The sequence below is a fragment of the Streptomyces sp. HNM0645 genome (assembly GCF_030056615.1).
Lineage (GTDB): Bacteria > Actinomycetota > Actinomycetes > Streptomycetales > Streptomycetaceae > Streptomyces > Streptomyces marianii.
In genome coordinates this window covers 55064-269266 of sequence record NZ_JASHLT010000014.1, presented here as the reverse complement: position 1 = coordinate 269266, position 214203 = coordinate 55064, and the positions used below count along the sequence as shown (strand labels likewise).

191 protein-coding genes, 4 pseudogenes and 2 riboswitches (1 of these 197 running past the window's edge) are annotated in these 214203 nt (G+C 72.3%); of the genes and pseudogenes, 93 read left to right on the top strand and 102 right to left on the bottom strand.

Features of this window, described 5'->3' with window-relative positions:
- The 3 genes and pseudogenes from QMZ92_RS12155 to QMZ92_RS12145 form a co-directional block, all read left to right on the top strand.
- Positions 1-234: pseudogene (locus QMZ92_RS12155) on the top strand (NF041680 family putative transposase); the annotation flags it as partial.
- On the top strand, positions 158-571 hold the full coding sequence (locus QMZ92_RS12150) for an allene oxide cyclase barrel-like domain-containing protein (protein WP_502962041.1): 414 nt from the start codon (positions 158-160) through the stop codon (positions 569-571). The pseudogene QMZ92_RS12155 and the gene QMZ92_RS12150, both read left to right, overlap by 77 nt.
- Before the next feature lie 566 nt (positions 572-1137).
- Complete coding sequence (locus QMZ92_RS12145) at positions 1138-2631, top strand: bifunctional aminoglycoside phosphotransferase/ATP-binding protein (protein ID WP_283297308.1); 1494 nt, start codon at positions 1138-1140, stop codon at positions 2629-2631.
- Between the two features lie 200 nt (positions 2632-2831).
- Here the strand turns inward: QMZ92_RS12145 and QMZ92_RS12140 are convergent, their stop codons facing one another.
- The 5 genes from QMZ92_RS12140 to QMZ92_RS12115 all read right to left on the bottom strand — a co-directional run bounded on the left by QMZ92_RS12140 (position 2832) and on the right by QMZ92_RS12115 (position 8246).
- Positions 2832-3485, bottom strand: a complete 654-nt coding sequence (locus QMZ92_RS12140; protein WP_283297307.1) for a CBS domain-containing protein — start codon at positions 3483-3485, stop codon at positions 2832-2834.
- 195 nt (positions 3486-3680) lie between these two features.
- On the bottom strand, positions 3681-5207 hold the full coding sequence (locus tag QMZ92_RS36010; RefSeq protein ID WP_349307720.1) for a CBS domain-containing protein: 1527 nt from the start codon (positions 5205-5207) through the stop codon (positions 3681-3683).
- Between the two features lie 170 nt (positions 5208-5377).
- Positions 5378-6844: an AAA family ATPase gene (locus QMZ92_RS12125; protein ID WP_283297306.1), complete on the bottom strand. Its 1467-nt coding sequence runs from the start codon at positions 6842-6844 to the stop codon at positions 5378-5380.
- 130 nt (positions 6845-6974) lie between these two features.
- Positions 6975-7640 carry a CBS domain-containing protein gene (locus QMZ92_RS12120; protein ID WP_283297305.1) on the bottom strand — a complete coding sequence of 222 codons (666 nt, stop codon included), beginning with the start codon at positions 7638-7640 and terminating at the stop codon, positions 6975-6977.
- Between the two features lie 183 nt (positions 7641-7823).
- Entirely contained in the window at positions 7824-8246 is a 423-nt protein-coding gene (locus tag QMZ92_RS12115) for an Hsp20/alpha crystallin family protein (RefSeq protein WP_283297304.1), read from the bottom strand.
- Positions 8247-8487: 241 nt separating this feature from the next.
- On the opposite strand from QMZ92_RS12115, the gene QMZ92_RS12110 reads away from it, so the two are divergent.
- Positions 8488-9360, top strand: coding sequence for a universal stress protein (locus tag QMZ92_RS12110; RefSeq protein ID WP_283297302.1), 873 nt, complete (start codon positions 8488-8490; stop codon positions 9358-9360).
- Between the two features lie 455 nt (positions 9361-9815).
- On the opposite strand, the gene QMZ92_RS12105 is transcribed toward QMZ92_RS12110, so the two are convergent.
- From QMZ92_RS12105 to QMZ92_RS12080, 6 genes are all read right to left on the bottom strand, one after another.
- Positions 9816-11198, bottom strand: coding sequence for a Ni/Fe hydrogenase subunit alpha (locus tag QMZ92_RS12105; RefSeq protein ID WP_283297301.1), 1383 nt, complete (start codon positions 11196-11198; stop codon positions 9816-9818).
- The gene (locus tag QMZ92_RS12100; protein WP_283297300.1) at positions 11195-11986 is read right to left on the bottom strand and encodes an NADH-quinone oxidoreductase subunit B family protein; all 792 of its coding nucleotides are present in this window, start codon (positions 11984-11986) and stop codon (positions 11195-11197) included. The genes QMZ92_RS12105 and QMZ92_RS12100 overlap by 4 nt, the downstream gene beginning before the upstream one ends.
- Before the next feature lies 1 nt (position 11987).
- Positions 11988-12794: an FAD/NAD(P)-binding protein gene (locus QMZ92_RS12095; protein WP_283297299.1), complete on the bottom strand. Its 807-nt coding sequence runs from the start codon at positions 12792-12794 to the stop codon at positions 11988-11990.
- Complete coding sequence (locus tag QMZ92_RS12090) at positions 12791-13207, bottom strand: cyclic nucleotide-binding domain-containing protein (protein WP_283297316.1); 417 nt, start codon at positions 13205-13207, stop codon at positions 12791-12793. The genes QMZ92_RS12095 and QMZ92_RS12090 overlap by 4 nt, the downstream gene beginning before the upstream one ends.
- A 71-nt stretch (positions 13208-13278) precedes the next feature.
- Entirely contained in the window at positions 13279-14448 is a 1170-nt protein-coding gene (locus QMZ92_RS12085; RefSeq protein ID WP_283297297.1) for a 4Fe-4S dicluster domain-containing protein, read from the bottom strand.
- Between the two features lie 190 nt (positions 14449-14638).
- A complete protein-coding gene (locus tag QMZ92_RS12080; RefSeq protein WP_283297295.1) occupies positions 14639-15160 on the bottom strand; it encodes a hydrogenase maturation protease in 522 nt (173 codons plus the stop codon).
- A gap of 469 nt (positions 15161-15629) precedes the next feature.
- On the opposite strand from QMZ92_RS12080, the gene QMZ92_RS12075 reads away from it, so the two are divergent.
- Positions 15630-16295, top strand: coding sequence for a CBS domain-containing protein (locus tag QMZ92_RS12075; protein WP_283297294.1), 666 nt, complete (start codon positions 15630-15632; stop codon positions 16293-16295).
- Positions 16296-16453: 158 nt separating this feature from the next.
- Here the strand turns inward: QMZ92_RS12075 and QMZ92_RS12070 are convergent, their stop codons facing one another.
- On the bottom strand, positions 16454-19102 hold the full coding sequence (locus tag QMZ92_RS12070) for a cation-translocating P-type ATPase (protein WP_283297293.1): 2649 nt from the start codon (positions 19100-19102) through the stop codon (positions 16454-16456).
- Positions 19103-19455: 353 nt separating this feature from the next.
- Here QMZ92_RS12070 and QMZ92_RS12065 point away from each other — a divergent pair, with 353 nt between their 5' ends.
- On the top strand, positions 19456-20805 hold the full coding sequence (locus QMZ92_RS12065; protein ID WP_283297292.1) for a nicotinate phosphoribosyltransferase: 1350 nt from the start codon (positions 19456-19458) through the stop codon (positions 20803-20805).
- Between the two features lie 362 nt (positions 20806-21167).
- Here QMZ92_RS12065 and QMZ92_RS12060 read toward each other — a convergent pair whose 3' ends face one another.
- Positions 21168-21857 carry a helix-turn-helix domain-containing protein gene (locus QMZ92_RS12060; RefSeq protein ID WP_283297291.1) on the bottom strand — a complete coding sequence of 230 codons (690 nt, stop codon included), beginning with the start codon at positions 21855-21857 and terminating at the stop codon, positions 21168-21170.
- Between the two features lie 269 nt (positions 21858-22126).
- Here QMZ92_RS12060 and QMZ92_RS12055 point away from each other — a divergent pair, with 269 nt between their 5' ends.
- Positions 22127-22789 (top strand): CBS domain-containing protein, encoded by a 663-nt coding sequence (locus tag QMZ92_RS12055; protein WP_283297289.1) that lies wholly within the window; start codon positions 22127-22129, stop codon positions 22787-22789.
- A gap of 140 nt (positions 22790-22929) precedes the next feature.
- On the opposite strand, the gene QMZ92_RS36005 is transcribed toward QMZ92_RS12055, so the two are convergent.
- The 4 genes from QMZ92_RS36005 to QMZ92_RS12035 all read right to left on the bottom strand — a co-directional run bounded on the left by QMZ92_RS36005 (position 22930) and on the right by QMZ92_RS12035 (position 27543).
- The gene (locus QMZ92_RS36005; protein ID WP_349307721.1) at positions 22930-23136 is read right to left on the bottom strand and encodes a universal stress protein; all 207 of its coding nucleotides are present in this window, start codon (positions 23134-23136) and stop codon (positions 22930-22932) included.
- A gap of 38 nt (positions 23137-23174) precedes the next feature.
- Entirely contained in the window at positions 23175-23522 is a 348-nt protein-coding gene (locus QMZ92_RS12045) for a DUF5335 family protein (RefSeq protein ID WP_283297288.1), read from the bottom strand.
- A gap of 268 nt (positions 23523-23790) precedes the next feature.
- On the bottom strand, positions 23791-26481 hold the full coding sequence (gene ppdK / locus QMZ92_RS12040; protein ID WP_283297287.1) for a pyruvate, phosphate dikinase: 2691 nt from the start codon (positions 26479-26481) through the stop codon (positions 23791-23793).
- Between the two features lie 210 nt (positions 26482-26691).
- Positions 26692-27543 (bottom strand): DMT family transporter, encoded by an 852-nt coding sequence (locus QMZ92_RS12035; RefSeq protein WP_283297286.1) that lies wholly within the window; start codon positions 27541-27543, stop codon positions 26692-26694.
- A 181-nt stretch (positions 27544-27724) separates the two neighbouring features.
- On the opposite strand from QMZ92_RS12035, the gene QMZ92_RS12030 reads away from it, so the two are divergent.
- Positions 27725-28594: a CBS domain-containing protein gene (locus tag QMZ92_RS12030; RefSeq protein ID WP_283297285.1), complete on the top strand. Its 870-nt coding sequence runs from the start codon at positions 27725-27727 to the stop codon at positions 28592-28594.
- A gap of 174 nt (positions 28595-28768) precedes the next feature.
- Positions 28769-29401: an Rv1733c family protein gene (locus QMZ92_RS12025; protein ID WP_283297284.1), complete on the top strand. Its 633-nt coding sequence runs from the start codon at positions 28769-28771 to the stop codon at positions 29399-29401.
- Positions 29402-29848: 447 nt separating this feature from the next.
- Here the strand turns inward: QMZ92_RS12025 and QMZ92_RS12020 are convergent, their stop codons facing one another.
- On the bottom strand, positions 29849-30589 hold the full coding sequence (locus QMZ92_RS12020) for a DUF4142 domain-containing protein (protein ID WP_283297282.1): 741 nt from the start codon (positions 30587-30589) through the stop codon (positions 29849-29851).
- 537 nt (positions 30590-31126) lie between these two features.
- On the opposite strand from QMZ92_RS12020, the gene QMZ92_RS12015 reads away from it, so the two are divergent.
- Entirely contained in the window at positions 31127-31906 is a 780-nt protein-coding gene (locus QMZ92_RS12015; protein WP_283297281.1) for a YhjD/YihY/BrkB family envelope integrity protein, read from the top strand.
- A gap of 233 nt (positions 31907-32139) precedes the next feature.
- Positions 32140-33987, top strand: coding sequence for a glycoside hydrolase family 15 protein (locus QMZ92_RS12010; protein ID WP_283297280.1), 1848 nt, complete (start codon positions 32140-32142; stop codon positions 33985-33987).
- A 244-nt stretch (positions 33988-34231) separates the two neighbouring features.
- On the opposite strand, the gene QMZ92_RS12005 is transcribed toward QMZ92_RS12010, so the two are convergent.
- The 4 genes from QMZ92_RS12005 to QMZ92_RS11990 all read right to left on the bottom strand — a co-directional run bounded on the left by QMZ92_RS12005 (position 34232) and on the right by QMZ92_RS11990 (position 35775).
- Positions 34232-34675 (bottom strand): PRC-barrel domain-containing protein, encoded by a 444-nt coding sequence (locus QMZ92_RS12005; RefSeq protein WP_283297279.1) that lies wholly within the window; start codon positions 34673-34675, stop codon positions 34232-34234.
- The gene (locus QMZ92_RS12000) at positions 34672-35238 is read right to left on the bottom strand and encodes a PRC-barrel domain-containing protein (protein ID WP_283297278.1); all 567 of its coding nucleotides are present in this window, start codon (positions 35236-35238) and stop codon (positions 34672-34674) included. The genes QMZ92_RS12005 and QMZ92_RS12000 overlap by 4 nt, the downstream gene beginning before the upstream one ends.
- Positions 35235-35384 (bottom strand): hypothetical protein, encoded by a 150-nt coding sequence (locus tag QMZ92_RS11995; protein WP_283297277.1) that lies wholly within the window; start codon positions 35382-35384, stop codon positions 35235-35237. The genes QMZ92_RS12000 and QMZ92_RS11995 overlap by 4 nt, the downstream gene beginning before the upstream one ends.
- A gap of 148 nt (positions 35385-35532) precedes the next feature.
- Entirely contained in the window at positions 35533-35775 is a 243-nt protein-coding gene (locus tag QMZ92_RS11990; protein ID WP_283297276.1) for a DUF2180 family protein, read from the bottom strand.
- Positions 35776-36010: 235 nt separating this feature from the next.
- On the opposite strand from QMZ92_RS11990, the gene QMZ92_RS11985 reads away from it, so the two are divergent.
- Positions 36011-37183, top strand: coding sequence for a PucR family transcriptional regulator (locus QMZ92_RS11985; protein ID WP_283297275.1), 1173 nt, complete (start codon positions 36011-36013; stop codon positions 37181-37183).
- Positions 37184-37570: 387 nt separating this feature from the next.
- Here the strand turns inward: QMZ92_RS11985 and QMZ92_RS11980 are convergent, their stop codons facing one another.
- Entirely contained in the window at positions 37571-38122 is a 552-nt protein-coding gene (locus tag QMZ92_RS11980) for a nitroreductase family deazaflavin-dependent oxidoreductase (RefSeq protein WP_283297274.1), read from the bottom strand.
- 182 nt (positions 38123-38304) lie between these two features.
- On the opposite strand from QMZ92_RS11980, the gene QMZ92_RS11975 reads away from it, so the two are divergent.
- Both QMZ92_RS11975 and QMZ92_RS11970 read left to right on the top strand, forming a co-directional pair.
- Entirely contained in the window at positions 38305-39396 is a 1092-nt protein-coding gene (locus QMZ92_RS11975; RefSeq protein ID WP_283297273.1) for a PP2C family protein-serine/threonine phosphatase, read from the top strand.
- Positions 39397-39534: 138 nt separating this feature from the next.
- A complete protein-coding gene (locus QMZ92_RS11970; protein WP_283297271.1) occupies positions 39535-40044 on the top strand; it encodes a MarR family winged helix-turn-helix transcriptional regulator in 510 nt (169 codons plus the stop codon).
- A gap of 89 nt (positions 40045-40133) precedes the next feature.
- Here QMZ92_RS11970 and QMZ92_RS11965 read toward each other — a convergent pair whose 3' ends face one another.
- Positions 40134-41096 (bottom strand): helix-turn-helix transcriptional regulator, encoded by a 963-nt coding sequence (locus QMZ92_RS11965; RefSeq protein ID WP_283297270.1) that lies wholly within the window; start codon positions 41094-41096, stop codon positions 40134-40136.
- 63 nt (positions 41097-41159) lie between these two features.
- Here QMZ92_RS11965 and QMZ92_RS11960 point away from each other — a divergent pair, with 63 nt between their 5' ends.
- The gene (locus QMZ92_RS11960) at positions 41160-42302 is read left to right on the top strand and encodes an epoxide hydrolase family protein (protein ID WP_283297268.1); all 1143 of its coding nucleotides are present in this window, start codon (positions 41160-41162) and stop codon (positions 42300-42302) included.
- Between the two features lie 247 nt (positions 42303-42549).
- Here the strand turns inward: QMZ92_RS11960 and QMZ92_RS11955 are convergent, their stop codons facing one another.
- A complete protein-coding gene (locus QMZ92_RS11955; RefSeq protein WP_283297267.1) occupies positions 42550-43221 on the bottom strand; it encodes a hypothetical protein in 672 nt (223 codons plus the stop codon).
- Positions 43222-43272: 51 nt separating this feature from the next.
- Positions 43273-44166, bottom strand: a complete 894-nt coding sequence (locus tag QMZ92_RS11950) for a universal stress protein (RefSeq protein WP_283297266.1) — start codon at positions 44164-44166, stop codon at positions 43273-43275.
- A gap of 572 nt (positions 44167-44738) precedes the next feature.
- Between QMZ92_RS11950 and QMZ92_RS11945 the strand changes: the two genes are divergently transcribed.
- The 5 genes from QMZ92_RS11945 to QMZ92_RS11925 all read left to right on the top strand — a co-directional run bounded on the left by QMZ92_RS11945 (position 44739) and on the right by QMZ92_RS11925 (position 55074).
- Positions 44739-46442 (top strand): multicopper oxidase family protein, encoded by a 1704-nt coding sequence (locus QMZ92_RS11945; protein ID WP_283297265.1) that lies wholly within the window; start codon positions 44739-44741, stop codon positions 46440-46442.
- A gap of 219 nt (positions 46443-46661) precedes the next feature.
- Entirely contained in the window at positions 46662-47060 is a 399-nt protein-coding gene (locus QMZ92_RS11940) for a hypothetical protein (protein ID WP_283297264.1), read from the top strand.
- 316 nt (positions 47061-47376) lie between these two features.
- Positions 47377-47982: a hypothetical protein gene (locus QMZ92_RS11935; RefSeq protein ID WP_283297262.1), complete on the top strand. Its 606-nt coding sequence runs from the start codon at positions 47377-47379 to the stop codon at positions 47980-47982.
- 48 nt (positions 47983-48030) lie between these two features.
- Positions 48031-50076: an SPFH domain-containing protein gene (locus QMZ92_RS11930; protein WP_283297261.1), complete on the top strand. Its 2046-nt coding sequence runs from the start codon at positions 48031-48033 to the stop codon at positions 50074-50076.
- A gap of 93 nt (positions 50077-50169) precedes the next feature.
- Entirely contained in the window at positions 50170-55074 is a 4905-nt protein-coding gene (locus QMZ92_RS11925; protein ID WP_283297260.1) for a DNA repair ATPase, read from the top strand.
- A gap of 36 nt (positions 55075-55110) precedes the next feature.
- Here QMZ92_RS11925 and QMZ92_RS11920 read toward each other — a convergent pair whose 3' ends face one another.
- The 4 genes from QMZ92_RS11920 to QMZ92_RS11905 all read right to left on the bottom strand — a co-directional run bounded on the left by QMZ92_RS11920 (position 55111) and on the right by QMZ92_RS11905 (position 59102).
- On the bottom strand, positions 55111-55698 hold the full coding sequence (locus QMZ92_RS11920) for a TetR/AcrR family transcriptional regulator (RefSeq protein WP_283297259.1): 588 nt from the start codon (positions 55696-55698) through the stop codon (positions 55111-55113).
- Positions 55695-57230: an FAD-dependent monooxygenase gene (locus QMZ92_RS11915; protein ID WP_283297258.1), complete on the bottom strand. Its 1536-nt coding sequence runs from the start codon at positions 57228-57230 to the stop codon at positions 55695-55697. Before QMZ92_RS11915 ends, QMZ92_RS11920 begins: the two co-directional genes overlap by 4 nt.
- 134 nt (positions 57231-57364) lie before the next feature.
- On the bottom strand, positions 57365-58258 hold the full coding sequence (locus tag QMZ92_RS11910) for a potassium channel family protein (protein WP_283297257.1): 894 nt from the start codon (positions 58256-58258) through the stop codon (positions 57365-57367).
- Positions 58259-58526: 268 nt separating this feature from the next.
- Entirely contained in the window at positions 58527-59102 is a 576-nt protein-coding gene (locus QMZ92_RS11905) for a rhodanese-like domain-containing protein (protein ID WP_283297256.1), read from the bottom strand.
- Between the two features lie 78 nt (positions 59103-59180).
- On the opposite strand from QMZ92_RS11905, the gene QMZ92_RS11900 reads away from it, so the two are divergent.
- Positions 59181-59468 carry a metal-sensitive transcriptional regulator gene (locus QMZ92_RS11900; protein ID WP_283297255.1) on the top strand — a complete coding sequence of 96 codons (288 nt, stop codon included), beginning with the start codon at positions 59181-59183 and terminating at the stop codon, positions 59466-59468.
- 71 nt (positions 59469-59539) lie between these two features.
- Here the strand turns inward: QMZ92_RS11900 and QMZ92_RS11895 are convergent, their stop codons facing one another.
- Positions 59540-60001: a Crp/Fnr family transcriptional regulator gene (locus QMZ92_RS11895; protein WP_283297253.1), complete on the bottom strand. Its 462-nt coding sequence runs from the start codon at positions 59999-60001 to the stop codon at positions 59540-59542.
- 317 nt (positions 60002-60318) lie between these two features.
- On the opposite strand from QMZ92_RS11895, the gene QMZ92_RS11890 reads away from it, so the two are divergent.
- Together QMZ92_RS11890 and QMZ92_RS11885 are read left to right on the top strand one after the other, a co-directional pair.
- On the top strand, positions 60319-63030 hold the full coding sequence (locus QMZ92_RS11890) for a cation-translocating P-type ATPase (protein WP_283297252.1): 2712 nt from the start codon (positions 60319-60321) through the stop codon (positions 63028-63030).
- Positions 63031-63144: 114 nt separating this feature from the next.
- Entirely contained in the window at positions 63145-63390 is a 246-nt protein-coding gene (locus QMZ92_RS11885; protein WP_283297251.1) for a DUF6296 family protein, read from the top strand.
- Positions 63391-63580: 190 nt separating this feature from the next.
- Here the strand turns inward: QMZ92_RS11885 and QMZ92_RS11880 are convergent, their stop codons facing one another.
- The gene (locus QMZ92_RS11880; RefSeq protein WP_283297315.1) at positions 63581-66313 is read right to left on the bottom strand and encodes a SpoIIE family protein phosphatase; all 2733 of its coding nucleotides are present in this window, start codon (positions 66311-66313) and stop codon (positions 63581-63583) included.
- A 205-nt stretch (positions 66314-66518) separates the two neighbouring features.
- On the opposite strand from QMZ92_RS11880, the gene QMZ92_RS11875 reads away from it, so the two are divergent.
- Positions 66519-67385 carry a YhjD/YihY/BrkB family envelope integrity protein gene (locus QMZ92_RS11875; RefSeq protein WP_283297250.1) on the top strand — a complete coding sequence of 289 codons (867 nt, stop codon included), beginning with the start codon at positions 66519-66521 and terminating at the stop codon, positions 67383-67385.
- A gap of 68 nt (positions 67386-67453) precedes the next feature.
- Here the strand turns inward: QMZ92_RS11875 and QMZ92_RS11870 are convergent, their stop codons facing one another.
- A complete protein-coding gene (locus QMZ92_RS11870) occupies positions 67454-67879 on the bottom strand; it encodes a nuclear transport factor 2 family protein (protein ID WP_283297249.1) in 426 nt (141 codons plus the stop codon).
- Positions 67880-68019: 140 nt separating this feature from the next.
- Here QMZ92_RS11870 and QMZ92_RS11865 point away from each other — a divergent pair, with 140 nt between their 5' ends.
- Positions 68020-68877 carry a PP2C family protein-serine/threonine phosphatase gene (locus QMZ92_RS11865; protein WP_283297248.1) on the top strand — a complete coding sequence of 286 codons (858 nt, stop codon included), beginning with the start codon at positions 68020-68022 and terminating at the stop codon, positions 68875-68877.
- Positions 68878-69049: 172 nt separating this feature from the next.
- Positions 69050-70042, top strand: a complete 993-nt coding sequence (locus QMZ92_RS11860) for an MASE1 domain-containing protein (RefSeq protein WP_283297247.1) — start codon at positions 69050-69052, stop codon at positions 70040-70042.
- 169 nt (positions 70043-70211) lie between these two features.
- Here the strand turns inward: QMZ92_RS11860 and QMZ92_RS11855 are convergent, their stop codons facing one another.
- Positions 70212-70574, bottom strand: a complete 363-nt coding sequence (locus tag QMZ92_RS11855) for a DUF952 domain-containing protein (RefSeq protein ID WP_283297246.1) — start codon at positions 70572-70574, stop codon at positions 70212-70214.
- 97 nt (positions 70575-70671) lie between these two features.
- On the bottom strand, positions 70672-71451 hold the full coding sequence (locus QMZ92_RS11850; RefSeq protein ID WP_283297245.1) for a DeoR/GlpR family DNA-binding transcription regulator: 780 nt from the start codon (positions 71449-71451) through the stop codon (positions 70672-70674).
- Positions 71452-71581: 130 nt separating this feature from the next.
- Here QMZ92_RS11850 and QMZ92_RS11845 point away from each other — a divergent pair, with 130 nt between their 5' ends.
- From QMZ92_RS11845 to QMZ92_RS11835, 3 genes are all read left to right on the top strand, one after another.
- Positions 71582-72466 (top strand): SIS domain-containing protein, encoded by an 885-nt coding sequence (locus QMZ92_RS11845; protein WP_283297244.1) that lies wholly within the window; start codon positions 71582-71584, stop codon positions 72464-72466.
- A gap of 3 nt (positions 72467-72469) precedes the next feature.
- Positions 72470-73345 carry a class II fructose-bisphosphate aldolase gene (locus QMZ92_RS11840; RefSeq protein WP_283297243.1) on the top strand — a complete coding sequence of 292 codons (876 nt, stop codon included), beginning with the start codon at positions 72470-72472 and terminating at the stop codon, positions 73343-73345.
- Positions 73346-73971: 626 nt separating this feature from the next.
- Positions 73972-74736: a hypothetical protein gene (locus QMZ92_RS11835; protein WP_283297242.1), complete on the top strand. Its 765-nt coding sequence runs from the start codon at positions 73972-73974 to the stop codon at positions 74734-74736.
- On the opposite strand, the gene QMZ92_RS36330 is transcribed toward QMZ92_RS11835, so the two are convergent.
- Positions 74688-75170 (bottom strand): SecDF P1 head subdomain-containing protein, encoded by a 483-nt coding sequence (locus tag QMZ92_RS36330; protein ID WP_502962040.1) that lies wholly within the window; start codon positions 75168-75170, stop codon positions 74688-74690. The genes QMZ92_RS11835 and QMZ92_RS36330 overlap by 49 nt on opposite strands.
- 355 nt (positions 75171-75525) lie before the next feature.
- Between QMZ92_RS36330 and QMZ92_RS11825 the strand changes: the two genes are divergently transcribed.
- From QMZ92_RS11825 to QMZ92_RS11795, 7 genes are all read left to right on the top strand, one after another.
- A complete protein-coding gene (locus QMZ92_RS11825; RefSeq protein ID WP_283297241.1) occupies positions 75526-77115 on the top strand; it encodes an ATP-binding protein in 1590 nt (529 codons plus the stop codon).
- The gene (locus tag QMZ92_RS11820) at positions 77112-77558 is read left to right on the top strand and encodes a roadblock/LC7 domain-containing protein (RefSeq protein WP_283297239.1); all 447 of its coding nucleotides are present in this window, start codon (positions 77112-77114) and stop codon (positions 77556-77558) included. The genes QMZ92_RS11825 and QMZ92_RS11820 overlap by 4 nt, the downstream gene beginning before the upstream one ends.
- A complete protein-coding gene (locus tag QMZ92_RS11815; RefSeq protein WP_283297238.1) occupies positions 77555-77917 on the top strand; it encodes a DUF742 domain-containing protein in 363 nt (120 codons plus the stop codon). Before QMZ92_RS11820 ends, QMZ92_RS11815 begins: the two co-directional genes overlap by 4 nt.
- Positions 77895-78581 carry a GTP-binding protein gene (locus QMZ92_RS11810; RefSeq protein ID WP_283297237.1) on the top strand — a complete coding sequence of 229 codons (687 nt, stop codon included), beginning with the start codon at positions 77895-77897 and terminating at the stop codon, positions 78579-78581. Before QMZ92_RS11815 ends, QMZ92_RS11810 begins: the two co-directional genes overlap by 23 nt.
- 14 nt (positions 78582-78595) lie before the next feature.
- The gene (locus QMZ92_RS11805; protein ID WP_283297236.1) at positions 78596-79927 is read left to right on the top strand and encodes a cytochrome P450; all 1332 of its coding nucleotides are present in this window, start codon (positions 78596-78598) and stop codon (positions 79925-79927) included.
- A 26-nt stretch (positions 79928-79953) separates the two neighbouring features.
- Complete coding sequence (locus QMZ92_RS11800; protein WP_283297314.1) at positions 79954-81159, top strand: cytochrome P450 family protein; 1206 nt, start codon at positions 79954-79956, stop codon at positions 81157-81159.
- A gap of 142 nt (positions 81160-81301) precedes the next feature.
- Positions 81302-81748, top strand: coding sequence for an SRPBCC family protein (locus tag QMZ92_RS11795; RefSeq protein WP_283297235.1), 447 nt, complete (start codon positions 81302-81304; stop codon positions 81746-81748).
- A gap of 473 nt (positions 81749-82221) precedes the next feature.
- Here the strand turns inward: QMZ92_RS11795 and QMZ92_RS11790 are convergent, their stop codons facing one another.
- The 5 genes from QMZ92_RS11790 to QMZ92_RS11770 all read right to left on the bottom strand — a co-directional run bounded on the left by QMZ92_RS11790 (position 82222) and on the right by QMZ92_RS11770 (position 86245).
- Positions 82222-82608, bottom strand: a complete 387-nt coding sequence (locus QMZ92_RS11790) for a hypothetical protein (protein ID WP_283297234.1) — start codon at positions 82606-82608, stop codon at positions 82222-82224.
- Positions 82609-82968: 360 nt separating this feature from the next.
- Positions 82969-84015 (bottom strand): PHP domain-containing protein, encoded by a 1047-nt coding sequence (locus tag QMZ92_RS11785; protein ID WP_283297232.1) that lies wholly within the window; start codon positions 84013-84015, stop codon positions 82969-82971.
- Positions 84016-84175: 160 nt separating this feature from the next.
- A complete protein-coding gene (locus tag QMZ92_RS11780; protein ID WP_283297230.1) occupies positions 84176-84856 on the bottom strand; it encodes a glycoside hydrolase family 75 protein in 681 nt (226 codons plus the stop codon).
- Positions 84857-84892: 36 nt separating this feature from the next.
- Complete coding sequence (locus QMZ92_RS11775; RefSeq protein ID WP_283297229.1) at positions 84893-85366, bottom strand: NUDIX hydrolase; 474 nt, start codon at positions 85364-85366, stop codon at positions 84893-84895.
- Between the two features lie 123 nt (positions 85367-85489).
- Positions 85490-86245 carry a LolA-like protein gene (locus tag QMZ92_RS11770; protein WP_283297228.1) on the bottom strand — a complete coding sequence of 252 codons (756 nt, stop codon included), beginning with the start codon at positions 86243-86245 and terminating at the stop codon, positions 85490-85492.
- Positions 86246-86479: 234 nt separating this feature from the next.
- On the opposite strand from QMZ92_RS11770, the gene QMZ92_RS11765 reads away from it, so the two are divergent.
- The 3 genes from QMZ92_RS11765 to QMZ92_RS11755 all read left to right on the top strand — a co-directional run bounded on the left by QMZ92_RS11765 (position 86480) and on the right by QMZ92_RS11755 (position 91428).
- Positions 86480-87871: an NADP-dependent succinic semialdehyde dehydrogenase gene (locus tag QMZ92_RS11765; RefSeq protein ID WP_283297227.1), complete on the top strand. Its 1392-nt coding sequence runs from the start codon at positions 86480-86482 to the stop codon at positions 87869-87871.
- Between the two features lie 394 nt (positions 87872-88265).
- A complete protein-coding gene (locus QMZ92_RS11760; RefSeq protein WP_283297226.1) occupies positions 88266-90323 on the top strand; it encodes a SpoIIE family protein phosphatase in 2058 nt (685 codons plus the stop codon).
- 214 nt (positions 90324-90537) lie between these two features.
- Positions 90538-91428, top strand: coding sequence for an ABC transporter substrate-binding protein (locus QMZ92_RS11755; protein ID WP_283297225.1), 891 nt, complete (start codon positions 90538-90540; stop codon positions 91426-91428).
- Between the two features lie 90 nt (positions 91429-91518).
- Here the strand turns inward: QMZ92_RS11755 and pip are convergent, their stop codons facing one another.
- Entirely contained in the window at positions 91519-92481 is a 963-nt protein-coding gene (gene pip, locus QMZ92_RS11750; RefSeq protein ID WP_283297224.1) for a prolyl aminopeptidase, read from the bottom strand.
- A gap of 178 nt (positions 92482-92659) precedes the next feature.
- Between pip and QMZ92_RS11745 the strand changes: the two genes are divergently transcribed.
- Positions 92660-93142, top strand: a complete 483-nt coding sequence (locus tag QMZ92_RS11745) for a hypothetical protein (RefSeq protein ID WP_283297223.1) — start codon at positions 92660-92662, stop codon at positions 93140-93142.
- A 520-nt stretch (positions 93143-93662) separates the two neighbouring features.
- Here the strand turns inward: QMZ92_RS11745 and QMZ92_RS11740 are convergent.
- The 13 genes from QMZ92_RS11740 to QMZ92_RS11680 all read right to left on the bottom strand — a co-directional run bounded on the left by QMZ92_RS11740 (position 93663) and on the right by QMZ92_RS11680 (position 107627).
- Positions 93663-94916: a cation:proton antiporter gene (locus QMZ92_RS11740; protein WP_283297222.1), complete on the bottom strand. Its 1254-nt coding sequence runs from the start codon at positions 94914-94916 to the stop codon at positions 93663-93665.
- Between the two features lie 350 nt (positions 94917-95266).
- Positions 95267-96694: an FAD-dependent oxidoreductase gene (locus QMZ92_RS11735; RefSeq protein WP_283297221.1), complete on the bottom strand. Its 1428-nt coding sequence runs from the start codon at positions 96692-96694 to the stop codon at positions 95267-95269.
- Between the two features lie 863 nt (positions 96695-97557).
- Positions 97558-98112 (bottom strand): PadR family transcriptional regulator, encoded by a 555-nt coding sequence (locus tag QMZ92_RS11730; protein ID WP_283297220.1) that lies wholly within the window; start codon positions 98110-98112, stop codon positions 97558-97560.
- A 24-nt stretch (positions 98113-98136) separates the two neighbouring features.
- Positions 98137-100158, bottom strand: a complete 2022-nt coding sequence (locus tag QMZ92_RS11725; RefSeq protein ID WP_283297219.1) for an NADPH-dependent 2,4-dienoyl-CoA reductase — start codon at positions 100156-100158, stop codon at positions 98137-98139.
- Positions 100159-100255: 97 nt separating this feature from the next.
- Positions 100256-101122 (bottom strand): energy-coupling factor ABC transporter ATP-binding protein, encoded by an 867-nt coding sequence (locus QMZ92_RS11720; RefSeq protein WP_283297218.1) that lies wholly within the window; start codon positions 101120-101122, stop codon positions 100256-100258.
- Positions 101119-101868 (bottom strand): cobalt ECF transporter T component CbiQ, encoded by a 750-nt coding sequence (gene cbiQ, locus QMZ92_RS11715; protein ID WP_283297217.1) that lies wholly within the window; start codon positions 101866-101868, stop codon positions 101119-101121. Before cbiQ ends, QMZ92_RS11720 begins: the two co-directional genes overlap by 4 nt.
- Positions 101869-101874: 6 nt before the next feature.
- Entirely contained in the window at positions 101875-102243 is a 369-nt protein-coding gene (locus QMZ92_RS11710; protein ID WP_283297216.1) for an energy-coupling factor ABC transporter substrate-binding protein, read from the bottom strand.
- The gene (locus tag QMZ92_RS11705; RefSeq protein ID WP_283297215.1) at positions 102240-102932 is read right to left on the bottom strand and encodes an energy-coupling factor ABC transporter permease; all 693 of its coding nucleotides are present in this window, start codon (positions 102930-102932) and stop codon (positions 102240-102242) included. The genes QMZ92_RS11710 and QMZ92_RS11705 overlap by 4 nt, the downstream gene beginning before the upstream one ends.
- A 29-nt stretch (positions 102933-102961) precedes the next feature.
- Positions 102962-103154, bottom strand: a riboswitch (cobalamin riboswitch).
- Between the two features lie 44 nt (positions 103155-103198).
- Positions 103199-103603 carry a PTS-dependent dihydroxyacetone kinase phosphotransferase subunit DhaM gene (locus QMZ92_RS11700; protein ID WP_283297213.1) on the bottom strand — a complete coding sequence of 135 codons (405 nt, stop codon included), beginning with the start codon at positions 103601-103603 and terminating at the stop codon, positions 103199-103201.
- A complete protein-coding gene (dhaL, locus tag QMZ92_RS11695; RefSeq protein WP_283297212.1) occupies positions 103600-104196 on the bottom strand; it encodes a dihydroxyacetone kinase subunit DhaL in 597 nt (198 codons plus the stop codon). Before dhaL ends, QMZ92_RS11700 begins: the two co-directional genes overlap by 4 nt.
- A 90-nt stretch (positions 104197-104286) precedes the next feature.
- Complete coding sequence (gene dhaK / locus QMZ92_RS11690; protein ID WP_283297210.1) at positions 104287-105279, bottom strand: dihydroxyacetone kinase subunit DhaK; 993 nt, start codon at positions 105277-105279, stop codon at positions 104287-104289.
- A gap of 197 nt (positions 105280-105476) precedes the next feature.
- On the bottom strand, positions 105477-106574 hold the full coding sequence (locus tag QMZ92_RS11685) for a baeRF3 domain-containing protein (RefSeq protein WP_283297208.1): 1098 nt from the start codon (positions 106572-106574) through the stop codon (positions 105477-105479).
- 177 nt (positions 106575-106751) lie between these two features.
- Positions 106752-107627 carry an alpha/beta hydrolase gene (locus QMZ92_RS11680; RefSeq protein WP_283297207.1) on the bottom strand — a complete coding sequence of 292 codons (876 nt, stop codon included), beginning with the start codon at positions 107625-107627 and terminating at the stop codon, positions 106752-106754.
- 330 nt (positions 107628-107957) lie between these two features.
- On the opposite strand from QMZ92_RS11680, the gene QMZ92_RS11675 reads away from it, so the two are divergent.
- The 6 genes from QMZ92_RS11675 to QMZ92_RS11650 all read left to right on the top strand — a co-directional run bounded on the left by QMZ92_RS11675 (position 107958) and on the right by QMZ92_RS11650 (position 116622).
- A complete protein-coding gene (locus tag QMZ92_RS11675) occupies positions 107958-108644 on the top strand; it encodes a FadR/GntR family transcriptional regulator (protein ID WP_283297206.1) in 687 nt (228 codons plus the stop codon).
- On the top strand, positions 108641-110308 hold the full coding sequence (locus QMZ92_RS11670) for a tocopherol cyclase family protein (protein WP_283297205.1): 1668 nt from the start codon (positions 108641-108643) through the stop codon (positions 110306-110308). The genes QMZ92_RS11675 and QMZ92_RS11670 overlap by 4 nt, the downstream gene beginning before the upstream one ends.
- Positions 110305-112140, top strand: coding sequence for a GMC family oxidoreductase (locus QMZ92_RS11665; RefSeq protein ID WP_283297204.1), 1836 nt, complete (start codon positions 110305-110307; stop codon positions 112138-112140). Before QMZ92_RS11670 ends, QMZ92_RS11665 begins: the two co-directional genes overlap by 4 nt.
- A gap of 43 nt (positions 112141-112183) precedes the next feature.
- Complete coding sequence (locus QMZ92_RS11660) at positions 112184-113470, top strand: ATP-binding protein (RefSeq protein WP_283297203.1); 1287 nt, start codon at positions 112184-112186, stop codon at positions 113468-113470.
- A 203-nt stretch (positions 113471-113673) separates the two neighbouring features.
- On the top strand, positions 113674-116055 hold the full coding sequence (locus tag QMZ92_RS11655; RefSeq protein ID WP_283297202.1) for a phosphoketolase family protein: 2382 nt from the start codon (positions 113674-113676) through the stop codon (positions 116053-116055).
- A 96-nt stretch (positions 116056-116151) separates the two neighbouring features.
- Positions 116152-116622, top strand: coding sequence for a universal stress protein (locus QMZ92_RS11650; RefSeq protein ID WP_283297201.1), 471 nt, complete (start codon positions 116152-116154; stop codon positions 116620-116622).
- A gap of 238 nt (positions 116623-116860) precedes the next feature.
- Here QMZ92_RS11650 and QMZ92_RS11645 read toward each other — a convergent pair whose 3' ends face one another.
- Positions 116861-118477 (bottom strand): MFS transporter, encoded by a 1617-nt coding sequence (locus QMZ92_RS11645; RefSeq protein WP_283297200.1) that lies wholly within the window; start codon positions 118475-118477, stop codon positions 116861-116863.
- Positions 118478-118686: 209 nt separating this feature from the next.
- Between QMZ92_RS11645 and QMZ92_RS11640 the strand changes: the two genes are divergently transcribed.
- Positions 118687-118977 carry a DUF1876 domain-containing protein gene (locus tag QMZ92_RS11640; protein WP_283297199.1) on the top strand — a complete coding sequence of 97 codons (291 nt, stop codon included), beginning with the start codon at positions 118687-118689 and terminating at the stop codon, positions 118975-118977.
- 375 nt (positions 118978-119352) lie between these two features.
- On the top strand, positions 119353-121089 hold the full coding sequence (locus QMZ92_RS11635) for a sensor histidine kinase (protein ID WP_283297198.1): 1737 nt from the start codon (positions 119353-119355) through the stop codon (positions 121087-121089).
- Positions 121090-121214: 125 nt separating this feature from the next.
- Here QMZ92_RS11635 and QMZ92_RS11630 read toward each other — a convergent pair whose 3' ends face one another.
- The 3 genes from QMZ92_RS11630 to QMZ92_RS11620 all read right to left on the bottom strand — a co-directional run bounded on the left by QMZ92_RS11630 (position 121215) and on the right by QMZ92_RS11620 (position 125088).
- Positions 121215-121907, bottom strand: coding sequence for a response regulator (locus QMZ92_RS11630; RefSeq protein ID WP_283297197.1), 693 nt, complete (start codon positions 121905-121907; stop codon positions 121215-121217).
- Positions 121908-122189: 282 nt separating this feature from the next.
- Positions 122190-122705: a hydrogenase maturation protease gene (locus tag QMZ92_RS11625; RefSeq protein ID WP_283297195.1), complete on the bottom strand. Its 516-nt coding sequence runs from the start codon at positions 122703-122705 to the stop codon at positions 122190-122192.
- A gap of 295 nt (positions 122706-123000) precedes the next feature.
- The gene (locus QMZ92_RS11620) at positions 123001-125088 is read right to left on the bottom strand and encodes a PQQ-binding-like beta-propeller repeat protein (RefSeq protein WP_283297193.1); all 2088 of its coding nucleotides are present in this window, start codon (positions 125086-125088) and stop codon (positions 123001-123003) included.
- Between the two features lie 658 nt (positions 125089-125746).
- Here QMZ92_RS11620 and QMZ92_RS11615 point away from each other — a divergent pair.
- Positions 125747-126925 (top strand): acyl-CoA dehydrogenase family protein, encoded by a 1179-nt coding sequence (locus QMZ92_RS11615; RefSeq protein ID WP_283297192.1) that lies wholly within the window; start codon positions 125747-125749, stop codon positions 126923-126925.
- 323 nt (positions 126926-127248) lie between these two features.
- Here QMZ92_RS11615 and QMZ92_RS11610 read toward each other — a convergent pair whose 3' ends face one another.
- The 3 genes from QMZ92_RS11610 to QMZ92_RS11600 all read right to left on the bottom strand — a co-directional run bounded on the left by QMZ92_RS11610 (position 127249) and on the right by QMZ92_RS11600 (position 130942).
- Positions 127249-128973: a SulP family inorganic anion transporter gene (locus tag QMZ92_RS11610; RefSeq protein ID WP_283297190.1), complete on the bottom strand. Its 1725-nt coding sequence runs from the start codon at positions 128971-128973 to the stop codon at positions 127249-127251.
- Between the two features lie 267 nt (positions 128974-129240).
- Positions 129241-130161, bottom strand: coding sequence for a universal stress protein (locus tag QMZ92_RS11605; RefSeq protein ID WP_283297188.1), 921 nt, complete (start codon positions 130159-130161; stop codon positions 129241-129243).
- Positions 130162-130303: 142 nt separating this feature from the next.
- Entirely contained in the window at positions 130304-130942 is a 639-nt protein-coding gene (locus tag QMZ92_RS11600; protein WP_283297187.1) for an Rv1733c family protein, read from the bottom strand.
- A gap of 257 nt (positions 130943-131199) precedes the next feature.
- Here QMZ92_RS11600 and QMZ92_RS11595 point away from each other — a divergent pair, with 257 nt between their 5' ends.
- Positions 131200-132144 (top strand): universal stress protein, encoded by a 945-nt coding sequence (locus QMZ92_RS11595; RefSeq protein ID WP_283297186.1) that lies wholly within the window; start codon positions 131200-131202, stop codon positions 132142-132144.
- Between the two features lie 42 nt (positions 132145-132186).
- Here QMZ92_RS11595 and QMZ92_RS11590 read toward each other — a convergent pair whose 3' ends face one another.
- The 3 genes from QMZ92_RS11590 to QMZ92_RS11580 all read right to left on the bottom strand — a co-directional run bounded on the left by QMZ92_RS11590 (position 132187) and on the right by QMZ92_RS11580 (position 134733).
- Positions 132187-133170 (bottom strand): Acg family FMN-binding oxidoreductase, encoded by a 984-nt coding sequence (locus QMZ92_RS11590; protein WP_283297184.1) that lies wholly within the window; start codon positions 133168-133170, stop codon positions 132187-132189.
- 21 nt (positions 133171-133191) lie between these two features.
- Positions 133192-134085 (bottom strand): universal stress protein, encoded by an 894-nt coding sequence (locus QMZ92_RS11585; RefSeq protein WP_283297183.1) that lies wholly within the window; start codon positions 134083-134085, stop codon positions 133192-133194.
- 354 nt (positions 134086-134439) lie between these two features.
- Complete coding sequence (locus QMZ92_RS11580; protein ID WP_283297182.1) at positions 134440-134733, bottom strand: SHOCT domain-containing protein; 294 nt, start codon at positions 134731-134733, stop codon at positions 134440-134442.
- A gap of 388 nt (positions 134734-135121) precedes the next feature.
- Here QMZ92_RS11580 and QMZ92_RS11575 point away from each other — a divergent pair, with 388 nt between their 5' ends.
- Entirely contained in the window at positions 135122-136327 is a 1206-nt protein-coding gene (locus tag QMZ92_RS11575) for an IS110 family RNA-guided transposase (RefSeq protein ID WP_283297181.1), read from the top strand.
- Between the two features lie 48 nt (positions 136328-136375).
- Here QMZ92_RS11575 and QMZ92_RS11570 read toward each other — a convergent pair whose 3' ends face one another.
- Both QMZ92_RS11570 and QMZ92_RS11565 read right to left on the bottom strand, forming a co-directional pair.
- On the bottom strand, positions 136376-136528 hold the full coding sequence (locus tag QMZ92_RS11570; protein ID WP_283297180.1) for a hypothetical protein: 153 nt from the start codon (positions 136526-136528) through the stop codon (positions 136376-136378).
- Positions 136525-136980, bottom strand: coding sequence for a hypothetical protein (locus QMZ92_RS11565; protein WP_283297179.1), 456 nt, complete (start codon positions 136978-136980; stop codon positions 136525-136527). The genes QMZ92_RS11570 and QMZ92_RS11565 overlap by 4 nt, the downstream gene beginning before the upstream one ends.
- A 521-nt stretch (positions 136981-137501) precedes the next feature.
- Between QMZ92_RS11565 and QMZ92_RS11560 the strand changes: the two genes are divergently transcribed.
- Positions 137502-137891: a hypothetical protein gene (locus QMZ92_RS11560; RefSeq protein WP_283297177.1), complete on the top strand. Its 390-nt coding sequence runs from the start codon at positions 137502-137504 to the stop codon at positions 137889-137891.
- 108 nt (positions 137892-137999) lie between these two features.
- Here QMZ92_RS11560 and QMZ92_RS11555 read toward each other — a convergent pair whose 3' ends face one another.
- From QMZ92_RS11555 to QMZ92_RS11530, 5 genes are all read right to left on the bottom strand, one after another.
- Positions 138000-139202 (bottom strand): L,D-transpeptidase, encoded by a 1203-nt coding sequence (locus QMZ92_RS11555; RefSeq protein ID WP_283297176.1) that lies wholly within the window; start codon positions 139200-139202, stop codon positions 138000-138002.
- A 91-nt stretch (positions 139203-139293) separates the two neighbouring features.
- On the bottom strand, positions 139294-140019 hold the full coding sequence (locus tag QMZ92_RS11550) for a hypothetical protein (protein ID WP_283297175.1): 726 nt from the start codon (positions 140017-140019) through the stop codon (positions 139294-139296).
- Between the two features lie 197 nt (positions 140020-140216).
- Positions 140217-140633, bottom strand: a complete 417-nt coding sequence (locus QMZ92_RS11545) for a hypothetical protein (protein WP_283297323.1) — start codon at positions 140631-140633, stop codon at positions 140217-140219.
- 526 nt (positions 140634-141159) lie between these two features.
- Positions 141160-142071 carry a M56 family metallopeptidase gene (locus QMZ92_RS11535; RefSeq protein ID WP_283297174.1) on the bottom strand — a complete coding sequence of 304 codons (912 nt, stop codon included), beginning with the start codon at positions 142069-142071 and terminating at the stop codon, positions 141160-141162.
- Positions 142068-142436: a BlaI/MecI/CopY family transcriptional regulator gene (locus QMZ92_RS11530; protein WP_283297173.1), complete on the bottom strand. Its 369-nt coding sequence runs from the start codon at positions 142434-142436 to the stop codon at positions 142068-142070. Before QMZ92_RS11530 ends, QMZ92_RS11535 begins: the two co-directional genes overlap by 4 nt.
- Positions 142437-142849: 413 nt before the next feature.
- Between QMZ92_RS11530 and QMZ92_RS11525 the strand changes: the two genes are divergently transcribed.
- The 3 genes from QMZ92_RS11525 (at position 142850) to QMZ92_RS11515 (ending at position 145617) form a co-directional block, all read left to right on the top strand.
- Positions 142850-144004 carry an aminotransferase class V-fold PLP-dependent enzyme gene (locus QMZ92_RS11525; protein ID WP_283297172.1) on the top strand — a complete coding sequence of 385 codons (1155 nt, stop codon included), beginning with the start codon at positions 142850-142852 and terminating at the stop codon, positions 144002-144004.
- A gap of 485 nt (positions 144005-144489) precedes the next feature.
- On the top strand, positions 144490-144885 hold the full coding sequence (locus QMZ92_RS11520; protein WP_283297170.1) for a DUF6153 family protein: 396 nt from the start codon (positions 144490-144492) through the stop codon (positions 144883-144885).
- 93 nt (positions 144886-144978) lie between these two features.
- On the top strand, positions 144979-145617 hold the full coding sequence (locus QMZ92_RS11515; protein WP_283297169.1) for a DUF305 domain-containing protein: 639 nt from the start codon (positions 144979-144981) through the stop codon (positions 145615-145617).
- Between the two features lie 355 nt (positions 145618-145972).
- Here QMZ92_RS11515 and QMZ92_RS11510 read toward each other — a convergent pair whose 3' ends face one another.
- The 3 genes from QMZ92_RS11510 to QMZ92_RS11500 all read right to left on the bottom strand — a co-directional run bounded on the left by QMZ92_RS11510 (position 145973) and on the right by QMZ92_RS11500 (position 149724).
- Complete coding sequence (locus QMZ92_RS11510) at positions 145973-147163, bottom strand: DUF1015 domain-containing protein (protein WP_283297168.1); 1191 nt, start codon at positions 147161-147163, stop codon at positions 145973-145975.
- 114 nt (positions 147164-147277) lie between these two features.
- Positions 147278-148582, bottom strand: a complete 1305-nt coding sequence (locus QMZ92_RS11505) for an MFS transporter (protein WP_283297166.1) — start codon at positions 148580-148582, stop codon at positions 147278-147280.
- Positions 148582-149724, bottom strand: a complete 1143-nt coding sequence (locus QMZ92_RS11500; RefSeq protein ID WP_283297165.1) for a PLP-dependent cysteine synthase family protein — start codon at positions 149722-149724, stop codon at positions 148582-148584. The genes QMZ92_RS11505 and QMZ92_RS11500 overlap by 1 nt, the downstream gene beginning before the upstream one ends.
- Before the next feature lie 225 nt (positions 149725-149949).
- Here QMZ92_RS11500 and QMZ92_RS11495 point away from each other — a divergent pair, with 225 nt between their 5' ends.
- Positions 149950-150177 (top strand): hypothetical protein, encoded by a 228-nt coding sequence (locus QMZ92_RS11495; RefSeq protein ID WP_283297164.1) that lies wholly within the window; start codon positions 149950-149952, stop codon positions 150175-150177.
- Positions 150178-150888: 711 nt separating this feature from the next.
- Here the strand turns inward: QMZ92_RS11495 and QMZ92_RS11490 are convergent.
- Genes QMZ92_RS11490 through murJ form a run of 3 tightly spaced genes read right to left on the bottom strand, consistent with a single transcriptional unit; the run spans position 150889 to position 153984 of the window.
- Complete coding sequence (locus tag QMZ92_RS11490; protein WP_283297162.1) at positions 150889-151719, bottom strand: hypothetical protein; 831 nt, start codon at positions 151717-151719, stop codon at positions 150889-150891.
- Positions 151712-152287, bottom strand: coding sequence for a SigE family RNA polymerase sigma factor (locus QMZ92_RS11485; protein WP_283297161.1), 576 nt, complete (start codon positions 152285-152287; stop codon positions 151712-151714). Before QMZ92_RS11485 ends, QMZ92_RS11490 begins: the two co-directional genes overlap by 8 nt.
- The gene (murJ, locus tag QMZ92_RS11480; RefSeq protein WP_502962039.1) at positions 152284-153984 is read right to left on the bottom strand and encodes a murein biosynthesis integral membrane protein MurJ; all 1701 of its coding nucleotides are present in this window, start codon (positions 153982-153984) and stop codon (positions 152284-152286) included. The genes QMZ92_RS11485 and murJ overlap by 4 nt, the downstream gene beginning before the upstream one ends.
- Before the next feature lie 146 nt (positions 153985-154130).
- Between murJ and QMZ92_RS11475 the strand changes: the two genes are divergently transcribed.
- The 3 genes from QMZ92_RS11475 to QMZ92_RS11465 all read left to right on the top strand — a co-directional run bounded on the left by QMZ92_RS11475 (position 154131) and on the right by QMZ92_RS11465 (position 156593).
- On the top strand, positions 154131-155309 hold the full coding sequence (locus QMZ92_RS11475; RefSeq protein ID WP_283297159.1) for a lipid II:glycine glycyltransferase FemX: 1179 nt from the start codon (positions 154131-154133) through the stop codon (positions 155307-155309).
- A 59-nt stretch (positions 155310-155368) separates the two neighbouring features.
- A riboswitch (cobalamin riboswitch) is annotated at positions 155369-155550 on the top strand.
- 38 nt (positions 155551-155588) lie between these two features.
- Positions 155589-155804 carry a CbtB domain-containing protein gene (locus QMZ92_RS11470; protein WP_283297157.1) on the top strand — a complete coding sequence of 72 codons (216 nt, stop codon included), beginning with the start codon at positions 155589-155591 and terminating at the stop codon, positions 155802-155804.
- An 18-nt stretch (positions 155805-155822) separates the two neighbouring features.
- The gene (locus QMZ92_RS11465; RefSeq protein ID WP_283297155.1) at positions 155823-156593 is read left to right on the top strand and encodes a CbtA family protein; all 771 of its coding nucleotides are present in this window, start codon (positions 155823-155825) and stop codon (positions 156591-156593) included.
- A gap of 58 nt (positions 156594-156651) precedes the next feature.
- Here the strand turns inward: QMZ92_RS11465 and QMZ92_RS11460 are convergent, their stop codons facing one another.
- Entirely contained in the window at positions 156652-157692 is a 1041-nt protein-coding gene (locus QMZ92_RS11460; RefSeq protein ID WP_283297154.1) for a C40 family peptidase, read from the bottom strand.
- A gap of 256 nt (positions 157693-157948) precedes the next feature.
- On the opposite strand from QMZ92_RS11460, the gene QMZ92_RS11455 reads away from it, so the two are divergent.
- A complete protein-coding gene (locus QMZ92_RS11455; RefSeq protein WP_283297153.1) occupies positions 157949-158533 on the top strand; it encodes a histidine phosphatase family protein in 585 nt (194 codons plus the stop codon).
- A gap of 290 nt (positions 158534-158823) precedes the next feature.
- Here QMZ92_RS11455 and QMZ92_RS11450 read toward each other — a convergent pair whose 3' ends face one another.
- A complete protein-coding gene (locus QMZ92_RS11450) occupies positions 158824-159405 on the bottom strand; it encodes a TetR/AcrR family transcriptional regulator (protein WP_283297151.1) in 582 nt (193 codons plus the stop codon).
- A gap of 142 nt (positions 159406-159547) precedes the next feature.
- Here QMZ92_RS11450 and QMZ92_RS11445 point away from each other — a divergent pair, with 142 nt between their 5' ends.
- Together QMZ92_RS11445 and QMZ92_RS11440 are read left to right on the top strand one after the other, a co-directional pair.
- The gene (locus QMZ92_RS11445; protein ID WP_283297150.1) at positions 159548-160402 is read left to right on the top strand and encodes a class I SAM-dependent methyltransferase; all 855 of its coding nucleotides are present in this window, start codon (positions 159548-159550) and stop codon (positions 160400-160402) included.
- 70 nt (positions 160403-160472) lie between these two features.
- A complete protein-coding gene (locus tag QMZ92_RS11440; RefSeq protein WP_283297148.1) occupies positions 160473-160874 on the top strand; it encodes a hypothetical protein in 402 nt (133 codons plus the stop codon).
- Here QMZ92_RS11440 and QMZ92_RS11435 read toward each other — a convergent pair.
- A protein-coding gene (locus QMZ92_RS11435) for an IS5 family transposase (protein ID WP_502962038.1) occupies positions 160842-161674 on the bottom strand; the annotation gives its coding sequence in 2 pieces (ribosomal slippage) (positions 160842-161332 and positions 161332-161674; 834 coding nt in all). The two genes, QMZ92_RS11440 and QMZ92_RS11435, sit on opposite strands and share 33 nt — an antisense overlap.
- Before the next feature lie 265 nt (positions 161675-161939).
- Between QMZ92_RS11435 and QMZ92_RS36325 the strand changes: the two genes are divergently transcribed.
- Positions 161940-163003, top strand: a protein-coding gene (locus tag QMZ92_RS36325; protein ID WP_502962037.1) for an IS630 family transposase whose coding sequence is annotated in 2 segments (ribosomal slippage) — positions 161940-162387 and positions 162387-163003 — 1065 coding nt in all. Because the reading frame shifts where the segments join, the coding sequence is not laid out codon by codon here.
- Between the two features lie 17 nt (positions 163004-163020).
- Here the strand turns inward: QMZ92_RS36325 and QMZ92_RS11420 are convergent.
- Positions 163021-163434, bottom strand: a complete 414-nt coding sequence (locus tag QMZ92_RS11420; RefSeq protein ID WP_283297143.1) for a hypothetical protein — start codon at positions 163432-163434, stop codon at positions 163021-163023.
- Positions 163435-163651: 217 nt separating this feature from the next.
- Between QMZ92_RS11420 and QMZ92_RS11415 the strand changes: the two are divergent.
- The 8 genes and pseudogenes from QMZ92_RS11415 to QMZ92_RS11380 all read left to right on the top strand — a co-directional run.
- Positions 163652-163986 (top strand): annotated as a pseudogene (locus QMZ92_RS11415) (IS982 family transposase); the annotation flags it as partial.
- 655 nt (positions 163987-164641) lie between these two features.
- The gene (locus tag QMZ92_RS11410; protein WP_283297141.1) at positions 164642-165496 is read left to right on the top strand and encodes a HipA family kinase; all 855 of its coding nucleotides are present in this window, start codon (positions 164642-164644) and stop codon (positions 165494-165496) included.
- A complete protein-coding gene (locus tag QMZ92_RS11405; protein ID WP_138056445.1) occupies positions 165493-165888 on the top strand; it encodes a DUF3037 domain-containing protein in 396 nt (131 codons plus the stop codon). The genes QMZ92_RS11410 and QMZ92_RS11405 overlap by 4 nt, the downstream gene beginning before the upstream one ends.
- A 182-nt stretch (positions 165889-166070) precedes the next feature.
- Positions 166071-166832 carry a 3-oxoacyl-ACP reductase FabG gene (gene fabG / locus QMZ92_RS11400; RefSeq protein ID WP_283297140.1) on the top strand — a complete coding sequence of 254 codons (762 nt, stop codon included), beginning with the start codon at positions 166071-166073 and terminating at the stop codon, positions 166830-166832.
- Positions 166833-166848: 16 nt separating this feature from the next.
- The gene (locus QMZ92_RS11395; RefSeq protein ID WP_138056447.1) at positions 166849-167622 is read left to right on the top strand and encodes an SDR family oxidoreductase; all 774 of its coding nucleotides are present in this window, start codon (positions 166849-166851) and stop codon (positions 167620-167622) included.
- A gap of 118 nt (positions 167623-167740) precedes the next feature.
- On the top strand, positions 167741-169321 hold the full coding sequence (locus QMZ92_RS11390) for an ABC transporter substrate-binding protein (RefSeq protein ID WP_283297138.1): 1581 nt from the start codon (positions 167741-167743) through the stop codon (positions 169319-169321).
- A gap of 100 nt (positions 169322-169421) precedes the next feature.
- Positions 169422-170105: a uracil-DNA glycosylase gene (gene ung / locus QMZ92_RS11385; protein WP_283297137.1), complete on the top strand. Its 684-nt coding sequence runs from the start codon at positions 169422-169424 to the stop codon at positions 170103-170105.
- Between the two features lie 109 nt (positions 170106-170214).
- Complete coding sequence (locus tag QMZ92_RS11380) at positions 170215-170691, top strand: hypothetical protein (protein WP_283297136.1); 477 nt, start codon at positions 170215-170217, stop codon at positions 170689-170691.
- 51 nt (positions 170692-170742) lie between these two features.
- Here the strand turns inward: QMZ92_RS11380 and QMZ92_RS11375 are convergent, their stop codons facing one another.
- Positions 170743-171252, bottom strand: a complete 510-nt coding sequence (locus QMZ92_RS11375; RefSeq protein ID WP_283297135.1) for a DinB family protein — start codon at positions 171250-171252, stop codon at positions 170743-170745.
- Positions 171253-171969: 717 nt separating this feature from the next.
- Here QMZ92_RS11375 and QMZ92_RS11370 point away from each other — a divergent pair.
- Entirely contained in the window at positions 171970-172875 is a 906-nt protein-coding gene (locus QMZ92_RS11370; RefSeq protein WP_283297312.1) for a Gfo/Idh/MocA family protein, read from the top strand.
- Here QMZ92_RS11370 and lnt read toward each other — a convergent pair.
- From lnt to QMZ92_RS11345, 5 genes are all read right to left on the bottom strand, one after another.
- Positions 172799-174406 (bottom strand): apolipoprotein N-acyltransferase, encoded by a 1608-nt coding sequence (gene lnt / locus QMZ92_RS11365; RefSeq protein WP_283297134.1) that lies wholly within the window; start codon positions 174404-174406, stop codon positions 172799-172801. The two genes, QMZ92_RS11370 and lnt, sit on opposite strands and share 77 nt — an antisense overlap.
- 73 nt (positions 174407-174479) lie before the next feature.
- Positions 174480-174938, bottom strand: coding sequence for a nuclear transport factor 2 family protein (locus tag QMZ92_RS11360; RefSeq protein WP_283297133.1), 459 nt, complete (start codon positions 174936-174938; stop codon positions 174480-174482).
- A 49-nt stretch (positions 174939-174987) separates the two neighbouring features.
- Complete coding sequence (locus QMZ92_RS11355; protein WP_283297311.1) at positions 174988-176970, bottom strand: APC family permease; 1983 nt, start codon at positions 176968-176970, stop codon at positions 174988-174990.
- A 279-nt stretch (positions 176971-177249) separates the two neighbouring features.
- A complete protein-coding gene (locus QMZ92_RS11350) occupies positions 177250-178122 on the bottom strand; it encodes an undecaprenyl-diphosphate phosphatase (protein WP_283297132.1) in 873 nt (290 codons plus the stop codon).
- 605 nt (positions 178123-178727) lie between these two features.
- A complete protein-coding gene (locus QMZ92_RS11345; RefSeq protein ID WP_283297131.1) occupies positions 178728-179435 on the bottom strand; it encodes a TVP38/TMEM64 family protein in 708 nt (235 codons plus the stop codon).
- A 49-nt stretch (positions 179436-179484) separates the two neighbouring features.
- On the opposite strand from QMZ92_RS11345, the gene QMZ92_RS11340 reads away from it, so the two are divergent.
- The 5 genes from QMZ92_RS11340 to QMZ92_RS11320 all read left to right on the top strand — a co-directional run bounded on the left by QMZ92_RS11340 (position 179485) and on the right by QMZ92_RS11320 (position 183648).
- Entirely contained in the window at positions 179485-180183 is a 699-nt protein-coding gene (locus QMZ92_RS11340) for a DNA alkylation repair protein (RefSeq protein WP_283297130.1), read from the top strand.
- Positions 180184-180269: 86 nt separating this feature from the next.
- Complete coding sequence (locus QMZ92_RS11335) at positions 180270-180458, top strand: hypothetical protein (RefSeq protein WP_283297128.1); 189 nt, start codon at positions 180270-180272, stop codon at positions 180456-180458.
- A 112-nt stretch (positions 180459-180570) separates the two neighbouring features.
- Positions 180571-181740: an elongation factor Tu gene (gene tuf / locus QMZ92_RS11330; protein ID WP_283297127.1), complete on the top strand. Its 1170-nt coding sequence runs from the start codon at positions 180571-180573 to the stop codon at positions 181738-181740.
- Positions 181741-181807: 67 nt separating this feature from the next.
- Positions 181808-182713 carry a patatin-like phospholipase family protein gene (locus QMZ92_RS11325; RefSeq protein ID WP_283297126.1) on the top strand — a complete coding sequence of 302 codons (906 nt, stop codon included), beginning with the start codon at positions 181808-181810 and terminating at the stop codon, positions 182711-182713.
- An 89-nt stretch (positions 182714-182802) separates the two neighbouring features.
- Positions 182803-183648, top strand: a complete 846-nt coding sequence (locus QMZ92_RS11320; protein ID WP_283297124.1) for a spermidine synthase — start codon at positions 182803-182805, stop codon at positions 183646-183648.
- A 61-nt stretch (positions 183649-183709) separates the two neighbouring features.
- Here QMZ92_RS11320 and QMZ92_RS11315 read toward each other — a convergent pair whose 3' ends face one another.
- Both QMZ92_RS11315 and QMZ92_RS11310 read right to left on the bottom strand, forming a co-directional pair.
- Positions 183710-185053: an MFS transporter gene (locus tag QMZ92_RS11315; protein WP_283297123.1), complete on the bottom strand. Its 1344-nt coding sequence runs from the start codon at positions 185051-185053 to the stop codon at positions 183710-183712.
- Positions 185054-185096: 43 nt separating this feature from the next.
- Positions 185097-186122, bottom strand: coding sequence for a DUF8017 domain-containing protein (locus QMZ92_RS11310; RefSeq protein WP_283297122.1), 1026 nt, complete (start codon positions 186120-186122; stop codon positions 185097-185099).
- A 91-nt stretch (positions 186123-186213) separates the two neighbouring features.
- Here QMZ92_RS11310 and QMZ92_RS11305 point away from each other — a divergent pair, with 91 nt between their 5' ends.
- Positions 186214-186381 (top strand): hypothetical protein, encoded by a 168-nt coding sequence (locus QMZ92_RS11305; protein ID WP_502962036.1) that lies wholly within the window; start codon positions 186214-186216, stop codon positions 186379-186381.
- Positions 186382-186525: 144 nt separating this feature from the next.
- On the top strand, positions 186526-186978 hold the full coding sequence (locus QMZ92_RS11300; RefSeq protein ID WP_283297121.1) for a DUF4442 domain-containing protein: 453 nt from the start codon (positions 186526-186528) through the stop codon (positions 186976-186978).
- 245 nt (positions 186979-187223) lie between these two features.
- Here the strand turns inward: QMZ92_RS11300 and QMZ92_RS11295 are convergent, their stop codons facing one another.
- The 4 genes from QMZ92_RS11295 to QMZ92_RS11280 form a co-directional block, all read right to left on the bottom strand.
- Complete coding sequence (locus tag QMZ92_RS11295; protein WP_283297120.1) at positions 187224-187577, bottom strand: hypothetical protein; 354 nt, start codon at positions 187575-187577, stop codon at positions 187224-187226.
- 34 nt (positions 187578-187611) lie between these two features.
- Positions 187612-188331, bottom strand: a complete 720-nt coding sequence (locus tag QMZ92_RS11290; RefSeq protein ID WP_283297119.1) for an immunity 49 family protein — start codon at positions 188329-188331, stop codon at positions 187612-187614.
- 70 nt (positions 188332-188401) lie between these two features.
- Complete coding sequence (locus QMZ92_RS11285) at positions 188402-188596, bottom strand: hypothetical protein (RefSeq protein ID WP_283297118.1); 195 nt, start codon at positions 188594-188596, stop codon at positions 188402-188404.
- Complete coding sequence (locus QMZ92_RS11280; protein WP_283297321.1) at positions 188562-189035, bottom strand: hypothetical protein; 474 nt, start codon at positions 189033-189035, stop codon at positions 188562-188564. Before QMZ92_RS11280 ends, QMZ92_RS11285 begins: the two co-directional genes overlap by 35 nt.
- A 107-nt stretch (positions 189036-189142) precedes the next feature.
- On the opposite strand from QMZ92_RS11280, the pseudogene QMZ92_RS11275 reads away from it, so the two are divergent.
- The 4 genes and pseudogenes from QMZ92_RS11275 to QMZ92_RS11260 form a co-directional block, all read left to right on the top strand.
- Positions 189143-189378 (top strand): annotated as a pseudogene (locus QMZ92_RS11275) (DUF4442 domain-containing protein); the annotation flags it as partial.
- 254 nt (positions 189379-189632) lie between these two features.
- Positions 189633-190334: a DedA family protein gene (locus QMZ92_RS11270; RefSeq protein WP_283297117.1), complete on the top strand. Its 702-nt coding sequence runs from the start codon at positions 189633-189635 to the stop codon at positions 190332-190334.
- Between the two features lie 19 nt (positions 190335-190353).
- A complete protein-coding gene (locus QMZ92_RS11265; protein WP_283297116.1) occupies positions 190354-190890 on the top strand; it encodes a gamma carbonic anhydrase family protein in 537 nt (178 codons plus the stop codon).
- 546 nt (positions 190891-191436) lie between these two features.
- A complete protein-coding gene (locus QMZ92_RS11260; RefSeq protein WP_283297114.1) occupies positions 191437-191610 on the top strand; it encodes a CsbD family protein in 174 nt (57 codons plus the stop codon).
- A 109-nt stretch (positions 191611-191719) separates the two neighbouring features.
- On the opposite strand, the gene QMZ92_RS11255 is transcribed toward QMZ92_RS11260, so the two are convergent.
- Positions 191720-192937, bottom strand: coding sequence for an FUSC family protein (locus QMZ92_RS11255; protein ID WP_283297113.1), 1218 nt, complete (start codon positions 192935-192937; stop codon positions 191720-191722).
- A 162-nt stretch (positions 192938-193099) separates the two neighbouring features.
- Here QMZ92_RS11255 and QMZ92_RS11250 point away from each other — a divergent pair, with 162 nt between their 5' ends.
- Complete coding sequence (locus QMZ92_RS11250; protein ID WP_283297112.1) at positions 193100-193837, top strand: acyltransferase; 738 nt, start codon at positions 193100-193102, stop codon at positions 193835-193837.
- A gap of 40 nt (positions 193838-193877) precedes the next feature.
- Here QMZ92_RS11250 and QMZ92_RS11245 read toward each other — a convergent pair whose 3' ends face one another.
- Positions 193878-194744, bottom strand: coding sequence for a DMT family transporter (locus tag QMZ92_RS11245; RefSeq protein WP_283297111.1), 867 nt, complete (start codon positions 194742-194744; stop codon positions 193878-193880).
- Between the two features lie 92 nt (positions 194745-194836).
- Between QMZ92_RS11245 and QMZ92_RS11240 the strand changes: the two genes are divergently transcribed.
- Complete coding sequence (locus QMZ92_RS11240) at positions 194837-195409, top strand: helix-turn-helix domain-containing protein (RefSeq protein WP_283297110.1); 573 nt, start codon at positions 194837-194839, stop codon at positions 195407-195409.
- Positions 195410-196112: 703 nt separating this feature from the next.
- Here QMZ92_RS11240 and QMZ92_RS11235 read toward each other — a convergent pair.
- Positions 196113-196520, bottom strand: a complete 408-nt coding sequence (locus QMZ92_RS11235) for a CoA-binding protein (RefSeq protein ID WP_283297109.1) — start codon at positions 196518-196520, stop codon at positions 196113-196115.
- A gap of 79 nt (positions 196521-196599) precedes the next feature.
- Here QMZ92_RS11235 and QMZ92_RS11230 point away from each other — a divergent pair, with 79 nt between their 5' ends.
- From QMZ92_RS11230 to QMZ92_RS11220, 3 genes are all read left to right on the top strand, one after another.
- Positions 196600-197226: a YigZ family protein gene (locus QMZ92_RS11230; protein ID WP_283297108.1), complete on the top strand. Its 627-nt coding sequence runs from the start codon at positions 196600-196602 to the stop codon at positions 197224-197226.
- 196 nt (positions 197227-197422) lie between these two features.
- Positions 197423-198589, top strand: a complete 1167-nt coding sequence (locus QMZ92_RS11225) for an exonuclease SbcCD subunit D (RefSeq protein ID WP_283297107.1) — start codon at positions 197423-197425, stop codon at positions 198587-198589.
- Positions 198586-201903, top strand: coding sequence for an AAA family ATPase (locus QMZ92_RS11220; RefSeq protein ID WP_283297106.1), 3318 nt, complete (start codon positions 198586-198588; stop codon positions 201901-201903). The genes QMZ92_RS11225 and QMZ92_RS11220 overlap by 4 nt, the downstream gene beginning before the upstream one ends.
- 664 nt (positions 201904-202567) lie before the next feature.
- On the opposite strand, the gene QMZ92_RS11215 is transcribed toward QMZ92_RS11220, so the two are convergent.
- Positions 202568-204256 (bottom strand): DUF885 domain-containing protein, encoded by a 1689-nt coding sequence (locus QMZ92_RS11215; protein ID WP_283297105.1) that lies wholly within the window; start codon positions 204254-204256, stop codon positions 202568-202570.
- Between the two features lie 58 nt (positions 204257-204314).
- Positions 204315-204824, bottom strand: a complete 510-nt coding sequence (locus QMZ92_RS11210) for an Lrp/AsnC family transcriptional regulator (protein WP_283297104.1) — start codon at positions 204822-204824, stop codon at positions 204315-204317.
- Positions 204825-204884: 60 nt separating this feature from the next.
- On the opposite strand from QMZ92_RS11210, the gene QMZ92_RS11205 reads away from it, so the two are divergent.
- On the top strand, positions 204885-206144 hold the full coding sequence (locus tag QMZ92_RS11205; protein ID WP_349307719.1) for a trans-sulfuration enzyme family protein: 1260 nt from the start codon (positions 204885-204887) through the stop codon (positions 206142-206144).
- 97 nt (positions 206145-206241) lie between these two features.
- On the opposite strand, the pseudogene QMZ92_RS36320 reads toward QMZ92_RS11205, so the two are convergent.
- Together QMZ92_RS36320 and QMZ92_RS11190 are read right to left on the bottom strand one after the other, a co-directional pair.
- Positions 206242-206523: pseudogene (locus QMZ92_RS36320) on the bottom strand (GNAT family N-acetyltransferase); the annotation flags it as partial.
- A gap of 1764 nt (positions 206524-208287) precedes the next feature.
- Positions 208288-209388: an aromatic ring-hydroxylating oxygenase subunit alpha gene (locus QMZ92_RS11190; RefSeq protein ID WP_283297103.1), complete on the bottom strand. Its 1101-nt coding sequence runs from the start codon at positions 209386-209388 to the stop codon at positions 208288-208290.
- A gap of 357 nt (positions 209389-209745) precedes the next feature.
- Here QMZ92_RS11190 and QMZ92_RS11185 point away from each other — a divergent pair, with 357 nt between their 5' ends.
- Positions 209746-210543 carry an SDR family oxidoreductase gene (locus tag QMZ92_RS11185; protein ID WP_283297102.1) on the top strand — a complete coding sequence of 266 codons (798 nt, stop codon included), beginning with the start codon at positions 209746-209748 and terminating at the stop codon, positions 210541-210543.
- A gap of 79 nt (positions 210544-210622) precedes the next feature.
- Positions 210623-211399, top strand: a complete 777-nt coding sequence (locus tag QMZ92_RS11180; protein ID WP_283297101.1) for an enoyl-CoA hydratase/isomerase family protein — start codon at positions 210623-210625, stop codon at positions 211397-211399.
- 260 nt (positions 211400-211659) lie between these two features.
- Here QMZ92_RS11180 and QMZ92_RS11175 read toward each other — a convergent pair whose 3' ends face one another.
- On the bottom strand, positions 211660-212490 hold the full coding sequence (locus QMZ92_RS11175; protein WP_283297100.1) for an alpha/beta fold hydrolase: 831 nt from the start codon (positions 212488-212490) through the stop codon (positions 211660-211662).
- Positions 212491-212750: 260 nt separating this feature from the next.
- Here QMZ92_RS11175 and QMZ92_RS11170 point away from each other — a divergent pair, with 260 nt between their 5' ends.
- On the top strand, positions 212751-213632 hold the full coding sequence (locus QMZ92_RS11170) for an RNA polymerase sigma-70 factor (protein ID WP_283297099.1): 882 nt from the start codon (positions 212751-212753) through the stop codon (positions 213630-213632).
- 288 nt (positions 213633-213920) lie between these two features.
- Positions 213921-214203, top strand: partial view of a GntR family transcriptional regulator gene (locus QMZ92_RS11165; protein ID WP_283297098.1) — the start only. The gene runs 479 nt beyond the window's last position; the window shows 283 of its 762 coding nt (coding positions 1-283); it begins with the start codon at positions 213921-213923; its stop codon lies off the right edge, out of view.

Sequence of the window (214203 nt, the reverse complement as noted above, 5' to 3'; positions counted from 1 at the left end):
CCCTGGGAACGACCAGCGACCGAACCCCGCCGCCTCACCCCCGCCCGGGTCCGTCGCGGGTTTCGCAACATCCGCGCAACAGCAGCCCGCCCAGCGACCGCACCGAAACCAACCCGGCCCGGGCCTGGACGGCCTCCCGGCTCGAAGAACAAGCAACGTGCCAAGCGCCACGACGTCGGCAAAACCATCAAACGCGCCGAATCGATCAAGGAACACCAAACACAACGCGGTTAAACGCCAAGCTCAGGGGCAGTTCCCCAACGTCACCGCCGACCTGGTGGACAAGAACGGCAAGACCGTCGGCTTCGTCACGACCAACTGCGTCATCGTCGACTCCACCCCCGCCGAGACCACCACCTGCTACGGGTCCTACGTCCTCGAAGGCGGCCAGATCACCTGGCAGAACGCCACGCGCGACCCGCAAACCCCCTATCTCATCGCCATCACCGGAGGCACCGGCAAGTACTGCGAGGCCAGCGGCCAGATCCGCGTGGTCAGGACCGAGTCGCAAGCCGGAGGCGGCCTCTACGAACTCAAAGTCATCACCGGCCGCAAGTGCGCCACATCCTGAAGGCCGTGTCGTTCGGAACTGCCCCACCCATCGGACGTGCCGGACCGAACTCCGCGCCATCGCCCGGGTAATGGCCCGGATGCCAATTGTCGATTCCCGGTAAACGCGGCGGACTTCCTCGGCCTGGCCCACGTTCCAAGCGTGGGTCCGCGGCGGTCATTCGTAGGGTCGTCGGACCCGGGATTTCCGGGTATTGCTGCGCACTACCGCGCATACGGCGACGATTCCGCGGCAGCCGTAATTAGCACTCCTCTTCGTCGGGGCCCCCTCCGGCTTCCGCGGAGCGGCCGGAGCCTGCCGTCCCGGCAGGGGTGCCTGCCCGCTGTGCGGGGCTCAGGCGGCGGTACCTCACGGTTCCGGCCCGCCCCGCCGATCGCGGGTGACGGCCGGCCGGAAGGGCCACTCGGTCCCGGGGCGGGCCCGGGAAGCCCATGGGCCGGCCGGCCGTGCGGCGAGGATGCTGGAAGTGCCCACCACTCGGGGCGAAGGACGGGGAGACGGACGTGACTCCTCCGCACACGGGCACTGTCGCGGCAAGAGGCCCCGCGACACCGCCCGGGAACGGCATGGGCCTCCAGCCGGCCGTCGCCGAGACCCACACGGCGGTCGTGGTCCTCGTCGGGGACCGGGCGTACAAGGCCAAGAAGCCCGTGGACATGGGGTTCCTCGACTTCAGCAGCGTCTCCGCCCGTCAGCGGGCGTGCGCGCGGGAGGTCGAGCTGAACCGGCGCTTCTCCCCGGATGTGTACGAGGGAGTGGGTGAGTTCCGTGGGCCGGAGGGCCTCCCGCCGGAGCCGGTCGTCGTGATGCGCCGGATGCCCGACTCCCGCAGGCTGTCACACCTCGTGGCCGTCGGGGCCCCCGTCACGCAGCACCTGCGCCAGGTGGCGCGGCTGCTGGCCACCTGCCACGCCCGTTCGTCCCGCAGCACGGACATCTCGCGGGCCGGCACCAGGGACGCCCTCCTCGCCCGGTGGGAGTCCAGCTTCGCGCAGGTGCGCGAACAGGGGGAGGGCATCGCCCCGTTGCACAGCCTGGAGGAGACCGAGGGACGGGTGCGGCGCTACCTCGCGGGGCGTGAGAGCCTGTTCGACCGCCGCATCCGACAGAGCCGGGTGGTGGACGGGCACGGGGATCTGCTGGCCGAGGACGTCTTCTGCCTGGACGACGGGCCGCGGCTGCTGGACTGCCTCGAGTTCGACGACACCCTTCGCCACGTCGACGGTCTCGACGACGCCGCATTCCTCGCCATGGACCTGGAACGCCTCGCCGCCCCGGACGCGGCGGCGTACTTTCTCTCCTGCTACAGCGAGTACGCAGGCGACCCGGCCCCCACCTCCCTGTGGCACCACTACGTCGCCTACCGGGCCTTCGTCCGGGAGAAGGTCGCCGTCCTCCGCGCCGGCCAGGGAGCGCCCGAGGCCCGTTCGGAGGCGGTACGACTGGCCGGGATCGCCGTCGGACACCTGCGCACCTCTGCGGTGCGCATGATCATGGTCGGGGGGCTCCCCGGCACCGGCAAGTCCACCCTGTCCGCCGCGCTCGCGGACAGGCTGGGTCTCACTCTGCTCAGCAGCGACCGGGTCCGCAAAGAGCTCTCCGGGATGCCGCCGGAGGCGTCGGCGGGAGCGGAGTACGGCAGAGGCATCTACTCCCCGGTGTGGACCCGGCGAACCTACGGCGAACTGCTCGCACGAGCCACGGCCCTGCTGTCCGCCGGTGAGTCGGTGGTCGTCGACGCCACCTGGACGTCCCGCGAGTTGCGCGACGGTGCCGCCGAAACGGCACGCCTGTGCAGCGCCGATCTGGTCCCGCTGGTCTGCTCCGTGCCGAAGGAGGTCGCCGACCGCAGGCTGACCGTGCGGGGCCCGGGCCCGTCCGACGCGGACGCCGCCGTCGCGGAGGCGATGGCGAGGGCGGCCGATCCGTGGCCCGAGGCGGTGCAGGTGGACACGGGTGGAGCTCTCGCCACGGCGGTCGAGCAGGCGCTGGCGGCGATCCACCCAGAGGGAGCCGGACCGAGGCCGCCGTTCCGGCGCCCGTACATGACGCCCGGCTGAGGCAGGTCGTGCCGTCGGTGCTCCGCAAGGGGATCCCGCCCGGCCCCGGCGCTCCATCAGCGCGCCGAGACGGCGTACACGACGTGCCCCCCGAGGGCGTCCGGCCTTTCAGGGACGACCCGGCCGGGACGGCGGGCGGCAGCGTCGGACGAACCGACCGGGGCGGCACGAACTCACGCAGGTCGCCGCCGATCGGTCGGTCACCTTGCTCCGCGGGGCGCCTCACCTGCCGCGGCGGTCGGCTCGCGCGAGCTGCCCACGGTGTCGTCCCAGGTGAAGGTCAACCGGTCGGTGACGTCCACGACACCGTCGACGCTCTCGCAGAGTCGCACGGTCACGGGAACCAGGCTCCGGCGCGGAACCGTGCCGCTGAGAGTCACCCGGCCGTCCGCGACCTCGACGGAGAGCGCGGACGGCGACAGACGGAGCGTACGGGTGAGGACGTCCTCGAGGATCTCCTCCTGGATCGCCCTGTCCCGTCGCAGGAACAGCTGGATCAGATCACTGCGGCTGAGCACCCCGATCACGCGGCCGGTGTCGTCCGTCACCGGCAGTCGCTTGATCCGGTTCTTCTCCATCACCCTGGCGGCCTTGACCACGCTCCATTCCGGACGCGCGACGACGGCGGGACTCGTCATGAGCCCCTCTGCCGTGGGAGCCCCGCCTCCGGATGCCTGACGGCGCACGAGATCCGCCTCGGACACCACGCCCAGCGGTCGTCCGTCGGCATCGACGACGGGTACGGCGCTGATCCCGAACTCGTCGAGCAAGCGGGCGATCTCCTTGAAGGTGGTGCCGGGGACGACCGCGACGGCATCAGGAGTCATCAGGTCGGCAACGCTCCGGTGCCTCATCTCTCGTCAGCCCTTTCCGAGCGCCTCCGGCCGTACTGGCCGACCCGGATCCGGCGCCCCTCGTCGCGTTGTTCCCCTCTGACAATCTCGTGCGTGCGACCTCCCCGCCACAGGGTCCGACCGGTCCCACCGACGGTCCGAACGGACCCGGTTCCGCACGTGACGCCGATTGCGTGCCATCGCCGTACCCGTGCGTCACCGGCGGGGCCGCTCTGCGTCGGCCGCGGAACTGTCCACCGGCCGCGGAGCCCGGCCGTCGTCGCGGAGCCGGACCGTGATCGCGGGAGGGTGCTCGAGCGTGTTCTTGACGGTGCAGTGCGAGGCCACCGCCTCCAGGGCCCCGGCCATGGCCGGTGGCAGTTCGGGCACATCGACGTCGACGGTCAGCGTGGCCACGCGCGCCGGGCGGTCGGCGGCCATCGTGTGGTCGGCGGTGACGCGCAGGGCCCCGCGATCGAGGCCGTGCCGGTCGAGGAAACGCCCGGCGTAGTGGGCGACGCACGCGGCCACGGACGCCACGAACAGCTCGACCGGTGTGGGACCCGTGTCCTGGCCTCCGTCGGCGACCGGCTGATCGACCGTCAACGCGTGTCCTCGCACCGTCACTTCACAGGCGTCACCGTGCAGGGGTACGACGGCGAGGTGCGGATCGGAGCCGGGCGTGCGGCTCTCGACCGCCTCCGCCTCCGAGAGGAGGAGCCCGGCGAGCTGCCTGGCCTCCCCCGGAGTGAGCGACGCCCATACCTCCTGGTCGTCGTACGGTGCACGGAGGGTGTCCAGAACCACCCGTCCCATCCCCGCGGGTAGTTCGTGCGGCGCGAATCTGGCTACGCGGATCGCGCGGCCGCACCGGGTGTGCAGGTGACGCGAATGCGTTGTGCGGTGGTGTTCCTCCACGACGACACCGTCCTTCAGCGTGCGTGCGGAGAGCGGGTTCGCTCCCCGGGGAAGGGGCGGGCACGGAGCCGTTCCCTCACGGCCCACTCCGCGCAGATGCGCCCTCTCCCTCACGCCTGCCTCGCGTGCGGCGGCCGTCGCCGGGTGCCCACTCGGGGGCTCGGCGTCCGGCGCCAGGTCGTCGTACTCGTACTCCATCGTGTGGTGCACGGCGACCACCCCGTCCACCGAGCGGCAGAGGCGTTCGACGACCGGGATGTCTGCGCGTGCCGCAACCCGACCGCTGAGGGTGACCACCCCTTCGTGAACCGACACCCGAACACTGCCGGGCGCGACGCCGAGGGTTCGGCCGAGTACGTCCGTCCTGATCTCCTCGCCGATGGCCTCGTCACGGCGCAGGAAGGGGCGCAGCAGGTCACGACGGCTCACCAGGCCCACGAGCCTGCCGGTCTCGTCTACGACCGGCAGCCGCTTCACCTTGTGGCGGTCCATGGTCCGTGCCGTCTCCACGATGTTCCAGTCCGGCCCGGCGGTGACGGCGGGGGAGGTCATCATGGCCCCGGCGGTCTCGGCCTCCGCCCGCGCCTCGTCCAGGGGCAGCAGCCGCAGCCGGGTCCAGCGGCCGTCCGGGTCCGGCAGGCTCGCCGCCTTGCGCAGCAGGTCTCCTTCGGAGACGACGCCCAGGGGCCGGCCGCCGTCGTCCACCACCGGTGCGGCCGTGATGTCGTTGTCCTCGAAGAGCCTCACGATCTCCTTGAAGGACGAGTCGCGGTGCACCGTGACGACACGCCGCGTCATCACCTCCGAGATCCTGCGGTGCTGCATGTCCTCACTCCTTCCGCCCCGGAACCCTTCCGCCCGGAGCCGTTCACGCCGCCTCGGTGCACTGCCCTCCCACTCTCCGCCCGGAACCCGTCGCGTCATCAGAGCCGAACGGCCCCAGGAAAGGGCTGATGGCCCCGGGAGACCGCCTCCGGCGGACGGGATCCCGGTGGTCACTCACCGTGGTAGAGCCGATCGAGGTCGACGAGGAGCACTTCTCCCCGGTCCTGCGCCGCGTGCAGCCGGGGGCTGAAGCCCGCGCCGCCGTAGCAGGCGGGTTTCGTCCGGCTGGTGTCCTCGCCCCGCGCGGCGAGGACTGCGAGGACATGGCGAAGGCGGTCCAGATGGTGGATGTCCATGATCTCGTTCCACCGGGCCTGGCCCACGGACAGCAGGGGCCCGCGGCTCCCCCCGCCGCGAACGACCACCTCGGCCTCGTGCTCCGGCCCGTTCTCCGTTCGCGGCAGGGTGCCGTGGGCGGCCGCGGCGACAGGCGCCCCGAACGTGTCGGGGGACGCGAAGCGAAGCGCCCAGTCGCGGCAGATCTGTGCGAAGGCGGCAGGCACAGCGGTGCCGTTGAAGTCGGACGCGAGCCCCTCCCAGGCACCGCCGGCGTCCTCCTGCTCCGGAGCCGAACGACGAGGGGCGACCACCGCGTGGTCGAAAGCCAGCAGCGGCTCGGCGATGCGGTACCGGAGTGCCGCGGGGTGGAACGCGTCGGGTTCGCCCCGGAGGAGTCCGCAGTGCTCGAGGAGCCGCAGGGCATGCGACACATCCGTCCGGGGCCGGCTCACGTGCTGCGTGACGGCCCACGGGGTGACGTGCCCCAGGGCCACCGCCCTCAGAATCGAATGGCACAGGGGGCGGTCGTGCTGGTCCGCCTCCTCGTTCAGGAGCCGTGCGGCCTCCCAGTGGAGGGGGGTCCTCGGGTTGAGGACGGTCCTGCACATCCAGGCGTCGAAGTCCTCGATGCCGGTGGGGCCCTCACCGGACGCGAAGCCGCGGTGGGCGGGGGTTCCGCCGACCACCGAGTGCAGGAGGGCGGCCAGACGCGGATCGTCGATGTCCCAGAAGGCCGCCGCCTGCCGGAAGTCGAAGGGCTCGACGGTGATCGACATCCCGGCCAGTTCGCGCAGTGCCGAGTGGTCGGTGAACAGCCTGTTCGTCACCAGAGACGAGTCGCCGCCGAGCAGGAGCCGGGTGCGCGGGGTGTGCCCGGCCCGTTTGAACGCCCGGTGGACGACGGAGGGCAGAGTGGGGCTCTGCCCGACGAGATCCGGAAACTGGTCGACGACGACCGAAGCCGGTCGCTCGCCACCGGACCCGAGCAGCGCGTCGACGGCATCGTCCCAGTTGCGCCACGCCGGCACGCGCGGCGATCCGGTGTGGTCGGCGAACGCCTCGGCGAGATGCTGGAGGCTCTCCCTCTCCGTGCCTTCGCGTGCCCCGAAGAAGAACGCCCCGGTGGCCCTGGTCAGTGCCTGAAGCAGATACGTCTTCCCCTGCCGCCGCCGCCCCGTGACCAGACCGAGGGCCGGTCCGGGCCGCCGGTCGGTCACGAAGGCCGCCAGCGCCTCCCACTCGGCTTCCCGGTCGAACACGGCCTCCGGCCGCTCGATACCGGCTGCGTCCCGTGCCACCGGAGACCTCCAGTGCTGGCCCGTTTCTCTGTGCTGGGCGACCGCGTGCCGCCCACGCCCGGCGGACCCGGCAGCCGGACCCGTGTGCCTTCGGGGCACGGCGCCCCGGACCCTTCGCCGACGCCCCCGCTCAGGGGGAGTCACCGCCCCGGGCGGTGAGGCGGTCGGACACGGAGACCACCCCGTCCGTCTGCTCCGTGAGCTTCTTCACGATGAGGATCTGGGCCGGCGTCTCCAACGTGCCCTCCAGGGTGACCCGTCCGTCGACGACATGGACGTCGACCGCATCCGGTGCCAGCCCCATCGTGTCCACCAGCACCTCCTCGACCACTCGCCGGCGGATCTCCGGATCCGGGCGGAGGAACACGACAAGGAGATCACGCCGGGTGACGATGCCGACGAGCCGGTCCTCGTCGTCGACCACCGGCAGTCGGTCGACACAGCGCCGCAGCATGGTGCGGGCGGCGGCCGCGACGGTCTCGTCCGCGTGGACGGTGACCGCCGGTGCCGACATCAGCCGGCCCGCCGTGATCGCGTCGCCCTCGTCGCGGCCCGGTGTGCCGGCTCCCGGTCCGGGCCGCCGCGTTCCGCACACCGCGTCCGCGGCCAGGGCCTGGCGCACCAGAAGGTCGGTCTCGGACACCACACCCACCACCCGGTCGTCCTCGTCGAGGACCGGCAGACCGCTGATGTCGTGCTCCGCGAGCCGCTTGGCGACCTCCTTGAACGGCGTTGACGGTACGACGGAGACGACCTCCCCCGTCATCAGGCCCCCGACCTTGCTGTGCTTCGTCATCACCCCTCCCGGTGGGCCTGTTTAGGGGCTGTGGTCCACGGGATGAGCAGAGGCGGTGAGAGGACACTCTCCCCGGGCCCGGAGCCAGAGCGGTGGAACACCGGTGACCCGGGCCTTGGTGCGGGTCACCGGACGGTGCGGGATGCTGCGGCCCGTCCGGACGACACCGCCGGTGCTCACGGTTCACATGGCGTGCTTGATCTCGATGTGCTTGGGTTCCGGCTTCTCCTCGCCCAGCCCCACGCTCACCGTGAGCATGCCGTCCGTGTACTCGGCGCGGACGTCGCCCTCGTCGGCGCTCTTCGGGAGAGCGAGAGCGCGGGTGATCGATCCGTACCTGATCTCACTGCGGTGTTTGTCCACCTCGCGCTCGGTACGTTCCGCCTTGATGGTGAGGATGCCGTCCTCCACGGTCACGTCCAGATCCTTCACCTCGATGCCCGGGAGCTCCGCGCGGATGACGTACCTGCCGCCCTCCGTGTACTCCTCGATCCTCATGGTGTGCAGATCCGCCATGGCCGGCATGCTGAACCGGGTGGGGAAGTCCTCGAACCAGTCCGGCAGATCGGGGAACGGGAACCTCTGCTTGCGTGCGAGTACAGCCATGATCCGGCCTCCTCGGTCTTGCGGTTACGACACGACCAGTCAACCGCCGAACGCGCCCGGCCCGCAGGGGCCGAACAGCCCGTAGCGGGGCCCGATGGTCCCAGCGGACCGTTCCGCCGGGACGAACAGCTCGCCGGACCGGGCCGGACGGTCCTCGTCCCGCGCCCTCACTTTGCGTAACGTGCAGGTGCCGGCCTCGTCCGGCGGGGCCGGTACTCGTTCGCAAGCGGCTGGAGGAGCCATGACGTCCGACGGCGGAGCACTTCCGATCATGTACGGCGTGGACGCGGCACAGCCCGCCGAGGCCGCTCTGGACTGGGCCGCCGACGAAGCCGCGCGCCGCGGAGCGCGTCTCCATCTCGTGCACGCCGTGCTGCCGGTGACCCACCGCGTCCGGGGCGTCGAGGAGACGGCACATCACAAGGCCGTGCACACGCTCGGTGAGGAAGCGCTCGACAAGGCGGCCGGGCGAGCCCGGGAGCGCCATCCGCAGCTCGATGTCACGGTGTCCGTGGAGCCGGGCAACCCGGCAGCGGTCCTGGTACGGAAGTCCGGGCACGCGCAGTCGGTCGTTCTGGGGTCACGGCATCTGGGCCGCCTGGCCCAGGTGCTCAGCGCGGCCTCGACGGTCGTTCCGGTGAGCGCCCACGCCGCCTGCCCGGTGGTGGTGGTGCCGGACGGCGAGCGCACGGTGGAGGAGCCGCCCCGTGTCGTCGTGGGGGTGGACGACAGCGAGTCGGCCGACGCGGCGGTGGACTACGCCTGCGGGGCCGCGGCGCGGTCCGGTGCCTCGGTGCACGCGGTGTGGGCCTGGCAGCGGCCGCGGTTCGGCTTCTGGGACGAGGAGGCCGCGATGGAGGCGTGTGAACGCCACCTGTACGCGGCGACCGAGAGGCGGTCCGCTGCGTGGGCCGACGTCACCCTGAGCCGTGAGGTACTGCCCGGGCACCCGGTCGAGGTACTGGCCGGCGTCGCCGAGCACGCGCTGGCCCTCGTCGTCGGACGCCGGGGAAGTGAGGGCTTCGCCGGCATGCGGCTCGGCTCCGTTCCGCACGGCCTGCTGCACCGGGCCTCCTGCCCGGTGGTGGTCGTGCCTCCCGCCCGGCCGGTGTGACGGGGCCGGGACACGAGGGCGGTGTGACCGGCGGGCCGGATGGGGCCGTTCGGCCCGGCGCGTCGGCCCGGTCGGTCCTGTTGCCACGCCGGGACGGCTGCTTTCCTGAAGATGACGGGAGGGGCCCGCGAGGGACGCGGGGGAGCGGTGGAAAGTGGCCGACACACCATCGTGCACCGCGCAATCAGGATCCGCGAGAAGCGGATGGGCCCCTCCCGCCCTTGCGCGCCGCGGCCACCGGACCGGTCCTGGAACGTCGGGGCGGGGCGGCGACGAACTCGGGGCAGGGTGGCGACGATCGTCCACTCGAGCCCGACGGACTTCTCGGTGTGGGGCGCTCCCGGGCATTCGGGGCCGACGACCGCACATCGGCGTAGACCGCGAGGCGCGGTCGCGCCGAGGGCTGACGGGGCCGAACGGCCCCTGCCGGCTCGGCCGTCGCACGGTCGAGCGGATCAGACGGGTCGCGGCGTCCGTACGATGTCCAGTTCCAGGAAGTGCGCCGAGCACGAGATGCACGGATCGTGGTTGCGGACGGCACGTTCGCACAGCCGGGTGAGTTCGTCCTCGGAGTCCTCACCGCGGTCCAGCCCGGCCTGGACGAGCCTGCGCAGGTCCTCCTCGATGGCGCCCTGGTTCTGGGCGGTCGGCGGCACGATGCGGGCGTCGGTGACGCGTCCCTCGCCGTCGAGGGCGTAGCGGTGGTAGAGCAGCCCGCGCGGAGCCTCCGTCGCACCGTGCCCGACGCCCGCCCGGGCAGGCACCTCCACATACGGCCGGGCGGGCCGCTCGTACACCGCGATGATCCGGAGGGCCTCCTCCACGGCGTAGAGGACCTCCACGGCGCGGACGAGGATGCTCCGGTACGGGTTCCTGCAGACCTCGCCCGGCCGGCCGTCCTCCGTCTCCGACGTCAGCGGGGGAGCGCCCAGCCCGGCTTCGCGTGCTGCTTCGAGGGCCGTCGGGGAGAGCAGGTGGCCGTTGAGCGCGTAGCGGGCGAGGGAGCCGGTGAGATGTCTGCGGCCGTCCAGCCGGGAGTGGAGGGCCGTGGAGTGGGGGACCTGTTCCTCGGTGACGTGCTCGGAGAAGTCGCCCAGCGGGAAGCCGCGTGGCGGGAGCGTGCGGTCGTAGGGGAGGACGGCCGGGGTCCCGGACTCGATCGCGTAGGTGCCCGGCTCGGTGAGGGCGAGCAGGTCGGCGTCGCACTCCGCGTCGGGGAACTCGAAGCCGGCGACCCAGCGCAAGGTGTCGCGGGCGTCGTCGAGGGCGGTACGCAGCCGTTCGGCGAGGGGACGGAGTTCGGCGCGGGTCGGGGTGCGGTGGAAGCCTCCGAGACGGACGTTGACGGGGTGGATCGCGCGTCCCCCGAGCAGTTCGACGACGGCGTTGCCGGTCTGCTTGAGCCGCAGTCCGCGCTCGACATGGGCCAGGTGGGAGCGGGACATGCCGATCACGTCGTCGTGGCCGAGGAAGTCCGGGGCGTGCAGGAGGTGGATGTGCAGCGTCTGGCTCTCGATCCACTCGCCGCAGTACAGCAGGCGGCGAAGTGCGGCGAGTTGTCCGTCGACCGCGACCCCGCAGACGTCCTCGATCGCCCGGCAGGCGCTCAGCTGGTAGGCGACGGGGCAGATCCCGCAGATGCGCGAGGTGAGGTCGGGGGGCTCGGTGTGGGACCTGCCGCGCAGGAAGGCTTCGAAGAACCGCGGAGCCTCGTAGATGCTCAGCCGGGCCTCCTCGACGGTGCCCTCGTGGACGCGCAGGTGCAGTGCGGTCTCCCCCTCGACCCGGCTGAGGGCGGGGACGCGCAGCACCTGGGACCGGTTCGCCGGCTCGTTCATCCGGGTCCTTCCTCCTCCACGGCGGTGAAGGCGGTGACGTTGAACGTGTGCAGGAACCTGTCGATGTCCTCGTCGCCCATCCCGTCGCGGTGCATGAGGGGGACCAGCGCGGGGAGGTTGGTCGTGCCGGCCGGGCCGAAGCAGCCGTAGCAGCCCCGTCCGTACGTCGGGCACAGGGCGCCGCACCCGGCGTGGGTGACCGGGCCGAGGCAGGGCGTGCCGTGGGCGACGGTGACGCAGACGTTGCCGCGCCGCTTGCAGGCGAAGCAGACGGCGTGGTTCGGGATGCCGGGCTTCCGTCCGGTGAGGAAGGCGGTGATGACCTCCACCAGTTGCCCGCGGTCGATGGGGCAGCCGCGCAGCTCGAAGTCGACCGGTACGTGAGCGGAGATCGGTGTGGAGGTGGCGAGGGTCTCGATGTAGTCGGGCCGGGCGTAGACCGCCGCCAGGTACTCCCCGACGTCCGCGTAGTTGCGCAGCGCCTGTACCCCTCCGGCCGTGGCACAGGCGCCGATGGTGACGAGGTGGCGGGACTCGGCGCGGATGCGCCGCAGGCGTTCTACGTGTTCGGGGGTGCTGACGGACCCTTCGACGAGCGACAGGTCGTACGGGCCCGGCGCCACGTCACCGGACGCCTCCAGGAAATGGGCGATCTCCAGCGCGTCGGCGATGCCGAGAAGTTCGTCCTCGCAGTCGAGGAGGGTGAGCTGGCAGCCGTCGCACGAGGCGAACTTGAACACCCCCAGTCGGGGGCGGGACGGCGGCCGGGACGTGGTGGAAAGGCTCATGTCACAGTTCCCGTACGGTGAGCAGTGGTTCGGCCCGGTCGAAGCCGACGACCGGGCCGTCGCGGCAGAGCAGTAGGGGACCGAGCTGGCAGTGCCCGCAGTGGCCGGTGGCGCAGCGCATGTTCCGTTCGAGGGAGACCTGGACGCGGTCGGGGCGGACCCCCCGGTGGATCAGATCGCGGGCGGTCACACGCATCATGACCTCGGGGCCGCAGACGAAGGCGGTCGTGTCCGCCGGCGTGAAGCGCGCCTCCCCGAGCAGCGTGGTGACGACTCCGACCCGGCCGGTCCAGTCGTCCTCGGGCCGGTCGACCGTCGCGGCGCCGAACGGCCTCCCCCATGCGGGGAACTCGTCCTGGTACAGGAGCTCGCGCGGGCTCCGGGCACCCGCGAGGACGTTCAGCCGTCCGTACTCGTGGGCGTCGGCGAGAACGGCGTCGACCAGGGGCCGCAACGGCGCGAGCCCGATGCCGCCGGCGATGACGAGAAGATCGTGGCCACGGGCGGCCGCCAGGTCCCAGTGCGTTCCGAACGGGCCGCGCACCCCGACCCACGCACCGGTCCGCAGGCCGCACAGCGCACGGGTGACGGCCCCGACGGCGCGCACCGTGTGCGTCAACCGCCGCGCGTCGGGTGTCCGGGAGACGGAGACGGGGACCTCGCCGACCCCGAACGCGTAGAGCATCGCGAACTGGCCCGGGGCGAAAGGGCTCAGAGCCTCTGCGGCCGGCTCCAGGACGAGCGTGACGGTGTCGTGCGTCTCGTCCCGGCGGTCCACGACGCGGTAGGGGAGGGGAGCGAGGGTCATGGCTCGGTCCCGTTCCCGTTCCCCGGCGATCCCGGCGGCCCGTACAGGTCGAGCAGTCGGGTGCGGGTCGCCCTGAGCCGGTCGCCGATGGTCTCGGCGACGGCGGTGACCAACGCCAGCCCCAGCTCGGGGCGTTCGGCACACAGGCCGCGCACGGCGACGGCGTCGAACTCCCATGCCCGTACGGGGCCCCGGGTCTCTGCGCCGAGGTGCCAGCGCCGGGGCGGGTACAGCCACGACCAGCCGAGCAGGGCGCCCCTGCCGATGGTCTCGACGACGGCCTGACCGCGCCCGGGAACATGGACGTCGAGCGCGACGGTGCCCGAACGGATGATCCAGAAGCGGTCCGCCTCCCCGCCCTCCTCGAAGATCCGCGTGGCGCCCGGGAAGGCGGCTTCGCGGGCGAGGGCCATCAACCGAGCACGGTGCTCGGCGGGCAGGGCCGTGAGCGTCCGTTCGCCGGCGGGTTCGTCCGTCTGCGGGGTCACGGTGCGCCCTCCGTCCGCGTGGCCTCCCGGTGGAGGGCATGTGCCTCTTCGGTGAGGTCGATGCCGGTGGGGCACCAGACGATGCACCGGCCGCAGCCGACGCAGCCGGAGCTGTCGAACTGGTCGTGCCACGTGCCCAGTTTGTGGGTGAGCCACTGGCGGTAGCGGCTGCGGGGGGTGGCCCGGACCGGGCCGCCGTGGAGGAGCGAGAAGTCCAGGTCGTAGCAGGAGTCCCAGCGGCGCCACCGCTCCGCGTGGTCGCCGGTCAGGTCGGTCACGTCCTCGGTGGTCGTGCAGAAGCAGGTGGGGCAGACCATGGTGCAGTTGCCGCAGCTCAGACATCTGGCCGTGACGTCGTCCCAGCGGTCCGCCTCCAGGGTGTCCCGCATCAGTGTGCGCAGGTCCACCGGCGGCATGGACCGGCCCATGCGTTCGGCCGCCTCGCTCACCGCGGAGGCGGCTGCCGCGCGGGTGGGCTCGTCGGCGTCGCGGTGCGGGAGCTCCGCGAGCACCGCCGCACCCTCCGGGCTTCCGCTGCGGCACAGGAAGCGGTGGCCGGCGGCGTCCACGACCTCGGTGAGCGCGAGGTCGTACCCGGCGTCCGCGGCCGGGCCCGTGCCCATCGAGACGCAGAAGCAGGTGGCACCCGGCTCGGTGCACTCGACCGCGATCAGGAAGGCACCCGTTCGCCGGGAGAGGTAGGCGGGGTCACGGTAGCGGCCGCCGGCCATCACCCGGTCGAGGATCCGAATGGCCCGCAGATCACAGGGCCTCACGCCGAGGAAGGCGTACGAGATGCTCCTGGGTGCCTCCGGGCGGACGGTCAGACCGCCGTCGGAACGGCGGTCGGCGCTCCACTGACGAACACGCTCCGGATGGAGGAACGACTTCCACGACTGCGGCCCCGCACTGTGCGCGAAGGCGGCCCCGTCGGCACGTCGGCGGACCCGGTACCGCCCCGCCTCGAGTTCGACCCCCCAGCCGTACGGCAGCGCTTCGGCCGACTCGAGCTCGTCCAGGACGATGGCGCCGTCACGGACGGTGGGACCGATCACCGTGCGGCCGCGGCGCACCAGGACGCGGACGAGTTCGTCCAGTCCCTCGCGGTCGAGTACCGCCCCGGCCGGAGCGCCGGGTACCGCACCGGTGTTCTGGGGGTCCGTCATGGTTCGCCCCTCGTCCGGGGGCCGTTCGGCCCGGGAGGCACAGACTCCTCCGCCACGGTCCGCTGGACACGGCCGTACGGTGTGCTGTCGGTCGTGGACAGGGTGTCAGGTGCGTGCCTCTCCGGCTCCGATATGGGTCCGGCGTGTCCTTGGCGCGGGCCCGTCCCCCCGGGGCGGTGGCTGCCGGTGCTCACCCGTCCCGCGGACCGTGGGCCCGAGCCTCGCCGTCGCGGCGGATGTCCGCCTCGATCCGCCGGACCAGAACCGGCACGGCGCGTGCCACCGCCGGGGTGAGCCCCGTGCCCAGCGCACGGTCCGCTCCCTCCACCGCGTACACGACGAGACGGCCGGGACCGCGCCCGAGAACGTCGCCGAGCCGGACCGCCTCGGCGAGGCCGAGTCCGTGCGTGCTGTGCCGTGCCGGACCGGCCGGGTGGAAGGAGCCGTCGGGGTTTCCGGACCACCGGTGCGTACGCCCCGGCTGCGCCGACGGGGGGAAGCACGCATCGACGACCACTGCCAGGGCGGTGTCCTCCCAGAGGCCGATCAGCCGGCCGGGATCCCCGTCGGACCGCGCCAGCACGGTGGCCCGGGACAGCGGCTGCCGCGCGGCCCGGTCCTCCAGCGCGGTGACGACGGCCCACCCGACCCCGTCGTCCCGGCGGAACTCGTTACCGATCCCGATGACCGCCGTGCGGGCTACCAGTTCCATATGGAGTCTCCCTGAATCAGACTCGACGTGACGAACATGAGGAAACCACGCGTTTGCCGACGGGCCGTCTCTCGCCTCGTCGACGACGCGCGCCTCCCCGCACACGTCGCCGTCCGGGTCCGTCCGCGCCGCAGCCCGGGCCGGAGTACAGGGCCGCCTGCTCGCTCCGGGCTCCCTGAGGCCGCCGGCGTCCGACTCGGCCGCTCGCCGCCCGGCCCCGCCACGACCCGTCACCACACAGCGTGGGGGCGGCCCGCCGGGCAGGGCGGGGCAGCCCTGCCCGGCGGGCCGTTCGGCCCATGTGCCCGGCCCCCGGGCAGGGCCAGCGTGGTGGAAGGGACTGGGGGCGGGTGCGACGGCACCTCGCGTCACCTGTGCGGACGCCGTGGAGCGCGTCCGCCACGAGGCGGCCCGCTGCCGAGGAGGGGCCGCCCCGGGGGAGTCCCGCCACACAGGAAGGGGCACTGCCATGACCGATTCCCCGAGCACGGTGAGCGACGTCATGACCCACACCGCGGTCGCGGTGGGGCGTCATGCCGCGTACAAGGAGATCGTGGAGCTGATGGACCAGTGGAAGGTCAGTGCCCTGCCGGTCGTCGAGGGCGACGGGAGGGTCATCGGCGTGGTGTCCGAAGCCGACCTCCTGCCGAAGGAGGAGTTCCGTACCGACGCCCCCACGCTCGGCGAAGGGGCCCGGCCGGACCTGTGGAAGGCGGGTGCGGTGACCGCCGGTGAACTCATGTCGAGCCCCGCGGTCACCGTCCACCCGGGGGCGACCGTCGCGGAGGCCGCTCGGATCATGGCACGGCGCCGGGTGAAGCGGCTCCCGGTGGTCGACCGGGTCGGCATGCTGGAGGGCGTGGTCAGCCGCAGCGACCTGCTGAAAGTGTTCCTGCGCACGGACGAGGACCTCGCCGAGGACGTCCGTCGCCACGTCCTCGCGGACCTACCGGCTGCTGTCGGAGTGGAGGTGTCCGTCACGGACGGAGTGGTCACCCTCAGCGGGGAACTCCGGGACCGCCGACTGGTCCCGCTGCTGGCCAAGGCCGTCCGCGCGGTCGAAGGCGTGGTGGACATCCGCGTGGATCTGACCGGGAGCGCCGCTCGTCCCGCGCAACGAGGCAGGGAGGACTGAGCCGCAGGCGGGGCACGCACCTCGCCGCGTCGAAGTCCTCGCCCACGCGTTCTCCCGCCACGTCGCACAGGGGAAGTACGCGTCCCACCCACGTCACCGCTCCCCCCTCAAGCGGCCCCTGTGCGCCGGTCCTTGAGGGTACGGGCCACGCGGGTCACTCACGGCCGGGGCGCGCGGTGCGGATCCCCGGCCGCGTGCCCGGTGAGCCGCGCCACCCACGCCTGCCGGCTCAAGCGCGCCGCGGCGAAGCCGAGCAGGCCCGCAGCGCACGCGAGTCCCACCTCCGCCGCGTCCAGAGGGCGCGTCTCCAGAACCGACCGCAGGAACGGCACGTACACCGCGGCCACGCCCAGGGCCGCCGACGCCAGTACCGACAGCGGGAGGAAGAGGTTCTCGCGCGTGAACAGGCGGCCGCGCAAGGCCAGTACGACCCCCAGCTGGGCCGCCAGCAGGGAGAGGAAGAGCACGGTCTGCCAGGGGGAGCCGGCGGCACGCGCGACGAGTCCGGCGGCCAGACAGACCGCGGTCACCACGGTGCCCAGGAAGAGCACGCGTTGCCACAGACCGTGACCCATCACATGCTGGTGCGGCGGGCGGGGCGGCCGGTGCATCGCCTGTGGGGACACGGGCTCCGCTCCGACCGCGACGCCGGTCAGGCCGTGGGTCAGGAGATTGATCCACAGGATCTGGCCGGCCCGAAGCGGCAGGGCCAGCCCCAGCAGGGGCCCGACGAGCATCACCAGGATCTCCGCCGTGCCGCCGGCGAGGGCGTAGACGAGGAACCTGCGGATGTTGTCGTACACCCGACGCCCCTCCTCGACAGCGGCCACCACGGTGGTGAGTTCGTCATCGGTGAGTACCAGGTCGGCCGACTGACGCGCGACCTCGGTGCCCCGGCGGCCCATGGCCACGCCGATGTCCGCGGCGTGCAGAGCGGGGCCGTCGTTGACGCCGTCGCCGGTCATGGCCGTCACATGGCCACGGGCGTGCCACGCCTCGACGATGTCCAGCTTCTGCTGCGGGTCCGTACGGGCGAAGACCGTCACCGCGGTCGGATCGGCGATGCGGCCGGCCGCCAGGTCCGCTCCCGTGGCGACCGCCCCCTCGGTGTTCCCCGGGTCCACGAGCCCGACCCGTGCGGCCAGCGCGCGGGCGGTCGCCGGATGGTCCCCGGTGACCAGGACGGGGACGATCCCGGCGGCGCGGCAGGCCGCGAGGGTCGCGGTCGCGGCCGGTTTCGGGGGGTCGCTGATGGCGGCCAGGCCGAGGAGCCGCAGGCCGTGCTCCGCTTCCGAGGCCCTCGGCGGCCGCCCGGAGCACGTCCTTGAGGCCACCGCGAGGACGCGGAAGCCACGGGACGCCAGGCGCGCCGCCTCTCGCCGTGCTTCGGCGACCGGCTCGGGGCCCTCGTCCAGCACGGTGGGATCGAGCACCGCCTCCGGCGCGCCCTTGAGGCAGACGAGCGACCGCCCGGAAGGCGCCCTGTGCACGGTGGTCATCCGTTTCCTGAGACTGTCGAACGGCGCCTCGTCGGTCCTGGGGAATCTCTCCCGCAGGAGGCGCCGCTCCTCGCACCCCGCCTTCACAGCCGCGGTCAGCAGCGCGGCTTCGGTCGGGTCCCCGACCGCGGTCCAGCGGTCCCCGGAGCCTTCCGCGCCGCCGGGCGGCCGGAGGGCGGCGTCGTTGCACAGCGCCGCGACCGTCAGCAGCTCACGAACGGGTTCGAGTTCCGCGGCAGTCGCCGTTCTTCCGCTGACGCGCACCTCGCCCCTCGGCTCGTACCCGACCCCGGTGAACGCCACCAGCCCACGGGGAGTCCAGATCTGCTCCACCACCATCCGGCCCTCGGTGAGCGTCCCGGTCTTGTCGGTGGCCAGCACGGTCACGGAACCGAGCGTCTCGACGGCGGGCAGCCGGCGCACCACCGCATGCCGTGCCGCCATCCGCCGCGCGCCCAGCGCGAGCGCGAGCGTCACGACGGCCGGCAGCGACTCCGGTACGGCGGCGACGGCGAGACTGATCGCCGTCACCGCCATCGTGGCCGGCGGGAGACCCCGGAGCAGCCCGAGGGCGAAGACCAGCACGCACAGGGCCACCGTGACGAGAGCCAGCACCCGGCCCAGTGCCGCGAGCCGGCGCTGCAGAGGAGTGGGCCCGGTCCGGCCCTCCAGGAGGGACGCGATCCGGCCCAGTGCGCTGCTCTCGCCCGTGGCGACGACCTCGGCCACGGCCCTGCCCCTGACGGCGACGGTCCCGGCACCGAGGGCGGAGGCGCCCGGTTTCCGCGAGCGGACGTCCTTGTCGACCGGGACGGACTCCCCGGTCAGCATGGACTCGTCCACCAGCAGTGACGACGACCGGAGCAGACGTGCGTCGGCAGCCACGATGTCGCCCTCACCGAGCAGCAGCACGTCCCCCGGCACGACGTCCGTCGCCGGCACCTCCCGGTCGGTTCCCTCGCGCACCACACGTGCGGCCGGTGCGGACAGCGCCGAGAGCGCCGCGACGGCGTTGTCGGCCCTGATCTCCTGGACGACCCCCACAGTGGTGTTGACGACGACGACCAGGGCGATCACCACGGAGTCGGCATGGTCCCCGATCGCGACGGTCAGCACGATCGCGCCGAGCAGAACCATGATCAGCGGATCGCGGAGCTGGCCCAGCACGCGAACGTACAGGGGCAGTCTCGGACGTGTGGCCACCTCGTTCCGCCCGTACTCGCGCAGTCGGCGCGCCGCCTCCTCGTCCGTCAGACCGGTCGGCCGTGTGTCGTCGGACGGCATGATCCGCGTGGGATGAGAGGTCACGCTCGCCCTCCCGTCGGTTGGGCCGGGTGGTCTCGGGCCCGTACCGCGGAGGCGACGGTCCCGCCGGCCCCGTCCCGGACGGGGCCGCGGCTCGAGAGCCGGCTCGGAGCCTGGGACGAACGCGGCTCCGAGCCCATCCCCATCGTGCCCGTTCCGGCCGCGTCGGGCGGGGGCCGGTCGGTTCCGGCCGGGGGCCGTTCAGCCCTGCCCGGTGGGGGTGGCACCGGCGCACGCTGGAACCGCGTTCCCCATGGCCGCAACCGCTCGGGGCGGGATCCGAAGGGACGCCGCACGATCGCTCGGAGTCCCGGACCGCTCGTCCCGTGACGCGCACTTCGAGGAGGGTGCTCGCCGTGACCGACGCGACCACCACCGACCTGTACGAGGTCACCATGGCCATGTCCTACCTTCGTGAAGGCATGGACCGGCCCGCGACGTTCAGTCTGTTCGTCCGGGACCTGCCACCTGAGCGGGGCTTTCTCGTCGCCGCCGGCCTCGAACCCTCCCTGGACTATCTCGCCCGCCTCCGGGTGGGGCCGCAGGACGTACGGGACTTCGCCGCGACGCTGCACCGTCCGGCCGAGGACCTGGAAGGGCTGCTCGCCATGGAGTTCCTCGGCGACGTGCGTGCGGTGCCCGAGGGCCGGCTGGTGTTCGCCGGCGAGCCGCTGATGGAGGTCACCGCGCCGTTGCCGCAGGCCCAGTTCGTGGAAACCTACCTGCTGGCACAGATCTGCCATCAGACCGTCGTCGCCTCGAAGGCCGCGCGCTGTGTCATCGCCGCCGCCGGACGGCCGGTCGTGGACTTCTCCCTGCGGCGGACGCACGGTCCGCAGGCGGGGTTCCAGGCCGCACGCGTCGCCGCGATGGTCGGTTTCGCAGGCACCAGCAACGTGGCCGCCGCGGCGGAACTCGGGATACCGGCATCCGGGACCATGGCCCACTCCTACGTCGAGGCCTTCCCCAGTGAGGAGGAGGCATTCAGAGCCTTCGCCCGCGCGCACCCCGGGCCGGTGACATTCCTGGTCGACACCTACGACACCGACCTCGGTGTCAGGACGGCAGCCCGGGTGCTGGCCGACATCCGGAGGGGACCAGGGTGCGCCGTCCGCCTGGACAGCGGGGACCTGGGGGCCCTGGCCCACCGGGCACGGGGGATTCTCGACCGGGCCGGGCTGCCCGACGTCCGCATCATCGCCAGTGGCGGCCTCGACGAGTACGCGGTCGGCGCACTGGTGCGCAGCGGTGCGCCGATCGACGTGTACGCGGTGGGCACCAAGGTGGGGACCGCCGCGGACGCACCGTATCTGGACGCGGCCTACAAACTCGTCGAGTACGCCGGGCGACCGGTCATGAAACTGTCCTCGGCGAAGGCCACCGCGCCCGCCCCCAAGCAGGTGTTCCGCGGGCCGGGCTGCCGGGACGTCGTGGGGCTGGCGGGCGAGGAGCCACCGGACGGCGGGGAGCCCCTGCTGCACACCGTCATGCGGGGCGGCCGGAGAACCGGGCCACCGGACACGCTGGCGGCGGCCCGGGCGCGCTTCGCGGCCGACCTGTCGTCCCTGCCCGAGAGGGCACGCCGTATCCGCGGCGCGCAGCCCCCACCACGTCCCGTCGTCTCGCCACGCCTGGCCGCCCTGACGGCCAGGACGCGGAACGGGATCGAGGAGGCCGTCAGGCGGATGCTCGCTCGGAAGGGTTGACTCCCGTCCGGGGACCGGGCCTGCCGACCCCGCACGGGGCCGTTCGGCTCTCGCGGCAGCCCGCGTGCGGTCGCGTCGTGGTGTCGGGAGGACACCCCGCGGTGAGGAGAGGCCGGTCGAGCGGGCGGGTCCCGGCGCCGCGGGCGACGCCGCGGTGCGGCGGTCCTCCGGATCCTGCCGTCGTCCCGGGCGGCACTCGTCGCTGTTCCGCCCCGCACCGCGTCACCGCCAGTGTCGGGAACCGCCGACGGGCCCACCGCACCACTGCCGAACGAGCGGAGCGGTCGCCGTCCGGCCTCTCGTCCGACGCGTCCCGACTGCTCGCCGGTGATGCCGGATCCGCCGGACCGAGGCCCTCCGAGTCAGCCGTCCGCTGCGACGATCCTGCGCCCGGTGACGCGGGACGGCGTGAGTTCCACCCACAGGTCGCGCTGCCCGCCGGCCCAGGGTGAGGACGGGGCCAGTTCCGTCAGCCGGCGGACCGCGGCCTCCTCGGTGACGGCGCGCGCCGTTCCCACGGCCAGGACGCTCCACCCCCGGCTGAAGGCGTCGTCGATACGGTCCACCTCGAAGGCGACCTCGCTTCCCGCGGCGAAGGCGGGCACCTTGCCCAGCGCTGTACGGAAGGCGATGTCGGTCCCGTCGACCACGTAGTTCACCGGTACCACCGCCGGCCCTTCCGGCGTGAGCACTCCGATCCGCCCGACACCATGGCCGGACAGCAGGGACCGGCACTCCGACTCGTCGAGCTCGGCCAGTCCCGCGTCCCGCAGGGCCGCGCCCAGCCCGGGCGGCTGGTCCACCGTCCCCCCGGCCAGTTCGGCCACCGTCGTCTCCAGGGCGGCGGCGATCTGCTGCAACGTGGCCGTGTCGGGCGCCGCGGGCTGCTCCTCCAGGTACTGGACATAGGTGGCGGCCGCCCCACTGCGCGCCGCCACCTCCTCCCGGGTCAGTCCCAGTTGTTCGCGCCGGGCGGCGAGCCGGCGGCCCATGTCGGTGCGCGGGTGCGGCGACTGTCCGGCGGTGGAACCGTGTGCGGATGTACTGGGCATCGCGGGTCCGCCTCCCCTCGTCGGGCATCAGGGTCGTGGCCCGCAGCGGGCTTCCCCGGCACGCATCCGGTGCGACGCGGTGCGGAGTCACGTCGTCGCCCGCTCCGGGTCCTGCACCGTCAGGGTGTCCTGCACCGAGCACGGGACGCTTGGGCCGGACGGTCCCGAGGCGGCCCCTGTCGGCCCATCCCGGAGGCCACCGGCCCGTGGAAGGGTGGCACAAGGCGCTACCGTCCCTGTCGTCAGCCAGCTCCTCAGTGAGGCGCACCATGAGGTCCTCCGCCCCGCGCTCCGTCGAAGACGTGATGACGAAGAACGTCGTTGCGGTGGCCCCTCACGCGCGGTTCAAGGACATCGTGGCCGCCATGGGGCGGTGGAGCGTGACCGCCGTCCCGGTCGTCGACGACGAAAGGCGCGTGGTCGGTGTCGTGTCCGAAGCCGACCTGCTCCGGAAGGAGGAGGTCCGCGGCACCGATCCGGCCCGCGTGGACCAACTGCCCCGCCCGGACGCCGAAAGGGCCGGAGCCGTCAGGGCCGAGGACCTCATGAGCGCTCCGCCGGTCACGGTTCGGGCCGGCGCCACCCTGCCCCACGCGGCTCGCCTCATGGCCCGGCAGCATGTGAAGCGCCTGCCCGTCGTGGACGCGCACGGCGTTCTGAGGGGCATCGTCAGCCGGGCGGACCTCCTCAAGGTGTTCCTCCGCCCCGACGACGACATCGCGGTGGAAGTCCGGGATCTCGTCGACCGCCTCTTCGCGGACCGCCGTCCCGGGGTACGGGTCGACGTGGAGGACGGGGTCGTCACGCTCGGCGGAACGCTCGACGACAGCGGCCTCGTCGCCGTCGTCGGCCGACTGGCCGGGTCCGTCGAGGGGGTCGTCGACGTCCGCTGCGAGTTCGACCGCCCCGCGCCCGCGGCAGACGACCGCTGACGTTCGAGCGCGCGCCAGTGCGGCGCGGGGGATGTGCCACACCGCCCCAGGCGTCGTGCGGAGTGCGCCGCACCGGGCCGACACCGACGGTGCTCGCTGCTCTCGACACGGCCTCCTCTTCGCGCCTCGCGGTGGCGCGTTCAGGGATGACGGTCGCGGTGACAGGACCGTGGACCGAGGCCGGAGAGCGGTGCAACTCGCCCACCGATCAGTGCCCCGTCCTCACCCTCCGGGGCTTCGGTCTCCGGGCGCACGATCAGGACCGGGCATGTGGCGTGGACGGCGCACCGATGGCTCGCCGAGCCAAGCAGCGCCCGGCGGAAGCCGTCCCGGCCGCGGCTTCCCACCTCCGGGTGCACGGCCGTTGTGCTGTGGGGCCCGCCCGCTATTCCGCCGGGAAGAAGGTGATCAAAGTGGCTGTGTCGTCCGGCGCGACGATCCGTACGGCGGTTTCCGGAATGTCCTTCGTGGCGATGTCGATCTCCTTGGGGTGGGCCACCATATGGCGCAGCACCACCGGATAGCGCGGCGTCTTCCCGCCGACGGCGACGATCACCACATCGTCCTTGGGGTCGTAGGAGAGGTCGGCGAACGGCATGCGCTCCGCCTCGTACTGGTGCCCGACCGAGGCGTCCAGCAGTTCGACGGTGACGAGTCTTCCGTCGTGGTCGGCCGTGACGCCGTCGAGAGCGCCCTGCCACTGGCTGCGCTCGAGGGTCGAGGTTCGGGTCATGGTCAGCCTCCTCTGCGCTGCGGGACACCGGTTGGGCTCAGGCGGTTGCCGGACTGTGGGCACGGGACCGGCAGGCGACGGCCCCGCGATCGCCGCGGCCGGGCCGGTGGCCGGACCTGCGGTGGTTGCCACCTACGTGCTCGGGCCTCCCCTCTCATCATGCGCCCGTGGCACTCTCCACGCCCGGTCGAGCCGCCCCTGCACCCGTCGGGACGCCTCAACCCGGGCCGCCGTACTTTTGCGGCCCCCGGCGCAGTGCGGCAGGTGCTCAGCCGGCCGTGACGCCCTCCGATACGGCAGCCCTGCCCGCTTCCAGACGTGCGATCGGTACGCGGAACGGCGAGCAGGAAACGTAGTCGAGCCCCACCTCGTGGAAGAAGTGCACCGACGCCGGATCGCCTCCGTGTTCTCCACACACACCGAGCTCCAACTCGGGGCGTACCGCGCGGCCCTCGGTGACCGCGATCCGTACCAGCCGGCCCACGCCCTCGCGGTCGACGGTCTCGAACGGCGACGCCGGGAACACGCCCTTCTGCAGGTAGGCGGAGAAGAAGGCGGCCTCCACGTCGTCGCGTGAGAAGCCCCAGGTCGTCTGGGTGAGATCGTTCGTGCCGAACGAGAAGAACGCGGCCTCCCGGGCGATCCGGCCCGCGGTGAGAGCCGCCCTCGGCAGCTCGATCATCGTGCCGACCGGGCATGTGACGTCCATGCCCGTCTCCGCGGAGACGGCCGCCAGGACCCGTTCGGCCTCCTCCCTGACGAGGCGCAGCTCCTCCACCGCGTCCACCAGCGGAACCATGATCTCGGCGCGTGGAGTCCCGCCTGCCCGCATCCGCTCCACGACCGCCTCGGCGATCGCGCGCACCTGCATGGCGAACAGCCCGGGAACGACCAGTCCCAGCCTGACGCCCCGCAGCCCGAGCATCGGATTCCTCTCGTGCATACGGGAGACGGCCGCGAGCAACGCCGAGTCGCGCTCATCGGGCGGATCCCCGACCGCGTCCCTCCGGGCGACGCGGACGGCCAGATCCGTGCGGTCGGGCAGGAACTCGTGCAGCGGCGGGTCCAGCAGACGGATGGTCACAGGCAGTCCGTCCATCGCCTCCAGAATGCCGGTGAAGTCCGCACGCTGCAGGGGCAGGAGCGCGGCGAGAGCGGCATCCCGTTCCGCGTCGCCCTCCGCGAGGATCATGTCCTCGACGAGCCGGCGCCGGTCCCCCAGGAACATGTGCTCGGTGCGGCAGAGCCCGATTCCCTCGGCCCCGAAACGGCGTGCGCGGGCCGCGTCCTGCGGGGTGTCCGCGTTCGCCCTCACCTCCAGGCGCCGTGCCGCGTCGGCCTGCAGCATGAGCCGGTGCACATGGCGTACGAAGTCCTGCGCGGCAGCGTCCGGGGGCGCACCGCCGTCGAAGTACCGCACGACCTGGGACTCGACCAGAGGTACGGCTCCGAGGCGGACGGTCCCCTCGGAGCCGTCCACGGAGACGACCGAACCCTCGCCGACGGTCAGGCCGTCGACGACGAGGCAGCGTGCACGGACGTCCACGATCATGTCCTCCGCCCCGCAGACGCACACCTTCCCCATGCCCCGTGCGACCACCGCCGCGTGGCTCGTCTTCCCTCCGCGAGTGGTGAGAACGGCTTCTGCGGCGATCATGCCGGGCAGGTCGTCGGCGGTGGTCTCGTTCCGGACGAGCACCACCTTCTCCCCGGCGTCCGCCCTGCGCACGGCCTCGGCCGAGTCGAAGACGACCGCTCCCACCGCCGCTCCCGGGGAGGCGGGCACGCCCCGGGCGACCACGTCGGCCGTGCCGGCGGCGTCGAAGCGCGGGAACATGAGTCGGGTGAGCTGCTCACCGTCGACGCGAGCCAAAGCCTGACGGTGCGTGATCAGGCCCTCGTCGGCCATGTCCGAGGCGATGGTGAAGGCCGCCCGGGCGGTGCGCTTGCCGACGCGTGTCTGAAGCATCCAGAGCTTGCCACGTTCGATCGTGAACTCGACGTCGCACAGGTCGTGGTAGTGGCTCTCCAGCCGGGCCAGGTACTCCTGAAGCCGCCCGAACGACGCCGGGTCCAGAGCGGCCAGCTCCTGGAGGGGCACCGCGTTGCGCACTCCGGAGACGACGTCCTCGCCCTGGGCGCTCGGAAGGTAGTCGCCGTACACCCCCTTGCGACCCGTGGCCGGGTCCCGGGTGAAGGCCACACCGCTCCCCGAGTCCCGGCCCAGGTTGCCGAAGACCATGGTCTGAACGGTCACCGCGGTCCCCAGATCGTCCGGGATGCGCTCGCGGCGCCGGTACAGCCTCGCGCGCTCCCCGTTCCAGGAGGCGAACACGGCCAGGACGGCCTGCCGCAGCTGTTCGGCGGGCGACTGGGGGAACTCGAGGCCCGACCGCTCGGCGATCAGGTCCTTGAACGACTCGACGGTCCTGATGAGGTCGCAGACGTCCAGGCGGCTGTCGTCGGGGACGTGGTGCTGTTCCTCGATGCGCGTGAGCGTCTCCTCGAAGAGCGAGTTGTCCACGCCCATCACCGTGCCGCCGAACATCTGCACCAGCCGCCGGTAGGAGTCCCAGGCGAATCGCTCTCTCTCGGACGACTTGGCCAGCCCGAGCACCGAGTAGTCGTTGAGTCCGATGTCGAGGATGGTCTCCATCATTCCGGGCATCGAGACTCGGGCTCCGGACCTGACCGAGAGGAGCAGTGGGTCGTCCGCCTGACCGAGCCGCTTTCCGGCGGCCCGCTCCAGGGCGGACACGTGCTCGGCGATCTGGTGCTCCAGTTCGGGCGGCGGTTCGCCGCTCGACAGGAAGACCCGGCAGGCCTCGGTGGTGATGGTGAACCCTCTCGGCACGGGCAGGCCCAGGCGGGTCATCTCCGCGAGGTTCGCGCCCTTGTTCCCAAGGAGCTCGGCCATGTCGCGGCCGCCCTGGGCGAAGTCGTACACGTAGTCGGTCATGGCTGCTTCCGCGGCGACGTGCCGGCCCCCTCTGCGGGCCGGCGCCTACTCGTCCCACTGTCACCGACAGTGTTCGCAAGGGAGAAGGGCCATACGTCCCTGCATGGGGACGTTCGGACCGTCGGACCCGCAGGGACCGGTCGTTCTGCCGACCCGGGGCGTACGACGGTCGTCCCGTCTCCGGGAACGGCACGGGCCGGGTGCCGCTCTTCAGGCACGAGCCAGGGGCGAGCGGTCGAGGAGGAGGATGCCCGTCACCGCCACGGCCGCTCCCAGCATCTGCACGGCCAGTGCCGGAGGAGACTGCGCGAGCCGTTCGCCGAAGACGGCGATGCCGATCAGTACGGCGCAGATCGGTTCGAGGGTGTCGATGATCGGCAGGCTGATGGCCAGGGAGCCCGCCTGGTACGCGCTCTGCGACATGGTCAGGCCCAGAACTCCGATGACGATCAGCGAGTAGGGCTCCCACGCGAGGAACGCGCCGGCGCCCTGGGTCTGGAACCTGTCGGCCGTGCTCTTGGTCAGGCTGTCGAGGAGAGCGAACAGGAGCGCCGCGCAGACCGCGAACAGCGCGGTCCTCGTACTGCCGCGCCGCCGCAGGCCGGCGGGGGCCAGCAGCACCACGGCGCCGCCGACGGCGGCGAGCACGGGCACCCAGTCGGCGATGTCCGGAACCGCCCCGTGGGCGGGCGGCGGAAGGACCGTCAGGAACATGGCCACACCGCCCGCCGTGCACACGATTCCCGCTGCCTCCGGACGCGTCAGGGAGATGCCGCGTCGCCAGGCGAGGAACGGCAGGGCGAAGACGAGGTCCGTCGCGGCGAGCGGCTGGACCAGGACCAGACGGCCGGCGGCCAGGGCCAGGCCGAGCAGTGCGTACGAGGCGACGACGAGTCCCATCCCGGTCAGCCATTTCGGGCGACGGGCCAGCTCGAGCAGCAGTCGGAGCCGGAGGGAGTCCGACGCGGGGGCCTCACGCGCCGCCTGCTGCTGAAGTACCGATCCGACACCGAAGCTCAGGGCGGACAGCAGAGCGGCCGCCACCGCGACGGCGGTGTTCATGACGCCAGCATTCCGGTGCGGAGATACGAGGAAGGGCCCGACACGCACGGCATGCCCGTCGGAAGCGGCGGCGGCAGCCTCCGAAACGCTCAGCGGAAGGGCTGAACGGCCCGGGCGCCCGGCTCCCGCGCAAGGCGACAATGGGAGAGCGGGGGAGACCCTCCGGACGAGGGAGTCGGCCATGACCGATCGCGAGAGCCCCGCCGCCGGTGTCGAAGCGCGCCGTGCGGTACCCGGAAGAGCGAGCCGAATCGACGAACCCCTGCGGGAGGACATGCTGCTCCGGTACATCGGTGCGATGGCGGCGGCGTCCGCCCGGCACCAGGAGCCCCGCAGTTCGGCGGGCGGCGGGGCACCGGCCCGGCCCGCGCGCACGGGCCACCGGGCACGGTCGGCGTCCGATGTGGAAGCCGACCCGCTGCTGGTCCGAGATGTCATGGAGGCCGCTGTCGCATCGGTGCCGGGAGACTCCGCATTCATGGCCATCGCCCGAGCACTCACCGACGCCGGAGTGGGATCGCTGCCCGTGACAGACCCGGAGGGCCGGGTGATGGGTGTGGTGTCGGAATCGGACCTGCTGGCCAAGGCGGCGGTCGAGGCGACCGGTCACCGGCCCGGCGTGGCGGGTACCCTCGCTCGCCGGCGCCTGAACGAGAGTGCCCGCGCGGAAACGGCGGAGGACCTGATGACCGCTCCTGCCATCACGGTCTTCCCCGAGTCCACCGTCGCCGAGGCGGCGTGGCTGGCGGCGCTCTCCCGGCTGAAGAGGATGCCTGTCACCGACGAGGGCGGGCACCTCGTCGGTGTCGTGCGCAGGAACGCCCTTCTGGCGTCTCTCGTGAGGGACGACGAGGGCATCCGTGAAGAGATCGTGTCCAGGATTCTCGTGGAGGAGTTCCCCGGTGCCGGGAGCGCGGTCGAGATCACCGTCCGCAACGGGACGGTGGACGTGTGGGGGCGGATGGAACGGGCCGACGCGCGGCGGTTCCTCGAACGGATAGAAGGTCTTGCCGACGTCGCCGAAGTCGTCGATCACCTGGTGGCGGCCTGAGAACCCCGCGACGGGTCGTGGCGGCTGCCCTGGACGGTCCGTCCTGGGCCGACCGGCCCCAGGGTGGGGACGGTTGTCCCTACGAGCGACGGCGGGACATCGCCAAGGTGGAGGGAGCGACACAACACCCGCAGGTATCGCCTTCTCCCGGACGATCCACGAGGGAGGCCCGTCATGACGGACGAACGCTCCGTGCCCGGTTCACACGGGGTGGCCGGGGACACCCTGTGGAGGCACCTGGTGTGCGCTGCCGGCAGGGACACGAGGCCGCTGGTCCGCCCTGCGGACCGGGCCCGCAGCCGCCTGGTGGTGGAAGGAGCCTTCGCCGCGCTGGTGGCGCTGGTCCTGGCTGTGGTGGCCACTTGGGCCACGTGGACGGGCGAGCACCGTCGGGTGCTCGACGAGGAGCGGCGACAGGTGAGTGCGACCACGGTGGCCGACGCGGTGGCGAGCGCCAGTGACACCCGGTCCGGTGTGTCGGGCGCCGCGTCGGCCGAGGCGACCTGGAGCCGCCCGGGGAGTGGAGCGCACCACGGTGTCGTCGAGGTGCCGCGCGGTACGGAGGCCGGGAGCGTGATCCGGATCTGGGTCGACGAACGCGGGCGGCCGACCCCGAGACCCCCCACGGACGCGGACATGGCGTTCGCCTCGGCGCTGGCGGGAATCTCGGTGTTCGCCGTGGTCGCGGGCGCTGCCGTGGGGGTGACCGGTCTTCGGGGCCGTCGGCTCGAGCGCCGGACCCTGGACGCGTGGGAGGCCGAGTGGGGGGATGTCGAACCACGCTGGTCCGGTCGCCGGGGAGGGTGAGCGAAGACGACGGAGCGGGCTGCCGGACCCGGCCTGTGCCGCAGCGGGTGGGGCGCGGGCGCACGGAGGGGAGCGACGTCGGCACGGTGTACGGCGTGCACCGGCGCCTCACGTTCACTCGCCTGCGGAGTCAACCGCCCGCGGTCGATGGCGAGGAGGGCTGCCAGCCGCGGCCGGACGCCGGAATCGACTGCGTCACCGTGCCAGTGCCCAGCTTCCGTGCATGGGCCCGTCGCCGCTGGGCCCTCCTCGGCTCCCATCATTGCACAGTGCAAGGGAGAGCTCCAGGTGCGGGGCGGCCGGGAGTACGTGCTGTCCAGGCCGGCTTGGCCGGAGCGGCCGTTGCCTGACGCGGCGCCGGCATCCGCTGGGCTGTCGGAGAAGCACAGCCGGAACCCGCCGCGCTTGATCCGGCGATCTCGCGCGGCGGGTGGGGCGGCTTCCGGTCTACTGAGGGGTGACGGACTTCTCCACGTCGGCGAAGGTCGCACTGTCGACCAGGCCGGTGTCCTCCAGGACCTCGAGGTGGTCCAGCACGGTCTGGTTGGCCTGCCGAGCGTGTCGGCGGATGAGGTCGTTCTGGGTGGCGGCCCGGACCTCGCCGATGGTGGCGAAGATCTTTCCGTGCGAGGCGCGCAGCAGGTTCGCGAACAGGCGGTCGAACTCGGCTCCCTTGGCGTTCTCCATCTGCTTGACCCAGCCCTGCTGTTCGGCCGTGGCCTCGTCGGGAATCGCAACGCCCAGGATCTTGGCGTCCTCACGTACCAACTGGTCGAGCTTGCTGTGGCCGTCCATGAGGTGCAGGCCGGCGCGCTTGACCGCTTCGCTGGAGGCGTTCGTCTGGGCCAGCCGGCCGGCCGGGATCTCCCACAGGCCGGCCTGCCGCACCTTGACCAGGAAGGTCTTGTCCACCTCGGTCACCGGCTGGGGCCCGGTCTGTCCGGACGGGGCGTCCTCCGCCGCCTCGTTCTGCGCGTCCGCGGCGCCGGACGAGTGCCCGTATCCCGCGGTGCCGGACTGTCCGTAGCCGTTCTGTGCCGCGGCCCCCGCGGGGGTCGGCGCGGCCGAGGCCTCCTCATCACCTCCCCGTGTGATGAACAGCACGGTGGCGATGACCGCGCAGACGGCCACGATCACCGCGATGGTCCTGGGGACGGTGGATTCGGCGGCGCGTCGGTTGGAACGCATGATGCCTCCCGGTCGGCATGGGTACTTGCTCGTTCATGTCGCCCGGAAGCTGTTGTACGGCGGCTGGCACGGCACGCAGACAGCAGTACGGGCCCGACCGCCGCAGCGTTCACCCGTAGGCGGGAATCCTTTCGAACGGCCGGGTCCCGGCCCTCACCGGGCTGCCCGGTCAGCAGTCGGATTCGTGTCGTCACCGCGTGATCGTGGTCGTCACCGCATGGGAACCGCGGGCGCTGACGCATTCCGGACGGAGGGGCGGACGGGCGGGTGCACCGGGTGTACGCAGGGGGCTGACCGCGGTGGGCGGTCCGGCTCGCAACAGCACCACGGATTGCATGAGTTGACGAGGCAATCCGCCGCACCGCGCGGACACCCGACCCCGGGATCCCGAGAACGCCTCTCCTGCCGACTGGAGGCCTCGCGTCGATCCGGCGATCGGCGATCCGACCGTGGTAGTCGAGTCGCATGGATTCCACCGAAGGCCGAGCTGACGCATCCCTGCCCCGACGCCTCGGCCGACGGTTTCGTGAGTCCGTCATGGGCGGGCCGGGGGAGCGGGGCGGCGGCGACCTGGAGTTGATGAACCGCTCCCTGGGATTCGCTGCGATGGGCTTCCTCACCCTGGTGCCGCTGATGATCGTACTCGCGGCGGCGGACCCGGCTCAGGCATCCGGTTTCGCGCACTGGCTCAGCAGGGCCCTGAGCGCATCGACGGCGGCTCAGCCCGAGATCCAGCAGATGTTCGCCCCTCCACGACACGTCCTGCGAGCGACGACGAGCTTCAGCCTGGCCGCTCTCGCGCTCTTCGGCGTCACGTTCGGGGCGGCGGTGCAGACCGGCTACGAGAAGGCATGGGGGCTGGAACCGGCCCGAGGCGGCAGCTTGTACGCCGGCGCGCTGGCACGGCACGTGGTGTGGCTGTGTCTGGTCGTGGGGTACGTGCTGGTGTTCACCAACACGCCGCTGCGGAGGCAGAACGTCATCACGACGCCGCAGGGGACGGCCGGCGCCGTTCTCGTCACGGTGATGCTCCTGTGGGCTTCGCAGAAGGTCCTCCTCGGCCGCCGGGTCGGGTGGAGAGCCCTCCTGCCGGGCGCCCTCGCAACCACCGTCGGCCTGCTCGGCCTTCGTCTCTTCTCCCGCCTCGTCTTCTCCCCCCTGATCGTGACGAGCGCCGTCGCGTACGGCCCCGTCGGGACGATGCTGGTCGTCCAGTCCTGGTTCGTCGGCGTGGGTTTCGTGATCTACGGAGGAGCGCTCGTGGGCAGGATTCTCCACGAAGAGGTACGGCCGGGCCCGCGGCGCCGGCACGGCTGACCGGCGGCCGCAGCGGCCGCCGGTCAGCCACCGGGCCTGGCGCCCCTGGCACTCGGCCGGGCCGCACGGCACGCTCGGCGGTCCCTCGTCCGTGACCGTCCCGGTTTCCGTGGCGCACCGTCCCGCGGGGAACGGAGGACCTTCCGGACGAGCACCGTCCGCCCGCGATCCGCGCGCGCCCTCGCACCGTCGACCCGCACGCTTGGCCGTCGCATTCTGGGTAGGAGCCGTACATGGGCGAGTGGCGCCCCTTGAGGCGTGTCCAGGGCTACCTGCCGATCGCCGATCACGGACTCGTCGGTGACGGCCGGACCTGCGCCCTGGTCGGCCGGGACGGCGCGGTGAGTTTCATGTGCGTCCCGCGCTTCGACTCGGTGCCCCTCTTCGCCTCCCTGCTCGACCACCGCAGAGGGGGAGAACTGCTGATCGCGCCCGCGCGGGTGACCGAGAGCCGCCAGCGGTACGTGTCCGGCACCGGTGTGCTCATCACGGAGATGCGCGGGCCGGAGGGGGCGGTCGAGATCACCGATGCGTTCCCACTCGCGCCGGACGCGCGTCTGGAGGAGGACGCGAGGGCCGGCCGCGAGGAACTTCTGCGACATGTGCGCGTGACGCACGGCAGCGTCGAGCTCTGTTTCCGCCTCAGCCCTCGCCGGGGCGACGAGGTCGGCCCGGACGGGCGGGTATGGGTCCTCCGCGGTCCGGGCCGGCCCGCCGTGTACGTCCGGCTCTCCCGGCCCGTGCCCGGTACGGACAGCACGATCGCCCTCGGGCCGGGGGAGGATCTGACCGTCTCCCTGACCTGGGGCGCCGGGGCCCGCCACGGCGCCGGGAGTCTCGACCGGCCTTCCGCGTGCCTGGACGCCACCGCACGGGTCTGGAGGCGATGGGCCGCTCACGTGGTGCGGGACGTACCCCACCCCGATCTGGTACTCCGCTCCGCGATCACCCTCAAGCTGTTGGACCATGTGGAGAACGGGGCGCTCATCGCCGCCCCCACGTCCTCCCTTCCGGAACGCATTCACGGCACACGGAACTGGGACTACCGGTACGCCTGGATCCGGGACACCGCCTACGCGGTCTTCGCCCTCCGGCGCATCGGACTGCCCATGGAGGCCGAAGGCTTCCTGAGCTGGGCCCTGACCGCCTCCCACGAGAGCGGGCGTCCTCTCGTCCTCTACGACCTGGACGGACATGCCCCGCCCCATGAGGTCGAGGACGCGGCACTGGAGGGCTATCGCGGATCCGCTCCGGTGCGCTGGGGAAACGCCGCTGCGCGCCAGGTGCAGCACGACGTGTACGGCGAGATCCTCGACTGTGCGTTCCAGCGGGCCGCGACGGGGGGTGTGCTCGACCCCGGTCTGTGGCGGCGGCTCGAACGCCTCGCCGAGGAGGCCCGCACCGCGTGGAACCGTCCGGATCACGGTATCTGGGAGGTACGCACGCACGGTCGGCCGTTCACGTACTCGGCCGCCATGTGCCAGGTGGCCCTGGACCGGGCGGCACGCCTGTCCCGCATGCTGCGCCTGCCCGGTGACGCGGAGGGCTGGAGCCGGGATGCCGGGCGTCTCGCAGCCCGGATCCTGGACGAGGCCTGGGACGAGGAGGCAGGAGCCCTCACCGAGCACCTGGGCGGTGGCGGCCTGGACGCTTCCCTGCTCGCCCTTCCGCTCAGACGGGTCGTTCCCGCCGACCACCCCCGCATGGTCGCCACCACCCGGGCGGTGGCGGACCGCCTCGGCGCGGGTGGCGGTCTGCTCCACCGCTACCTGCCCACGGCCTCACCGGACGGCATCGACGAACCCGAAGGAGCCTTCCTCCTGTGCAGCTTCTGGATGGCGGACAATCTGGCCGGACAGGGGCGCATCGACGAGGCGACGGAACTCTTCGACCGGCTCTGCTCCTACGCCGGTCCCCTGGGGCTCCTGCCCGAGCAGGTCGACCCGTCCGACGGTTCGTTCCTCGGCAACTTCCCGCAAGCGATCAGCCATGTCGGCCTGCTGGCCACGGCCGTCGTGCTCGCCCGTGCCCAGCGCGGGGTACGTCCCGACCTGTCCACGCGGACGTGGTCGCGCAAGTGACGGCGCCTCACCGGGGCAGTGGCCGTCCCGGGCGGTCACCCGTGCGCCGGCCTCACGCGCCGTCAGGGGCCTGACCGACGGCGGCGGCCCTGCAGGGACCGGGCAGCCTGCGGGCTACGGAGGCGAGTCGCCCCCGGACCCGGGAAGCGGTACTCGGAACGGGACCGGTGAAGCGGTGCTCGGCGACGGCCGGAGCGGGGGCGCCGGTGCCCGACGGATCCGGGATCCCGTTCCCGGGTCATGGTCATTCGGGCCGCCGGACGACGACGGCGTAGCCGCCGACGCCCATGAGCCGCTCGCCCGCGATTTCCCCCTCCGTGGTCACGAGCGAGCGGAGCCGACCGTCCGTCTCGTCGAAGTCGAGGTCCTCGATGGTTCCCAGGCACTCCCCGGTCTCGACGAGGACGGGCTTGCCGAGGGGATCGTGACTCCTGTGGGCCTCCTCCTCGGAGCCGAGTGCGTTCTCGGGTTTCAGCGCCTCCGCCGACCTGACGGTCAGCGCGTCCTTGCCGAAGGAGTGCACGTTGCTCCAGGCCATGACATGGCCGTGGCGGCCGCGGGTCTTGAGACGGACGGCCGAGATGTGCGGCGGTGAGGGCGCGAGCGTGAAAGCGGTGACGGTCCCGAGCCGCTCGGCGGTCGCGACGGCGACCACCGTACGTCCCTGAGCGGTACTGAGCAGCATCATGTCTCCTGTTCGAGCCGCCGCCGAAGGCCCTCGGCGGCGGCCGGCAGGCCGACGACGTCTCCGGCCGTGAAGTCGGCCGTGCTCGGCGGTACGACCATCATTTCCTCCGACAAGGAGCTGGGCTTGATCACCGGCAGGAAGACCGTCCGTCCCGTCTGCGCAGCCGAGTCGACTTCGTACCCGATCACTCGGGGGGCCTTGCCGGTCTCGATGATGACGTCGGTGATCGTGCCGAGGACGGTGCCGTCCTCGGTCATCATTCGGGCGCCTATGACGCGGCCGCCGCCCGGGGCGTCGATCTGCTCCCGCGCGGCCTGGTCGTCGTCCTCCAAGGCGTTCCCGTCCCGGACCATCACCGCGTCCGGGCCGAGCGCGTGAACCTTCTTCCACAGCAGCGCGCGTTTGAGCGGACCTGCGAGGAGTCCGCGACCACTGAGAGTGAAGCAGGTGAGGGTGCCTCGCATCGGGTCGAAGACGACGTCCTTGACCTGGGCGATGTCCTCGCCTGCGAGTGTGACCACCGGCTCCTCACGGATCTCTCGTGCGCGCAGGTACGTGCTCATGCTCGCCCGCCCTTCCTTCCACCGCGCGCCCTGGTGCCGCCGGCGATGACATCGCCGCTACGGCGACGCGCCTGCAACCCGACCACCGAGGACGCCACCGCGGCCAGAACGACGAGCCCGATGACCACCCAGATCCACCAGTCCATGAGGAGCACCTCCTGTCGCGAGGACCCGGCGCGCGGGCCACTTCCGAAGCGCCGCGGTCCGCTTCCGTACCGACCCGGCCGACGAGGTGCGCGGCCCGCCCGGCAGGCGTGGCCGTGGCCGCGGTTCGCGCCGCGCATCACCGGCATCTCAGGTCGCACTCTGTTGTGCCGGAGCCGACGTGGGCCAGACGCTCCGCTCGGCATGCCGGCACACGGAACACAGCACGGAGCGTGCCGGGACGTCGCCCGTTGTCTTCCCGAGCCCCGCCTCCCCGCGCACTTCCTGCGTGTCGAGGTACATGTGCCGCCCGCACAGGGCGACACCGCACTCGTGGCACACGGCGACAGCCGGCCTGGTGTGCCCTCCGGAGCGGCACTCGTAGCAGTTCATTCCCACTGCCTCACTTCCTCTCGCGGCTCCCGGACGCGCCGAGGCGCGGAGGTCCCGGCCGTGGCCGGTCGTTCGCAACGCGAGTACCGGCTCGGCCCAGTTTCGTCGTCCGGGCGACCACCCGGAGCCTCGTCATCGAGCGCCTACCCTCCTGCTCTGCAGGTCATCTGCGGGTGCGCGACAAGGACGGCATCTTGCGCCTGTACATGTTGCCGCCTTTCGGCAAAATGTCTGTATGTCGACGGATGAGAGGCCCCGCGGCTCCCACGCCGCGGAGCGAGCCGCCGCCTCGGCACCGGCGCATGTTCGGGGCGGCGCCCGCGGCGACGCGTCGGGAGAACCCCAGGGGCTGCTCGCCGAGATATGCGGCACCCGAAGACTGACCGACGCGAACACGCGGGACCTGCGAGAGCTGGGGGCGGCCGCGGCCGGCCGTGCCACTCCGCTGCATGTCGTGCTCGCCGACTTCTTCGCCTGCGCCCACCGCGTTCGGGCCGGTCTCGGGAGCTCGGGCCGGGAAGACGATCCGTCCGGGACCCGCGACGGAGCGGCCGTGCTTCTCGGCGTGCTCGGCGACTCGGCCGTGGCGCTGAGCGAGGGCTATGAGACCGCACACCGGGCGGCCATTCGCCGGGAGGAGGCAGGCCGGCGCGAGTTCGTCGACGACCTGCTCGAGGGCCGCACGCCGTTGGGGCAACTGGCGGAGCGGGCCGAGCGGTTCGGTCTCCGTCTGGTCGGGCCGCACAGAGTGGCCGTCGCGCGTGCGCGGACCGCGTTCGAAGCGGGCGCGGCATCGACACGTTACGTCGAGGACGGGCTGACCACCCGGTTCGGCGTGGAACACGTACTGATCACCACCAAGGACGGGTTGCTCGTCTGCGTGGCCTCGGGAGCGGTGGCGCAGGTGCCCGAGTTGTTCGCCGCTCAGGCCGGGGAATCGGTCTCGGAGCCGTGCCGAGTCGCCGTGAGTCGACCGCGGACGGGACCCAGTGGCATCGTCCGCTCGTACCAGGAGGCGCGCCGGGCCCTGGACACAGCCACTCAGTTGGGCCTCGGTGCCCCCGTCGTGAACGCTTCGGACCTACTGGTCTTCCAGGTGCTGGGCCGGGATCGCGCCGCGATCTCCGATCTCGTGGTCACCGTGCTCGGGGGCCTCGCGCAGGCCCGCGGCGGTCCCAAGGCGCTGCTGGAGACCCTCACCGCGTACTTCGCCGCAGGCTGTAGGAACACCACCACGGCGCGACGCATGGGGGTGGGAGTTCGCACCGTCGGCTACCGGATCGCCCGCATCCGTGAGCTCACCGGGTACGACCCGACCGATCCTGACCAGAGGTACGTCCTGCAGACCGCAGTGCTGGGAGCGCGCCTACTGGGGTGGCCGGAGTCACCGCTGCCGGCCGCCGACTGAGCCGTTGTGCCGGAGCGCCCGGGAGGGCCTGGCGCAGCGGTCGAGGGCGTCCGTGTCGCGGGACCTTCCCCGGCGGGGGAGCCCGGCTCCGGGCCTCCTCCTGCTCGCTCGGGAGGAGTCGGAGAGCACGTCCGGAGCCGGGCGCGGCGTGCTCTTCCCGAGCGTCACAGCTGGATGTCCCGCCGCGCCTCACGGGCGGGTCTCCGCGCCTCGGGGAGAGTCGCCGACCAAAGAATTGCATGATGCAAAGGAGCGATCCACCCGCCGCGCGCTCGTGGGTGGGTCGATTTGCGGGCTGCTGCCGGGGCACGACCTCCCCGGCTCCTCGGGAGGGGTGTGCCGGGCCCGCCGGGTGACGGCGGGTGGGCGCATGTCCGCACCGCGCCGTCATCGGGCAGCCGGATCGTCCGCCGGCCTTCGGCTCGTCGCGTCTCGTGGGCCATGGCAGGCGGGGGCGCACTCCAGCCGGACGAACGGGATCAGTTCCCCTGCGCGGCGGTACCCGGCCGCCGTCCCGTCGGCGGGAAGGCCCAGATGGGCGCACAGCCGAGCGGCCGTACGGGGATGGTCCTCGGCATAGCGGGCCATGACCGCGGCACCGTCGTCCGCGGACAGGAACCGGGCGTTCACCGCGTGGTAGCGCCTGCCGACCTGGACGGTGGCCTGCGGGGTGTGCCGGAGGTTCCGGTACCACTGGGCCGAAGGGCCGTAGCCGGACGCCACGGTCCAGGAGCGGGGTGCCCGTGTGTGGTCCACGACCTCGAGGACCACGGTGCGCGAGGCGCCGCTCAGCCTTCCCCTGTGGATGAGGAGAAGGAGCCTCCCGCCGAACAGGGGACCGAGCCCGATCCTGAACAGGTGTACGGGGAGCCGGGCGGCCAGCCGCTTCCAGCCGGTCGGCGGCGCAGGTCGCTGTGGTGGGGGGTTCGAATGGTCCACGAGGCACCCTCCGGTTCCGGCTGCCGCCCTTGCAGCCGTCAGCTGTCGGTTGTGTAACGAGACTCTCCCAAAATGCTTCGGGAGGGTAAGTTTTGCATAGGCTAAATCAAGCGGCGGTCCGTGGTGGTGCCGGACGCCCGCTCGTAGCCGATCGCACCGCCTCACACACCGCGGGGTCAGCCATGCCCGAAGTGACACCGCAGCGCTCATGGGTGCTGTCCGTCCTCCCGTACGGCGTGATGGCCGTCGTCACCGTCGTCGATGTGACGGCGGGCCCTGCGGTCGGCTTCCTTCCCCTCGTCTCCCTGGGCCCTGCCTTCGCCGGACTGGCGGGCGGCTGGCGACGCACGGCCCTCATCGGCGGTCTGGCGATGCTCCTGTGCCTCGGGCTCGGGCTCTACGACGGTTTGTTCACCGGCCGCCGGGGCTGGACGGCCCTGGCATCGGTGGCGGGCGTGACCGTGGCGGGTCTGGTCGCGGCGGTGATGCGGCAACGGCGGGAAGCCGAACTGGCCAGCGTTCGCTCGATCGCGGAAGTCGCGCAGCGCGTGCTGTTGAGGCCGGTGCCGCGCAGCGCCGGGCATCTGCGTGTGGCGGTCTCCTACACGTCGGCCGTCGCCGAGGCGCGCATCGGCGGCGATCTGTACGAGGTGGTGGCGTCACCCGCCGGCGTGCGTGTGATCGTGGGGGATGTCCAGGGCAAAGGGCTGGAGGCGGTCGAGACGGCGGCCCTGGTCCTGGGCGCCTTCCGGGAAGCCGCCCACGACGAGGCGGACCTGGCCGGCGTCGGCGCCCGGCTGGAGCGGGTGGCGGACAGAGAACTCCAAGGTGAGAAGTTCGTGACGGCCGTGCTGGCGGAAGTCGGGAACGACGGAACGGTGACCCTGTTGAACTACGGGCACCCCGCACCCATGATCGTGAGACCGGACGGGCGGGTACGCTTCGCCGAGCCGCCACTCCCCGCTCTGCCGCTCGGCCTCGGGATACACGCGGGCCACCGGCCCGAGTCCCACTCGGAGCGCTTCACGCCGGGGGACCAGATCCTGCTGTACACGGACGGCGTCTCGGAGGCGCGCGACGGAGCGGGGCGCTTCTATCCCCTGGAGGACCGGGGCGGACTCCTGAAGGACCCCGACTCCGAGTCCGCTCTCCAGGCACTGCGCGCCGATCTGGTCCTGCACGCCGCAGGGCCGCTCCACGACGACGCCGCCATGCTGCTGATCCGCCACCACGACGCCGATGTGAGCGGCCGGAGACCGTCGATCACCGGGTGAGCCCCGGCACGAGAGCCGCAGGGGGTAGAAAGGGGCCATGACCGACAGAGGGCAAGTGCCGCACGTCGACGACGTCGATGCGGTGACGCGGGCGGTACTGACGGCGTCCAGGCTGCTCGTGGCCGTATCGGCCCATNCATGACCGACAGAGGGCAAGTGCCGCACGTCGACGACGTCGATGCGGTGACGCGGGCGGTACTGACGGCGTCCAGGCTGCTCGTGGCCGTATCGGCCCATTCCCTGGCGGCGGTCGAGGAGCGGGTGACGCTGCCCCAGTTCCGACTGCTGGTGGTGTTGTCCGTGCACGGGCCGGCGAAGCTCGTGGCGCTCGCCGAGCGTCTCGGAGTCAATCCCTCGACGGCGATGCGCATGATCGACCGGCTGATCGCGGCCGGCCTCGCGGACCGCCGGACGAACCCGGCCAACCGCCGGGAAACGGTGCTGCGGCTCACGGCGGAGGGCGGTGCACTCGTCGAGGACGTCACGAGCAGACGCCGTAGGGAGATCGAGAGGATCGTGCTGCGGATGGCCCCCGCGCAGCGAGCCGCGCTGATCGACGCGCTCACCGACTTCAACGAGGCGGGCGGTGAGCCGACGGTGCCGTCCGCGGACAGTGCGCTGTACCCGCTGGGCTGGGCGGACCACTAGTTCCTGTTCAAGCGGGGCGCGGACGGCCGAGTCCCGCGCCGAGCCGACGGCAAATCGGTTCAGGGACCCCGGACAGCGGCGGCCGGGATTCACGTCGTGGATGCGCCACCCGCCGCGCGGCGGAACCTCGTCGCGAGGCGATCGAACTCCACCGCGAGCTCGTCTCCGTCGATCACCTCGAAGTCGACGTCGAGCTGTGTCATCCACAGCGCGAGCCGGTCTGGGGCGTCGGAACCCAGCTCGACATGGCACGTGGACTCGTCGACCACCTCGATATCGACCGGGATGGGGATCTTCGCGGCGACCTTGGCGGCGGGGGCATGCACGAGTACCCGGGCGCGGTACTTCCAGGCCGCCTTGCTGACGCGTCCGACGACGTACTCGACGACATCGTCCTCCGGGATCACGCGCGGCTGGAACCGCGCACCGGTCGGTGGGTGCGGAACCATGCGGTCGACGCGGAAGACCCGCCAGTCGTCACGGTCGAGATCCCACGCGAGCAAGTACCAGAGCGGCCCCCAGCCCACCAGCCGTTGCGGTTCGGTGTGGCGGGCCTCTTCGCTGCCCCCGGGCTTCGTGTATCCGAACCGGAGCCGTTCCTGGCCGCGGATCGCGGCAGCGACCGCGCCGAGAACCGAGAGATCGAGCGGCGGTTCAGCCCCTGGAACGACGCTCGTCGCCTCGCGTACCGCCTCGACGCGCCGACGCAGGCGCGAGGGCAGCACTTGCTCCAGCTTCGCGAGCGCGGTGAGCGACGTCTCTTCGACGCCGAGCCTTTGGGTCGCGACCGCACCCAGTCCGACCGCGACGGCGACGGCCTCGTCGTCGTCGAGGAGTAGTGGGGGCATCGCCGTCCCGGCGGCCAGCCGGTACCCGCCAGCGACGCCGGGGCGCGCGTCCACGGGGTAGCCGAGCGACCGCAGCCTGCCGATGTCGGCGCGCACAGTCCTCGTGCTCACATCGAGCCGGCCGGCGAGCTCGGAGCTCGTCCAGTCGCGCTTGAGCTGGAGCAATGACAGCAGTTCGAGCAGGCGGGCCGAGGTCTCCAACATGTTCGCCATCATTTCAGCAATTGCGGAAGCTAACCTGCCGCATTGCCTGGAAACGTCGGTGCCATGAACGAGGACAACGCACTCACACCGTTCCGCATCGACATCCCGCAGGCCGACATCGACGACCTGCGCAACCGGCTGGCACACACACGCTGGCCGATCGCCGTGCCGGGCCGGGACGATCGAACCGACTTCAGCCGCGGCATCCCGCTGGTCTACCTGAAGGAGCTCGCCGAGTACTGGCGCGACGGGTTCGACTGGCGTGCGCAGGAGGAGAAACTCAACGAGTACGAACAGTTCACGACGGTCGTCAACGGCCAGACGTTCCACGTCGTCCACGCGCGATCGACGAACCCGGAGGCCGCCCCACTGATCCTGAACCACGGCTGGCCGGGCTCGTTCGTCGAGTACCAGCGACTCATCCCGCTGCTGACCGATGAGTTCCACGTGGTCATCCCGTCGCTGCCCGGCTTCGGGTTCTCCACCCCGCTGTCAGGGACCGGCTGGGAGCTGGCGCGGACGACGGACGCCTACGCCGAGATCATGACGCGTCTCGGCTACGAGAGGTTCGCGGCCCACGGTACCGACATCGGTGCGGGCACCACCGGCCGCCTCGCGGCGCTCTACCCGGAGCGCGTCATCGGCACGCACATCGGCAGCGACCCCCGGTGGCTCGGGTTGATCGGCGACAAGTTCCCCTACCCCGACGGTCTGTCCGATGGCGAGATCGCCCAGATCGAGGCAGTGCGCGCCGAGGATGCGGCCGAGCGCGGGTATCTCGAGATGCAGGACCACCGTCCCGACACGATCGGCGCGGCGCTCACCGACTCGCCGGTCGGTCAGCTCGCGTGGATCGCCGAGAAGTTCAAGACCAAGGCCGACGGCGCCTACCGGACGCCGGACGAGACGGTCGACCGCGACCAGCTCCTCACGAACATCAGCCTGTACTGGTTCACCCGCAGCGGCGCGTCGAGCGCGCAGTTCTACTACGAGTCCGAACATTCCGGAGTCGACTTGGTCATGGCCTCCGGCGTGCCGTCCGGATGGGCCGTGTTCGACACCCATCCGCTCATGCGCCGCGTGATCGACCCGTGCAAGGCGATCGGCCACTGGAGCGAGTTCACCGAGGGCGGTCACTTCCCCGCAATGGAGGAGACGGAGCTGCTCGCGGACGACATCCGCACCTTCTTCCGCGGCATTTCCTGACTCTGCGTCAGGGCCTGCGGGGCACGAAGACCCGGTCAAGACCCGGTCGGTCCGGCACTTCCAGGACCAGGGCGTGTTGTTGAGGTCGCTCCGTCCGCCGCAGGGCGGGAGGGAGTTTCGCAACACGCCCTGGATCCACGAAACGGGGGCTCGGGTGGGACGCCGGCGGAAGAACCTCCCGGGCGGAGTGGGCCGCGTGCCGCGGCGTACGGCGGTGGGGAGCCTGCCGTGCGGCGCGGTCCCCTCGTCAGCAGGGCATGTGAGCCTTCGGGCCCAGATGGTACGAGCGGACCACCGCGACAGTGCTGAGCGTCGCCAGCGCCAGGCCGATGCCCAGCGATTCCACCAGGGCCCCCTCGTCACGACCGGAAGTGGTGATTCCGCGCGGCGGCACCCGGCCGTGCGGGTCGTGGACGAGCCCGATCCGGTCGCCCGGCAGCGTCGTCGCCGTGCAGCCCCGCCAGATCCGCCCGGGGACCGGAGTGCCGTCGAGGTGCCGCACCGCGCAGTAGTGCCGCTCCGTGGCCCCGGGCGCCACGGACGTCACGACGACGCTGCTGACCTCGCCGCCCCAGCGCAGCAGTACTTCGTTCGTGGCCTTGGGCGCGGCGACCGCCCAGCACACACCGAGGACGGCGATCGGTCCCACGAGGGCTCTGCCGGCCCGCAGGCAGAGGAGGAAGACCACCAGACCCAGCGCGACCAGCATCCCTGCTTCGCCCGTCTGCAGTACCGTCGAGCCGAGGAGGGTTCCCGCGACCCCCGGCCCGGCGATGACGGCCGATCCCACGACGCCCACCGCCATGCCCTCCGCCACCAGCCAGCTCGGGGGCCGGCCGTTGTAGTCGGCCGAACCCCACAGTGCAGCGCTGATCGAGTAACTCTGCCGCGGCCGCGCCCGCCGTCTTCCGCTCTCCATGGTTGCATTATGCAAAGGACTGCGGGGGCGCGGACACCGGCCCCGGTGACATCACTCCTCGGCCTCCGGCGGAGGCACGACGACGACCGGGCACCGGGCGGTGTGCAGCACCTCGCCGCTCACCGAGCCGAGCATCAGTCTCCGCAGGCCGGTGCGGCCATGGTTGCCCACGACCAGCAAAGTCGCGTCGCGAGAGGAGTCCACCAGAAGGTGCGCCGGCCGGCTCCGCTCGACACGCGTGCGGATGTCCAGGTCGCCGCAGCGGGACCGGTACGGGCCGAGCCTCTCCTCCAGCAGGTCCTTCGCCACGCTCGGTCGTGTCTCGTGCCCGACGAGAAGGGGGCCGGTGGGGCCGGTGCCGAGTAGGTCGGGCCGAGTGGAGCCGTGAACGACTTCGAGCCGGGCGCCACGGGCGGCGGCCGCGCGCAGGGCGAACTCCATGACGTGCGGCTGCATGTCGTCGACGTCGACGCCGACCACCACCCGTTCGACTCCGGGTTCGGCTCTCCTCCGGGGCCTGACGACGAGGACCGGGCAGCGTGAGTGGGTGGCCACCTGCAGACTCACGGATCCCAGTGGCAGCCGCGGCGATCCCCCCGTCCCGCGGTGGCCCACCACGATCAACGATGCTTCGGCCGACCGGTCGACGAGCGCCGACGCCGGGGAGCCGGAGACGATGTCCGGCTCGACCGCCAGGTCCGGGAACCTCCGGTGGACCGCTTCGGCGAGAGGCGCGATGACACGCTCCGCCCGATCGGCGTACGTCTCGCCATCCGCACCGGCTTCGGTCGACCGGGCCGGCAACGGCCGTTCGACGGCGTGCACGAGGCGAAGCCCCGTGCCGGCGCGGGCCGCCTCTTCCGCCGCACGGAGCACCACCTGCTCCTGTCCCTGCCCTTCGACCACACCCACCACCACCGGTCCGGCCGCGTGGCGATCATCCACCGTCGACTCCTCTCCCGGCCGTTCCACGGACGCGAGCGGTCCTCCGTGATCGGGCCTTGCCGCATGCCCCGTCCGGCTCGCTTCCATCACACGGGAGCGGGCGTTCACCGGCAACCGGTGCGCGGCACCGCGGCACGGGCTGCCTCACAAGGGGATCCGCGACATCGGGCGGCGTCACAGCGCCGTGCGGAGGCCCCGTGGCGGGCACCGCCTTCCCGTCGAGGTGACGCTCCGCGTCCCGGTCGGCGACACGTCTCCCGGGCTCCGCGGGCTGCTGGATCATCACTTTGCACTATGCAATCCTTCCGGGGTGACGGCGGCTCCTCCGAGGAGCGGACGGCACACGGTGAGATCGCCGCACCCCGGAGCCGGGCCGACGCCCAGCCTCCGAGCGGCGGCTACGGACCGGGCTCGCCCGCGTTACGCGGCAACCGGCGGAGGGGACGCCCGCGTGCTCACCGCGCGGAGCGGCGAGGCGTCGGCTGCGCACCGGCTCGCCCGGCTTCCCGCCCCGCGCCCCACCCGGGGCCGTCCATGGCGCGGTGGGCACGCGTTCGACCGACCGGAGGGCCATGTCCACGCAGGAACAGACGATCCGGACCTTGCCGCCCCGCCGTGCCGTACTGCGCGTCGGCATTGCGGCTGCGGCATCCGGACTGCCCGCCGGCTGCTCGGGCAGCGCACATGATCCCGCACACCGGGACGGGGCCCCGGGACCGGCACCCGCGCGTTCCACCCAGGATCCGGACGGCGGCGCGGCGGCGTCCCCGGGTGCGACGAGCCCCGAACGGCCTGCGAGGGGACTGACGCTGACGGCCACTCCGGGGACCGTCGAGCTGGGGGCCGGGCGCACGGCCAGAACCTGGACGTACAACGACGAACTACCGGGCCGTGAGGTCCGCGTCACGGCGGGCGACACACTCCGGTTGACCCTGAACAACCACCTGCCGGATCCCACCACGGTCCACTGGCACGGCGTCGCCGTGCGCAACGACATGGACGGTGTGCCGAACGTGACGCAGCCGCCGATCAGGGCGGGCGCGTCGTTCACCTACCGTTTCCGCGTGCCGCACCCGGGCACGTACTGGTTCCACCCGCATCTGGGCCTGCAACTGGACCGCGGTCTCTACGCACCGCTGATCGTGGACGACCCCGACGAGCCGCTCTCGTACGACCGTGAGTGGGTCATCGTGCTGGACGACTGGATCGACGGGATCGACGGTCTGTCCCCAGGCGACGTGTTCGCCCGACTCCGCAGGGGCGGACCCGCTCCGGGCCACGGCGTGCGGCAAGGGCACCATGACGGGAACGGTGCAGATGAGGGCAGCGCCCGGCCCTCGCCGCCGCGCGGCGGTGTGGACGCCGGGTACGGGCCGGCCCGGGACGGCGGCCCGGAGCCGCGCGACCAGACGTCCTCCGCCCCTCCGCACGGCGGCGGGGCCGCGCGCACCGGCCGGCAGACGGGGAGCGAACTCCTCGGCGGTCACGCGGGTGATGTCGACTACCCGCACTACCTGGTCAACGGCCGGATCTCGGCAGATCCCTCGCAGTTCAGGGCCAGGCCCGGAGAACGGATTCGGCTGCGCATCATCAACGCTGCGGCTGACACGCCGTTCCGGGTCGCTCTCGGAGGCCATCGGCTCACGATCACCCACAGCGACGGCTTCCCCGTGCAGCACGAGACGGTGGACTCACTGCTCCTGGGCATGGCCGAGCGGTACGACGCGCTGGTCACCGTGAAAGGAGGGGTCTTCCCCTTCACCGCGCTCGCCGAGGGCAAGCGCGGGGCGGGGATGGCGGTGCTGCGGGCAGGCACGGCCGAGGCACCGAAGCCGTCCGCGCGTCCGGCGGAGCTGTACCGGGACGTGCTGGTGTCGGCCCGGCGGCTGCGCCCTCACGACTCGGTCGCCCTGGATCGGCGCAGGCCCGACCGGCAGCTCAAGATCACACTGACCGGCGGTATGGAGAGGTTCGACTGGGGCATCGACCACAGGCCCTACTCGCCGGATCGGATCCACCGGGTCGAACGTGGTGAGCGGGTGCGGCTGGTGGTCGTCAACGCAACCGACATGTGGCACCCCGTCCATCTGCACGGCCATACCTACGGCCTGGCCGGCATCGGTTCCCGCGGTGCCCGCAAGGACACCTCCGTGGTGCTGCCGCACCGCAAGCTGGTGTGCGACCTGGACGCGGACAACCCCGGATTGTGGATGCTGCACTGTCACAACGTCTATCACTCCGAGTCGGGAATGATGACGACGCTCGGCTACCGGTAGCCGAGCGTCCGGCCGGGAGCCTCCGCGGGACAGCGCCGGCCCCGGGGCCGGCCACCCGCATCGGCCGCGGGTAACGACTCGTACCGCACGGGCCGACCACGGGCCCGCCGGTCCTGTCCTGTGCGTCCGCGGAGGTCGCCGCGACGCCGCGCACGAGTGCGCGGCGCGGAGGGCCCCGCGGAGTGGTCGTTGTCCAGGGAGCCCGTCCGAAGGAACTCGATGAGTCAGATGCCCGGCACCGTCAGATCCGTCCGTGCCGTCCTGCACGCGGTGGGGGCGGGGAGCGTACTCGCCTCGCTGGGGTTCGTGGTGGCCGCCGCCACTCTGGAGACCGGAGCCTTGGGGGCGCTCTTCGTGGGCCTCCTGCTGCTTGCGGCCCTCCTGCTCGGGGTGTTCGCCGTGACCGTCATCGCGCGGAAGTTCGCCGGCGGGGGCAACCGCGTCCGGATCGGCGCGGTCGCCATCGGGTCACTGCTGACGTTGGGCGGCGCGATCGGCCTGGTGGCTCACAGCGGCGCCTGGGGCGCCTGGGCCGCCGGCGTCGCAGCCGGTCTCTTCGTCACCGTGCTCTCGACGGGAGATGCCAGCCGGGAGTGGTTCGACCTTCCGCGCCGGTAGGGCCCCGGCGACCTGACCCTGCTCCCGGCAGCCCTTGCTCCCCTTGCTCCCCCTGCTCCTCGTGGGTGGCGCTACTGCCCTCTGGCGTACGGAGATCCGCGCATCGTGCCGCCAGCGTGCGCCGCGCGGCATCAAGGAGGCATAAAGATTGCCGGAGTGCGGCAATGCGAACCCGTGCGACGCACTGTCAGGATCACTTCGGGCCAAGGGAGATCGGGCCCAGCGCACATGGCCGGCTGCCGGAAGCAGGCAGAGGCTGCTGTTGCTGCAGATGTCGGCGACCGGCCACCCGGTCCGTTCACGAGGGGGATGACTGATGGCCGAGTTCCTGCAAGCCACCGCAGGTTTCCCCACGGTGCTGTTCACCTCGGCGCTTCTGGTCGTCATCGGCTTCTGGCTGCTGGTTCTCACCGGAGCGGCCGACCCTGACAGCTTCGACGCGGACGTGGACACCGATGCAGCGGGCCTGGGCGGCGTGCCCGTCTCGGTGGCGGCCTCGCTCCTGATCGCCTTCGGCTGGTTCGGCAGCCTGGCGGGCTCGGTCCTGCTCGGCCGAACCGGCCTGGCCGGCCTCCCCTTCCATCTCTTGCGTGTCGCCGTGCTCGCGGCCTCGCTGTTCCTCTCGTGGTGGGTCACCCGCGTGCTCGTACGGCCGTTGGCCAAGCTCTTCCCCGACGAACCGGGACCGTCCCGGCAGGACTTCATCGGTATGACCTGCACCATCCGCACGGGGCGGGTGGACGAGGACTTCGGTCAGGCGGAGGTCGTCGCGGGGGACGGCTCCACGGCGGTCGTGCAGGTCCGCAAGAGCGGCAGCGACGTCCTTGCGCTCGGCAGCACAGGTCTGCTCTACGCCTACGACGACGCCGGCGAGTTCTTCTGGGTCGCGCCGTACGACAACGCGCTGGACCTCCGCGGCTGACGCCGCACCCCCTTCCTCAGCACACGTCTCTCACCTCGGGGATTTCCCATGGATGCCATAACCGTGGGCATCGGCGTGCTCATCGCCGTTGTCCTGCTCATCGTCGTCGCCATGCTCTTCGTGATCAGCCGGCTGTTCCGCAAGGTGGAACAGGGCAAGGCACTGATCGTGTCGAAGATGCGCAAGGTGGATGTGACGTTCACCGGGCAGGTCGTCCTGCCGGTGCTGCACAAGGCCGAGGTCATGGACATCTCGGTGAAGACCATCGACATCACCCGGACCGGCCGGGACGGGCTCATCTGCAAGGACAACATCCGCGCCGACATCCGGATCTCGTTCTTCGTCAGGGTCAACAAGACCGTCGAGGACGTCATCAAGGTCGCCCAGGCCATCGGCACGGCGCGTGCCAGCGACAAGGAGACCCTCCAGGACCTGTTCAACGCCAAGTTCTCCGAGGCCCTCAAGACGGTCGGGAAGCAGCTCGACTTCACCGACCTCTACACCAAGCGCGACGAGTTCCGGGACCGCATCATCCAGGTCATCGGGACGGACCTGAACGGCTACAGCCTCGAGGACGCGGCGATCGACTACCTGGAGCAGACACCGCTGGCACAGCTGGACGCCTCCAACATCCTCGACGCCCAGGGCATCCGGAAGATCACCGAGCTGACTGCCGTCGAGCACGTCCGCACCAACGAGTACCAGCGGCACGAGGAGAAGGAGATCACGCGGCAGAACGTCGACGCCCGTGAGGCCATCCTGGAGCTCGAGCGCCGCCGGGCCGACGCGGAGATCAAGCAGAAGCGCGAGATCGAGACCGTGCGGGCCCGTGAGGAGGCCGAGACCGCTCGGGTCGTCGAAGAGGAGCGACTGCGGGCGCAGAGCGCCTTCCTGAACACCGAGGAGCAGCTCGGGGTCCAGCGGGAGAACCAGGCCCGTGAGGTCGCCGTCGCCAAGATGAACCGCGAGCGCGTCGTGGCCGTCGAGAACGAGCGCATAGAGAAGGACCGGCTGCTGGAGGTCATCGCCCGGGACCGGGAGACCGAACTGACGCGGATCTCCGCCGAGAAGGAGGTCGAGGCCGAGCGCCGCGACATCGCCGAGGTGATCCGCGAGCGCGTCGCGGTCGACCGGACGGTCGCCGAGCAGGAGGAGTCCATCAAGAGGCTCCGGGCGGTGGAGGAGGCCGAGCGCAACCGGCAGGCCGTGGTCATCGCGGCCGAGGCCGAGGCACAGGAGAAGCTGGTCAAGGACATCAAGGCCGCCGAGGCCGCCGAGCAGGCCGCGGTCCACCGGGCGGCCGAGGAACTCACCCTCGCCGAGGCCCGCAACAAGGCCGCCGACATGGACGCCCGCGCCAAGATCCGCCTCGCCGAGGGCATCCAGGCCGAGACGGCCGCCGAGGGCCTGGCAGCCGTGCAGGTACGGGAGAAGGAGGCCGGAGCGATCGAGAAGGCCGGCCGCGCCGAGGCCGAGGCCACCGCCGCCCGGCTGCGGGCGGAGGCGGAGGGTGCCCGCGAGAAGGCGCTCGCCGACGCCACCGCCATCGGCGAGAAGCTCAAGGCCGAGGCCGTCGGCCTGACCGAGAAGGCCGCCGCGATGGCGGCGCTGGACGAGGCCTCCCGTGCACACGAGGAGTACCGGCTGCGGCTGGAGGCGGAGAAGGACATCCGTCTCGCCGGGCTCGACGTCCAGCGGCAGGTCGCCGAGGCCCAGGCCACGGTGCTCGCCACCGGCCTGGAGAGCGCCGACATCAACATCGTCGGCGGTGAGTCGGTCTTCTTCGACCGGCTGGTGTCCGCGATCTCCCTCGGCAAGGGCGTCGACGGCTTCCTCCACCACTCCGAGACCGCGCAGGCCCTGGCCGGACCGTGGCTGGACGGATCCGCGTCGTTCACCGACGACCTGGCGAAGGTGCTGGGGTCGGTCTCGACATCGGACGCGCAGAACCTGACCGTGTCCGCGCTGCTGATGCGGCTCATGAAGACGGGCGGGGCGCCCGCCACACAGCTGAGCCAACTGCTGGAGCGGGCCGGTGAACTCGGCCTCGCCGACACGCCGCTCACCGCGCTGAACGGCACAGCGAAGAGCTGACCGCTGAAAGAAGCGGTCGGAGGCTCCGGAACCGCCGGACGGGGGTCAGCGGCTCCGGAGCCTCAACCAGACGTACGAGGGAGGGTGAACGGGATGGACGAGGGCGGGGGCGGCATGGACGCCGGAACGTACGAGGTGCTGCGCGACCGGCTCGGTGCACGGGCGACGGAGCTCGCCCGGCGCGCCGAGGCGCTCAACTCGGCCCGCATCGCGGAGTTCGGTGGGGACGAGCTCACCCTGACCGGCACCGAGCGCATCGGTACCGAAGCGCCCTGCGTGGCCCGCGACCTCGTCGCGGTCGGCGGCAGACTCCTCCTCGGCCACAACACGCCCGCGGCGTTGACGCCCCGTACCACGGTCGGTGACGTCTTCTCGCTGTACGACCACGACCTGGCCCCGATGGAGGAGGGTGCCGCTCCGGGCCTCCTCGACGACGCGGACTTCGCACGCGAGTTCGCCGCCCTGTGCCGCTACTACCAGGGTGCCCGGCTGCACCGGCTGCGCGTGGTCGACGGCATGCTGCTGGCCGTCTTCCGGACCGGGGAGAAGGCCGAGGACGTCCGGGTCCTGCGCTGGGCGCTCACTGCCGACCGGCGGGCCCGGTTCCTGGACGCCCGTGGTGAGCGCGACAACGTCGCGCCGCCCGCACATGACGTGACCTGGGTGAAGACCACCCGCGACGACCACGTGCCGGGACGGCACCCGCACATCTCGATCGGCGGCGACGTCTTCGTGACGACGGTCGGCGGCAGTCTCACCGTCAAGACCGAGGACGACACCGAGTCCGGGGAGGGCATCCACAGCGAGCCGGTCGACGAGTCCCTGCAGTCGCTCGCGGACTCGGACGTCGCGTACGCGCGCGTGGGCTCGCTGATCCTGCTGCGGGTGCGCCCCTACAAGGAGGAAGCAGACCGCCATCTGGTGTTCAACACGCTCACCAGGTCAGTGGTCAGGCTCGACGGCGTCGGTCGGTCCTGCCGCCGGCTGCCCGACGACCAGGGCATCGTCTTCCCCGGCGGGTACTGCCTGTCCACGGGCGCCGTGAAGACGTTCGACGTGGCCACGGCGGAGGACATGACCTTCGAGCGTGCCGTGCGCTCACCGAACGGGGAGGACGTGCTGTACGCGTTCCACTCCCGTGCGGAGGGCGGGAGCCTGCTCCTCCCCTACAACCTGATCCGCAAGGAGATCGCCAACCCCCTGGCCTGCCGGGGGTACGCCCTCCTTGACGACGGAACGCTCGTCGTCCTGCGCACGCCCGACACGGACGAGCCCTCCCGGTCGCATCTCGTTCAGGTCTGGCGGAGCCCGTACGCCTCCGACTCCCTCGCCGCCCCGGCCGGATCCGGACCGCTCGCCAGGATCGGCAACGCCGACCTCGTCCGCGGCCTGTCCGACTGCCTGGCCATCGCGCGTCAGGCCACCGAGGCCTCGGCCACCGCCGAGATGTACGACGCCCTCGTCGCCTCCTGCACGCGGACCGCCGACACCCACCACTGGCTGGGCGACACCGAGACCGGGGATCTGCGGACCCCGCTCGAGGAGATCCGGGTCACCGCCGAGCAGGTGCTGGACGAGTTCAAGGCCGTGCGGGACCTGAGGCGTCACGCGGCCGACGCGCTCGCCGAATCGGCCGTGCACATCGCCGGCCTGGTCCGGCGCGTCCGCGGCGAGGCCCCGGCGAGCGCCGAGGAGTGGATCGCGCGCATCACCGAACTGCGCCAGGCCCACGGGCACCTGCTGACACTGAAGGATCTGCGGTACACGGAAACCGAGCGCATCGAGGCGCTTGCCCTGGACCTCGAGGCCGACATCGCCGCAGTCGCCCGGCGGACCGTCACCTTCCTCCAGCGTGAGGACTCCTTCGACGGCTACCGCGCCGAGATCGAGAAGCTCGGCGCCGACGCCGAGGCCATCACCACGGCCGCCCAGGCCGGGCCCGTCGCCGGGCAACTGGACGAGCGGGCCCTGGGACTGCAATCCCTCACGGAGGTGGTGGCGGGCCTCGAGGTGGGTGACACCACCGTGCGCACCTCCATCCTGGAGCGGATCACCGAGGTCCTCGGCGGCGTCAACCGCGCCCGCGCAGCTCTGGCCGGCCGCTGCCGGGAGCTGCGGGATCGCGAGGGCCGGGCCGAGTTCACCGCCGAGTTCGCCCTCCTCGGACAGTCGATCACCGGCGCGCTGGCCGCCGCCGACTCCCCGGAGGGTTGCGACGAGAAGCTCTCCCGGCTGCTGCTCCACGTGGAGAACCTGGAGTCGCGCTTCGCCGACCACGACGACCTGCTCGACGACATCGCCGCCAAACGGACCGAGCTCTACGAGGCGTTCTCCGCACGCAGGCAGACGATCCAGGACGCCCGCGCCCGGCGGGCGGAACGGCTCGCGGAGTCGGCAGCGCGAGTCCTGGAGACGATCTCGCGCCGGGTCGCGTCCCTCGACGGTCTGGACGCCGTCAACGCCTACTTCGCCTCCGACCCCCTCGCGGCCAAGGTGCGCCGCACCACCGAGGAACTGCGCGAGCTCGGTGACCCCGTGCGCGCGGAGGAGCTGGCAGGCCGGCTGAAGGCCGCGAGGCAGGAGGCGGGCCGGGCGCTGCGCGACCGCACCGAGCTGTTCGCGGACGACGGCGCGACCGTCAGACTGGGCCGTCACCGCTTCACCGTCAGCAGGCAGGCCCCCGAACTCACCCTCGTCCCGCACGGGGAGGGCATGGCCCTCGCCCTGACCGGCACCGACTACCGCTCGCCCGTCACAGCCCCGGACTTCCAGGACACCCGCCCGTACTGGGGCCAGATCCTCCCGTCCGAGAACGACGAGGTCTACCGGGCGGAGCACCTCGCCGCGAGGCTGCTGGCCGAGTACGGCCCGGGCGCGCTCGCCGGATCCGACCTGGCCGCACTCACCCGCCGGGCGGCCGAAGCCGCCTACGACGAGGGCTACGAGCGTGGCATCCACGACCACGACGCGGCCGCGATCCTGGCAGTCGTGCTGAAGCTGCACGAGGGAGCGGGTCTGCTGCGTCATCCGGCCGCCGACCGTGCCGCGGCCCAGACGTTCTGGACGTACGGGACGACACCGTCGGCACGTGAGGCATGGCTCCGTCAGGCAGCGTCGCTCGTACGGGCGCGGGAGGTCTTCGGCGCGACCCCGGCGCTGGACGCCCTGCGGGGTGAACTGGCGGACGCGATGGACGCCTTCGCAGCCGGAACACCGGGCCTGCGGGCGCACCGCGGGACGCGGGCAGCGGCGTACCTGGTCGAGGAACTCGCCACCGGGGAGTCCTTCGTCACCAGCGCGTCGGCTCGTACCCTCCTGGACGCGTTCCGCCGCGCGGCCGGTTCGTCGCCGTACGACGAGGACGTCCGCACCCGTCTCGCGGCCGGGGACCCCGCCGCCGCGCACCGACTCGTCGAGGGCTGGCTCGTGTCGTACGCCGGTGCCCTCCATGCGGAAGTCGACCCGGGCGACCTCGCCGAAGCCGTGGCGATCGAACTCTGCCCCGACCTGCCGCGCCACGACGTCGACGCCCCGCTGACCGGCGACGTCACGGGTCTGCTCGGCACGCACGCTCGGATCAGCCGGCGCGGGCTCCCGGTCCGCCTGGACGAGTTCCTCGCCCGCACCGCGGACTTCGCCGACCGCGTGGTGCCCGGATTCCGCGAGTACCAGAAGCAGCGCGCTGCTCTCGTGGCCGCGGAGCGCACCCGGCTGCGTCTGGACGACCACCGACCCCGGGTCATGTCCGCCTTCGTACGCAACCGGCTGGTGGACGACGTCTACCTCCCCCTCCTGGGGGACAACCTCGCCAAGCAGCTCGGGGCGGCCGGAGACGACAGACGGACCGACAACAACGGACTCCTGCTCCTCGTCTCCCCGCCCGGCTACGGCAAGACGACGCTCATCGAGTACGTCGCCGACCGCCTGGGCCTGCTCCTGGTCAAGGTCGACGGTCCGGCCCTGGGCACCACGACGAAATCCCTCGATCCGGCCGACGCGCCGAACGCCACGGCCCGGCGCGAGGTGGAGAAGATCGAGTTCGCACTGTCCGCGGGCAACAACGTCCTGCTGTACCTCGACGACATCCAGCACACGTCGGCCGAGCTGCTGCAGAAGTTCATCCCGCTGTGCGACGCCACCCGCACGCTGAACGGCCATGACCTGCGCGGCAAGCGATTCGCCGTCTGTATGGCCGGCAACCCCTACACCGAGTCGGGGCAGCGCTTCCGGATCCCCGACATGCTCGCCAACCGGGCGGACGTCTGGAACCTCGGAGACGTGCTGACCGGCAAGGAGGAGGCCTTCGCGCTCAGCTTCATCGAGAACGCGCTGACCTCCAACGCCGTCCTGGCCCCGCTCGCCGCCCGTGACCGCGCGGACCTGGAACTGCTGGTACGGCTGGCCGGTGACGACCCCACGGCCCGGGGCAGCCGGCTGACCCACCCCTGCCCGCCGGCCGAACTCGACCGGATCCTCTCCGTTCTGCGGCATCTGCTGACCGCCCGGGAGACCGTTCTCGCCGTGAACGAGGCGTACATCGCGTCGGCCGCCCAGACCGATGAGACCCGTACCGCACCGCCGTTCCGGCTGCAGGGCTCGTACCGCAACATGAACAAGATCGCCCAGCGCATCCTGCCCCTCATGAACGACGCCGAGCTCGCCGCGGTCATCGACGACCACTACGCCGGCGAGGCCCAGACCCTGACGACCTCCGCGGAGGCCAATCTGCTGAGGCTCGCGGAGCTGCGCGGCACCCTCGACCCGGAGCAGAAGGACCGGTGGGCGGAGATCACGTCCGGCTGGGTACGGCGCCAGGCGCTGGGGGGACCGGAGGCGGACCCGCTCGTTCGCGCCGTCGAAGCCCTCGGCCTGCTGGCCGACCGCGTCGCCGCGGTGGAGTCGGCGATCGCCCGGGCGGCCGGCCCGTATCCCGCGCCCGGGACGTCACGTGCTCGCCACGCGGCGAGGAACGTCACGCACGAGACCGGACGGGCCTGAGCGACACGTGGCGTCCCCCGGCCCCGGCTGGGGGCCCTACGGGCGCAGCGCCAGGAATGCCTCTTCGACGAGCGTGGGCAGATGACCTTCACCGTCGCCTTCCACCCAGATGGCCAGGGTGGTGGTGAGCGCCGCGAGGGCGGCCGAGGCGAGGACCCGGAGCGGGAGGTCGGGCTCCTGCCCGGAGCGGGCCGCGAGAGCGGTGGTGAGCATCCGCTCCGTGGCGTGCTGGTTCTCCCAGAGGCGGGCGCGCAGGGCCGGAGTCCTCAGGATGAGACGGGTGCGGACGAACAGGGTGTCACGGTCGGTGGCGTAGACGGTGGCGAGCCCTTCCGCGAGGGCGTGGCGGAGAGCGTCGAGAGGGTGCTCCCGGGCGGGCCGCCCCTGGATGAGCCGGACGATGAACGGGTCGTAGTCGTCGGATTCGACGACCGACTCCTTGGTGGGGAAGTGACGGAAGAACGTCATGCTCGAGACGCCGGCGGCGCGGGCGATCTGGTCGACGGTGGTGTTCTCGTACCCCTGGCTCAGGAAGAGGCGCAGAGCCTCCTCCTGAAGGGTGCTGCGGGTACGTGCCTTCTTGCGCGCGCGCAGACCCGTGGGCGGCGTCGCCGGGCGGTTCATGTGTCCTGCTTCTCCGGGGTGTGGTTCGTCGTGGTACCGAGCCTGGCGCCGAGCCAGGTGTCGAGTGCGGCCGTGGAACTGCCGCGCCAGGCCAGGTGACCGTCGGGCCTCACCAGCATGACCTGACGGCGCGGTGCTGTGGTGGGCACCGCGGCGGTGAGCCGGACCGCCGTGCCGACGTGCCGCTCGGCCACCGCCGCGTACGCCTCGGCGTCGCCGTGCACGGGGACCAGCAGGGCCCAGCGGGCTCCCAGTTCGGCGTGGAGCCGGGTGGAGGACCCGTCGGGGCGTGTGCACGGAACGTCGGGCACCCTGTCACCGGCCCGCGGAGCGCCGGGCGCCCGGCGCTCCGTGAGCCGGGTACCCAGGGGACCGCCCCGGTAGTGGATCCTCAGTTGCGACGACTGCTCCCAGATGAGCCTCTGCACCAGCGGGCGGTTCATCAGTGGGACGAAGAGGCGGTCGCGTGCGGCGCGGGCGAGCGGGGTGTCACCGACCACCAGGCGGGTGAGGGAACTCGTGGATGCGAGCACCTCCCGGGCAAGGGGCCTGCGCTCGGCTTCGTAGGTGTCCAGCAGCGAGTCGGGCGCCGAGCCCCCGGCGACCAGGGCCAGCTTCCAGGCGAGGTTCTCCGCGTCCCCGAGCCCGGTGTTCATCCCCTGGCCGCCGAAGGGGCTGTGGATGTGGGCGGCGTCGCCGGCGAGCAGGATCCGGCCGCGCCGGTAGGTGGGGGCGAGGCGGCGGTGAATGCGGAACCTCGAGGACCAGAGCACCGTGCCGACGACCGACGGGTCGAGGCCGGTGTGATGCCGGAGCAGCCGGGCGAGTTCACCGACGACGCCCTCGTCTCCCCGGCTCGTGTCGTCCCGGCGCGCCGGGGCCATGAGGCGCCAGACGCGGTCGCCGGGCAGGGGGAAGGCACCGAGCATGCTGTCCGCCCGGAGCCACACCGACACCGTGTCCGACGGCAGGGGCAGATCGGCCTGCACGTCGGCCAGCAGGAAGTTCTCGATCACGGACACACCGGGGAAGCCGATCCCCGCGGCCTTGCGCGCGCGACTGTGGGCGCCGTCGCATCCGACCAGCCATGACGAGCGGAGCCGTTCCCCCGGGAAGGACAGTGTCACCCCGGAGGCGTCCTGGGCTGCGGAGAGCAGTTCCTTCCCCCACTCGACATCGATCCCCAACGTACTCAGCCGGTACCGCAGGGCCGCTTCGACCTCCGTCTGGGACATCAGCAGACCGGGCCTGGTGACCAGCTTCGTGGGACGGCCGACCCGCAGGTCGGCCATGGGCCTGCCGTCGACGTGGGTGACCACCCGGGCGATGCGTACGGACCGCTCCGGCAGGTCGGCCAGAGCGCCGAGCCGGTCCAGCACCTCTGCTCCGCGCGGCTGGAGTCCGAGTGCCCGCGAGGTGGTCGCCGGCCCGTCGCGCTTGTCCACGATCCGGACCGGGACACCGGCGGCCGCGAGGCCGCAGGCCAGGGCCAGGCCCGTCGGTCCGGCCCCGGCGATCACCACACTGGACACGGCCACCCCAAGTGTTAGTAACTATCAATAGTTAGAGACTAACGCGAACGGGGGGTGGAGTCACCACCGGGGGCGCCCCCATTCCGTCGGGGCGCACTTCCGTGGCCGGGCGGTGACGGTCGGGCAAGTGGTCGTCAGCGGTCTGCTCCCCGGGTCGGGGGGCGGGTTCTGCCGTGGTCTGCCGCGTAGGCCCGGAAGACGTCGCGGGTCGTGCCGCCGTTGTGCAGGAAGCGCTCGTCGAGGACCTCCGCAAGGTCTCCCAGCGCGGTGGTGAGCAGGGCCGCCGCAAGGCGTACCTCCGCGTTCCGGGCGTCACGCGCACGCTCCGCGAGGTCTGCGGCGTACAGGATGCTCGCGGCCAGGGAGGTCCGGTCGTGGCCCTCGTGGAAGTAGTACGACTCCGCGTACTGGATCAGATCGACGGAAATGCCCGCCACGTGTGCCGCGAGGCCGTCCAGGATTCCCGCTCCCAGGTCCGAGTCCAGCTGGGCCGCTGGCGGGTCGTTGCGCTGCAGCTGGGACAGTCGCAGGGCCAGGGCTCGTCGACGGGTCAGCGCGGGATAGATCTCCAGGATCCAGGAGACCGTCGCAGTGAGGAGAGCGAAGCCGACGAGGGCTTCGAGCGGGGCGACGATCCGCAGCCATGGCTCGGTGGGTGCGATGTCGCCGAGACCCAGGGTCGACACGGTGACCAGCGAGATGTAGAACGCGTCGACAGGCCCGCCGTGTTGCGTGGGCTTCAGGCCGGCGGCGAAGGAGAAGGCGTCCGGCACATGGGGCCAGTAGATCAGGGCCCAGCCGACGATGACCGTGCCCGCCCACATGGCCACCACGGTCACCATGGCGAGGGGGCCCGCGAGGCCCGCCGCCTGTCTCCGTACGGGGAGGTGCTGGGACAGTCTCCACAGGGAAGCCATGACGTACCGGCTCAGACCGCCGTGACGGGTCGGGTGCCAGAGGGTGTGGAACACATCCCGCAGGGCCAGCATGACCAGCCCCGCTCCGAGCAGTGAGGCCAGCCAGTCCATACGTGTCTCCCCGGGCCGGTGTGCGCGGCGTCCAGCATGCCCGGTGGCCCGTCGCGACGGGCACGGGCCGCGCGGCCCGGGGCGTGTGCTCCGCTCGGCGGCCCGGTCGGGGCCCGGCCGTCGTGTCGGCGCGGGTGTTCTCGCCGGGTGCGCCGCTTCGTGCGGTCGGCGGACGACGTCGCCCGGTGAGGTTGCCGCCCCGGGAACCCGGCGGAGGTGCGGGGGCCTCGGCGTCGGTCCCCGCCCCTGCCGGAACAGGGTCGCCCCGTCAGCGGTCGCGCAGTGCGGCCAGTGTCGCGCCGAGGTCGGCGGAACGGGGCCTGTTGTGGGGGAGCCTGGCGAGCATCGCCGCCATACCGCAGGTGTTGGTGAGGGCCGAGAAGACCAGGCCGCCCGCGACGGCGGCGGATACCAGCAGGAAGGCCGGGTGGACGAGGAATCCGAGCAGGAGGCCGACCAGGACGAGGGTCCCGGCGGTGAAGCGGACCTGCCGCTCCATGCTCCACGTGGCGCGTGAGGCCCCCTCGGGTCGTTGCAGTTCGTTGCCTTCGGCCGCCCAGGCCGCGGTCCCGCCGGAGAGCGTGGCGGTGGCGATGCCGTTCTCGGTGAGGGTCCTGCAGGCGTTCTCCGAGCGGGCGCCGGAAGCGCAGACGACGAGGACGTCGCCGTGTGCGGCGGCCTGCCGGATGTCGGGGAGCGCACGCTGGATCTGGTCGAGGGGGATGTTGAGGGCGCCGGGCAGGTGGCCGCCGGCGTACTCACCCGGGGTGCGTACGTCGATGACGGTCAGTTCGTGCAGTCGGGTGCGGGCCTCGTCGATGCCGAGGGCCGTGGGTGTGCTCATTGCGGGTGCGTCCTTGGGTGTCGACAGGTCCCCCCACAGGTCTATATTACCCCTGGGGGTATTTTGTGAGGAGTTGTGATGGACCTTGATCTGGCGGGAGCGGAGCTGAAGGCGGTCCTGGACCGGTTGCGCCGGGCGCAGGGCCAGATCTCCGGAGTGATCCGGATGATTGAGGAGGGCAGGGACTGCGAGGAGGTCGTCACCCAGCTGGCTGCCGCGTCCCGCGCGCTGGACCGGGCCGGGTTCGCGATCATCGCCACGGGGCTGCAGCAGTGCCTGACCGAGACGGAGGACGGCAGCCGCTCCGGTGAGGACCGCGACGAGATGCGCGGCCGGCTGGAGAAGCTCTTCCTGTCCCTGGCCTGACCTGCTCGATCGATGCCGACCTCATGGCGCCGATCGCCCGGAAGGGCTCCGGCCCGATGCGCTCCGGGGACTCACCGCGGGAACTGCGCCACTCCGCTCCCGTGGGGCGCGTAGGTGTCGAGGAGGCGGACCCGCGTGGCCTGCAGCCGGCGGGCGACCACTTCCAGGACGTGGCGGGTCACGGCGAAGCCGAACGCGGGATCCACGTCGCACAGGCCGCGTACGGCCCTGGCGTCGAACTCGTAGGCCCGTACGAGGCTGAAGGCCTCTGCCCCCAGCCGCCACTCGTACGGGCGCACCAGCCAGGACCAGCCGAGCAGGTCGCCGTGGCCCAGTGTCTCGACCGTGGCCGCGCGCCGGCCGTGTACCTGCAGGTCGAGGGTGACCGCACCGGTGCGGATGATCCAGAACCGGTCGGCCGGGTCACCCTCGTCGAAGATCCGCGTTCCGGCCGGGAACGAGACCTCGTGCGAGCACGCCATCAGGCGGTCATGGCCCTCCGACGGCAGTCCGCGCAGAAAGGCGTTGTTCATCGGTGTCCTCCCGAGTCCCGGTTCCGACGGGTCGCTTCGTGCGGGCGCCGGCTGCGTCCACACCCCAGACTCCGTCAGCGGCAGGCCGCGCACCTGGGCCGAGAGGCCCAACTCTGTGCCCCATGTGGCCTCGCCGTGCGACGTGTCTCCGTCCCTTCGTCGTGCCCGGACCGTTCTCCGCCCCCGTCGTCCCGTTTCCTCGGCGCCGCCCGCTCCCCTCTGAGCAGTGAGCCCCGGCCTCGGCAAGGGACCTTCGGGCCGGACCGGTCCCTCGTCGGCCCTGTGGAAGCGGTGCCCGAGCGCGCAGTGTGGGTGACGTGAGGCACCCCGCCCCCCGTCCTCCGTCGGCGGTTGCTCCGGAACCGGACCCCTGCGAGCCGCTGGCACTGCTGCGGCGCGAGCTCGGCACCGGCGCTCATGGACTGTCCGGCCGTGAGGCGGAGCGGCGTCTCGCCGTGTACGGGCCCAACGAGGTGCGCTCCACCGCCGGGGAGTCGGCGTGGCAGGAGCTGACGCGGCAGCTCGCCCATCCGCTCGCCCTGCTCCTGTGGGCCGCCGGCGCCCTGGCCTTCATCGCCGACATCGCGGTGCTGGGATGGGCGATCGTCGCCGTGATCCTCCTCAACGCGGCTTTCGCGCTCCTCCAGGAGCGCCAGGCGGAACATGCGGTGGAGACCCTCGCCCGCTACCTTCCGGAGCACGCCCGGGTGGTGCGGGACGGCGACATCGTCGACGTCCTCGCAAAGGAACTGGTGCCGGGTGACATCGTTCTCGTCGAGGAAGGCGACAAGATCCCCGCAGACGCTCGGCTGACCGAAGGCGGCATAGAAGCCGATCTGTCGATGCTCACCGGCGAGTCCGCACCGGTCGACCGGTTCGCCGGCCCGGCGCTGCAGGGGAAGCCGCTGCTCGCGGAACCCAACCTCGTCTTCAGCGGCACCACCTGCACGGGCGGGCAGGCGCAGGCGATCGTCTTCGCCACGGGAGGCCATACCGAACTGGGCCGCATCGCGGCTCTCAGTCAACGCACGCGGCGCGAGCCCTCCCCGTTGGAGCAGCAGGTCAAGGAGGTCGCCTGGCTGATCGCGGCGGCCGCGGTCGCGATCGGGGTGGCCTTCCTCCTGATCGGCTGGGCGATCGGCCTCCCGCTGACCGACGCCCTGATGTTCGCCATCGGACTCCTCGTCGCCAACGTGCCGGAGGGCCTGCTTCCGACGATCACTCTGGCGCTCGCCGTGGGAGTGCGGCTGCTCGCTCGGCAGGGCGCGGTCGTGAAGCGGCTCAGTGCCGTGGAGACGCTCGGCTCCACCAGTGTGATCTGCACGGACAAGACGGGGACGCTCACACAGAACCGCATGCGCCTGCAAGCGACATGGACACCGGAGCACGGGGCCGGGGCCGGGCCGTGGACCGCCGGGTTGGCCGCGGCCATGGCGGAGTGCACGACCGTCACACGGGACGAGGGAGGAGGGCTGCACGGCGACCCGACGGAGGTGGCGCTGGTCGAGGGGGCCGCGGCCCTGGGTGCGGATCCCGACCTCGAACAGCGGGACGAGCGCCGCAGGGCGCTCTTCCGGTTCGACCCGCGACTGCGCCTGATGTCCACGGTGGCACTGCCCGGGCGGGGCGGCGATCAACTCCGGCTCATAGTGAAGGGAGCGCCGGAGAGCGTGCTGGCACGTACGTCGGACGCCGGTGCCGGGGAGGGGCGCGATGTGAGTCGGGCGCGGGAAGCTGCGGACGATCTCGCCCGTCAGGGCATGCGCGTTCTCGCCGTCGCGGACCGGGAACTCGCTGCACTGCCCGAACACCGTGAGCAGGCGGAACGAGAGCTCCGGCTGCTGGGACTGGTCGGACTGTACGACCCCCCGCGGCCGGAAGTGGCCGCCGCCGTGCGCCGTTGTCACGAAGCGGGGCTGCGGGTGCACATCGTGACCGGTGACAACGGGGCCACCGCGGCTGCCGTGGCCGAGGAAGTCGGCATCGGTCATCCCGAACTGGTCGTCATAGCCGAGTCCGAGGGGGTCACCGATCGCGAGCTGGACGATCTGCTCATCAAGGGGCCCGGGGCGGAGATCGTCTTCGCCCGGTCCTCACCCGAGACGAAGCTGAAGGTCGCCGACACCCTTCGCGCGCACGGGCGCATCGTGGCGATGACGGGCGACGGCGTGAACGACGCCCCGGCGCTGCACCGGGCGCACATCGGCGTGGCCATGGGGCGTTCGGGCACCGATGTCGCCCGCGAGGCGGCCACGATGGTGCTGACCGACGACAACTTCGCCACCATCGTCACCGCGGTCGAGTCCGGACGCCGCGTCTACGACAACGTCCGCAAGTTCATCGTCTACATCTTCGCCCACCTCACACCGGAGGCCGTCCCGTTCCTCGTCTTCGCGCTGTCCGCCGGCGCCGTCCCACTACCGCTGACCGTGCTGCAGATCCTGGCGATCGATCTCGGAACCGAGACGCTGCCGGCCCTCGCTCTGGGTCGCGAGCGCGCGGAACCGGGAGTGATGAAGCGCCCGCCGCGCTCCGGCCGGCAGAGCATCATCTCGCCCGCCATGCTGGTCCGCGGCTGGGGCTACCTCGGTGCGGTCTCGGCGGTACTCGTCATGTCGGGGTACTTCTACGTGCTGTGGCGGGCGGGCTGGCAGCCCGGCGTCCCGACGGGTCCCGGGAGCGAGCTGCACCACGCCTATCTCACGGCGACGACGGCGACCTTCGCCGGGATCGTCACCTGCCAGGTCGGCACCGCGATGGCGGCCAGGACGGAGCATGCGTCACTGAGGCAGATCGGGGTCTTCAGCAACACCTTGCTGCTGTACGGGATCGCTTTCGAGCTGGCGTTCACCGCCGTGCTCGTGTATGTGCCCGTGTTCCAGCGGATGTTCGGCACCGCCGCCCTGCCGGCCGACGTGGTCGCACTCATCGCCACGTTTCCCGTCGTCGTCTGGGGTACCGACGAACTGCGGCGGTGGGCCGTGCGCCGTCGCACGCGGCGGACCGTCCCGGGCTCCGGGAGGGGCTGACCGCCTCTCGTGGGGCGATCACCTTCCGTGGTGAGCGAATAGGATAGAAGTCGCATAATGGCCATTCAGTGCTGCAGCCGGACGTGATGTGCGGCGTACCGCAGAGGAGGCCTCATGGGTCGCGACGAGGATTTCGAACTGGTATTCGCGGGAGAGGTTGCTTCGGTGAGCGACGGCGAAGACGCCGTGGTGGTGCACCGCACCGACCGCAAGGGTCCGGGCGGGCACCCGATCTACGCCGACGACACCGGCATCGTGCAGGCGGAGATCAGCGACCGCGGCGAGGTGCGGATGATCGCCAGCGGCGGGCACCAGCAGCCCGCGTCCGGCGTCGAGGCAAGGCCCGTGGTCCAGCCCTGACGCCGGCCCCGTACGGCCCGGCGCTCCCGGCGCTCCCGGTGGGCACGCCGGGCAGAGCGGACGCCGCCTTCCCGGCCGTCCGGGCGCCCTCAGGGCCCGTGCCCGAAGTCCCGGCGACCCCCGGGCCGGGCAGTCGGGAAGGATCGGCGGTCCGTGCGGGGTCCGGCCCCCGGAAGGCCGGGCGACGCCCTCACCAGGCCAGTTCTTCGTCGAAGACCATCACCGGCTCCGGCAGCTCCCCGCCCAGCGACAACTCCGCCCAGATGATCTTGCCGGGGCTGACATAGCGCGTTCCCCAGCGCTGGGAGAACTGGGCCACCAGGAAGAGCCCCCGGCCGCCCTCGTCGGTCGCGGCAGCGCGCCGCAGGTGCGGAGAGGTGCTGCTGCCGTCGGACACCTCGACGATCAGCGTGCGCCCGTGCAGCAGCCGTACCCGTACCGGCTCCGTGCCGTAGCGGATGGCGTTGGTGAGCAGTTCGCTGAGCACCAGTCCGGCGACGAAGACCGAGCCCTCCAGGCCCCATTCGGTGAGTTTCCGGCCCGCCTCGGCCCGTACGCGGGACACCGCCGAGACGTCGAGCGGCACGTCCCACTCCGCGGCCCGGGACCGGTCGAGCAGCCGTGTGCGCGCCACGAGCAACGCGATGTCGTCGCTCGGCTGGTCGGGCAGAAGCGCGCTCATCACGGCGACGCAGGTCTCCTCGGGCGTCAGCCCGGGCCGCGTGAGGGCGTCACGGAGCAGCGCCAGCCCTTCGTCCACGTCGCGCTGCCGGTCCTCGACCAGACCGTCCGTGAAGAGGACGAGCCGGCTGCCCTCGGACAGGTCCAGCTCCGTCTCCTCGAACGGATGGCCCCCCACGCCGAGCGGGGGTGACACGGGCAGTTCCGGGAAGACCACCCGGCCCTCGGGGTCGACGACCGCCGGTGCGAGATGGCCGGCGTGCGCGAGGGTGCAGCGCCCGCTCACCGAGTCGTAGATCGCGTACAGACAGGTCGCACCCGTCACCTGCACGCGTTCGCCCTCCGCCTCCGGGGGCTGGTCCGCGTCGATGCGCAGCACCAGGTCGTCCAGGCGGGCCAGCAGATCGGAGGGCGGCAGGTCCAGGGACGAGAAGTTCAGCACGGCCGTGCGCAGCCGCCCCATCGTGGCCGCGGCGTGCATCCCGTGCCCGACCACGTCGCCGACGACCAGGGCGACCCGGAGCCCCGGCAGTGGGATGACGTCGAACCAGTCGCCGCCGACGCCCGCCTGCGCCGGCAGGTACCGCCAGGCGACGTCGAGCGCGTCCTGCTCCGGAAGGTCGCGCGGCAGCAGACTCCGCTGCAGTGTGACGGCCATCGCGTGCTCTCGGGTGTAGCGCCGGGCGTTGTCGATGGCCACGGCCGCGCGGGCCGCGAGCTCCTCGGCGAACGAGATGTCGTCCTCGTCGAACCGCGGCGCGTCCTCGGACCGCCAGTAGTTGACCAGGCCGAGGACGACGCCGCGTGCCTGCAACGGGACCGTGACCAGCGACCGGATGCCGTACTCCAGTGCCTGCCGCCGCCCCTCCGGGTCCTCGCTGCCCCAGGTCTTCGACGCGGCCAGATCGGGCTCCAGCAGCGCCTGGCCGTTGGCCAGCGCCGTGCTCATCGGCGTGATGTTGATCCGGATGGCGTCGCCGACGGGCTGGAGCGGATGGTCGTCGCGGATGCCGCTCAGTGCCGTGCGCCGCATCGCGCCGAGGCCGGCGGGTTCGTCGCCGCGCAGTACGGGATCGAGCAGCTCGACCGACACGAAGTCCGCGAAGCGGGGTACGGCCACCTCCGCCAGCTCCCTCGCCGTCCGGCGCACGTCCAGGGTGGTGCCGATCCGCACCCCGGCCTCGTACAGCAGCGTCAGCCGTTCCCTGGCCGCCTCCGCCCGGCCCGAGAGGGCACGCAGCTCGGTCGTGTCCCGGAGGCTGGCGACCAGTCCCGTCACACCCCCGTACGGTGCCGTGGGCCGTGTGCTGAGGGCCAGCAGCCGGTCCCCGGACAGGAACACCTCGTCGGATACCTCCCCGCCCGACACCAGGAGCCGGGTGATGCCGGGGCCGAGGCCCAGCTCGCCGACACGGCGTCGGTCGGCGTCGGGCGGCAGACCGAGCAGGCGCCGGGCCTCGTCGTTGGCGAGCAGCAGCCGGCCGTCCCCGCCGACGATCAGCACGCCCTCGCGCACCGCGTGGAGGACGGCGTCGTGGTGTTCGTACATCCGGGTCATCTCGGCGGGGCCGAGCCCATGGGTCTGGCGCCGCAGCCGCCGGCTGACCAGGGCCGCCCCGCCGGTGGCGAGCACGAGCGCGCCGGCGGCCGAACCCAGCAGGATCGGCATCTGGAGGTCGAGCAGTTCCCCGACGTTCGCGACCTGGATGCCCGCGGAGACCAGGCCGACGACCCTGCGGTCGCCGTCCAGCACGGGAACGACGGCCCGGACGGCGTCGCGCGGCTCACCCTCGAAGGTCTCGGTGAACGCCTCGCCGGCGCCCGCCCGCGAGATGTCCCCCTCCACCCGCTTCCCGATCAGCTGCGGTTCGGGATCGGTGTAGCGGACGCCGTCCGTGCCGAGGACGGAGATGAAGTCGACGCCGGCGCCCCGCGCGGCCTCTTCGGCAGCGGGCTGCAGTGCCGCCGTCGGGTCGGGGGACATGAGCGCGGCGGCCGTGCCGGGGCCGTACGCGAACGCCTCGGCGGCGCCGAGGGAGCGGTTGCGGGCGTCCTCGTAGCTGTCGTAGCGCGCCTGCAGGACCAGGGCGACCGCCGCGGCGACGACCAGCAGAATGATCACGACGGCCTGCAGCAGGAACACCTGGGTGGCCAGACTGTGCATGCTGAGCAGGGTCTGCAGACGTCGGCGCCACCCCGGGCGTTCACGGCGGCCGGGCGGTCGCGGGCGGCTGGACGGCATGACCGCCGTCCACCAGGACCGGCGGGGACGTCCGATCATGTCCCCAGTTCTAGCACTGGGCCGCCGTCCCGGGCGACCGTTCGCCCGGATCGGGCAGCACGGGAACGCCGGCCCGGTGCGGAAGGCGATCCGGCCCGCGTCCCGGGGACACCCGTTCGGCGGCACGCCAGTCTGCTCATGGTGCGCTTGAGGGTAGCGACGGCACATGCCCTTCAGATTCGGCGAGCCGGACGACGGCCGGACCGGCCACTGGTTCGCGCGGCTCCACCGGCGAGTGCGGACCTCCGTGGTCGGCCTCGCCTGGAACCGCGGACGCGAGATGGAGCTGCTGCACCGTGCCATGGGCTTCGCGGCGCTCTGCTTCCTGACCATCGTGCCGCTGCTGGTGGTCGTCGCCGCGGCCGACCCGGCGAGCGGGCAGGGCTTCGCCAGGTGGCTGGTCCAGGGCCTCGGGGTCTCGGAGGTGTCGCAGGAGGAGGTCGAGGAGCTCTTCGGCCTGCCGGGGGAGGCCCTGCAGCGGACCACGGCGCTCGGTCTGGCCGCGCTGGCGGCGTTCGGGGTGACGTTCGGCTCGGCGGTGCAGACCGGCTACGAACGGGTGTGGGACCTGCCGACCGCGCGGTGGCACACGATGTGGCGGCACGTCGTCTGGCTGGCGGTGCTGGTCGCGGCGCTGCTGATGTTCGTCAACACGCCCACGCCGCCCCGGGCCCCCGTCGTGGTGCAGGCGCTGATCCCGGCCGCCGATCTGATCGGCACCTTCCTGTTCTTCTGGTGGTCGCAGCGGCTGCTGCTCTGCGGCCGGCTGCGCTGGCGGGCCCTGGCCCCGGGGGCCGCCGCGACGGCGTTCGGGCTGCTCGGGCTGCGGGTGTTCTCGCAGTTCGTGTTCTCGCCGCTGATCGCGTCCAACGCGGTGACCTACGGGCCGATCGGGACGGTGCTGGTGGTGCAGTCCTGGCTGGTCGGGGTCGGGTTCGTGGTGTACGGAGGGGCGCTCGTGGGGCGGCTGCACCACGAGCGCCTGGTACGGCGCAGGCTGGCGGCCGAGCAGCAGGCACCGCCACGGCCCTGACCCGGCCCCGGCGGCCCTGACCCGGCTCCGTCCCCGGCCCCGGCCCCGGCCCCGGCCACCTGAGGATCCTAGGCCGGGCCGGGGACGAGGCCGTCGGCGACGAGGCCCGCGAGCACGGCCTCGCTCAGGGTCCGCAGGGCCGACAGCGGCCGGACCATCACCGTGAACTCCTTGATGCGGCCGGACTCGTCGTACTGCAGCAGATCGATGCCGTGGATCTCCCTCCCGCCCACCGTCGCCCGGAAGAGCAGGATCTCCGAGGGCGCCTCGCTGCCGTCCGCGCTGGTCTCGGCGGTGCCGTCGAACCTCCCGATGTAGCGGAAGTCCTCGAAGGTGCGCAGCAGTACGCCGAACAGCCCCAGAACCATGGTCCTGCCCTCGAAGGGCGTGAACTTCACCGGGCTGTAGAAGCGGACGTCGGAGGTGAACAGGTCGTCGAGCGCGGCCAGGTCGCGCTTCTCCACGGCGGTGCGGAAACGGTCGGCGGTCTCCATCGGTGTGCTCCCTCTGTCGTGCTACTCAATAATGTGAGTAATCATCTTCTTGACTGAGAGGCACTTCATCAAGCGGTCCGGCGGAGCCGCACGTAAGATGAACGACGGATTCCGTAGGAACCGATGCTCCGGAGAGGTCCATGACGCGGCGTCGTCCTCCGCGATCGGCGAGCGCCGACGACCTCCTGACGACGCTCGGACTGCTCACCGCGAAAGCACGGCAGGGCGCTGAGCGCCAGCGCGCCAGGGTGGACCTGGCGGAAGCCCTCCAGCGCGAGATGCTGCCCGAAACGCTGCCGTCCGTCCCCGGGCTGCAGACCGCCGCGTGCTACACACCGGCCCGGGACGGGCTCGACGTCGGCGGCGACTGGTACGACGGCTTCGTCATGGCCGACGGGTCGCTCGCGTTCTCGATAGGGGACGTCCAGGGGCACGACGTCGAGGCCGCGGCCTTCATGGGGCAGATCCGGATAGGCCTGCGGGCCGTCGCGCTGGCGGCCACCGATCCGGGCGAGATCCTGGCGCGGGCGAACGACCTGCTGGTGTCCGTGGCCCGCGAACTGTTCGCCACGTGCACTTTCCTCCGCTTCGATCCCTCGGAGTGGGTGCTGGAGAGCGCCCGCGCCGGCCATGTCCCCGGGGTGCGGGTCTTCGCCGACGGCCGCTGTGAGCCGATGCAGGACATCGGCGGCCTTCCGCTCGGCATCGAACCGGGAGAGGTGTATCCGGTGACCAGACGCAGGCTCACCGAGAGCGGGGCGTTCGTGTTGCTGACGGACGGGGTGATAGAGGGGCCGGCCGTACCCGTCGAGGCGGGGCTGGCGAGGGTCACCCGGGTCGTCGGGGCCGGCGCGGCCGTGGCGCTGACCGCCGACCACCTGGCCGCCGAGGTGATGAAGGCGGCCGAGTTCACCGGGCACACCGACGACGCGGCGGTGCTCGTCCTGCGCCATGACGCGGCGGCGGGCCGGCTGCGGCGGCCCTCGCCGTCCGTCTGACGCGACGGTCCGTCCTCCCGCCGGTGCGGCGCCACGGGCCGGTCAACCGCCTGATCCGGTCCGACCCCGCACCCTACGCAGGATCCGGCCGGCTTTCGTCCGTCCGATCCTTCCGGTCCGTCGGCGCGTGTCACGGCACGCCCGTGCACGGCGGCGTTGTGTGATGGCTGCTGTGGCCCGTAACCAGCTCCTCCACCGCTCCGGCGCGGTAGTCATCCTGATGCTCGGCGTCGCCGTCGCCTACTACGCGGCCGGGCGCGTCGGACTCACGCTGCAGCTGGTCGTGGAAGGGGCGGTCGTCACCCCGCTCTGGCCGCCCACGGGTATCGCCCTGACCTGCCTGCTCTGGTTCGGTCTGCGGATCTGGCCGGGCATCGCCCTCGGAACCCTCTTCGTCATCCTGGCGATCAGCCCGTTCCGCGCCCACTCCCTGGGCATCCTCGCGGGCAACAGCCTCGCCCCGGTCTGCGCCTACCTGATGCTGCGCCGGGTGGGGTTCCGGACCGAGCTCGACCGGCTGCGCGACGGGCTGGCGCTGGTGTTCCTGGGGGCGCTGGCCGGCATGCTGATCAGCGCGACGGTGGGAGCGGGAGTGCTGCTGCTCTCCGGCCAGATCCCGGCCGAGGGGTTCTGGCCGATCTGGTCGGCGTGGTGGGTCGGAGACGCCATGGGCGTGCTGGTGGTGACCCCGCTGCTGCTCGTATGCCGGACCGTCGGCCGGCCCGTTGGCCTGTCTCCCGGGCGCTGGGCCGAGGCGGTGTGCCTGGTGGTCAGCGTGACCGTCGTCGCGTACGCCGTCACCCGTACGCCCGTCGCGCTGCTGTTCCTCGTCTTCCCCCTGCTGATGTGGGCCGCGCTGCGGTTCCAGCTCCTCGGGGCCGCACCGTGCGTGCTGATCGTGTCGGTCCTGGCGATCTCGGCGGCGACCGAGGGGCAGGGGCCCTTCGACGGACACGGGATGCTCGCCGTGATGAGCGTTCTCCAGGCCCTCAACGGTTCGGCGGCGCTGACCGGTCTGCTGCTCTCCGCGGTGGTCAGCGAGCAGATCTCCGTCCGCCGCAAGATCGAGCTGGCCTGCAGCGAACTCGCGGAGGTGGTGGACCGGCTGGTCCCGGGCAGCGGCGTTGCCCGCCGCTGGCCGCCACCACAGGACAAGGACCTCTGACGAAGCGGTGGAGTCCGGACGGCTGCCGGACCCGAAGCGGCGGCCCCGGCGGCGGCGCCGGTCGCCGGGGCCGCTGCCGCCGGGGTCCGGCCGGACCACGGCGTGCGGACGGCCTCGTGCTGGAGCGGGGCGGTTCCCCGCGCGCCACGGGACGGCCCTGCCCGGCGCCTCAGGCCCAGGGGGCGAAACCCACCGCCCGGCCCGTTCCGTCGCGCTGGATCTCCAGCATGCCCTCGACCGCCGAGCGGTCGATCGGTCCGTAGACGTGTGGGAAGAGAGTGCCGGAGGCGACCCCGGGCGGTGGTGCCGGGTCCGCCGGCTCGAGACGGACCGGTGCGAGCAGCCTGGTCTCGTCGATGAGCAAGGCCATCAGCGGTCCGGGCGCATCGCGGTAGAAGGCGTTGACGACCGCGAGTGTGGTGGCCTCGTCGGGCGAGCAGTGGACGAAGCCCTCCGCGGGAAGGGACGCGGGCGCGTACGGCCGTTCCGGGACGGCGAGCCAGTCGTCGAGCGGAACCACATGCATGATCATGCGTCAGTTATAGCGCCGCGGAGGGCGCGCGCCGGGCCAGGCCGGCGCCGGACGGCGCTACGGACCCGGACCCGGCCGGTACGCCGGGGCAACGGGTTCAGGCGCGGACGACCGTCACCCCGGCCTCCGCGAACCCGTCCGCCGTCCCCTCGGGCACGGCGGAGTCGGTGACCAGCGTGTTCACCTGCTCCGTCGCACAGATGCGGGCGAAGGCCCGGGTGCCCAGCTTGGTCGAGTCGGCCGCGACGATCACCCGCCGGGCGCGCTCGCACAGCAGCCGGTTGATCGCCGCCTCGTCCTCGTCGTGTGCCGCCGCGCCGTGCACCACGTCGAAGGCGTTCACACCGAGGACCGCCACGTCCAGGGTGATCTGGCCCAGGACCCCGTCGGCGAGCGGGCCGATCAGCTCGAACGACTGCGGACGGGCCACACCGCCCGTGACGACGATCTTGAACTGGGGTCTGATCGCCAGTTCGTTGGCGATGTTGAGGGCGTTGGTGACGATCGTGAGCGCGGGGGTGCCCGAGGCCAGATCGGGCCGGGCGGCCAGTGCCCGGGCGACCTCGGTGGTCGTCGTGCCGCCGGTGAACCCGACCGCCTCGCCGGGCGCGATCAGCTCGGCGACGGCAGCGCTGATGCGTTGCTTCTCCGCCGCGTGCCGCGACGCCTTGTAGCGCAGCGGGAGTTCGTACGACACGCCGTGCACCACCGCGCCGCCCCGGGTACGGACGAGCATCTGCTGCTCGGCCAGCCGGTCGAAATCGCGCCGGATCGTCGCGGCCGAGACGTCCAGGGCCCCCGCGGCCTCCTCGACGTCCAGCCGGCCCCGCTCCACCAGGAGTTCCAGCAGCGCCGTCCAGCGGGCGTCGCGCGACATCCACCGCTCCCTTCCTCGAACGTCCGTGGTGACCCTAGCGCACACAGGACCCGCCGTGATGCTTGAAGATGCTTGAAATCTCGCGCTATCTTGCAAAAACACGCACACACTCGAAGAGTGGAGTACGCATATGAGCCATGTCGCGCAGGAGTTGGCGAGCCAGCCGGAGTGCTGGACCCGGGCGGCGGAGCTCGCCGCGACCCAGGGCGGGCCGCTCCCGGCCGCCGGCGAGCGGGTCGCGTACGTCGGCTGCGGCACCTCCCTGTTCATGAGCCAGGCGGCCGCGGCCTTGCGCGAGAGCGCGGGACAAGGAGAGTCGGACGCGTTCGCCGCTTCCGAGTTCCCCGCCGGCCGCTCCTACGACCGGGTGGTCGCCCTCACCCGTTCGGGTACCACCACCGAGGTCCTCGAACTCCTCGGCCGGCTGCGCGGTCGCACCCGTACCACCGCGGTCACCGCCGACCCGGCCACGCCCGTGATGACCGCGGCCGACGAGACCGTCGTCCTCGACTTCGCCGACGAGCGGTCCGTGGTCCAGACGCGCTTCGCGACCACCGCGCTCACCCTGCTGCGCGCCCGTTCCGGCCTGCACACCGACGCCGTCGTCGACGACTGCCGGGTCGCCCTCGCCGAACCGCTTCCCGAACGGCTCACGGCCTGTACGCAGTTCACCTTCCTCGGCCGCGGCTGGACCGTCGGCCTCGCCAACGAGGCCGCGCTCAAGGTGCGCGAGGCGTCGGCGTCCTGGGCCGAGGCCTATCCGGCCATGGAGTACCGGCACGGCCCCATCAGCGTCACCACCCGCGGCACCGCCACCTGGATGATCGGCGACGCGCCCGCCGGGCTCGCCGACGAGGTGCACGCCACCGGAGGGAGGTGGGTCGCCGGCGGCCTGGATCCACTCGCCGAACTGGTCCGCGCCCAGCGGCTCGCGGTCGCCGTCGCCGAGTCACGGGGCCTGGACCCGGACAGGCCCCGCCATCTGACCCGTTCCGTCATCCTCTCCGGAGCGTGACCCGTGCCGCTCGCCGAAACCGGAACGCTGGTCGCCGCGGCCGCCGTCGGGCGCCGTGCCGTCGCCGCCTTCAACATCATCACGCTGGAACACGCCGAAGCGGTCATCACCGGCGCGGAGGCCGCCGGTTCCCCGGTCGTCCTCCAGATCAGCGAGAACGCCGTGAAGTACCGCTACGGCAGGGTCCGGCCGCTGGCCAGGGCCGCCGCCGAGGCGGCGGCCGAGGCCGGCGTTCCCGTCGCCCTGCACCTCGACCACGTCACGAGCGACCGACTGCTCCGCCAGGCGGTCGACGCGGGGTTCAGCTCCGTGATGTACGACGCCGCGCACCTGCCGTACGCGGAGAACCTCGCCGCAACCCGGTCCGCCGCCGAGTGGGCACACGGCAGCGGCCTCTGGATCGAGGCCGAACTGGGGGAGGTGGGCGGCAAGGAGGGCGCCCCGCCGCTGGACGCCCATGCTCCCGGGGCCCGTACCGATCCCGAAGAGGCACGCGCGTTCGTCGAGGGGACCGGGGTGGACGCACTCGCGGTCGCCATCGGCAGCTCGCACGCGATGACCGCCCGCACCGCCTCGCTGGACCACGGGCTCCTGGCCCGGCTCGCCGGGACCCTGGACGTACCGCTCGTGCTGCACGGCTCGTCCGGCGTTCCGGACGGGGAACTGACGGCCGCCGTGTCCGGAGGCATCGCCAAGGTCAACATCGGCACCGCCCTGAACCTCGCCATGACCTCCGCCATCCGTGACTACCTGGCCGCGAACGCCGACGCCGTGGACTCGCGGAAGTACCTGTCGGTCGGCCGCCGGGCGATGGCCGAGACGGTCACCGCGCTGATCGGTGTCCTGCGCGGCGCGGGAGAGCCCGTCCCCGTCGTCTGAGGGGCGCCCGTACCCGCCCCGCGCTCGGTGCCCGGCCCGAAAGCCGGTCGCGCCTCGTCTCGGGGGCGCCCTGCGCCGGGCCGGCACCCGGGTCCACGAACAGGCGCGCCGCTTCCGGCCCGACATGCCCGCCGACCCCCTCGGCCCGGTGCTCGCCCTGCTCGGCAGGCAGCACGTGGTGCCGCGGACGACCGCACCGCACGGCACGTCGTACACGCTCGACGGCGGGATCCCCGCGGGCCGGGTGCACCGCCTGGAGCAGCGGCTTCCCGGACCGATCCGCGGAGACGCCGTGCCGGAGAGCGCGTTCGTGTGCCGGGAGCGCGTTCGAACGGTACGCCCCGGTCGCCGGAGCCGCCCCGGTCCGGCCGCGCACCGGCCACGATCCGCTCGACCGCAAGGAACACCCGCTGCGCGTCGTACGGCGGGTCCAGTGAAATCCGGGGTGCACGGCCACCGGAACGGACCAACCGAGCCCGGCCCCTCCCGGTTTCGCCGCGTGATCCGGGACACACTCTCCTCGCCACCCGTTTCCCGCGGGCGGCGGAGTGGGCTCGATGGAACGGACGCCCGGCGCCACGGGAACAGCGAGCCGCCCGCCGCCGAACCGAACCGACAGGATTCCCATGCCCCACATCACACCTCCGGCCCTCCGGCGGGGCGGCGCGCTCGCGCTCGCCGGCGTCGCGGCCGCCGCGCTGCTGACCGGCTGCACCTCCTCCGGTGACAAGGAGGGCTCCTCCTCCCCGACCGGAAAACCGCTCGCCGGGCCCGAGAAGGCCGGCGCCGGCATGGCCGTGCTCCGCGGCGACACGATCAGGAAGGCGCTCGTCACCGATTCCGAGCTGCGTTCCTACCAGGCCCAGGAGATCAGCCCGCCGAACGTGCGGCCCAAGTCCGACCGGGAGGAGTGCCGGCCCCTCGCGGACATGACCGCGTCGGGTACGGCCCGTACGCCCGAGGCCGTCGACTTCGCCAGCCGCTCGTACGTCTCCACGGGGACGCCCGGCCTCACCACGACGGTCAGCCTCTTCTCGTACGAGGGCGACGACGCGCGGCGTACCTTCTCGGACGTCCGCAAGGCGCTCGCCACCTGCGGCGCCGGCTTCACCACCTCGGGGAACAGCGGCGGTACGTCGGTGAAGTACGTGGCCGTGAAGGAGGAGGAGGCGCCCGAGGGCGGCGACGAGGCCGTCTCCTGGAGGATGACCGGCACCGCACAGGGCTCCTCGATGCCCATGCAGATCACCGCCGTGCGGCAGGGGCGCAACGTGGCGGTGTACTTCACGCTCAACCTCCTCGACCCGAAGAAGGCCGACCTTCCCGAGGACCTGCACGGCCGTCAGACCGCCAAGCTGGCGAAGGCGATCGAGTCGGCCGGCAGGTCCTGACCGGCGCGCGGCCGCTGTCCCGGGCTCGGCGCGTCCTGGGCGGGTCCGCGGTCCCGCGGCGGCCGGCCCGTCCCGCGGGCAGGCCTCGCCCGGGGCCGACCTGGGGAACCCGGCCCCGGAAACGGGAACCCGGCCCGCCGGACGGTGAACACCGTCGGGCGGGCCGGCCGCGTGTCCGGATCGCCGGTCCGCGTTCCGGCCACCAGTGCCTCGTTCCGGTCACCCGGTCCGTGCCGCACACCGCGGCCGGGCGGCCCGGCGGCACGGCCGGTCAGCCCGGCCCAGTCGCGTGCCGCCCCGCCCGTGAAGTCCACGGCCACGTGCCAGCCCGTGCCCTGCTGCGAGTCGAACCGGGCCACCGCGTCCTCGACGCCCGCTCCGGACAGTGCTGCTGCACCGAGCGCGACCTGCCGGCCCTGCTCGTCGGGCAGCACCCGCAGCCCGGGATCTCCTCCCCTCGGGCGCCCAGGAGCCCGAGCACGCTGAGGAACGCGGTGAGGAGAACGGCCGGCACACGCCGCGTACGCATGAACGGCCCCCTGTCCGACCCGCTTGCCGCACTCGCGGCGGGCGAGGCGGTACCGGGCTCACTATGCGACAAACCGCCACTGAAAGCCATCGAACCCCCGCACTCGTGTTGGCGGAAAGTGACGGGAGTTGCACAACTGGCGTTCGAAGATTGGCTGGTTGACCGTAGGATCTGGATGCCCCCCGATCGCCGGGGGAGTCCGTATGCGGTCTGGAAGGGACTCGTTCTGGCGTGGTCGCGTTATCCGGAAGCGTCGTGTCATGGTCGGGCTGCTGATCGCGGGGGGTGGCGGGGTCGCCGCCCTGGCGCTGCTGATGTGGGCGTTGTCCCTGCGCCGAAGGCTGCTTGCCGAACAGCGGGTACGGGCGCGGGCGGAGGGGCTCGCGGCCGCACGCGAGGCCGAAATCGCCCATCTGGCCGCAGTCCGGGTGCCGGCCATCGCCGAACGGACGCGCACCGGCCGTCTCCTGGACGGCGTGCCCGGCCCCGTCGGCTCGGACGCCGAGCTGGGCGCCGCGTTCGCCCGGGCCCTGGCCGCCGTCGTCACGGCCCTCGGCTCCGACGAGGCCGTACGCCGGGAGCGGGCCCTGCGGGACTCGGTGCAGTCCGCATTCGAGTCCGTCGCCCGCACCATGCACGCCATGGCGACCGTGCAGCAGCAGGTGCTGGACCACATCGAACGCTCCATCGACGACCCCCGGTTGATGGCCGAGGTGATGAAGGCCGACCACGCGGCCGCCCAGATGACCCGCAAGGCCCAGACCCTGCTCGTGATGTGCGGCATCTGGCCCGCGAGGCGGGAGAGCCGGCCCGTGTCCCTCTACGACTGCGTCCGCGGTGCCCAGTCGCGCATCGTGGAGTTCGGCCGGGTCGAGGTGCACGGCGGCCAGACCCTCCACGTCGTGCCGCCCGCCGTCGAGGGGCTGATGCACGCCGTCGCCGAACTCCTGGAGAACGCAACGGTGTTCTCCCCGTCCAGCACCCAGGTCGTGGTCACCGTCCGGGAGGTGGCCGCGGGGGCGGTCGTCGAGATCGACGACGCGGGCCTCGGTATGCCGCCGGACGTCCTGGCGCAGGCCACGGCACACCTCCGCGACGACCCGGATCTGGCCCGGCTCGGCGCGGTGCCGCGCCTCGGACTCGCCTGCGCCGGCCGCTGGGGCCGCGAGCTCGGGTTCAGCGTGGAGCTGACGTCCGCCTCCGCCTACGGCGGAACCCGCGCCGTCACGTTCGTACCCCACCGGCTGCTGACCGAGCCGCTGGCCAACCCCGCTCCGCTCCGCCGCGAGCCGGCGGTGGAACCGCGGGCGCCCGGGCATGCGCCGTCGCGCCCGGCGACCGGAGAGGGGGAGCCGCACCCCCGGTCGGACGGCCCGGACCCGGCGGTCCAGAGCACGTCCGGCCCGGCGTCCGGTGTCGGGCCCGGCGTCGGACCGGCAACCGGTCCCGTACCGCCGGGCGGCGGTTCGGCAACGGGGCTTCCCGCGACGGGCCACCCGGTCCCGGGCGGCGGTCCGGGGTCCGGGTCAGCGGCGCCCGGCGCCACGCCGCGCGACGTAGGTCCGGCACCCGCCGACGGGCCGGCGCCCCCGCCCGGCGGACTGCCGCGGCGCCGCAGCAGGCGCGGACGCGAACCGGGGCCCGAGCGGGGCACCGGACAGAGCCACGGCGCGCCGTCGCCTCCGGACCCCGGCACCCCTTGGACCCCCGAGGCGGCCCGCGCCTCGATCTCGGGCGTGGTGTCCGGGACACGCCGGGGCCGCGCCGCTCTGGAGAACGGCACGCCGACACCCCGCGCGGCCGATCGCGGAACCGACCACCGAACCGACCACGAGGGAGGCCGCCAGTGACCGGAGCCGTGACCAGGCTGCCCGACCTCGGATGGATGCTGCGCCCGCTGACCGACGTCCCCGGAGTGCGACACGCCGTGGTGGTGTCCGAGGACGGGCTGCGTCTCGGCCACGCGTCCGCCGAGGACCTCACCGGACCGGTCGCCCTGCTCGGCGTCCCGGAGGCCGAGTCGCTCGCCGCGGCGTGCGCCGCGATGACGATGACCGGCCGCTCCACGGCGGCACTGCTGTTCGGCGGCGGTGCCGGGGTGCGCCAGCTGATGCTGGAGTCGGAGCACGGCTTCGTCCTGTTCACCCACGCCGGGGCCGGCGCCCACCTCGCCGTCGCCACCGGCACCGAAGCCGATGTCGGCCTGGTGGCCCAGCAGATGCAGGTGCTGGTGGCGAGGATCGGCACCCATCTGAGCACCGGGCCCCGGGATCCGGCGGACCCGTCGTCATGACGGACGACCCGGAGGGGCGGACCACCACCCGTGCGGTACGCCCCTACGTGATCACCGGCGGTCGCGTGGCCGCCGCCGGCGCGCCGCTGTCCTGGGAGACGCTGGTGACGGCCACGGGCACCGCCGCGCCGGAGACCCTCCAGCCCGAGTACCGCATGATCCTGACGCACTGCCAGGGGCTGCTGTCCGTTGCCGAGGTGGCGGCCCACCTGGGCCAGCCGCCGTCGGTGGTGCAGGTGCTGCTCGCCGACCTCCTCGACTGGGGGCTCATCCTGTCCCGTCCGCCGGTGCCCCGCGCCGAACGCGCCGACGTGACCACGCTGAGAAAGGTGCTCCATGGCCTCGAAAGCCGCCTCTGACGCCTTGGCCGGCAGCGCCGCCGGGGCACCGGCCACGCGGCCGCCAGGGGGAGCGGCGGCCGTCCCCGGGCCGTCCCCGGGGACGGAACCGGGTGGGAAGTACCTCGCACCGGGCGTCGCGGGCGCGGCCAAGATCCTCGTCGTCGGCCCGCTCGGAGTGGGCAAGACGACGCTCATCGGAACCGTGTCCGAGATCCGGCCGCTGTCCACGGAAGCGCTGATGACCCGGGCCGGCGCCCGCGTCGACACCCTGGGCGGGCGTACCAAGACGACCACGACCGTCGCCCTCGACTTCGGCCGGATCACGCTCGACGGCGACCTCGTGCTCTACCTCTTCGGCACCCCGGGTCAGCAGCGGTTCCTGCCGGCCTGGCGGGATCTGGCCAAAGGCGCGCTCGGTGCCCTCGCCCTCGTCGACACCCGCGATCCGGCGGCGTCCTTCGACGCCCTGGGCAATCTGGAGGACCTCGACCTTCCGTTCGCCGTGGCCGTCAACGCCTTCCCCGGCAGCCCGGAGCACTCCGAGGACGATCTGCGCGTCGCGCTCGACCTGCTGCCCAGCACCCCGCTGGTCGGCTGCGACGCCCGCGACGCGCGCTCCTCGGTGCTGGCCCTGATCGCGCTCGTACGCCATCTCGTCCACGCCGCCACGGAATCCTCGTGACCAGGGAGGCCTCGATGACCACCCCGCACGGCTACTCGCCGCCGCCCTCCGGCATCGGAGGACGGCGCCCCACCGCCACCGCGTTGTACGGGCCGCACCTCGACGGCGACGCCATGCCCGCGCTGTACGAGGAACTCCGCAGGAACCACGGCCCGGTGGCCCCCGTCACCGTCGCGCCGGGCATCGAGGCCTGGCTCGTGCTCGGCCATCGCGAGCTGCTCCGGCTCACCCGCGACGAACAGGACTTCTCGCACGACCCGCGCCGCTGGAGCCTGCTGCGCGAGGGCCGGGTGCCGCGCGACTCTCCGATCCTGCCGTTCGTGGGATGGCGGCCCGCGCTGCTGTTCGCCGACGGTCAGCAGCACCGCCGGATGAGGGCCGCCGTCTCCGACGCCCTCGCCGGGATCGACGGACACGAACTGCGGCGAGGCGTACGGTCCGCCGCCGAGGAACTGATCGCGTCGTTCGCCGAGCGCCGCGAGGCCGACCTCGTACTACACTACGCGCACCGGCTTCCGCTGCAGGTCATCACGGGACTCCTCGGACTGGACACGCGGACCGGCAGTCGGCTCGTCCACGCGATCTCCGGCCTGGCCGCCGCGACGGCCGACTCCGGCAGGGCGAGCAGGCGGATCAACGCGATACTCCTCGCCCTGATCGACCGGAAGCGGACCCGGCCCGGTGACGACATCACCTCGTCCCTGCTGCACCACCCGGCGCGCCTCACCGACGAGGAGGTGCTGCACAACCTCGTGGTCATGTTCGTCGCCGGCCATCAGACCACCGTCAACTGGATCGCCACGACCCTGCGCATCCTGCTCTGCGACCCTGCGCTCCGCTCCTCGCTGACGGGCGGACACCTCAGCCTCGACGACGCACTCGACCTCGTGCTGTGGCGCTTCCCGCCGACGCAGAACTTCCCGGCCCGCTACGCCACCCGCGATCTCCGTTTCGGAGGCCAGTCCATCCGGGCCGGCGACATGCTGATCCTCGGGCTCGCCGCCGCCAACGCCGACCCGGCCGTGCTGCCCCCCGGCGGCCCCGTCACCGGCAACCGCTCCCATCTCGCATTCGGCGCGGGACCGCACACGTGCCCGGCTCAGGACCCGGCCCGGCTGATCACCCGAACCGCCGTGGACACCGTCCGGCACCGGCTGCCCGACATGGAGCTGGCCGTGGACGAGTCGGAGCTCGCCTGGGTGTCGTCGCCCTGGAGCAAGGGGCTGGCCGCCCTCCCCGTCCGCTTCACCGATCCTCAGCCGCCCCGGACCCCGCGACCGGGCGAGCAGGCCCGCACCGCCCGTCCCGGCCATCCGGCCGCCCCACAGACAGGAGAGGCCCGTTGAACACCTCACCGAGCACCCCGCACCGGATGGACCCGGCCGGTGGCTGCCCGCACGCGGACAACGCCCGGCTGCTGGCGCGGGGGGCGGTGGCTCCCGTCGTCCTACCCGGCGACGTGGCGGGCATGGCCGTCCTGGGCCACGACGCGCTCAGGGAGTTCCTGGCCCACCCCGATGTCGCCAAGGGCGCCGAGCACTTCGCCGAGCTGCGGGAGGGCCGGATCGCCGACGGCTGGCCGCTGAAGACCTTCGCCACGGTACGAGGGATGACCACGGCCGACGGGGACGACCACCGCAGGCTCAGGTCGCTGGTGAGCAAGGCGTTCACCGCACGGCGGGTCGCGGAGCTGCGACCCCGTGTCGAGGCGGTCACGGCGGAGCTGCTGGACGGCCTCGGCCGGGCCGCTGCGGAGCACGGCGGCGTCGCCGATCTGCGCCGGCACTTCGCCATGCCGCTGCCCATGGGGGTGATCTGCGGACTCCTGGGTGTGAACGCCGAGCACCAGCAGCGGCTGCACCACCTCTCGAACCAGGTCGTCGCCACCGACATCGGCCCCGAGGAGGCGATGGCCGCCAACCGGGAGCTGGTCGACGTGCTCGGCGCCGTGGCCGCCGCGCGGGCGGAGGATCCGGGCGACGATCTCACCAGCGCGCTGATCGCCGCGCGTGAGGAGGACGGCGACCGGCTCAGCGGACACGAACTCATCGGCACCCTGCTGCTGATGATCGTCGCGGGCCACGAGACGACACTGAACCTGATCACCAACGCGGTCCGTGCGCTGTGCGCACACCGGGACCAGCTGGAGCTGGTCCGCTCGGGCGGCGCGGGCTGGGCGGACGTCGTCGAGGAGACCCTGCGCTGGGACAGCCCCGTGAGCTACTTCCCGTTCCGCTACCCGACACGGGACATCACCCTGGACGGCACGGTCATCCCGAAGGGCACCCCGGTCCTCGCCGGATACTCCGCCGCCGGACGGGACCCGGCCGCGCACGGGCCGGACGCGGGCCGCTTCGACGTCACCCGGGCGTCCGTGTCACGCCACCTCTCCCTCGGGCACGGACCGCACTACTGCCTCGGGGCACCGCTCGCCCGTATGGAGGCCGCCATCGCCCTGGAGCGGCTGTTCACCCGGTTCCCCGGGCTGGACCTGGCCGTACCGGAGCCGGAACTCGCACGGCACGCCAGTTTCGTGGGGAACAGCGTCCAGGAGCTTCCGGTCCGGCCCCTGGCTTGAGGGGCGCGGACCGCTTCCGTGGACCCGGGTGGCGCTTCACTCGTTCGGAGCAGGCCGACCGGCCCCGTCACCGAGGCCCGGCGCAGGCTGGAGTGGTATCGAGCACCGGAAGAGCTTCGGCGCCGAAGGACAGGGAGTCAGCATGGCCGGACGGTTCGAGGGGACGGTCGTGATCGACCGCCCGGTCGACGAGGTGTTCGCCTTCCTCGCGGACGGCGAGAACGACCGGAAGTTCAGCCCACGGGTGCAGGAGATGACCAGGGCGACCGACGGCCCGACTGGCGTGGGCACGGTCTACCGCAGCAGGGTGAAGGACGCGGGGATGACCACCTCGCGCGAGTTCCGGATCAGCGAGTTCGAGCCGCCGCGCCGGATCCGCTGGACGGAGGTCTCGAAGAACCTGGTGACGGCCCCCGAGGGCGGCTACGACCTGGAGGCCGTCGACACCGGACGGACCAGGCTCACGGTGTTCAACACCCTGGAGGGCCACGGCCTCGGCAAACTGCTCGTCGGACTCGCGCTGAGCGCGGCGCGCAAGGACGCGGACGACTTCGCACGGCGCATCAAGGCGGCGGTCGAGGCGTCCTGAGCGCGCGCCGGCCGCCCGCTCGCGGTGGTTCACGGCCGTGTGCGGCGTGTCCGCGGGCGGTGGTTCATGGCCGTGTGCGGCGTTCTCGGCCTCTGGCGTTCGGCCGTCGCGCGGCGGGCTGCCGGCTGTGCACGGTCCTACTGTGGTCGGCGGCCCACCGCGTCTGCGGTCCGCCGTGGGAGGCGTGCCGGTGGCCGCGTGCCCGAGGCGCGAGGACCGGGCGGTGCGCTCGTCCGGGCACCGCCCGGCCCTCCTGCCCGACGTGCCGGAGATCTCCGCGTGTCGCAGTGCCGCATCCACGGCTCTGCCGACTCGCCGTGCGGTCCACCGCCCGGACGCCCACCAGGGCCGGGCCGGGACCGCTGGCGGGGCGGGTCCGGATGCACACGGGGATGCCGGCCGGTGCCCCCTGGCCGTTCCGGCCGGGTACGGCTCCCCGCTTCCGGCTTTCCGTCCGGCCTCGTGCGCTCGGCTCAGCCGCCGGCGGCGGGCGACGAATCGAGCCGCAGTCGCAGTTGCTTCTCACCGTCCCCCGAGACCGCGTGCTCCACCTCGACCGAGAAACCCGTGGTCATGGCCCGTGCGAGCCGGTCGACCGCCGCGTACGAGCCCGACAGCTCGGCTCCCACCGGCCGATGCAGGGCCGTGGCTGCCACGGGGCCGGAGGCGTCGGCGGGGGCCACGTCGTAGGTCGCCGACCAGATCGTCGGATGGCCGCCCCGGCCCTCCTGGTGGGGGTGCTCCTCGGCATCCCGGTCGCAGGGGTAGGCCGCGAGCAGCGCGGCGAAGACGGCGTCGGCGTCCTCGGGCGCACCGGTGAGCTGAACCGATACTTCCTCGTGCCTGTCGATGACGGCCATGGTGATCCCCGTCCTCTCTCACACTCGGACGTCCCACTCCAAGGTCGCACTTCCGGGCCGGAACGGCACACTGCCGGACGGGGCGGAACGCGACGAGAGCGGTGCGGCTCGGTCCGTACGGGTGCCGTCCGGTGGTGGAGCGAACCGACCCCCCTCCGGGGCGCAGGGGCCCCTTCGGCCCGAGCCACGAGGTGACCCGGCCACCCGGATCGTCGAGTCGTGCAGCCGGGCCGAGTCGATCCCGTCGCGGCGCGAGCCCCGCCCCCGTCCCCGCGCCGCCGGCCGTCCGGAGCCACGCGGAGCGGCGCGCTCTTGGCCCGGACCCGACCCCGACCGGCGTCGCGGACGTCGCCGCGCCGCTCAGTCCGCGCCCGGAAGTTCCCCGGTCCGCGTCCAGCGCAGCACCTCGTCCGCGCCTCGGGTGTTGACCACGCGCGACTCCGGCACCCCGCACTCCTCGGCCCGGGCACAGCCGTTGATCTGCCAGTCGAGCTGGCCCGGGGCGTGGGCGTCGGTGTCGATCGTGAAGAGCACCCCCGCATCCGCGGCGCGCCGCAGCAGCCGGCGCGGCGGATCCAGCCGGTCCGGGCGGCAGTTGATCTCCACCGCCGTGCCGGACTCGGCGCACGCCGCGAACACCTCGTCCGCGTCGAACTCCGACTCGGGCCGTCCGCGCCCTCCGTCACGCCCCGTCAGCAGTCGTCCGGTGCAGTGCCCGAGGACGTCGACGAGCGGGCTGGTCACCGCGGCGACCATCCGCCGGGTCATCGGCCGTTCCTCCATGCGGAGTTTGGAGTGCACGGACGCGACCACCACGTCCAGCCGGTCGAGCAGCTCCGGCTCCTGGTCGAGCGAGCCGTCCGGCAGGATGTCGCACTCGATGCCGGTGAGCAGCCGGAACGGCTGCCAGGTGCCGTTGAGTTCGGCGACCGCGTCCAGTTGTTCGCGCAGCCGCTCCGGGCTGAGCCCGCGGGCCACCGTGAGCCTGGGGGAGTGGTCGGTGAGCACGGCCCATTCGTGGCCGAGGGCGGCCGCCGCGCGCCCCATCGCCTCGATGGGGCTGCCCCCGTCGGACCAGTCCGAGTGGAGATGGCAGTCGCCGCGGAGCGCCGCGCGCAGCCGTGCTCCCGGGGCGTTCTCGTCGGGCTGCGCGCCCGTATCCTCCTCCAGCCGTCGCAGATACGTCGGCACCTGTCCGGCCAGGGCTTCCCGGACGACCTGGGCGGTCTTGGGCCCCAGGCCCCGTACCGACTCCAGCGAGCCGGCCGCGGCGCGTCCGGTGACCTCGTCCTCGCCCAGGGCCGTGACCGCCGCCGACGCCGTCCGGAAGGCACGCACCCGGTACGTGGGGGCGCCGGACCGCTCCAGCAGGAAAGCGATCCGGTCCAGTGCTTCCACCGGGTCCATGGCCGGGCGCCGTCAGCACGGGCCGCGGAAACGGGCCGCGGCCGCCGCCCCGCCCGCGCCAGCGCCCTGCGCCGGGCGGCCGCCTGGCGCCCTGTCGTGCGCCGCCATCACACCGCCCTTCCTCGACGGTCCGTCGCTCCCATCGTCCTCCCGCGGCACGTCACGAGCGACCGACGAACTTCCGCGCGAGTCTGTCGCCCAGCGTCACCGCGGCCCGGTGGGACTCGATGGGGGTGACCCTGGAATCCCGGAACAGGATGTACGTCACGCCGGAGTTGACGCCTCCGGTGGCCGGATCGGGATCTATGCCCAGCGCCCGGGCGGTGGCGTGCGACGCCTCGCCGATGAGGTCGGTGGGTCCGGCGTCGCCGACGACCGCGTACACCAACCGGTTGCGGTGGATGACGGCGGCGACGGTACCCCCGCGGATGCGCGAGTAGTTGTAGTCCCACAGCGGACTCGCCGCCGGTACGACGATGAACGGAAGGTCGGCCGAGTCCAGCGGGTACCCTTCCGAGTCCCAGTACGCGGTCTCGGGCTGCCAGTACTCGTCGGTGTCGGGGTTGCACTCCGGGCTGCTCAGCCCGTCGCAGTCGATGTCGAGGTCCGCCTTCCAGAAGACCACCGAACTGGTGCCGCACACCGGTATGGACTCCTCCTGGTCGGCGTCGGTCCGGAACAGTCCGTCGGATATCCGTGTGCAACTCCTGACCTTGGCCAGGAGTTCGCGGGCGGTCACGGAGCCCTCGTAGCTGTGACGGGCGGTGGCGGTGGCGGGCAGGACGGCCGCGACGAGCAGTGCCGCGCCGCACGCGGCGACGGCCTTGAAGCAAGGGGACACGGGGTGTTTCCTCCGGTTCGGGGGCGGCGGCCGCGTTCAGCGGCCGCCGCGTATGTGGTGGGCAAGCCGGTCCAGGAAGATCCGCTGGCCGGGGACGAGCAGCTTCGCCGCGCGCTCCAGGGGGAACCAGCCGACCCGGTCGACCTCCGGGAACTCCGTCGGCACACCGGACCGCGGCGGCCACTCCATCGTGAAAGTGCCGGGCCTCACGGAACGGGGGTCGAGGTCGCCCTCGACCGCCCACACCGTGACGGTCTTGCCGCCCGACTGGCGGCGCTCACCGAGGGCGATGCGCTCGCCGTCCGGGGCGGGCAGTCCGAGTTCCTCCTCGAACTCCCGCCGCGCCGCAGCCTCGGGCCGCTCCTCCGGGCCGTACTCGCCCTTGGGGATCGACCACGCGCCCTCGTCCCTGGCGGCCCAGTAGGGGCCTCCCATGTGCCCGATCAGCACCTCGAGATCCGCCACGGCGCCCCGGAACAGCAGGAGGCCGGCGCTTCGCTTGCCCGACATGCCGCCGAGTCTGCGGGGGCCCGGCGGCCGCCGCCATCGGACCTCGGGGCCGCGGTCGCCGGGTGAACGTCATCCGCCGGGTTCACCCCTGGGAGTGGGCCGGTCCGGTCGGAGCAAGGGGGTCTAGCCCAGGAGAGTGGACAGGTCGACGCTCTCACCGGCCGGGGGCGTCGCCGTCGGGACGGGCTTGTCGTAGTCCGAGAAGTCCACGGTCGCCTTCGCCGCACCGGCGCTCGTCACCACCAGGCGCACCGGGTACGGCTCGCCCTCGGTGGCGACGTACAGCGTGATCGTCCGGCCCGCCAGATTGCCCGACAGCGGGATGGCGTCTACGCCGTCGACCTCGGTCTTCGTGCCCTTGGTGAGGTCGACGTCGCTGGTGGGGACGCCGGTGAGCCGGTCGATGAACGTGTCGAGGTCGCAGACCTCGGTCATTCCCCTGAGCAGTCCGTTGTCCGTCGTCCCGCGCAGGTAGCGGTCCCCGACGATCTCCTTGACCGTGTCGCCGCCGCCCGGCACCTGGTTCTTCCAGAACGCCGCGTCCGGCTTCATCCACACCGTCTCGCCCCGCTTGATGATCTCCACGGAGCCCTCGTCGCCCATGCTGACCGTGCCGGCGCAGTTGCCCGAGCGGTCGAGGGCGAGATCCAGTTCGTTCGGCGAGCCGGGCTCGCGCAGGTCGCCCTTGCTGGTGATGTGCACCGACTCGGCGCCGGTCAGCGCCTCACGGGCCTTCTCCGCGATCTGCCGGGCCGTGAGCGTCTCGATGTCGTCGCCCGCGTACGCCGTTCCACCGGCCGCCAGGGCGACCGCGAGGAGCGCCGCGGACGACGCCCGTGTCCAGCTCCTGGTCCCGCTCCTGCGGCGAAGTGCGCTCACGATCGTCTCCCGGTGACGCGACCGGCCGGGCTGATCCGCCGTTCTCGAGCCTACGCCGCGGGGGCACCGGCTGCCCGTTCGGGTGAACCGCCGAGGGTGGGGACGGGCGGCGCCGGTGAGCCCGGCCGCCGGAGGTCCGGCGGCCGTGAGGGGGCCGGGCCCGACCGGCCGTCGCGTTGCGCCGCCGCCGCTGGCGCGGCAGGGTCGTAGGTGCGGCCGAAGGAGGACACAGCCATGGCCATCGCCAGTGTGAATCCCGCGACCGGCGAGACGCTCAAGACCTTCGAAGCCATCGGCCCCGAGGAGATCGAGAACCGCCTGGCCGCCGCCCACGCGACCTTCCGTGTGTACCGCACGACCTCGTTCTCCGAGCGGTCCCGGCTCCTGAGGCGGGCCGGCTCGCTGCTGGAGGAGGACCAGGAGGACATCGCCCGCACCATGACGAGCGAGATGGGCAAGCCCCTGACGGCCGCCAGGGCCGAGGCGGCGAAGTGCGTGAAGGCGATGCGCTGGTACGCCGATCACGCCGAGGAACTGCTGGCCGACGAGCACCCGTCCGACGACGACGTGAAGGACTCGGGAGCCTCCGGCGTCACGGTCCGCTACCGCCCACTGGGCGTGGTGCTCGCCGTGATGCCCTGGAACTTCCCGCTCTGGCAGGTCGTGCGGTTCGCGGCGCCCGCACTGATGGCCGGCAACACCGGACTGCTCAAGCACGCGTCGAACGTCCCTCAGACCGCCCTCTACCTGGGCGATCTCTTCCACCGGGCCGGATTCCCGGACGGGTGCTTCCAGACCCTGCTGGTCGGCGCGGGCGCGATCGAGGGCGTGCTGCGCGACCCGCGGGTGGCCGCGGCGACGCTCACCGGCAGCGAGCCGGCCGGGCGGTCCGTCGCCGCGATCGCCGGTGACGAGGTCAAGAAGACCGTCCTGGAGCTCGGCGGCAGCGACCCGTACGTGGTCATGCCGTCGGCCGACGTGGACCGGGCCGCGCGGGTCGCCGTCACCGCCCGGGTCCAGAACAACGGGCAGTCGTGCATCGCGGCCAAGCGGTTCATCGTGCACGAGGACGTCCACGACGCCTTCACCGAGCGCTTCACCGCCCGGATGGAGGCGCTCTCCGTGGGCGATCCCATGGACGAGTCCACCGACGTCGGTCCCCTGGCCACCGAGCAGGGCCGCGCCGACCTCGAGGAACTGGTCGACGACGCGGTACGGCTCGGCGCGGAGGTCCGGTGCGGCGCGGGCCGCCCGGGGGACCGCCCGGCCGGCTGGTACTACCTGCCGACGGTCCTCACGGGGATCACCCCGGAGATGCGGATCCACCGCGAGGAGGCCTTCGGTCCGGTCGCGACCGTCTACCGCGTGTCCGGTCTCGACGAGGCCGTGAGCGTCGCCAACGACTCGCCCTTCGGCCTGAGTTCGAACGTCTGGACCCGGGACGCGAGCGACATGGAGCGGTTCGTCCAGGACATGGAGGCGGGTGGGATCTTCTTCAACGGGATGACCGCCTCGCATCCGGCGATGCCCTTCGGCGGCACGAAGCGCTCCGGCTACGGGCGTGAGCTGTCCGACCACGGGATCAGGGAGTTCTGCAACATCACGACCGTCTGGACCGCCGCCTGAGGCGAACGCTCCGCCCCGCCGCGGGGGCAGGAAGCCTGCGCCCGTCGTGTGAGCCGGACGGGCAGGGCAGCCGGTCGAGGGCGGACGACTCACCGGCGCGGGTGGGTGGACATCGGGTGTGTGAAGGGTGCTGCCCCGTCCTGCGGGCGTATCGTCCGTATGTGGGTGATTTTGGGAATGGCTGGTTCGGCCCGCCTCCTCCGAGACAGGCGGTGTGCGTCCGCCGGTCCGCTCACCGACGGACGGTACGGCGCGCAAGCCGCCGCCGGGCGTCGGCCCGCAGTCGCTTCGGACGCGTTCGCACGGCCACCGCAGCAGCGACCGGGGCCGGGTAGGGGCCATGCGGTTCCGCCCCTCCCGCCCGGGCCCCGGTATGGAGCACGTGGAAGCCCTCATGGCCGACGTGATGCGCGAGACCGGCGCGTCGGCCGGCCTGCTCTACCTGCTGCCGCCGGAGGAACGGCTGCTGCGGCTCGCCGTGATGTCCGGCATGTCACGGCAGATCGCGGCGCCCTGGGCCCGAGCGCCGGTGGACACTTCGACGCCCGTCGCGGACGCCATGCGCGAGCGGCGGCTGGTGTGGCTCGACAGCCGGGAAGAGGTGGCCCGCCGCTACCCGCAACTGGGCCTCGTGCTGCCGTACGACTTCATGCTCGCCGCGGCTCCCTTCATCAGCGGAGACCTCGTGTGGGGCGGCATCGCCCTGCTGTGGACCGTCAGGCACCCGCCGCGGCTCGGCCCGCACCAGCGTGAAGCGATCACCGCGTGCTGCCGGCGAGCGGCGGATCTTCTCGAGCAGGCCGCCGCCCAGGGCAGGCCGCTGCTGCCCCCCGAGGAACCCCGGGTCCTTCCCGTACCGCTCGAAGAGGCCGACCCTGCACGGGCGATGGCCGCGCTCGGCTTCACCGAGCGCCTGCCCATGGGGTGCTGCGCCCTGGATCTGGAGGGCCGGCTCACCTTCATCAACTCCACGGGTGCCGACCTGGTGGGCGCAGGCGCCGCCTCCCTCGCGGGCCGTCGGCTCTGGGAAGCGCTGCCCTGGCTGCCCGCCCCGGTCGGCGAGGACAGCTACCGGGCCGCGGTGGTCGCCCGCCGGTCCACCTCCTTCACCGCGGTGCGCCCTCCACACACGGCACTTCTCTTCGAGCTCTACCCAGACGACAGCGGCATCAGCGTGCACATCTCATCCGTCGCCGGGCAGACGGACACCGCGCAGTCCCCGCCGTCCGACGAACGGCTCGGCGCCTTGGGGCTCTACCACCTCACCTACCTGGCGGCCGCGCTCGCCGAGGCCGCGACCGTCCATGACGTGACCGACGTCGTCGCCGACCAGATCGTGCCCGCCTTCGGGCCCCAGGGCCTGGTCCTCATGATCGCTGACGAGGGCCGGCTGCACATCATCGGCCACCGCGGCTACAGCGCCGAGTTCATCAGCCGCTTCGACGGCACGCCCCTGGCCTCCGACACCCCGACCACGCACGCACTGGCCACCGGCGACGCCGTCTTCTTCCCCACCTTCGCCGACTTCCAGCGCCGTTATCCCGAGGCACCACGCCATGACGCCCGGAACGCCTGGGCCTTCCTGCCGCTGACCGCCTCCGGCCGCCGCATCGGATCCGTCGCCCTCTCCTACGACCAGGCCCGCCCCTTCCCTCCCGCCGAACGCGCCCTCCTCACCTCCCTCGCCGGACTCATCGGCCAGGCCTTGGACCGAGCCCGCCTCTACGACACCAAACACACCCTCGCGCACGCCCTCCAGACCGGCCTGCTGCCCCGTTCACTGCCCTGTGTCCCCGGACTCGAGATCGCAGCCCGCTACCGGCCCGCCGGTCGCGGCATGGACATCGGTGGCGACTTCTACGACCTCATCCACGCGCCGACCGCCACGACGGCGGCGATCGGTGACGTCCAGGGCCACAACCCCGACGCCGCCGCCCTGATGGGACAGGTCCGCGCCGCCGTCCACGCCCATGCCACCGCCGGCACGTCCCCCGGCGAACTCCTCGCGCGCACCAACCGACTCCTCACCGACCTCGACGCCGGGCGGTTCACCAGCTGCCTGATCGCCCAGCTCGACCCGGCCCGCCACCGCGCCCGTCTCGCCACCGCGGGGCACCCCCCACCCATGCTCCGACACCTCGGCGGACGCACCGAAGTCCTGCCCCTGCCCCCCGGTCTCCTGATGGGCATCGACCCCGACGCCGACTACCCCACCACCGAGATCCCCCTCCCGCCGGGCGCGGTACTCGTCCTCTACACGGACGGACTCGTGGAAGTACCCGGTACCGACATCGACGACACCACCGACGACCTCGCCCAGCACCTCGCACAGACCCGCATCCAGGACCTGGACGACCTCGCCGACGACCTCATCCGCCACGCGGAGCGAGCCGCCCCGCGCCACGACGACATCGCCCTCCTGCTCATCCGCGCCCGGCGGACCGGCAGCTGACGTCACCGCACCGCCGCCGAGGGCCCCGCCCATCCGCGATACCAGCCGATGCGCGACGCCGGCCCCGACGTGACTCCCGCAGTCCCCCGGACCGTCCGGCCGCCGGCCCCGGAGGGCGCCGCACCAGGAGTCCCGGAACGGCCGTTCGTCGCGCGCGATCCGTGGGCAGGAAGAGGGGCAGCGAGTCGCAGGCGAGGGCAAGGAGCACTCGATCATGGACCGGCAGACCGACTGGCAGTTCCTCGACGACCGGGGCCGTCTGGCCACGTCCGACGGGCGGCCCGAACGGGTCGTCACCTACATTCAGGCCGGAGCGACCCTCTGGGAGCACGGCATACGCCCGGCCGGGCTGTTCGGCTCGAACCACGACGGCGACGGGCCCGACCCGGTCAAGGCCGGGTCCCTGCCGCTCGACGGCATCGGCTATCTCGGCTCCGGCGCCGCGCTCGACGCCGACGCGCTGCTCCGCGGCGACCCGGATCTGGTCGTCGCCGTCACCTACGGCGGAGGACAGGTCTACGGACTCGACCCGGACACGGCGAAACACCTGGAGGAGCGGGTGCCCCTGGTCGTCCTCGACGTCGGCCAGGGCCAGTCTCTCGGTGACGTGCGCGCCCGGTTCGCCGCCCTCGCCAGAGCCCTGGGTGCCGCCCAGGACACGGCGGGCGCCGTAGCTCTCGCCCGCGCCACCGCCCGGCTCCGCGCCCTCGCTCACGACACCGCCGCACGCCAACCCCTGCTGGCCCTGTCACCGGCCTCCGCCGACAGCGCCCACCTCGCCAGACCGCATTCCTGGCCGGACCTCAGGGAACTCACCGCCTTCGGCCTCGACCTGGTGTCACCGCGGGGAGGCGCCGGCACCAACTGGTTGACCGCCGACTGGTCGTACGTCGCGGAGCTCTCCGCGCGAGTGCTCCTCGTCGACGCCCGGGTCAACGCGTACCCCTTGGACGCCCTGCGCGACAACGCCGCCTGGCGCACGGCCGCGTCCGTCGCCCGTGTCGTGCCGTGGAACCCCGAGGAACCGCACAGCGACGGCGCGCACGCGCGCTTCTTCGACCGCGTGGCCGACGCGGTGGAGGGGGCGGGAGGCGGCGGGGCGTAGTAGCGGGGCGTGCGGACGCACGGGACACGGCGGCACGGGGAGGGAGTCGTGCGGACGCGGGAGGACGGGGCGCGGCGCCGTCGTGACGTCTCAGCGGCGGCCGGCGAAGCCGTCGAGCGCGGCCAGTACCTCGGCGTCCGCCGCCTCGCTGCCCAGGTGGCCCGCTTCGCCGACCGTCACGAGCCGGGCGTCCGGCCAGCCCCGGCACAGCTCCCACGCCGTGTCCGGAGGGCTGGACAGATCGAGCCTGCCGTGCACCAGCACGCCGGGGATTCCGGTGAGCCGCGCCGCGTTCCGCAGCAGGGCGCCCTCCTCGAGCCACGCCCCATGCGCGAAATAGTGCGAGGCGATCCGGACGAGGGCGACCCGGGCCGCCGGTGCTTGGCCGGAGTAGACGCCGGACGGGGCGTGGGGTTCCAGCGACACGACCGCGTCCTCCCAGGCGCACCAGTCGTTCGCGGCCTTGTCCCGCACCGCCGGGTCAGGGTCGTTCATCCTGCGCGCGTACGCGGCGACCGGGTCGCCGTCCCGCCCGGCCTCGGGGACCCCCGCCATGAAGCGGTCCCACTCCTCGGGGAAGAACCGAGCCACGCCCCGGTAGAGCCAGTCGACCTCCGAACGCCGGGTCGTCGTCACCCCGTTGACCACGATCTCCGACACCCGCTCCGGGTGCCGCTGGGCGTACGCGAGCAACAGGGTCGACCCCCAGGACCCGCCGTACAGCAGCCAGCGGTCCACGTCCAGCAGCTCCCGCAGCCGCTCCATGTCCGTCAGCAGATGCCCGGTCGTGTTGGTCGTCAGGCCGGCGCGGAGGTCACTGGCGTGCGGGGTGCTGCGACCGCAGCCGCGCTGGTCGAAGAGGACGACCCGGTAGCGCTCCGGGTCGAACCAGCGACGGGCCCCGGGCCCGCATCCCGACCCCGGGCCGCCGTGCACCACGAGGGCGGGCTTGCCGTCGGGATTGCCGCAGACCTCCCAGTACACGTGGTGGCCGTCACCGGTGTCGAGCACGCCCGTCTCGTACGGCTCGATCGGCGGGTAGCGCGTGGGCATGACGACTCCTCAGGTGATGGGGCGGTGTACGGGCGGGGTGCGGCCGGATGACCGCACGAACGTCCGGGCGGCCGTACCGGGGGTGGCGGACGGCCACGTGTTCATGTCCCGGCCCGGCGGGACGCCGAGGTGGGACCGTCCCGTCCGTCGTACCACGTCGGCTGGTTACGCTCCTCGAGTGGGCGGACAGGATTCGGAAGAACCGATCTTCATCAGGAAGCGCGGGCGCTTTGTGTACAACCCGAGGAACCCGGTCGGGCGCCTGCTGATCGTGGGCGGCGCCGTGGTCGTGGTGGGGTTCATGTACCACCTCTTCGACGACGCGCGATGGAGCGAGGGCGAGTTCCGGGACGCTGTTCGCGAGGCCGCGGTACGCCTGGAGGCCGAGCCGCAGGTCCTGCGCGGCTACCTCGGCTACGAGGAGCGGATCGAGGAAGCCGTCAAGGGCACGGGTCAGGGGCCCGAGCACGCGGTCGTCCGCGTCGAGGCGGTCGACGAACCGGACGCGGCCGGCGCCGGCGACGCGGACGTGTTCGAGATCAGCACGGACGACGTCGGTTTCCCCTACTGCATGCGTGTGTCCCCGCCCCAGCCCGAACCGGACGCCCTGCGACTGGAGAAGGTGAGGATCGCGGTGGAGGTGGCGGAAGGCCCGTGCTGAGGCCGCGCGGTCACCACCCGCACCGACCGGACGGCACCGCCGAACGGCCCCGGCTCCGGCGAACAGCGCACCGGCCCCGTGCCGTCCACCGGATCGCCGGCGCCTCGCCCGCCGCCTCACGTCCCGGTTCCCCGCTGGTCCGGCATGCGGCTCGTCGAGTCCGCGGACACGACGGGTGGTCCGGCACGCTCCATCTCGCGGCGGTCGAAACGCTCGCAGAGCGTCGCCCCCGGGGATGAGTCCGTGCCCCGAGCAGACCGCCATGGGAACCAGGACCATACGCGCGAAGCCCGTGTCCTCGGGCCGTATTCCGGACGGCGCCGTGAGCGGCGGAACCATGGGACCGGCGTCCACGACGAACGTCGCTGTCCCCTTCGCCTTGAGTCCGCCGGGCGCCGACTGCCGCCGCATCCACGGCGGCACCCGCCCCGCGATCAGTGCCGCGCCGATGGGCGGCACGGCGGCCGACCGGACGGCCGTCCACAGCCAGTGGAACACCGCTCCACCAACGGACATGTGCTCAGGACGGCCGGGGCGCCCCGTCGTTGTCGCGCTCGACGATCCGCTCGTCCTGCCGGCCGTCGTGGCCCTCGGGGATCCCGGCGAGGTCGTCGACGTGGAAGATCCGCGCGATGGGGACGTCGGTGCTGCTGTGGGCGATGATCGAGAACGCGATGCAGACGGCGATGAGGGTGTACGCCTGCTCGCCCTGCGGGATGCCGGCCTGCAGCACGAGCAGCCCGTAGACGACCGAGGCGAAGCCCTTCGGCCCGAACCAGGCGGCGACCAGCTTCTCGCGGCGGTCGAAGCGGGTGCCGACCAGCGACAGCAGCATCGAAGCCGGGCGGATGAGGACGATGGCCAGGACGACGGCGACGTACCCGCCGAAGGACAGGTCGCCGAAGAGCTGCGGCGTGAGCAGCGCGCCGAAGACGAGCAGGGCGGCGAACTTCGCCAGCTCGGCCAGCGCCTCTCCCAGCGGCTCGAAAGCAGTCTTCGCCTCCGGTGACACGGCGGTGATCACCGCGCCCGCCGAGAACGCGGCCAGGTAGGGGTTGGCGTGGGTGAGGTGGCACACGGCGTACAGGATGATCCCCGTGGCCAGCGGCAGCAGGGGCTGCAGCTTGGGCTCCGCGCCGAGCAGGCTGAACCGTGCGAGCCCGTTGACCAGCAGCGGCAGCAGGACCCCGAAGGCGAGTCCCAGCCCGAGCTCCAGCGCGATCTTCCCGAACGACGCCTCGGCGTGACCGCTGGTCGGGCCGGCTGCGACGATGAAGACCAGGACGAACGGGAGGGCGAGTCCGTCGTTGATGCCGCTCTCGACGTTGAGCAGCTGCCGCAGTTTGGCGGGCACTTCCTTGCGGCCCACGATCGCGGAGGCGAACACCGGGTCGGTCGGCGCCAGGACGGCGCCCACCAGGAAGGAGGTCGTCCAGTTCAGTCCGGCCAGGTAGTGGGTCACGACCGCCATGCCGACGAAGGCAAGCGGCATGCCCAGGCCCAGGGCGCGGGCGGGGTTCTTCCAGTGCGCCCGCAGTTTGGGGAAGGACACGTGCATGCCGTCGGTGAACAGCACCGCGAACAGTGCCAGATCGGCGGTGACCGCCACGATCTCGCTGTCCGGCGTGATGTGGATGAGTCCGAGGAACCCGTCACTGACGAGCGCGCCGCCGACGAGGAAGAGGAAGGACGTGGACAGCACGGTCCGGGCGGCGAGTCCGGAGAGCAGCACCGCGATGAGAAGAGCGGCGCCGAAAACGGCGACGAGCACCATGTACGTAATCCCCCGATCGGTGAAGACAGCCGTCCCTTGTTTCGCCGACCAGGCTTCCCGGCACTCCGCAGCAGACTTTACACGCCCCTTACGCGTTCCTGACAAGCACCTGACGGGCATCCAGTTCCGTTCCGGAACTGCCGGGACCCGGCAAGTCGGGCACGGCACGGTCCGGGCCGCGAACCGGCCTGAACCAAGTAGGTTGACGCCGCGCCGCGTTGACGCGCGGCAGGGCGCCGAGGGCGGGGGTAGCCGCTGGACGGTGCCCCTCTCGCCGAGGCGACCCGGCAACGCGCCGGGGCGGGCGCTCGCGCCGGCCGGTGCAGTCGTACGGTCGGCGTGTGGGTGGCTCAGCCGCGCACGGTCTCCGCTCGCATCGGTGGCGCGGCGGGGGTGCCGGCCACGGGGCCGAACAGCACCGCCCGGGCCATCCGCGGAGCGAACAGGGCGCTCAGGGGGTTGGTCAGCGTCAGCACGGAACGGAAGACCGGTCCCACGAGCACGGGATCGCCCGCGTACCGCTGCTGGACGCGGTCCAGGTACCAGCCGACCGGGCGGTCGACGGCACGGGAGGCGACGGCGCTCCCCACCGCCCCGGGCATGGCCCGGTCGGCGCCCGCGGAGATGTCCCACGCCTGTCGCGAGGCATCGAAGAGCGCCCGCTGGACCCGTCGGGTCGTCGGCCTTCGACGCGGGTCGGCAAGCGCGTCACGCAGCGCCACGGCGCTCATGGCGGCGACCGACATGCCCTGTCCGTAGATCGGGTTGAAGGTGCAGAGCGCGTCGCCGGTGGCGAGGAATCCGGCGGGGCGCCGGCCTTGACGGTCGTACCTGCGGCGCAGGTTGCCCGTCGAGCGGAATCCGTACGCCGGCGTCTGCGGCTCGGCGGTGAGCAGCCACTCGTGGAGGTACGGGTGGGGGAGGCGCGCCGCGAAAGCGGTGAACCCGGCATCGTCCGTGGGCGGTTCCTGGCCGCGGAGGCCCGCGAGCGCCACGAGGTGGTTGCCGTCCTCCAGGGGCAGTACCCCGCCCGCGTACGTCTGCGAAGGGTTCGGGTAGAACCAGTAGGCCAGTGCCTCAGTGCCCAGATGGGCACCGGTGTTGCGGTAGATGCGGGAGGCGTACGCCTGGCCGGTGTCGATGCCCTCCTCCTGAGGCGGCTCGGCCCCGATGGCGGCCAGCCACTGCGGGGCGCGCGAGCTCCGCCCGGTGGCGTCCACGACCAGATCCGCCTCCAGCGTGCGCGAGCCGTCCGCGGCCCCGTCCGCGCCGCCGCGCTCCCGCAGCAGGACACCACGGACCCGGGAGGCGTCCCCGGCCAGTCCCACCGCCTCCGTGGACTCGACGGTCGTGATCACCGGATTGGCCAGCACCCGTCTGCGCACCAGATGCTCGAGCTGGGAGCGGGAGCCGGTGTGGATGTGCGTCGTCGGGGCCGTCCGCCGGAGCCAGGTGCCGCTCCAGGCCACCATGTCCTGGGGCATGCCCACGCGTGGCGCCCCGGCCGCCCGCAACTCGGCCATGAAGCCGGGCAACAGGGAGTCCAGAGCGAGCTGCCCGCTCTCCAGCAGCACGTGGGCGTGCCGGCCCTGCGGGACGCCCGGACGCGGCTCGGGACCGTCGGGGACGCGGTCGCGCTCCACGACGGTCACCCGGTCGGCGTGGCCGGCGAGCACGTGCGCCGCGAGCAGTCCGGCGAGGCTCCCCCCGATGACGACGGCGTGGCGTCCCGCGCCGTCCCGTCCCCAACCGGCCCGTTCCCGCGCCTCGTTCACCATGTCCGCCCCTCGTGGTCTGCGAGTCCTTCCGTGGCCGACCAGTATCCCCGGCGGCGACCGGAAGATCACGGGCGCCGAACCGCGGATGCCCGATGTGGTATAGGGCTTCGTCCGGGAACGGGCCGACGTGGTCGTCGCAGAGGCTGTGCGCGATCCCGGTCGGGCGACTCCCCGTCGGGCGACTCTCTCTCGGGCGACTCCAGATCGCACAGGGCCCTGTGGGGTCGGTCGGCTCCGGACCGACGTGCCCCGGACCGGTCCGCCGGCCAGGCAACCCGGAGTGCCTCGGCGGCGTCGTCCCCGTCGTGATCGACGACTTCGGCCCCGCCCCGTACGACGACGTCGACGACACTGAGGAAAGGTCGGGCCCGGGCCGCTCTGGCGCCATGCCCTGTGGGCGGTGGCCGTCACCGCCGCGGGTGTAGCACCCGGCTTGTGCGTCCGGCCGCTTCCGTCCGGGCCCCGAGGGGTACGCCCTGCCCGGCGCCGCCCCGGCCCCCTGCTGCCCTGCCTCGTCGCCTGGACCGCATCGGTCTGGCCGCGGCCGCCCGGGTGCCGGTCCACGCACCGGAAACGGTGGCCGTCGGCGTCGTCCGGCTCAGGACCCGGCCGGCGCCCCGAGCTGCCGCTGCCGGCCCTGCCGGCGGCCGTCGCGCTCGCGGCCGCAGCCGGGTGGAGCCTCATGGCAGTGCGTCCCGGCTCCGGCGGGAAGGGCGGCCGGCCGGGGCACAGTCGGTCGCGGGTGCTCGGGCCGCGACGGCGGACGCCGGCGCCCATGTCCGCCCCGCGCCCGTGCCTGCCCCGGCGGAGGCACCACCCTGCGCCTGGCCTTCGCGGAGGCCCCGCGCCCCGTCCGCCCCCGCCTACCCCCGCCGAGGTGCCGGGGGAAGCCTGCCGAGCTCGTCCAGCGCCTCCGTGAGCCAGCCGGTCCAGAACCGCTCCAGCTCGATCCCCCCGCGCAGCACCACGTGCCGGAGCCGGTCCTCGGCCGCGTCCCGCTCCGGCGGGAAGTGGCGCTTCTCGATGTCCTCGTACTCCGCCAACTGCCGTCGGTGCAGGTCGAGATGGCGACGCAGCTCAGCCTCGAGCCCCTCCGTCCCCACGACCGCCGCCGCCCGCATGCGCAGCAGCAGGGCGTCCCGGATGGGCTTGGGGTCCTCGGTCCTGCCCACCCAGCCGGCCAGTTCGGTTCGGCCCGCGGGCAGCACCTCGTACTCCTTGCGTTTGCCCCGTGCGGGCTCGGCCGCGGGCAGGACGCGGATCAGCCCCGACTCCTCCAGCTTCCCCAGCTCGCGGTAGATCTGCTGGTGCGTCGCCGACCAGAAGTAGCCGATGGACCGGTCGAAGCGGCGGGTCAGCTCCAGGCCCGAGGACGGCTTCTCGAGCAGGGCGGTGAGGATCGCGTGGGGGAGGGACATGACCCGCATCCTAAGGAGGCGGCGTCAGATCGTCGCCGCCAGCCGGGTGCCCTGGTCGATGGCCCGCTTGGCGTCCAGTTCTGCGGCCACGTCGGCGCCGCCGATGAGGTGCGCGGTGCGGCCCGCCGCGGTCAGCTCCTCGTACAGGTCGCGCCTCGGCTCCTGCCCGGTGCACAGCACCACCGTGTCCACGGGGATCGTCCTCGCCGTGCCGTCCACCGTGATGTGCAGGCCCTCGTCGTCGATCCGGTCGTACGCCGCCCCCGCGACCATCGTGACGCCGCGGTGCTTGAGCTCCGTGCGGTGGATCCAGCCCGTCGTCTTGCCGAGGCCCGCGCCGACCTTGGAGGTCTTGCGCTGGAGGAGATGCACCGTGCGCGGGGGCCGCGGCCGCTCCGGGGCCCGCAGCCCGCCCCGTTCGGCGTATCCGGTGTCCACGCCCCACTGCCGGAAGTACGTCTCCGGGTCGAGGCTCGCGCCCTCGCCGCCGTCGGTGAGGAACTCCGCGACGTCGAAGCCGATCCCGCCGGCGCCGACGACGGCGACCCGCTCACCGACCTCGGCGCCGTCGCGCAGCACGTCGAGGTAGCTGACGACGCTGGGGTGGTCGACGCCCTCGATCGCCGGCGTCCGGGGCGTGACACCGGTCGCGACCACGATCTCGTCGTACCCGGTCAGCAGGTCCGGCGTGACGAAGGTCCCGAGCCGGACCTCCACCCCGCGCAGCTCCAGCTGGGTACGGAAGTAGCGCAGCGTCTCCTCGAACTCCTCCTTGCCGGGGACGCGCTTGGCGATGTTCAGCTGCCCGCCGATCTCCTCGGCCCCGTCGAAGAGCGTGACCTCGTGGCCGCGTTCGGCGGCCGAGACCGAGAACGCCAGGCCCGCCGGGCCTGCGCCGACGACCGCCAGGCGTTTGCGCAGCCGGGTGGGGGAGAGGACCAGCTCGGTCTCGTGGCAGGCACGCGGGTTGACCAGGCAGGAGGTGATCCTGCCGCTGAAGGTGTGGTCCAGGCACGCCTGGTTGCAGCCGATGCAGGTGTTGATCGTCTCGGCGCGGTCCTCGCGGGCCTTGGCGACGAACTCCGGGTCGGCCAGGAACGGCCGCGCCATGGACACCATGTCCGCGCGTCCCTCGGCGAGCACCTGCTCCGCCACCTCGGGCGTGTTGATCCGGTTGCTGGTCACCAGCGGCACGGACACCGAGCCCATGAGCTTGCGCGTCACCCAGGTGTACGCGCCGCGCGGCACCGAGGTCGCGATGGTCGGGATCCGGGCCTCGTGCCAGCCGATGCCGGTGTTGATGATGGTCGCTCCGGCCGCCTCGATCTCCTTGGCGAGCGCGACGACCTCGTCGAGCGAGGAGCCGCCGGGCACGAGGTCGAGCATCGACAGCCGGTAGACGATGATGAAGTCGTCGCCGACCCGTTCGCGGGTGCGGCGGACGATCTCCCGGGGGAAGCGGGTGCGGTTCTCGTACGAGCCGCCCCAGCGGTCGTCCCGGTGGTTGGTGGCGCTCGCGATGAACTCGTTGATCAGGTAGCCCTCGGAGCCCATGATCTCGACGCCGTCGTAGCCCGCCGACCTGGCCAGCTCCGCCGCGCGGACGTAGTCCTCGATGGTCTGCTCGACCTGCTCGTCGGTGAGGGCGTGGGGGACGAACGGGCTGATGGGGGCCTGCAGCGCGCTGGGCGCGACCAGCTGGGGGTGGTAGGCGTAGCGGCCGAAGTGCAGGATCTGCATGGCGATCCGGCCGCCCGCCGCGTGCACCGCGTCGGTGACCGTGCGGTGCTGCGCGGCCTCCTCCTCGGTGGTGAGCTTGGCGCCGCCGTCGTAGGGGCGTCCCGCGTCGTTCGGGGAGATGCCGCCGGTCACGATCAGTCCGACACCTCCGCGCGCACGCTCGGCGTAGAAGGCCGCCATGCGCTCGAAGCCGTTCTCCGCCTCCTCCAGGCCGATGTGCATCGAGCCCATGAGCACCCGGTTCGGCAGCGTGGTGAAACCGAGGTCGAGCGGGCTGAGCAGATGCGGGTACGGGGTGGGGGTCATCGGGGCGCCTCCTCGCGCAATGAGCGTCGCCCCCTTTTGTAGACGCCGGAGACCTCGTTATGCAACAAGTTGCACAACGAGGCCCGGGTGAGATGCGCTACGCCGGCACGGCCCAGCGGTCCAGTTCCTCCGGGGTCCGCGGGCCCGGCCTGCCCGCTTCCAGCAGTCCGTGGGCGCGCAGCACCTCCTCCGCGGCCATCGCCCACGGCAGGCGCAGCCGGGCCGAGTCCAGCAGCTCCCGGTCCGCCAGCAGCTCCGCGACCGGCCCCGTCCGCAGCCCGGCCGGGGACAGCACGGCGGCGTCGTCCGCCCAGCGCAGCGCCAGATCCACGTCGTGCGTGGCCATCACCACGGTCGTACCGCCCTCCCGCAGCCGCTCCAACGCCGCCAGCAGCCGTTCCTGCCCGTGCGGATCGAGTCCCGCGGTCGGCTCGTCCAGGACGAGCACACGCGGTCGCATGGCCACCGCGCCCGCGATCGCCGCCCGCTTGCGCTGCCCGTACGACAGCAGATGCGTCGGGCGGTCCTCCAGTGCCGTGATGTCCAAGGCGTCCAGTGCCTCCGCGACCCGGGCCCGTACCTCCGGCTCCGGCAGCCCCAGGTTCATCGGCCCGAACGACACGTCCTGGCCCACCGACGCGGCGAACAACTGGTCGTCCGGATCCTGCACGACGAGCTGCACCGTCGTCCGCAGCCGGTTCAGCCCGCCGCGGTCGTACACCACCGGCTCGCCGTGGAGCAGGAGCCTGCCCTCCGCGCAGTGCAGCCCGCCGCTGAGGAGCCGCATCAGGGTCGTCTTGCCGCTGCCGTTGCGGCCCAGCAGCGCCAGGGAGCGTCCTCCCGGCACGGCGAAGTCGACACCGCGCAGCACCGGCGGGCCGTCCGGGTAGGAGAATCCCGCGCCGGCCAGTTCCACCAGGGGCGCCGCGGCCCCGGGTGCGCTCTCGTCCACGGACGTGCTCACAGTACGGACCTTTCCAGTACGAGGGTGAGGGCGACGATCCCCGCGAGCAGCCCGGCGGTCGCCACCAGGAAGCGCGCCGACACCGTCGCGGGCGGCACCAGGACCCGCAGCGTCCCGTCGTAGCCGCGCCCGGCGAGCCCGGTCTGCAGCCGCTGGGCCCGGTCGAAGGCCCGCACGAAGGCGGTCGCGGCGAGCCCGGCGAGGGACCGCCAGGCCGCCGCCCGGGTCGTGTGCCCGAGCCGCGCCGCCTGGGCCTGGCGGACCCGGTGCACGGTGTCGAGCAGCAGAAAGCCGATCCGGTACATCACGAGGGCCACGTCCACGACGGGCCCGGGCACCCCGGCCCGGACCAGCCTTGGCAGCAGGTCCGACACCGGCGTGGTGAACGCGAACAGCAGCACCCCGAGCGAGGCGGCGGACGTCCGCAGCAGCAGCCGGACCGCGTGCAGCGGTCCGTCCGGCGCGAGCACCACGAATCCGTCCGGGTCGCCCACCGAGAACAGCAGCGGAATCGCACCCGTGACGCAGAACCCCAGCGGAATGCGCCACGCCCGCCACAGCTGCCGCGGCGCCACGCCGGCGGGCCCGAGCAGTACGGCCACGGCCGCCGCGGCGACCAGGACGGCACCCGGCCACGGCGGCAGTGAGACGGCGCAGACCGTCAGCCCGAGCCCGAGTGCCGCCTTCTCGCACGGATGACGGCGGCGCCAGCGGCTGCTGTGCGCCGCCGCGTCTATCGGCAGCATCGGCGGCTACGCGCCCGAGCCGACGGAACCGGCGGAGCCGCTGCCGGGCGCCCGCCCGTCCCCGGCGGCCGCCGCCCGCGCCTCACCCTGCCGGCGCCCCTTGCGCAGCCCGAAGTAGTACGCCAGGACACCGGCACCCAGAGCCGCCTGGAGAGCGAACAACGCCGACTCGACCTCCCCGGAAGGGGGTTCGTAGAGCGGCGCGAACCAGGGCTCGTAGTCCGGCGCGATCTCCGTGATGGCGGTCTCCGCCTCCCCGTCGGCGCCCGTGAAGGGCTCCTCCTTGTGGTCGCCCAGGCCGAGGGCGAGCGGCAGCACCGCCAGCGCCGCCACGATCGCCATCAGCAGCGTGTTGATCTTCGCGTTACGGCTCATCGGACCGCGGCCTCCTTCTTGGCCCCGCCCTGGAGGAGCACTCCGAGGCGGGTCAGCTCACCCTTGCTGGACTGCACGAGCAGCCGCATCACCAACACGGTGAGCAGGCCCTCGCTGACGGCCAGCGGGATCTGGGTGAGCGCGAAGATGCCGCCGAACTTGGCCAGGGCGCCGACCACGCCGCTGCCCGGGTCGGGGAACGCCAGCGCCAGCTGCACGCTGGTCACGCAGTACGTGGACAGGTCCGCGACGAACGCGCCGAAGAACACGCCCACCATCAGCGGCGCCCCGGACCGCCGCAGCAGCGCGTACACCGCGAACCCGGCCCACGGCCCGACGATCGCCATCGAGAACACGTTCGCGCCGAGCGTGGTCAGTCCGCCGTGGGCCAGCAGCAGCGCCTGGAAGAGCAGGGTGATCGTGCCGAGCACGGCCATGATCGGTGGCCGGAACAGGATCGCGCCCAGCCCCGTGCCGGTCGGGTGCGAGCAACTGCCGGTCACGGAAGGGATCTTGAGTGCCGACAGGACGAAGGTGAAGGCGCCCGACGCGCCGAGCAGCAGGGTGGAATCGGGATTCGCCCTGACCTCACGGGTGAGCGCCCGTACGCCGTGGATCACGAAGGGGGCGGACGCGACGCCCCAGGCGGCCGCGTGCACAGGGGGCAGATACCCCTCGGCTATATGCATGGTTGGGAGACCCTCTCCAGCACCTCGTGGATGGACAACGCGCCCTGGCCGGTCTCCTGGCTGACGGGTCCTGCCGCCCGGGCTCCGCCTTCCCGGACACCACGGTCTCCCGTGGCGGTCCAGTGGCTTCCTTGCGGAGAGAGCCGGACTTCCCGATCACAGTGGCGAGGGCCGCACCGGTACTCCACCGGTTTCCCGTTCACCAAGGCCCTGCGACATTAGTGTGTTGACCAGGTGCGTCACAAGCCGCGCACGGATGCTTACGGTCACACCTTGCGGTAGTCGTACGCCTCCACGGCCGCCGCCTCCACCGCGTCCAGATCCGCGCCGGCGGCCGCGGTGACCACCGCGGCGACGGCGCCCTCCACGAACGGCGCGTCCACCAGCCTGGTCCCCTCCGGAAGTTCGTCGCCCTCGGCCAGCAGCGCCTTGACCGTCAGCACGGCGCTGCCGATGTCGACCAGCACGGCCACCCCGGCTCCCCTGTCCACCTCGTGGGCGGCACGTGCCGTCAGCTCCGAACTGGTGCCGAGGCCGCCGTCCGCTGCCCCGCCCGCCGCGGCGACCGGCACGGCGTCGCCCGCGCCCGCCAGCCTCCGGGCGAGGTCGGCGACCGACTCCGCGACCTGCGCGCTGTGCGAGACGAGGACGATCCCGACCGGGCCGGTCATCGCGCGGCCTCCTCGAGGGCCCCGACCAGCAGGGCGGAGGACGTCGCCCCCGGATCCTGGTGCCCGATGCTGCGCACGCCCAGATAGCTCGCCCGGCCCTTGCGGGCCAGCATCGGCACGGTCGCCGCCGCGCCCTCGTCGGCGGCCTCCCGCGCGGCCGCGAAGGACTCGTCCAGCGCCGCGGCCGCGGGCTCCAGCGCGTCCAGCATCGTCTTGTCCCCGGCCTTCGCGCCGCCGAGTTGCGCCACCGCCGCGATCCCCGCGCGCAGCGCCTCGGCGAGCTGCGCGCGCGACACCTCGGCCTCGTCACCGAGCGCCTTGCCGGCCCGCCGCAGCAGCGTCCCGTACAGCGGCCCCGACGCCCCGCCGACCGTCGAGATCAACTGCCGCCCGGTCAGCATCAGTACGGCACCGGGGGTGTCCGGCGCGTCCTTCTCCAGCGCCGCCCTCACCGCCGTGAAACCCCGCTGCAGATTGGTTCCGTGGTCGGCGTCCCCGATCGCGGCGTCGAGCTCGGTCAGCCGGCCCGCCTCGCGGTCCACCGCCTCGGCCAGGGCGTTCATCCAGCGGAGGAAGAAATCCGCGTCGAGCACAGCGCCTCCTTCTCGTGGCGCACCGGCTTCCCCGCGCGCGTCGTCGCGGCCCGCGGGAGCGGAGCCGCCGTCGGCCGGGCCGGGCATGGCTCAGCGGCCCCAGCGCAGCGCGGGCGTCTCCACGGGGGCGTCCCACAGCCGCAGGATCTCCTCGTCCGCCTCGCACAGAGTCACCGAGCAGCCGGCCATGTCGAGCGAGGTGACGTAGTTGCCGACCAGGGTCCGGGCCACCGGCACTCCCCGCTCTGCGAGCACCCGGTGGACCTCCGCGTTGAACCCGTACAGCTCCAGCAGCGGTGTCGCGCCCATGCCGTTGACCAGCGCCAGCACCGGACTCGACGGCTGCAGATCCTCCAGGACCGCGTTCACCGCGAAGTCCGCGATCTCCCGCGACGTCATCATCGGCCGCCTCTCCCGGCCGGGCTCGCCGTGGATGCCGATCCCCAACTCCAGCTCACCGGACGGCAGGTCGAACGTCGGGGTGCCCTTGGCGGGGGTCGTGACGGCGCTGAGCGCGACACCGAAGCTGCGCGACCGCTCGTTGACCCGGCGGGCGACGGCCTCGACCCGCTCCAGCGGCGCACCCTCCTCCGCCGCGGCGCCCGCGATCTTCTCCACGAAGAGCGTCGCGCCCGTACCGCGCCGGCCCGCCGTGTAGAGGCTGTCCTGCACGGCCACGTCGTCGTTGACGAGCACCTTGGCCACCTGGACGCCCTCGTCCTCGGCGAGTTCCTGCGCCATGTCGAAGTTCAGCACGTCGCCGGTGTAGTTCTTCACCACGAAGAGCACGCCCGCCCCGCTGTCCACCGCCGCCGCGGCGCGGGCCATCTGGTCCGGCACCGGCGACGTGAAGACCTCGCCGGGGCACGCCGCCGAGAGCATCCCCACCCCCACGAACCCGCCGTGCAGGGGCTCGTGGCCCGACCCGCCGCCGGACACCAGGCCCACCTTGCCCACGACCGGAGCGTCCCCCCGCACCACGACCCTGTTCTCCACGTCGACGTTCAGCCCGGGGTGCGCCGCGGCCAGACCGCGCAGGCCGTCGGCCACGACCGTCTCGGGGACATTGATGAGCATCCTCATGGGAACCTCCTGGTGGGACTGGCGATCACTCCGGACGGTGTCCTCTCAGGCCGGGCCGTGGCGGTACGGGCCGCACACCCTCTGCCAGTATCGGCGCAAACGGCCCGCACGGCACCGCGCTCCCGCCAACCCGTCGGCACCGTCCGCGGGAGCGGCCGGGAGGTTCCCCACGGCGACGGCCGTCCGGCGGAGGCCGGTCAGTAGCGCAGCGCGCTCGCGATGCCGCCCATCCCCGCGAGCGTGCCGTCGGGGACGAACCGCACCTGCGCCCCCGTCTCCAGGGACTTCTCGACGATCTCGTCCACGACGTCGACCAGCGCGTCCAGGTCACCGGTGTCGGCGGGCAGGAGGTGGGCGCCCGTGTCCCGCACCGTCTCGCGGTAGTTCTCCTCCACGGCGAGCAGCGCGACCCGGCCCGTCTCCACGTTCTGGCGGATCTCGTCGACTCCGGCGGCGAAGGCACGCCTGCCCCTGGCCCGGTCCAGCTCCTCGAGAACGCCGGAGACCTCCTGCCGCGCGCGGGCCTCGACGGACGGCCGCACCGCCTGCCAGACCGCGTCGGCCGAGCCGCCCGCCACCCCGCCCCGGGGCGCGTGGACGGCCTGGCCCTTCGCGGCCGTGCCGACGTCGTCGAGGAGCGCGAGCGCGGCGGGCTCGCCGGTCACGTACAGCGGCCGCGGGTCGGCCTTCAGCACCGAGGCGAGCGCCGTGTCGGCCTCGCGCAGGAAGTGCCGGGTGTCCTCGTCCCGGAAGGTGCTGGGCACGTCGCCGATCCGCTCCTGGCGCTCGGCGTCGAAGTTCTCCGCGGGACGGGACATCGGGAAGGCCCCGGTGCGCTCCTCGGTGAGGCGGTCGGCCGCGCCGCTCCACAGGGTGGCCCGGTCCGAGGCGACCGCCAGGACCCAGAAGGGGCGCTCGGCGGCCTGTGCCGAGACGAGGTTGCGGGTCAGATAGGTGTCCGACAGCACCACGCGCTCGGGCACCGGCCGGCCGAGCGTCCACACCTCGTGCTCGCCCGGCGCGGCGAAGACCACGAGCCCGTCCTCCGCGTGCACCAGGTCGATCTCGGCCAGTGCCCGGTCGAGCTGCTCGGACACGTCGATCCGGGTGTCCCGGGTGACGGCGGGATCGGCCTTGAGCTGCTCCTTGGCCTCGGTCATGAGATTGCGCAGCCGGACCGGGTCCTGCGCGCTGTCCGGTTCACGGCGGTGCGTGGGCATGATCACCGACACCGCGGGATAGGGGCGCTGCCGGCGGAGCCGGACCAGGTCGTCGGAGCTGAGGGCTGGGTGCATCGGGTCCACCCTTTCCGAGCGGTGTGCACTGGAGGGCCGGGCTTTGCGCACCGAGGTGCGACGAGCTGAAGCCGACTCCTTGCACCATAAGTCGGATTGCCTGCGCGGGCACCAGGACCGGTGGGGCACCGCGCCCCGCCCGCGCTCCGGCGCGTGCGCTGGGGCGGGTACCAGGCCTCACACCATGCCCACGAGCCGGTCGGCGACCGTCTTCGCCCGAGGGCCCATGAGGATCGTGTAGTGGTTGCAGTCCGGCACCGCCTCCGCCGTCAGCCGCGGCGACCGGGCCGTCCAGTGCGCGACCAGCGCGTCGGACAGCATCCCCGGCTCCGCCCCCATCAGCCCCCGGGGCGCGTGGAGCAGCATCGCCGGGACCCCGAGCCCCGCCAGGTCCTCGGCGAGAGCCGGTGCCGAGGTGAGCAGCGCGTGGCCGTCCAGGCGGACCGGGCCCTCCTGGGCGCGGGAGCGACGGGCGCCGGCGGGGCCCGTGATGTCGTAGCGGACGTACGCCTCGATGTCGTCGTTCCATTCGGGGCCGAGGGCGGGATGGGTGCGGAAGAGGTCCACGTACGCCTCGTCGCTCTCGAACGTCCGGGTCAGCCGCGCCAGGACCGGCCCCATCGAGGCGTCGAGCAGGGCATCGGGATCGGCGCCCTCCTCCAGGGGCATCGGCAGTCCCCCGTCGATCATCAGCAGCCGGTCGAAGAGCTCCGGGCGGCGTGCGGCTGCCCGCAGCGCCACGCACGCCCCCATCGACTGGCCCGTGACCGCGACGGGCGCGCCGTCGCCCCAGTGCTCCGCCGCCGCGCACAGATCGGCGGCGTGGGTGTCGAAGCCGTACGGCCCCGGGGCGTCCGCGCTGCCGCCCCGGCCCCGGAGGTCGAGGGCGAACAGCGACCAGTCGGGGTGCAGATGGCGGGCGAGAGCGCGGAACGACATCCCGGACGCGGTGATGCCGTGCGCCGCGACCGCCGTGCGCGGCCCGGTTCCGAACCGCAGGACGCGCAGCGTCCCGCCGTCGACGGGGAGTTCGAGCTCGAGGGGGTCGGTCATCGGGGGTTTCCTTCCGATGGGTCGTCACAACGCTTCAACGGGCAGCCTTTCACCCGGCCGGCCGGGTCAGCCCGGCCGGGGCGGCGGACGGGGCGGCGGGGCCCCGCGGTGCGGACGGAGGCGCCAGGCCGGTCGGTCCGGCGTCTTCGCACCGCGGGTGTCCGCGGGGACACGAACGGTCGCGGGCCCGCCGCGGGGCCGTTCCGTACGCTCCCCGCACGTCCGCCGCCCGAGGGTGTGGATCAACGGCCGCCTCCCGCACGCCCATTGACATCGGTGCCGGGACATTGGTTCAGTGGCTCATCCACTGAGCCGCTGGGGAGGAACGGCGTGGAGGCACTGCCCCGCGAGACGGTCGTCGACGTCCTGGAGGGCCGGCTGAGGGAGGACATCCTCACCGGCCGCCACCCGGCAGGCAGTTATCTGCCGCCGGAACGCAGACTGGCCGACGGCTACGGCGTCACCCGCACCACCCTCAAGCACGCCTTCGGGCGCCTCGTCCAGGCAGGACTGCTGGAGACCCGGCACGGAGTGGGCACCCGGGTCCGTGACTTCGCCCGGCTCGGCGGGGCGGATCTGCTCCCCATGCTCGTGCGGCACGACGCCGGCTGGATCCGCGAGGTCTTCGAAGTGCGCCGCAGCATCGGTGCGTTGATCGCCGAGCGGGCCGCCCTACGGGCCACCGCCGGGCAGCGGGCCGAACTCGGCGCGCTGCTGGCGGCCGTGCGCGCCGCCGAGGGCGGTGACGCGGTCCAGCTCGCGGACGTCGAGGTGCACCGCTCGCTCGCCCGCGCGACCGGCAACCGGGTCTACGGCCTGCTCACCAACACGCTCTTCAACGCCTATCTGCCCGTTCGGGCCGCGCTCGTCGGCCCGTTCAACGACGCCGCGGCCGCCCACGCGCGGTTGGAACCCGTGGTGGCGGCGGTGCACTCCGGCGACGCGGACGCCGCGCGGCGGGCGGCGGAGACCTATCTCGCCGAGACCGAACGGATCATGCTGGAGGGCCTCGTATGAGCACGAGCGGGAGCGACGCGGGCACGGGCGCGGAAGCGGTGGCGAGCGCCGGATCGGCGCGGGGAGTGGGCAGGGGTACGGGCGCGGGCGAGGAGGCGGACGTCGACTCGGCGGGAGACGCGGGCGCGGGCGCGGCGGTGACCGCCGTCCCGACCGGGGGCGTGGGCACGGGCACGAAGCCGGACCGGAGCGCCGCGGCGGATACGGCGGCCGCACCGGCCGCAGCGACGGCCACGCCGTCGGTCACCATCCCGAGCGCGCCCGGTGGCGCGGGCCGGCGCGGCACCGTGTTCGGCGAGACCATGCTCGGAACCGTCCGGCTCGACGGCGAGGACCACGCCCGCCGGGTCCGCCTCGACCTCCGTGTGACGGCGGACCGGGTCATGCGTCCGCTCGGCACGACCGCGGCCCGGGCGAGCGGCCGGATACGCGTCGCCGGATGGGCGGACGACGCCCGCGCCGAGGGCGAGTTGGAGATCTCCCCGCTCGCCCGGTGCCGCATCCGCTACCGGATCTCGTTCACCGCCGGGGGCCGCCGGTTCACGCTCGACGGATGGAAGTCCGTCACCCCGCGCAGACCGCTCACCTCCATGACCGTCCTGCCCTTCACCGTCTACGAGGACGGAGTGCGAGCCGGCCGGGGCACACTGCGCTTCCCCCTGGCCACGGGACTCCTGCCCTTCCTCGCGAGCTTCCGCTTCCCCCGCGCCGCAGAGAGCGCCGAGGCGCTGACGGCGCCCCGCTGGAAGGGCGAGCCGGGACGCAACGAGGTCTGGTACACGACCCTCACCGACCCGGCGACCGGTGCCGGGCTGTGGCTCCACCACGAACTCACCGCCCCCGCCGACGGTTCCGAGGCGTACGCCCACGGCTGGGCCGCGGTGTTCCCGAAGGACGGGCCGGTGCGCCACGCCCGCTTCGGTCCAGCCGAGTGGACGCCCGCAGGGGCCGGCTTCACGGCCGACGGCGTCGAGGCCGTCCCCGGCCGGCTGACCGGTTCGGCCGGAGCGCTGCGCTGGGACCTCACCGAACGGGCCGCGGACGCACCGCTGTTCACCTTTCCCCGGTGGTCCTGGCGCAGGCACCTGCTCCCCGCCGCCCAGATCCTCCCGGCGGCCCGAGCCTCGTACGACGGCACGTTCTCGTACGGCGACACCACCCTGACGCCCACCTCCGCACCCGGTGCCTCCGCCCGGATCTACGGGCACGGCAACGCCCGCCGATGGGCCTGGCTGCACGCGGACCTGGGCGGTGGCGACGTGCTGGAGATCGTGGCCGCGGTGTCCATGCGGCCCGGGCTGCGTCGACTTCCGCCGCTCGTCTTCCTGCGTCTGCGCCGGGGCGGGCGCACCTGGCCCCGGCGCGCGGAGCGGTCGGCCGCCGGCTGGGCCGGACTCGGGCGCTTCCGCGCCGCCGTCGGCCTGCCCACGTGGACCGTCAGCGGTCGCGCGGGACTGCGCAGGATCCGGGTCGAGGTCACCCAGCCGGAGGACCGCACCCTCGCGCTCGACTACACCGATCCGGACGGCTCTCCCGCCGTCTGCCGCAACAGCGAACGCGCCGACGCCCACGTCCTGCTGGAGCGCTGGTGGTTCGGCGGCTGGCGCAGCGAGGCCGAGTGGACCCTGGACGGCACCGCCCACGCGGAAGTGGGGACCCGATGAACCTCACCGGCTTCGTCGCCTGCCTCATCGCCGACGACGGCAAGCCCGGCTGGCCGGCGCGGGTGCCCGCACGGCTCGACGCCGTGCTCGACTCGATGCCCCTGCCCGCGCGTGCCGGGGTACGGTCCGCCGCCCGCGCCCTCGACGCCTACGCCGTCGTCCGCACCGGCCGCGGTCTCGCCGCCCTCACCTCCGGCGAACGGGAGTCCGTCCTGGCCTCCCTCGCCGCTCGCCCCGCGCTCCTGCCGCTGCTCGACGTGCTCAAGCTGCCCGTCCTGCTCGCCGCCGGCACGGAGCACATGCTCCAGCGGCCGGCGCCGGCCCCGCGGATCGTGCGGACGGACCCGCCGCTGGACTGCGCACCCGCCGGCGAGTGGCCGGACCGCTCCACCGCCGACGCCGTGGTCGTCGGCTCCGGCGCGGGCGGTGCCACGGCCGCGCGGACCCTCGCCCGCGCCGGGCTCGACGTCGTCGTCCTGGAGGAGGGCCGGCACCACTCCACCGCCTCCTTCGCCGGGCGCGCCCCGCTCGAACGGTTCGCCGACCTCTACCGTGACGGCGGCGCCACCGTCGCCCTGGGCCGCCCGCCGTTGCTGCTCCCGGTCGGCCGGGCCGTCGGCGGCACCACCGTCGTCAACTCGGGGACCTGCTACCGCACCCCGGACCATGTCGCCGAACGCTGGACCAAGGAGTTCGGATTCGTCCTGGCCGAACGCCTCGGCCCCTGTCTCGACGAGGCCGAACGCACCCTGAACGTCGCGACCCAGCCGCTCGACGTCCTCGGCCGCAACGGCCGGATCGCCCTCGCCGGGGCCGAGCACCTCGGCTGGCGGGCCGCGCCCCTGCGCCGCAACGCACCGGGTTGTCTGGGCTCCTGCCAGTGCGTCGTCGGCTGCCCGACCGGGGCCAAGCAGAGCGTGCAGCTCTCCGTACTGCCCGACGCCTGCGCCGCCGGGGCCCGCATCGTCACCGGGGCGCGGGTACGGCGCGTCCTGGTGGACGCCGACCGCCCCGGCGGACCACGCGCCGCCGGAGTGCGCGTACGGCGCGCGGACGGAGGCGACTTCGAGATCCTCGCCCCGCTGGTCGTCGTCGCCGCGGGCGCCCTCCAGTCGCCGCCCCTGCTACGGCGGTCCGGCCTCGGCGGGCATCCCCGGCTGGGCCGCAACCTCAGCGTCCACCCCGCGACCAGCGTCGCCGGGCGCTTCGACGAGCCCGTCACGGCCTGGGAGGGCGTGCTGCAGAGCGTCGGCGTGGAGGAGCACCACGACGGCGGCGTGCTGATCGAGGCGACGGCGACACCGCCCGGCATGGGCTCCTTCGTCCTGCCGGGTCTCGGCGGCGAGCTGCGCCGGGAACTGGAGGACGCCGGCCGGCTCGCCACCCTGGGCGCGATGATCGCCGACCGGCCCTCGGGCCGGGTCCTGGGCCGCGACCGCACCCTGCTGCGCTACGACCTGGACCGGCGGGACGGCGCCCGCCTGATGCGCGCCGCACGCGCGATGGGGGAGATCCTGTTCGCCGCCGGAGCCCGGGAGGTCCTCACCGGCATCCCCACCGCGCCGCGCGCCCGCGACCTCGGCGAACTGGACGCCGTCCTCGCCGGCGCGGGCCCCCGGAAGCTGCACCTCTCCGCGTACCACCCCACCGGCACGGTCGCGGCGGGATCCGATCCGGAACGCTCCCCGGCCGACGCCGGCGGACGGCTGCGGGGCGTCGCGGGCGTACTGGTCGCCGACGCCTCCGTGCTGCCCGGCTGCCCCGAGGTGAACCCGCAGCTGAGCATCATGGCCGCCGCGCTGGCCGTCACCGAGGCGCATCTGGAGCGGTGAGCCCGCGCCCGCCGGGTGAGAATGGGCCGGTGAGGTGAGTGCCATGGCTCCATGGCGGGTCCGGGACCTGGAGGACGGCGATCTCGACCAGGTGGTGCGCATCTGGGAGGAGGCGCGGGACACCCCCTCCGACCCGGTTGTGACGCTGGCCGAGGTGGTCAGCGCCATCCGCACGGACGCCCCCGCCGTGGTCGCCGCGGTGGGGGACCGGATCGTCGGCGCGGCGGTGTCCTCGACCGCCCAGGAGCGGGCGTGGGTGCTGCGGCTGGCCATCGCCCGCGAGTGGCGCAGACACGGCATCGGATCCGCGCTGCTCGCGGCCCTGGAGGAGCGCCTCTCCCAGGCGGGCGTACGGCGTATCGGCGCCCTGCTGCCCGATGGGGAGGTCGGCGAGCGGGCCTTTCTGAACTCCCGGTACACCCAGCGGCCCGACCTGAGCTACTTCGAGAAGGTGCTGTCCGCGGACTCGGCCGAGGCGACCATCCTGGAACAGCTGGGCGGCGCGGTCCCGGAAGCGGGTCTGTGGCAGCACATCGCGGGCATGGACGCGGAGAAGACGCTGATCGAACGTCGCCTGGTGCTGCCGCTGGAGCACCCGGAGGCCGCGGAACGCTTCCGGCTGGTGCCGCCGCGCGCCGTCGTGCTGTTCGGCCCGCCGGGCACGGGCAAGACCACCTTCGCCCGAGCGGTGGCCTCCCGGCTGCGGTGGGCCTTCATCGAGGTCTTCCCGTACCAGCTCGCCGCCGATCCGCACGGTGTGGCTGCCGGCCTGCGCCAGCTGTTCTCCCGGGTGGCTCACCTCGACCGGGTGGTCCTCTTCTTCGACGAGGCGGAGGAGATCGCCTCCGAGCGCCGCGATCCCACCACCCTGGCCCACCGGGTGACCAACGAACTGCTCAAGCTCATCCCGCAGTTCCGGCGCGGCGACCGCCGGCTGCTGATCTGCGCCACCAACGCGGTCCGCAGTCTGGATCCCGCCTTCCTGCGGCCTGGACGGTTCGACTACCTGATCCCGGTCGGCCCCCCCGACGCCGACGCCCGGCGGGCCATCTGGACGCGCTACATCGGCCCCGACCGCCTCGCCGGCATCGACCTGGAGGCGCTGGTCGCCGCGAGCCACCGGTTCACCCCCGCCGACATCGAGTTCGCGGCGCGCACCGCCGCGCAGAGCGCCTTCGAACGGCATCTGGCCGACGGTTCGCCGCCCTCGGGGGAGAGAGCCGGCCTCACCGACGACTACCTGCAGGCGGTGGCGCACATCCGGACCACGCTCACGGAGGAGGACATCCGGGCCTTCGACCACGACCTGCGGGCGGCGGCCCGGGTGTGAGCCCCGCCGCCGGCCGGTTCCGGCGCGAACCTTCCCGTTCGGCACGCCTGGTCCGCCGCGAGCGGGAAGGGTTTCCGAGTGGCCGACCGCGGCGCACCCACCACGGGCGCCGCACTCCGGCCCGCGCACGGCGGGAGGGCACCACGCTCCGTGGACCGGTCCTCTCACCGGCACGCGACGACGACTCGGAGGTTTCGATGCTCATGGGCAAGCGGCACGGCCGACGGACGGTGCTGAGCCGGGAGGAACTCGCCGGCCTGGACGAGCACTGGCGGGCGGCGAACTACCTCTCGGCGGGCCAGATCTATCTGATGCGCAACCCGATGCTCCGGGAGCCCCTGCGCCCCGAGCACATCAAGCCGCGGCTGCTGGGCCACTGGGGCACCTGCCCGGGACTCAACCTCGTCCACACCCACCTCAACCGGGTGATCAAGGCCCGCGACCTCTCCGTCCTGGCGATCTGGGGTCCCGGCCACGGGGGGCCGGCCGTGCTCGCCAACTCCTGGCTCGAGGGCAGCTACAGCGAGACCTATCCGGACGTGAGCCGCGACGAGCAGGGCATGGACCGGCTCTTCCGACAGTTCTCCTTCCCCGGCGGCGTCCCCAGCCATGTCGCCCCCGAGACACCCGGCTCCATCCACGAGGGCGGCGAGCTGGGCTACTCCCTCAGCCACGCCTACGGAGCCGCCCTGGACAACCCCGGCCTCGTCGTCGCCTGCGTCATCGGCGACGGCGAGGCGGAGACCGGACCGCTCGCCGCCTCCTGGCACTCCAACAAACTCCTCGACCCGGTCCACGACGGCGCTGTGCTTCCCATCCTCCACCTGAACGGTTACAAGATCGCCAACCCGACTGTCCCGGCCCGGCTCCCGGAGGACGAACTCGACGCGCTGCTGCGCGGCTACGGCCACGAACCCCTGCACGTGGGCGGCGACAGGCCCATGGAGGTGCACCGGACCATGGCCGCCGCCATGGACGAGGCACTGGACCGGATCGCCGCCATCCAGTACGCGGCCCGCAACGGGCAGAAGACCGGCCGGCCTCGCTGGCCCATGATCGTCCTCCGTACCCCCAAGGGCTGGACCGGCCCCGCCGAGGTCGACGGCCACCCCGTCGAAGGCACCTGGCGGGCCCACCAGGTGCCGCTCTCCGGTGTCCGGGACGATCCCCGGCACCTGCGGCAACTGGAGAAGTGGCTGCGCTCGTACCGTCCCGGCGAGCTCTTCGACGACCACGGTCGGCCACGCCCCCGGGTCCTGGCCTGCGTCCCCGAGGGCGACCGCAGGCTGGGTGCCACTCCGCACGCGAACGGCGGCCTCCTGCTGCGCGAACTGCCCATCGCCCCGCTCGAGCGCTTCGCGGTCCCCGTCGACAAGCCCGGCTCGACCCTGCACGAGCCCACCCGGGTGCTGGGGCGACTGCTCGCGCAGATCATGAAGGACACCGGGAACCGGCGCGACTTCCGGCTGGTCGGCCCGGACGAGACCGCATCCAACCGGCTCGAGGCCGTCTTCGACGCCACTGGCAAGGCATGGCAGGCCGAGCTCCTGCCCACCGACGAACACCTGGCTCGCGACGGCCGGGTCATGGAGATCCTCTCCGAGCACTGCTGCCAGGGCTGGCTGGAGGGCTATCTCCTCACCGGCCGCCACGGGCTGTTCTCCTGCTACGAGGCCTTCGTCCACATCGTCGACTCGATGGTCAACCAGCACATCAAATGGCTCAGGACCTCCCGGCGGCTGCACTGGCGGGCCCCGGTCGCCTCCCTCAACTACCTGCTGACCTCGCACGTCTGGCGCCAGGACCACAACGGCTTCTCCCACCAGGACCCGGGCTTCGTCGACCACGTCCTCAACAAGAGCCCCGAGGTCGTCCGCGTCTATCTGCCGCCGGACACCAACACCCTCCTCGCGGTCGCCGACCACGCCCTGCGCAGCCGCGACTACGTGAACGTCGTCGTCGCCGGCAAGCAGCCCTGCTTCGACTGGCTCGGCATCGACGAGGCGCGCGCCCACTGCGCGCGTGGCGTCGGGGTCTGGGACTGGGCCGGCACGGAGACGGGGGAGCGCGAGCCGGACGCGGTACTGGCCTGTGCCGGGGACGTGCCCACCCAGGAAGCCCTCGCCGCCGCCGGACTGCTGCGCCGGCACCTCCCGGAACTCGTGCTCAGGGTCGTCAACGTCATCGACATGACGCGTCTGCTGCCCAAGGAGGAGCACCCGCACGGTATGCCCGACTTCGAGTACGACGCCGTCTTCACCCGGGACAAGCCCGTGATCTTCGCGTACCACGGCTACCCGTGGCTGGTGCACCGACTCGCCTACCGCCGTGCCGGCCACCCGAACCTGCACGTCCGCGGGTACAAGGAGTTCGGCACGACCACGACGCCGTTCGACATGGTCGTCAGCAACGACCTGGACCGCTACCGGCTGGTCATGGACGTGATCGACCGGGTGCCCGGACTCGGTGCCCGCGCGGTCGCCGTACGCCAGGCGATGGCCGACGCCCGAACCCGCCACCACGCCTGGATCCGGGAGCACGGTGTCGACATGCCCGAGGTCGCCGAGTGGACCTGGGGCGGCTGAGCGCGGGCGGACCCCTCCGGTGGCGGCGCTCGCCTGGCGGAACCGCGCGGGGTCGCGCAGCGTGGATGACGGGGTCTGCGAGAAAGGTGGAACGGCATGAGCACGAGCGATCCGGCTCCCCGGGTGGTCGTGGGCATCGACGGCTCGCCCTCGTCGTACGCCGCGCTGCGCTGGGCCGTCCGGCATGCCGGCCTGATCGGGGCGACGGTGGACGCGGTGGCGGCGTACGAACTGCCGGGCGCGCACGCCTGGTCGGCCCCCGCAGTCGACATGGAGTTCGACGCCGAGGAGGCCAAACGCGGCCTCGTGGAGGAGGTGCGGAAGGTCCTCGGCGAGACCGGTGAGACCCAGGTCCACGAGCGCCTGGTGCACGGCAACCCGGCCGAGGCCCTGCTCGTCGCCGCCGAGGGCGCCGAGCTCCTGGTGGTGGGCTCCCGCGGCCGCGGAGGATTCGCACGGATGCTCCTCGGGTCGGTGAGCCAGCAGGTCAGCCAGCACGCGCTGTGCCCCGTGGTGATCGTCCGCCCGGACGTGAACGTGCGTGGCACCGGGGCCGACCGGGCCTGAAGCGGGAAGCCCGGCAGTCCGCGGCGCCCGCTCGCCGTGGGCTCCGGTCCCCGTGCCGCGGGCCGGAGCCCGAGGGCCGGGGCAGGCGCCCGTCGCCCGCTACGGCGGCCCGTGCCGGCCTACGGCGGCCCGTGCCGGCCTACGGCGGCCCGTGCCGGCAGGGAGGCCGCCGGCCGTTCCGGCCCCGGGCCCGCCCACGGCTCGTGGGTGTCCGCCGCCGCCCGCCCCCGCGGAGCTGTCATACCGCGGTCCGGTCGCCTCCGGCCTCGTCGTCCCGCTCCCGGCCCGGCCGGGAGGTGGGCAGCCGGCGGGTGAACGGGAACGCCGCGAGCGTCACCCCGGCCGCGGTCAGGATCGCCGCCTTCAGGCTGCCGAGCTGCGCCTCGGCGTACGAGGAGACGAGAGCGTCCACCTCGGCGGGCGGCAGCGCCGCCCGCTGGGCCGCGGCCCGTACCTCCTCGGTGCTCACGAAGCTGACCCCGGCCTCGACGGCGATGCCGGTCTGCTCACGGGCGGCGCCCGAAACACGGGGGGCGTCCTCGATCTGCCCGGTGAACACGCCGACCAGCGCGCCGATCAGGATGGAGCCCATGAGCGCGGTCCCCAGGGAGGACCCGAGGTTCTGGGCCGTGTACTGCAGACCGCCCGCCTCGCTGCGGTCCGCCTCCCCGACGCCGGACTGCACCACGTTGCCGAGCTGCGAGGCGAGCAGTCCCATGCCCAGACCGAGCACGGCCATCGACAGCGCGAACTGGACGTCCTCGATCTGCGGCTCGATCCCGGCGAGGAGCCACAGCACGGCGGCGAACAGGACGAGCAGACCGATCCGCACCACCGTGCGCGGGCTCGCGATCCGGCCGAGGAAGGGCCCGCTCAGAGAGGCGACGAGCATGGTGACCGAGACGGGCAGCAGCCTGAGGCCGGTCTGGAAGGCGTCGAAGCCGAGGACGATCTGCAGGTACAGCGGGATGACGAAGAACAGACCGAGCAGCACGAGGTTCTGGCACAGCAGCATGGCCAGCCCCGCGCGCAGCGGAGGGACGCCGAAGAGGGAGAACCGTACGAGCGGGTCCCGGGCCCGCTCCTCCCGCCGGCGCTCCCAGGCCCGGAACAGCGCGAGCACGACCGCTCCTGCGGCGATGACGGCGAGTGTGGGCGCGAAGCCGAACACCGTGAACGGGGCGTTGCGCGGCTGCACCCACCCCCAGGAACTGCTCTGCAGCACTCCCAGGACCACCAGCCCGAGGCCGGCGGCCGACAGCGCGGCACCGACGCCGTCGATCCGCACTCGGGGACCGGTGGCGGGACGGTCGTCGATCCAGCGGACGCAGCACAGCAGCGCCAGGACGACGACCACCTCGCCGGCGAAGACCACCCGCCACGTCAGATAGGTCGTCACCCACCCTCCCAGGAGCGGTCCCACCGCGATACCGGCCCCGGCGAGTCCGCCGATGACGCCGTACGCCACGGCACGGTCACGACCGTGGTAGGCACCCGCCACGAGGGCGGCCAGCGCGGGCAGGACCAGCGCGGCGCCGAGTCCCTCGACGACCGACCAGCCGGCGGCCAGCACCCACAGCGCCGGGGCGACCGCCGTGATCGCGGATCCCACCCCGTAGACGGCCAGGCCCACCGCGAACGCGCGGCGCCGCCCGAACGCGTCCCCCAGCCGACCTCCAGTGATCATGAAGGCGGCCATGACCAGGGTGTACAGGGTGATCACGGCCTGGATCGCCGTGACCTCCGTGTCGAAGTCCTCGACCAGCCGGCTGATCGACACGTTCATCACCGAGGTGTCCAGAACCACGAGGAACTGGGCCGTCCCGAGGACGAGCAGGGCCCGCCACTTCCGCATGGCCGTACCTCCGGCGGTCGCCGACGAGATGGAGCATCCAGCCCAGCGTCCCAGCCGTCGTGGCTGCCTGCGACTCCGGCGCCGCCCCCGCCCGCCCTCCCCGCCCCCGGCACGGTCGCGCGGGCGCACGCGCGCGGGGGATCCTGGAGCGAGGGCGGTGCCGATCCGGCCCGGAGGCGCCGGCCCGTACGCGGGCGAGGAGGTACGCCATGACACGGACGCTGGAGTGGAAGGTCCGCATGTACCTGTCCGAGGAGGACGGGACGACCAGGGCCAGGATGGACCTGGACACCGGCACGGCGAGGCTCACCGGCCACGGGACCGCGCGCTGCAACCCGCAGGACGTGGACGTTCCCGAGATCGGCGACGAACTCGCGGCGAGCCGGGCCATGAGCGACCTCGCCCGGCAGCTGATGCGGGTGGCGGACCAGGACCTGGAAGCGGTGGGCGCGGGGCCGGAGAACACGGTCGCGGCCCCGTACGGCTGGCCCTCGGCCTAGTCCCCGGACTCGCTCGGCCGACTCAGGAGGCGAGCGGAGCCCGACGCTCGGGCCCCGCAAGGGCCCGGACGGTGCCGCGGTCGGGCCGATGGGCCCTGGCGGTACCCGTCGACCGGTGATTCCATGGAGGAGACGGAAAGGGCTCCTACAGAGGACGCGGAGAAACGGTCGGAACGCTCACCGCGCAATCAGGATCCACGAGAAGTGGATGGGCCCTTTCCGCCTTCCGCGTGCCCAGGACGCGGGCGCGGGACCCCTCGGAGCACCGGGGACCGTCCCGGGCGCGTGCCGCCTGCCGCGCACCCCGCCTTCCTCCGGGCTACCGTGAGAGCTGCGCGTAGCGCGCGATGACCGTTCGACACCGGCGGAGGTGTCATGGGCGGCGACGTCCGGAGCAAAGCGGGTCAGGACCAGGGCCGGGTCCCGCGGCTGAGGTTCGACGAACTCCTCGAAGAACTCCAGGTGCGCATCGACGAGGTGCGCGGTACCAGGGACAGGCTCAACGGCCTGCTGGAAGCGGTCCTCTCGGTGGGCCGGGGACTGGACCTGTCGCAGGTGCTCCGCGAGATCGTGGAGGCGGCGGTCGTCCTCGTGGACGCCGAGTACGGGGCCCTCGGCGTGATCGGGGGTGACAAGCGCCTGTCGCAGTTCCTGCCCGTGGGCATCAGCGACGAACTGCGCGGACGGATCGGGGACCTGCCCTCGGGACACGGACTCCTCGGCGAGCTGATCCGGCATCCCGCACCGCTCCGGCTCGCCGAACTCGCGGACCACGAGGCTTCCTCCGGCTTCCCCGCGCACCACCCTCCGATGCACTCCTTCCTCGGCGTTCCCATCAGGGTGCGCGACGAGGTGTTCGGCAACCTCTATCTGACCGAGAAGCGCAGTGGGGCCTCCTTCGACGACGAGGACGAGGCCGTCCTGGCGACGCTCGCCGTCGCGGCCGGAATCGCCATCGAGAACGCCCGGCTGTTCGAGGAGACCCGATCCCGCGAGCGGTGGCTCGCCGCGAGCGCCGAGTGCACCAGCGCCCTGCTCTCCGGCGCCTCGGAGTCCGAGGTGCTCGAGATGATGCTCGACCGGGCCCGCCGGATCTCCTGCGCCGATCTCGGTCTCGTCTACCTCACCGAACCCGACGGGAACCTGCGCTGTGCCCTCGCTCACGGCGAGGGCGCCGAGCGCCATCTCGGCATGGTGCTGCCGAGGGGCGAGGGCACCCTGGCCAGGGCCGCCGTGCTGAGCGAGAACGGGCTGCTCACCACGCCCGACGCTGCCGCGGACCCGCGTGTCACGTTCCGGCCGGAACGCTGGAAGGACTTCGGGCCGGCGATGGCGGTGCTGGTGGGCGACCCGGAGAAGCTGCGGGGCGTGCTCATGCTGGCACGTGCCGCGGGCCGGACCGCCTTCGGCGACCCGGAGACCGCCCCGCTGTCCGGGTTCGCCGGCCAGGCGGCCCTCGCCATGGAACTGGCCGACCGGCGCCGGGACGCCGAGCAGGTGAGCCTGCTGGCCGACCGGGACCGTATCGCCCGGGACCTGCACGATCTCGCCATCCAGCGACTGTTCGCGACGGGGATGACGCTCCAGAGCACCCAGCGCTTCGTGGACCATCCGGTGGCCGCCGAGCGGCTGGAACGCGCCATCGACGACCTCGACTCCACGATCAAGATCATTCGTTCGACGATCTTCGGACTCCGTGAGCACGAGGCCACCGGCGTGCTCCCGGGGCTCAGGGCGCGGGCCGTAGGGGCCGTGGAGGAGGCCACACCGGCCCTCGGGTTCGCACCCGCGCTGCGCATGGAGGGACTCATCGACACCGAGGTGCCGCGGCGCGTCGCCGACGAGGCGGTCGCCGTGCTCGGCGAGGCCCTGGCCAACGTCGCGCGCCACGCCCGGGCGTCGAGGGCGGAGGTCACCATCGCGGCTCGCGCCGACCGGATGTCCGTCACCGTGACCGACGACGGCATCGGCATCAGCCCGCACGGCCGCCGCAGCGGACTGCGCAACCTGGAGGAACGCGCCGAGCGGCTGTCCGGCGAGCTCGCCGTGACCCGCGGCATCGCCGGCGGCACCCGGCTGGTCTGGACCGTGCCGCTGCGCGACGACGGCTGAGGCGGCCGAGCCCGTGGAGACGGCGCGGCGGCCGCCCCCAGTAGCCCCGGTCGGCCGGACCGGCCCCGGACGGGCGGGCCCCGTCCGGGAGGGCCGTGCGCGGGCGCCGGCGGCCGGGTGCGCGCTCAGGCACGCGGTTCGTCGTGTTCGTGGGCCTGAGCGGCGATGACCGCCGCCTGGACGCGGCGCTCCACGCCGAGCTTCGACAGCAGCCGTGAGATGTGGTTCTTGACGGTCTTCTCCGAGAGGTAGAGCCGCTTGCCGATCTGGCGGTTCGTCAGGCCCTCGCCGATCAGGTCGAGCACGTCGCGTTCCCGCGTCGAGAGGGCCGCGAGGCGTTCGTCCTCGGCCGGCTGCGCGGTCTCCGGGTCCCGCAGCGAGTGCATCAGCCGCGCCGTGGTGGAAGGATCGAGCATCGACTGCCCCGTCGCCACCGTCCGCACGGCGGAGATCAGGTCGGACCCCTTGATCTGCTTGAGGACATAGCCCGAGGCGCCCGCCATGATCGCGTCGAGCAGGGCGTCCTCGTCGTCGAAGGACGTCAGCATCAGACATGCGAGCTCCGGCATGCGGGAGCGCAGCTCCCGGCAGACCGTGACGCCGTCGCCGTCGGGGAGCCGTACGTCCAGGACCGCGACGTGGGGACGCAGCGCAGGCCCCCGGGCCAGGGCCTGTTCGGCGCTCGCCGCCTCGCCGACGACGTCTATGTCGGGTTCGGCGTCGAGCATGTCGTGCAGCCCGCGACGGACGACCTCGTGGTCGTCGAGGAGGAACACCCTGATGGGCGATTCCTCGGAGTAGACCGGTGCCTCGGACATCTGAGCCCTCCAGGTGTGTCGTCCCACCTGATCACGTCCGCTCGGGAGAGCGCGGCAACCGGGCCGGACCGCTCATCGGCGGCCCCCCTTCCCCGTCCCCTCCCCGGGTACACCGTCCAGCGTCCCCCGGTGCACCGACTTCCCGTACACGGTCCGAGCCACCCCGCCCTGCGGGCAGGCCGCAGGGGGGACCGGCGCTCCGTCGGCCGCACGGGCACCCGGTCGGGCCCGCCCGGAGCGGGTCCCGCCGGGGCCGACGACACCGGCGCGCCGTTCCGCGGCTCACGAGTGACACGGCCGTACGGCCGCCGCCGGTGTCCACTCGTGGGCGAGTTCCTGCTCCACACGGTCGGCCAGGGACTCGACCCTGGCCGCGAGCGTCGGCGACAGGCCGGTCCCGAGCGAGGAGTCGGCTCCCTGCACCGCGTACACCACCAGCCGGCCGGGCAGTCTGCCGAGCAGCCGGGACAGCTCCAGGGCCTCGTTCAGCACGCGAGCGTGCGGCTCTCCGTGCGCGGGCAGCGAGAGCCCGTCCGCATCGAACTCCCGGCGGACCACCCTGCCGGGCTCGCCGGGATACGCGTGTGCGCTGGTCACCACCACCGCCAGGGCCGCGTCGTGCCACAGACCAACCAGCCGCGCGGGCTCCCCGTTGCAGGTCGCCAAGTCGACCTCCGGGGGGAGGGGCCGCTCGAAGGCGCGTTCGCGGAGCGCGTCGACGACGGCCCAGCCCACTCCGTCGTCCCGCCGGGAGTCGCTGCCCAGTCCGATGAGCGCGATGCGTGTACGGAGATCCATGGCGTGTCTCCTGTCGTGCTCCCACCACGCTGGCGTGCCCGCGTGGCGGCGCGCATGGGCCGAACGGCCCAATTGACGGGACCACCTCGCCCCGGCCGGTGCACCGCGCCAGGCGCGGGGCCGCGGGAGCGTCGCCGTGCCCGGCGACGCGGTGCCTGCCGTCCTCCCCGGCTCCCACGGCCGGCCGCCGCTGTCGCCGTTCTCGTGCCGTCCGGTCGTCCGGGGCATGCGGCTCGTCCGTGCCGTCGGGCCGGCCGTGCCGCCGGCCCGGGTCGTCGTACTCTCCGTGCCCGCTTCAGTTGGCCAGCAGCGACTCCAGGACCGCCTCGTCCGGGGGGCTGACCCCGGCCCGGTTCATGGAAACGCAGTCCGGGTCGAGGCGAAGCCGCGCCAGCTCCCGACCGGACACGCCCCAGGCATGCCAGGACCATCGCTCCCAGGCCAGCTGAGGCGGGTTGTACCAGCCGTCGCCGAGACCGGAGAGGACCGGCTGGGCCTCGTCGAGACCGGGACCGATCCGGTACACCAGTCCGCCGAAGACCGAGGCGAACACCTGTCCGCGCTGCACGGTCAGCTCGCCGTAGCTCGGCAGCTTCCCCGACCTCAGCACCGTCCGGGTCTTCAGGTCCATGGCGAACCACATGCCCGCCAGCCGCTTGTAGACCCCGTACAGCACTCCGTCCAGCACCTCGATGTGCTGCAGGCTCGCGTACCCCTCGAACGGCGCGACCTCCCACAGCACCTTGCGGCGCCACAGGTCGAAGGCGACGATCGTCGCGCTCGGCCGGGCCGGGGTCACGCTCCCGCCGCCCCAGGTGTCGCCGGCGAGGTACGCGATCCGGTGTCCCAGCCGGTCGTCCAGGGCCAGGGACATCACGCTCTGGTCCGTGATCACGTCGTGGTACACCGTGAGCCGCCGTCTCGCCCGGTCCGCCAGGGTCAGCGCACCCTTGAGCCGGCCGGCCGGCGGGGCGGACGCGATGAGGAACTGGTCCGTCGTCCGCGCGTACACCATGTCCGTCGGCCGCTGCTGGTCGTTGTCGATGAACCCGAGCGAACGGATCCTGCCGCGGTCCGGGTCGAGCTCCAGCACCTCCGTGCTCGGATAGAGCGCCGCGTAGACGCGGTTGCCGGCCGTTCGCAGCTGCTTCGGCTCGCCGGACACCGGGATCCGCCGGCTCGTGCCCTGCGCGGGCCGGTGGGTCGTGACGGAGAAGTGCCCGCCGACGTGCACTGCCCCACGCGTGCCCATGGTGATGGACTGCACGGGGTCCGGGCCCGCCATGGCCGTGTCGATCAGTTCCAGCGTGGTGGACCCCCCGCCCGCCGGGTCCAGCCACCACAGCCGGCCGCTGCCCGCGCCGCCCAGCAGTCTGCCGTCCGGGAGCGGGAAGAGCGCCCGGTGCTCGTCGAGCGGCGTGGGCGCGGCGACCGGCACGAGCGCGTCGCCGTCGCGCCGGTAGACCGTGCCCGTCGGGCGGCCGACGCAGTAGACCGTGCCGTCGCCGGTCGACGTGATCGCGTCGACGAGACGCTCCGTGGCCGGTATCGGGATGACCCGCGCGTCGCTCCCGTCGGGCGCCAGGTCCACGACGGACCTGCCGAGCCCGCCGACCACCCGTCCGCCCCTGGCGAGCAGACACGCGGCCCCGCCGTACGGCGTCGGGGTGATGGACCGCTTCGCGCCCGTGGCACGGTCGTACGCGACGATGTGGCCGAGCGGGAGCGTGCCGGCGTAGACGTGGCGGTCGTCGGCGGCGATCGCGCGCACGTACTGCTCGCCCGGCATCGCGACGCCCAGGTTGCGCAGCACACCGGTCGACGGCGAGTACTCCCAGACCTCGCCGCGCGGATAGGTGCCCGCGTAGACCGTGCCGTCCGGAGCCGTCGTCAGGCACCAGACGAAACCGCCCGAAGGCCCTACCGTGCCGAGCTGCGTCACCGATCCGGTCGCCGGATCGAAGCGGTACAGGTCCGGGACGGGGTAGGTGCCCACGTACACCTGGCCGCCGGAGACCGTCGCCGCCCAGCCGCCCTCGCCGCGCGAGAGCCGTACCGTCCTCGTGAGCTTCCCCGACGCCAGGTCGATCTCTCCCAGCAGCGGCGGGTTCTGGCCGCGTGCCACCACGTAGGCGTGACCGCCGAGAACGGTCATGCCGACGATCGCCGCGGTGTACGTCGCTATGCCGTACGTCGAGACCGCCGGACCGGAACAGCGCCCGGCCGTGCCGGCCGAGACCGCTCTGCTCTCCGGGCCCGGGGCGCCCGGCGCACCCGTGCCGTCGGCCGTGCGGGCCTGAGCCGCGGCCGGGGCGAGCACGGGCCCCACCACGGACGCCGCGACGAGCCCGGCTCCGGCATGCAGTAACCGCCTGCGTTCCATGCGAGCCTCCCAGGGGATGCGGACCGTTCCCTAGAGGATGACCAGCGGCTTCTCCGGAAACACCCTGCCACGAGAGGTTTTTGATGCAGTTTCAGCCACTCGCCGGAAAGCGGGGCGGATGGGGCGGGTTGTCGGCAATGGGATCAGGGGTGGAGGAGGGGCGGGGAAGTGCCGTCTCGGCACACCCCTCGCATGCCCCATCCGTCGCCGCGCGCCTCGTGTCGTCACCGTCCGTGACGACGTTCGCGGCGCGCCGCGGGGAGGCCGCGGCCGAGAGGCGTCCTCGCCGCGGGCGCGCGAACGACGCGGCCCGTGGCCGATACCCCGGCCGCCGCCGGTGCCGGGCAGGACGGTCCTCCGTGCGCCGGGTTACGGCAGGCCCCGCCGAGCCGGGAGCGGCACCCGGGCCGTCCGTCGCGACGGATCGTGCCTCCGTCCGTCGGCGGGCGTCGGACCCGGCACCGCGGCGGTGGCGTCGCGGTGCCCGACGGCGGCGGTGGGACGGTGGACGGCGGGGTGACCGGATCGGGCCGCCGGGTCCCCGGGGGGCGAGCCCCGGCGCTTCCCGCCCGCGCACGTCTCTTCCGGATTCCTGGAACGCGTTCTACTCTGTGCCGCCGCAGGGACGCACGCCGGCACGAGACGCCTGGAGGGACCCGTGCACCTGGAATACACGCCGGGACAGCAGCAGTTGCGCGCCGAGCTGCGTGCCTACTTCGACGGGCTCGTCCCCGGCAACGCCTACGCCCGCTACGGGGACCCCACCGCGCAGAAGCGCTTCTACCGGGAGACGATCCGCCGCCTCGGCACCGACGGCTGGCTCGGCGTCGGCTGGCCGGAGGAGTACGGCGGGCGCGGGCTGACGCCGATGGAACAGTTCATCTTCTTCGACGAGGCGGCGCAGGCGGGCGTACCGCTGCCGCTCATGGCGCTCAACACGGTCGGCCCGACGATCATGCAGTACGGCACCGACGAGCAGAAGGCGTACTTCCTGCCACGGATCCTCTCCGGCGAGATCGACTTCGCCATCGGCTACAGCGAGCCGGGCGCGGGCACCGATCTCGCCTCGCTCACGACCCGTGCCGTTCGCGAGGGCGACACCTACGTCGTCAACGGCCAGAAGATCTGGACCACGAACGGCGACACGGCGGACTGGGTGTGGCTCGCCGTCCGGACCGACCCGGACGCCCCGCCGCACAAGGGAATCACCATGCTGCTCGTGCCGACGTCCGACCCGGGCTACTCCTGCACGCTCATCAATACGCTCGCCTCGCACGACACCACCGCCAGCTACTACGAGGACGTCCGCGTGCCCGTCTCCCGCCGGGTGGGCGAGGAGAACAAGGGGTGGCGGCTGATCACCAATCAGCTCAATCACGAGCGCGTCACCCTGGCCGCCCACGGCACCATGGCCATCCGTGCCCTCCACGACGTCCAGCGCTGGGCGGCTGCGACCAAGCTCGCCGACGGGAGGCGTGTCATCGACCTCGGCTGGGTGCGGGGTCGCCTCGCCCGCACGTACGTCCGGCTCGATGCGATGAAGCTGCTCAACTGGCAGATGGTCGGCGCCGTCCAGGACGGCACGCTCACCCCGCAGGACGCCTCGGCCGTGAAGGTGTACGGGTCGGAGGCCCGCCGCGACGCCTATGCCTGGCTGATGGAGGTCGTCGGGGCGGCCGGCCCGCTCAAGGAGGGCTCTGCCGGGGCCGTCCTCCACGGTGAGCTGGAGCGCGGCTACCGGTCCGCCGTGATCTTCACTTTCGGCGGTGGCAACAACGAGATCCAGCGCGAGATCATCTCCTGGATCGGACTCGGGATGCCGCGAGTCAGGCGCTGACCGCATGGCCCGCTTTGGCACCGCGTCTTCCGAGGTGTCTCCCTGGCCGCCGCGGTCGATCGCCCACTCCCGGTCCCCGGGCCGGGTGCCGGTGCCGGAAGAGGGAGGCGAAACCGGCGAACACGGCGAGCCGGCGGGGAGCGGGTGTGCCGGCGACGACGGCCGGGCGTGCGAGGAGGGGCTCACGGCCGACACTCGGAACATGATCGGCGGTCCCTTCGGCGGGGTCGGTGACCTGCGGAGGATTCAGACCGCTCGGTGAGCGGTCGGCCGTGACCGCGCTCCCCGCGTGCGGCGCTCCGCCCGCTGCTCGGAGCCTGCGCCTACTGCTCGGGGCCCTCCCCCTGGTCACGCACCCAGGACCGGTACGCCTCCATCGCCGTCGGCAGCGTGGGGAAGATCCGGTCCTCGCCGACCGACGCGGTCAGTCCGTAGGCGTCCAGTTCCGCACGCAGGTCCTGCTTGACACGAGCGAGGGCGAAGACGATGCCGCGGCCGGTCAGTTCCTTGCGCACGGCGTCGACGGAGTCGAGGGCGGTGATGTCGACCGCCACGTTCGCCTCGGTGTTGAGCACGAACCACCGCACAGGGCAGTCCTGTTCGTCCACGGCGGCCAGGGCCCGGCGGCGGAAGTCCTCCGCGTTGGCGAAGAACAGCGGTGAGTCGTAGCGGTACACCAGCAGTCCGGGGACGACCCGCGCCTCGGGGTAGTCGTCCACGTCGTGCATGCCCGCCAACCCGGGCACCAGGCCCTGGACGGCGTCGTGCGGGCGCGCGACCCGGCTCAGCAGCTCGGCCACCGACAGGGCCACGGCCAGCAGCACGCCGTACAGGATGCCCAGGAGGAGCACCCCGACGAGGCAGCCGAGGGCGAGCAGCAGCTCCCGGCGGCGGAAGGACGCCAGACGCCGGTACCCGGCCAGGTCGATCATCCGGACCGCCGCGTAGACGACCAGCGCTCCCAGCACGGCCGTCGGTGTGCTGCGGAGCAGCGGACTGAGGAACAGCAGCACGGCCACCACGGCGGCACCGGCGACGAGCCCGTACACCTGGGTGCGTGCTCCCGTGGACCGGGCGAGAGCGGTCCGGCTCGCGCTGCTGCTCACCGGGAACCCCCGCAGCACGGCTGCGCCGAGGTTCGCCGCGCCCAGGGCCAACAGCTCCTGGTTGGGGTCCAGGCGCGGTCCGTCGTCGTCCGTGACGAAAGCGCGTGCCGTGAGGATGAAGTCGGTGTAGCCGACGAGCAGCACCCCGACGGCCGGCAGCAGCAGTCTGGGGACCTCGCCGAGATCCGGCAGGGCGAACCCCGGCAGACCGGCGGGGATGTCCCCGACCACCGCGATCCCGCGGGCCTGCAGCCCGAACACCGCCACGGCGGCCGTCCCGATCGCCACCACCAGCAGCGGACCGGGAAAGGCGCGGGGCAGCCGCAGCGCCGAGAAGAGCAGAAGCAGGGTCACGGCACTGAGGGCGACCGTCCCCGGATGTGCCTCGGACAGGTGTGTCAGGAAGGACCCCAGCTGCGGGAAGAAGCCCGGCCCTTCCGTCGGCACACCCGTCAGCTCGGTCAGCTGACCGACCATCATGATCAGTGCCACGCCGGTGAGATAGCCGACCAGGACGGGCCGTGACAGCAGATCCGCGACGAACCCCAGCCGGGCCGCCCACGCCACGAGGCACATCAGTCCGACGGCGACGCCCAGAGCGGAGGCCAGGACGGCGTATCGCACGGGGTCGCCCCCGGCGAGCGGCGCGACGACCGCCGCCGTCATCAGCGCGGTCGTCGACTCGGGACCGACCGACAGCAACCGGGACGAGCCGAGCAGTGCGTACAGGGCGAGGCTCGGAAGCATCGCCCACAGCCCCACGACCGGCGGCAGGCCCGCGACGCTCGCGTACGCCATGACCTGGGGCACGAGGTAGGCGGCGACGGTGATCCCGCCGAGCAGGTCACCGCGCAGCCAGTCCCGCCGGTACGCACCGAGCACCGCGAGGCCGGGAACCGCGCGGTGGAGGCCGCCGCCCGGTGCGGCGATCCGGTCAGCCACGGGCCGACGCGGCGCAGGAGCGGCGAGCGAGGACGAGCGCGTCCCGGCGGCCGGGAAGGGGCACCGGCCGACGGTTCCCGTCGGACCGGCGGGCCTCGTGTCCGGCCGGGGGATCCGTTCGCCGGCGCCGCCGACCGTGGTCCTGATCCATGGCGGCCTCCTTCTCCGGACACGTTCCGCGCACGATGCCGCACCGGCGTCTGCGGCCGCCCCCGCGCCGACGGCCCGGGGAGGGTGGGACGGGGCACCGTACCGAGCCGGGCCAGCCTACTGCGGGGGAACGACGATCACCGGGCAGTCCGCACGGTGCAGAAGCCCGTGCACCACCCGTCCGGTTCTGAGCCCGGCGCCGGCACGGCGGGGCGACCGGCCCACGACGACGGCGACCACCGACGTGGAAGCCCTCACCAGTTCCTCCACCGGGTCACCGCTCAGTACCTCCTCGGCGACCGCCACGCCCGGATACCTCCCCGACCAGTCGGCCACGGTCCCGGCGAGCGTCCCGCGCTGCCTCTCGCCCGCCCGCTTCCGGCGCGTGAACGGCAGCACGGGCGGCTCGCTCACGGAGACCGCGTCGAGTGCGACGCCGCGGACGGCCGCCTCACCGAAGGCGAACCCGAGGGCGGCGGCGGACGGGGAGCGGGCGTCGACTCCGACGACCAGGCGCGGTCGCCGGGACCGCCCGGCCGGCGGTTCGCGTACCACGACGACCGGACATCGGGCCCGGGCGGTGAGGGGCACGACGACCGAACCGGCACTCAGCACTTCTTCCAGGCGGTTGAGGTCGCGGGAGCCGACCACGACCGCCTGCGCGTGACGGGATCCGGCGGTCAGCGCGGCGACGGGACTTCCGTCGTACACCTCCAGGACCAGCTCCGGGAGCGCGTACTCGTCCGCGGCCCACGCCGCGGCGGACTCGAGTATCCGCCCGGCCTGCGCGCGCAAGGACACGCGCTGCGGTTCGGCGTCGACGTGCCGGGTGTCCGCCAGCCAGGGCACGGCCACCACCAGTCGCAGCGGCAGGCCCCTGAGTGCGGCTTCCTCCGCCGCCCAGGAGATCGCCGCGCGCGACCCGTCCCGCGGGTCCAGACCGACGACCACCTCGCGGCTTCCGGTGGCATCGCTTCCGGCCTCGTGGTTCCCGGCCCCGTCGTTGCCCGCCCCGTCGTTGCCGGCTCGGGCGTCCATGGCTCCCCCTCGACGTCCGGGGCCGCGCCCCTGCGGGCTCCGGACCTCCTCGCGCGGCCCCGGTTCCGCGCGGTCCCGGCCCTTCGCGGTCCCCGCCTCCACCGGCCGGTTCCGTCCGCGTCCTTCGCGGCCCAGCCCCGGGTCAGATCCCCGGGCGGCCGGACCACCGCGGTTCGACGACGGTCCACTCCGATTCCCATGCCTCCAGTGTCCGCCGCTCGAGCCGGCGGGCGCGGATGGTGAAGACGCCCAGGGAAGCGGCCGAGAGGGCGGTGAACACCGACACGCCGGCCAGCGCCGTAGCCATGACCACATCCGCGTTCGTACGGGGCCGCGCGGTGACCCCGCCGTCGTCGTCGACCCAGATCCGGACGGGGCTTCCGGCCGGGGTGCCGAGCGGCACCTCCACGACGCTCTTGTGCCGAACCTTCCCCGGTCCGTTCCAGGTGGCTTCGGCGAGCGCCCTGTCGGTGAGTCCGGAGCCGCTCGGGCTCGTCCTCGCCGCCGCGCGCGTCACGGTGGTCGCCGTGATCTGCTGTCGCTGCTGCCGGTCGTCCAGAGCACGCCGGTGCTCGGCGTTCCAGGTCCCCCACGCGGCCACGGCGGCGAGTACGAACGCCGCCACCACGGCGAGTGCGCATCCCGTCACCAGACGGCTGTGCGCGCGGTCGGCGGGGCGGACGAGGGGGCCCGTGTCCCGGCCGGTGGCACGGAGCAGATGCCGCCACAGGCCGTGCCTCGGCGTTCCTTGCCGCCGGGGCTCGGAGAGATCATGCGCCATGACGGGCCTCCCTGCTGAACCGCCCGTGGCTCGCGAATCCGGCGTGATGGTCGCGCTGATCCCACTCTCCGGCCTCCGCCCGGGCGCCGCGTAGGGGCGACCGTCCCCCTCCCCGGGCCGGTCGGCCCTACCGGGGGCCGTTCGGACTCTGCCGTCGCCGCTTCCGGAGGGGAAGGCTGAGTCCGTGCGGGCATCGCGGTCGCGTCCTTCCGTCGTCACGCCTTCCCCGTCGTCACGCCGCCCCGAGGAGGTCGCCGATGCTGCAGCATGTGACCGCCGGTCTGGACGGATCGGCCGAGAGTGCCGCCGCGGCGGAGTGGGCGGCCCGGGAAGCCCTGCTGCGCAAGGTCTCCCTGCGCCTGCTGCTGGTGGCGGACCCGCCGGATCCACCACGGCGCGGCCCGGACGAGGGGGACGCCGTCGACGACGTGCTGGCCGGCACCGCGCGAGCCCTGCAGGGCAGGCACCCGGGACTGGAGGTCCGCACGCAACTGCTGTCCGGGAGGCCCCCGGCCGTGCTGGCCCGCGAAGCGGCCACGTCCGAGCTCGTGGTGCTCGGTTCCCGCGGTCTGGGGAGCGTCAGGGGCTTTCTCCTCGGGTCCGTCGCGATGGCGACGATCGCCGGGACGGACCGGCCGGTCGTCCTCGTACGGCCGGGGCGCGAGCCTCGCACGCAGGCGTACGCGGAGGAGCGGGCGTACGCGGAAAGCCCGCCCTTCGCGGAGCCGAACGCGAAGGGCGGGCCGCGCCCGGCCCGGTCCGGGCCGGCGGCCGGTGCTTCCGGCTCTGTGGTCGTCGGTGTGGACGTCCACGACGCGTGCGGACCGGTGCTGGACTTCGCCTTCGGCGAGGCGGCCCTGCGCGGTGGACGTCTCCGGGCGGTGCACTCCTGGTTCCTCCCGCCGTTCGGGCGGGACGCGTTGGCCCTCGACATGGCCCTGCAGGAGATGCGGCCGGACGTCGTCCGGCAACTCAGGAACGTTCTCGCCCCCTGGCGGCAGAAGTACCCGTCGGTCGACGTCGTCGAACTCACGCCGGTGGGCGGGGTCTCCGAGCAGTTGCTTCACGCAGCCGACGGCGCCGCTCTGGTGGTCGTGGGGCGACGGATCCGCACGGGGCGCGTCGGGGCCCGTGTCGGGCCGGTGACCCATGCGATGATCCACCACTGCGGCGCTCCGGTGGCCGTCGTCGCCCATGCCTGACGCACGGCCCGGCGCCTGACGCACGACTCGGCGCGACCTCGCCTACGCCGTCTCCAGCACGTCCTCGACAGCGCGGCGGGGGGTCGCCGGGCCTTCGGGGCCGTACCCGAGCCGGATCACCATCTGCACATGCCCCATGGAGGAGACGGGATCGCGCAGCGCCCAGCGCAGTTCGCGCCACTCCAGCGCCTGGGAGGTCAGCGAGGTGACCAGACCGTCCAAGGTGGCCTGGAGCAGTACGCGTTCCAGTGCCTGTCCGGCCCTGAGCCAGTCGAGGGGCCCGTCGTGGGGCGTGCCCAGCAGGGCGAGCCGGGGCCGCTTCTCGAACGTGGCGCTGCCGCGGCCGGCCAGGGTCCGTCCGGCTGCGAAGTCCCGTACCGGGGCGGTGACATCGTGCTGCCGGGGGCCGAAGGCGTGCGCGGGGATGCCCTCCCCGGCCGACGCGCCGCCCGGAGTGCCGGTCCAGCGCAGCAGTTCCTCGCGTGCCTCCGGGTCGAGCGACTCGCGGCTCTCGGCGTCGTGCACCAGGTGCAGGATCTCCTCCACGTGCCAGGCGCCGGGCATGTGCAGCCGCGCGCCCTCCAGCCGTGCCGCGGCGCGCAGTCCGTCCAGAACGCCGCTGGGGACGTCCTCGTCGGTGAACGGGAAGCGACTGGTGTGCCGCCGGTGAATCGCCGGGTGGAGCGCGGCGAGGTCGTCGTCCCGGCGCACCGGACGGTCCAGCCGGACCTCCGCCAGGAGCCACGGTTCGTCGGCGTCGGGGAGCAGCACCGCGTCCGGAGCCCTTCCCGCGTGCGCGGCCGCCACCCTCAGGTTGAACAGCGCGGCGCCGCACCCGAGGTGGAGGGCGCGCCCCTGCGGGTCGGATGTCGGCATGGCCCGTTCCGGGTCCCCGTAGAGCCGGATCGTGCCGCGCCCGGCGTCGTACCGGAACCTCCACGGCTGGGCGTTGTGCATGGACGGGGCCGCCGTCGCGTCCCGGACGAGGGAGGTGACGAGGGCCGTCGCGAGGGGTTCTGCGGTCATGGGACTCTCCAGGGCGGGCGGTCAGTCGTGGGCGATGACGGCCACCGGGGCGGTGGCGTGGTGCAGCACGGCGTGGGCGACGTGGCCGAGGTGCCCGCCGACCGGGGCCCTCCGGATGCGCCGGCCGACGACCACGAGCTCCGCGTCGGCGGCTTCGTACAGCACCTGCTCGGCGGGGGCTCCGACGAGGACCCGCTCCTCGGCCTTGACCGAGGGGTACAGCCCCCGCCACGGCCGCAGCCGCTCGGCGACGGCGCCGGCGATGCCGTCGGCCACCTCCTGCCGGACACCGGGATCGAGTCCGGGCGCGTAGCTGAACGCGAACGGCAACGACCAGCCGTGCACGGCGCGGACGCCGCAGCCCCTCCGTGCCGCCTCTTCGAAGGCGAAGGCGAGCACCGCGTCGGTGGTCTCGTGGATGTCGACCCCCACCACCACGTCCCGGCCCACCGCGACGCCCCCCGGCGGACGCGACTCCGGAGCCCCGGAAGGGGACTTGGCAGCTGGGCGTACCAGCACGACCGGCGTGTCGGTGAGCCCGATGGCCGCCGTGCCGACCGAGCCGACGAGGAACCCCTCGACGGCGCCGCGCCCGCGCGACCCGAGAACCAGCATCTGGGAATCGGCGGCCTCCACCGCCAGCACCGCGGCCGCCCGTCCGGTCAGGCGCCGCGCTGACACCGCCAGCTCGGGATACCTCCGGCGCAGTTCGCCGGAGGCCTCGTCGAGCACGGTGTCGGCCCAGCGCCGGTGCTCCTCCCGGTCGACCGGAGGCACGGCCGGAACGCGCGGCCACTCGTCCGCGTGCACCACGCGCAGGGGGGCCTCGCGCAGCAGGGCCTCCTTCGCGGCCCAGTCCGCGGCGGCGCGGCTCTCGGGGTAGCCGTCCACTCCGACGGTCACAGGGCGAGTCATGTCCGTATGCCTCCTTCGCGGCCCAGTCCGCGGCGGCGCGGCTCTCGGGGTAGCCGTCCACTCCGACGGTCACAGGGCGAGTCATGTCCGTATGCCTCCTTCGGGGGTCGGCCGGTCGGCCGCGCTTCCAGCCTGACCGGGACGCCGGCCGGGCGGCCAGGGCCGTCGAGCCCGGGCGCGAGGGCCGAACGACCCGGTCCGTCGGTCCGCGGAGGCCGGACCGCTCCGTCCGTCGGGACGGACCCGTGCCTCCGTCCGTCGCGGCTGAACGGCCCGCCGTGCGTCCGCCCGCCCCCCGGGCGGACGCACGGTCGGCGGCCGTCCCGGTCGTGCAGCGCGGACCGCGTGCCGCGGTCAGCCCTGTTGAGTGGGGCGGTCAAGGCCCCGGAGGGTTTCCGAGCGCCTCCGGTACTCCTCGTCGTCGATGTCACCGTGGGCGTATCGCTCCGCGAGGATCTCCTCCGCCCGCCTCGGCGAATCCGCCCGGCCCGCCCAGCGCCGCTCGGTTCCTCCGGATGGTGTACCACCCTCGCCGGTCCGGCGTGCCAGGAAGAAGACCCCGAGCAGCAGCAGGATGAGGAAGGCCGCCATTCCGATAACCATGAGTGCGATGAACCAGCCTCCCGGGCCGTGGCCATACCAGTACATGACCGGTTCCTCCTCGCGATGTCGTGGATCCCTCGTACCCCTCCACGATCCGTCCCGTGCCAGGACGAAGGCGAGGGCCGAACGGCCCCGCCGGGCACGCCGGCCGTCCCCAGTGAGCGGACTCTCCCCGTTATGTTTTTCGCGGTCCTGCAAGAGGGCCGCTGGCCTCCGGGCCCGGCATGACTGTTGCCCCCTGTCGAACGGATGACCTGGGGGGTGGTGTCACCGGGTCCGAGGGGTGCCGTCGGAGACGCTGATGAGAGGTCCGACCACCGCCCGGCCGGGCGCAACGCCCGGCCGCTTGCGGGCGGCAGGTCTGCATAACGTGGATGCGCGAGAACGGCCCCGACGCCCAGGCCAGCACGGGTATCGAGCAAGTGGGGGCACGATGATCGACACCAGCGGCATAGGAGTCTTCCTGGGCTTGGACGTCGGCAAGACCGCTCATCACGGCCACGGTCTGACGACCGCCGGCAAGAAGGTCTTCGACAAGCCCCTGCCCAACAGCGAGCCGAGACTGCGGGCCGTCTTCGACAAGCTGCGCGACAAGTTCGGCACTGTCCTCGTGGTCGTGGACCAGCCCGCATCCATCGGGGCCCTGCCGCTGACCGTCGCCCGGGACGCGGGCTGTCAGGTCGCCTACCTGCCCGGACTGGCCATGCGGCGGATCGCCGACCTCTACCCCGGCGAGGCCAAGACCGACGCGAAGGACGCGGCGGTGATCGCGGACGCCGCCCGCACCATGCCCCACACCCTGCGCTCGCTGGAGCTGACCGACGAGATCACCGCCGAGCTCACCGTGCTCGTGGGCTTCGACCAGGACCTCGCCGCCGAGGCCACCCGCACCTCCAACCGGATTCGGGGCCTTCTCACCCAGTTCCACCCCAGCCTGGAGCGCGTCCTCGGGCCGCGTTTGGACCACCAGGCCGTCACCTGGCTGCTGGAGCGCTACGGATCCCCCGCCGCCCTGCGGAAAGCCGGCCGCCGCAGACTCATCGAGCTGATCCGCCCGAAGGCCCCGCGCATGGCNCGGCTCATCGACGACGTCTTCGATGCGCTCGACGAACAGACCGTCGTCGTCCCGGGCACCGGCACCCTCGACGTGGTCATCCCGTCCCTGGCCCGCTCGCTCGCGGCCGTCCACGAACAACGCCGGGCCCTGGAAGCCCAGATCAACGAACTGCTGGAGGCTCACCCTCTTTCCCAGGTCCTGACGTCGCTGCCCGGCGTCGGCGTCAGGACCGCCGCAGTCCTCCTGGTCACCGTCGGCGACGGCAGCTCGTTCCCGAGCGCCGCCCACCTGGCCTCCTACGCCGGCCTCGCCCCGGCAACCAAGTCGTCCGGGACCTCGATCCACGGCGAGCACGCACCCAGGAGCGGGAACCGGCAGCTCAAACGCGCAATGTTCCTCTCCGCGTTCGCCGCCCTGCACGACCCCGCCTCCCGCACCTACTACGACCGTTGCCGGGCCCGCGGGAAGACCCATACCCAGGCCCTCCTCCGACTCGCTCGCCACCGCATCAGCGTCCTGTTCGCCATGCTCCGCGACGGCACCTTCTACGAGTCACGCGTCCCCGAGGCAGCCGCCGCATGACCACCTCGGGCTTGACGAAGGACATAGAGGCACCCCCCCGGACCGCGATCAGAAGGAGCGCCGCTCCCAGTGGCGCGAGAAACCACAGTCGATCGGCGGGAGCGAGACGTAGAGCACGACCCCCGCGAGCCCGGCCGTGCGCCACGCCTGCTTGAGCGGGAGCGGTACCAGCTGTGCGATGCGCCGACGGTCGAGCGTCACGCGGGTACGGGGCACTTCTCGGCGGTACGGAGCCGGCGGGCCAGCGCGTACAGGAGCAGGCCCACGGAGGAGAGTGCCAGAACGGGCTGGAGCGGGGCCCAGAAGGACAGGGCGCCGCTCACGCCGATGGCCAGCACGACGAGCTTGTTGCAGATGGGGCAGCCGACGGCGAAGGCCGAGAGCAGGCCGGCGCCCAGGGCGCGCGCGGTCACCGGCCGCTCTTGCGGAGCCGCCTCGACGGCGGGGCGGGGGCCCACGCGGACGTAGGTCGCGACGAGCAGTCCCTCGAGGACCGAGCTGGCGATCCACACCGGGTAGTTCCACCAGAGGACCGGCGTCATCCGGGTGTAGAACGGCGACGGCACGACACCCGTGGGCACACCGATCACGATCGCCGCGAGCAGGGCCACCGCCACGGCGACGGCCCATCTCCGCAGAGGCCAGCTGCCCATGGACTACTCCTTCGACGAGGGAGCCGCCGGCCGGGAGGGCACGCCACTGCGGGGGAGCCCGCTCAGAGGGACCGGCCGACGACGGAACCGATCGTAGTCTACGAAACTGCTTAGAAGAACAGTAGGGGTCTTCGTCAACCTCCGGCGGCTGGTCGGCGCTGGATCGCGAGATGGAGAGGCACTGCCGTCGCGTGCGGCAGGAAAGGCAGTAAGGGCAGTGAGACCGCGTGCGTCACGAGCGGCACGACGACCGGGAGCGCCCAGGGCGAGGCGAATCGGCGCCGGGTCAGGTCCGCCGCCGCGGCAACACCCAGGACCGGCGGCACTCATCGGCGTCGAGTACCCCAGAAGCGCGAGGACCCCAACCGCAAGCAGTTGTACGGCGGTCACCAGCAGGGTGGCCCGAGTCGCCGCCCAGGGGTGTGGGTGGAACCGACGGATCAGCAGGACGGCGAGGGTGGCCCCGCCGGCGACGCAGGAACCACACCTCCGAGAACTGCGGCACATCCGACTCGTACCCCATGACCGGCGCGAGCGACGCCGCCGGCACGAGCGCCGACCCGAGGACGGTCGCGGATCCTCCGCCTTCCCGTGCCATCGCCCGCAGAAGGATCGCCGAGAGCGTGAACGTCGCCGTGATGGCCAGCAGGTGCGGCGGAATCCGGAGCACCGAGTCGCGGCCGAACGCCGTGTGCCAGAACGCATCCGGGGGCGCCGCGATCCCGATCGCCGCACCTGCCGCCGCGCCACAGCGCAGCAGAGGGTCGGCGACCGCCGCGCGCACCCCCTGCCGGCGGGCGCGGCTCAGCACCCAGCACGCCAACATGAGGAGGGTCGCGCTCAGGGAGCCCGTGCAACAGCGCGTGCGGGGCGCTCCAGAAGGCGTCCCGGTCTTCGTCGGTGTGCAGTGAGTCGTCCCAGTACATGCTGAAGTGGGCCAGCAGGCCACTGGTCGTGCCCGCGGCAAGCCATCTCAACTGGCCTGCTCCGCCGGGTTGTCGGACTGGTGTCGGAAGGTGTCAGGAGAGCGCACTGCCCTTCTTCCAGGTCTCCCAGTCGACGTTCCAGGCGCCGTAGCCGTTGTTCACGGCGACCGTGTCCGTGGAGTTCACGACGGTGACCGGGTCGCCGAAGCGCACCTGGTCGTAGAACCACTTCGCGTCCGCCGTGCTCATGCCGATGCAGCCGTGGCTGGCGTTGATCCGGCCGAACTTGCCCTCGTTCCAGGGCGCCGCGTGCGCGTATGTGCCCGACGGAGTGAGCTGGACGTCCCACTTCACGTCCTCCAAGTCGTACGCCTCGGGGCCGAAGATGCCGACGGTGGAGGAGTCCATCCGGATCGAGGGGACCTTGCCGAGGACGACCATGGTGCCGTTCCAGGTCTCGAAGGTCTCCTTGCCGGTGGACACCTTGAGGGTCCGCAGGACCTTCCCGTTCCGGGAGACCGTCATGGTCTTCTTCACGACGTCCACGGTGCTGGTGACGGCGTCGCCGACGCGGAAGTTCACGACACGCTGCTGCGTGCCGTAGAGGCCGCCGCCCGCGTCCACGCCGACGAGGTCCATGCGGAGGGTGACGTCGGTGCCCGGCTTCCAGTACTCCTTCGGCCGGTAGTCGATCCGGTCCTTGCCGTCCCGGTCCTTCATCCAGCTCCAGGCACCCTCGACCGCCGGCGACGAGGTCACATTCAGCTTCCGCTCGACGGCGGCCTTGTCGTGGATGGGCTTGTTGAAGGTGATCGAGACCGGGAGAGCGACGCCGACGGTGGACCCCTTGTCGACGTTGTACGTGCCGACGAAGGTGCTCGTGGCCGCCGGCATCGTGTAGCTCGAGGACTTGCTCAGAGGCGCGCCGTCGACGCCGGTGCCCTGGGCGGAGATCGTGTACGTGGCGCCGGGGGCCAGGGGAGTGGTCGAGGTCCAGACGGACTTGTCGTCGGAGAGTGCCCCTTCGACCTTGCCGGGCCCCGGCGCGCTCACGTCCACGGAGGTCAGCACGCCGCCTTCGGCCTTGACCGCGATCTTCCCCGACGTACCGGAGTCGATGGCTATCGAGGACGGTCCGCCACTCTTCGCGGTCTCCTTCGCCGTCTTTCCGGCACCTTCGGTGCTGGAGCCGGTTGCCCCTGCGGAGCTGCATCCGGCGACGAGGAGCGCGGCGGCCGAGGCCAGCGCGACCATGGGTATGGTGCGGCGCTGGTTGCGGGATCTCGTGTTCTTCATGGCAACCTTCCGGCTAATTCTCTAAGTGACTTAGAAGACGAATGCAGACGCGGTCCGGTTCCCGTCCGACTGAGGGAAGCAGACCGCGGGTTCAGTGAGCGTGGCCCTCGTTCGTGGGCTCGGCGTTCGTGGCTGCCTCTTCGGGCGTGCTCGGTACGGCGGTCGAGGAAGATGCCGACGGTTCGGGCTCGGCCCCGTGGTCGTCGGTTTCCGGTGCGCCGCCCCCGTGGCTGTGGCCGCCGCCCTCCGCCGCCTCACCGGCCATCCCGGCCGCGATCGCGCTCAGACCGAGGTAGCTGCCGCCGGCGACGAGAAGCACGACCAGTCCGAGCGGGCTGAGGACGCGGCGGGAGGAGGTCTCCGCGTCCTTGAGGACGAAGGCGATGAACGAGACGACGATCCCGAGCGGAACGAGGACGGCTCCGCGTGCCGGGAAGTCGTCGAAGTGCTGGAGGCCGCCGCTGAGCATGCCGATGCCGAACGAGAGCAGGAGCGAGGCGGCGATCACTACGAGAGCCCGGGCGAGTGGCGGCCGGTCCGTGACCAGCAGGAACTCGTTGACGAGCGTGGCGACCAGGAACACGAAGACGCCGGTGATCCCCACCATGGTGTAGCGGGCGGGGTCCAAGGGGTGGTGCACCACGGCGCCGCTGATCAGACCCGCGCCGACGAAGTACAGGACGTAGCCGAGGTAACGGCCGGCCAGGGGCGTCCTGCGCTTGCGGCGGGATCGAGCGCGCCGGGCTGCGGCGCGTCCTCCAGGTACGGGCTGCGGCGCGGTGTGGTGGGGTGCGGGCCGGTCGGTGAGCAGGGACACGGGAGCCTTCCAAGATGCGGTGGGCGCGCAGCGGTCGACCTTCCGCCCAGGGGAGGGGAGAAGGGACGGCGCCGAAAGCCGAGGGAGTGGGCCCGAAGCATGGCCTGCCGGCGCTTCGGACGCGAGGAGGTGACCTGGTGATGGGGCGGGTGAGAGGGCTCGGGTGCCAAGGGGTGGCCCGTCGCCTCGGCTGCCTGCTAGATGCGCAGAACGACCGATGCGGGGCAGGGTGCCGCTGTGGGAGGAACCGTCACCGCAGGGCCGATGGTGCTGACCGTGCCGTCGAGAGCGCGCTCCGCGTCAAGCGGGGACACGGCGGGCGGAAGGATGTCGAACCCCGCGGAGGGCTGTCCTGCCGCACAGTCCGGTACGGCGTGCGCCGGCGTTCCGTCGGTGTCGTGGTCGTCGGGATCCGCCTGAAGCTGCTCGTGGGGGTGGCCGACCGGGGCCGTGGCGACACCGCCTGGTGCCGTGTGCCCGGCGCTGCTGTCGGCGTGGAGGCCGTGCGCGTACAGGAGCCCGAAGAGCAGCGTTCCGAGCCACAGCAGACGCGACCACGACGGAACCAGAGATCGCGTGCGGGGCTTCCTCGCCGCCGTAGGTTCCGTGACCACGGCGAGATCATATCCAGCCGGGGTGACGCGGCCGGACCGGGGTCGCTTCAGACTTCCCGGGCTCCGCGACGATCGAGCAGACGGTCGACGGCTCGTCGCACGAGCGGTCGTCCTGGTGGTGTTGTCGATCGCCGCGATGCGGTCGCATCGAACGCATGACGCATGACGCATGACGCATGCCGAGGACGTACGCGGTCACGCCCAGGCCGACGCCGGGCGCGCCCCGACTGCCGAGGCTGAAGTGCTGCGGGACGACGAACAGCGGAGCGTGCCCCGGCCGATGACGTGCAGTGCCGGGATCGCTGCGGCCAAGCCGCCCGCTCGCGCCCATTCGCGAGGTGTGAGGGCGCCCTTGAAGCGCTGGAGCAGTGGCGGCACGGTCGGAGTCGACCGGGGCATCGGTGCCCTCGTCAGCGCGGGCGGGGCGACTCCTGTTCCTGGCTGCTTGGAAAATGTATCTGCAAAGGCAGTGCAATGACTGGGCATAGCGTTCCGCAGCCCAGGTGAGGAGCCTGTGGGCGTACGGTCAGCCGCCGGGCGGGCAGGCGACCAGCAGCGGCAGCAGCGGGACGGCCAGGGCGACGGAGGCCACCGAACCCCAGAGAGCCGGGTGAGGGGCTCGGCGCGGACCCAGGATGCGCTTGATGCGGAGCAGGGCCGTCGACCCGCCCGCGCCGAACGCGCCCTTCGGCGCCCGGCCGGCGACCATCTCGTACATCGCGCTCGCCAGGACCTCGTGCGAGTGGCTCCGCAAGGCGCGGTCGTCCGCGACCATCTCAAGGAGCACACCCATCTCCTCCCGTGCCCGGCGCGCGAGCGGCATCCCGGGGAAGACCGTGGCGAACGCCTGAGCGGCCGCGATCAGCAGATGATGGCGGCCGGCGATGTGCGCCCGCTCGTGCTCCAGGACCGCGTCGAGCTGCTCTTCCGTGAGCAGACGCACGGCGGCATCGCTCACGACGATGCGGGAGCGTAGGCCCGGGAGGCAGTACGCCGCAGGGATGCTGTGCGGCAGAACTGTGGCGCGCAGGCGGTCGCAGCGCACCCCCACCATGTCGAGCCGGTCGCGGTGCCGGGCGCGCATGAGTCCCGCGCGCGTGAGGTGGAAGAGGAAGGCGCCGGCGAAGGCGATGACCACGGCGAGGGGCATCGCCAGGGCCAGCTGGTCGGCGGTCGTCGGGTTGGGCACCACCGGGGTCCCCGTACCCGGGCCGCATGCGTGCAGCAGCCCCACGAGTCCGGCGTGCAGATGCTCGGTGCGGGCCGCCAGCTGGGAGGCGGCGAGCGCGGTCGCGAGCGTGAACGACACCATGAGGGCGAGCCATACGGCTGCTGCGAGGGCCGGCGCCCGGTGTGGCCAGGCGCTGCGCACCATCAGGCGCGGGGCGGCGACGCCGACGACGGCCGCGTACCCCAGGAGGGCCGGGGCCGCGTTCACTGCTTCGCCCGTCGCCCGACGGTCCGGAGGGCCTTGCGGAGAGCCGCGATCTCGTCGTCGTCGAGGTTCTCCACGAACTGGACCAGGGCCGCCGGCCGGTCCTCGCTGACCTCCAGGCCGTCCTCCATGAGCGCGGCCGAGTACGCCTCGCGGGTCTCCGCGGCCTTGTACAGCCAGATCCGGCCGTTCCTGGCCCTTGTGAGGTGGCCCTTGTGGAAGAGGATGGTCGTGACCGTGGTCACGGTGGTGTAGGCGACGTCCCTGTGCAGGTTGATGTCGTCGACGACCTCACGCACGGTCGCGGGGCGGTCCCACCTCCAGAAGCGGTCCATGATCTCCGCCTCAAGCTCCCCCAGCCGACGCATGGGCCGTGTCCTCTCCGCTGATCCCGTGTTCGACGTCATACTAGACGGGCAGCTCACGGGGGAGTCCGTACCCGGCGGAGCGGCTGTTCGTATACGGCGAGGTTCTGCCACGCCGCATGGACGCCGATCTCACGGCTGCCGCACCAGTCCGCCGGCACAGCGACCCCGTCCGGGTGCTGGCGCAGTGGGCACCCGCGGCCACTTTGCGTAACCTCGTTGCCAGAAGGGCACCGACAGCCATTCCGCCGCCGCTTCGCCGGTCGCGGTGCAAAGGGGTGCTGATGTCGATGACGAGTCGGCGTGATCTGCTGGCGAGATCTGCCGGAGCGCTGGCGGTCACCCTCGTGCCCAGCTCCTGCGCGGTAGGAGTGAGCACACCGCGGGAGCGGCCGGTCACTACGCCCGATGGGCGCGTGGACTGGGACGCCTTGCGGGCGCAGTTTCGTCTGGAGCCGGGATGGGTGAATCTCGCGTTGTTCTACCTGGCATCGCATCCGAAGGTGGTGCGAGATGCTGTGGATCACCTGAGCGCACAGGTCGACGCCAATCCTCTGTCGGTGCCCTCGGGCTTGGCGCTGCCCGACGGTCCGACCGGATGGCCCCGGGTACGCCAGGCGCTCGCCGCCTATCTGGGAGGCCGGGCCGAGGACATCGCGATGACGGCGAGCACGAGTATCGGGCTGGGTGTCGTCTACAACGGCGTCGTGACCCGTCCGGGGCAAGAGTTCCTGTTGACGGAGTTCGACCACATCTCCCATCGCACCGCCGCCCGGCTGGCAGCCGAAAAGCACGGCAACACGGTGCGGCTGGCCTCCTGGTTCGCCGATCCGGCCACCGCGACGGCGGAAGGCATCGCAGCGGCGGTCGGCGAGGCGATCCGCCGGAACACCAGAGTCGTGGGGATCACCTGGGTGCAGTCCAGTACGGGGCTACGGATGCCGGTGCGGGCGGTGGCCGAGGTGGTGCGCCAGGCCAATGAAGGGCGCAGCCCCGCCGACCGGTGCCTGCTGGTCGTCGACGGCGTGCACGGGCTGGCGGCGGTCGACGAGGATGCCGCGGGCCTGGGCGCGGACGTGGTGGTCGCCGGAACGCACAAATGGCTGTTCGGCCCAAGGGGAACGGGCTTGGTCTGGGTGGCGCCGGACGTCCTCGACCAGCTTCGGCCTACCTTCGTGAGCTTCATCGGGAGCGAGGGCGCAGCATCCCTGTCACCCGGCGGGTTTCTGGCGTTCGAGCATGCCTTCGCCCTGCCGGTGGCGGTAACGCTGCATGAGCAGCTTGGCCGAGCACGCGTTGCCGCCCGCATCACACAGCTGTCGACGCGGGTGAAGCAAGGGCTGAGGCGCCTCCCCGGGGTCACCGTGCACACTCCTGCCGACCCGGACCTGTCAGCGGGCATCACCTGCTTCAGCGTGGCCGGATACACCCATCAGCAGGTCGTCGACCACGCCGCCGCCGCCCGCGTGCGGCTGTCCACCTTGAACTACACCCGCATCGGCACCGCCGTCATCAACACCCCAGCAGAGATCGACACCGCACTCGACAGCCTGGCTGACCTCACCCGCTGAAAGCCGCTCCGGGCTCGCTCAGCTCCACGAGAGGGCGGGTGGGGAAACCAAGACCATGACGGTCACGCAGAGCTGCATGCCACCCAGTGCCGCGTCAGGCGACGTTCGCCCCGTCGCGACGCCCGGCACGGCGACTCGCGGCGTTGCCGAATCAACCGAGTAGGCCCACTACGAGGCCGATCCGGCGCCATGCGATCCTTCCCCTCGGCCCGGAGGGCCGGGGGAGACCCCGTGCGCCGGACGCCGCTCCTTGACGGGCAAACCTTGCGTGCCCCGGCACTAACTAAGGGCTGTCCCGTAATCACCGGTGGATCGCGCGGCGTCAGATGGGGTGCATCGCAAGGCGGAGGGTCGTCCTCATACTGGGCGTATTCGGGCGATCCGACAATGCAGCGAGGTGCCGCAGCTGTCGTCGTGCGCCCGCTGGGGACTACGGGACAGCCCTTAGCCGCAGCTATACGAAGCAGGGCCTTTACGATGAGGCCATGAGGGCCGACGAGAAGTGCGCAGAGCCGCCGAAGAGGCTGCGTCTGCATGGGCTTCTTGTCCTGACCGTACTCCTTGGGCTGCTGGGCATGCACGCCATGGGGCCCGTATCTGCGATCGCGCAGCCAAGCGGCTCGAACCAGCCTGCGGCGGTGACGCTCGACGCGACCGGACACTGTGATCATGACTGCTCGGGTCACGAAGGGCACGGTGACCACGCCGATCCGACGTGTGCCTCCGCCGCTGTCGGGGCCTCTGTCTCGCTGCCCGCGCTCCAGCCCACGGCGATCTGCCCCGCCGAGCCGACCGCGGGCATCGCCACCACGCACACCTTCGCAGCCGACCGAGGCCGTGCCCCTCCGTCGCTGTCCGAACTTCAACTCCTGCGGATCTAGGAAGCGCCTGCGGCGCAGTGCCCCATGTGGCCCGTCCACCGGGCGCGGCGGCGCTCACCGGCATGCCTTCCAAACCGAACGCAGGAGTCATACATGAACACGCACCGTAAGCTGATCCGCCGTACCGCCCTCGTCGCCACCGGCGGCGTCGCCGCCCTGGTGCTCGCCGCCTGTGGCGGCAACGGCGGGAGCGGCCAAGCCATGGGCTCCGTGGAGTCCACCACCTCGGCGCCCGCCACCGGTGCGCCGGCGGAGGCCGGTGACCACAACGCGGCCGATGTCTCCTTCGCGAAGGAGATGATCCAGCACCACCGCCAGGCCGTGGAGATGGCCGACCTGGCCCCGACGCGGGCCTCGTCCGCGGAGACCGAGGAACTGGCCGCGACGATCAAGGGCGCCCAGGACCCGGAGATCACGACCATGTCCGGCTGGCTCACCTCGTGGGGCGAGGAGGTCCCCGCCGACATGTCCGGCATGGGCCACGACATGGCGAACGGCATGCCCGGCATGATGAGCAAGGAGGACATGGACAAGCTCATGAAGGCCAAGGGCGCCGAGTTCGACAAGATGTTCGCGGAGATGATGATCAAGCACCACGAGGGCGCCATCGAGATGGCCGAGAAGGAGAAGGCGGAGGGCAAGTACGGCCCCGCATTCAAGCTGGCCGATGACGTGATCAAGGCCCAGACGGCCGAGATCGAGCAGATGAACAAGATGCTCGGCAAGAGCTGACCAGTTCACAACCGCTGCTCTGCCGTGGCGAAGCCTGAGTGCGCCACGGCAGAGCATGGCGGCGCCTCTGCCCAGCCGCCCCGGTTTCTCGGAGAATTCGGGCGCGCTTGGCCGGTGTGTGCCACAAGCCGGACAACGGCCCGCATGTGGGTGACGCCGCTGCGGACGTGACGGGGAAGGACATGCTTGCAGTTGAAGCCTCCGTCCCCACCGACCGGGCCGGCCGTTACGTCGTCCGACTCTGCCGTCACGCCGCCCAGATGAGCCGTGTGCGCCATTGGCCGGCCACGCGCCACGGCCGTGGTCGAAGGCCGCCCGAGGTGGAGCACGTCGACGACTCCGAGCCCCGCGGAACTCAACGAGTGGGGAAGACCCGCATCACCATCCCGGCGGCCGGCTTGGGCCCGAACGAGGTCGATTTGCGGGGGAGGAGTACGCCGACTTCGGCGAGTTCCCGGATCCCGTCCTCGGTGGGGGCGGGGAGGAGCACGGCGGTACCCGACCCGTGGGATGTCACGGCGGCCACGGCCCGGTCGGCGTCGTGCATGTGTACGACCGCGCCGGGCAGGTCGGGTGTGGACCAGCAGCCCGGGATGAGGAGATGGTCGGTGACGGCTGCGGGCTGCTCGTGCCACCCGGTCGGCAGCCCGGCCAGCGCATCGGTCAGGGCCGATGCCGCCGGTTCCGTCACGCTCCAGGCGCGTCCGTCGCCGACGAGTACCAGTTCGCCGGGCCGGGGCAGCCGGGGCCCGGAGTGAAGCGGCCGGACGCGCGCGACGCCGGATGCCGCTCGTGCGGCCTTCTCCGCGTCCAGGTCCGGCAGGACACGGTGGATCGCCTTCAGACGCAGAGGTGTTGATGCCGAGTCGACGAGCAGGGCCAGGCTGCGCTGCCAGGGGAGGCCGTCGTGCCACAGGCTGAGCCGTCGGCAGGCCGCCAGGCGGTGGTGGCCGTCGGCGAGCAACGGAACCTGGCTTCCGCCCAAGCCGGTGGTGAGGAGAGCCTGGTCGGCGGGGTCGGTGCACCGCCAGAGGTAGTGCGTGACGCCGCCGAGTCGGGCGCCGACGGCGCGTGGGTGTTCGGCGACCCACTCCGCCAGACGGCGACCGGTTCCCTCGGCGGAACGGTGGGTGAGCAGCAGCGGCTCCAACTGGGCTCGCAGGCCGGACATGTGGGCGGCGCGCTGCCGCACGACGTGTTCCTGTACGTCCTCGTGGGGGACGACGGGACCGGCGAGAGGGCCGGAGACGGTGAGCTCGCCGATGAGGCCGCGCTGGAGGAGCCGGGTGCCGAGCCGTTGCTCGTAGACGTACAGGGAGGGCTCGGGGTCGCGGCGCAGGACGCCGCGCTCCAGCCAGCGTTGCAGCTGACCGGCGGCGTCCTGGGGATTGGGCGCGTAGAGCAGTCGGGCTATGTGGTGGGGCCGGGCGCGCTGGGCGCGGGCGTGGGCGGGGCTCATGTCGTCGTACGGGGGGCTGAGTACGGCGGAGAGCCGGCCGGCTTGCGCCGGGTCGTATCGGACGGCGCGGAACGGAAGGAGCCGCACGCTGGTACGCGCCTTCCGCGACGGGACGGTCGTCAAGGTTCTCTCCCGAAGGTGGGCACGGCGGTACGGGGGTGGGCGCTTCGTGGGCGCCCGCCCCCTGCCGCTGGTGTCAGGTCAGACGGTCACAGGTTCCGGCCGGGCCGCGGTCGGCGGCTCGACAAGGCGGCCGGTGCGGTGCAGCCCGTAGAGAGCGGCGGTGCAGGCCAGGCCGAGCGCGGTGAGCGCCAGCCAGGGGAGCGCGGAGAGCCCGGCCTTGCGGGCGGCGTCGAGTGCCGCGCCGGTCAGGAGGTTGCCGAGGGTGATGCCGACTCCGCAGATGGTGTTGTAGAGGCCGTAGTGGGTGGCCACGAGCCGGTCGCCGGAGAGCCGGACGATGGTGTCCATCTCGAAGGGGTAGGCGATCATCGTACCGATCGCCAGGAGCAGTGCCGCGAGCGTCGGTGGTATGGCGGCCAGCAGCCACAGGCCGATGCCTTCTCCGGGTGCGGGAACCGCCGCGGCGGCGAGCAGGGGCACGAAGGCCACGCCCATCGTGAGCAGGCCCCAGGTGAGGGCGCGTCCCGGCTCCATGCGGGCCTTGCACCAGGCCGTCACCTTGGTCTGGAAGAGGATCGTGCTCAGTCCGGACACGGCGAAGAGGACGGCGACAGCGGCCGTGCCGAAGGTGCCCTCGCCGCCGAGCCGCCGGACCTCCAGGGGCAGGGCCAGGTAGACCTGGAAGGACATGACGTACGAGCCGATCATGGCAACGGAGAAGAGCAGGAACGGGCGGTTGGCGAGGATGCCGCGCCACTCGGCGAGTACGCTCTGCCCCTCCTTCTCCTCGTTCTCCTTCGTCTCCTTGGCCCGCCGGGCGGGAAGGGCGCGGATCTGCACGACGCTCAGCACGGCGAAGGTGCCGGCCGCGACGAGGCACGTGACGCGGAAGTCGACGCCCGTAAGGACCATGCCGACCAGCGGCCCGAGCAGGATGCCCGCCTGGTAGAAGACGTTGAACAGCGCGAACGCCTCCACCCGGCGCTCGCCCGAGTCGAGGGCGAGGTAGGCGCGGGTCGCCGGATTGAACAACGCGCCGGCCAGACCCGTCGCCGCGGAGGCGGCGATCAGCGCGGGAACGGAGTCCACCAGACCCAGGGTCGCGAAGCCGACCGTGCGCAGGACGAGCCCGGCGATGATCATCGGCTTGTAGCCGAGCCGGTCGGCAAGCGTGCCGCCGACGAGGAACATGCCCTGCTGGCTGAAGTTGCGTACGCCGAGGATGAGGCCGACCAGCCAGCCGGCGAGACCGAGTGGCCCGGCCAGGTGGGCAGCGAGGTAGGGCATCAGCATGTAGAAGCCGAGGTTGATGGTGAACTGGTTCACCATCAACAGCCGCACGCTGCGGTCGTACGAACGGAACTGCGAGAACGTGCCCTTCATCAGAACCGCTCCTCCGCGGCGTCCGCGAGGTCGGCGTCGTCGATGTCGACTCCGGCCGGGGCCTCGTCGGTGAGCGTGAGCGGGTCGACGACGGTGGTGCACCGCGTCCAGCGGCTGACCTCCTTCTCGTTCAGGCGGCCGATGACCTCCGGCTCGGGCGCGGGCGGGTTGTCGAGGAGGCCGTGGGCGGCGCAGTAGTCGTCGTCGTACACGGTGCCGAGGTAGCGCTGCGGTCCGTCGGGGAAGATCGCCGCGATCCTGGTCTCCTTGGGGAGCGAGCGGGCGAGCCAGCCCGCGACAAGCGCGACGGCGCCGACGCTCCACCCGCCCGTGGCGTAGTGGGAGGTGGCGAGCCGGCGGCAGGTCCACACCGCCTCGCTCGGCGCCACCCAGTGCACCTCGTCGAACCGGTCGTACGCGACGTTGCGCGGGTAGATGCTGGATCCGAGCCCGCGCATCAGCCGCGGCCGGGCCGGCTGGCCGAAGATCGTGGAGCCGATGGTGTCGACCCCGATCATGGTCAGGTCCGGGTACAGCTGGCGCAGGACGCGGGAGACTCCGGCCGAGTGCCCGCCGGTGCCCACGCTGCACACCAGGACGTCGATGTGTCCGAGCTCGGTGGCGAGTTCGAGGGCGAGCGGAGTGTACGCGGTGGTGTTGTCGGGGTTGTTGTACTGGTCCGGGCACCAGGAGCCGGGGTGCTGTTCGAGGAGCTGGGCGACGCGGTCGCGGCGCGCCTGCTGCCAGCCGCCGGTGGGGTGCGGCTCGGAGACCACGTTGACCTGGGCCCCGTACGCGGTGAGCAGCCGGGTCATGGACATCTCCAGGCCCGGGTCGGTGACCAGGGTGACGGGGTGGCCGTACACCATGCCGGCGAGGGCGAGGCCGAGTCCGAGCGTACCGCTGGTGGACTCGATGATCCGTGCGCCGGGGCGCAGGTCGCCGCGGGCGCGGGCCCGTTCCACCATGTGGAGGCCGGGGCGGTCCTTGATGCCGCCGGGGTTGAAGCCCTCCAACTTGGCCCAGAAACCGCGGCCCGCCGGGGCGAGCGGCTCCGACACGTGGAGGAGAGGCGTGTTGCCCACCAGCCCTGACAGGGCGGAGCGGGTGGGAGGTGTGACGTCGGTGGTCGAGGAATGCATGGTTCCGCTCTCAGTTCGGTGTGCGTATCAGGTACTCGTTCGAGGGACGGCCGCGTCGTGCGCGGCCGGGAGTCGAACGGTCTAGATGCGCCACCGGCAGACGCGGATCTGCGTCGACCGACCGGACATGGCTATGGGCGCAGCACCATCGGCCGTCGGCGGTAGCCGAAGCCCCAAGGCGTGCGGACCGTCGTCGGAGGAGTCGAGTGCGCTGGAGTCAGGTGCGTGCTGCGCCGTGACGAGGAGCTGCGGCCCGAGGCCCGGGGCAGTGCAGCCGGCCTTGTGGTCGTGGTGCTGATGTTGTGGGGCGCGGTCGTCGGTGTGGTCGAGGTCGAGGCCGGCCGTGACGGCCGTGACGGCGGCGCTGTCGACCTGGTGGTGCGCGGCGTCACCGAGGGGCGTGAAGCAGAGGGCTGCCGACAACAGCAGGGCGCCGACGACAGCGGCGAGTAAGGGGTTGTGGGGGTGGCGTGGCACAGTTCCTCCGGGCGGCAGTACCCCTGTTGTCCCATGAAGGCGGGACGGAGCGGTATCCGCGACAAATCAGGGGTGTGGGGGTGATACGCGTCCCTTGTCCACGCCCGGGCGCGGAGTGCGCGCGGCCGTAGGGAGCGAGACGCGGGGCGCTCTACACCTGAAGGACTGTCGAGGCTCTCGTGGCGGCCGCCGGTGCTGTGGTCGCCTCGCCCGCGTCGGCGTTGGTTGGGAGGCAGGGCCCGGCAGAGCAGGGCGCATCGGGCAGTCGTGTGAAACACGGCGTATTGGGTGCCGGTGTTCCCTCCGGCGGCCTCGGCGAGCATTCGTGTGCCGGGTGCGTCGGATCGTGGTCGCCGGAGCTTCCCTCAATGCTGTGGGAAAGGCTGGTCATGGCGGGCGCCGCGCCAACCGCGGCCCCGTCCACGTTCACTTCGTGCCCGGCCAGGAGGCCGAACAGGAGTGCGGCCAGGCCGAGTAGACGTCGCAGCCCCACCGAAAGGTGGGAGTGCGGCGCACGCGAGCGCGACCGGGCTGTAATCACGCCGTTATCTTAACCATCTCTTCTGAGCGGTTCGGAATTCCATCCGAAACGTGGCGTGAATAAGTCGTGTAGACGCTCGGTCGGTTGTCTGGTTTGGAGGGATCGGTCAGGGTCTTTACTAAGCAACTAAGAAATAAATTTACGCCTCAACAATGTGCCCGTGGCGAGTTCTGCGTCGACCCCAGGCAGCGCTCGGTGCGTGGATCGGTGTGAGTCGGGTCGGCGCTGTGCCTCGCACCCAGTACCAACACGGCGACGCGGTGGTCCGACTGGACGAGCGTGACGCGCAGTGGCGCTTCCGAGTCGCCCGCCAAGGCGTAGTCGTACACCACCGGCGAGTCCGGGCCGTGGCCTTCCCCCGGCCCGGATGTCCGGGCCCCGTGCCATCCGCACTGCCGCAGCGCCTCGGCCACCTCGCCGACGCTTCGCCGGGCCGCGTCTTCGGTGCGGAAGCCGACGATCCGGTGCTGGGCCGTGGCGCGACCCTGGCCGCTGTACGTGCGGACGATCTGGTTCCTTGCGCTCGATCCGGAGAACCAGACGAGGGTGCACGGGTGGGTGCCCTGACTCGGCAGGGCCGCCGTCGACCCGTCCCCGGTCGTGACCGCCCGCCACCGGTACGTCGCGTTCCACGGCAGGGCCGCTGGTGAGAGCAGGGCTCTGGGTGCCAGCACGCGATCCGCGCCGGGGGAGGGGAGGATCGAGGCCGCTGCGACCAGTTGGCCGTTTGCCTGGTCAGGTTGCGCCGAGAGGCGTGCGTCCGTGGGGCTGGGGCGGATCCACCAGCCGACCGTGAGCGCCACGGCGACGGCGACGGCCCCCGCTCCCGCGCGACGGCGAGTGCGGCGCCGGACCGCCCGGAGACGTACGTCCACGACTCCGCCGGCGGGGGCGACGAGGGGATCGGCCTCGGCCGCGAACTCCTGCAGTCTGGCGTCCAGTTCGCTGCCGAGAGGCATGGACCTGCCGTCATTCATGGGGGTACGCCTCCTGTCGAGGCCGGTACGGCGCGACCGCCCGCGGGCCGATGCGCGCCGGGGGTTCCGACGCGGCGGTGTCGGAAAGATGGCTGTTCAGGATGCGCCGGGCGCGCATGAGGCGCGAGCGTACCGCTGCGCTGGTCGAGCCGGTCTGCCGGGCCACCTCGTCCACGGGCAGGTCGACCAGATGATGCAGGACGACGGCGCGTCGCTGCTGAGGGGAGAGGTGCCGGAGCGCCGCAACCAGGGCCACGTGGTCCGGGTCGAGACCGGGCACGTCCGCGGGCGGCCCGTGCCGGAAGTGGGCCTTGACCCGGTTACGGGCTCGACGCCACGAACTCACCGCCAGCCGCAGGGCGACCGTGCGTACCCATGGGGTGGGATCTCCCTGCTCGGCCAGCTCGTTCCAGCGCGGCCAGGCTCGCGCGTATGCCTCCTGTACGGCGTCCTCCGCCTCGGCGATGTCGCCGGTCACTGCGTACACGACGACGATCATGCGTCGCACGCTTTCCGCGTAGAACTTCTCGAAGTCCCGCTCGGCGGAGTCGTGCACCGAAGCCGTCACAGGCCGCCTCCTGGTCGTTCCGCGCGGCGCCGGCCGCGGGCTCCCAGACGCCGGCGCAGCGGTGCCAGCAGGGCGTCCACCTCGGGCACGCCGAGCGGGCGGGCGAGCAGCAGCACGGACAGACCGACGAACCCCGTGCCCGCCAGCAGCGCACCTCCGTCGACGAGCGGGCCGTCGCCCAGCAGCCTGGCGCTCAGCCGGTCGACGGCGAGCGCCGCGCCGGCACCGGGCAGGCACGCGACCGCGAGCCGCACGTGCGTACCGAGCGCGCCCTCGAGTCCCCGCCCCAGGCGACGCCGTAGCACCGTCGCCGTGCATGCGAGTCCGGCAGTGCAGGCCATCGCGTACGCGCCCGCGATGCCGGTGACCGCCCAGCGCGCGGGCAGCACGGTGTAGGCGGCCAGTGACAGGCCCGCGTTGAGGGCGGCGATCACGAGGGTGAGGAAGAAGGGCGTACGGGTGTCCCCCAGCGCGTAGAAGCCCCGTGCGAGTACGTACTGCGCGGAGAACGCCGCGAGGCCCGGAGCGAACGCGGCCAGCATCCACCCGATCGCCTGCGCGTCGGCCTCGGTCACCTGTCCGTACTGGTAGGCGACGCCGGTGAGGCGAGGCGCGAGGAACAGGAACACGATGCCGGCGGGGACGATCGCCACCGCGGTGGTCTTGAGGCAGCGGGTGAGCTCCGCGCCGATCCGGCCAGGGTCGCCGGCGACCGCCGCGCGGCTCATCACGGGCAGCAGGGCCGTCACGAGGGAGACCGTGATGATGCCCTGCGGGACGACCCACAGCTGGTACGCGCTGCTGTACGCCGTGTACCCGACACCCGCCGCGATGCCCTCGGCGTCCGCCCGAATCCCGGCTGTCGTCGTGAGCCGGGTCACCACCCAGTACGCGACCTGGTTCACGAGCACGAGCAGCAGCGTCCACACTGCGGCCCGCACCGGTCGGCCAAGACCCGAGTTCCGCCAGCCGAGCCGCGGGCGCCACCGGAAGCCCGCTGACCGCAGGGCGGGCAGCAGAGCGAGCGCCTGCACTGCGATCCCCGTCGTACTGCCCATCCCGAGGAGGAGCAGCTGCCCGTCGGTGACCTCGCCGGCTCCGGTCGCCGTCGCGGCCACCACCAGATAGAGCCCGAAGACTCCGATCACGACGACGTTGTTGAGGACCGGCGTCCACATCATCGCCCCGAGCCGGCCCCGGGCGTTGAGCACCTGCCCGAGCACGGTGTAGGCGCCATAGAAGAGGATCTGCGGCAGGCAGTAGCGGGCCAGGGCCACCGTGAGGTCGTGCTGGGCACCGGTGTAGTCCGTGTACGCGGTGACGATCCAGGGCGCCGCGAGCACGGCCACGGCGGTGATCGCGGTGAGCGTGACCAGACAGAGGGTGATGAGCCGGTCGGTGTACGCGACTCCGCCGTCCTCGTGCTCCTTCGCGGCACGCACCAGCTCGGGCACGAAGACCGAGTTGAGCGCCCCGCCCATGAGCAGGATGTAGACGATGTTCGGCACTGTGTTGGCGACGTTGTAGGCGTCCGCGAGCAGTGCCGTCCCCAGGGCCGCGACGACCACCGCGCTCCGTACGAAGCCCGTGACCCGGGAGACGAGCGAGCCGAGCATCATCAACGCCTTGCCCCGCCCGCCGCCCACGTCCGCCCTCCGGGCGTCGACACCGGCTCCCGCCGGCCTTGTCCCCGTCACGCCGCACCCGCCCGTGAGCCGGTTCCGCGGACGTCGGCGAAATCGCCTGCCACATTCCGGCGCCGCCGGGCGTGCATGAGACAGGCGGGGGTATCCCGCCGCCCTCCCGCAGGAGGCGCAAGGACCAGAACGAGGAGACCTTCGACATGGCTGTCGCCGAGGTGCAGACGACCCACCGTGCCGGTGCCCTGGAGACCGTGCCCACGACCGTTGAGCAGCACCTGGCCTACCTCGACTCCCTCTCGGGACGTACGCAGGGCGACCAGGTCAGCTTCCTTCAGCTGCCGTCCTGGAGCGCCGTCAAGGACGGTTGGCGGGCCGAGCGGATCGGCTGGTTCGACGGGACGGGCCGCCAGCGTGCCGCCGCCCAGGTGCTGTACCGGCAGCTGCCCGGTACCCGGCGGTACTTCGCGTACATCCCGGAGGGGCCGGTGCTGGACTGGGCCGACCCGGCGCTGATGGGCGTCCTGCAGCTGCTCCTCGACCAACTGCGGGCGGCTGGGGCCTTCGCCGTGCGGATGGGGCCGCCTCTGGCGTACCGCCGGTGGAGCGCCGAGACGCTCAAGGCGGCCGTCGGCCCGGGGCGCCGGGTCGGCGACGTGCTGCCGGACGTCGTCGAGCCGATCGGGGCGGCCGTCGCGGACCGGCTGCGGGCGGCCGGCTGGCGGCGCTGCGGAGACGACGGCGGCGCGGGCGACGCCCAGCCCCGCCACCTGTTCGAGCTGCCCCTGGCCGGCCGCAGCACGGACGACCTGTGGTCCGGCTTCAACCAGGAGTGGCGGCGCAACATCAAGAAGGCGAAGACGGTAGGGGTGGAGACCTACCTCGGCACCGCCGAGGATCTTCCCGCCTTCTGCGACCTGCTGCAGGTCACCGAGCGGCGCGACGGCTTCCGCCTTGGACGTTCTCTCCCCTATTTCCAGCGGCAGCATCGAGAGCTCAACGCCGAGGAGAACGGGCGCATGCGGCTCTACCTCGCCCGGCACGACGGGGAGGTGCTCGCTGCTCACACCATGATCGTGGCGGGCCGGCGTGCCTGGTACCAGACCGGGGCCTCCGCCGATCACCGCCGCGAGGTCAGGCCGAGCAACGCTCTGCAGTGGCGACTGATCCGCGACGCACACTCCCTTGGTGCGGCCGTGTACGACATGCGGGGCGTACCGGACACCCTCGATCCCGCGGAGCGGTCGTTCGGGCTGATGCGCTGGAAGCTCGGCACCGGAGGGGAAGTGGTGGAGACCCTCGGTGAGTGGGAGCTGCCCCTGCAGGGAGCGGTGAACAAGACCCTGCACCGGGCCATGCAGGCGTACATGTCGCGCCGCTGAAGCCACCCCGGGGGCGTGTGGATCGGTCATGGGTGAACCTTAATCGATTCTTCTAAGTCATTTAGAAGTTTGTTGTGGGTTCGAGGGGCTTCCGCTACCTTGACCAGGACAAGTCAATCGATGGGCAGCGGAAGCCGGTGGGAATCCGGCACGGTCGCGCCACTGTGTGCCCGGCGGCAGCCGCTCATCTCCTGAGCGGTGCGGCCCGGCAAGTCAGACTCGCCCCCGTCGAGCGAGCTCCATCCGACCGGGACGCGTGTTCCCACTGGAGGTCCTGCCATGGCCCAGGCCACCGCTCAGCCGAGCGTCGCCGCCATCCCCGCCGCACTGCCCGTCAAGTCGATCCTGCCCTGGGCCGTCTTCTTCGGGGCCCTGATGCTGCTCGCGCTCTTCTTCGTCGGCGCCGAGCAGGGTGCCACCGCCATCTTCGCCGGCGAAGGCGTCCATGAATGGGTGCACGACGGCCGGCACCTGCTCGGCTTCCCCTGCCACTGAGACGGGGGCGCGAACATCATGAACTCCGCAACCGTCGGAAAGCTCCTTGCCCGCGGCATGGTGGCCGGCCTCGTGGCCGGTCTCCTCGCCCTGATTGTCGCCTACTTCCTCGGCGAGCCGCCGACCGAGGCCGGCATCGCCTACGAGGCGGCGCACAGCCACGAAGAGGGGGGCGCGGAGCTGGTCAGCCGCGCGGCCCAGTCCACCACCGGCCTCGCGACCGGCGTCCTCGTCTACGGCGTCGCCCTGGGCGGCATCGCCGCGCTGGCGTACTGCTTCGCCTTGGGCCGGATCGGTGGATTCGGACCGCGCGCCACGGCCGGGCTGCTGTCTCTTGGCGGCCTGATCGCCTTCTACGTGGTGCCGTTCCTCAAGTACCCCGCCAACCCGCCGGCCGTGAGCGATCCGGCGACGATCAGTCAGCGCACCACCCTGTACCTGCTCATGGTGGTGCTCAGCGTGCTGCTCGCCGTCTCCGGCGTGATCCTGGGCAAGCGGCTCGCGCCCCGTCTGGGCAACTGGAACGCGTCGGTTGCGGCAGGGGCGTTCTTCGTCCTCGCCGTCGGACTCGCGTACGCCTTCCTTCCCGCGGTCAACGAGATGCCGAAGGGCTTCCCGGCCGCCGTCGTCTGGCAGTTCAGGATCTCGGCGCTCGCGATCCAGGCCACGCTGTGGGCCGGATTCGGCCTCGTCTTCGGCGCACTGGCCGAGCGGCTGCTGCAGCCGCGCGAGTCTGGCGCACGGACTGCGGCCATGGAGCCGGGGGCGGCGGTCGCGCCCTCGTCCTGACGCCTGTCACGCGAGAGGGGCGCCGGTCTCGAGCCGGCGCCCCTCTCTGCTGCGTGCGTCAGCCGATGCGTACGCCCCACATGAAGGGCATGCCGCTGCGGGCGATCGATTCGTAGCGGACCTGCGCACCGGGCTTGGGCGAGTGCAGGATCTGCCCGTTGCCGGCGTAGAAGCCGACGTGGCTGAGATCGCTGCGCATGATGATCAGGTCGCCGGGCTTCAGGGCGCTGAGGGAGTTGATGCGCGTTCCGGCACTGGCTTGGGCCTGGGAGGTGCGCGGTATCGTCACGCCGGCCTGGCGGTACGCCCAGGACGTGAGGCCGGAGCAGTCGAAGGAGCTCGGGCCGCTCGCGCCCCAGACGTACGGCATGCCGACCCGGCTCTTGGCGGCGGCGAAGGCCGCTGCGGCGCGCTCGGAGGCACTTGCCTCGTTGCCGAGGTCGACCCGCGCGCTCGCCCGGTTGGCCCGGTCCTCCTCCTGCGCGATCCGGGCCCGTTCCTTCGCCGAGAGGGTGTTGAGGAGGCGCTGGGCCTCGCGCAGCTTGATCTGGATCTCCGTCTTCCGGTTGCCCAGTTCCTTCTGTACGGAGCCGAGGTCGCGCAGCTTCTCGGACGCTTCCCTGCGCTGCTGCTGGAGCGCCAGCTGTTGGGAGAGGAACTGCTGCAGTACGGCCGCCTGCCGCTCGCCGGCCCGGTCCAGGGCCGACGCCTTCTCGAGGTACGTGTCGGGTTCCTCGGAGAGGAACAGCTGAAGGGCCGGGTCGAGGCCGCCGGAACGGTACTGGCCGGCTGCCACCGTGCCGATCCGGTCACGGAGTTCGTTCAGCTCACCCTGCTTGCGCGCCGCCGCCTCCTGGAGGCCCGCCACCTCCTTCTTGAGCGCGTCGGCCTTCTCCTTGGCCCCGTTGTACTTCTCCGTGGCCTGGGTCGCCTGCTCGTACAGGCGGTCCACCTGCGCCTTGACACCCTTCTTGTTGGGATCGGGCAGCGGGTCGGCCGAGGCTGCCTGGGTGGAAAGGGCCACGGCCGCCGCGGCGGTGGCGGTGATGACGCCGGTATGGAGCGGACTGGGCTGCTTCGGGCGGCGATGGGAGGCCACGGCGGAGCTCCTTCTTCCTCGACCGCCTACGGGCTGGGCGTACAGCGGATCAGGCGGCGCCTTCGCCGCCGCCCCGGATGGGCGACCGGCTGCGCGAAGACTCACGAATACTAAGCTGCTTAGAGAATTAGGCTCAATGGGGATCCCCTCGGCGAGATGTGAGGGACGCCACAGCGCGTGGACGTGGGTGCGAAGATCCTTAAGTCGTGGGCGTCTTACGATCATCCGGCTCGAGTGCGCAACGAAGGGAACGCTCGTGACCGTCAGGCTCACGCTGGTGTGCGCCCCCGCCGCAGCGGAGCGCGATGTGCGATTCGGAGAGGTGCCGCTGGACGCACGGGCGCTACGGCAAGCCGGGGAGGTGGCGGCCCTTCTGCCGCGAGCCTCACTGCGCTACTCGGCGCCGTCGGATCGGTGCGAGAGCACCGTGCGTGCCTTTCAGTGGGACGTGGTGACCGTGGAGCCGGCCCTTCGAGACATGGACATGGGCAGGTGGGCGGGACGGACCCTCGGCGAGGTCGCCGAGCGGGAGGGCGACGGGCTCGCCGCCTGGATGTCCGACCCCGAAGCGGTACCGCATGGCGGCGAGTCCGTGTCGCAGGTGTGCGATCGGGTCGCCGTCTGGCTCGACGGCTTGCCTGCTGATGCCGGGCGGGTGCTGGCCGTCGCGGACCAGTCGGTGGTGCGCGCGACCGTCGTCAGTGCGCTGGGCGTGCCGCGGGCGCTGTTCTGGCGGATCGATGTGCCGCCCCTGGCGGCAGTGCACCTCACCGGGCGGAACGGCCGCTGGAACTTGCGGATGGGGGCGCTCTCGGCCGTGCCGGACTGGGAAGAGAGCTGACCGCGAGCGACACCAGGGCGCCTGGGAGCTGCGAAGGCAGTAGTTCCCGCCGCTTCGGCTCCAGGGGCTCGTCGGAGGCCCTGCCGAGCCAGTGTGTTCGCGGGCGCGCTCCTCACCGGGCCCAGCCCAGAACCTCGGCGGTTCGTCATGCGACATACCGGTGACCTCGGGGCGACAGGTGCAGTCGATCACCGCTCCACGCGCGGGAATGCTGGCGGGCCTTCATCGACCAGATGTCACCCGATCGTGCATCAGACCCCAGGCGCGTTAGTGATCTCTGACTTGGGCCGCTAGCCTACGAGTGCGGTGACGAGCCGTTGGACGGCCGGGCGCGGATCGCGTGTGCCTGGCCACGAGGTCATCAGCAGGTGGTGGCAGGTGCCGACGAGAGCGAGGGCCGCCGTGCCCGCGTCGACGCGGCTGGGCACCCGGCCGAGTTCCCGCTCCGCCCGGAGGTAGCCGGCGACGGCCTCCTCGATCGCCGCGAAGCCTGGCGCGCCGGCCTGGAATGCCTCGCGGATGCGGAGCGCCGCGTTGGGCCGGGCCATGGCGAGGCCCGACAGGGCGGGACCGCCGGCGTCGAACAGTGCGAGGACGACGGAGCCCAGGTTCCCGGTCACCGTGCCCTGTCCGGCGAGCCCAGCCAGGGCGTCGGCCCCCTCGGCGGTGCGCGCGAACCGGTCGAGGACGAGCTCGGCCACGAACTCGTCGAAGCCCGCGAAGTGCGTGTGCAGCAGCCCCTTGGCGCACCCCGCCTCGGTGGTGACGGCACGGCTCGTGAGCGCCCCCGGTCCGTCCCTCTCGACGACACGTTCCGCGGCCGCAAACAAGCGCTCGCGCACGTTCGGTGTCGCCACCCCGCGTGGTGACATCAGTCCGGCCGTCCTCTCTTCGTGTTCTGCCGTCCTTCTGGTCTGAATCGTATGGGCATTGCCAGTATGGGCGCACGCCCATATTGTGGTTGCGCGCAAGTTTGGGCGATCGCCCATTTATCTTTTCACTTGAGGAGGCCCCGTGCCGGAGATGGTCAACACTCAACAGGCAGAAGCGTGGAACGGCCCCGAAGGCACCCACTGGGCGCGTCATCAGGACCGCTGGAACGCCATCAACGAGGGATTCAACGAGCCGCTGCTGACCGCCGCCGCCATCACCGGCGACCGCCGCACCCTCGACCTCGGTTGCGGCGCCGGCCAGACCACCCGCCTTGCCGCACGTCGAGCCCCCGCGGGTCGTGCGCTCGGCCTGGACCTCTCCGCGCCGATGCTTGCCGAGGCGCGCAACCGCGCGGCGGCCGAAGGACTGGCCAACGTCTCCTTCGTTCAGGGCGACGCGCAGGTGCACCCCTTCGAGGAGGCCGCGTTCGATGCGGCCATCAGCCGCTACGGCGTGATGTTCTATGCGGACCCGGAGAAGGCATTCGGCAACATCGGACGCGCCCTGCGGCCCGGCGGCCGCCTCGCGTTCGTCTGCCCCGCCGCGCCCGAGCGCAACGGCTGGGTGACGGCCATGGCCTCCCTGAACGGCATCCTGCCGGTCGGTGGCTTCGGAATGCCGGGCGGTGGCACTGGCATGTTCTCCCTCGCGGCCCCGGAACGTGTTCGTGCCGTCCTCGCCGCCGCGGGCTACACCGGCGTCACGGTCGATGAGGTGACGGCGTACGGTGCCTGGGGCGGGGACGCCGAGGACGCGGCGGACTTCCTGCTGGCCACCGGCCCCGGCCGCCATCTCATGCAACAGGCTGACGCGCCCGCCCAAGACCGCGCCCGAGAAGCGCTCACCACCCACCTGGCCGCCCACGAGACACCCGACGGCATGGTCCGCCTCCTGAGCACCTCCTGGCTGGTCACGGCGGAACGCACGCAGGGCTAAGAACTCCTAACGAAATGAACTTCGAAGGGTCGGTTCCAGGCGCTGGGGTGCTGTCGGGCAGCATGGGGCGATGAACTCGGATGAGCCGGTGCCTCGGGAGGTGAAGGTCCTCGATACGACCTCGCTGGTCAGGTTGGAGGAGCGGGCATGCGAGTTCAGCCTCAACCAGCGGTTGGACCAGGCATGGGTGCAAGCGAATGCGGCGCCCGATGGAACTCACTATCTGTGGCCAGCCCTGTGGAACAGCCTGCCGCATCGCCCCGGCATCCCGCGTCAGATTCGGTGCGAACTGCTCATCACACTTCATACGGGAGACCGCGTGATGAGCCTGCTGGACGTCCTGCCTGGTGACTTCACCCCTCTGTCGAGAGTGACCTCACGGGTCGAAGGTATGCAGGTCAGCCGACTCCTGGACAGCTCCCCGAGCGTCAAGGAATGGCTACTGAGCAGGGGCGTCCCGGACCAGCCGTGAGAGACGGCGCCAGCAGATGAGTGCGCATCCCAGGCTCAGGAAGGCTTCGTGGATGTCATCGCGGATCTCCCAGCGGATGCGCAGGCGGCGGAACCAGTGCAGGTGGGCGAAGGCGCGTTCAACGACCCAGCGTTGAGTGCCGAGCCCGGAGCCGTGCTCGGTGCCTCGGCGGGCGATGAGCGGCTTCACTCCGAGGTCCCAGACCAGTCGGCGGTACTTGTCGTGGTCGTAGCCGCGATCACCGAGCACGACGTCGGGGCGGCGCCGGGGCCGGCCGCGCTTGCCCCGAACGGACGGCACTGCCTGAAGCAGTGGAATGAGCTGGGTGACGTCGTTGCGGTTGCCGCCGGTCAGGGTGACGGTGAGCGGGATGCCGGTGGCGTCGGTGATCAGGTGGTGCTTGCTGCCCGTCCTGCCCCGGTCGACAGGACTTCGTCCCGTCTTGGATCCCCCTGTAGCGCCCGGATGTGAGACCCGTCCACAGCCGCCCGGGAGAAGTCCCGGGCGTTCACGCTGCGGAGCTTGGCCAGCAGGACCTCGTGGAGCCGGGGCCAGACGCCGGCCTCCGTCCACTCGGTCAGGCGCCGCCAGCAGGTCATGCCCGACCCGAAGCCGAGTTCCTGAGGGAGATGTTCCCAGCTGATCCCGGTGTGCAGGACGAACAGGATGCCCTGGAACACCAGCCGGTCCGGATGCCGCTTCCGTCCTGGATGCCGCACCCGACGCTCAACCTTGGGCAGCAGCGGCTCGATCACCGACCACGACTCGTCGTCAACATGCCACGGCTTCGGCCGAGCCACCCCACACCCCCGGATCGTCACTTCCGGAGCGATCCAACCATCTCGAAGATCATTTCGTTAGGAGTTCTTAGGGCGTCTTCCCGTATTTCGCTTGACCCGTGGCGTTCGGCACCGGACGACGCGGGGCTGACCGGCAGGAACCGCAGGAGACGGCCGAGTTGGATGAGTGAGTCCGAAGTGTGTGCTGGTTGCTACTGAACTTGATTGGGTGATGTCGGGGATGTTTGCCTGACGCCGGTCTGTCGGCTGCGGTAGCTGTGGGGCTGTGAGGTACGCGCAGGGCGGCGGGCTGACCGACGCCGAGAGGGCCGCGCGGGAGCGGATCCGGCTGCAGGCCGTGGAACGCTTCGAGGGCGGGGAGAAGAACCAGGAGATCGCTGCCGCGCTGCGGGTGAGCGAGCGGTCGGTGGAGCGGTGGCGCCGGGCTTGGAGCGAGCGAGGCGAGGCCGGGATCCTGTCGAAGGGATCGCCTGGACGTCCCAGGCTCAGCTCAGTTCAGATTGCGAGACTGGAGCGGGAGTTGGAGCGTGGACCACTCGTCCACGGCTGGGCCGATCAGCGGTGGAGGCTGGCGCGAGTCAAGACGCTGATCGGTCGACTGTTCCACGTTTCGTACACGGTGGAAGGCACGTGGCGGCTGCTGAAGCGGCACGGCCGGTCGTGGCAGCAGCCCACCCGCCGGGCGATCGAGCGCGACGATGCGGCGGTTGAGTTGTGGAAGAAGGAGGTCTGGCCACGGGTAAAAGCTGTGCGGCGGCGTGTAACGGCTGGATCGTCTTCGAGGATGGGGCCGGCCAGTCGATGACGCCGCCGCGCTCTCGAACCTGGGGACGGATCGGCCGAACCCCGGTCGTCCGGGTTCGCGGCCGGGGCTCCGGACGGGTGTCGATGGCGGGTATGACCTGCTACAAGCCGGGCGAGCGGTCCCGGCTGATCTACGCCATCCGCGAGTACCGAGGGCGCAAGGGCGAGGCGAAGGGCTTCGGCTGGCGGGACCTCCGCGACCTCTTGGTGCGTGCCCGCATCCAGCTCGGCGGACCGATCGTGCTGGTCTGGGACAACGTCCGCTTCCACCTGACCGCCGGGATGCGGGAGTTCATCGCCGCCAATGCCGCCTGGCTCACAGTGCTCCAACTCCCCACCTACGCGCCGGACCTGAACCCGCAGGAGGGCATCTGGTCGCTGGTCAAACGCGACATCGGCAACCTCGCCGCAGCCGACCTGGGCCAGATCACCAGGGCCGTGAAGCGCAGGCTCAAGCAGATCCAGTACCGCCCGGATTTCGTCGACAGCTGCCTTGCGGGCACCGGCCTCATCACGGACGACTGACCGGCGCTGCAGATTCGTCAGTCGCCGTAGTACCGGTCGTAGACGGCGGAGCGCTCCTCCACTGAGAAGCCCTCGAATTCACCGTCTGCCTCGAGCTCGCGCAGTCGATCCAGTGCGGCCGTCGCAGAAGGTGCACGGTTGGCCGAGAGGTGGGCCTTCGTCGCGTCGAGCCCGTGCCCAAGCAGGAATTCGATGTCGATCGAGCACGCTGCGTCGAAGCTGGCTTGCTTCGCACTCCAGATCAGGAGCACGTCGTCGAGGTCGCCGCTGTTGAACAGCTGGAAGCAGCAGAGCCTCATCAGCTCAGTGTCGCCCGCGCCCTGGACGCGTCGCTCACGCGCCGTGTGCTCTCTGAGGAGTGCACGGATCTCGTCGAGGTCTGCGCCGACGGGGCGAAGCCCGTAGCGGCGCCAGCATTCCTTGACATCCATCGCTGGTCTCCTTGATCGTCCGGCCCGGCCCGTGGCCTATCGGCCCCACTCATCGCCGTTCGGTCGGACGACGGCCCCTCTGACGGTCACAGTATGCACACCGAGGGCCATCCCATGTGGGTCGGCGGTCACCGGCGCAGGTGACCGATGGCCCACGCCACCCGACATCACCCAATCAAGTTGAGTACCACGGGGAAGGGCGCCCGTTGGCCAGTGTGTGAAGACAAGCCTGGACGCCCTTCTGGCGGCACTGTACGTGTTCATCGACGACCATGTGGCGCCTTGTCGACGGATCGGGCGACCCCGAAGCTGACGGACTCCGAACTGCTGTGCCTTGCGGTTGCCCAGGTGCTGCTCGGCTTTCCCTCCGCCAGGCACTGGGTCCGTTTCGCCCACGCCCGACTCGGCCACCTCTCTCGCTACCTGTCCCAGCAATCCGCCTACAACAAGCGGCTGAACGCCGCCGGGCCGCTGATCAGTCAAGTCATCGAGGCGCTGGCCCGGCAGGCGCGGCTCTATGCCTACGCGATCGCTGTTCTGCCCCTCGACTGCGTCTGACTCCACCAGCGCTGTACGCGCCTGCTTTCTCAACGCAAGGGATGCCGCCGCGTACCTCGGTGTATCACCGCAAACCAAGTTGGCGTCGACAGTCTCGTCAGTCGACTACCAGCGCGGCATCCTTTCCGGGCTTTCCCCCATCCTGGAAGCGGTCGTCGACGACAAGCGCCTCGCGCTCAATCCTATGCACGCGAAATCTGTGCGGTGGCCCAAGTCGCCACGGGAGCGGCGCGACGCGTGGCCGATGGGTACGGCGCTGCGAGTCCGCGATGTCATCAGCGAGCGGAACAGGATCGCCGTCGTAGTCGGCCTGGGGCGCGGACCCCGCCAGGGCGAGGTGTTCGGGCTGAGCTTCGGCGCACCTACGCCTCGATCACGCCGGAAGCCGGAGAGTCCGTCGCGACCCCGGCCCGGTGGCTCGGACAGTCCTCGCCGGCGATCACCCTCGGTTACTATGCTCACTTCATGCCGGAAGCCGGCAGCACGGGGCGCGGCACCGTCGACGGTCTGCTTGGGGAGCGGGGAGACCGGCTCGCCGGCCGAAACTCCCCAGATTCTCCCCAGCGCCGTTGACCGGTGATTCCTGCCTCTACGCCCCGGAGAAGTCGTCCGTGGTTTGTAAGGCTGAAAAGATGGGTGGCCTGGGAAAGTGCTGGAAGAGGTCGTAGCGACCCGCTATGTCACGCCTTTGCGTGAGGGCGGCTCGCTCCCCGGGATCGTCGAGGCGGACGATCTCGGCACTTACGTCATGAAGTTCACGGGGGCCGGGCAGGGGCGCAAGACCCTGGTGGCCGAGGTCATCTGCGGGCAGCTGGGACGCAGGCTCGGGCTGCGCGTCCCCGAACTGGTCCGGATGCAGCTCGACCCGGTCATCGGCCTGTCCGAGCCCGACCAGGAGGTGCAGGAACTGCTGAAGGCCAGCGGCGGGCTGAACCTCGGGATGGACTTTCTGCCCGGCTCGATCGGCTTCGATCCGCTCGCGTACGAAGTGGACTCCGCGGAGGCGGGCAGGGTCGTCTGGTTCGACGCACTGATCAACAATGTCGACCGGTCCTGGCGGAACCCCAACATGCTCGTGTGGCACGGCGACCTGTGGCTCATCGACCACGGCGCCACCATGATCTGGCACCACAGCTGGCCCGGGGCGGCGGCCTCGGCGGCGAAGCCGTACAACGCGTCCGACCATGCCCTCGCGCCGTTCCGGCCGGACGTCGCGGGCGCCGCCGCCGCGCTGGCCCCGCTGGTCACCCGAGACCTGCTGACCGAGGTCGCCGCCGACGTCCCCGACGAATGGCTCGTGGACGAGCCCGGGTTCGACACCACCGACGCGGTCCGCCGCGCCTATGTGGAGGCCCTGCTGCCGCGGGCTGCCTCGATCCACGAGCGCATCACGCTGGAGGCGCCCTCCAGGCCGCGGCCGTCCCAGGCGCCGGGCTGGCTCACCGACCACCTCGGCCCCTGGCCGCACTCCACCGAGAAGAGCACGAAGGGCGGCGGCCAGTGACCCGGCACGATCCCAGGCGGGATGTCTTCGAGTACGCGCTGTTGCGCGTCGTCCCGCGCGTCGAGCGCGGTGAGTGCTTCAACGCGGGCGTGGTGGTCTACTGCCGCGCGAGGTCCTTCGTGGCCGCCCGCACCCTCCTGGACGAGACCAAGCTGAGGGCGCTGGACCCGCGGGCCGACGTCACCGGTGTGCGGGCGGCACTGCACGCCGTGGAGGGTGTGTGCCGCGGCGGCGAGGAGGCCGGACAGGCGGCCCGGGACGACGCGGGCCGGCGCTTTCGCTGGCTGATCGCGCCCCGCTCCACCGTGGTCCAGCCGGGGCCCGTGCACACCGGCCTGACCGCCGACCCGGAGGCCGAGGTCGAGCGGCTGTTGGACGTCCTGGTGCGCTGAACGAGCGCATCGGAGGGGGCGCGTGACGGGGGGCACCCGGTGTGCCGTTGACACCGGGTGCCAGGGCTTCTAGCGTCTCGTCTGCTGAAGGTACTAAGCGGTCGCTCACCCTCCTGGGTCGAGTCGACGGGCCGTGCCGGGCGAGCCGTATCCAAGGGATCCGAGGGCGAGGAGAACGAACCATGTCCAGCAACGAGCAGCGCGTCGCGATCGTGACGGGGGCGGCGCGCGGCATTGGCGCCGCAACCGCCGTGCGCCTGGCGGCCGAGGGCCGTGCCGTGGCCGTACTCGACCTCGACGAGGCGGCCTGCAAGGACACCGTCGAGAAGATCACCTCGGCGGGCGGCAGGGCGATCGCGGTCGGCTGCGACGTCTCGGACTCCGCCCAGGTGGAGGCCGCCGTGGAGCGGGTCGCCGCCGAGCTCGGCGCGCCGACCGTCCTCGTCAACAACGCGGGCGTGCTCCGCGACAACCTGCTGTTCAAGATGAGCGAGTCCGACTGGGACATCGTGATGAACGTGCACCTCAAGGGCGCTTTCCTGATGGCCAAGGCGTGTCAGAAGCACATGGTCGACGCGGGCTTCGGCCGTATCGTCTCCCTCTCCTCCAGCTCCGCGCTGGGGAACCGGGGGCAGGCGAACTACTCGGCGGTCAAGGCCGGTCTGCAGGGCTTCACCAAGACCCTCGCCAAGGAACTCGGCAAGTTCGGCGTCACCGCCAACGCCGTCGCACCCGGCTTCATCGTCACGGAGATGACCGCCCAGACCGCCGCCCGGGTCGGCATGGGCTTCGAGGAGTTCCAGGCCGCCGCCGCCACCCAGATCCCGGTCCAGCGGGTCGGCCGGCCGGAGGACGTCGCGGGCGCGATCGCCTTCTTCACCGGCGACGACGCCGGCTTCGTCTCGGGCCAGGTCATGTACGTGGCCGGCGGCCCGCTCAACTGAACCGGAGGCGACCGACATGACCGCACAGGAGCGAGAGCTTCCCCCGCTGTCCGGCAAGGCGGCCCTGGTGACGGGCGGCAGCCGCGGCATCGGCTACGGCGTCGCCGAGGCGCTCGTCGCCCGCGGCGACCGGGTGTGCATCACCGGCCGCGGGGAGGACGCGCTGAAGGAGGCCGTGGAGAGCCTCGGCGCGGACCGGGTGATCGCCGTCGCGGGCAAGGCCCACGACGAGGCGCACCAGGCCGTCGCCGTCGAACGCGCCATGGAGGCGTTCGGCCGGGTCGACTTCCTCGTGAACAACGCCGGCACCAACCCGGTGTTCGGCCCCATCGCGGAGCTCGATCTCAACGTCGCCCGCAAGGTGTTCGAGACGAACGTGATCTCGGCGCTCGGCTTCGCCCAGCAGACCTGGAAGGCATGGCAGAAGGAGAACGGCGGCGCGATCGTGAACATCGCGTCCGTCGCGGGACTCTCCGCGTCCCCCTTCATCGGGGCGTACGGCATGAGCAAGGCGGCCATGGTCAATCTGACCCTCCAGCTGGCGCACGAGTTCGCGCCGGCGGTCCGGGTCAACGCGATCGCCCCCGCCGTGATCAAGACGAAGTTCGCCGAGGCGCTGTACGAGGGTCGGGAGGCCGAGGCCGCCGCGGCGTACCCGATGGGCCGGCTCGGCGTCCCGTCGGACATCGGCGGGGCCGCGGCGTTCCTCACATCCGACCAATCGGACTGGATCACGGGGCAGACACTCGTGGTGGACGGCGGTATTTTTCTTAACGCCGGAGTCCACTGAGTCGATTTCTACCTGAATGGCTCGGGATAGCCCTAAGTGCCCCGCCGGACCACCGCGTTGTTCCGGCGGGGCACTGCGGTATGGTTCGCCGACCCATGGCTGAACGAGGAGCGTGCACGTGTTCAACCGGACGATGCTGCAGGCGGCTGCAGCCCTTGCGTCCATATCCCTGGTGGCGGGATGCGGTCTGTTTTCGGACGACGACGCCGATGGGACGCAGCACGTAGTGGTCGGTACGATGAGTGCACCCAGCACCCTCGACCCGGCCGCCGCGTGGGACAGCTCCTGGGAGCTGTACCGCAACGTCTTCCAGACCCTTCTCAGCTTCCCGACCGGAAGCACCACCCCCCAGCCGGACGCGGCCGAGAAGTGCAAATTCACCAATCCGGCAAATACCGCGTTCCAGTGCACCCTCCGTGAGGGCCTGACCTTCTCCAACGGCCACCCGCTCGACGCGGCCGCGGTCAAGCACTCCATCGACCGCATCCAGCGGATCGATGTGGACAGCGGTCCCAACGGTCTCCTCGGCTCGCTCCGCGAGGTCAAGCAGGAGGACGACCGGACCGTCACCTTCCACCTGACCAAGCCCGACGCCACCTTCCCGTTCATCCTCGCCACGCCCGCGATGTCCCTGGTGGACCCGGCCGAGTACCCCGCGGACAAGCTCCGGGAGGACGGCAAGCTCACCGGCTCCGGCCCGTACGTCCTGGAGTCCTACCAGGAGAGCTCGAAGGCGGAGCTGAAGAAGAACACCCGCTACAACGGGTTCGCGGACCGCAAGAACGACGCCGTCACGATCCGCTACTTCAAGCGGTCGGAAGCCATGGTGGCCGCGCTCAAGAGCAATGAGATCGACGCCACCTACCTCGGTCTGACCGCGGAGGAGGTGGCCGATCTCCAGGAGAAGAAGAAGGCGAACGAGGGCCTCCAGATCGTGGAGAGCCCCGGTGTCGACATCCGCTACCTGGTGTTCAACCCCAAGGACCCCTCCGTCCGCGATGTCGAGGTGCGCCAGGCGATCGCCCAGCTGATCGACCGCGGCGAGCTCATCAACAAGGTGTACCGGGGCACGGCCGAGCCGCTGTACTCCATGGTCCCCAAGGGCATCGCCGGCCACGCGACCAGCTTCTTCGACAAGTACGGCGACCCCAGTGCGGCGAAGGCGCGGGACATTCTCGAGGAAGCGGGCATCAAGACACCGGTCCGGCTCGACCTCTGGTTCACCACCGACCGCTACGGCTCCGCCACCGCCGCCGAGTTCGCCGAGATCAAGCGGCAGCTGGAGCAGTCCAAGCTGTTCGAGGTCTCGATCCAGGGCAAGCCCTGGAAGGACTTCCAGGAGGGCTACCAGAAGGGCAGCTATCCGGTCTTCGGGCGAGGATGGTTCCCCGACTTCCCGGACCCCGACAACTTCATCGCGCCGTTCGTCGGCAAGGAGAACGTGCTCGGGACGCCCTACGAGAGCCCTGAGATCACCCAGCAGCTGCTGCCGCAGACCCGCCAGCTGAGCGACCGCGGTGCGGTGTCCAAGAAGTTCGAGCGGGCTCAGACGATCCTGGTCGAGGACGTGCGTCTGCTCCCACTGTGGCAGGGCAAGATCAACATCGCGTCCCGGGAGGAGATCGCGGGCTCCGAGCGCGCCCTGGACCCGCAGATGATCATGCAGCTCTGGACGCTGCACCGCCAGACCAGCTGGTAGCACGGATCCGACCTCCGGGCGCCCCACCGCCGGGAGCGTTGTCAGTGACCGCGTATAGGTTGGGTCGTCGGTAACTGATCGCACACCGGAGGTTGTTGACGTGACCGACACCGACATGCTGCCCGAGTCCTGGCGCGGCGTCCTCGGCGAGGAGCTCCAGAAGCCGTACTTCAAGGAGCTCGTCGACTTCGTCGAGGACGAGCGCGCCAGGGGGCCGGTGTACCCGCCTCGCGAGGACGTCTTCGCGGCGCTGGAGGCCACGCCCTACGACCGGGTGAAGGTGCTGGTCCTGGGGCAGGACCCGTATCACGGTGAGGGGCAGGGGCACGGCCTCTGCTTCTCCGTGCGCCCCGGTGTGAGGATCCCTCCCTCGCTGCGGAACATCTACAAGGAGATGCAGGAGGAGCTCGGTCTGCCGGTGCCGGACAACGGCTGCTTGACGCCGTGGGCCGAGCAGGGCGTCCTGCTGCTCAACGCGGTGCTGACCGTCCGCGCCGGAGAGGCGAACTCCCACAAGGGCAAGGGCTGGGAGAAGTTCACCGACGCGGTGATCCGTGCGGTCGCCTCCCGGCCGGACCCGGCTGTCTTCGTGCTGTGGGGGAACTACGCCCAGAAGAAGCTGCCGCTGATCGACGAGACGCGCCATGTCGTGGTGAAGGGCGCGCACCCCTCGCCGCTGTCCGCGAAGCGATTCTTCGGGTCCCGTCCGTTCACCCGGATCAACGAGGCGGTCGCCGCCCAGGGCCACGACGCCATCGACTGGCGCATCCCGGACCTGGGCTGACGGTTGGCGCACCTGGCTGACAGGTTCGGGTCACCGCCCGAGCCTGTGCCGGATTGCCTCCGGTGGCGGCTAGCGTCGGGAGGACGCGTCGAGGTGCTGGAGGGCCGCAGTGGTGGAGCAGCAGGGGGCGTCGGGTGACGCGGTCATGACCACCAGGATCGGGCAGGCGATCATGCTGCTCCACGGCGGGGACCGCGAGGAGGCACGCAACCGCTTCTCCGCGCTGTGGGCACAGCTCGGCCAGGAAGGCGATCCCCTCCACCGCTGCACGCTCGCCCACTATCTGGCGGACACCCAGGACGATCCCGGAGACGAGCTCGCCTGGGACCTCCGGGCGCTCGCGGCCGCCGAGGCGCTCACCGAAGAGCGCCCGGTGCGGCACGAGGCCGCCGTCGCCGCGCGCGGGCTCTATCCCTCGCTCCATCTCAATCTGGCCGCCGACTACCTGAAGCTGCATCGCCCCGAGGCCGCCCGGGCCCATCTGGACCGTGCCAGGGCGGCCTCGGCCGCACTCGGGGACGACGGCTACGGCGATGGGGTGCGGGCGGCCATCGACCGGCTGGACCGGCGGTTGTCCGGCCTCTGACGACCTGCCCGACAGCCTGAGGCGCCGCCTGCCGCGACGGGTGAGGCCGTCTCAGGCTCCCGTGGTCCCGTCGATCCGCTCCCGGAGGAGATCCGCGTGTCCGTTGTGCCGGGCGTACTCCTCGATCATGTGGACGTAGATCCAGCGGAGGCTGAACCGCTTCCCGTGCCGCTCCTCGTTGGAGGTGTCGTCCAGGGACCGTGACGCGGCCAGCTCGCGGGCCCGTCCGATCTCGGCACGCCAGACGGTCTCCGCCGCCTCGAAGGTGTCGGCCGGCCCGAGGTGGAACTCCCCGTCCGGATCCTCCTCGCTGAAGTAGAGGGGTGGGGCGGCCTCACCCTCGAGGACCCTGCGGAACCAGATCCGCTCGACCTCGGCCATGTGCCGCACCAGTCCGAGCAGACTCAGCCCGGACGGCGGCACTGACGTCTCCCTCAGCTGCTCGTCGCCGAGTCCGGCGCACTTGAGGGCGAGGGTCTCGCGGTGGAAGTCGAGCCAGCCTTCGAGCATCTCCCGCTCGCCCGCGACCGTGGACACCCCGGTCCGTTCTCGTGTCGTCATGGCCCGATCCTCGACGACGCGCAGGATCCGCCGCCACCCGTTTCAGGGACGGCTCCGGCCGGATCGCGCGGCCCGGCATCCCGCCGATCAGTTCCGCGAAGCCCTTCCGGAGCTCCTGCCTCCCGGGTACGGAGGCGTGGTACGAACCGACGGCGCAGGAGAACCTCGGCCCTTCGCACCGGGCCACCAGTGACAGGGCGTGCCGCTCCGGCTCGGCCGATCCGGGTCCGGCCATCAGCGCCTCCAGAGGCCCGCGGAAGGTCGCCGCCGCCCGGTCGTAGAAGGCCCGGCAGTTCCGGACGGCGTGCGGCCTCGAGCGCCGGCTCGTACCGGCAGACCGGCAGTCGGCGGTGACCGTCGGACAGCGGTGCAGCGCGAGGGAGAGCACGTCGAGCGGTTTCTCCGTGCCGCAGCGGGGCGGGGGCATCCCGGCGGGCGCGGGCACCTGGGCCCCGCTGCTGGACCGGCCCTGCGCACGCCACTCCCCAGCAGTGCCTGCCGGGTCCGGGCGTGGCCATGCCCGGCGGCGCGTCGGCCGTCGCCGCGCGCAACGCGCTCATCCGGGGCGCCTCCCGGATCGGACCCGGAATCGTCCTGCGCGGTCTCGACGGCATCGCGGACTTGGCGTCCGCCCGGGCGGACGTATGCTGCCGGAGCGGCGCGGACGGCCGATCCGCGCTGACGGCACGCAGGACAGGGCGGACTGGGGAGGTCCAGGTGAAGATCGGCTGCATCGGGCTCGGGGACATCGCGCAGAAGGCCTATCTGCCGGTCCTCACCACCCTGCCGGGCGTCGAACTGCATCTGCAGACCCGGACGACGGCCACCCTCGACCGGGTCGCGGCGGCCCACCGCATCCCGGGCCGCCAGTGCCACACCACCCTGGACTCCCTCCTCGCCGCCGGGCTCGACGCCGCCTTCGTCCACGCCCCGACCACCGTGCACCCGGGGATCGCGACCCGGCTGCTGGAGGCCGGAGTCCCCACGTACGTCGACAAGCCCCTCGCGTACGAACTCGACGACTCGCAGCGGCTGGTGGAGCTCTCCGAACGGACCCGCACCAGTCTCGCGGTCGGCTTCAACCGGCGCTTCGCCCCCGGGTACGCCCAGTGCCTGGAGCACCCGCGCGACCTCGTCCTCATGCGCAAGAACCGGGTCGGCCTCCCCGAGGACCCCCGCACCCTGGTGCTCGACGACTTCATCCACGTCGTCGACACCCTGCGCTTCCTGCTCCCCGGGCCCGTCGAGCACACCGGCGTACGGGCCCGGGTCCGCGACGGGCGCATGCACCACGTGGTGCTGCAGCTGTCGGGGGACGGGTTCACCGCCGTCGGCATGATGAACCGGATGAGCGGCTCCGCCGAGGAGATCCTCGAGGTCTCAGGACAGGACGCCAAGCGCGAGGTGGTCAACCTCGCGGAGGTCGTCGACCACAAGGGCCAGCCGTCGGTGCGGCGGCGCGGCGACTGGGTGCCGGTCGCCCGGCAGCGCGGTATCGAGCAGGCCGTGCTCGCCTTCCTCGACGCCGTCCGCGCGGAGAGGTTCCTCAGCGCCCAGGACGCACTGGCGACCCATGAGCTGTGTGAGCGGGTGGTGCGGGAGGCACTGGAGCAGGCCTTCTGAGGGCGCGCAGCCCCTCGGCCGCGCAGAACGCCCCCAGCGCGGCCAGCGCGCCGTACACCGCCCAGTCCCCGAACCGGGCGTACGGCGTCGTGCCCCGGGCGAGCGGGATCTCGTGGACGGCCGCGGCGCTCTCGTCCGTGCCGAGCCGGGGGCCCAGCCGCTCCCCCTCCGGCCCGTACACCGCGCTCACACCCGTCAGGGTGGCGTGCACCATCGGCCGCCCCGTCTCCGCAGCCCTCAGCGCCGCCAGCGAGGCGTGCTGAGCGGGCGCCCAGCTGTCCTGGAACGTGGAGGTCGCGGACTGCGCCACGAGGAGTTCGGCGCCGCTCCTCGCGAGCCTTCTGCTCATGTCGGGGAACGCCGACTCGAAGCACACCAGGGGCCCCACCCGCAGCCCCGCCCGGCCCTCGTCGCCCGGCAGCACCATCACCACCTGCTCGCCGCCGCGCATCCGGTCCTCGCCCGCGGCCCTGCCCACCGACGTGGCCCAGCCCAGGACGGTGCGGAACGGCACGTACTCGCCGAACGGCACGAGCCGCATCTTGTCGTAGCGGTCGCCGGTCGGACCGTCGGGGCCCACCAGCACGCTGCTCTTGTAGATGCCCCGCCGGTCCGAGCGCCGGGCGTCCACGTTCACCAGCACCTCGGCGCCCACCTCGCGCGACAGCGCGGCGAGCCGCGCCGCGAGGTCGCGCCGCGCCGCCAGATCCGCGCCGACACTGCTCTCGCCCCACACCACGAGGTCCAGCCGCTGTCCCGCCAGCTGCCGGGTCAGCTCCTCACCGCGGGCGAAACGCCGCTCCGCCCCGCCCAGGCCGTTGACGACCCCCGGCTGGACGACGGCCACACGGACCACCCCGCCCGGCCGGTCCGGTCGCGGTGCCCACAGCCATACCGCGCCCACCGCCAGCGCGCAGGCGCAGACGGCCGCGACCGCCGGGATCCGCGCACGCGGAACGGCCACCAGCACGGCCACCGCGCTGTTCACCGCCAGCACGAGCAGTGTCACCAGCCACACCCCGCCCACCGAGGCCAGCCGCAGCGCCGGCGGGACCTGCCACTGGCTCGCCCCCAGCAGTCCCCACGGCCCGCCCAGCCCCTCCCAGGACCTGACCAGTTCGATCGCCAGCCAGCCCGAGGGGACGACGACGACCGCCACCGCCGCCCGCCGGGGGGAGGGACGGCCGCCCAGCGCCGTCCGGACCAGCAGTCCCCACGGGGCCCACAGCAGCCCGAGCAGAGCCGCCAGGACCACGATGAAGACGTGCAGGTTCGGCATCAGCCAGTGGTGCACGGCGATCATGAAGCCGGTGCCGCCGAGCCAGCCGTCCAGAGCGGCCCGGCGGGCCGTGGGAGCGGTACGGACGAGCAGCAGCCACGGTACGAGCGCCACGTATGCGAACCACCACAACCCGGGGTCGGGGAACGCGAGGGCGGGCAGCGCGCCCGCCGTCACCGCGGCCGCGCCGCGCCACCACGGCGACGACAGCAGCCGCGTCAGCTGCTCCCGGCGGTCCACCGGAATCCGCATGCGGCGCCTCCACGAGAGCGATGTCTGCCTCCAGTGTGAGGGAGCGGCCCGCGGCCGGGACAGGCCACGTCGATCATTCGGCCGCGCGGAGGAACGCGGCACGCCGCCACTTCTCGTGCACGGTGACCGAGCTCAGCCGCCAGCCGTCGTCCCCGCGTGCCAGCCCGAACGAGTAGCGGCCGCCGGCCACGAAGTCGTCGCCCGACTCCAGCCGCATCGGATTGACGTAGTCCGCCTGCACGTCCGCCCGGTCTCCCGGGCAGCCGTCCACGTCCCGCAGACGTACCCGCCGGTTCACGATCAGATGCTGGCGCACGGGGAACAGCCGCATCGTCTCCGCCAGCCAGCCCGCCACCTCGGCCGCGGGTCCCTCGACGCCTCCGGCGCCGCGGTAGTCGGCACGCCCGTCGCGGGTGAACAGTGCCCGGTAGGCGGGCCAGTCGGCGTCGTCCACGGCCACCGCGTACCGGGTGACGACTTCGTCGATGGCCAGCCGGTCCATCACGGTCGCGAGATCCACGCGCTGCGTCATCGGCCAAGTGTCGGGCAGCGGGGGCGCGGAGCCAAGAGGCCCGGCACGGTCAGGAGCGGGGCGGCGGGACCGGTTCGCCCCGGCGCACCGCGCCCGGGGCACGGGCGGCGGGATGGTCGGCGAGGGCGGCGGACTCCAGTCGCCAGGGGACGCTCGTCACCATCACACCGGGCGTGAACAGCAACCGGCTCTTCAGCCACAGCGCGGACTGGTTGTGCAGCACGTTCTCCCACCAGTGGCCCACGACGTACTCGGGGATGAACACCGCGACGACATCCCTCGGGCTCTCCCGCCGGATCGACCGCACGTACACCAGTACCGGGCCGGTGATCTCCCGGTAGGGCGAGTCCAGGACCTTCAGCGGGACATCGATCCCGGCCTCCTCCCACTGCCGCTTCAGCTCCGCTGCGGACTCCCGGTCGACGGCAACGGTCAGCGCCTCCAGCCGGTCCGGACGGGTGGCCCGGGCGTACGCGAGCGCCCGCAACGTGGCCTTGTGCAGCCGGGATACCAGAACCACCGACAGGACCCGGGAGGGTGGCGCGAGCTCCTTGCGAGGGTCGGTGACCGCCAGTTCAGCCGCCGTCGCGTCGTAGTGCCTGCGGATGCCCCGCATCGTCACCCACAGCACCGCGGCCGCGAGGACGGCCAGCCAGGCCCCCTCGGTGAACTTGGTCAGCAGCACGATCACCAGCACCAGCGCCGTGATGACCGCGCCGGTCCCGTTGACGACCCGGGACGTGCGGTGACGGCGGCGCAGTGCGGGGTCCGTCTCCGTGCGCAGTTCACGGCCCCAGTGCAGGACCATGCCGGTCTGACAGAGCGTGAAGGAGGTGAACACACCGAGGATGTAGAGGTGGATGAGACTCGTGACGTTCGCGCGGTACGCCCACAGCAGTACCCCCGCCACGACCGCGAGCGCCAGGATGCCGTTGGAGAAGGCGAGCCGGTCACCCCGGTTGTGCAACTGGCGGGGCAGATAGCGGTGCTGCGCGAGGATCGAGGCGAGCAGCGGGAAGCCGTTGAAGGCGGTGTTCGCGGCGAGGATCAGGACGAGCGCGGTGGCGGCCTGGACGTAGAAGAAGCCGAAGCTGCCGTCCCCGCCGAACACGGCGGCGGCCAGCTGCGCGATGACGGTGCGCTGCGTGTAGTTCTCGCAGTCGGGCAGGCCCGTCAGCCGGCAGGGGTCGTCGGTGACGCGGACGTCGGCGACGATCGCGAGCGTGGTGACGCCGACGAACATCGTCACGGCGATGAGCCCCATCGCGGCCATGGTGGCGGCCGCGTTGCGCGACTTCGGCCTGCGGAATGCGGGCACGCCGTTCGAGATCGCCTCCACGCCGGTCAGCGCGGTGCAGCCGCTGGTGAAGGCCCGCAGGACCAGCATCACCAGGGCGAGACCGACCAGGTTCGCCTCCGCCGGGACCGGCTCGATCCCGTACTGCGCGGTCGCCGCCACCGGAGGATCGCCGAGGAGGCGGCGGAGCAGTCCCGTCCCGCACATCACGAGCACCCCGGCGATGAACAGATACGTCGGCGCGGCGAACGCCCGGCCCGACTCGCGCACTCCGCGCAGGTTGACCGCGGTCAGCAGCCCGACGAAGACCAGTGCCATCGGCACGCGGTACTCGGCCAGCGCCGGCACCGCCGAGATGACGTTGTCGACACCGGAGGCCACGGACACGGCCACGGTCATCACGTAGTCGACCAGCAGCGCCGCGGCGACCACGAGTCCGGCCGAGGGCCCGAGGTTGGTCGAGGCGACCTCGTAGGACCCGCCGCCGCTCGGGTAGGCGTGCACCACCTGGCGGTACGACAGCACGACCACGGTCATCAGGAACACGACCGCAGCCGCGATCCACGGGGTGAAGTGCAGGTACGCCAGCCCACCCAGAGTGAGGACCAGCAGGATCTCCTGAGTCGCGTAGGCCACCGAGGAGAGCGGGTCCGAGGCGAAGATCGGCAGCGCCAGCCGCTTGGGCAGCAGCGTCTCGCCGAGTTCCTCGCTCCGCAGCGCGCGGCCCAGGACCAGCCGCTTGAGGAACGCCNCGGCAGCGCCAGCCGCTTGGGCAGCAGCGTCTCGCCGAGTTCCTCGCTCCGCAGCGCGCGGCCCAGGACCAGCCGCTTGAGGAACGCCGTCACGTTGAACACGGCGCGAGGTTATGCGCGGGACCCGGCACGGCCCCGCCCCGCCGCGCCGTGGCGCAGCGGGGCGCTGGGTGTCATGGGCCCGCCCGGAGGAGCGGCGGGGCGCGCGAGGTGCGCCGCCGGGGGCGGACACCGTCGCCGTCGCCCGGAGGACCGCCGGGTGTCAGCCCGCGGACTCGCCCGCGTGGGGGCTCAGTACGTCGGTGCCGACCAGGATGAAGATCAGGATGCCGAGGATGATCCGGTACACGACGAACGGCATGAAGCTCTTGGTCGTGATGAACCTCATGAACCACGCGATCACCGCGTAGCCGACGGCGAAGGCGACGACCGTCGCGAAGACGGTCGGGCCCCACGACACATGGCCCTCGCCCGCGTCCTTCAGCTCGAAGACGCCCGAGGCGAGCACGGCCGGGATCGCCAGCAGGAACGAGTAGCGGGCAGCCGCCTCGCGGGTGTAGCCCATCAGCAGGCCACCGCTGATCGTGGCCCCGGAGCGGGAGACTCCCGGGATCAGGGCCATGGCCTGGCACACGCCGAAGATCAGGCCGTCCTTGACGGACAGGTCCCGCAGCGACTTCCGCTCCCTCACGACGCGGTGCTTGCCGCCCGTCTCGTCCCGGGCCGCCAGGCGGTCGGCCACACCGAGGACGATGCCCATGACGATGAGCATCGTGGCGGTCAGCCGCAGGTCGCGGAACGGCCCCTCGATCTGGTCCTTGAGCGTGACGCCGAGCACGCCGATCGGGATGGACCCGACGATCACCAGCCAGCCCATCTGGGCGTCGTGGTCCCGGCGCATCGCCTTGTCCGTCAGCGAGCGGAACCAGGCGCTGATGATGCGGGCGATGTCCTTGCGGAAGTAGATGAGCACCGCCGCCTCGGTGCCGATCTGGGTGATCGCGGTGAACGCAGCACCCGGGTCGTGCCAGCCCGCGAAGGCGGCGGTCAGGCGCAGATGCGCGCTGGAGGAGATGGGGAGGAACTCCGTCAGCCCCTGGACGAGCCCGAGGATGAGTGATTCGAACCACGACATGAAAGCTAAGCCGTCCAAGTACTGGTCAGGTCGGAAGGTACGGGTACGGGTACGGGCCGCGATCATGCGCCCATCGCGTGGCAGCGTAGCGTCCGACGGTTTCGCGGTGTCAGGCGGGCTGCCCCGCCGGCGGCAGCGAGGGCCGGGACCGGCAGGGAACGCCCGGCCGGGGGCGGCTTCGCTCAGCCTCCGCGGGCCCCGACGCCGTCCGCCCGCGTGCACATGCGGCGTCCAGCGTGCCGGTGGGACCTCGTCCCCGCCTTACGCGCAGACGACCACCGGCCCGGGGCCCTCGCCGCGCTCGTACTCCGGCACGGTCGGCGGCCGGCCGGGGAGACGCCGGTCGTCCCGCGCCATCGGCGGCAGCAGCACGGGTGGAGGCCGCGTCCGGCCTCCGCCGGGCACAGCGGGTCCCGTCTTCGGGGCTGCCCGCGCGAGGCGGTGCCACGCGATCCGCGCGGGCCGTGACGCACGGCTTCTTGCGGGGGCGGACGGGGTGAGCGGGTGCTCGGCGACCGGTCCCGGGACGGCGCGGGCGGCGATGCCCGCCCAGCGGTGGGAGGGGCCGCTGCTGGGCGCGGTCGAGAGCGACTCGTACCGGTCCGTCAGGCGCCGCGCGACAGGCCGTGGCGCTTGCACCAGGCGACGGTGGCGCCGACCAGGGCCGAGACGACGATGAAGCCCGTCGCGGCCAGGAAGACGGGCGATGTCGGCGAGGCCGCGGTGCTGCCGGCGATCACGTACGCCGCGGTGTTCGGGACCGAGCCGAGGCCGGTGGCCAGCAGGAAGGGGACATAGCCCATGCGGGACACGGCGGCGCAGTAGTTGGTGGCGGCGAAGGGGATGCCGGGGAAGAGCCGCAGCGCGAGCATCGAGCGGAACCCGTGCCGGCTCAACTGGCCGTCGGCGGCCTCGAGCAAGCGGCCGCGCAGCAGTGGCCGCAGCGCCTCCTGACCGAGGAACCGTCCCAGGGTGAAGGCGATGCCCGCGCCCAGGACCGTGCCGGCGATCGCGGCCGCCAGACCGGTCTGCGAACCGAAGAGCGCTCCCGCGGCCAGGTTCAGCAGGGGGCGCGGGACGAACGCCGCGGTGCACAGCCCGTACGCCGCGGCGAAGAGCGCCACCGCGGTCGCGCCGCCGACCTGGGGCGGCCAGCCCGCCACCAGCAGACGCTGCGGCTCGTAGGCCACGACCGCCGACGCCGCGGCCGCCAGGACGGCGACGAGCAGGGCCAGGCGGGACCAGGGGGAGAGAAGGACGCGGCCGAATCGGAGAGCGAAGCCGTCGCGCGGCCCGGAGACGGGGTCGAGCATCCGGGGAGACTAACCGAACGCGCGGTGTGATCGCCGTAAGGTGTGGCACATGACGCCTCCGGTGCCGCGCAGCGCCCTCGCCGACACGGTGCTCGGACGGCTCACCGCGACCTACCCGGCGGCCGCCGACCCGGTCCGGGCCCGGGAGGCCGCCGCGTACATGAAGGACGCCGCGCCCTTCCTCGGGATCCGCACCCCCGAACGCCGCGCGCTGTCCCGGACGGTCCTCGACGGCACGCCCCCGCCCACGGAGGCCGACTGCACGGCCGTAGCCCTGCGCTGCTGGGAGCTGCCCGAGCGCGAGTACCACTACTTCGCCGCCGACTACCTGCGGCGACACGTCGGACGCTGCTCCTCGGAGTTCATCCCGGTGACGCGCCGGCTGATCACCACCGTCTCCTGGTGGGACACCGTGGACACCCTCGCCGCGCACGTCGTCGGCCCGCTCGTCGTCGCGGATCCCGCGCTGGTCCGCGTGATGGACCGCTGGATCGAGGACGACGACCTCTGGGTCGCCCGGACGGCCCTGCTCCACCAGCTGCGCCACAAAGAGGCCACGGACGAGGAACGGCTGTTCCGGTACTGCCTTCGCCGGTCCGGCCACCCGGACTTCTTCATCCGCAAGGCCATCGGATGGAGCCTGCGCGAGTACGCCAAGACCGCCCCGGACGCCGTACGCGCCTTCGTCGACTCCGCCCGCGGCCGGCTCGCGCCGCTCTCCGTGCGGGAAGCGCTGAAGAACCTCTGACGTCCGGCGGAGCCCGCCACGGCCCGCCGGGCCTGCCCGTGGAAAACCATTCGACGGGAGCCGGCGACGTCGGAGATCATCGACGCATGTTCCGGCAGACCTTCCCCGCAGCGCCGTCCGCAGTCGCGGACGCGCCGGAGGCTGCCCGCTTCCCCGCCTCCACGGCATTCCCCGCGGTCCTCGCCGTCGCGGCCGCCTTCGTCGCGGCCGCCTTCGTCGCGGCCGCCTTCGTCGCGGCCGCCGCGTCGGCAGCCGCCGACGGCGCCCGAAGCTGACTCTCCCCGGATCGTCCGGCGGACCCCGCAGGGGGAGGGTCGGTACGGCCCGGGGTCCCCCTCCGCGACGCGGAGTCCATCTTTCGAGTTCCGGGAAGGAACTGCGACAGCCATGCCCAAGACGGCATACGTGCGCACCAAGCCGCACCTCAACATCGGCACCATGGGCCACGTGGACCACGGCAAGACCACCCTGACCGCGGCCATCACCAAGGTCCTCAGCGAGCGCGGGACCGGCACCTTCGTGCCGTTCGACAGGATCGACCGCGCCCCTGAGGAGGCCGCCCGCGGCATCACCATCAACATCGCGCACGTCGAGTACGAGACCGACACCCGGCACTACGCCCACGTCGACATGCCCGGGCACGCCGACTACGTGAAGAACATGGTCACCGGTGCCGCCCAGCTGGACGGCGCCATCCTCGTCGTCTCCGCGCTGGACGGGATCATGCCGCAGACCGCGGAGCACGTCCTGCTGGCCCGTCAGGTCGGCGTCGACCACATCGTCGTGGCCCTGAACAAGGCCGACGCGGGCGACCCCGAGCTGACCGACCTCGTCGAGCTGGAGGTGCGCGAGCTGCTGACCGCGCACGGATACGGCGGGGACTCGGTGCCGGTCGTGCGGGTCTCCGGCCTCAGGGCGCTGGAGGGGGACCCGCGCTGGACGGCCGCCGTGGAGGCGCTGCTCGACGCCGTCGACACCTATGTGCCGATGCCGGTCCGCTACACGGACGCGCCGTTCCTCCTTCCGGTGGAGAACGTCCTCACCATCACCGGCCGGGGCACGGTCGTCACCGGGGCGGTCGAGCGGGGCACCGTCCGCGTCGGCGACCAGGTCGAGGTGCTCGGGGCCGACACGGCCACGGTCGTCACCGGTCTGGAGACCTTCGGCAAGCCCATGGACTCCGCGGAGGCCGGGGACAACGTGGCCCTGCTGCTGCGGGGCGTTCCGCGCGACGCGGTCCGCCGCGGCCACGTGGTGGCCGCTCCCGGCAGTGTGACGCCGAGCCGTCGGTTCAGCGCACAGGTGTATGTGCTGTCCGGCCGTGAGGGAGGCCGGACGACACCGATCACCACCGGCTACCGGCCGCAGTTCTACATCCGGACGACGGACGTCGTCGGGGACGTGGACCTGGGCGGGGCGGCGGTCGCCCGGCCGGGCGACACGGTCGACATGACGGTCGAGCTGGGCCGCGACGTGCCGTTGGAGCCCGGCCTGGGCTTCGCGATCCGCGAGGGCGGCCGGACCGTCGGCGCGGGTACCGTCACCGGTCTGGTCTGACGCGGTCGGGATCCGCCGCCCGCCACCACGGGCGGCGGATCCGCCCCGTACACGTCACACTGCATCCATGGCGGACATGGATCACAGAGGTGCGGAGCGGGTAACCGGAGGGGGAGCACCGTCGGGGCGACGGGGGACCGCGCTCGTGCTCGGCGGGGGCGGGCTCGCCGGCATCGGCTGGGAGATCGGCGTCCTGCACGGTCTCGCCGAGGCCGGGGCGGACGTCCGCGCGGCCGACCTGGTCGTCGGTACGTCGGCGGGATCCGTGGTCGGCGTCCAGCTCTCCTCCGGACTGCTCACCCTTCCGGAGCTGTATGAGCGTCAGCTCGCCGACCCGGAGGGGGAGGTGCCCGCCGGCATGGGGCCCACCGTGCTCGCCCGCTACGTCTGGGGGGTGCTGCGCTCACGGGACGCCGAGGCGTACGGCGCGCGCATGGGACGGCTCGCTCTCTCCACCCGCACCGAGCCGGAGGAGGCACGCCGCGCCGTCTTCGCCGAACGGCTCCTCACCCACGAATGGCCCTCGGCGCACCGTCTCGTCGTCACCGCGGTGGACGCCGTCACCGGGGAGTTCCACGCGTTCGACCGGGAGAGCGGGGTCGGCCTGCTCGACGCCGTCGGCGCCAGTTGCGCCGTGCCGGGAGTCTGGCCGCCCGTCACCATCGACGGGCGGCGCTTCATCGACGGCGGAGTGCGCTCGTCCACGAACGCGGATCTCGCGGCCGGGTACGCCACAGTCGTCATCGTCGCGCCCATCTCGGTCGGTGGCGGCCCCGTGCCGTCCGCACGTGCCCAGGCGGCCCGGCTCGCCGCGGCCGGGGCGCGCGTCGTACTGATCACTCCGGACCGCGCGGCCCGGAGGGCGTTCGGGCGCAATGTGCTGGACCCCGCGCGACGGGCGCCCGCCGCCCGCGCCGGCCGGGCCCAGGCGGTTGCGCACGTGGACGCCGTACGGGCGGTCCTGCCCGTCTGAACCCCGTCGGCCGCCGAGTACCGGGCCCTTTCCGGCCCCGGGACCCCTCCGGTGTTCGCGGGGGCGTCCATGGGCGGACAATGGGCAGGGTGGACGATCCCATTCCCGTCGAGCGCGCTGTGGACAACGGCACCGCCAAGCTCCTTCCCGACATCGACCGGCCCCGCGCCTGGCTGCTCACCGTGGAGGGAGCGCCCCAGTCCTACGTCGACCTGGACGATCCCACGCATCTGGAGTTCGAGTACGCACGGCGGCTCGCGCACGTCCTCGACGGGACGGGGGAAGAGGGCGCACCGTTGGACGTCCTGCACCTCGGCGGCGGTGCCCTCACCCTGCCCCGGTACGTCGCGGCCACCCGCCCCGGCTCACGGCAGGACGTGGTGGAGGCGGACCGCGGACTGCTGGCACTGGTCGCCGAACGACTGCCGCTGCCGCCCGGCTCGGGGATATCCGTGCACGCCGCGGACGCACGCGCGTGGCTGGAGCGGGCGCCCGAGAACTCGGCGGACGTGCTGATCGCCGATGTTTTCGGCGGCTCGCGCGTACCTGCGCACCTCACCTCCCGGGAGTACGCCGGGGCCGCATGCCGTGTCCTCCGACCCAGCGGCGTCTACGCGGCGAACCTGGCCGACAGTGCCCCGTTCGGATTCCTCCGCTCCCAACTCGCCACCTTCGCGGACGTGTTCCCGGAGCTCGCCCTGGTCGCCGAGCCGGGAGTGCTGCGCGGACGCCGCTTCGGCAACGCGGTCCTGCTGGCCTCGCACACGCCGATCGACGTCGCCGCCCTGGGGCGCCGCACGGCGTCTGACGCCTTTCCCGCCCGCGTGGAGTACGGCGACGGCCTGCGGAGCTTCATCGGAGCCGCCCGGCCCGTGGACGACGAGGACGCGACGGGGTCGCCCGAACCCCCGGCGGGATCGTTCGGCATCGGCTGACCGGCGCTGTGGAGCCCGGAGGCGGACGCCCGGCCGCTGCCCGAGGGAGCGGCGGTGCGGCTCACGAATCCTCCGCCCCCGGCGCGGCCGGGACGGGGCAGATGGTCTCCCGCGTGTGGAGCTCGGTGGCCGCTCCGGCGGCCGGTGCCGGGCCGGAGTCGCGGCCGGCCACGTGCTTCGTACGGCGCGTCAGATTCCGTACGTCCGGGACCAGCAGCACCAGCGCCGTCACGAGGACGATCAGCACCGCGCAGCCCCACAGGGCGGTCTCCCGGCCGAAGAAGCTCTCCGCCGGTCCGGCCAGGGCCGTCGACAGCGGCAGCATGGCGGTCGAACCGAACCAGTCGTACGCACAGACCCGGGACAGCTTCTCCTCCGGGATCTCCTGGTGCAGTGCGGTCATCCACGCGACGCCGAACACCTCGATCGCGACACCGCTGACGAACATGACCACGATCAGAGCACCGATCTGCACCGGCACGGCGAGCGCCGCCGAGGGGAGCGCCAGCGGGAACACGCACAGCGTGCCGACGAGCAGCATCCGTCGGGGCTTCCAGCGCATCATCAGCAGCGCCCCGCCCAGCGTGCCGGCCCCGAACGCCGCCAGCGCCAGACCCCACGGGCGTGCTCCGCCCAGCGACTCCTCGGCGACCAGCGGCCCGTACACGGCGTCGGCGGCACCCACGACGGCGACCACGACCGAGAACTGCGCCACGATCGACCACAGCCAGGGACGGCCGGTGACCTCGCGCCAGCCGTCCCGCAGATCGGCGAGCAGTCCGTCGCCGGGAGCCCGTTCCGGGATGTGACCGACGTCGAGGAACGCGCGGAGCGCGCCGGCGACCGCGAAGGCGGCCGCGTCGACGGCGAGTACCCAGCCCGGGCCGACGGCGGCGATCATGGCCCCGCCGAGGGCGGCGCCGCCGATGCCCGCACCGTGCATCGCCATCCGGAAGAGCGCGAACGCCCGGCCGGCGTGCTCGCCGTCGACGGTGGACATCAGCATGCCCTCGGCGGCGGGGTTGAAGAACGCCTGCCCCGTGCCGCAGAGCGCAGTGAGCAGCATCATCTGCCACAGCTGCGGATCACCGGCCAGCACCAGCGCGGCGAACGCCGCGTGCGACACACAGTTGAGCGCGTTGGCGGCCACCATCACCCGGTGCCGCGGCAGCCGGTCCGCGATCGCCCCGCCGATGAGCAGGAACAGCACGAGCGGGAGGGTGCGGGCCGCAGCGACCAGGCCCACGTCGCCGCCGTCGCCGCCCGACTCCAGCACCGCGAACGCCGCCGCGATCAGCGCGCCGTGGGTGCCCAGGTTGGTGACGATCGCGGCGGCGGTCAGCAGTGAGTAGTTGCGGCCGGCCCACTCGGGACGGCGGCGGAGGAGCGGCGTACGAGAAGTCACCCGGGGACTATCGCCGCCGCCGCCTCCGCCTGCCAAACGGGTTTCAGGACGACGGGAGCTCCGCGAGCCGAACGGTGCCCAGGATCCGCTGGATCGTCGCGTCCGGGATCTCGCCGGTCACGCCCTTGTTGGCGTACAGGACCCAGGAGGCGAAGTCACCCTTGGCGTTCTTGAAGGAGAAGGCGATCGCCTTGCCGTCGCTGTCGCACTTGCTCTCCTTCTTCACCCCGATCGCGGTCGCCGTCGCGACATGGCCGCTGAGCCCCGACTCGGTCGTGTACGGCTGCGCCTTGGTGACCTTGACGGTGCCCTTGGGCTCCGTCTGGGCGTAGGCGGCCCAGACCCAGTTGCCGGCCTCGTTGTACGCGGCCTCGGCGGTGTTCTTCGCGCCCTGGCCGCCCTTGGTGCCGGTCGCGCCCAGTCCGGTGTCCTCGGCCTTGCCGTCGAGGTCGGAGTCGACCGAGCACCACTTGCTCTTGAAGTAGGCCGGCGCGGTCATCACGACGACGGGCGAACCGTCGCCCTTCTTCTCGTCCTCGAAGCCGGTGGCCACGCCCGTGCCGGCGACCTCCCAGCCCTCCGGCACGTCGAACTGCGTGCCGTGCTTGGGGTTGGTGACGACCTTCCAGCCCGGGATCGTCGGCTCGGCACCTCCCGAGCCGTCGCGCGGGTTGTCGGTGGGGGAGGGGGCCTCGGTGGGCTGTGACGAAGACGCGGCGGGCTTGCCGCCGCCCGAGGCCTCCGGGCCCTCGTCGTCGTCCCGGAGCGCCAGGGCGCCGGTGATCACGGCCGCGGCGACCACGGCCGTGGCGGCGACGATCGCGACGACGACCGTCTTCTTCCGCTCCGGGGAGGGACCGCCGGACGGCGGCGGTCCGGGGACGGTGTACTGCGGCGCGGTCGGCTGCTGGTACGGACCGGGCTGCTGGTAACCCTGCTGCGGGTACCCGGGCTGCTGCGGGTAGCCCGGTTGCTGGTAGGGGTTCGGCTGCTGGTACCCCGGCTGCGTGTAAGGGTTCTGGTCCTGCGGGTTCTGCTCGCCCCCGGGCGGCTGCTGTCCTGGCCACATGGCGAGTAACCATAGAGGTGCGGCGTGTTCGATGGCACGTCCGCCCCTGTGAGGGGGGCGAAGCCGCCTACTCGTGGGTAACATCCGGGGTGTGAGTGCAGACCGGATGTCCGTCGGTGGGCTGCTCGCCGCCGCGGTCCCCATGGCCAGGCCCCTGGACCTGGAGTTCCTGGAGACCTCCGCCCGGCGTGCCCTCGTCCGGTTGCCGGACCAGGCCGACTACCCCAACCGCGTCGGCGGACCGCACGCCGGGGTGTGAGGGTCGATACCCGCACGTCGGTGTTCCGTGCCGGGCTGGTGGTTCCGGCGCCGGAGAGGGTGCGTGGCGCGAGGGGCTCCTTTCGGGTCGGAGGTGGGGCGTAGGGGGTGGCCGACATTACTACTCACCGGTAATATCTTACTCATGACAGTCGACAGCGCCTCGATGGGCGAAATGCTGGCCACTGCGGTCCCGATGGTGCGCACTCTGAACCTCGAGTTCGTCGAGGTGACCCCGGAGCGCGCCGTGCTCCGGCTCCCGGACCAGCCGGACTACCACAATCACCTTGGCGGACCCCACGCGGGCGCCATGTTCACGTTGGCCGAATCCGCCAGCGGTGCCATCGTTCTCACGGCCTTCGGTGACCAGCTCTCGCGCGCGGTGCCGCTCGCGGTGCGGGCCGACATCGAGTACAAGAAGCTGGCCATGGGCCCGGTGACGGCCACGGCGACCCTGGGCCGCCCTGCGGCCGAGGTCATTGCGGAACTCGACGCGGGCAAGCGGCCGGAGTTCCCGGTCGGGATCGCCATCCAGCGCGAGGACGGGGCCGTCACGGGCGAGATGACGGTGGTGTGGACCCTGCGGCTGAACGGTTGATCGGCCGGTCGGGCTATCTGGAAACTCCTGCCGGGTCGGGCCAAAGCCTTCGGGCCCGGCCCGTCTTCGACGGCTGGCCGAGTGGCCTGCCTGAGCTGGCTCATGGGGGACGCCGCAAGCAACGATCCGGTCGCGCAGGTTGACGGCGGCATGTTGGTCGGCCACGACAATGCTCGCGGGACCGCAGAAGAGCGGTCGACTGCGCGCTGAAGGGGCGACTGCGACCGACGGGGTGCGGCGATATCTCAACGGCTCCCGCTCGTCGGCCTCCCGCTCGTTCGTCCTCGCCACGCTCGTCCCTCGCGAGACTGCGGGCGCTCCAACTGGACCCCTCTGCACGGCAGTCCTCCCGGGCAAGCGCGGGGTTGCACCGAAGGTTCGTACGGGCCCTGCCCGATCAGCCGGTGCGAAATGAACGACCAGCCCGCGCAGCCGGCACACAGAACGGCCGCGATCACCACCCCGGCGAACACCTTCCCCAACCGCTCGTCCAGCGACCGCCGGTGCCGCTGGACGCCGAACACCAGGGCATCCTGCAACCGACGGCGCCGTACCGACACCGACTCCAGCAGTTGACTGTCGTAATCCTGCGCAGCCATGGCTAATTGCCACCCACTACGAAGTGACAGTGCATCACGTTTCGAACTCGCCTACCCAGCCACGCTCCAGAAGATACTTGGGCAGATGGTCCGACTCCACCTCGATCGGGAAGTCTGCGCCATAGGCCAGGCATGCGATCGCCAGGGGGCCGAGCGCGACGAGGCCGCCTACGCTGTTGGCCCGCTCTTCATCGGCGGTCCAGTACTCCTGGTGCCACCGGAGTGCGTCGTGGAGGGCGGAATTGAACTGATCGTGGTCTTGGCGAACGAACCGATAGAACAGCCCGATTGGGGGAGAAAGGACCTTGGATACGAGCTCGCGGTTGGCGGTATCGAGGGTTTCGGGCTCGGTTCCGTTGACGGTGGCAACGAGCTTGTCGCCCAGTCCCTCGCCCTGAAGCCAGTACGACTGCAGGGTGTCGATCCAGGAGTAGATGTATTCGTCGAAAACTGCGCCAGAAGCGCGAAGTGGGGAGGCCGGAACGTTGCAAAGTTCCGTCATCCGGTCCTTCCTGCGATAGGTGACCGCGAGCCAGAAGGCCGAGATCCAGTTACCCGCGTGGGCGTGAGGCTGTACACCGGTTGCGGGAATGGTGCGGATCTCCCGGTCGATTCGGCACTCAACCGTGGCTTGCGTTGTGGTCGCCGCGGCAAACAGTGCGGACCCGGCCTGCATGGCTGTGACAAAGGATGCCCAGGTGTCGTGCTCGGCTGCTTCTGGGCCCAGTGCGCAGCGGGCCTTGGTCAACGTCAATGCCGCATCGAATGCACTGTCGATTGCGTCCGGAGATTACTCCAGACTGCTGATCCATTCCTGGGTGTCCTCATGGAGAAAGTCCACACCGTCCGCCGCGTGAGCAGTCGGAAAGTTGTGGCGCGGTACGGTCGGCACCGTTTGCTCCGCCCCTCAGGTCGATGTCGAAGTGTTGCATCACGTTGCCGGCGTACCGGCCGGTGTTCTCGTTCGCCTTGACCATCACGTACTCAAGCTTTCCTGACTTGAGTGCCGTGGTGAGCACGCTCAGCAGGGTCTTTCACTGCGCGCTTTCGCATGTCGCTGAAGACGGCGAGAATGTACTCGCGAGTCCCTTGCATAACCCGCAGTCTACCGTCGACGCTGTCCCGGGGTGTCGGTTTGCCGTTCGGAGCCTTGGCCTCGACGATAAGGTATTTTCCGTCTTCGATTCTCCACACTTGGTCGAACCTGCGGTTACCCGTCTTGCGGTCGTCCACTCGCACGGCCTTCGGGTAGTTTTCGGGAACTGCATGATATTCGGCGGTGGCCTCGCCAAAATCCTCGCCGACCAGGGCGTCGCCCAGGCGGCCGTCGTTCCCGGTCGGTGATTCGGCGGTGCCGTCCAGGTTCAGAACGAGACGGCGCAGTGAGGTGTCCGCTGGGTGTACGAGCAGGTCCTGCTGGATCTGTACGAGCGGGGCTTGATCCGCTTCGACGGACATCCGAGATCAGGGGGCTGAGCCCCGAGAAGGGTGATGTCCATGATGGAGGGCATGGGGAAGAAGAAGTCTCGGCCTCGCCGTTCGTTCACGGCGGAGTTCAAGGCCGAGATCAGCTGACCCGTGCCGTGCCGCTCGCGGTGAAGGCCGAGATCGCCTGCAAGAAGCTCGCCAAGGGCGTCGTCACCGCCACCGCGACCCTCGGGCGCCCGGTGGCGGAGGTCGTCGCGGAACTGGACGCCCGGGGCGCCCCGAGTTCCCGGTGACCGTCGCGATCACCCGTGACTCGGACGACGCGGTGACCGGTGAGATGACGGTCGTCTGGACGCTGCGCCCGAACGGCTGACAGGTGCCTCGGCGCGGCCGTCCGCGAGCCGCCCGCGGCGAAGGGGGCAGGTCGCCGCGCCGTCCTCGGACGCCGCATTCCGGAGCGTCCCCGCGACCGTGGCCGGATGCGGGGACGCCCTCCGCTCCAGGTAGGCTGCCCGGCGTGCGCCGCAGGGGGCGCACGCCGGGCAGCCCGAGCCCGATCGCACACGGGCACGGGCATCCGCTCCTCGACCAACGGGCCGGCGCCCGGGACGACGGGAGGATCCTGCGTTGCACGTCCAGGAGTGGCTCGAGACCGTGCCGGCGGTGGCCGTCTACGTCCTGGTGGGCGCGGTCATCGGACTCGAGAGCCTCGGAATCCCGCTACCGGGCGAGATCGTCCTCGTCAGCTCGGCCCTCCTCGCCTCCCAGCACGGCGACATCAACCCCTGGGTCCTCGGCACCTGCGCCACCGCCGGCGCGATCATCGGCGACTCGATCGGCTACGCCATCGGACGCAGGGGCGGACGGCCCCTGCTGGCCTGGTGTGGCGGCAAGTTCCCCAAGCACTTCAGCGAGGCCAACATCGCGCTGGCCGAGCGGTCCTTCCAGAGGTGGGGCATGTGGGCCGTCTTCTTCGGCCGTTTCGTCGCCCTGCTGCGTATCTTCGCCGGCCCCCTCGCCGGCGTGCTGCGCATGCCGTACTGGAAGTTCCTGATCGCCAACGTCTTCGGCGGCATCCTCTGGGCAGGCGGCACGACGGCCGTCGTGTACTCGGTCGGCATCGTCGCCGAGGCGTGGCTGAAGCGCTTCTCCTGGCTGGGGCTCGTCCTGGCCGTGGCGTTCGGCCTGACCTCGATGCTCGTACTGAAGAGCCGGGCGAAGAAGGCGGCCGCGCGCGCCGGGGCGGCCGACGCCGCCGCGGCCACCGCCCCGGCGGACGGCGCGGCCGCGGCATCGCCTACGGTGCACGTGGGCGCGGCACGGAAGTAGCGGCGGTGAGGAGAAGAAGATGGCGGGGCGCGAGCGGGCACTGATCTCGGCGGTCGGCGGCAAGGAACCGCGGATCTCCCCGGAGGCGTTCACCGCGCCGACGTCCGTGGTGATCGGGGACGTCACCATGGCGGCGGGCGCGAGCGTCTGGTATCACACCGTGCTGCGCGCGGACTGCGGGCCGATCGTCCTCGGGGCCGACAGCAACATCCAGGACAACTGCACCGTCCACGTCGACCCCGGGTTCCCGGTGACCGTCGGCGCACGCGTCTCCGTCGGCCACAACGCCGTGCTCCACGGCTGCACCGTCGAGGACGACGTCCTCGTGGGCATGGGCGCGACCGTCCTCAACGGGGCCCACATCGGCGCCGGGTCGCTCGTCGCGGCGCAGGCGCTGGTGCCACAGGGCATGCGCGTACCGCCGGGCTCCCTCGTCGCCGGCGTCCCCGCCAAGGTCAAGCGCGAGCTCACGGACGAGGAGCGCGAGGGCATCAAGCTCAACGCGGCGATGTACCTGGAGCTGGCGAAGGGCCACCGGGAGACGGTCGACGACTGAGGCCGAGGGCGGGCCGGGCGCCTCGGCCTCCGGGCCGTCCGCTCCCGCACTCGTCCGGCCGGCAGGGGCTGGAACCCCCGGGCCGATGCGGCGGGCGGCGAACGGCCGGAGGAACCGGGCGACGGGCCGGTACGGGCACTCGCGAGCCGGTCCGCCGGCCCCGCGGCGGAGTCGCGCACCCCGGGAATCCCGTTCGGGCATTGCCCGCCGTCACACGGGTACCCGGATGTGCGCAGGACCCGACCGACCTTCGAAACACCCGGAAGGCGCAGTCATGACCACCCCGAAGGAACCGCCCCCGGACGGGCCCGAACCGGTGCCGAGCGGTCCCGATCCCGTACCACGTGATCCCCTGCCGTCCGAGCCCTCGCCGGACCCGGCCCCGCCCGCCGACCCCGAACCGGGCACTCGTCCGACCCCGGAGCCGCCGGACTGACGACCGCCCCTCGACCGCTCGTGCGCGCACCGTCACGGATTGCGAACCCTGGGTGAGGGGCGCAGGGTTGGACCTGCCAGTCCACCCCCCACGCTGAAGGGACAACCGACATGGGCAAGGCAAAGGCCAAGGCGAAGCAGGCCAAGGGCAAGATGAAGGAAACCGCCGGCAAGGCCATGGGCGACCGCCAGATGCAGGTCGAGGGCCGTGGCGAGGAGCTGGCGGGCAAGGCCCAAGAGGCCGCGCACGACACCGGCGAGCGGATGAGGAAGTCCGGCCGCTGAGCCGGCCCGCGCCGCTCATGCCCGGGGCGGCCGCACCGCACACCGTGCCGGTGCGGCCGCCCCGGTGCGTCCCCGGTCCCCCGGTACGGCGACGCCCCGTACACCGGCCTCAGCCCCCGTTCCGCCCCACGCTTCGGCGGATCCGGACCTTCACGTCATCCAGCCACCTGCGGCTCGACAGGCGCTCGCGGGCGTGCCGGTCCAGTTCCTCGATGAGGCGTTCGGAGCGCTTCTCCACGTCCAGTTCGTCGAGGATCCGGTCCGCCTCCGCGAGCAGGGCCCCGTGCAGCTGCCAGTTCGTGTGGTCCTCGCGGAGGTCGTCGAGGAGCATCGCGGCGACGCGGTCCCGGCAGGCGCGCCCCTCGGCGAGCTCCTCCGACAGCCGGGCCTCGGCGTCCGCCCCGGTGACCGACATCTGGGTGGTGATCAGTGCCGTGAAGGCCGCGATGGCATCGGACAGATGACCGAACAGATCCTGCAGTCCCTTGGTCACCGCCGGCGGGAAGACGGTCCCCTGGGGCTCGGTCTTCGCCAGGTCCGTCAGCGTCCGGCAGGAGACCCGCAGGATCACGGCGCAGATCTCCAGTGCGTCCAGCCCGGTCCTGAGGACGACGCGGGAGAGCACCGGCTCCTTGACCCGCGGGTTGAGCCGCAGGCTCTCCTCCGCCTGCCGCAGAGCGGCGTCGACCTGCACGATGTCGTGGTCGAGCCGACGGGCCTCATGCAGCCGGGCCGCCGCCTGCGCCACGGGTGTGTGCTCGCCGAGTTCCTCGGCGATGTGCCCCAGCAGCCCCCGCATCCGCTCCGACAGATCGCTGATCGCGGCGCTGGCGTCGCTCACCCAGACGGGCGGCACGAAGAGCACGTTGAAGAGCAGCCCCACCACGGCACCGATCAAGGTCTCGAGTACCCGGTCCCAGCCCGTCTCGGTCACCTGCGTCACGCCGAGGACGAGCATGGCGCTGATCGCCACCTCGGGCACGAACTCGCCGACCTTCACGAACCGCCCGATCACCAGCGACGCGAGGATCACCAGCCCCAGACTCCACCAGCTCAGCCCCACCAGGGCGCTGAAGCCGATCGCGATCAGCACGCCCGCCACGACCGAGTTCACCCTCCTGATGCCGGTGGTGAGCGTCGAGTAGAGGGTGACCTGGACGACGAGGAGCGCTGTGAGCGGCGCCGTCAGGGGTAGTGCCTCGCCGCTCAGCTGAAGGGCGATGACGTAGGAGACGACCGCGGCGGCGGTGGACCGCACCGTCTGGACGACCGCCGGCTCCCGATGACGCCTTACCAGATCACGGAGCGGTTCGCTGGTTGCTGCCACCCTGCCTCTTTCCCCTTGTCCCCTCGTCGCGGATACGCGGGTCCTCCCACCCCAGACTGCCGTCTGGGCCGCCCCTCGCAATTCCGCGCGCCGTACGGCGTGGGGCGAAGATCACAGCGCGCGTCCCGGGTCGCCCGCACCGGGGCCCACTAACGTGTCCTGGTGCCGAAAAACCGAAACACGTTCTCCCCACGGACAGCCTGGTGGCGGCGGCTGCTGTCGCGGGCCGTGCACGGTGGCTGGGCCTGGGTGCGGGAAGCGGGCGCGGTGACCGCGGAGCGGCCCGGGCCGCTGCGTTTCCGCAGGATCGGCACCGGCACCCGGCTGGCGTTCCCGCAGGGAACGGTGTTCGGCGAGGCGTGGATCGAGCTCGGCGAGCACTGCATCATCGCGGAGCAGGTGACGCTGACCGCGGGCATGATGCCCGGCCTCGATCTCGGACCCGACCCGATCCTCACCCTCGGCAACGGTGTGGTGCTCGGTCGCGGCAGTCATGTCATCGCCGACACGACGGTCACCATCGGCTCGGACACGTACTGCGGCCCGTACGTCTACATCACCTCGACCAATCACAGCTACGACGACCCGCACACGCCCGTCGGCAAGCAGTGGCCGCGTGCCGAGCCCGTGGAGATCGGGCCCGGCTGCTGGCTCGGCACGGGCGCGGTGATCCTGCCCGGGGCCAGGCTCGGCCGCAACGTGGTGGTCGCGGCCGGGGCCGTCGTCCGCGGTGAGGTGCCCGACCACGCGGTGGTCGCGGGGGCGCCGGCCAAGGTGGTCCGCAGCTGGGACCCGGTCCAGGGCTGGCAGCCACCGCTGAGGACCCCCGCGCCCCTGCCGATCCCGGAAGGTGTCACTCCGGAGCAACTGGTCGCCCTCGCCGAACTCGAGGAACGGTGACCGGTCCGCCGTCCTGCGGGACCGGGTCGGCGGACGCCGTTCAGCCCGTCGCCAGGAGGACCGTGCCGACGAGCGCGAGCCCGGCGCCGGCGGCCTGCACCGCGCGCAGCCGTTCCTTGAGCACACCGCGCGCCGCCAGGGCCGTGACCACGGGGTACAGCGAGGCGAGCACCGCCGCGACCGCGACGGGGCCCCGCTGCGCGGCGATCGAGTACGTACCGTTCGCGGCGACGTCCGCCAGGCCGACGAAGGCGAGGGCCGGCAGCGAGCGGACGATCAGATCCCGCCCGCCGTCCTCCGGCAGTGCGCGGCCGCCCCGCCTCACCGACGCGTACAGCGCCGCGCCACCCACCAGGACGTTCGTGACGCGCTGGACGAAGAGCGCCAGGAAGAGGCCGCTGATGGTGGTCGACGCCTCGGCGATGAGCGCCATGACGGAGCCGAAGCCGAACGCGGCGAGCAGGGTCAGCAGGACCGCCTGGCGCTGTACGGGCGCGCCCCGCAGTTCCGGGCCGCCCGCGAGCAGGACGCCCACGACGGCCACGCCGATGCCGGCGAACTGCAGCAGTCCGGGCCGCTCACCGAGGAGCAGGCCCACCGAGACCGGCACGACGACCCCGAGTGACCCCAGTGGGGAGACCACCCCCATGGGGCCGAGTGCCAGCGCCTTGTAGAAGCTCAGCATCGCGACCGGCCCGACGACGCCGGCCGCCACCGCGTACCAGAGCCGGGGTCCCGTCTCGCTCCAGCCGCCGGTCGCCGCGACGATCGCGCCGAGAACGGCCACGGCGACCGTCTGCGAGACGACCACGACGGTCAGTGCGGGCGTGCGTCGCGTCAGCAGTCCGCCACCGAAGTCGGCCAGTCCCCACAGGAGGCTGGTGGCCAGGGCGAACAGTGCTGTCATCGGTGCCTCGCAGTACAGTTCGGTGAACGATCCGGTGCACCACACCGTAGTGCAAAGTATTGAACTTATTCATTTAATATATTGGACGGAATGTGTCGGACCTCGACCAGCTCACGCAGTCGCTCGCCCGCAACCTCAAGCGCTGGCGCGGCGAGCGGGGTTTCACGCTCGACGCCCTCGCCGCCCGCTCGGGTGTCAGCCGCGGCATGATCATCCAGATCGAGCAGGCGCGCACAAATCCGAGCGTGGGCACGACGGTCAAGCTCGCCGACGCGCTCGGGGTCAGCATCACCACGCTCCTCGACTACGAGAGGGGCCCCCGGGTCCAGCTCGTGCCGCGCGAGCAGGCCGTCCGGATGTGGTCCACCCCCGGCGGCAGCTCGACCACCCTGCTCGTCGGCACGGAGGCGCGCGGCCCGCTGGAACTGTGGGCCTGGACGCTGATGCCGGGCGAGGAGAGCGCCTCCGATCCCCATCCCGACGGCACGGTGGAACTCCTCCACGTCACCTCGGGGGAGCTCACCCTCGTGGTCGACGGAGAGCCGTACGCCGTGCCCGCCGGCACCTCGGCCACCTACGAGGCGAACGTGCCGCACGTCTACCGCAACGCGGGGCCCCTGACGGTGGAGATGACCATGGCCGTCTCCATCCCGCCCGTCCGCTGAGACGCCCGGCGGTGGGAACCCCGTCCACTGTCGGCCTGCCCGTATGCGTGCACCCACCGGCGCCCCCGACGACGACCGGGCCCGCTCCCGACCGTCCCGGCCGGCCGGTCGCCGTACGTCGACACCGTCCCGGCCGTCGCCGGTAGGGCGTGTTGGTCGAGCACCGCGGCGCCGACCCCCTAAGGGCTGTCCCGTAATCCCCGGCGGGCGCACGACGACAGCTGCGGCACCTCGCTGCGTTGTCGGATCGCCCGAATACGCCCAGTATGAGGACGACCCTCCACCTTGCGATGCACCCCATCTGACGCCGCGCGCTGATCCACCGGTGATTACGGGACAGCCCTTAGGCGCCTCGGCCGACTGCGTCGTCGTCGCGGGCAGGTGCGGCGGCGGGTCGACCCCTCGCCGCGTGACCGGTGCCGGCCAGGGCCCGGGGCGACGTGAACGGCGCCGTGCGCGGACGACTCGGCGCCTGCAGGACGGGCCGGACCGGTCGCGTCCCGCGTCGGGGTGTAGGGGATCAAGCCTTACGCGTTCCGGTACGAGGCCCCAGGCGATCTGCGCCGAGCCGGCCGTCTACGAGGCGCCCTGCTGGGGCGAGTTGAGCGCCCGGTTGTGCGGAAGCACCGTCGCCGGCCGGCGGATTCCGGCGACTTGATCGGCTACACCACCAGGCGGGACGCCACCGCCGGACCGGACCGCGTCAGTCCAGCAGCGGGATCTCGATCGCCGGGCAGCGGTCCATGACCATCTCCAGGCCTGCGGCGCGGGTCCGCTCGTACGCCGCCTCGTCGATGACGCCCAGCTGGAACCACACGGCCCTCGCGCCCTTGGCCACGGCCTGGTCGGCCACGTGGCCCGCGAGGCCGCTGTTCACGAACACGTCCACCACGTCGACGTCGAACGGAACGTCGGCCAGCGACGCGTACCCCTGCTCGCCGTGCACCGTCTCTGCCTTCGGGTGCACCGGCACGATGCGCTTGCCGTAGCGCTGGAGCACCGCGGCCACCCCGTGGGCGGCGCGGGACGTGTTGTTCGACAGCCCCACCACGGCCCAGGTGTCACCGGTCTGCGTGAGGATCTTCCGGATCGTCTCTGCGTCTGCGTACATGCCCGGGACAACCGGCCCCCCGGGCCCGCCATTCCCGCCCGGCGACCGGGCGGGCCGGAGAGCGGCATAGGGTGGCGGGATGCAGGAGCAGTACCGGACGGTCGCCAGTGAGGGCGCGCACGAGACCGAGATCAACCGATCGCGCTTCATCTGCGCGCTCGCCCCGGCAGCGACCGAGCGGGAGGCGCAGGACTTCGTCGCGCGCGTCCGCGGGGAGCACCCGACCGCCACTCACAACTGCTTCGCGTACGTCATCGGCGCCGACGCCGCCGTTCAGAAGGCGAGCGACGACGGCGAGCCCGGCGGGACGGCCGGCGTTCCGATGCTGCAGATGCTGCTCCGTCGCGACATCCGCTACACCGTGGCCGTCGTGACGCGGTACTACGGCGGCGTCAAGCTCGGCGCCGGCGGGCTCATCCGTGCCTACGGCGGTGCGGTCGGCGAGGCCCTGGACGTACTCGGCACCGTGACCAGGCAGCGTTTCCGGCTCGCCACCGTCACCGTCGACCACCAGCGCGCCGGCAAGGTCGAGAACGATCTGCGCGCGACCGGCCGCCAGGTCCGGGACGTGCGGTACGGGGAGGCCGTGACGATCGAGATCGGCCTGCCGGACTCGGACGTGGACGCCTTCCGCGCCTGGCTCGCGGACACCACCGCGGGGACGGCGGGGCTGGAGCTCGGCGGAGAGGCGTACGGAGACGTCTGAACGGCATGAGACGTCCGAAGCCGGGCAGCACGGCCCGGATTGAGGGGATCGCTCCCGGAAACGGGTGAAAACCGAGCCCTCCGGGGAAGCGGACGGCCGCCGCCGCTAACGTGGTCGGTGCTTCCGGCGGACCTCGCGCCCGCCGGGTGCCGGCTTTCGGGCCGGGAGGGGACACGATCAGGTCGGAGCCGTTTTCTTGAGATTTCTGCACACGTCGGACTGGCATCTGGGGCGCTCGTTCCACCGGGTGAGCCTGCTCGGCGCACAGGAGGCGTTCCTCGACCACCTGGTCGCGACGGCGCGCGAACACGACGTGGACGCCGTGCTCGTGGCGGGCGACGTCTACGACAGGGCCGTACCGCCCCTGGCCGCCGTGGAGTTGTTCGACGGCGTACTGCACCGGCTCGCCGACGCGGGCGTGCCCACGGTGATGATCTCCGGCAACCACGACTCGGCCCGCCGGCTGGGAGTCGCCTCCGGGCTGATCGAGCGCGCCGGGATCCATCTGCGCACCGACCCGGCGGGCTGCGCCACCCCGGTCGTGCTGAGGGACGCGCACGGCGACGTCGCGTTCTACGGGCTGCCGTATCTGGAACCGGCCCTCGTACGGGACGAGTTCCGCACGAAGACGGCGGGCCACGAGGCCGTCCTCGGGGCGGCCGTGGACCGGGTGAGGGCGGACCTCGCGGAGCGGGCTCCGGGCACCCGCTCCGTCGTCCTCGCGCATGCCTTCGTCGCGGGCGGCGAACCGAGCGACAGCGAGCGGGACATCACCGTCGGCGGCGTCGCGGCCGTCCCCTCCGGGCTCTTCGACGGCGTCGACTACACGGCCCTGGGCCATCTGCACGGCTGCCAGACCCTCAACGAGCGGGTGCGGTACTCCGGTTCCCCGATCGCCTACTCGTTCTCCGAGGCCCACCACCGCAAGACCATGTGGCTCGTCGAGCTGGGCCCGGCCGGCGAGATCGCGGCGGAACGGCTGGACTGCCCGGTGCCCCGGCCGCTCGCCCGCATCGAGGGCCGGCTCGAGGAGCTCCTGGTGGATCCCGCGCTGGCACGCCACGAGGATTCCTGGGTCGAGGCGACCGTCACCGACCCGGTGCGGCCCGCCGAGCCCATGGCGCGGCTCGCCGGGCGCTTCCCCCACACCCTGAGCCTCGTCTTCGCTCCCGAGCGCAGCGGCGAGGACGCGGTCGCCTCCTACGCCGAGCGGCTGCGAGACCGTGACGACCACCAGATCGCGGAGGACTTCGTGACCCATGTCCGCGGAGGCAGCGGCCCCGACGAGCGCGAACGGGCCGTGCTCCGCGGCGCCTTCGACGACGTAAGGGTGGACACGGCCGTCCGCGAGGTGGCCGGGTGAGGTTGCACCGGCTGGAGATCACCGCCTTCGGGCCCTTCGGCGCACGGCAGCGGGTCGACTTCGACGCACTGTCCGCCGCCGGTCTCTTCCTGCTCCACGGGCCGACCGGGGCGGGGAAGACGTCCGTCCTGGACGCGGTCTGCTACGCCCTCTACGGCGCGGTTCCCGGCGCCCGGCAGAGCCCCGGCACCTCGCTGCGCAGCGATCACGCCCCTGTCGGCACGTACACCGAGGTGTGCCTGGACCTGACCGTGGGCGGCCGCCGGCTGGAGATCACCCGGCAGCCCGCACAGCCCCGCCCCAAGAAGAAGGGCACCGGCTTCACCACCGAGAAGGCCCAGAGCCGGCTGCGCGAGTACGACGCGGGGCGCGGCGAATGGAAGGCGCTCAGCCGCTCCCACCAGGAGATCGGCGAGGAGATCGCCCAGCTCGTGGGCATGAGCCGGGACCAGTTCTGCCAGGTCGTCCTGCTGCCGCAGGGCGATTTCGCGCGCTTTCTGAGGGCGGACGCCGAAGCGCGCGGAAAACTGCTCGGCCGGCTGTTCGACACCCGCCGCTTCGCCCTGGTCGAGGAGCGTCTCGCCGATTTGCGCCGTGCCGCCGAGCAGCAGGTGCGCGACGGGGACGAGCGACTGCTGGCCCTGGCCCACCGGATGCGGCAGGCGGCCGGGAGCACGGCCGGTGCCTGGCCCGCTCCGGCGCACCGGCCGGGGGAACCCGGCCTGGCCGGCGCCGTGCTGCAGTGGGCCGCCGTGGCCCGCTCGGGCGCCCGGGAATCCCTCGCCGTCGCGGCCTCGGCCCGGTCCGCGGCCGAGACCCGCCAGTCCGACGCCCGGCGGGCCCTGGACGCCGAACGGGAGCTGGCCGCACTTCAGCAGCGTCACGCCGACGCCGTACGTCGGGCCGGGGAGCTGGAGGACCGGCGTCCCGCGCTGGAACGCGTGAGGGCGAGACTGGAGCAGGCCCGAAAGGCCGAACTGGTCGGACCCGCACTCCGGTTGCGCGAGGAGGCGGAACGGGAGCACCGGGCCGCCGACACGGCCTGGCAGCAGGTGAGGGCGGCCCTTCCGGCGGCGCTGGTGGACGCCGGAGCGGAACGGCTCTCCGGGGCGGAGCGCGAACTGCGCCAGGAACTGGGTGGCCTGGACGCCGCGAGGCGCGCGGAGCGGCGCAGTGCCGACATCACCCGTGAACGCGGGGAACTGGACCGCCAGGCCCGGCACGACGACGGACTCCTCCAGGAGGCCGAGGGCTGGCTCGCCGACTGGGACTCGGTGCGCCGCGCGCTCCAGGGCAGGATCGAGGCCGCGCAGGACGCCGCCACCCGGGCCGAACACCTCGCAGGACGGCTGGAACCTGCCCGCCGCCGGGTGTCCGCCGCCCGTGAACGCGACCGCCTCGCCGCCTTGGTCGAGGCCGTCGAGGACGACCTCCGCTCCGCTCGCGAGCGGGCCGACTCGGCCCGCGAGACCTGGCTCGACCTCAAGGAGCGCCGCCTGCGCGGCATCGCCGCCGAACTCGCCGCGGGGCTCGAGCCCGGGCGACCCTGCGCCGTCTGCGGTTCCGCGGAGCACCCCGCACCGGCCGAGGCCGGCGCTGAGCACGTGGACCGCGCGGCCGAGGACACGGCGTACGGGGCGTACACCGCCGCCGACCGGGACCGCGCCGAGGCGGAGCGGCAACTGGCCGTGCTGCGCGGGTCGTTCACGGCTGCCAGGGACGCGGCGCGTGAGTCCGGTCCGGCGGACGTGCGTGAGAGCGGAGGGCCCCGCACGGTGCCGTCCCGGCCGGAACCCGGCATTCCGTCACCGTCCGCGGCCCCCGACGACCTGCGCCACGGCGGGCGGCGGAACGGTTCCGGCGACCGGACCACGGCCGGCGAGGCAGCCCCGGCACCGGACGGCCGCCGCGCCGAGGACGCCCGGCGGGACACCGGTACCGCCCCGGGCCGGGCCGCGGCGGAGGGGCCGCCGCCCCACCCCGTGGCAGTCGCCGACCACGACGGCCGAGTCCACGGGACCGCCGCCGAGGACGGCGCCGACCCGGCCGTCGCGGACCTGGAATCCGTCGTCGCCCGGCTGGAGCGCGAGCACCGGGACGCCCACGCGCTGGCGGCCGGTACGCACGCCGTTCGTGAGGAACTGGACCGGGCCGAACGGGAGTACGGCGAGCGGCTGGCGGCACGGCAGGAGGCGGAGCGGCGCGCCGTCGCGCGGACGTCGCGGCGGGAAGCGCTCCTGAGCGAGCAGGCCGCGCTGGACGCCGAGGTGGCCCGGGCCGTCGGCGGCTCCGGGACCGTCGCCGAGCGGACCGCGCTGCTGGAACGCCGTATCGCGCTGCTGTCCGGGGCGGCCGAGGCCGTTCGCGCGGCGGACACCGCGGCCCTCCGGCTGAAGGAGGCCGACGACCGGCTCTCCGACGCGGCGTTCCGGGCCGGGTACGACACCCCCGCCGAGGCCGCCGCCGCGCTCCTCGACGACGCGGAACAGCACGAACTCCAGCGGAGGCTCGACGCCTGGCAGGCCGAGGAAGCCGCGGTGGCCGACCGCCTCGCCGAACCGGAGCCCCGCTCCGCCGCGGCGCTGCCGGCCGCCGCGCCCGAGGCCGCGCTCCGCGCGTCCGATGCCGCCGAGAATGCGCTGCGCGACGCGGTCTCGGCCCTCGACTCCGCCCGCGAACGCTGTGCGGAGCTCGACCGTCTCTCCCGCCGGGCCGCGGACGAAGCCCGCGGGCTCGGTCCACTGCGCGACGAGTACGAGCGCGTCGCCCGGCTGGCCGGCCTCGCCGCGGGCACCTCCGCCGACAACGAACGCCGGATGAGACTGGAGTCGTACGTTCTGGCGGCCCGGCTGGAACAGGTCGCGGCGGCGGCCACCGTAAGGCTGCAGCGCATGTCCGCGGGCCGCTACACGCTGGTGCACTCGGACGCCCGGGCCGGAGGCAAGCGCTCCGGGCTCGGTCTGCACGTGGTCGACGCGTGGACCGGCAAGGAGCGGGACACGGCGACGCTGTCCGGCGGCGAGACGTTCTTCGCCTCCCTCGCCCTCGCCCTCGGCCTCGCGGACGTCGTCACCGAGGAGGCCGGCGGTGTGCGCCTGGACACCCTGTTCATCGACGAGGGCTTCGGCAGCCTCGACGACCAGACCCTCGACGAAGTGCTCGACGTCCTCGACTCCCTGCGCGAACGCGACCGCAGTGTGGGCATCGTCAGCCACGTCGGCGATCTGCGTCGGCGGATCCCCGCCCAGCTGGAGGTCGTCAAGGAGCGCGACGGGTCGACCGTGCGGCTGCGCTCGGCCCCGGTCGGCGGCTGAGCGGCCGCCGGGGGAGGGGCGAGGAGTACGACAACGCTCGTCGTCACCGAGCCGAGCGCGCCGATCCGGCCGGGACCTCCTCGGGACGGTCAGGGAGCGGGCGGCGGACTGCGGCGGTGGCTGGGGTACGGCGGGCCGCCGCGCTGACGGTACACGTGGCCGGGGAGGCCCGGGGGCGCTGGGGCGAGGCGGCCCGACGCACCCGGCCGTCGAGCGGTCACCGGACCCTCGCCCCTCGGCGGACGCCGTGCGGTGCCGCGCGCTCGGCGGCCGCGCGTCCGGAACACCCGCCCTCGCCGAGGGCGCCCTGGCCTCCGCGGCCAGGACTCTCGCCACGGCTCTCTCGGAGCACTCGGTTGACCGTGAACACCGTCGACCCCGGCCCCATCGACACGGACCAGGTCACGGGCGAGGCGTACGAGGGTCGCCGCGCGCTTCCCGGCAGGCCGGTGGGCACGCCGGGCGATCCCGTACGGCTCATCTCCCGGCCGGCGAACGCACGAGGCCGAGTGGGTCACGGGACAGGCCATCGCCTCGAAGGCGGCTTCCGGGTCATGACCGGTGCGGCGGCGTCCCCGGACACCGCCGCACCCCGGGTCCGCACCCCCGCCGTACGGGCGGACCGCCCGGCGGCCCGTACGGCGGGGGAGCGGCAGGTCCTGCCTCAGAGCTTCGACAGTTCGTCCACCAGATCGTCCAGCCCCAGTGGGCCCTGCGACAGCGCCGCCATGTGCCACGCCTTCGCGTCGAAGGCGTCCCCGCGCGCGGCCCGGGCCCGCTCCTTGCCCAGCAGCCAGGCCCGCTCGCCCAGCTTGTATCCGATGGCCTGTGCGGGCATGGAGAGATAGCGCGTCAGCTCGCTCTCGACGAAGTCGGCCGGCCGTCCGCTGTGCCGGCCGAAGAACTCCTCGGCCAGCTCCGGCGTCCAGCGCTCGCCGGGGTGGAACGGCGAGTCCCCGGGGATCTCCAGCTCCAGGTGCATACCGATGTCGACGATGACCCGGCAGGCCCGCATCATCTGGGCGTCGAGGTAGCCGAGCCTGCGCTCGGGGTCGGGCAGGAAGCCGAGTTCGTCCATCAGACGCTCGGCGTACAGCGCCCAGCCCTCCGCGTTGGCGCTCACCCCGCCGACGGTCGCCTGGTAGCGCGAGAGCCGGTCGGCGACGTGGACCCACTGCGCGATCTGCAGGTGATGACCCGGTACGCCCTCGTGGTACCAGGTCGATACCAGGTCGTACACGGGGAAGCGGGTCTCCCCCATGGTCGGCAGCCAGGTCCGGCCGGGGCGCGAGAAGTCCTCGGACGGTCCCGTGTAGTAGGGAGCGGCCGCGCCGCCGGGAGGCGCGATCCGGGACTCCACCACCCGTACCCGGTCGGCGAGTTCGAAGTGCGTGCCGTCCAGCGCGTCGATAGCCTCGTCCATGAGCTTCTGCAGCCACTCGCGGACTTCCTCGACGCCCTCGATGTGGGTGCCGTGCACGTCGAGGTGGGCCAGCGCCTCCCAGGGGCCCGCACCCGGAAGGATCTTGTCCGCCTCGGTCTTCATCTCGCCGAGCAGCCGGTGGTACTCCGCCCAGCCGTACGCGTAGGCCTCGTCGAGGTCGAGTTCCGTGCCGTTGAAGAAGCGGACCCAGCGGGCGTAGCGCTCCCGGCCCACGGTGTCGGCCGATCCCTCGATCGCGGGCGCGTACACCTCGCGCATCCAGTCGCGGAGCGACCGGAAGGCCGAAGTGGCGAGGACCGCGGCGCTGTCGAGCTCGGCCCGCAGTTCGTCCGGGCCGGCCGCGACGAAGTCCTCGAACCAGCCGCGCCCGTCCGACCCGCCCGTCCACGCGTCGAGCTGTGTGATGAAGGCGGCCGTGGGGCGCGGACCGCCGGGAAGCTTGCGCTCCAGGCCGAGGGCCAGCGAGGCGCGATAGCCCTCGAGGGAGTCCGGGACGGCCCGCAGACGCTCCGCGACCGCCGTCCAGTCCTCCTTGGACGCCGTCGGCATCACGGTGAAGACATTGCGCACGCTGTGCGCGGGGGAGCGCAGATTGCTGACGGTGCGCAGACCCTCCTCGGCGTCGTGCACGGCGAGTTCGGCGGTGAGCCTTTCACGCAGCAGACGGCCGCAGCGCCGCTCCGCGTCCGAGCCGGCGCCGGGAAGCTTCTCCGCCTCGTCGAGCCGGACGAGCGTCGCGCGGGCGAGTTCGGCCACGGCCTCCTGGCCGGCCGGGGAGAAGTCGGGGAGGCGGCCCGCGCTCTCCGGGACTCCCAGGTAGGTACCGGTGATCGGGTCGAGGGCGATGAGTGCGTCGACGTAGGCGTCGGCGACCTGGCGGGGCAGCGCGCTGCTCGGTGTCTCTGGCATGCGCTCATCCTGGTACGGGCGAGGGCCCGGCGTCATCACCGATCGATCTCACGAGAGCTCAGTCGGCTGACAAATGAGCATGCCTGGAGGGCTCCTGCGCGGGTGGGAGGAGGGGGCCGCACTCCCATTGCTGGAAGATCAGACGGGTTTCCACACGGGCGACTTCACGCCGCGACGTGAACTCGTCGAGCACCAGCCGCTGCAGGTCCGCCGTGTCGGTCACGGCGACGTGGACCAGATAGTCGTCGGGCCCGGTCAGATGGAAGAGCGCACGTGACTCGGGCAGGGCCCGGATCCGCTCGACGAACGGACCGATCAGTTCCCTGCGGTGCGGGCGTACCTGGACCATGAGGAGTGCCTCGAGTCCCCTGCCGAGTTTGGCTGGATCGAGCCGTAGCTGGTGCCCGAGGATGATCCCGCTGCGGCGCAGCCGGCCCACCCGGTCCAGGCATGTCGAGGGAGCGACGCCCACCTCTGCGGCCACCTCCCGGTAGGTGGTCCGGGCGTCGTTCTGCAGGATGCGCAGTATGTGCAGGTCGACCGGGTCCAGAGCGACAGAATCGGCCATGGCCCGAACGTAGCACGGGGCGATCGCGCTACCGCCCGGTAATTGTTCACAGTGCGCGCCATGGAAACCGCCGCCTCGAACGCCCCCGCACGCATCCGGGCGCTCGCCACCGAAGCCGTGCACGCCGGACGCGAGGATCTCGTGGAGCTCGGCCTGCATGCCGCACCGATCGACCTTTCCACCACTTACCCCTCGCACGACATCGAGGCGGAGGCGGCGCGTATCGACGCCTTCGCCGCCACCGGCGGGCAGCTGGACGGGCCGCCCGTGTACGCCCGGCTCGACAACCCGACGACGGCCCGCTTCGAGACCGCGCTGGCCCGTCTCGAGGGCACCGACAGCGCGGTGGCCTTCGCCAGCGGTATGGCCGCCCTCACCGCGGTGCTGCTGGTCAGGGCTTCGATGGGGCTGCGTCATGTGGTGGCGGTCCGGCCGCTGTACGGCTGCAGCGACCATCTGCTGGAGAGCGGACTGCTCGGAACCGAGGTGACCTGGACCGACCCGGCGGGCGTCGCCGCCGCGATCCGTCCCGACACGGGGCTCGTGATGGTCGAGACCCCCGCCAACCCGACGTTGACCGAGGCCGACATCGCGGCGCTCGCGCACTCCTGCGGCTCGGTCCCGCTGCTCGTCGACAGCACCTTCGCCACTCCGGTGCTGCAGCGGCCCGTGGAGCAGGGCGCCAGGATCGTGCTGCACAGCGCGACCAAGTACCTCGGCGGCCACGGCGACGTGATGGGAGGCGTCGTCGCCTGCGACGAGGAGTTCGCCGCCGCACTGCGTCAGGTGCGCTTCGCGACCGGCGGAGTACTGCACCCGATGGCCGGCTATCTGCTGCTCCGCGGGCTGTCCACGCTGCCGGTGCGGGTCCGGGCCGCGTCGGTCACCGCCGCCGACCTCGCCCGCCGGCTCGCCGCGGACCCGCGTGTCGCCCGGGTCCACTACCCGTCGGTCGGCGGCGCCATGGTCTCCTTCGAGGTGTACGGGGATCCGCGCGACGTGATCGCCGGCGTCCGGCTCATCACGCCCGCCGTCAGTCTCGGCAGCGTCGACACGCTGATCCAGCACCCGGCCTCCATCAGCCACCGGATCGTGGCCGAGGGAGACCGGCGTGCCGCGGGTGTCGGCGACCGGCTGCTGCGGATGTCGGTGGGACTCGAGGACGTCGAGGACCTCTGGGCCGACCTGTGCCAGGCGCTCAGCGCTCGGCGCGCCCCCGTTCGGACCGCTGCGGGGCACGCTCCCGCCCCTGGGGCAGCGCACGCGGTGCCTCGTGCGGAAGCCCCGAGCGCACCGGAGTCGCACCCAGCCGTGCGGTGATCACGAGGGTGCCCTCCTCTATCTGGTAGTCGAGCGGGAGGCCGAGTCCGCGCATGGCCGCGACCATGCCGGTGTTGGACGACTGCGTCACGGCGTACACGCTCGCGCACCCCGCCTCGACGGCCATCGCCACCAGCCGGCGCAGCAGTTCGGCACCGATGCCGCGGCGCTGCCAGTCGTCCTCGACGAGGATCGCGACCTCCGTCTCGTCGCCGTCCCAGAGGAGATGGCCGAGGGCGACGATGCGGCCGGACGCCGTCTCCACGGCGAGGGTGCGGCCGAACCTCGGGCTGAGGAGATGGTTCAGATAGCGGTCCGCGTCGCCGACGGGCCCGTGATAGCGCAGCCCGAGAGTCCGTGCGGAGCACCGGTCGTGCATCGCGCGGGCGGTGGCGACGTCGCCCTGGTCCGCGCGGCGGACGGTGATCTCGTTGCCCTCCGGGAGGGTCAGCACGTCCTGACTGCGCGGGATGCGCGGGCCGAGGCGGGCGTCGAGCTCGACGAGGGCGCGGGCCCGGGCGAACTCGGTCGGGGTGAACGGCAGATAGGCGCGTTCGACCGTGATCGTGCCGCCGTTCGGGTCGCGCAGCCGTATCACCGTCTCGTCCAGGACGCCCTCCTCGGGTACCGGTTCACCGATCGGTCGGCCTCCGAGGGATTCGGCGGGCAGCGAGCGGATGGTGCACCGGCCGAGCAACTGCCGGAGTGCGAGCGGAAGCTCGGCCGTGTCGAGGGCGGTGCGGGTGGCCAGCCCCAGCAGTCGGGTGGGCGCGTCGACCAGGTCGTGGGCGTCGGCGCGCTCGATCCAGGTACTGCCGCCGCCGGCCGCCGACACCGCGTGGGTGATCTCCCGGGCCTGGAGAGCGGCGGGCGCCCGCAGGAGGAACTCGTCGACCGTGCCGTCCGTCAGGGGGTGCGTCTGCAGCGTCAGGATGTCCACCCCGTGGCGTGCCAGGGCCGTACACAGGGCGGCGAGACTGCCCGGCTCGTCCCGGACGGTCGTCCGCATCCGCCACAGCCCGGTCTCGCGGGGAGCCGGTTCCCGCGCGCCGGCGGGGTCGGTGGCGCCGAGCGAGCCGGCGGTCGGAGGCGCATGGCTGTGGCGGCGTGCCCACCAGGTGTGGAACGCCGCCGTGGCGGTGAGCGCGACCGCCGAGACGACGAGCAGGTACGGCCCGTCGGGGCCATGGGCGATCATGTTCGCTATGGCGTCGGCCACGGCGACGGCGGTGAACAGGGCGGCCAGTTCGACCAGATCCCGCCGCCAGTGGTGGCGGCGAGTGCTCTTCGCGGAGCGCACGTCAGTCATGCCATCACTGTGACCGAGTGGTGTTGCCTGATCACGAACGCTTTGTGACTGATGGGTTAAGGCCGGTTCTTGCATGTTGTGGCCCGCTTTCTCCCGAATCTGTCGTTGAAGGATCACGGCGATGGCGCAAGGCGGCCAACAGCGGGCTCGCCTGGGCGACCAGCCGGAGGTCCCGCGCGGCCGGCTCGTGGAGGCCGGCGGGCTCCTCGGAACGGGCCGCCGACACGGCGGCCCCCGCACCGCTCCGCGCAGTCGACTGCCGCGGAAAGCGTGCCCCGAGCCCCGCGGTGGATCACCGCCGTCCAGCAGGCCGGGCGAGGCCGCCCCCAGCGCCGACCACGTCGTCGCGTATGCACCGGTCGCGGAGGCCGATCGGGCCGAGTCCGCCAGCCGGTTCGGCTCGACCGTACCAAGGGCGACGGGCTCCGCAACGTCATGTCCCAGCCGACCTGCGTCGAGTTGGCCACGGGCCGCGAGCACGGGAAGGACGTCGACGGCCGGGAGCAGGTCCTCGGTGTGACGGGCGCCGAGACCGTGGCCGGGTGCCGGGTGCCGGTGCCGGGCGGAGGGCCGGGCAGGAACGGCAGGGGCCCGGTCGGTACGGCGTGCGCGGCACCCGCCGACGTCCGGGTCGATGTCCCGGCCCCGCCCGGCGATGCCGCCCGACCAGGGAAACGCGTCCCGCCCGGCGCCCCGCGGGAGCGGTGCGGAACGTGCCGTGCACGGGCTCACCGGTGCGCCGCGGGCCCTCGGGACCGGCCACTGTCACCCGGTGGTGGAACCCGCCGCGCTCCGGAGGGCCCGGCGGAGGCAGCCCGCACACCGGTCGGAACTTCAGCGCGGCGCAACGTCGACGTCGTCGCGAAGTTGCCTGTAGCGAAGGTCGAACTCGTATACCTCCGCGTCCTTCTCAGGGTAGATGCCATGGACAAAAGCTCTCGACATGACGCCCTTCTGGGCACGCTCGCACACCGCGTTGTCCTGCTGCGCCACCAGCTCGTTGAATCTGACAACGGGGCCGGGGTCGAAGTCCTCGCTGCTCACACTGTCAGGATGGAACAGATAGTCCGTGACGATTCTGCTGCTCGTGGGGCCGGTCGGCTGGATCATGCTGGCGATGGCTTCACATCCGCTGACGTCCAGGAACATGGCCGGGAACACGAGGGCGCCGTAGTACGAAGTGGCCGCTTCTCCGGTCATACCCGGGATCGGAAGGAGCTTCGAGTCCGGCTCGTCAGCGACGCTGTTCCTCCCGTCGGCCAGGGAGACGCCGCCATCGCCTCTTCCTTCTTCGAAGACGGATCCTGAACGAAAGGCCGGTACCAGGTCCACCAGTTCCGGGTGCACGGTGGGGCAGTGGAGGCACTCGTTGTAATTGGAGACCAGGATCTTCCAGTTGGCCTGGACCTCATGCGTTGTACGGAACCCTCGCCGGAGGGCGGCTATGTCGAACCGCTCAAGATCGAGGACTCCATCGCTCTTCGCCAGTTCGGAGCGGAGGGGCGCTGGTGCTCCTCTGTCGAGATTGACGAAGACGAACCCGTTCCAGGTGTCGACGTGCACCGGCCAGAGGCTGTGGTCCTCGCGTACGACTTCGGTGCGGTCGACGTTCGGAGTGCCCCGAAGTCTTCCGTCGAGCGTGTAGCTCCAAGCATGGTACGGACAACTGAAGGCAGACCTCACACGGCCGGAAGCTCCGTCGCACAATCGGGATCCTCTGTGGCGGCACACGTTGTAGAAGGCCCGGAGCGCGTCGTCTTCGCCGCGCGCTATGAGAACGCTCTCACCTACGACGTCGACCGTGATCCACTGCCCTACTTCGAGGAGATCCTCAGTGCGACCCACGCAGATCCAGGACCTGAAGAATACGGTCTCCCGGTCGAGTTCGAATACCGCCGGGTCATGGTAGTCGGTTCCGGGCAGGGTCGTTCGCACGGTGTTCACCCCTACTCTCGGCCCTCCGGAGCCTTCCGCGCGGACCGCGGGCCACATACTCGAGTGATTGACTAACTAATCAGTCAGGAAACCGGTTCGCGACGTCGCTTGTCAAGACTTGCGGCGCCCTTCCGTCGGCTCCACGGTCTCGCCGTCCCGGGTCGGTGCCGGTCCGAGGCGGCGAGTCGCGGCGACGCGAAGTGCTTGACATCGACCCTCCCCGTCCGAGTAACTGATTAATTAGTCAGCGTCGTGGCTCGATCAGGAGGGTCCGTGCGGAGCACCTCACATCCGGCATCTCCCTGCCCGGAAACCGCGTCCGGGCGCGTACTCCGCCCCGGCGTCCACACGGGTGCGGTGGCTCTGGTGACCGGTGGGGGCACCGGTATCGGCCGGGCCACCGCGCTGGACCTTGCGGCCGCCGGAGCGGGTGTCGTCATCTGCGGCCGCCGCGCCGGTCCCCTGGAGGAGACCCGGCAGGCCGTGACCGAACTCGGCGGTTCCTGCCTGGCGGTACCTGCGGACATCCGGCAGGAGGAGCAGGTCACCGAAGTGGTCAACCGGACCTTGGAGACGTACGGGCGCATCGACGTGCTGGTCAACAACGCGGGGGGACAGTTCTCCGCCCCCGCGGAGGAGATCAGCCCCAAGGGCTGGCGGGCCGTGCACCGGCTCTCCGTGGACGCCGCCTGGGCGGTCACCCGAGAAGTGGCCCGACGGGCGATGATCCCCCAGCGCTCCGGGGTGGTCTTCTTCATCGCCTTCTCACCGCGCCGGGGCATTCCCGGCTTCGCCCACGCCGCGGCGGCGCGGGCGGCGGTGGAGAATCTCGCCGCCGGCCTCAGTCAGGAGTGGAGTCGCTACGGGATCCGCTCCGTTTGCGTGGCGCCCGGCACCATCGCCACCGAAGGTCTCGCCGAGAACTACCCCGAGGCCGACCTGCGGAGCTGGGAACGATCGGTGCCGCTGGGACGGTTCGGCCGCCCGGAGGACATCTCCGGCGTCATCGCCTTCCTCGCCTCTCCCGCGGCCTCGTACGTCACGGGTACCACCGTCGTCGTCGACGGCGGTGCGGACGCCTGGGGTGCCGGGCACCCGGCTCCCGCGCGCGTGGAGCCTCCGCGCTCGTGTGAGGACGCGAACGAGGTGCCCTGACTGTTCCGGCATGCACGAACGCACGCTCATCCACGAACGCTGATCCGCTCCGCTCTCGACCACGACCCGGGGAGTAACGATGCATCCCGACACCCGCCCCGCCGGCGTACAGGACGGGGGCGGAACCCGCGACGCGTCCCATCAGGGCACCGTCGAAACCCTGCTGCACGGTGAGATCGCCGTGCTGACGCTTCGCCGCGAGGCGAAGCTGAACGCCCTCTCCACGCACATGGAAGCGGCCCTGCTCAATGCCTTGGGCGGCGAGCAGGTGGCCAACAGCCGCGCCGTGGTGGTGACCGGAGGGCCAAGCGTCTTCTCCAGTGGCGCCGACACCAGCGAACTGCAGGCGATGGCCCCGGAGACCATCGCCGCGTACTACCGCTCGACCGGCTCCGTGTACGAGAAGTTCGCCGCCCTTCGTCAGCCGACGGTCGCCGCGATCTCCGGCTACTGCCTCGGAGGGGGGCTGGAACTCGCCCTGGCCGCCGACATCCGCGTCGCTGACTCGACGGCCGTGTTCGGGCTGCCGGAAGTGGGGATCGGGATCCTGCCCAGCTCCGGCGGTGTGACACGGCTGGTCCGGGCCGTGGGACCGGCGCGGACACGCGATCTGGTGCTGCGATGCCGACGGATGGACGCCGCTGAGGCATGCGCCTGGGGCCTGCTGAGCGAGGTCACCCAGCCAGGCGGAGCGTGCCTGGACCGGGCGCTGGAGATCGCCGCGGAGATGGCCGCACACCCGCCGGCGGCGGCTTCGGTGGCCAAGCAGGTGATCGCAGCGGCCACCGACGCGCCCCGTGAGAGCGCACTGCTCCTTGAGCAACTCGGGTACGCGGCGCTGAACGGGATGGGCTGAGGAGCAGCGCCTCTCGCACTCGCGCCGGACTGTCGTGCCGTGACGATGTCGTGCCCTCGCTTGCGAGTGCGTTGGCGATCGTCGTGCGGATCCCACTCCGTCAGGCCCCGGGTTTCGTGGAGATGGTCTGCCCTGGGTCTGATGGATTCGGGTTGCTGGGCAGTTGACCATCCGGCAGCCTTCGGAGGCCGTGACGCCCTGCACCGTTCGAGTACCTGGAAATCTCCGCAGGGCGCCGGGCCTCGCCCGTCCCAGGCAGGTCAGCGGCTGCCGTCGAGGATGACGCGTGCGACGAGGGCGGGATCGTCGTTCATCGGTACATGGCCGCAGCCGGGCAGGCGGACGAGCCGTGCGCCGGGGATCGCCTGCTTGGCCCTGATGCCCTGGCGGTGCAGCAGCAGCCGGTCCCGGGCACCCCAGGCGACCGTGACCGGGACATCGGGCACGTCGGAGGTGAACCGTACCCGGCGTCCGGCGTCGAGCGTCTCTCGGAATCCGGCGGCGTCGCGCAGGGCCAGGGTCTCGGCCACGACCGCCTGCGGTGAACGGCGTCCGGGGCGGGCGTAGATGGTGCTGGTGAGCGCAGCCCGTCCGGCGGCGGTGCGGGACAGTCGGCCCAGTACCGGCTCGGGCACCAGCCGGGCGCCGCGGCGCATGGCGAGCAGCGTGCCGAAGGCGTAGCGGCGCTCGCCCTCCGTCCAGAACCCGGCGGGCGAGAGTGCGGTGACCGACCGTACGAGCTTCTCCCGGCCGAGTTCCAGCGCCAGGAGCCCGCCGAGCGAGTTGCCCGCGACATGGGGCCGCTCGATGCCGAGCGACTCGCAGAGGGCGCCGAGCACGGGGACGACGGTGGAGAGCTGGTACGACATGCCGTGCGGCAGGGCGGGGGACGTGCCGAAGCCGGGGAGGTCGACCGCGATCACGTCGCGTTCCGGTGCGAGCAGCGGCAGGACCGGCTCCCACGCCTGCCAGTGGTGACCGATGCCGTGCAGGAGCAGCAGCGGTTCACCCGCGCCGAGACGCTCGTACGCCACCGACAGCGTGTGGGGCCCGCCGGGGGCGTCGACCGTGAAAGAGACCTTCGAGACCATGCTGCCGCTCCTGACGGTGACTTCATATACGCGTTGTCAGCAACAATTACCGTCCAGTAGCACCCGGGACAAGAGGGTAGCGCGCAGGGATGTGTCCCAACGTGAGGTCCGGACTCGGGTGTTGGTCCCACGTGGCGCCTCCCATTTCCGCCGTCCGGCGCCGGAAGGCTGCCCGCAACCGCTCGCGGCGGCCGCGGATGTGGCCGGCGACGCACGGAAGTCGCCTGGACATCACCGGTGCAGTGGGCTGGGATGAGCATGTGGCAGGCGATACGGCGACCGATGTCTTCGAGACCCACCGCTCCGTGCTGACGGGAGTGGCCTACCGCATGCTCGGCCGCTTCACCGACGCCGAGGACGTCGTCCAGGAGGCATGGCTGCGGTGGTCCGCGGCGGACCGCTCCGACGTCCGCGAGCCCCGCGGGTACCTCGTGCGCGTCACCACCCGGCTTGCCGTCGACCGGCTGCGGCAGGCCCAGTCGCGCCGTGAGACCTATGTGGGGCCCTGGCTGCCCGAGCCCATCGCCACCCATTTCGGGACCACCGTCCCCGATTCCGCCGAGCGTGCCGAACTGACGGAATCCGTCTCGCTTGCCGTGCTCGTGGTGCTGGAGTCCCTGTCGCCCCTGGAACGAGCGGTCTTCGTGCTGAGGGAGGCCTTCGGCTTCCCCTACGGCGAGATCGCCACGACCCTCGACCGCAGCGAGGCGGCCGTACGGCAGCTCGCGGGGCGCGCCCGGCGCCATGTCGACGAGCGCAAGCCGAGGTACGACGTGGACCCGGCCGAGCGCCGCGATCTGACCGAGCGGTTCCTCGCCGCGGCGTCCGGCGGTGACCTCGAGGCGCTGCTCGGCCTGCTCGCCCCCGATGTCCGGCTCGTCGGCGACAGCGGTGGGAAGGCGAAGGCCCCGCTGCGCGTCATGGAGTCCGCCGACAAGGTGGGGCGCTTCCTGTTCGCCGTGGCCCAGCAGCCCGTCCCGGGAACCGAGTTCCGCATCCTCGAACTCAACGGCGCCCCGGGCCTGCTGGTCCTGGCCGAGGGAAAGCCGGACGCCGCCGTCCAGATCGAGGTCAGGGACGGACGCATCCAGTGCGTCTACATCGTCCGCAACCCCGACAAGCTCACCGCGCTCACGGCGTAGCTGCGGCCCTCGAGGCGAGGTGCCCGGCCGTGCTGGGTGACGGCGGCGGCCTCCCGTGACGTCACCTCGGCCGTGCGACCGGTCCGTTGCAGTGCCACGTGCGCCTTCCCTGGGCGGGAAACGTCGCGTGAACGCTCTGTGGCAACGGTCGATTCCCCTGTGTAACCGGCCCAGGATTGGTCTTGACCAAGGGGGTGGGCCGCCCTATGGTCGCAGAGTTAGTGCAGGAACCTTTAATAAACAAGGGCGCGGAAAGCCGCCGGGGTCACGGCGATTGCGGAGGACAGGGTGGGGACCACGCAGCTGGAAAAGGTGCCGGAACCGAAGTACTGGCACCTGAAGACCGTGATCGGCGAGGCACTCGACTCCGACTTCGCCGTCGGGGAGATCCTGCCCAACGAACGTGAACTCGCCGCCCGATTCGGCGTCGCTCGGGCCACCCTCCGTCAGGCTCTCGAGCAGTTGGAGCTGGAAGGCAGGCTGCAGCGCCGCCGCGGTGTCGGTACCACCGTCGCCCCGCCCCGCGTGGGGGTGGACGTCTCCACCTCACCGAACGACTGGCCCGGTGCCG

Excerpts from the sequence above, each read along its gene's own strand:
- QMZ92_RS11590 (WP_283297184.1), bottom strand. The coding sequence starts at position 133,170 with ATGACCGCAGAACCCCTCGCGACGGCCCTCGTCACCTCCCTCGTCCGG.
- QMZ92_RS11670 (WP_283297205.1), top strand. The coding sequence starts at position 108,641 with ATGAGCACGAGCGGGAGCGACGCGGGCACGGGCGCGGAAGCGGTGGCG.
- pip (WP_283297224.1), bottom strand. The coding sequence starts at position 92,481 with ATGCCCACGCGCTACCCGCCGATCGAGCCGTACGAGACGGGCGTGCTC.
- QMZ92_RS11990 (WP_283297276.1), bottom strand. The coding sequence starts at position 35,775 with ATGAACTGCTACGAGTGCCGCTCCGGAGGGCACACCAGGCCGGCTGTC.
- QMZ92_RS11245 (WP_283297111.1), bottom strand. The coding sequence starts at position 194,744 with ATGACAGCACTGTTCGCCCTGGCCACCAGCCTCCTGTGGGGACTGGCC.
- QMZ92_RS11845 (WP_283297244.1), top strand. The coding sequence starts at position 71,582 with ATGAGCCATGTCGCGCAGGAGTTGGCGAGCCAGCCGGAGTGCTGGACC.
- QMZ92_RS11515 (WP_283297169.1), top strand. The coding sequence starts at position 144,979 with ATGAACACGCACCGTAAGCTGATCCGCCGTACCGCCCTCGTCGCCACC.
- QMZ92_RS11655 (WP_283297202.1), top strand. The coding sequence starts at position 113,674 with ATGGGCAAGCGGCACGGCCGACGGACGGTGCTGAGCCGGGAGGAACTC.
- QMZ92_RS11260 (WP_283297114.1), top strand. The coding sequence starts at position 191,437 with ATGGGCAAGGCAAAGGCCAAGGCGAAGCAGGCCAAGGGCAAGATGAAG.
- QMZ92_RS11345 (WP_283297131.1), bottom strand. The coding sequence starts at position 179,435 with ATGCTCGACCCCGTCTCCGGGCCGCGCGACGGCTTCGCTCTCCGATTC.
- QMZ92_RS11375 (WP_283297135.1), bottom strand. The coding sequence starts at position 171,252 with ATGACGACACGAGAACGGACCGGGGTGTCCACGGTCGCGGGCGAGCGG.
- ppdK (WP_283297287.1), bottom strand. The coding sequence starts at position 26,481 with ATGACCGACTACGTGTACGACTTCGCCCAGGGCGGCCGCGACATGGCC.
- QMZ92_RS11180 (WP_283297101.1), top strand. The coding sequence starts at position 210,623 with ATGCATCCCGACACCCGCCCCGCCGGCGTACAGGACGGGGGCGGAACC.
- QMZ92_RS12115 (WP_283297304.1), bottom strand. The coding sequence starts at position 8,246 with ATGGCTGTACTCGCACGCAAGCAGAGGTTCCCGTTCCCCGATCTGCCG.
- QMZ92_RS11815 (WP_283297238.1), top strand. The coding sequence starts at position 77,555 with ATGACGGACGACCCGGAGGGGCGGACCACCACCCGTGCGGTACGCCCC.
- QMZ92_RS11875 (WP_283297250.1), top strand. The coding sequence starts at position 66,519 with ATGCCCTTCAGATTCGGCGAGCCGGACGACGGCCGGACCGGCCACTGG.
- QMZ92_RS11985 (WP_283297275.1), top strand. The coding sequence starts at position 36,011 with ATGTCGACGGATGAGAGGCCCCGCGGCTCCCACGCCGCGGAGCGAGCC.
- QMZ92_RS11335 (WP_283297128.1), top strand. The coding sequence starts at position 180,270 with ATGTTCCGGCAGACCTTCCCCGCAGCGCCGTCCGCAGTCGCGGACGCG.
- QMZ92_RS12020 (WP_283297282.1), bottom strand. The coding sequence starts at position 30,589 with ATGCGTTCCAACCGACGCGCCGCCGAATCCACCGTCCCCAGGACCATC.
- QMZ92_RS11210 (WP_283297104.1), bottom strand. The coding sequence starts at position 204,824 with ATGGCCGATTCTGTCGCTCTGGACCCGGTCGACCTGCACATACTGCGC.
- QMZ92_RS11825 (WP_283297241.1), top strand. The coding sequence starts at position 75,526 with ATGGTCGGGCTGCTGATCGCGGGGGGTGGCGGGGTCGCCGCCCTGGCG.
- QMZ92_RS11725 (WP_283297219.1), bottom strand. The coding sequence starts at position 100,158 with ATGACCCCCACCCCGTACCCGCATCTGCTCAGCCCGCTCGACCTCGGT.
- QMZ92_RS11870 (WP_283297249.1), bottom strand. The coding sequence starts at position 67,879 with ATGGAGACCGCCGACCGTTTCCGCACCGCCGTGGAGAAGCGCGACCTG.
- QMZ92_RS11395 (WP_138056447.1), top strand. The coding sequence starts at position 166,849 with ATGACCGCACAGGAGCGAGAGCTTCCCCCGCTGTCCGGCAAGGCGGCC.
- QMZ92_RS11955 (WP_283297267.1), bottom strand. The coding sequence starts at position 43,221 with ATGGAGAGCGGAAGACGGCGGGCGCGGCCGCGGCAGAGTTACTCGATC.
- QMZ92_RS11555 (WP_283297176.1), bottom strand. The coding sequence starts at position 139,202 with ATGAAGAACACGAGATCCCGCAACCAGCGCCGCACCATACCCATGGTC.
- QMZ92_RS11680 (WP_283297207.1), bottom strand. The coding sequence starts at position 107,627 with ATGACCGACCCCCTCGAGCTCGAACTCCCCGTCGACGGCGGGACGCTG.
- QMZ92_RS11910 (WP_283297257.1), bottom strand. The coding sequence starts at position 58,258 with ATGGACTGGCTGGCCTCACTGCTCGGAGCGGGGCTGGTCATGCTGGCC.
- QMZ92_RS11560 (WP_283297177.1), top strand. The coding sequence starts at position 137,502 with ATGACCGGCGCGAGCGACGCCGCCGGCACGAGCGCCGACCCGAGGACG.
- QMZ92_RS11775 (WP_283297229.1), bottom strand. The coding sequence starts at position 85,366 with ATGTCGGGCAAGCGAAGCGCCGGCCTCCTGCTGTTCCGGGGCGCCGTG.
- QMZ92_RS11710 (WP_283297216.1), bottom strand. The coding sequence starts at position 102,243 with ATGAGCCGTAACGCGAAGATCAACACGCTGCTGATGGCGATCGTGGCG.
- QMZ92_RS11930 (WP_283297261.1), top strand. The coding sequence starts at position 48,031 with ATGGATGCCATAACCGTGGGCATCGGCGTGCTCATCGCCGTTGTCCTG.
- QMZ92_RS11205 (WP_349307719.1), top strand. The coding sequence starts at position 204,885 with ATGGAAACCGCCGCCTCGAACGCCCCCGCACGCATCCGGGCGCTCGCC.
- QMZ92_RS11465 (WP_283297155.1), top strand. The coding sequence starts at position 155,823 with ATGAACTCCGCAACCGTCGGAAAGCTCCTTGCCCGCGGCATGGTGGCC.
- QMZ92_RS11960 (WP_283297268.1), top strand. The coding sequence starts at position 41,160 with ATGAACGAGGACAACGCACTCACACCGTTCCGCATCGACATCCCGCAG.
- QMZ92_RS11810 (WP_283297237.1), top strand. The coding sequence starts at position 77,895 with ATGGCCTCGAAAGCCGCCTCTGACGCCTTGGCCGGCAGCGCCGCCGGG.
- QMZ92_RS11925 (WP_283297260.1), top strand. The coding sequence starts at position 50,170 with ATGGACGAGGGCGGGGGCGGCATGGACGCCGGAACGTACGAGGTGCTG.
- QMZ92_RS11620 (WP_283297193.1), bottom strand. The coding sequence starts at position 125,088 with ATGGAACGCAGGCGGTTACTGCATGCCGGAGCCGGGCTCGTCGCGGCG.
- QMZ92_RS11785 (WP_283297232.1), bottom strand. The coding sequence starts at position 84,015 with ATGGACCCGGTGGAAGCACTGGACCGGATCGCTTTCCTGCTGGAGCGG.
- QMZ92_RS12035 (WP_283297286.1), bottom strand. The coding sequence starts at position 27,543 with ATGAACACCGCCGTCGCGGTGGCGGCCGCTCTGCTGTCCGCCCTGAGC.
- QMZ92_RS11630 (WP_283297197.1), bottom strand. The coding sequence starts at position 121,907 with ATGTCCGAGGCACCGGTCTACTCCGAGGAATCGCCCATCAGGGTGTTC.
- QMZ92_RS11795 (WP_283297235.1), top strand. The coding sequence starts at position 81,302 with ATGGCCGGACGGTTCGAGGGGACGGTCGTGATCGACCGCCCGGTCGAC.
- QMZ92_RS11295 (WP_283297120.1), bottom strand. The coding sequence starts at position 187,577 with ATGGCTGCGCAGGATTACGACAGTCAACTGCTGGAGTCGGTGTCGGTA.
- QMZ92_RS11665 (WP_283297204.1), top strand. The coding sequence starts at position 110,305 with ATGAACCTCACCGGCTTCGTCGCCTGCCTCATCGCCGACGACGGCAAG.
- QMZ92_RS11645 (WP_283297200.1), bottom strand. The coding sequence starts at position 118,477 with ATGCGGAAGTGGCGGGCCCTGCTCGTCCTCGGGACGGCCCAGTTCCTC.
- QMZ92_RS12080 (WP_283297295.1), bottom strand. The coding sequence starts at position 15,160 with ATGGAACTGGTAGCCCGCACGGCGGTCATCGGGATCGGTAACGAGTTC.
- QMZ92_RS11740 (WP_283297222.1), bottom strand. The coding sequence starts at position 94,916 with ATGGTGCTCGTCGCCGTTTTCGGCGCCGCTCTTCTCATCGCGGTGCTG.
- QMZ92_RS11650 (WP_283297201.1), top strand. The coding sequence starts at position 116,152 with ATGAGCACGAGCGATCCGGCTCCCCGGGTGGTCGTGGGCATCGACGGC.
- QMZ92_RS11300 (WP_283297121.1), top strand. The coding sequence starts at position 186,526 with ATGACAGTCGACAGCGCCTCGATGGGCGAAATGCTGGCCACTGCGGTC.
- QMZ92_RS12060 (WP_283297291.1), bottom strand. The coding sequence starts at position 21,857 with ATGCCCAGTACATCCGCACACGGTTCCACCGCCGGACAGTCGCCGCAC.
- QMZ92_RS12010 (WP_283297280.1), top strand. The coding sequence starts at position 32,140 with ATGGGCGAGTGGCGCCCCTTGAGGCGTGTCCAGGGCTACCTGCCGATC.
- QMZ92_RS11500 (WP_283297165.1), bottom strand. The coding sequence starts at position 149,724 with ATGCATTCCTCGACCACCGACGTCACACCTCCCACCCGCTCCGCCCTG.
- QMZ92_RS12055 (WP_283297289.1), top strand. The coding sequence starts at position 22,127 with ATGAGGTCCTCCGCCCCGCGCTCCGTCGAAGACGTGATGACGAAGAAC.
- QMZ92_RS11885 (WP_283297251.1), top strand. The coding sequence starts at position 63,145 with ATGGGTCGCGACGAGGATTTCGAACTGGTATTCGCGGGAGAGGTTGCT.
- QMZ92_RS11730 (WP_283297220.1), bottom strand. The coding sequence starts at position 98,112 with ATGTCCCTCCCCCACGCGATCCTCACCGCCCTGCTCGAGAAGCCGTCC.
- QMZ92_RS11530 (WP_283297173.1), bottom strand. The coding sequence starts at position 142,436 with ATGCGTCGGCTGGGGGAGCTTGAGGCGGAGATCATGGACCGCTTCTGG.
- lnt (WP_283297134.1), bottom strand. The coding sequence starts at position 174,406 with ATGCGGATTCCGGTGGACCGCCGGGAGCAGCTGACGCGGCTGCTGTCG.
- cbiQ (WP_283297217.1), bottom strand. The coding sequence starts at position 101,868 with ATGCTGCCGATAGACGCGGCGGCGCACAGCAGCCGCTGGCGCCGCCGT.
- QMZ92_RS11850 (WP_283297245.1), bottom strand. The coding sequence starts at position 71,451 with ATGTCGCGCGACGCCCGCTGGACGGCGCTGCTGGAACTCCTGGTGGAG.
- QMZ92_RS12105 (WP_283297301.1), bottom strand. The coding sequence starts at position 11,198 with ATGAACGAGCCGGCGAACCGGTCCCAGGTGCTGCGCGTCCCCGCCCTC.
- QMZ92_RS12145 (WP_283297308.1), top strand. The coding sequence starts at position 1,138 with ATGGGCCTCCAGCCGGCCGTCGCCGAGACCCACACGGCGGTCGTGGTC.
- QMZ92_RS11900 (WP_283297255.1), top strand. The coding sequence starts at position 59,181 with ATGGACCTTGATCTGGCGGGAGCGGAGCTGAAGGCGGTCCTGGACCGG.
- QMZ92_RS11280 (WP_283297321.1), bottom strand. The coding sequence starts at position 189,035 with ATGTCCGTCGAAGCGGATCAAGCCCCGCTCGTACAGATCCAGCAGGAC.
- QMZ92_RS11635 (WP_283297198.1), top strand. The coding sequence starts at position 119,353 with ATGGGCGGCGACGTCCGGAGCAAAGCGGGTCAGGACCAGGGCCGGGTC.
- QMZ92_RS11880 (WP_283297315.1), bottom strand. The coding sequence starts at position 66,313 with ATGCCGTCCAGCCGCCCGCGACCGCCCGGCCGCCGTGAACGCCCGGGG.
- QMZ92_RS11175 (WP_283297100.1), bottom strand. The coding sequence starts at position 212,490 with ATGGTCTCGAAGGTCTCTTTCACGGTCGACGCCCCCGGCGGGCCCCAC.
- QMZ92_RS11865 (WP_283297248.1), top strand. The coding sequence starts at position 68,020 with ATGACGCGGCGTCGTCCTCCGCGATCGGCGAGCGCCGACGACCTCCTG.
- QMZ92_RS11895 (WP_283297253.1), bottom strand. The coding sequence starts at position 60,001 with ATGAACAACGCCTTTCTGCGCGGACTGCCGTCGGAGGGCCATGACCGC.
- QMZ92_RS12075 (WP_283297294.1), top strand. The coding sequence starts at position 15,630 with ATGACCGATTCCCCGAGCACGGTGAGCGACGTCATGACCCACACCGCG.
- QMZ92_RS11685 (WP_283297208.1), bottom strand. The coding sequence starts at position 106,574 with ATGCACCCAGCCCTCAGCTCCGACGACCTGGTCCGGCTCCGCCGGCAG.
- QMZ92_RS11975 (WP_283297273.1), top strand. The coding sequence starts at position 38,305 with ATGCCCGAAGTGACACCGCAGCGCTCATGGGTGCTGTCCGTCCTCCCG.
- QMZ92_RS11735 (WP_283297221.1), bottom strand. The coding sequence starts at position 96,694 with ATGGTGAACGAGGCGCGGGAACGGGCCGGTTGGGGACGGGACGGCGCG.
- QMZ92_RS11945 (WP_283297265.1), top strand. The coding sequence starts at position 44,739 with ATGTCCACGCAGGAACAGACGATCCGGACCTTGCCGCCCCGCCGTGCC.
- QMZ92_RS11805 (WP_283297236.1), top strand. The coding sequence starts at position 78,596 with ATGACCACCCCGCACGGCTACTCGCCGCCGCCCTCCGGCATCGGAGGA.
- QMZ92_RS11580 (WP_283297182.1), bottom strand. The coding sequence starts at position 134,733 with ATGTACTGGTATGGCCACGGCCCGGGAGGCTGGTTCATCGCACTCATG.
- QMZ92_RS11760 (WP_283297226.1), top strand. The coding sequence starts at position 88,266 with ATGGCCGACGTGATGCGCGAGACCGGCGCGTCGGCCGGCCTGCTCTAC.
- QMZ92_RS11625 (WP_283297195.1), bottom strand. The coding sequence starts at position 122,705 with ATGGATCTCCGTACACGCATCGCGCTCATCGGACTGGGCAGCGACTCC.
- QMZ92_RS12110 (WP_283297302.1), top strand. The coding sequence starts at position 8,488 with ATGACGTCCGACGGCGGAGCACTTCCGATCATGTACGGCGTGGACGCG.
- QMZ92_RS12140 (WP_283297307.1), bottom strand. The coding sequence starts at position 3,485 with ATGAGGCACCGGAGCGTTGCCGACCTGATGACTCCTGATGCCGTCGCG.
- QMZ92_RS11660 (WP_283297203.1), top strand. The coding sequence starts at position 112,184 with ATGGCTCCATGGCGGGTCCGGGACCTGGAGGACGGCGATCTCGACCAG.
- QMZ92_RS11995 (WP_283297277.1), bottom strand. The coding sequence starts at position 35,384 with ATGGACTGGTGGATCTGGGTGGTCATCGGGCTCGTCGTTCTGGCCGCG.
- QMZ92_RS12025 (WP_283297284.1), top strand. The coding sequence starts at position 28,769 with ATGACGGACGAACGCTCCGTGCCCGGTTCACACGGGGTGGCCGGGGAC.
- QMZ92_RS11475 (WP_283297159.1), top strand. The coding sequence starts at position 154,131 with ATGGCTGTCGCCGAGGTGCAGACGACCCACCGTGCCGGTGCCCTGGAG.
- QMZ92_RS11265 (WP_283297116.1), top strand. The coding sequence starts at position 190,354 with ATGGCGGGGCGCGAGCGGGCACTGATCTCGGCGGTCGGCGGCAAGGAA.
- QMZ92_RS11350 (WP_283297132.1), bottom strand. The coding sequence starts at position 178,122 with ATGTCGTGGTTCGAATCACTCATCCTCGGGCTCGTCCAGGGGCTGACG.
- QMZ92_RS11595 (WP_283297186.1), top strand. The coding sequence starts at position 131,200 with ATGCTGCAGCATGTGACCGCCGGTCTGGACGGATCGGCCGAGAGTGCC.
- QMZ92_RS11585 (WP_283297183.1), bottom strand. The coding sequence starts at position 134,085 with ATGACTCGCCCTGTGACCGTCGGAGTGGACGGCTACCCCGAGAGCCGC.
- QMZ92_RS11310 (WP_283297122.1), bottom strand. The coding sequence starts at position 186,122 with ATGTGGCCAGGACAGCAGCCGCCCGGGGGCGAGCAGAACCCGCAGGAC.
- QMZ92_RS11835 (WP_283297242.1), top strand. The coding sequence starts at position 73,972 with ATGCCCCACATCACACCTCCGGCCCTCCGGCGGGGCGGCGCGCTCGCG.
- QMZ92_RS12000 (WP_283297278.1), bottom strand. The coding sequence starts at position 35,238 with ATGAGCACGTACCTGCGCGCACGAGAGATCCGTGAGGAGCCGGTGGTC.
- QMZ92_RS11970 (WP_283297271.1), top strand. The coding sequence starts at position 39,535 with ATGACCGACAGAGGGCAAGTGCCGCACGTCGACGACGTCGATGCGGTG.
- QMZ92_RS11855 (WP_283297246.1), bottom strand. The coding sequence starts at position 70,574 with ATGATCATGCATGTGGTTCCGCTCGACGACTGGCTCGCCGTCCCGGAA.
- QMZ92_RS11940 (WP_283297264.1), top strand. The coding sequence starts at position 46,662 with ATGAGTCAGATGCCCGGCACCGTCAGATCCGTCCGTGCCGTCCTGCAC.
- dhaK (WP_283297210.1), bottom strand. The coding sequence starts at position 105,279 with ATGAGGATGCTCATCAATGTCCCCGAGACGGTCGTGGCCGACGGCCTG.
- QMZ92_RS36010 (WP_349307720.1), bottom strand. The coding sequence starts at position 5,207 with ATGCAGCACCGCAGGATCTCGGAGGTGATGACGCGGCGTGTCGTCACG.
- QMZ92_RS11800 (WP_283297314.1), top strand. The coding sequence starts at position 79,954 with ATGGACCCGGCCGGTGGCTGCCCGCACGCGGACAACGCCCGGCTGCTG.
- QMZ92_RS11215 (WP_283297105.1), bottom strand. The coding sequence starts at position 204,256 with ATGCCAGAGACACCGAGCAGCGCGCTGCCCCGCCAGGTCGCCGACGCC.
- QMZ92_RS11450 (WP_283297151.1), bottom strand. The coding sequence starts at position 159,405 with ATGTCACCACGCGGGGTGGCGACACCGAACGTGCGCGAGCGCTTGTTT.
- QMZ92_RS11905 (WP_283297256.1), bottom strand. The coding sequence starts at position 59,102 with ATGAGCACACCCACGGCCCTCGGCATCGACGAGGCCCGCACCCGACTG.
- QMZ92_RS12095 (WP_283297299.1), bottom strand. The coding sequence starts at position 12,794 with ATGACCCTCGCTCCCCTCCCCTACCGCGTCGTGGACCGCCGGGACGAG.
- QMZ92_RS11640 (WP_283297199.1), top strand. The coding sequence starts at position 118,687 with ATGACACGGACGCTGGAGTGGAAGGTCCGCATGTACCTGTCCGAGGAG.
- QMZ92_RS11700 (WP_283297213.1), bottom strand. The coding sequence starts at position 103,603 with ATGACCGGCCCGGTCGGGATCGTCCTCGTCTCGCACAGCGCGCAGGTC.
- QMZ92_RS11605 (WP_283297188.1), bottom strand. The coding sequence starts at position 130,161 with ATGGACGCCCGAGCCGGCAACGACGGGGCGGGCAACGACGGGGCCGGG.
- QMZ92_RS12045 (WP_283297288.1), bottom strand. The coding sequence starts at position 23,522 with ATGACCCGAACCTCGACCCTCGAGCGCAGCCAGTGGCAGGGCGCTCTC.
- QMZ92_RS11230 (WP_283297108.1), top strand. The coding sequence starts at position 196,600 with ATGCAGGAGCAGTACCGGACGGTCGCCAGTGAGGGCGCGCACGAGACC.
- QMZ92_RS11705 (WP_283297215.1), bottom strand. The coding sequence starts at position 102,932 with ATGCATATAGCCGAGGGGTATCTGCCCCCTGTGCACGCGGCCGCCTGG.
- QMZ92_RS11965 (WP_283297270.1), bottom strand. The coding sequence starts at position 41,096 with ATGTTGGAGACCTCGGCCCGCCTGCTCGAACTGCTGTCATTGCTCCAG.
- QMZ92_RS11920 (WP_283297259.1), bottom strand. The coding sequence starts at position 55,698 with ATGAACCGCCCGGCGACGCCGCCCACGGGTCTGCGCGCGCGCAAGAAG.
- QMZ92_RS11325 (WP_283297126.1), top strand. The coding sequence starts at position 181,808 with ATGGCGGACATGGATCACAGAGGTGCGGAGCGGGTAACCGGAGGGGGA.
- QMZ92_RS11600 (WP_283297187.1), bottom strand. The coding sequence starts at position 130,942 with ATGGCGCATGATCTCTCCGAGCCCCGGCGGCAAGGAACGCCGAGGCAC.
- QMZ92_RS11420 (WP_283297143.1), bottom strand. The coding sequence starts at position 163,434 with ATGGATGTCAAGGAATGCTGGCGCCGCTACGGGCTTCGCCCCGTCGGC.
- QMZ92_RS11790 (WP_283297234.1), bottom strand. The coding sequence starts at position 82,608 with ATGGCCGTCATCGACAGGCACGAGGAAGTATCGGTTCAGCTCACCGGT.
- QMZ92_RS12120 (WP_283297305.1), bottom strand. The coding sequence starts at position 7,640 with ATGACGAAGCACAGCAAGGTCGGGGGCCTGATGACGGGGGAGGTCGTC.
- QMZ92_RS11490 (WP_283297162.1), bottom strand. The coding sequence starts at position 151,719 with ATGAATGACGGCAGGTCCATGCCTCTCGGCAGCGAACTGGACGCCAGA.
- QMZ92_RS11470 (WP_283297157.1), top strand. The coding sequence starts at position 155,589 with ATGGCCCAGGCCACCGCTCAGCCGAGCGTCGCCGCCATCCCCGCCGCA.
- QMZ92_RS11360 (WP_283297133.1), bottom strand. The coding sequence starts at position 174,938 with ATGACGCAGCGCGTGGATCTCGCGACCGTGATGGACCGGCTGGCCATC.
- QMZ92_RS11440 (WP_283297148.1), top strand. The coding sequence starts at position 160,473 with ATGAACTCGGATGAGCCGGTGCCTCGGGAGGTGAAGGTCCTCGATACG.
- QMZ92_RS12085 (WP_283297297.1), bottom strand. The coding sequence starts at position 14,448 with ATGACGGACCCCCAGAACACCGGTGCGGTACCCGGCGCTCCGGCCGGG.
- QMZ92_RS12015 (WP_283297281.1), top strand. The coding sequence starts at position 31,127 with ATGGGCGGGCCGGGGGAGCGGGGCGGCGGCGACCTGGAGTTGATGAAC.
- QMZ92_RS11340 (WP_283297130.1), top strand. The coding sequence starts at position 179,485 with ATGACGCCTCCGGTGCCGCGCAGCGCCCTCGCCGACACGGTGCTCGGA.
- QMZ92_RS11755 (WP_283297225.1), top strand. The coding sequence starts at position 90,538 with ATGGACCGGCAGACCGACTGGCAGTTCCTCGACGACCGGGGCCGTCTG.
- QMZ92_RS11235 (WP_283297109.1), bottom strand. The coding sequence starts at position 196,520 with ATGTACGCAGACGCAGAGACGATCCGGAAGATCCTCACGCAGACCGGT.
- QMZ92_RS12090 (WP_283297316.1), bottom strand. The coding sequence starts at position 13,207 with ATGGCCCTCGCCCGCGAAGCCGCCTTCCCGGGCGCCACGCGGATCTTC.
- QMZ92_RS12030 (WP_283297285.1), top strand. The coding sequence starts at position 27,725 with ATGACCGATCGCGAGAGCCCCGCCGCCGGTGTCGAAGCGCGCCGTGCG.
- QMZ92_RS11565 (WP_283297179.1), bottom strand. The coding sequence starts at position 136,980 with ATGGGCAGCTGGCCTCTGCGGAGATGGGCCGTCGCCGTGGCGGTGGCC.
- tuf (WP_283297127.1), top strand. The coding sequence starts at position 180,571 with ATGCCCAAGACGGCATACGTGCGCACCAAGCCGCACCTCAACATCGGC.
- fabG (WP_283297140.1), top strand. The coding sequence starts at position 166,071 with ATGTCCAGCAACGAGCAGCGCGTCGCGATCGTGACGGGGGCGGCGCGC.
- QMZ92_RS11935 (WP_283297262.1), top strand. The coding sequence starts at position 47,377 with ATGGCCGAGTTCCTGCAAGCCACCGCAGGTTTCCCCACGGTGCTGTTC.
- QMZ92_RS11520 (WP_283297170.1), top strand. The coding sequence starts at position 144,490 with ATGAGGGCCGACGAGAAGTGCGCAGAGCCGCCGAAGAGGCTGCGTCTG.
- QMZ92_RS12100 (WP_283297300.1), bottom strand. The coding sequence starts at position 11,986 with ATGAGCCTTTCCACCACGTCCCGGCCGCCGTCCCGCCCCCGACTGGGG.
- QMZ92_RS12005 (WP_283297279.1), bottom strand. The coding sequence starts at position 34,675 with ATGATGCTGCTCAGTACCGCTCAGGGACGTACGGTGGTCGCCGTCGCG.
- QMZ92_RS11765 (WP_283297227.1), top strand. The coding sequence starts at position 86,480 with ATGGCCATCGCCAGTGTGAATCCCGCGACCGGCGAGACGCTCAAGACC.
- QMZ92_RS11505 (WP_283297166.1), bottom strand. The coding sequence starts at position 148,582 with ATGAAGGGCACGTTCTCGCAGTTCCGTTCGTACGACCGCAGCGTGCGG.